Here is a 229,319-nt window from a genome sequence, read left to right as displayed (position 1 = left end):
GCCTTGCAGGCGGCTAAATATGTGATCCGCCAGCCCCGCACTGATGAAAAGGTCACTGTGCGTTTTAAGGCGCACGGTGTTATCGAAAAAGTCGGACGGGAACGGGCGCGTCAGGCCAAAAAACTTTGGTCTGAGCTGGGCGTTCCGCCGTGGCAGCGGGATCGTATTCCATTGATTTATTACAATGAACAACTGATGGCTGCACCGGGATGGTTCACCACCCGCCAGTCTCAGCCCGAAAATAATGAAGCGCAGTGGCAGATCGTCTGGTCGGCTCTGCCATAAAAGAATAGAACAGTTTATTTGGGTGAATCATATTCGCCCGGGGAGTGGTGATGCAGGTGACAGTCGTTGAAAAAACAGTGATAAGGGCAGTAATAGGGAGCGTGGCGTTAATGCTGATCTCTTTACCGGCATTGGCAGGCGGTAACATTGCTGACGGGCAGTCAAAATCCGTTAGTTGCGCGGCGTGCCATGGCGCAACGGGTAAAGCCGTTAATTCAATTTACCCTAATCTGGCGGGCCAAAATGCCGATTATCTGGCGCTTTCACTGCATGCTTATAAGAAAGGTGAGAGAAGTGGCGGGCAGGCGGGCGTGATGCAGGCTTTTAGTTCGTCATTATCCGATCAGGATATCAGTGATTTGTCGGCGTATTACGCCAGTCTGATGCCGCAGAAATAAGTCTGCCTTCAGAAATGCAAACGGGCAATCCTGAGATTGCCCGTTAGGTAAACTGACGACAGTTGAGGCTATTCAGCGCTGACCACAACGGTGCCAATTTCCGGATGGCTAAAGCTTTCAATGTGATCTAAACGAAGATCCCGTTGCTCGCCGTTCGCATCAACCACCAGATATTCCACCTTTTTACGCATTAACAAATCGTTGGCTTTTGCCTCAACAATTTCTCCGCTACGCATCTTCAGCGTCAAAACCAGGTGATGCTGGCAGGCGAGCTCGAGATTATCGTAGTCATCGCAATTGATGGGTTGGTACTCATCATTCATCGACATAATCGCTCACCAATAAGTTAGCGGCGGCATAGGCCGCCTGGTCCCTAACGGAAGACGGAAGTTCAGCATTTGCTGCCACTTCGTCCAATGCTTTCAATACACAGCCCAACGCATCGGGCACATACCCGAGATCGCCACTGGCGATTTCAGAATATTTACGGCGTACCAACTCACAGTATTGTTGCATAAGTTCTCCCTAAAAAGCGTATCCCTCTGAGGAAAGCGCAGAAAGATAAACTCTCAGTATTTAACGACTATAGCACAGGAGAGTGTGAGTTATTAGCCGGCCTGTAAAGGTAAATCGTTTGCGTAAAGCCATTATTGAGGATGACCATCGGGGGAAAACTGGTCGCCGCAGGACGCTTTCAAGTACACTGTGCGTCTATTATCAAGGGGTTTACCATGGCGTTAAAAGCAACCATTTATAAAGCAGCAGTCAATATCGCCGATATGGATCGCAATTTCTTTCATGATGCCAGCCTGACACTGGCGCAGCATCCTTCCGAAACAGAACAACGCATGATGCTGCGTTTGCTGGCATGGATTTATCATGCCGACGAAAGACTGACGTTTACCCGCGGATTAAGCGCGGAAGATGAACCGGAAATCTGGCGTAAGAATGACCACAACGGTATCGAATTGTGGGTTGAACTAGGATTGCCTGATGAGAAGCGTCTGAAAAAGGCCTGTAACCAATCGCGCGAAGTCGTACTTTACGCGTATGGTGAGCGTGCGGCGAAAGTCTGGTGGTCGCAAATCGAAGGGAAAGTCAGAGGTTTTGAGAACCTGCGAATCCGTTATATAGAAGATGAGTTACTGACTCAGCTGACCGCTTTTGGCAGCCGTACCATGAATTTACAGGCGACGTTGCAGGATGGAACTATCTGGCTTTCTGATGCTCAGAGTAATTTAGAAATTCATTTTTCTGAATGGAAAGAGTCTGTTGTAAAAGAAACCAGGTAATCAGCGTGCTAATACTTTCCGGAAAAGTGGAAATACCCGACAGCGAAGTTGAATTGACCGCGATACGCGCTCAGGGTAACGGCGGTCAGAACGTCAATAAAACATCAACGGCTATTCATTTACGCTTTGATATTAAAGCGTCGAGTTTGCCAGAATATTACAAAGAGCGGTTACTGGCGTTCAATCATCACTCTGTTACCGCCGACGGCTGGGTGATTATCAAGGCCCAGGAATACCGGAGTCAGGAGATGAACCGTGAAGCTGCTCTGGCACGGCTTGGGGCATTGATTTCACAAGCGATGGTAGTAGAGAAACCGCGCCGTGCAACAAAACCCACCCGGGGGTCTAAAATTCGTCGGGTAGAAAGTAAAGTTCGCAAGGGTGCGACGAAAGCATTGCGGGGCAAGATACGTTAGCCCTAAATTCGTGCTGCAGGACAATTTTTATCGCAGCACTGTGGAATAGCAGTAGGGGAGAAACTGTGAAAAAAATCATTATAGGAGCAGTGCTGGCGCTCGGGGCGTTATCATTGTTCGGCTGTCATACCGCCGCATTTAACCATGAGAAACCTTTGCAGGCGATGCAGCAAAGTTACAGCGGTGTGTTGCCTTGTGCCGATTGCAGTGGCCTGAAGACGTCACTTTTCCTGCAACAGGACGGAACCTATATCCTGCAGGAAATCTATCAGGGAAGTAAAGACGGCGATCAGGCGTTCGCCAGTTACGGAAGCTGGGCGCGGACGGCCGACAAACTGGTACTGACTGGAAACGATGGTGAGAAACGCTACTTCCATCCGAAAGATGAAAATCTGGAAATGCTGGATATGAGCGGCGAGCCTATCACTTCTCAGTTCAACTATACCCTGAAGCCGGTGCAGCAAAGTTTGCCTAAGACGCCGATGGCACTGAGCGGAATGATGCAATACAGCGCGGATGCTGCGTCGTTTAAAGATTGTGCGACCGGTAAAGTGTTCCCGATGTCGGCCAATAAATCACTGGAAGAAGGTTATCTTTCGACGCGCAAAACACCGAACCAGCTGGTTTTCCTTTCGATGGAGGGGCATTTCATGACCGAACCATCAATGGAAGAAGGACAGATGCAGAAAGCTGTCGTAGCGGATAAAAACGTTAAGTTTGACGCAACGAAATCCTGCCCTTAAAAAAAAGCTGCCTGCGCAGCACAAACTGAATTGCACAAAAAGAGAAATGCCCGCAAAAAGCGGGCATTTTTTACGTCAACAAATCGTTGTCCGATCTTAACGCGGGATCTGACTCAGCAGGTATTCAACGATATCGCCTTGTTTAATCATCTGTTTTTCGCCGGTACGACGGTTTTTGTATTCCAGCTCTTCAGCATCCAGATTACGATCGCCAATCACCACGTGATGTGGAACGCCGATCAGTTCCATATCTGCAAACATGACGCCCGGACGTTCTTTACGATCGTCGAGGATCACATCAATACCGTGTGAGCGCAGTTCTTTGTACAACGCTTCCGCCGCATCTTTCACGCGGAAAGATTTGTGCATGTTCATTGGCAGAATAGCGACCTGGAATGGTGCGATAGCATCCGGCCAGATAATGCCGCGATCATCGTGATTCTGTTCAATCGCTGCAGCAACCACACGGGTCACGCCGATACCGTAACAACCCATAGTCATCACCTGGTTTTTGCCATCTTCGCCCTGAACAGTTGCATTCATTGCTTCTGAGTATTTGGTACCCAGCTGGAAGATATGACCGACTTCGATACCGCGTTTGATAACCAGAGTGCCCTGACCATCCGGGCTTGGATCACCGGCAACGACGTTACGGATATCCGCCACTTCTGGCAGCGCAGCATCGCGATCCCAGTTAATACCGAAGTAGTGTTTACCGTCGATGTTGGCGCCTGCGCTGAAATCGCTCATGGCGGCAACCGTGCGGTCAGCCACAACTGGCATTGGCAGATTGACCGGACCAAGTGAACCCGGACCAGCAGCCACGATTTCACGAATCTCAGCTTCCGTTGCGAAAGTCAGTGGTGCTGCAACTTGTGGCAATTTCTCGGCTTTGATTTCATTCAGTTCGTGATCACCACGAACCAGCAGCGCAACCAGCTTATGGCCGCTTTCTGCGGTAGCGTGAACCATCAGGGTTTTAACGGTTTTCTCAACCGGAACCTGGAACTGTTCTGTCAGTTCAGCGATGGTTTTGGCATCAGGGGTTTCAACAACACGCATCTCTTCAGCAGGTGCAGCGCGTGGTGTCGTTGGTGCTAACGCTTCAGCAAACTCAATGTTAGCCGCGAAATCAGAGGAGTCAGAGAACACCACGTCATCTTCGCCGCTTTGTGCCAGAACCTGGAACTCATGCGATGCGCTGCCGCCAATAGAACCGGTATCTGCAAGAACAGCACGGAAATCCAGCCCCATGCGGTTGAAGATCTGGCTATAGGCTGCATACATTGCATCATACGTTTCCTGCAAAGATTCCTGCGTCGTGTGGAACGAGTAGGCGTCTTTCATCAGGAATTCACGGGAACGCATCACGCCAAAGCGCGGACGAACTTCGTCACGGAACTTGGTCTGGATCTGGAAGAAATTCAGCGGCAATTGTTTGTACGAGCTGACTTCATTACGGATCAAATCGGTAATGACTTCTTCGTGGGTCGGACCCAAAACGAATGGACGATCGCCACGGTCAACGAAACGCAGCAACTCGGGACCATATTGTTCCCAACGTCCGCTCTCTTGCCATAAATCAGCGGGCTGAACCACCGGCATCGACACTTCAATGGCGTTCGCGTTGTTCATTTCTTCGCGTACGATGTTTTCGACTTTCTTGAGAACACGTAAGCCGGTTGGCAGCCAGGTATACAGGCCTGAGGCCAGTTTACGGATCATCCCCGCACGCAGCATCAGCTGATGGCTGATCACTTCCGCGTCGGCTGGCGTCTCTTTTAGTGTAGAGAGCAGATATTGAGTAGTACGCATGATGTTGTTGGTTCCGTTAGCACTGCAAATTGCAATCAGGCTGCCAGTGGCAGCCAAAACGTGAAAAGTGGCTTAGTTTACCAGCGAGTTGCTGTTGTCAAAAGAGACGCAGAGGAAATTAGTTTTTGTCCAGGGACAATACCTGATTCAGGGAGCCCGTTACCCGCCAGCGGACATTAAAGTCCAGCAGACGAACAGCGTAATCCCGGTCGGTGGCTTCGCCTTTGCGGTAAGCCGGGCGGGGGTCTTGTCCCAGAACCTGCGTGATAAAACGGCGCAGATGCGGATATTGCCTCGCATGTTCAGCCAGCTGCCGTTCAGCCTGTGGTAAAAATTCGACCGGCATATCGGCATCCGGTGCGTGCTGGGCAAATCCGGCGCGCGCGTCAGGATGGCTTTCTGCAAAGGGAAGATAAGGCTTAATATCCACAACAGGCGTACCATCCACCAAATCCAGACTGCCCAGTTGCAAAATAACATTCTGCCCCTGACAGCGGATCCCTTTCAGCTCGACCAGAGACATTCCGAGCGGGTTGGGGCGGAAGGTCGAACGGGTGGCAAACAAGCCGGTGCGCGTATTCCCGCCTAAACGCGGCGGGCGAACGGTCGGACGCCAGCCACCTTCCATCGTCTGATGAAAAATAAACATCACCCATAAATGGCTGAAATCTTCCAGCCCGCGAACGGCTTCGGGCTGGTTATATGGCGAGTGCAGATGTAATTCGCCGCCACCATCCTCAATCAAACCCGGCTGGCGCGGAACAGCAAACTTCTCTTTATAGGGCGAGTGAATCGTCCCTATTTGTTCAAATGAAAATGAGGTCATTTAAACGTGACGTTCAGGGCTGAACCCTGACAAATCGCTTGCTGGAAGCAACCCGGCACACCACTGATGATCTGGCACTGGTGCAGTAATACCGCATTGGCCTTCATATAAGAGGCACGGGTTAGCATTCTTTTACGCGCAGTAGCAAGGCTCGGCGGCGCGTCATTTTGATCACCCTGGCAGGATTCACCGGAGACTTCGCCTAAATCACGGAAAGGGCTACCAACCAGGGCTTCAGCATCTTTATAGAGTTTTACCGGGGCAGGGCGGACCGGAGCCGGTTTAGGTTTGACTGGTTTTGGCTCTTCTTTTACAACGGGTGCAGGAGGGGTTGGCTGTGGATGTTGAGTCAAAGAACAACCCGCCAGCAAAAGCGCCGACAAACAGAGAGGTAAAGCACGCATGGTATATCCTCTGCTTTTTAATATGTTTACAGGAAAGAATGTGGCGTTATTGAACCAAGGTATTGAGGAAATAACAAGGCGGGCATATGCCCGCCTTGAATTTATTTATGAAAGCAATATTTACAGCGTAAGGGGCAGAGCAAAACCTGCTTCCCTGACAGCAACGGATTACCAGCCTTTAACTGCGCCGCCGTTGAAGATTTTGTTCGCTGCAGCGTTAACTTCATCAGACTGGTAAGCCTGAACGAATTTCTTCACGTTTTCAGCGTCTTTGTTATCTTCACGCGCAACGATCAGGTTAACGTACGGAGATTCTTTATCTTCTACGAAGATGCCATCTTTCTCTGGAGTCAGGTTGATCTGGCTCGCGTAAGTGGTGTTGATCACAGCCAGAGCGATTTTCGCATCATCCAGTGAACGTGGCAGTTGTGGTGCTTCCAGCTCAACCAGTTTCAGATTTTTAGGATTCTCAGTCACATCCAGAACGGTTGGCAGCAGACCAACGCCATCTTTCAGTTTAATCAGACCCACTTTTTGCAGCAGCAGCAATGAACGGCCGAGGTTAGTCGGGTCGTTTGGCAGAGCAACCTGATCGCCCTCTTTCAGTTCATCAACAGATTTGATTTTCTTAGAGTAACCTGCGATTGGGTATACGAAGGTGTTACCGACCGGAACCAGTTTGTAACCACGATCTTTAATCTGCTGATCCAGGTAAGGCTTGTGCTGGAAGGCGTTAACGTCGATATCGCCTTTGCTCAGCGCTTCGTTAGGCAATACGTAATCGTTGAACGTCACCAGCTCAACATCAAGGCCATATTTCTCTTTCGCTACTTTCTGAGCAACTTCAGCAACTTGTTGTTCTGAACCCACAATCACGCCCACTTTGATGTGGTTTGGATCTTGTTCTTTTGGTCCGCAACCGACTAATGCCAGCGATCCCAGAAGTGCGCCAACAACGGCAATGGATTTGAATTTGTTAGACATGTCCTTTCCTCAATAAACGGATATAAATCATTCACAGGGTAGCTATTACAACGGCTATTTCTTATTTATGCGTGACTGCTTTTACGATGCGGTCGCCACAAAATTGAATTAAATACACCAAAACTACTAACAGGACTAATACCGTATTCATCACAGTTGCGTCGTAACCGATATAACCGTACTGATAACCGATTTGTCCCAAACCACCAGCGCCGACCGCGCCACCCATAGCAGAATAGCCTACGAGAGTGATCAGCGTGATGGTGGCTGCATTGACCAGACCCGGCAAAGCTTCCGGTAATAAAATTTTACGGATGATTTGCATCGGTGTTGCGCCCATCGCGCGGGAGGCTTCCACCAGACCGCTTGGGATTTCCAGCAGCGCATTCTCAACCATACGGGCAATAAACGGTGCCGCACCGACGGTGAGCGGAACAATCGCGGCCTGCAAACCGATGGAAGTACCGACAATCATGCGGGTAAACGGAATCATCCACACCAGCAGGATAATAAAAGGAATAGAACGGAAAATATTCACCAGCGCTGACATCACGCGGTAGACGTTTTTATTCTCTGCAATCTGACCCGGACGCGTTACATACAACAGAACGCCAAAAGGCAAGCCAAGTACAAAACCAAAGAAGCCAGAGGTCAGTGTCATAATGACAGTTTCCCAGATACCCCGGCCCATTAACCACATCATTGCCTCAGACATAACCGAGTACCTCTACTTTCACCTGATTCTCATGCAGGAACTGAATTGCTGCCTGAGTGTTTTCTTCTGAACCGTGCATTTCTGTCAGCATAATCCCGAACTTCACGCCGCCGGCATAATCCATCTGTGCACTGATAATATTGTTATTAATGTCAAAGCGACGTACAGCTTCTGAAAGCAGCGGAGCATCCACCGACTGTCCGGTAAATTCCAGACGCAGTAAAGGCACGCGGCCTGTTTCTGGTTCCGGCACCATGCGTACGGCGTAATCTTCCGGGATATCCAGATGCAATGTGGACTGAATGAACTGCTGAGCCAGCGGCGTTTTCGGATGAGAAAACATCTCGCTCACTTTATCCTGCTCAATCAGTTTGCCGTCGCTGATGACCGCAACCTGATCGCAAATGCGTTTTACGACGTCCATCTCATGGGTGATGAGCAGGATGGTTAATCCCAGACGACGGTTGATGTCTTTCAGCAATTCCAGGATGGCGCGTGTAGTGGCCGGGTCCAGGGCGCTGGTCGCTTCATCACAAAGCAATACCTTCGGATTACTGGCCAGCGCACGAGCGATCGCCACACGTTGTTTTTGTCCGCCGGAAAGATTCGCCGGGTAAACATCATGCTTATCCTCCAGACCGACCAGACTCAGCAGTTCAGAAACGCGTTTTTTGATGTCAGCTGAAGACAGATTGTCCAGCTCCAGTGGCAACGCAACATTGCCGAATACGGTTCGCGACGAAAGCAGATTAAAGTGCTGGAAGATCATCCCAATCTGGCGACGTGCGCGGGTCAGCGCTTTTTCAGAAAAGGACATCAGATCCTGACCATCAACCAATACCTGGCCTTCGGTCGGGCGTTCCAGCAAATTGACGCAGCGTATCAGAGTACTTTTACCTGCGCCGGATGAGCCGATGACGCCGTAAATTTGTCCGGCAGGGACGTGAAGACTCACGTCAGAGAGCGCGACTATCTGGCGCGCACCCTGCTGGAAAACCTTGGTGATGTTTGAAAGTTTAATCATATTATTTTTTATTCTGTCTTTTTGCCGTGACGTGGTGAAATTAACTCTTCGGGGATCGCCCCCGTAGCATGTCGTGGATGCTAAGGCGTCTAGACGTCTAAGTCAACCAGGTTAGCATTCTCACAGGCAGTGAAAACATGCGATACTCACGCCATTAATCAGGCATCAGGAGCAAATTCGTGGCACAACCTGTTTCAGCAATCTTTCTCGACCGTGATGGTACTTTGAATGTCGATCACGGCTATGTACATGAAATCGATGAATTCCAGTTCATTGATGGCGTCATTGACGCCTGTCTTAAATTAAAGGAAATGGGCTTTCTGCTGGTGCTGGTGACCAATCAGTCCGGCATTGCCCGCGGTAAATTTACTGAAGATCAGTTTATGACGCTGACCGAATGGATGGACTGGTCACTGGCTGATCGCGGTGTCGATCTCGACGGCATCTATTTCTGTCCTCATCATCCCGAAGGCACAGTTAAAGAGTTTACCCAGGTTTGTGATTGTCGTAAGCCGCAGCCGGGTATGTTTTTAACGGCTAAAGAAGAGCTGAACATTGATATGTCTTCTTCATATATGGTGGGCGATAAACTGGAAGACATGCAGGCAGCTGCCTCTGCGGGCGTCGGGCATAAGATTTTAGTGCGGACAGGCAAGCCGGTGACAGAACAAAGTGAAAGTGCAGCTGACGCTGTGCTGGAAAGCCTTGCTGCTTTGCCTTCCTTTATAGCAAAAGCGCAAAAATAACCGTCTTTGGATAAAAAAACGGCAAACGAAATAAAACTGTATTTATTCGCTTGCCATTAAAATCGAACTCCCTATAATGCCGCTCCATCGACAGGGAACAACGTGAACAACATCACGAAGTAACCGGGTCGGAAAGATTAAAAACAGCGGCAACCGGATGAAATAAACGGTTGACACTGAATGAGGAAAGCGTAATATACGCCACCTCGAGTTAGCAAGCGAAAGCGCGTAACTCACTGCTCTTTAACAATTTATCAGACAATCTGTGTGGGCACTCACAAGACGATATCAGCCACTTCGGTGGCAAAATATTTATTGACAGCAATGTCAAGTCTTAGAGTGACCAAGCAGTAATTCATTTAGTTGAATTATTACGAAGTAATCTCTGAGCACCGCTTAACTTGTTTAAGCAAATCGAACTTTTAATTGAAGAGTTTGATCATGGCTCAGATTGAACGCTGGCGGCAGGCCTAACACATGCAAGTCGAGCGGCAGCGGGAAGTAGCTTGCTACTTTGCCGGCGAGCGGCGGACGGGTGAGTAATGTCTGGGAAACTGCCTGATGGAGGGGGATAACTACTGGAAACGGTAGCTAATACCGCATGACCTCGTAAGAGCAAAGTGGGGGACCTTCGGGCCTCACGCCATCGGATGTGCCCAGATGGGATTAGCTAGTAGGTGAGGTAATGGCTCACCTAGGCGACGATCCCTAGCTGGTCTGAGAGGATGACCAGCCACACTGGAACTGAGACACGGTCCAGACTCCTACGGGAGGCAGCAGTGGGGAATATTGCACAATGGGCGCAAGCCTGATGCAGCCATGCCGCGTGTGTGAAGAAGGCCTTAGGGTTGTAAAGCACTTTCAGCGAGGAGGAAGGGTTCAGTGTTAATAGCACTGTACATTGACGTTACTCGCAGAAGAAGCACCGGCTAACTCCGTGCCAGCAGCCGCGGTAATACGGAGGGTGCAAGCGTTAATCGGAATTACTGGGCGTAAAGCGCACGCAGGCGGTTTGTTAAGTCAGATGTGAAATCCCCGAGCTTAACTTGGGAACTGCATTTGAAACTGGCAAGCTAGAGTCTTGTAGAGGGGGGTAGAATTCCAGGTGTAGCGGTGAAATGCGTAGAGATCTGGAGGAATACCGGTGGCGAAGGCGGCCCCCTGGACAAAGACTGACGCTCAGGTGCGAAAGCGTGGGGAGCAAACAGGATTAGATACCCTGGTAGTCCACGCTGTAAACGATGTCGACTTGGAGGTTGTGCCCTTGAGGCGTGGCTTCCGGAGCTAACGCGTTAAGTCGACCGCCTGGGGAGTACGGCCGCAAGGTTAAAACTCAAATGAATTGACGGGGGCCCGCACAAGCGGTGGAGCATGTGGTTTAATTCGATGCAACGCGAAGAACCTTACCTACTCTTGACATCCAGAGAATTCGCTAGAGATAGCTTAGTGCCTTCGGGAACTCTGAGACAGGTGCTGCATGGCTGTCGTCAGCTCGTGTTGTGAAATGTTGGGTTAAGTCCCGCAACGAGCGCAACCCTTATCCTTTGTTGCCAGCACGTAATGGTGGGAACTCAAAGGAGACTGCCGGTGATAAACCGGAGGAAGGTGGGGATGACGTCAAGTCATCATGGCCCTTACGAGTAGGGCTACACACGTGCTACAATGGCATATACAAAGAGAAGCGAACTCGCGAGAGCAAGCGGACCTCATAAAGTATGTCGTAGTCCGGATTGGAGTCTGCAACTCGACTCCATGAAGTCGGAATCGCTAGTAATCGTAGATCAGAATGCTACGGTGAATACGTTCCCGGGCCTTGTACACACCGCCCGTCACACCATGGGAGTGGGTTGCAAAAGAAGTAGGTAGCTTAACCTTCGGGAGGGCGCTTACCACTTTGTGATTCATGACTGGGGTGAAGTCGTAACAAGGTAACCGTAGGGGAACCTGCGGTTGGATCACCTCCTTACCTCAAGATACGCATTGTGCAGTGTCCACACAGATTGTCTGATAGAAAGTAACGAGCAGAAATACCTTAATAGGCTTGTAGCTCAGGTGGTTAGAGCGCACCCCTGATAAGGGTGAGGTCGGTGGTTCAAGTCCACTCAGGCCTACCAATTCGTCCTCATGCTGCGTTGTCGTCACACCCGTTTGCACTTGCAAACGTCGTATGAACTCCGCCTTGCCTGAGAACAAATTGGCTAACTCATCTTGCTGGTGTGTTAGTGATTAAGGTATCTGTAAGTGACTGTATGGGGCTATAGCTCAGCTGGGAGAGCGCCTGCCTTGCACGCAGGAGGTCAGCGGTTCGATCCCGCTTAGCTCCACCATTACCGTACAGCCCCTAAATAATACTTCAGAGTGTATTGGAAACAGTATGCTGCGAAGTATTTTGCTCTTTAACAATCTGGAACAAGCTGAAAATTGAAAGTTTACAGCTGAACATCACTCTCCGTAGAAGTACTGAGTGGTGGATTAGTCTGTAACAGAGTCTCTCAAATAATCGCAGCGCGACGGTGGAAACACCTTCGGGTTGTGAGGTTAAGCGACTAAGCGTACACGGTGGATGCCTAGGCAGTCAGAGGCGATGAAGGGCGTGCTAATCTGCGAAAAGCGTCGGTAAGGTGATATGAACCGTTATACCCGACGATACCCGAATGGGGAAACCCAGTGTGTTTCGACACATTATCATTACATGAATACATAGTGTAATGAGGCGAACCGGGGGAACTGAAACATCTAAGTACCCCGAGGAAAAGAAATCAACCGAGATTCCCCCAGTAGCGGCGAGCGAACGGGGAAGAGCCCAGAACCAGAATCAGCGTATGTGTTAGTGGAAGCGTCTGGAAAGTCGCACAGTATAGGGTGATAGTCCCGTACACAAAAATGCATATGTTGTGAGTTCGATGAGTAGGGCGGGACACGTGACATCCTGTCTGAATATGGGGGGACCATCCTCCAAGGCTAAATACTCCTGACTGACCGATAGTGAACCAGTACCGTGAGGGAAAGGCGAAAAGAACCCCGGCGAGGGGAGTGAAATAGAACCTGAAACCGTGTACGTACAAGCAGTGGGAGCCTACTTTGTTGGGTGACTGCGTACCTTTTGTATAATGGGTCAGCGACTTATATTTTGTAGCAAGGTTAACCGTATAGGGGAGCCGTAGGGAAACCGAGTCTTAACTGGGCGTCAAGTTGCAAGGTATAGACCCGAAACCCGGTGATCTAGCCATGGGCAGGTTGAAGGTTGGGTAACACTAACTGGAGGACCGAACCGACTAATGTTGAAAAATTAGCGGATGACTTGTGGCTGGGGGTGAAAGGCCAATCAAACCGGGAGATAGCTGGTTCTCCCCGAAAGCTATTTAGGTAGCGCCTCGTGAACTCATCTTCGGGGGTAGAGCACTGTTTCGACTAGGGGGCCATCCCGGCTTACCAACTCGATGCAAACTACGAATACCGAAGAATGTTATCACGGGAGACACACGGCGGGTGCTAACGTCCGTCGTGAAGAGGGAAACAACCCAGACCGCCAGCTAAGGTCCCAAAGTCATGGTTAAGTGGGAAACGATGTGGGAAGGCATAGACAGCCAGGATGTTGGCTTAGAAGCAGCCATCATTTAAAGAAAGCGTAATAGCTCACTGGTCGAGTCGGCCTGCGCGGAAGATGTAACGGGGCTAAACCATGCACCGAAGCTGCGGCAGCGACGCTTATGCGTTGTTGGGTAGGGGAGCGTTCTGTAAGCCGTCGAAGGTGAACTGTGAGGTTTGCTGGAGGTATCAGAAGTGCGAATGCTGACATAAGTAACGATAATGCGGGTGAAAAACCCGCACGCCGGAAGACCAAGGGTTCCTGTCCAACGTTAATCGGGGCAGGGTGAGTCGACCCCTAAGGCGAGGCTGAAAAGCGTAGTCGATGGGAAGCTGGTTAATATTCCAGCACTTGGTGTTACTGCGAAGGGGGGACGGAGAAGGCTAGGCTAGCCGGGCGACGGTTGTCCCGGTTCAAGCGTGTAGGGGGTGTGATTTGGTAAATCCGGTCGCATATTAACCCTGAGGCGTGATAACGAGCCACTACGGTGGTGAAGTAGTTGATGCCAAGCTTCCAGGAAAAGCCTCTAAGCTCCAGGTAACACGAAATCGTACCCCAAACCGACACAGGTGGTCAGGTAGAGAATACTCAGGCGCTTGAGAGAACTCGGGTGAAGGAACTAGGCAAAATGGTGCCGTAACTTCGGGAGAAGGCACGCTGGCGCGTAGGTGAAGGGACTTGCTCCCGGAGCTGAAGCCAGTCGAAGATACCAGCTGGCTGCAACTGTTTAATAAAAACACAGCACTGTGCAAACACGAAAGTGGACGTATACGGTGTGACGCCTGCCCGGTGCCGGAAGGTTAATTGATGGGGTTATCCGCAAGGAGAAGCTCTTGATCGAAGCCCCGGTAAACGGCGGCCGTAACTATAACGGTCCTAAGGTAGCGAAATTCCTTGTCGGGTAAGTTCCGACCTGCACGAATGGCGTAATGATGGCCAGGCTGTCTCCACCCGAGACTCAGTGAAATTGAACTCGCTGTGAAGATGCAGTGTACCCGCGGCAAGACGGAAAGACCCCGTGAACCTTTACTATAGCTTGACACTGAACATTGAGCCTTGATGTGTAGGATAGGTGGGAGGCTTTGAAGCGTGGACGCCAGTCTGCGTGGAGCCAACCTTGAAATACCACCCTTTAATGTTTGATGTTCTAACTCGGCCCCGTGATCCGGGGTGAGGACAGTGTCTGGTGGGTAGTTTGACTGGGGCGGTCTCCTCCTAAAGAGTAACGGAGGAGCACGAAGGTTAGCTAATCACGGTCGGACATCGTGAGGTTAGTGCAATGGCATAAGCTAGCTTGACTGCGAGAGTGACGGCTCGAGCAGGTACGAAAGTAGGTCATAGTGATCCGGTGGTTCTGAATGGAAGGGCCATCGCTCAACGGATAAAAGGTACTCCGGGGATAACAGGCTGATACCGCCCAAGAGTTCATATCGACGGCGGTGTTTGGCACCTCGATGTCGGCTCATCACATCCTGGGGCTGAAGTAGGTCCCAAGGGTATGGCTGTTCGCCATTTAAAGTGGTACGCGAGCTGGGTTTAGAACGTCGTGAGACAGTTCGGTCCCTATCTGCCGTGGGCGTTGGAAGATTGAGAGGGGCTGCTCCTAGTACGAGAGGACCGGAGTGGACGCATCACTGGTGTTCGGGTTGTCATGCCAATGGCATTGCCCGGTAGCTAAATGCGGAAAAGATAAGCGCTGAAAGCATCTAAGCGCGAAACTTGCCTCGAGATGAGTCTTCCCTGTGGCTTTAAGCCACCTGAAGGGACGTTTAAGACTAAGACGTTGATAGGCTGGGTGTGTAAGTGCAGCGATGCATTGAGCTAACCAGTACTAATGACCCGAGAGGCTTAACCTTACAACACCAAAGGTGTTTTTAGAGACTTGAAGTAGATTTTCAGCTGATTGTTCCGAGATTGGTTCGTATGGCGGAGTGGATGAGAAATCATGGCACGACGCGGTATGAATGAAACAGAATTTGCCTGGCGGCAGTAGCGCGGTGGTCCCACCTGACCCCATGCCGAACTCAGAAGTGAAACGCCGTAGCGCCGATGGTAGTGTGGGGTCTCCCCATGCGAGAGTAGGGAACTGCCAGGCATCAAATTAGTAAAGAACGTGTTCCTTTTCCCCTGACAAGGAAAATAACAGGAACAAGCAAGTATCAGCCGATTGCTGATGCGTGTGAAAGAACCGGTGGAGCGGTAGTTCAGTTGGTTAGAATACCTGCCTGTCACGCAGGGGGTCGCGGGTTCGAGCCCCGTCCGTTCCGCCAATTATTGCATAACCCCTGAATCGAAAGATTCAGGGGTTTTTTGCATATATTTTTTAGAATTCCAGAGCTAAAACGAATTTAACCTTCGTATAATTTTCTTATTCTCAGAGAATCTCGGCCGATATTTATAAAACTGGTTATTACTTCGGTTAAATAGCCTTAATTAACCCGAAATAACTATTTTTACACAATGGCAATTGTTATCAGTTATATTATTTCCTATTCAGGAAGCTCAGGATTTTAACGTTAATCTCTTGTCTCAATAAGTAGTTCGTTTTAAGTTTGTTTATATTAGGATAAATAAGTGGAGATAAAAAATAACTTGTTGTGGAATCTTAAGTAAAATCTATAGTTCAGAGTTATATGTCCACAAATTACAGATGCAACTTTCAATAAAATATCATAAAGTTATATTTCGAATAATTCACAAAGATCACTCATCATGAAATTCACACTGGATATGCTTGACTGGCGGGCTCTTGCTCCGGGAGTTAACAGTTGCGAACACTGGATCCAGTGGGCCCACCGGCCTGATGCAGAGAGATTCTCGGGCGAAATTCCTAAAAGCACGCAAATTCCCATGATGACTGCGCGGCGTATGAGTATTGGAAGTCGTTTCGCAGTGGATACAGGTCTTTTATTGCTCGAAAATTATAAAGTCGACGCTGCCATTTTTACCAGTCGTCACGGTGAGCTCGAAAAAACAGGGCGAATTTTGCATAATTTAGCGAATGAAGAGCCTGTTTCGCCAACAGAGTTTTCGATGTCAGTACACAATACCGCGGCGGGTTGGTTAACCATTACCGGTAAAAACCCTTTGCCAGTCACTTCATTAGCAGCGGGACATGATAGTTTTCAACAGGGAATACTAGAAGCACAATCAATGTTATCCGCGGGGGCTTCCCGCGTTATGCTGGTCGATTTCGACGGACAAATTCCTGCGATATATAATGAATCGGTAAATTCTGAGTTTCTTCCTTATGCGGTAGCAATAATATTAACGGCTGGCAATACTTTGCGGTGTGAGCGTATTTCTCTGCCTGGTGAACATCAGATAGTGCCTCTTGCGCAGAGTCTTCAATTCCTGCGCGGTTATCTTTCTTCTTCCCCTTCATTTGAGGTGAGTGCGGGTAATCGTCATGGCTGGCAATGGTCGCGTGACATGCAATGAGAGAATCTGAATTGAAGCAAGGGGTGTCTTCTCTGGCGAACCGTATCTGGAGATGGTTGGCGACCGGATTCTTTTTCGCACTTTTCGGAATTGGCGGACTGTTGCTTTCGCTTATCTGGTTTAATCTGTTGCGGCTAATCATACGCCAGCCAGACAGATTGCACCGCATGACGCTGAACAGTATCCGCAGCAGTTTTCGGTTTTTCCTCGGTGGATTGCGTCTGGTGGGGGTGATGGATTACCGGTTTGCAGGTGATGAAAAGTTTCAACAGGATACTGGCTGTCTGATCGTCGCAAATCATCCCAGCTTGCTTGACTATGTCATTCTGGCCTCACAAATGCCGCGCTGTGATTGCATTGTCAAACAAGCTTTGCTGAAGAACCCGTTTCTGAGTGGCGTGATTAAAGCCGCCGGATATCTGGTTAACTCGGGATCTGATGCGCTGCTGCAGGCTTGTGAAACACGTCTGCAAGCGGGAGGAACGCTGCTGATCTTCCCCGAAGGTACACGTACCGTGTCTGGCGAGCCGTTAACTTTACAGCGTGGTGCGGCAAACATTGCGCTGAGAGCAAATTGTGATGTAAGAATTGTTCATATTACCTGTCAGCCGCCTATGCTGACTAAACGGGGAAAGTGGTATCAAATTCCCCCGGTAAAACCTCAGTTTGTTATTACTGTTGCCGATAAGGTAAAAGCTGAAGACTTTCTCTATGAAAGCGATCTTTCGCCGGCTCTGGCTGCAAGACGTCTGACACAACATTTGCGCACTGAGCTGATGCGTGGAAATACTCAAGATAATGAGAAATAAGTCATGGATTCATTAAGTAACGACATTAAAGTCCTGATCATCACGACGCTTAATCTGGAAGGTATGACACCAGATGAGATAGAAACTCAGGCGCCGCTTTTTGGTGACGGTTTGGGGCTGGACTCCATTGACGCTCTTGAACTGGGCCTGGCGTTGAAAAAACAATACGGTGTGATCCTTTCGGCTGAAAATCAGGAAATGCGCGAACATTTCTATTCCGTTGAAAGTCTGGCCAGATTTATATCAGTACAGCGTGGTTAAAGAGATTCCTATGCAGAAGCAAGAAATTTACCAGCAAATTAGCGTCCTATTAATCAAGCTATTTGAAATTGATGAAAGTGATATCAGTCCGCAAGCGAAGCTTTATGAGGATCTGGAATTAGACAGTATTGATGCGGTGGATCTGGTTGTTCATTTGCAAAAGATAACGGGCAGAAAGATTAAACCTGAAATGTTCAAGTCTGTAAGAACAGTTCAGGATGTTGTTGATGCGATTGATGAATTGCTTAACACGCCTGAGTCCTGATATTTGTGAATAAGCCGCGGCATTTATCATTCCCATTGCTGGCAAAAATTGCCCGTTGGGCCATGCCGGTGGCGGTGATTGCTTATCCGATAGCCGTCTGGTGCGGATTAAAAAATTGGGGAACCGGCATTCTGGCACCTTTGCTGATCGCCATATTTATTCTGCGGTTACTGACTTTTCGCGGAAAATTATCCCAGCTTACTTTTTTTGGAAAAGCGATTGCCATCGTGGGGATTGTGCTGGTGGCAACCAGCGTTTTGCTCCGTGAAACATCAATGTTGCTGTATTACCCGGTCGCGGTGAATGCGTTATTGCTGGGAGTATTTTTCAGCTCGCTCTATGCCCGGCAATCTCTGGTTGAGCGACTTGCCCGTTTGAGTGAACCTGAATTACCGCCACGGGGCGTGATGTATACGCGTCGGGTTACGCAAGTCTGGTGTGTTTTCTTTTTATGTAATGGATCAATGGCCTTATATACCTGCCTGAAAGGCGATACGGATTTATGGGCTCTTTATAACGGCGGGATCAGTTATCTGCAGATTGGCTTATTGATGGGTATTGAATGGATAGTCAGAAAGCGTCTGCGTCAGTGATAACCCTGCCGATGTGTAAATGGCTGAGCGCGGAAAGATCTGAGGATCATCTCGTCGCATGGAATGAAAGCCGTGAATGGCGGCAACACGAGTTTCGTCGCGATGTGCTATCTCTTCTTGCCGGGCTCCGCAGAACTTCTCATAGCCGTTGGGCGCTATGTCTGGAAGATAACTATTCTTTCGCGGTCGCGCTGCTGGCGGTGATTTACAGCGGAAAAACGCCGGTTCTGCCCGGTCATTTTCGTCCTGCGGTATTAGCTGAACAGCGATGTGAATTTGATGCGCTGATTACCGATCTCCCTTTGTCACCGGATTGTCCGGTACTGCGTTTCCCGCTTGCGCTGCAAGAGACTTTGACGGTTCTGCCACCATGGCCGCAAGATGCCTCAGTCATCCTGTTTACTTCCGGTTCGACGGGGAAACCACAAAAAATCGTCAAGCCGGTTTCCTGTCTGGAACTTGAAAGTCAGTGGCTCGGCACGCGCTGGGGAACAGAATTTGCTGGTGTGCGTTTTGCCGCCACCGTTGCCCCTCATCATATGTATGGCCTGAGTTTCGCTTTCATGTTGCCGCTGTCTCTGGGACTGCCGTTTGCGACCACCAGCATTAAATATCATGAGCAATTACACTCTCTGGCTTCCGTACATTCTCTGGTTTTCATCAGTAGCCCTGCATTTCTGGAAAGACTGGATCCGGCGCTGAATATGCCAAAACTCAGGCACGTTTTTTCAGCTGGCGGACCACTGAAACATGCGGCTGTAAGGTTAGTCGAACAGACCTGTGGCGACGTGCCGACGGAAATCTATGGCACGACAGAAACCGGTGTTATCGCTTTTCGGCAGCAGTATCAGCCAGAACAGGCCTGGACACTATTTGGCGATATCGTCTTTTCGCTCAGCCCTGATGGCAATACTTCCCTGATTTCGCCACTGGTCTCGCCTTCGGGCTGCTTCACGCTCAGCGATAATATTCGAATGTTGCCTGCCGACCCGCGTCATTTTGAGTTGCTGGGTCGCAAAGACCGGATCGTTAAAATAGCCGAGCAACGGGTGTCCCTGACTGAAATAGAACAACGTTTGTGCCAGCTGGATCTTCTTTCAGAGGCCAGCGTGCTGACTGTTGAAAAGCGCGGGCGGGTTTATGTGGCTGCCGTGCTGGTATTAAGCCGCAGCGGAGAACAGTTATTGGATGCGCAAGGTCAGGCAGCGCTGCTGAATAATCTTCGTCAGAGCCTGCGCAGCTGGGTATCCCCCGTTGCGTTGCCGCGATACTGGCGCATTGTTCCGGCGATCCCCCTTAACCAGCAAGGCAAGCGCTCGGCTGCTGAACTACAGGAAATGTTTTTATGATTATGCCTGACGTGCTGAACCAGCAACTCATCAGCGAAACCAGCATGCTTCTTACGTTCAGGTTGCCTGCACAATTACTCTGGTTCAGGGGCCATTTCCCGTCGTCGCCAATCCTTCCTGGCGTGACACAGGTGAACTGGGTCATTAACTACGCAGAAACGATTTTGGGAATGAATAAAGCGTTTGCTGGTATGGAAGTGGTGAAGTTCCATCGGCCACTTTTACCTGAAGAAACCGTAGATTTGCACATCGACTGGCTTAAAGAAAAAAACCAGCTGGTATTCCGATACAGCGTAGGTGATGCCGTCGCCAGCAGTGGAAAAATCACATTATGTCCATGATCCCGCCAGCCCCATTTTCTCCCTGCCTGATTATTCCTTGCTACAACCACGGGCCGATGATGGCCGGTGTTTTGGAAAGCCTCCGGCCGTTCGATCTGCCCTGTATCGTGGTGGACGATGGCAGCGACGCGCAAACCGCAGACGAGCTACAACGTCTGGCTTGCATCACACCATGGATGAGTCTGACGCGCTTACCGGCAAATCAGGGAAAGGGAGGTGCCGTGATGGCGGCGCTGCGGCTGGCTGCTGAAAAAGGCTTCACTCATGCACTACAGGTTGACGCCGACGGTCAGCATCAGCTTTCTGACGTCCCCGCAATGCTGGCGGAAGCCAGAAACTACCCGGATTGTCTGATCTCCGGTCAGCCGGTTTACGATGACAGCGTGCCGAAATCGCGTCTTTATGGCCGCTATATCACGCATTTCTGGGTATGGGTCGAAACCCTGTCATTCTCAGTAAAAGACAGCATGTGCGGCTTCCGCGTTTATCCTCTCAGGCCTTGCCTGCAACTGATGGAGAAAAAGACGCTGGGTTTGCGGATGGATTTCGATACAGAAATCATGGTGCGTCTTTACTGGCAGGGCACGCCCAGTCGTTTTCTGCCCACGCGGGTGACTTACCCCGAAGATGGCCTCTCGCATTTCGATGCCGTGAAGGACAACCTGCAAATTTCGTGGATGCACACCCGGCTGTTTTTTGGCATGTTGCCGCGCATTCCTTATTTGTTGAGCCAGCGTAAAGACCGGCCGGAACACTGGTCAGTGACCCAGGAACGCAAAGGATTATGGGGCATTCGCCTGATGCTGGCGGTTTACCGGACGCTGGGCTACAAAGCTTTTCGTCTGCTACTTTATCCGGTCATCACTTATTTTTGGCTCACTGGCCGCAAACAGCGCAATGCCTCTGCGGACTGGCTTGCACGTGTGCGTACCACCGCCGCACAGCGCAACATTTCCCTGCCTTATCCGCTGAGTACGTTCCGCCATTTCATGCGTTTTGGTGAATCTATGCTGAGTAAACTGGCGAGCTGGCAGGGTGATAAAACCCTGACCGACGCGGTGCTGGTCAATCCCGAAATTTGTGAATCACATATTGCCTCCGGCCGTGGCACGCTGATCCTCGCTTCACATCTGGGCGACATCGAATCCTGCCGGGCGATTGGTGCGCTCAATTACCGGATCACCGTCAATGCGCTGGTGTTTACCGAACACGCCGAGCGGTTCAATCAGGTGATGAAAGAGATCAATCCGCAGGCGGTGGTTAATCTCATTCAGGTCAGCCAGATGGGGCCGGAAACGGCTATTTTATTGCAGGAAAAACTGGATGCCGGTGAATGGGTAGCGATTGTCGGTGACCGCACGTCTGCCAGCCAGCATCAGCGCGGGGAGCATTCCCGCATCATTTACAGCGAGTTTCTGGGCCAGCCCGCGGCCTTCCCGCAAGGGCCTTTTATTCTGGCTGCGGCGCTGCGTGCGCCGGTCATGCTGATGTTTGGCATCATGCAGCAACAGCGGCTGCATATTTACTGCGAATCTTTTGCGGATCCCCTGATCCTTCCGCGCGGCAAGCGTCTGCCTGCGCTGCAGGCCGCTGTCGATCACTATGCCGCACGGCTGGAACATTACAGCCTGCTTGCGCCGCACGACTGGTTCAATTTTTACGATTTCTGGCAGCATCCCGCGGATGTCGCCCCTGACAGGAAACCTGACTGATATGACTTCCAAACTTGATCCGCGTTTTAACGATCCGCGATTTTCCACCCGTGTCGAAATCACTGTGCCTTTTCATGATGCCGATGCGATGGGCGTGGTCTGGCACGGCAACTATTTCCGTTATCTGGAAGTCGCGCGCGAGCAGTTACTCAAACAGTTTGATTACGGTTACCGTCAGATGGAGGCTTCCGGTTATGTCTGGCCGATCGTGGATACCCGCCTGAAATATATCGCACCGGTGCTCTTTGAGCAGCGTATTGCGGTTCATGCTCAGCTTGAGGAAATCGAAAATCGTCTGCGTATCGGCTATCAGATTTATGACATCGAAACCGGTAAACGCACCACGACAGGTTACACATTGCAGGTCGCGGTAGATGCCACCACGAAAGAAATGTGCTTCGTCTCGCCGCAGGTGCTTTTCGATAAAACAGGAGTCAGTCTGTGAAAGCTTTTCTGTTCCTCGTACTGACCTTCTTAAGCGTAACCGCGCACGCCGTCACGCTGGAAGAATTACAGCAACGCTTCAGTCAGGTGTCGGTATTACGTGCTGATTTTGCGCAGCAAAGAACCATCAGCGGGATGGCACAACCGCTCAATTCCAGCGGCAATCTGCTGATTGCCCAGCAGCAGGGGTTGTGGTGGCAGCAGGAAAAACCGTTTAGCCTGACGTTATTGCTGACAGAAAAACGCATGGTACAAATCATGGCGGGTCAGGAACCGCAGGTAGTGACGGCGGATAATAACCCGCAGATGTTCCAGTTCAACTCCCTGCTCAGCGCGCTGTTCCACGCAGACCGCAAGGTGCTGGAAGAAAACTTTGCTCTCGATTTTAAAGATTTGGGCAAAGGCGCCTGGAAACTCGTCCTGACGCCGAAAGTGTCACCGCTGAACCGACTGTTCCGCAGCATCACGCTTAATGGCGAAACCTTCCTGAACAATATTGATATCAATGATATGCAGGGCGATGCCACACACATTCGTTTCTTCAATCAGAAAACGACGCCTGCCACACTGACCGACGCCGAGAAACGCCATTTTGCATCCTGATCTTCACAGAAAACTGGCGCAAAGCTGGCTGCTGATTATCGCGTTGATGGTGGCGGCACTGTTCTGGTTACTGCCACGCAGTCAGATTAACAGCAGCGTGCTGGCGCTTTTGCCTCAGCAGCAGACGGCGGATGTTCCGCAGGCATTTTCTGACGGATTCACGCAGCGGCTGGACAGGCAACTGATGTGGCTGGTCAGTCCGCCGCCGGGTGCCGGAGTTCAGCCCGCCAATGACTGGCTTACGCAACTGCAAACGTTGCCGGAGCTGAATCGCATCGCAGGGCCGATGGATGCGCAGCGTCAGCAGGAGTGGGGCGCTTTCTTCTTCAAACATCGCAATGCGTTGCTTGATGACGCGACGCGCCAGCGCCTGAAATCGGGCGCTGAGGCACAAAGTCAGTGGATCCTCGGTCAGGTCTATTCGGCATTTTCAGGCGTCAGTGGCAAAGAACTGGCAAACGATCCGCTGCTGCTGGTGCGCGCTTCGCAAATGGCGCAACAGCAAAACAGCGCTGGTATGACGCTGGATCAGGGCTGGCTGATGGCCCGCGATAAACAGGGGCGCAGCTGGTATCTGCTGCACGGCGAGCTGAAAGCCTCTTCGTATGACATCACCTCGGCAAAACACACTGTGGCGGTGCTCAGTGCGGCGAAAGATGCGTTTGAAGCACGCTGGCCGGGCGCGAAAGTCCTCGGGCGCGGCACGATTTTCTACAGTAATTATGCCAGTCAGCAGGCTGAGCACGATCTCTCCACGATTGGCGCGGCATCAGTGCTGGGCGTGTTTGCGCTGATCTTACTGATTTTCCGTTCTGTCCTGCCGTTGTTGCTCAGCTTGCTATCTGTCGCTATCGGCGCGCTGTCTGGCACCGTTTTTACCTTATGGATATTTGGCGAAATTCACGTGATGACGCTGGTGCTGAGTACCAGCATTGTCGGCATTTCCGCCGACTACACGTTGTACTTCCTGACGGAACGGCGTGTACACGGTGAGATGAATTCCCCGCAGGAAAGTCTGAAAAAGCTCTTCCCCGCCTTATCTGTGGCGCTGCTGACCACTGTGGCCGCCTATCTGATGTTGCTGATTGCGCCGTTCCCCGGCCTGCAACAGCTGGCTGTTTTTGCCGCCGCCGGGCTGAGTGCCGCCTGCATCACCGTAATGTGCTGGTATCCGTATTTATCGAAGCGTTTGCCGGTCGGGCCAGCCCCGGGACTGGCGATCATCATGCGCTGGTTGCTGGCGTGGCGCAGCCGCAAAGCCGTTAGGTTCGGATTACCCTTGCTGATTTTAGTGCTGGTGGTGGCCGGAATATCGCGGCTGAAAATCAACGATGACATCGCCGATCTGCAATCTCTTCCTGCGGATTTACAGCAGCAGGAACAGCAGATCGCCGCGCTGACCGGACAGACCAACGATCAGAAATGGCTGCTGGTGTATGGCGACAGCACAGAACAGACACTGCAACGTCTGGAAGCTTTGCGGCCAAAGCTGGCGCAGGCTAAAGAGAAAGGTGTGATCGACGGATTCCGTGCGCTCAGCCTGCCTTCACAAGCACAACAGCAGCGCGATTTATCCCTGCTCCGCCAGCGCACCCCGCAAATTATTGCGCAGTTGCAGCAGGCGGGCGTGACGGTGGCGAACCCTGATCTCAGTGCGCAAACGGTTGATGTGCCGCAATGGCTTAACAGTGTGGTAAGCGAGGGCTGGCGTTTGCTGTGGCTGACGCTGCCGGACGGGCGCAGCGCCACGTTGATTCCGGTGAGCGGCGTGCATGACAGCGCAGCGATGGCGGCGCTGGCGGCTTCCACACCTGGAGCGGGCTGGATCGATCGCAAAACAGAATTCAGCAGCCTTTTCTCACAATACCGCGTTTATCTGACGTATCTGCTGGCGCTGGCTGTGGCGGTCATTGCGGCTATTTATCTCTGGCGTTTTCGTCTGCCGCACGGGCTGGTTTGCCTGGTGCCGACGCTGCTCTCGCTCGGAATGGGCGTCGCGGCGCTGGGTTTCAGCGGTCACAACCTTAATCTTTTCTCCCTGCTGGCGCTGATCCTGGTGCTGGGGATTGGCATCAATTACACCCTGTTTTTCACCAATCCGCGCGGCACGCCCACCACATCAATGTTTGCCATTTTCATGGCCGTGGTGACGACATTACTGACGTTTGGCATGCTGGTGTTCAGCTCGACACAGGCGATCAGTAGTTTCGGAATCGTACTGAGCGCCGGTATATTAACGGCTTTCCTGCTGTCGCCACTGACCTTGCCAGCAAAAAAACGAGGACGTAAAAAATGACCCGATTGATGTGGCCGGTGCTGGCGCTTCTGATCTTAATGCTGGGCGGTTGTGCGACAAATTCACCTTCCGGTACTGAGCCTCAGGCGTGGCTGAAACGCGGCGTTCAGGTGAAACTTCCCGCCCCTTTATTGGATAAGCCGGTCAGTCAGCAACAGTTGCTGACGGCTACCGTCAACGGCAAACAGCAGTCATTGCTGGTGCTGCTTAATGCGGATGGCAAATCGCTGCAACTGGCCGGATTGTCTCCGCTTGGGATCCGCCTGTTCAAAGTGGTCTACGATCAAACAGGCATCCACACCGGGCAGGCGATAAAAATTGAGGGTTTACCTCCCGCTAATCAGGTTCTGGCCGATATTATGTTGAGCTACTGGCCGGTACAGAGCTGGCAACCGTTGCTGCCAGCGGGCTGGACGTTCGATGAGCAGCCGCTGCGCCGGACATTACTGGATAACGAAGGCCATGCCGTCACCCGTATTGATTACGTAGCGCAGGGCGGCACGCGTCAGCCTGTTTCGATTACTCAGATGGCGTTTCACTACCAGATAACTATCCAGAATGTCGGTGAATAACATGATCTACTTTTCGGCCGTGGGCATGGTTAACGCGCTGGGAAATAACAATGCGCAAATCGCTGCCAGCCTGATGGCGGGCGTAGCGCCGGGTATGACCGTGCAGGAAGGCTGGCTGACGGAAGACCGGCCGGTCTGGCTGGGCAGTGTGACGGGTGACTTGCCTGCCATCCCGGCAGATCTCTCTGCGCACCGCAGCCGCAATAATCAGTTGTTACTGGCCGCGCTGGCGCAAATTGAAGCGCCGGTAAACGACGCGATCGCCCGTTATGGCAAAGATCGCGTGGCAATCGTAATGGGCACCAGTACGTCAGGTATTGCCGAAGGTGAGGATGCAGTGCGCCATCTTCAGCAGCATGGTGAATTCCCGGCGGATTATGACTATCAGCAGCAGGAGCTGGGTGATCCTTCACAGTTTATGGCGCAGCTTTTGGATCTGAGTGGTCCTGCCTATACCTTATCGACGGCCTGTTCTTCCAGTGCGAAAGCGATTATCAGCGGAAAACGCCTGATTGAATCCGGTCTGGCTGATGCCGCGCTGGTCGGCGGAGCTGACAGTTTGTGCCGGATGCCGGTAAACGGCTTTAACAGTCTGGAATCTTATTCCCTCGGTCATTGCACGCCATTTGGGCAAAACCGCGATGGGATCAATATCGGTGAGGCATCAGCCCTGATTTTGCTGACACGTGAACCGGCAGATATTGCGCTGCTTGGTGCCGGTGAATCATCAGATGCCTGGCATATGTCTGCGCCGCATCCTGAAGGGCTGGGCGCCGAACGCGCCATTATTATGGCGTTAGAACAGGCCTGTCTGCGTCCCGGGGATGTGGGATACATCAATGCACATGGCACTGCCACGCCGCTTAACGATCAGGTGGAAGCCGCGGTGATCCACCGGCTGTTTGGCAACCGGACGCCGTGCAGTTCTACCAAGCATCTTACCGGCCATACGCTGGGTGCGGCGGGCGCAACGGAAGCGGCGCTGAGCTGGCTTATCCTCACGCAAAATCTTGCGTTGCCGCGACAGGATTTCAGCATAACGCCGCGGGATATCAGCTTGCCGGATATCCGTCTGGTGGAGACGACAGAAATGGCGGAGAAACCGGTCATTTTATCCAACTCCTTTGCTTTTGGCGGCAATAACGCCAGCCTGGTGATCGGAAGACTGTCATGAATGCCTTAAACGCAGCAGATTATTTACCGCATGAATCGCCGATGGTGTTGCTGGAAAACATCATCGACGTGACAGAAGAAACGGCGTTGTGCAGCGTCGTGGTTTCAGAAAACGGCGTGCTGGCACCGTTTCTTAATGCCCGTGGTGCGTTGCCCGCGTGGTACGCCATTGAGCTCATCGCGCAAACTATTGGCGTATGGAGTGGCTGGCACGGCGCGCAGAGCGGGTTATCGCCGCAGGTGGGCATGCTGCTGGGCGGCAGGGCGATAAAATGCAGCGTGCCGGAATTTGCAGCAGGCAGTGAATTACGGATAAGCGTGGCGATGGTATTGCGCGACGAAAAACTCGCCAGCTTTGAAGGCGTTATCTGCATTAAACGAGAACAAGACAACCTTCAGGTTGCACAGGGAAGGCTGAATACGTACCAGCCAGACAAGGATGAATTGATTAAATTGACACAGGGGAAACTGGAATGACGCGTTCGGTATTAGTGACCGGTGCCAGCAAGGGGATCGGCAAAGCCGTTGCCTGCCGGCTGGCAGGCGATGGCTTTTTGATAGTCATTCACTACCACAGCGATAAAGCAGGTGCAGAAAACACCCTGCAACAGATAACTGAAAATGGCGGTAGCGGTCGCATTGTGCAGTTCGACATCAGCAACCGCCAGCAGTGCCGCGACGTGATAGAAGCGGACATAGAAGCGCATGGTGCGTATTACGGTGTAATTAATAACGCCGGCATCACCCGCGACGCGGCGTTTCCGGCGCTGACTGACGAAGACTGGGACGGCGTAGTCCACACCAATCTCGACAGCTTCTACAATGTTTTACACCCTTGCGTAATGCCGATGATCGGCCTGCGTCAGGGCGGGCGCATTATCGCACTTTCCTCGGTTTCCGGTATCACGGGCAACCGCGGTCAGGTCAATTACAGTGCCGCCAAAGCCGGGATTATCGGAGCCTGCAAAGCGCTGTCGCTGGAGCTGGCGAAACGCAAAATCACCGTCAACTGTATTGCGCCGGGGCTGATCGACACCGGTATGCTCGACATGGAACAGCCGGCGCTGGATGCTGCCATGAGCATGATCCCACTTAAACGTATGGGACGTGCCGAAGAAGTCGCCGGGCTGGCGAGCTATCTGATGTCGGATATCGCGGGCTATGTGACACGCCAGGTAATCTCCATCAACGGAGGCATGGTATGAGTCATCGTGTAGTGATCACCGGCATGAAAGGGGTTACGGCATTCGGCAACCACTGGGACGAGGTTTCTGCCCGTCTGCAGCAGGGTAAAAATGCCGTTCGTCATATGGATGAATGGTTGATCTACCAGGGGCTGAACACTCATCTGGGCGCACCGGTGGATGATTTTGTGTTGCCTGCGCATTACACCCGCAAACGTATCCGGTCGATGGGGCGCGTCTCGTTACTTTCAACGCGTGCAGTGGAACTGGCGCTGGAACAGGCCGGTTTGCTGGAGGACCCGGTTCTGACCGATGGCGAGACCGGCATTGCGTTCGGATCATCGACCGGCAGCACCGGTCCGGTGAGTGAATTCGCCACCATGCTGACGGAGAAGCACACCAACAACATCACCGGCACGACGTATGTGCAGATGATGCCGCACACCACGGCCGTGAATGCAGGGTTGTTCTTCGGGCTGAAAGGGCGCGTTATTCCGACGTCCAGCGCCTGTACCTCCGGCAGTCAGGCCATCGGTTATGCCTATGAAGCGATCAAACACGGTTACCAGACTGTGATGGTGGCGGGCGGTGCGGAAGAACTCTGTCCGTCTGAAGCGGCTGTTTTTGACACGCTGTTCGCCACCAGCCAGCAGAATGATCACCCTGAACTTTCGCCACGTCCGTTTGACACACAGCGTGACGGTCTGGTCATTGGCGAAGGCGCCGGGGCGCTTATTCTTGAGTCGCTCGAACATGCACAGGCGCGGGGCGCGAAAATTTACGCTGAAATCGTCGGATTCGCCACCAACTGCGACGCGGCGCATATTACCCAGCCGCAGCAATCCACCATGCAGATTTGTATCGAAAAAGCGCTGAAAAATGCCGGTATTCCTGCTTCTGAAATTGGCTATATCAGTGCGCATGGCACGGCAACGGATCGCGGCGATATCGCGGAAAGTCACGCAACTGCCGCCATATTTGGTGATCAGACGCCTATTTCATCGCTGAAAAGTTACTTCGGCCATACGCTCGGAGCCTGTGGTGCGCTGGAAGCGTGGATGTCGCTGGAAATGATGCGTGAAGACCGGTTTGTGCCGACCATCAACCTGACGCAGCCGGATCCGCTTTGCGGCGAACTGGACTACATCATGGGGGAATCGCGCCATATTCAGACTGAATTTATTCAGTCGAATAACTTTGCATTCGGCGGGATCAATACCTCTTTAGTTTTCCGTCGCTGGCCGTAAACAATGAACTCTGCGCGTCTCATCACCGCATCGCTGGATGACCCTTTTTCGTTGTCCCGCTTGTCCGCAGACATGATGGCCAAAAGTGCCGCAATGAACCCCGCCCGCCGCCAGCAATGGCGTGCGGGCAGGGCGCTGCTGGCCGAAGCACTGTCCGTTTTCTGCGGTGGTGAGACGTTGCCGGAACTGCAGTTTTCTGCGCAGGGAAAACCCTTTTTTGCCGATGTATCCCTGCCGCATTTTTCTCTCAGCCACAGCAAAAATCATCTGCAACTGCTGCTATGTCAGGCGGGTGAAGCCGGAGGCGATGTGGAGCAAATGCGTCCGCGGCGTCGTTATCATGACGTCGCCCGCGAAGCATTCAGTGACACTGAATTTCTGTGGCTGATGGAACAAGCGGAACCGCAAATGGCGTTCTGGCAACTGTGGTGTCTGCGTGAAGCGTGGCTGAAACAGCAGGGCGGCAGCGTGTGGCAGATGGACCGGATCCGCCTCGATCCGGCCTTCAGGTCTTTTACATCTGAACCCGCCACGGACACTCAGTTATGGTATTTAGCCGATGGTTCTGAGATGCGTGCGCTGGCGCTGCCTGCGGGTGTTTCAGAACTTGAAGAATATGCTTTTAACGCGGTTTCCGGCGATTTTATCCCACTGACCTCCCGGCCATGGTCGCAATTTTCCTCCTGCTGATTATTGCGTTCAAATCAAAAGTCTTCTGGCAAAGCGGTCGTTTTTATCCATGAACGTGCAGTTCATACTCTCTCCAAGATTTATCACCCTGAAAAATTAAAAGAGAGAACACTATGAGCATTCCTGTCTTCGGTTTGGGCACATTCCGCCTGAAAGATGACGTCGTCAAAGCGTCTGTTGCCACCGCCGTGGAACTGGGTTATCGCGCCATTGATACCGCACAGATTTATGACAACGAAGCCGCCGTCGGCGATGCGCTGGCTGAGAGCGGCGTCGCGCGCGAAGAACTCTACATCACCACCAAAATCTGGATTGAAAACCTGGCGGCTGACAAGGTCATCGACAGCCTGAAAGAGAGCCTGCGTAAACTGAAAACAGATTATGTCGATCTGACGCTGATCCACTGGCCGTCTCCGGACCAGGCCGTCAGCGTGGCAGAAACGATGCACGCACTGGTGGAAGCGAAGAAAATGGGCCTGACCCGCGAAATCGGTATTTCCAACTTTACTGTCGCGCTGATGCAGGAAGCGATCGACGCCGTGGGCGCGGATCAGATTGCGACTAACCAGATCGAACTGTCTCCGTTCCTGCAAAACCAGACCGTGGTCGATTTCGCTCGTCAGAACAGTATTGCCGTAACGTCTTATATGACGCTGGCCTACGGTGACGCGCTGAAAGACGCGACGATTATTGAGATTGCCGGCCGCCATCATGCGACGCCTGCGCAGGTCGTGCTGGCCTGGGCATTGCAGCTGGGTTACGCGGTTATTCCGTCATCGACCAAACGCGAAAACCTGCAAAGTAATCTGCTGGCGCAAAACCTGACGCTGACAGATAACGACATGCAGCAGATCGCTGCGCTGGAACGCAATGGCCGTCTGGTCAGCCCTGAAGGTCTGGCGCCAAAGTGGGATTGATCCTTACACGCTTCCCCCTGCGAAGGGGGATATTCAGCTCCCGCGTGTTCCCAGCTTTTCACTCAGAAAATCAATAAAACACCGGATCCTTGTGCTGACCGTCTGATCGCTGTAATACACCGCGTGGAAAGGCATGGCGATACGCAGGGTGTCCGGTACCAGCAGTTTTACCAGCTCTCCCCGTGCAACATCCTCATCGGTCATAAAATCCGACAGACAGGCAATGCCGTTGCCCTGTAAACACAATCTGCGCAGTGTCTCACCGCTTCCTGAGCTGATAAACGGTGTGACCGTCAGTTGCTGGCCGTCCGCGCACAGCAGTGGCCATTTGTTCAGCGCCACCACTTCGTTAAAACCCAGACATCGGTGTTTCAGCAGATCATCAGCGCTTTGCGGCGTTCCCCATTTTTTCAGGTAATCCGGCGACGCCAGCACGCTGCGATAGCTGAGCATCAGCTTGCGCGCCCGCAGGCTGGAATCTTCCAGCTCACCGACGCGGATCGCCACATCCACTTTATGGTCGATCAGATTGATATTGCTCTCGGAAGAAAAAAGCGCGAGCGACATCTTCGGGAATCGTTCGGTGAATTCTGCCACCAGCGGCGAAATGATATGCAAAATAACCGGCGTCGCTGCATCGATGCGTAAAACCCCCTGTGGATCGTCGCGGTTCTCCAGCAAATCGTCTTCGGCTGCTGCCATTTCATGCAGGATCTTCTGTACGCGGACGAAATAGCGCTCGCCTTCGTGCGTCAGGCTGATCTGACGCGTGGTGCGGTTGAGCAGGGTGATGCCCAGTTTTTGCTCCAGACGTTTCAACGTCCGGCTGACCACGGAATTATCCTGTCCCAGCTGTTCTGCCGCGCGGCTGAAACTGCCGCTTTCCACCACCGTGACAAAGGTAATCAACTCTTCAGAACTGGCTCGCATTGTTGTTACTCCAGCATAAATAAATTGATATTTTGGTTATTTCTGTCATTTAAGCACAAGCCGATAATAGCCGCCATCAAATCGATATTCATGTGGAGTAAAGGTTATGCCGCTTGCACTATTAGCACTGACCATCAGTGCGTTCGCTATAGGAACAACAGAATTTGTTATCGTCGGCCTGGTGCCGACCATCGCACAGCAACTGGGCGTTTCAGTCCCGTCCGCCGGTTTGCTGGTGTCCATTTACGCACTCGGCGTGGCGATTGGCGCACCGGTTCTGACCGCACTGACGGGCCGTGTACCGCGAAAAACGTTGCTGATTGGCCTGATGGTGCTGTTCACGCTGGGTAACCTGCTGGCGTGGCAGTCACCGAATTACAGCACGCTGGTGATGGCGCGCCTGCTGACCGGCCTGGCGCATGGTGTGTTCTTCTCTATTGGCTCGACCATTGCCACCAGTCTGGTGTCGAAAGAAAAAGCGGCTTCTGCCATCGCGCTGATGTTTGGCGGTCTGACCGTGGCGCTGGTGACGGGTGTGCCGCTCGGGACATTTATCGGTCAGCATTTCGGCTGGCGTGAAACTTTCCTCGCGGTGTCGCTGATTGGTGTCGTTGCCATTATTGCCAGCGCGATCCTGGTGCCGAATAACATCAAAAACAAACCGGCAGCGCGCATTTCTGATCAGGTCAAAGTACTGATGAACCCGCGTCTGTTACTGATTTACGCCATCACCGCACTGGGTTACGGCGGCGTATTCACCACGTTCACGTTTCTTGCGCCGATGATGCAGGAACAGGCCGGTTTCTCCGCCAGTATGGTCAGCTGGATCCTGCTGGTGTATGGCGTGTCGGTTGCCATCGGCAATATCTGGGGCGGCAAACTGGCTGACCGCCACGGAGCCGTTAAAGCGCTGACGATTATTTTTGCCGCACTTGCCGCGCTGTTGCTGATTTTCCAGTTCACTTCAGGTTTCGGTATTCCGGCGTTAATCACGCTGCTGGTGATGGGAATTTTCGCCTTCGGCAACGTACCCGGATTGCAGGTTTACGTGGTGCAGAAAGCCGAAGAGGTGACGCCGAATGCGGTCGATGTGGCGTCTGGTCTGAACATCGCAGCATTTAACGTCGGTATCGCTTTAGGTTCGGTGATTGGCGGGCAGGTGGTTTCCACAATTGGTCTGGCGCAAACGCCGTGGATTGGCGCGGTGATCGTCGCGGGCGCGCTGTTACTTATCCGTCTGAGCGGGCATCTCGACCGCAAGCCGAAAGCGGCGCTGGCCTGATTTATCCTGCATTCTGTGTCTTCACGGCTCGCTTCGGCGGGCCGTTTTCGTTTTTGTGCTAGCCTGTAGATGTGACCAGGTTGTATACCAATGTAAACAGATTTGGCCTGAGCGCCTGCGGGCGTATACTGAACTTTCGCTGTGGGAATCTCTCTCATATAGCAACGATATAACGGGTAAACAGGCGATTAGCGTGCGGAAAAAAACATATGCAATGAGGTATGTCGCAGGTCAGCCCGCTGAGCAAATCTTTCCGGGTGCCCTCGCACATTTAGGGCCGGATTTGCCGCCGGGTGCTGCGCTACCCAACTCGAATATTCTGCGCGTCATGGTGTGGAATATCTTTAAACAGCAGCGGGCTGACTGGTTGTCAGTTCTGCGCGATTACGGCAAAGATGCGCAACTGGTGTTACTTCAGGAGGCGCAGACGACGCCCGAACTGATCCGCTTTGCCACATCCAACTATCTGGCTGCCGATCAGGTGCCGGCGTTTATGCTGCCTCAGCACCCCTCTGGCGTGATGACACTCTCTGCGGCGCATCCGGTTTATTGTTGCCCGCTGCGTGAGCGTGAGCCGCTTCTGAGGCTGTCTAAATCGGCATTAGTGACTGTCTATCCGCTTCTGGATGGCCGTTTGCTGATGGTGGTGAATATTCATGCCGTCAATTTCAGCATCGGTATTGACGTCTACAGCAAACAGCTCGACCCGATTGGTGAGCAGATTGCTAACCATAAAGGGCCAGTGATTATGGCGGGGGATTTCAACGCCTGGAGCAAACAGCGTATTAACGCGCTGTATGGCTTTGCGGGGAATATCCATCTGGAGGAAGTGCGTTTTCCTTCTGACTACCGTAAGCGGGCGTTCGGCAGGCCGCTGGATTTCATCTTTTACCGTGACCTGAGCGTCACCAGTGCGTCGGTGATGGAAACGCGGGCTTCAGACCACAACCCGCTGCGGGTTGAGTTTATGGCAAGTAAACCGCTGGCGTTGTAGTGCTTTTTTTGTCGATCAAAAGAACGCGGCTCAAAAGCACACAGTCAAAAAAAGCAGACATAAAAAAAGCACCCGGAATATTCAGGGTGCTTTTTTATTGCCGGTACCGTTACGAATCAGGTATCAGGACTCATCTTGTTGCTGACGAACAACGTTAACTTGTTGCCCGGCTGCAGGTTGTCGGCATTAGTGTTCCAGCGCATCACATCTTTGATGTTGACGCCGTGACGCTTGGCAATGCTCGACAATGAATCGCCTTTACGCACCTGATAAGTGATGCTGCCGCCATTGGCACTGGTATCGCTGACGCTGTTATCCGCCACCTGCAGTGTTTGCCCAACTTTTAACGCGCCTGCTGAGCGCAAATTGTTCCAACGCTGTAAATCACGGGTCTTCACATTCAGCCGGGCTGCAATGCCAGACAAGCTGTCGCCGGAGCGAACCTTGTACTGTTTTGCACCTGACGGAGTGTTGCTGGCCAGTTTGGTTTCCTGTACTGCGGCAATATCGCCATCAGCCAGTGAATCTTTTAACTGGTCGGCATGCGCCTTCGGCAGAACGATGTAATGCGGGCCATTCGGCGCGGTTACATTTTTCTTGTAGCCAGTGTTAAACGACTTGAGCTTGGTCAGGGACATGCCCGCCATCTCCGCCGCCTGGGTCAGTTGCATCTGCTGTCCAACTTCAACACGCGCCAGGGCACGGTCTTCACTCGGTTTCGGCAGACTAATACCGTATTTTTTACTGTGCTTGAGAATGTCGCTCAGGGCTAACATCTTCGGCACATAAATCGATGTTTCACGTGGAAGCGCCAGCGCCCAGAAGTCAGTCGAACGACCCTTAGCTTTGTTCGCTTTCACCGCTTGCATTACGCGGCCTTCACCACTGTTATACGCAGCAACGGTCAGTAACCAGTCGCCACCAAACATCTTGTTCAGGCGTTGCATCATATCAAGCGCAGCAGTTGTCGAAGCCACAACATCGCGGCGACCGTCATACCACTGGTTTTGTTTCAAACCATAGTTTCGACCCGTTTGAGGCACAATCTGCCACAACCCTGCAGCGTTAGCTGATGAGGTTGCTTTAGGGTCAAAAGCGCTCTCCACTATGGGTAGCAGTACCAGTTCCATCGGCATATTACGTTTTTTAATCTGCTCGGTGATCCAGTACATGTACGGCTCTGCCCGTAATGTTACATCGTGGAGATAGCTCTTATTCTTTAAATATTTAACTCTTTGTTCGCGGATCCGGGGATTATCCGGAACCTTCATCTTCAGCTCGTCGCCTATGAAGTTCCACAAATTTTGTTGGGAGACGGTGTCGTTTCCATCCAACCATCCCCCAGAGGCCGCACGGCCATCATCTGTGTACTGTCCTGCTTCACTTTGACTTGCTGAAGACAAACTCTGTGCATGTTGTTCCGGTACCTTCACGCCCTGCCTGGACGCCTGGCAACCTGTGAGCAACATGGAGGCGATTATTAGGATCGCGTTTGCCTTCATGTGTGTGTCATAGTTGCTTAAAAGACGAGCGATAATACTTTGCTTCGAAAAAAAACACAACCTTTGGGGCTAAAAGGTGTCTTTCAGTGCCCTTAATTGTGCGAAAACCTGCCAGTCAGGCTTTAAGGAACCGTTAAGGTTTAATTTGTTTTGTAAATCAACATCATCGCAACGTAAAAAGAGGTTAATTTTACGCTCAAGACCGAGGGTAGAAGGCAGGGAAGATTGTCCCTTTTCACGCATTTGTTGCACTTTGTGCTCATGAGAATGAATATCATGATCCTGCGGTAAAATGGAGCGCGCAAACTTAAGATTTGAGAGAGTGTACTCATGTGCGGCGCAGACTAATGTTTCATCAGGCAGGGCTGCTAAGCGTTGAAACGACTGGTACATTTGCTCCGGCGTCCCTTCGAACAAACGGCCACATCCGGCGGAAAACATCGTGTCTCCGCAGAAAAGATAAGGTGCGCTATAGTATGAAATGTGACCAAGAGTGTGCCCGGGCGTAGCAAAGATCTGCCATTCCAGACCGCCAATTACCAATTTATCGCCGTTTTTAAGACTAATCTGACTAAATTTGTTCTCAGTTTCGTGAGGTCCGTACACTTTCAGACCCGGAAAATGGCTGCAAATCTCATCAACACCCCCAACATGGTCGTGATGATGATGCGTCAGGAGGATAGCCGTCGGGGTTAAATTATCCTTTTTCAGCGCGGCTAAAACCGGCGCTGCTTCACCGGGATCGACAATCAGGCAATGCCCTTGCTGGTCATCGAGCATCCAAATGTAATTGTCCTGCAAGGCAGGAATACTGATAAGATTCATGGCAACCTCTCTTTGGCAACTGCTTGAAAGAAGATAACAAACTATGCGACCAGCCCGCGCCCGTAAGAAAATAGTTGCACCGGCTTCATGGGAAGATATCCCATGCGGCGACTACTACCGTGCCGCGCTTGAGCAACAACTGCAACCCTGGTGGGGCAAACTTTACGGGTTCCACCTGCTGAAAATCGGCGCATTAAGTGCCGAAATCGATGCTCAGGCCTGTCCGATCTCGCATCAGGTGAACTTCGCACCGGAAGGCGAGGGGCTGCATGTTCAGGGCGATCCTTACTATTTACCGTTTGCGGCAAAATCGGTGGATGCCTGCCTGCTCAGCCATACGCTGGCTTACGCGGATGACCCGCACCGCATACTGCGTGAAGTGGATCGCGTGCTGATTGATGACGGCTGGATGGTGCTCAGCAGCTTTAATCCGCTCAGTCTTTTAGGTATCGGCAAACTGATGCCGGTGTTTCGTAAACGCCAGCCTTACAGCAGCCGTTTATTTACCCAGATGCGTCTGCTCGACTGGCTGTCTTTGCTCAATTATGAAGTGATGGTTCACCGGCGTTTTCACGTGCTGCCGTGGAAAAAGAATGGCGGAAAATTACTGAGTACGCATCTTCCTGCGCTGGGATGTATGACGCTGATCATTGCCCGCAAAAGGACTTTCCCGCTGACACCGACCGCGAAAAAAGTCCTCGCACAGAAACAAAAAATACCGCAGGCCGTAGGTGCGACCAAGAGTTACCGGGAAGAACATCGGGATTGAGTTGAGAAGAGAATGACCAACGCGCAGCCGTTTAATTCTCAGCCTGATAACCCACATCTTCCAGCGTCGGATTCCCCGCCGCTTCTTTCGCCAGCACGTCGCACCGCTCATTCTCAGGGTGCCCGGCGTGGCCTTTGACCCACATCCAGTTCAGCTGATGCGTCTGGATCGCGGCGTCGAGACGTTTCCATAAATCGACGTTTTTCACCGGTTTTTTGTCTGCTGTTTTCCAGCCACGTTTTTTCCAGTTGTGGATCCAGGTGGTAATGCCCTGGCGCACATACTGGCTGTCGGTGCTCAGCGTCACTTCGCAGGGCGTGCTCAATGCTTCAAGCGCCACAATCGCCGCCATCATTTCCATGCGGTTATTGGTGGTGAGACGAAAACCCGCGCTGAACTCTTTTTCGTGTTGCTTATAGCGTAAAATCGCGCCGAAACCGCCGGGGCCGGGATTACCCAGGCAGGAGCCGTCGGTGAAAATTTCTACCTGTTTGGTCATATCTGGCAGGCTCTGTCATCAAAAGTAAAAACCAAGTCTGACATAAACCGCCGTGCCGGGCACAGCAATATCTTGGGGTGTAACTGTCTGAAAGCGGGCGCTGAGGAGGCTTTGTAACAGGTTTGGCCATCAGTAATGACTCTTTTGGCTGGAGAGCGCTGTCTTTTGCAATATAATAGGAAACTGCAGAGTGCCAGTTCAAAACTCTGAGTGAGTTCCGACTTTCATGGTTTTTTCACTGCCAATTTTCCAATGCTTTAAGGATGTCTAATGAGAAATGTTACGGTTTCTGCAACACAAATGAGCTGCAGCTGGGATCTGGAAAAGAATATTGTTAACGCTGAGAAACTGGTTCGCCAGGCTCATTCTAAAGGCGCACAAGTTATTCTTATTCAGGAACTTTTTGCTGCGCCTTACTTCTGTATTGATCAGAGCCCTGAGCATTACAGCCTGGCACAGGAGCTGGACAACAGCCCGCTGATCCGCCATTTCTCTGCGCTGGCGAAAGAACTGGAAGTGGTACTGCCTCTGAGCTTCTTTGAAAAGTGCAATAACGCCTATTACAACTCGCTGGTCATGATTGATGCTGACGGCAGTGTGCTGGACGTTTACCGCAAAACTCACATTCCGAACGGCCCGGCCTATCAGGAAAAACAATTCTTCATTCCGGGCGACACTGGCTTCAAAGTGTGGAATACCCGTTATGCGAAAATCGGCGTGGGCATTTGCTGGGATCAATGGTTCCCGGAAACCGCACGTTGCCTGGCATTGCAGGGCGCAGAAATCATCTTCTATCCGACGGCGATCGGTTCAGAACCGGCGTATCCGGAAATCGACAGCCAGCCACACTGGACCCGCGTTCAGCAGGGTCACGCTGCGGCTAACCTGGTGCCGGTGATCGCCTCTAACCGTATCGGCACGGAAAAAAGCAAATTCATTCCTGATTATGAAATGACCTTCTACGGTTCTTCCTTCATTGCTGATCAAACCGGTGCGCTGGTTGAACAGGCCAACAAAACGGAAGAAGCCGTGCTGGTTCATACCTTTGATCTCGATGCTATTGCTGCACAGCGCGCATCGTGGGGGCTGTTCCGCGACCGCCGTCCTGAAATGTATGGCGCAATCGCGACATCCGACGGTTCAACAAGGAAATAACTGATGTCTTCTATTGATATCAATCCTCAGGCTGAAGGTTTTGCGATGCCCGCTGAATGGGCATCGCAGCAGGCTGTCTGGATGATCTGGCCTTACCGCACCGATAACTGGCGCTCGAACGGGCGTCCGGCACAGCTGGCTTTCGCCAATGTGGCGGCAGCGATTGCGACTAAAACGCCGGTATTTATGGCGGTTCCGGCAGCGGAAATGGCCAACGCACGCGAAGTGATGCCAGCGCAGATTACGCTGGTGGAAATGGAAAGCGACGACGCCTGGATGCGTGATACCGGCCCGACCATTGTGGTCAATCCGCAAGGCGAGCGTCTGGCTATCGACTGGACATTCAACGCCTGGGGCGGCTTCAACGGCGGTCTGTATTCGAGCTGGGAGCGTGACCAGCTGGTTGCCCGTCAGGTAGCGAACTATCAGCACATTCCTTATGTGTCGACGGATCTGGTGCTGGAAGGGGGCTCCATTCATGTGGACGGCGAAGGCACCTTGCTGACCACCGCAGAATGCCTGCTCAATCCGAACCGTAACCCTGATCTTTCCAAAGCTGACATTGAAGCGCAGTTGCAGAAATACCTCGGCGTGAAGCAATTCATCTGGCTGGAAGAGGGCGTATTTAACGACGAAACCGACGGACACATCGACAATATGTGCTGCTTCGTGCGTCCGGGTGAAGTCGCTTTGCACTGGACTGACGACGAGCAGGACCCGCAGTACGCGCGTTCTGCCGCAGCGTTAAAAGTGCTGGAAGCAACGAAAGATGCCAAAGGGCGCAGCCTGAAAATCTGGAAAATGCCTTCGCCTCCTGTGATGCACGCCACCGCAGAAGAGACGATTGGGGTATTGCCGGGTACGGCGATTGAACGTGTGGAAGGCAACCGTCTGGCAGCGTCTTACGTCAATTACCTGATCAGCAATAACCACATCATTTTCCCGCTGCTCGATGCGAGAACCGATAAGCTGGCTGAAGCAATGTTTGCGCAAATGTATCCGGATTATAAAATCACCGGTATTCCGGCCCGTGAAATTCTTCTGGGTGGTGGTAACATCCACTGCATTACGCAGCAAATCCCCGCGTAAGATAAAGTGCCCGGCCGTGTCTCTGTGCGTGCCGGGCAGACTGTTTCTGCCATTGACTGTCAGCGTTGGAAAATGACCCATGGATTTACAAAACACATCTAACAGGATCGTCGTTCTCGATACCGAAACCACCGGTATGAATAAACTCGGCGTCCATTACGAAGGGCACCGGATTATCGAAATCGGTGCTGTTGAAGTGGTTAACCGTCGTCTGACGGGGCGCAATTTCCATGTTTATCTCAAACCCGATCGTCTGGTGGATCCGGAAGCCTTCGGCGTTCACGGTATCAGTGACGAATTCCTCGCCGATAAGCCGACCTTCGCCGACGTTGCTGACGACTTTGTTGAGTACATTCGCGGCAGCGAACTAGTCATTCATAACGCAACGTTCGACATCGGCTTTATGGATTACGAGTTCGACATGCTTGGCCGTAATCTGCCGAAAACCGAGACGTTCTGTAAAATAACCGACAGCCTGGCGATGGCGCGTAAGCTGTTTCCCGGCAAGCGTAATAACCTCGATGCCCTCAGCGATCGTTACCTGATCGACAACAGCAAACGTACGCTGCACGGCGCCTTGCTTGACTCCGAAATTCTTGCCGAAGTTTATCTGATGATGACCGGCGGCCAGACCAGCATTAAATTTACCCACGAAGGCGAGCAAAATACCGGTGCAGACGGGCTCGGGATCCAGCGCGTGGCGCGTCCTGCTTCGGGGTTAAAAGTGATCGCGGCAAATGAGCAGGAACTGGCGTGGCACGAAGAAAGATTGGATCTGGTGGTGAAAAAGGGCGGCAGTTGTTTGTGGCGTTCGTAAGCCACTTTTCCTGACTTTTGGATTGAAAATATCCAGCCTGCGGAAAAACTGTGCGGTTGATTGAAAATATCAGGAAAAGCATTGACGTAAGGGCGGGCATTCCTTAATATCCGCTCCGTTCTTAACCAGAACAAAACGCGGAGCGGTAGTTCAGTTGGTTAGAATACCTGCCTGTCACGCAGGGGGTCGCGGGTTCGAGCCCCGTCCGTTCCGCCACTATTCAGAAGCCCTGAGTGAGAAATCACTCAGGGCTTCGTCGTTTCAGCCATCCTGGCTGTTTCCTTCCTTGTATCAGTCTGTTATTCCGCTTCGATTTTCATATAGCCCATTGCGCCGCTGGTCGCACGATCATGGCGGGCGATGTAACGATAGAAACCGCCTGCCAGGAATGCACCGATAAACCAGCTGAAGTTCGCCACCTGATGCAGGTCGGGCGTAAAGCTTATCACCAGACCAATCACCACTGCGGGTACCAGGGCTGCAATCGCTTTCGGGTTAAACCCGTTGCGATACCAGTAACGGCCGGAAGGCGTGGCGTTAAACAGCGCATCGACGTCCATATGACCGCGTTTGATCAGATAATAATCCGCCAGCAAAATCCCGAACAATGGCCCGATAAATGACCCCAGCACGTCCAGCGTGTAGTGGATAATTTCCGGTGACTGGAACAGGTTCCACGGCGTCAGCAGCACAGAACCGACCGCGGCGATCATCCCGCCGGTACGGAAACTGATTTTCTGCGGTGAACAGTTAGAGAAGTCGAACGCCGGTGACACGAAGTTCGCCACGATATTGATACCGATGGTGGCGATGATCATGGTCAGCAGACCAAGCGCCACGGCAACGCTGTTACCCACACGGCTGACGGTTTCGATAGGATCGGTGATCATCTGCCCGAACAACGATTGTGTCCCTGAGACGATAACTACGGTCACAATCGAGAACAGCAGGAAGTTAAACGGCAGACCCCAGCGGTTACCGCGACGGATTTCGCTCATGCTTTTACCGTAGCGGGAGAAGTCACCAAAGTTCAGCAGCGGACCGGAGAAATAAGATACCACCAGCGCCGTGGCGGTCAGCATTTCCCAGCCTTGCTGACCGACCGTCAGGGTTTTGGTGGATAACGTAAAGGAGATATTACTCAGCCCGGTTTTATACAAAATCCAGCCCGCCAGCATCAGCATAACGACATACACCGCCGGACCCGCCACATCGATAAAGCGCTTAATCGCGCTCATTCCGTGCCAGAACACCATCGCCTGCAATACCCACATAATGCCGAAACAAATCCAGCCGAGGGCAGAAAGGCCCAGCCAGTGCGGCACGGTCAGCGGCGTCAGGGAAGGGAAGAATTTTAGCAGCACCAGCATTAACGCGCTGGCCGCCAGATAGGTCTGAATGCCGTACCACGCGAAAGCGATCAGCCCGCGGATCACCGCCGGAATATTCGCCCCGAATACACCAAATGCCTGACGGCAAATCACCGCGTAGGGCACACCCGCCTGCTGGCTTGGCTTCGCCACCAGGTTGGCACAAATCTGCACGATACAAATCCCGCACAGCAAACACAGCAGCACCTGCCAGCTGGTCAGGCCGAGGGTGAAGAAACTGGCGGCGACCACATAACCGCCCATGCTGTGTACGTCGGACATCCAGAAAGAAAATATGTTGTACCAGCTCCAGTTCTGGTCACGGGTCGGTGCTAAATCATCATTGCACAGCCGCGGGCTGTAATAAGGCTTGATGATCCCGGCACCCTGTTCGGAAGACGCCGTTGCGGAGGTGATTTCCTGATTTGGCATAAATCGTGCTCCTGTCATAAACAACATGTGAAAGTCGGAAGCCGGTGACCGGCTGCCCAAAGTTAAAAAGCAGTCACGGGAACACTGCATGAATCAGGCCAAACTTCACTTCTTGTATACAAAAAATCTATTTCAGGTATACGATAAATACACAGAACGGTATACGGAGTAACAGCAATGACCAGTTGGAGCGGGCTGAATACGGCCTATTTTACCGAGGATAAGGACGACCACATTTACAACGCGCTGGTGAGGTCTATTGTTGAGCACCAGCTTTTACCCGGCAGTAAATTACCCGAAGAAGCACTGGCGGAAGTGTTCTCGGTCAGCCGCACGGGTATCCGTCGGGAGTTACAGCGCCTTGCCGCAGTGCAACTGGTGACGATATTGCCCAAACGTGGTGCGCATGTAACCGCGCCGGATGCCGCAGAAGCGCGCGATGTTTTCGCTACCCGTAAAATTCTTGAATGCGCCAACCTGCCGCAGGTGATTGCCCGTTGTCAGTCGACCCATCTGGTCGCACTGAAGAAGCTGGTGCAGGAAGAAAAGCGTGCCCATGACGAGCGCGACGGCGCGGCGGCAATCCGTCTGTCAGCCGCTTTTCACGTTCAGCTTCAGGCCATTTCCGGCAATAAAGTCCTGACCGAATCCGTCTCTCAGCTCACATTGCGATCTTCACTGGCGATCGCTGCCTGGGGCGCGCCGTGGCAGCAAGGATGCCGTTGTCATGATCATGACGATCTGCTGGAACTGCTGAAAAAACGCGACACCGTGGCGTTGTCCGGCAGCATGGCGCAGCATTTTGACAGCATCGTCGCCAGCCTGCGCTTTGAGCAAAACAAAGGGCCGACGCCTGATTTCGCGCAGATTTTTGCGGCCCGGATGCCGGTCACAGAAAAGGACTCGGACTGATGGCCAATCCACTTTGTATACAACTGATCAATCCCAATACCAGTCTGGCGATGACCGACGTGATGGCGCAAACCGCCCGCTCGGTGGCGGCGCCGGAGACACAAATTTTGGCCGTTTGCCCGGAAGAAGGCGCGCCGTCTATTGAAGGGCATTTCGATGAAGCGATTGCCACGCTCGGCGTATTGCAGCAGATAAAAGCCGGGCGGGATGCGGGTGTCGGCGGGCACATTATTGCCTGCTTCGGTGACCCCGGTTTACTGGCTGCCCGCGAACTGGCGCGTGCGCCGGTTGTCGGCATTGCCGAAGCGGCGATGCATCTGGCGACAATGGTGGCGACGCGATTCTCTGTCGTCACGACCTTGCCGCGTACGCTGACCATTGCCCGGCATTTGCTGCATCAGTACGGATTCGAACGCCATTGTGCCGCCTTACACGCCATCGATTTACCGGTGTTATCACTGGAAGACGGCAGCGGTCTGGCGCAGCAGAAGGTGCGCGAGCAATGTATCGCGGCGAAAAAATCCGACGGCAGCGGGGCGATTGTGCTCGGTTGCGGCGGAATGGCCGATCTGGCGCAGGAACTGACGCTCGAGCTGAATATACCGGTGATCGATGGCGTCAGCGCGGCGGTCAAAATGGTCGAGTCACTGGCGTCTTTACGCCTGACGACCAGTAAACACGGTGATCTGGATTATCCGCTGGAAAAACCTTTGTCTGGTCGTTTTGCCGGACTGAATATGAGAGAACACTATGTCTGATTTTGAGTACGGTTTGACTGATGCTTATCCGCGTGACCTGATCGGTTACGCCGGCCGTCCGCCACATGCTAACTGGCCGGGCAACGCCCGCATTGCGGTGCAGTTTGTTCTCAATTACGAAGAGGGCGCAGAAAATAACGTTTTACATGGCGATGCCGGTTCCGAGCAATTCCTGTCTGACATCATCGGCGCAGCCAGTTTTCCCGACCGCCATATGTCGATGGATTCGCTGTACGAATACGGATCCCGTGCGGGTTTCTGGCGCATCCACAATGAGTTTCAGAAACGTGGCTTACCGCTGACCGTTTTCGGTGTAGCGATGGCGCTGGCACGCAATCCGGAAATTGTCAGCGCGATTAAAGCGGCGGATTACGACGTTGTCAGCCACGGCTGGCGCTGGATCCACTATCAGAACATGAGCAAAGCCGAAGAGTCGGAGCACATGCAAAAAGCCATCACCGTGCTGCGCGACCTGTTCGGCAAAGCGCCGTCCGGCTGGTACACAGGCCGCGACAGCCCGAACACCCGCCAGCTGGTCGCGGAGTCTGGCGGATTCCAGTATGACAGCGATTATTACGGTGATGACCTGCCGTTCTGGACGCCGGTGAAACTGGAAAATGGCGAAACGAAACAGCATCTGGTGATCCCATACACGCTGGAAACCAACGACATGCGGTTTGCCTCCCCGCAAGGGTTCAATACCGGCGAGCAGTTTTATACCTATCTGAAAGACACGTTTGACGTGTTGTATGAAGAGGGCGAAACATCGCCGAAAATGATGTCGATCGGGATGCATTGTCGGATCCTCGGTCGCCCGGGGAGATTTCGCGCTTTACAGCGGTTTCTCGATTACGTCGAATCGCATGATCGCGTATGGGTTTGTAAGCGGCAGGATATTGCCGACCATTGGGTTAAACATTTCGGTGTTTAATCCCGAAATTCAAAACCTTGGGCTCGCCGCCCAAACTGGCCCAGAGGACGCGTAAGCGCGCGCCCTCTGGACTCCCGCGCTTTTTCACTGCGCGCTGTCGCGGGCACGACGGACATGTTCTGTTGCTTCAGTGCGTGGCGAAAATCCAGGTGCTTCGCACTACCTTCTCTCGGTCTTCAAGCCATAGGTCTTGAAGCCGCTCCGTTCAGCTGAATTTTGAGCACGCCAATCCACTTTTCTAAAAGATGAAAAACAGTCTGCCGTTAATTTTAAGATGGTGCGGGCGATTCAGAAATCTTGCTGAACGGAGCGTCCTGAAGACCTGAGGCTTCAGGACCGAGAGAGGGAACCGCGTAGCGGCAAGATTTCCAGGCTGTCACGGTGGTTGCTGAAACATAGCCAGCGAGCGATAGCATGCAGTTAAAAGACGTGGGAGATCCAAGAGGGGCCCGTCCTGGCCCCTTTTGGGCGGTTTCGGCGCAGCGCGATAAGTGATCGCTGTTATTGAGAAACCGAAATTATCACCGTTCAGATTTCCCCTCGGTGGGAACCGAAATTGTCACCGTCCATTCCTGGAAAAGAACAGTTTCCTCAGCTTTCCAAAGCTGAACCGCCCATTGGTTCGGTCAAACCATCAGACTCACATGGGCTGCCACAATCTTCCATCCACTCGCCATCTTCACCCACGTCTGCTGCTGACGCCCGATTTTGTCGGTGCCTTCACGGCGAAACTCCGTGCTGGCCACTGCCATGTCATCGCCAAATGTGGTGATGGTGGTGTTGACCAGATCCCGGTTTAAACCTTGTGAGGAACGCGCTGAGCGGAACGCGCGGATGGCTTCGATGCCGTAAAGATTTTCGCCCGCACCGTAGCGCACGGTACGCGGATCGTGCCAGAACAGTTCGTCGAGGACGGCGGTATCGTTGGTGATCAGCGCCTGTTCATAGCGATAAAACGCCGCATTCATTTCGGCAAGGATCGCCGGGCGGTCGATATGTTCAGTTTTCATGATTCGTCTCTTTACTCTTTTACTTCACCCTGGAAAACGGAGATGCAGGTTTTTACGCAGGCATCACCGGAGAACTGCTGACGTTCACTATTCCCTGTAATTCCAGCGCCCGTGCAGCGCGCAGGCACAGGTCTTCGCGCCACGGCGGCGCAATCAGTTGTAATCCAATCGGCAGACCGGTTGATGTCGTGACCGGCACCGTGACCACCGGTAAACCGAGGAACGAAATCGGCTGCGTCAGCATGCCCATATTGGCACGGGTTGGCAGATCCTGACCGTTAATTCTGATTGTGTCCTGACCAATCAGTGTTGCCGGGCATGGCGTGGCAGGGGCGATCAGAATGTCCCAGTGATCAAACAGGGGCAAGATTTGTTCCTGAAAATGCTGACGAAAACGCTGTGCCTGGACGTACCACGCCGCCGGGATCATCGCACCGGCCAGTAAACGCTCGCGGGATAATGGCTCAAACTGCTCCGGAATGCTGCGCAGTTTTGGCAAATACTGATTACCGCCTTCAGAAGCACTGATGATAAACGCAGCTGAACGCGCCATTTCGGCCTGCGGCATCACGACTTCTTCCTGCGCTTCCAGAGCCTGCGCAATCTGACGCACCGCTGCTTTGGCGTGGTCGTCGCACCAGGTAGAAAAATATCCGCCCAGCACCGCAGTGCGCAACCCCTGCTGGCCGCGTCCGAGCTGCGAAAACGTCGCGGTGACGGGCTTATCTGCCTGGAAGTGATCTTGCGGATCCGTGCCCTGAATCGCGTCATAGACCTGCGAAAGATCTTCGCTGCATCGCGCCATCGGGCCGATATGATCGAGGCTGGCGACAAACGGCTGGCTGCCGCGACGTGAAATTCGTCCGAAGGTCGGCTTCAGGCCGAGAATACCGCTCAATGAGGCGGGCACGCGGATCGAGCCGTTGGTGTCGCTGCCGAGTGTGAAATGCACCAGACCAGCAGCCACGGCGGCGGCGGAACCGCCGGAAGATCCTCCGGCGACACGCGCCAGATCCCGCGGATTACGGGTGGCGCCGTAATGGCTGTTTTCAGTGGTGAAGCCGTAAGCGTAAGCATCCATATTCAGCATGCCGGAAAGCATCGCGCCTTGTGCTGCAAGGCGTGAAACCGTCCACGCATCGTGGCGTGCGGTAGCGTTGCTGCTGTTGAGGCTTGCGCCTGCCAGCGTTACTTCACCGGCCACGTCCAGCAAGTTTTTCACCGCATAAGGGATGCCTGCCAGAGGCGCAAGTGCGGCACCGCTGGCGCGGGTTTTATCCACTTTTGCTGCTTCACTTAACATGCGTTCGCGGGTGATATGCGTATACGCGTTGATGACCGGATTAGCCTGTTCAATGGCGTCCAGCGTGGACGTCGCAATTTCTGTCGCTGAGATTTCGCCCTGCGCCATCGCCTGATGTAACTGACTGATGGTAAAGCTATCAAACGATTTCATGCGCGATACACTCTTCATGCTCTGTACACCCCGGCAATTTCCAGTCGCGAATCGAGCGGTAAATCCATCAGCGGTTGTGCCATCTGGGCGATACGGCTGAACTGCACCAGCAATTCCTGACGACGGGTGTCGTCGAGTTCCAGCGCCAGCACGCTTTCCATCTGGCGGATATAAGCGGCCCAGTCGGTCGCTGCGGGGGTATTTTTCATGCTGCTTCCTTATCAATTCTCATGAGCGAACTCTGATCAAAATCCGGCGGCGCTGCCGTTGCTGCGCGGGTCGGAGGCACCTTCAAACATGCCGTTGGTATGGCGGACAATCGCACCGGCGTGGCCGACGGCTTCGCTGAAATCCGGCAACAGTTCGACGTCGTGACCGCGCTGTCTCAGCCCGGCCTGCGTCGGATAGGCGAAACGGCCTTCCAGCTTCAGTGAATCCGAACTTTCTCCCCACGTCCGCCCCAGCAGCCAGCGCGGACCGCTGATCGCCTGCTGCAAAGACTGACCCTGCACCACATGGCGGATAAACACGGCGGCCTGGGTTTGCGGCTGACCGTCGCCGCCCATCGAACCGTAAACCATGGTGCGCCCGTCGTATAAACGTGCGGCGGCGGGGTTGAGGGTATGAAACGGTTGCTTGCCCGGTGCCAGCGCCAGTAAATGGCTGGCGTCGAGGCTGAAAGATGCGCCGCGGTTTTGCCACAACACGCCGCTGCCCGGCAGCACTACACCACTGCCGAACTCGTGATAAATACTCTGGATAAATGATACCGCCAGCCCGCTGCTGTCCATCACGCCCATCCAGACGGTATCGCCCGGACCTTTACCTTTGCCCCAGTCGGCGGCGCTGTGCGGTTTGATGCGGGTGGCGAGGGCATCGAGATATTGCGGATCCAGCAGGCTCTGCGCGTCCTGCGTCATCATGCGTGGATCAGTGATAAAGCGGTCGCGCAGGCCGAACGCCAGTTTGGTGGCTTCGACAATGCTGTGGATCGTCGCGCTTTCATCCATGGTTTCCAGCGGCAGGCGGTCAGTCAGGCCGAGGATCGCCAGCGAAACCAGCCCCTGCGTCGGTGGCGTCAGGTTGTAGATTTCGCCTTTGCTGTGTTTGAGGCGCAGCGGCACACGGCGCTGCGGCTTGTAAGCAGCAAGATCGGCGCGGGTGACCGGCATACCGAGCTTTTCCATGTCGGCGGCCATATTGTCGGCCAGCTCACCGCGATAGAAACTGTTCAGCCCGTCTTCGCACAGCATCGATAACGTCTGCGCCAGTTGCGGCTGGGTGAAACGGTTCCCGGCGCGCGGCACGTCGCCGTTAGGCAGAAAAACATCGGCGAAGGTGCGGAAATCTTTCAGTTCATGTTGCTTGGCGCGGGTGGCGGCTTCCTGCGAGGCGGTCACCGGAATGCCGTCCGCAGCGTAACGGATGGCGTCACGCAGCAGGCGCGAAAGCGGTTTTTGCTCGCCGCCGAATTCAGCCGATACATTCAGCGCTTCCTGCCAGCCGCCGACGGTGCCTGCGACCGTCAGCGCCGCTTTCGGGCCGCGGTGCGGAATGTGCGTTTCACCGGCGTAAAAATCGAGAGAGGCCAGCGAACCGGCGGCACCGCTGGCGTCGATCGCCACCGGATTGCCCTGCGGGGGCACAATCAGCCAGAAGCCGTCGCCGCCCAGTCCGTTCATGTGCGGATAGACCACGGCAATGGTGGCGGCCGCCGCCACCATTGCCTCGATGGCATTGCCGCCTTCACGCAATACCGCAAGCGCACTCTGGCTCGCCAGATGATGAGGTGTAACCGCCATGCCCAGCGGTGCGCTGTTACTGTTAATCATGCGATGTCCTTTTTGAAACGCTTTTTTTATGTTGCCCGCGCATGCAGGGATGAGGGCGTGCAGGGATTAAGTTAAGCAAGAGGTGTTCCACATCGGCAAAACCTTCAGACTTTCACTCATAATTTAGCTTGCATTGGCAAGCATAGTGCATGGTATGTTCCGCTGATTTACTGAAACATTGGTTACAAAAGGGACGGAGATGAAACAGATTGATGAACGTCTGCGTGACCATTACGCAGAACTCACGCCGCAGGAACAGCGGGTGGCCGACTTTATTTTTGCCAGCATTGATGACCTGATGAGCTACAACAGCGCAGAGCTGGCGCGGCTCAGCGGCGTGTCGAAGGCCACGGTCAGCCGCCTGTTTAAACGTCTTGGTTACCCGAGTTATCGCGATATGCGCGATGAAATGCGCACCCTGCGCCAGAGTGGCATGCCGCTGACCGACAGCCGTGACGCGGTGCAAGGTAACACCTTGTTATCACGGCACTATAAACAGGAAATGGCTAACCTGACGCAGTGGATTAATCAGATTGATGGCGCACAGTTTGGCGCGCTGATCACCGCCCTGAGTCAGGCGCGGCAGGTACGTCTGCTGGGTTTTCGTAACAGTTATCCGGTGGCGCTGCACCTGCGTCAGCAACTGATTCAGGTGCGGGCTGGCGTGATGATGATGCCGCAGCCGGGGCAGACGCTGGCGGAAGAACTGGTGGATCTCACCGCGCAGGACGTGGTGATTTTCGTTGCTTTTCGTCGCCGTCCCCGCATGGCGAAGGCGATTCTCACGCAATTACAGTCACTTGATGTGCCGGTTTTACTGATTTGCGAGCCGCAGGCGCAGACGCTGATCCCGCTCGCCACCTGGCATCTGGCCGCGCCGCTCGACAGCGTGTCGGCGTTCGACAGTTATTCATCTGCCATGAGCCTGGCGAATTTACTCAGCAATGCGTTGTTGCACGATATGCTCGCGTCAGGCCGTCAGCGCATTCATCAGATAAGCGATTTGTATAACGATCTGGATGAGCTGGAACAGCGCTGATTCCCGATTCAGGGACAAACTCAGCGCTTTTCTGGTGCTTTCGCACAATTACGGTGCATCAGAGTTTTCAACCTTTCTCGCTTTTTGCCCTGATTCAGGGCAAAAAAATCCCCTCTGCTTACTTCGCTGAGTCGCTAATTCCTTGTCATGTCGTGACTTTGCGCACATTTTTTCTGCCGGGTCATTTTTGGCACATTCGTTGCAAAGTTTTAAATATAAGAATCTATCGTTCCAAAAACTTTTCACCGGAGATAATCTATGAACATGAACAAACGGTTGTTGGCATGGGCAGGTGCGGCAATGCTGGTGCTTCAGGCATCGAATGTTATGGCCGATCAGTTGCAGGATATTCAGAAGCGTGGCGTGCTGCGCGTGGCTGTTCCGCAGGATTTCCCGCCGTTTGGTTCGGTGAGCAAGGATTTGCAGCCGGAAGGTTATGACATCGACATGGCGCATTATCTGGCCGATAAGATGAAACTTAAGTTGCAACTGGTGCCGGTCACCAGCGCCAACCGGGTGCCTTATCTGCAAACGGATAAAGTCGATCTGGTGATTTCCAGCCTCGGCAAAAACGCCGAGCGCGAAAAAGTCATCGACTTCAGCAACGCTTACGCGCCGTTCTTCCTCGGCGTGTTTGGTGCGCAGGGTGACAAACTGTCGGATCTGAAAGAACTGTCCGGTAAAACCATCGGCGTGACCCGTGGCGCGGTGGAAGATCTGGCGCTGACCGATGTGGCACCGAAAGATGCCAAAATTCAGCGTTACGAAGACAACAACACCACGCTGTCGGCCTACCTGTCCGGTCAGGTGGAATACATCGCCACCGGTAACCTGGTGGTAGCGGCGGTAGCCCGCATGAATCCGGCCAAAGCGCCGGTTTCCAAAGTGATGCTGAAAGATTCGCCGTGCTATGTCGGTCTGCGTAAAGACGAACCGGCACTGAAAGACAAAGTGAATGAACTGATCGCCGAAGGCATCAAAGACAAGACGCTGAATACGCTGTCTGAAAAATGGATGAAGGCACCGCTGCCGGCATCAATCGGCGCGTGAGCAGGGTTTTGACGGAGATTTTTCATGACCTATCAGCTTAACTTTAGCGCGCTGTGGCCTTATATGCCGGAACTGCTGGCCGGATTATGGACCACCATTGAGCTGACGGTACTGGCAACGGTTGGCGGTGTCGCGATAGGAATTTGCGGCGCGGCCATCCGCTGCGGCAACCATAAAATTCTGCGGACAGTCTGGGGCATTTATGTCGAAGCCATCCGTAATACGCCGTTTGTGGTGCAGCTGTTTTTCATTGTATTTGGCCTGCCAGCCATTGGCCTGAAAATGACCGCCGGTGAAGCGGCGCTGCTGGCGATGCTGATTAACCTCGGCGCGTACAGCACCGAGATTATCCGCGCCGGTATTCAGGTGACGCCGAAAGGCCAGTGGGAAGCCGGACGTGTGCTGGGACTAACGCGCAGTCAGACGTTCCTGCGCATTGTGCTGCCGCCGTCGCTGAAACGCATTTATCCGTCGCTGGTCAGCCAGTGCATTATCGTGATGCTCGGATCTTCCGTGGTATCGCAGGTGTCTTTTGAGGAACTGACGTTTGCTGCGAACTTAATTCAGTCACGTACCTTCCTCAGTTTCGAAGTGTATCTGGTCACCACGTTGTTCTATTTGCTGTTGTCGGTGGCGATGCGTCAGTTGCTGCTGCTGGCCGGACGCCGTGTCTTTGGGAGTGAAAACTGATGATGACCTTCACTGACTGGGACATTGTGCGCAATCTCCTGCTGGCGGCGCGCTGGACGTTGCTGTTGTCGCTGACCGCGTTTATCGGCGGCACGCTGGTGACTCTGCCGCTGTTGCTTATGCGCCTGACCAAACGTCGCTGGCCGACGCGTTTTGTGCGTCTGTATTCCGAACTGTTTCAGGGTACGCCGCTGCTGATGCAGCTGTTCCTGGCGTTCTTCGGGCTTGGCCTGTTTGGTATCAACGTCAGTCCGTGGACGGCTGCCGCGCTGGCGCTGACGCTGTATACCAGCGCGTATCTGGTAGATATCTGGAGCGGCAGTATTGCCGCTTTACCGAAAGGCCAGTGGGAAGCGTCGCGCTGCCTCGGCCTGAATTTCGGTCAGACGTTATGGCGTGTCATTACTCCGCAGGCGCTGCGGATTGCCATTGCGCCGACCGTCGGGTTTTCCGTGCAGGTGGTGAAAGGCACCGCGCTGGCGTCGATTATCGGTTTTGTCGAACTGACCAAAGCCGGAACCATGCTGAACAACGTGACGTATGAGCCGTTCAAAGTGTTTGGATTAGTGGCACTGGGCTACTTCCTGATGTGCTATCCGCTGTCCCGTTACAGTCAGCATTTAGAAAAATCATTGCGTGGAGAGAAACAGTAATGCCACTGATCACCATCAATCAGGTTCAGAAATATTACGGTCAGAACCACGTGCTGAAAGGCGTGGATCTGGATATCGACAGCGGCGAAGTGATTTCGATCATCGGCCGCAGCGGTTCAGGTAAAAGCACGCTGTTGCGCTGCATGAACGGGCTGGAAGGCTATCAGGAAGGCAGCATCAAACTGGGCGGCATGACCATCACTGACCGCGATTCTCAGGCGCGTGATATCAGCCGTTCGGTCGGTATGGTGTTTCAGAGCTTCAATCTTTTTCCGCACATGACCGCGCTGGAAAACGTCATGCTGGCGCCACGCCGCGTGCTGAAAAAGTCCGCCGCCGAATGCCGTGAACTGGCCGCGCAGATGCTGGCGAAAGTCGGGCTGGCGGATCGCATGGATTATTACCCGTCAAATCTTTCCGGCGGCCAGCAGCAACGTGTGGCGATTGCCCGTGCGCTGGCGATGAACCCGAAAGTGCTGCTGTGTGATGAAATCACCTCGGCGCTGGATCCGGAATTAGTCGGCGAAGTATTGAAAGTGCTCGAGCAACTGGCGAAAGAAGGCATGACGCTGGTGCTGGTGACGCACGAAATGAATTTTGCCCGCGAAGTGGGCGACCGCGTGGTGTTTATGCATCAGGGCACCGTGTGGGAACAGGGCGAAAGCCGGGCGCTGTTTGCCAATCCGCAAACGCCGGAGTTAAAACAGTTTATCGCATCCGTCCGCGGCCTTACTGAGGCTGCTGCAAGCTAACATTGTAAAGGATTAACTATGTCAGATTTCATCTCTCCCGGACAAATCAACCCGCCAACCCGTCTGCTGATGGGGCCGGGGCCAATCAATGCTGACCCGCGCGTGCTGCGGGCGATGGCGAGCCAGCTGGTCGGACAATATGATCCGGTGATGACCGGCTACATGAACGAAGTGATGGCGCTGTACCGTGCGCTGTATAAAACCGAAAACCCGTGGACGTTGCTGATCGACGGCACCTCGCGCGCTGGGATCGAAGCCGTGCTGCTTTCCGGTATCCGTCCGGGCGACAAAGTGCTGGTGCCGGTGTTTGGTCGTTTCGGTCATCTGCTGTGTGAAATTGCCCGTCGTTGTCGCGCTGAAGTTCACACCATCGAAGCGCCGTGGGGCGAAGTGTTTGATCCGCAGCAAATCGAAGATGCGATTAAATCCGTGAAACCGCGCTGGTTGCTGACCGTGCAGGGCGATACGTCCACCACCATGTTGCAGCCGCTGGAGCAACTGGGTGAAATCTGTCGCCGTCACGGCGTGTTGTTCTATTCCGATGCCACGGCATCCTTCGGCGGCAACCCGCTGGAAACCGACGCCTGGGGTTTAGACGCAGTGTCTGCCGGTTTGCAAAAATGCCTCGGCGGTCCTTCCGGTAGCTCGCCGGTGACCATCAGCCCGCGCTTTGAAGAACAAATCCGCCGCCGTAAATGCGTGGAAGAAGGTATCCGTACCGCCGACCACGCCGACGGTGATGAGGAGATGATCTACTCCAACTATTTCGATCTTGGCATGATCATGGATTACTGGGGGCCGGAGCGTCTGAACCACCATACTGAAGCCACCAGCATGTTATTTGCGGCACGCGAATGTGCGCGCATCATTCTGGAAGAAGGGCTCGATACCGGTATCGCCCGCCACAAACTGCACGGCGGCGCGCTGCTGGCAGGGATTCAGGGCATGGGGCTGGAAGTGTTCGGCGACCTGAACAACCGCATGAATAACGTGCTCGGCGTGGTCATTCCGCAGGGCGTTCACGGCGAACAGGTGCGCCAGATGATGCTTAACGATTTCAGCATTGAAATCGGCACATCATTTGGCCCGCTGGCCGGGAAAATCTGGCGTATCGGCACCATGGGTTACAACGCGCGTAAAGACTGCGTGTTGCAGACGCTGGTTGCGCTGGAAGCGGTGCTTAACCGTCTCGGCTATGCGTCGAAATACGGCGCAGGGGCGCAGGCCGCCTGGGATCACTACGCAGGAGGTCAGTAATGGCAGAAGCCTTTACGCTGGCTGCGGTTTCCGACAGCGCAAAACGTGCCGCTGAACGGGTGATGGCGCGCTGCGATGCACTCGCCGCCATCAGTGAAACGCCGGGTCAGCTGACCCGCGTGTATCTCTCGGCCGAACATTTGCAGGCCAATCAGGTTGTGGGCGGATGGATGGAAGCGGCCGGTATGCGCGTCTGGCAGGACAGCGTCGGCAACATCTGCGGGCGCTACGAAGGGCTGGACGCTTCGGCTCCCGCCATCCTGCTTGGCTCACATCTCGACAGCGTGCGTAATGCAGGGCGTTATGACGGCCCGCTGGGCGTGCTGACCGCGCTGGAAGTGGTGGCGCATTTGCATCACAACGGCATCCGTTTGCCGATGGCGGTGGAAATTGTCGGGTTCTGCGATGAAGAAGGGACGCGTTTTGGTATCACGCTGCTGGGCAGCCGCGGGCTGACCGGCACCTGGCCGGCGGACTGGCTGGAACGTCAGGACGCGCAGGGGATTTCGGTGGCACAGGCGATGCAGAGTGCCGGGCTGGAGCCGCTGAAAATCGGTGCGTCACAGCGCGCGGTCAGCGATTTCTGCGCGTATCTTGAATTGCATATTGAACAAGGCCCGTGCCTGCAAACGGCGGATGTGCCGCTCGGCGTGGTCACGGCGATTAACGGTGCGCGTCGCCTTAATTGCGAATTCACCGGTCACGCAGGTCATGCCGGAACCGTGCCGATGGGGCAGCGTCAGGACGCCCTGACCGCCGCCGCTGAATGGACGCTGGCGATTGAAAGCATCACTACTGCCACTGGCCGTAATCTGGTGGCGACGGTCGGCACCCTGGAATGTCTGCCGGGCGCGGTGAATGTCATTCCGGGTCAGGTGAAGCTGTCGCTGGATGTACGCGGTCCGCGTGATGATGATCTCTCTGCGCTGCTGGAAACGCTGCTGGCGAAAGGTCGGGATATCGCCGCACGGCGCGGCCTGACGTTCGCTGCCGAACAGTTTTACGGCATCAGCGCGACGGAATGTAATGCCGGTTTGCAGCATCGTCTGAGTCAGAGCGTTCTACACCTGCAGGGACAGGCGATGTCATTGCCAAGCGGGGCAGGGCATGATGCGATTGCCATGGCTGAATGCTGGCCGGTCGGCATGTTGTTTGTGCGCTGTAAAGACGGCATCAGCCATCATCCCTATGAATCTGTCACCACCGGCGACGTAGCTTACGCGGTGCAGGCGTATATCAATACGGTGCTGAGTTTTGCTGAGGGACATTTATGACTTTCGAAGGATCCGGCTCGTTATCCAGATTCAATGCGCTATCCGAATTTGAAGCCGTTGCCCTGTTGCGCCCGCTGGTGAATATCCCTTCGTGGGCGAAAACTGTCAGTGACGGACGCCCTTATGCTTCTGTGGAAGACGTATTGCGCCGCGCCGAAGCGGCCTGCGAAAACTGGCAACCGGAAGATATTACTCAGGCGCTGTCGGCACATCCGCGTATCGGCGAACGCGCCAGCGGAGCCAGTAAAGAAGCGCAGCTTTCCCGTGGCGAACAGGCGACGCTCAATATCAGCCAGCAGGCAGTGATCGATGCGCTGCATGACGGCAACCTGCGTTATGAGCAACGTTTCGGACGGGTGTTTCTGATCCGCGCGAAAGGGCGCAGTTCAGAGGAGATTCTGGATAATCTGCAACGGCGGTTACAGAATTCACCGGACGCTGAAGATCAGGAAACGGCTCAACAACTCAAAGAAATTACCCTGCTGCGTTTAAAGGAGATATTCCCGTTATGACACGCATCACCACCCATATTCTCGATACGTCTTTGGGCCAGCCCGCGGCCAATGTGCGCGTCTGGCTGGAAAGCCTTGAAGGGCGGAACATCACGCTTATCAGCGAAACCCAAACCGATGCCGATGGCCGCGCCGCAAAATTAACGCCGGAACCGGTGGCTTCCGGGCATTACCGGTTGTGTGCGGATATTGGCGCGTATTTCACGGCAACGGGGCGCGAAACGCTGTATCACTCGGCGATCATTGATGTGGTGATCGACGGTGAGCAGGATCATTACCATCTGCCGCTGCTGATCAGTCCTTATTCTTATTCAACGTATCGCGGCAGTTAGACCTTTCTGTCTTTCAGCCCATCAGCAGGTGCGGATGCTTTAACCGCACGCTTTGGGTCAGCGCCGCGTGGCTGACATCCCGGTCACGATTGCCCTGACGCACCTGTTGCAGAAACGCCATCAGCAGCGGATGCGGGCGCTCGCGACGTGACATCAGTTCCGGTTGTCCCTGAACGCCGAGAAAGAACGGATGATTGTCCAGCTCTGCCACCTGCGCCTGTTCCCCGCTTTCGTCATACCCCGTAATGCGCAATCCCGTACTTTCCAGTTCTGCCAGTAAATGCGGATTCAGATAGCGGCGCTGGTTATAGCGCAGCGTAAACGCATCGCCCATTTTATTCGCCAGCAGGCTGCCGGTGCGGGTGATGACCGTATGATTCCCCGGACGTGGCTGCGCGTGCTCGGCGAGCGGCAAACCGGTTTGCAGACTGCCCAGCGTTGACGGGCCGTGCATCACCACCCGATCCTGTCCGAGCACTTTCTGGCCCAGCGCCGTCACCATCTGATGCATTCCCTGATTGATGCCCAGCACCGGCGTGCGGTTTTCCAGTGCCCAGGCGGCAGTCGCCAGCGCGCTGGCCTGATGATCGCCCTGCGTTAACGTTGCGCCCGGTAAAATAATGCCGTCGACGTCGAAAAGCGTGCAGTCGAGCTGGCTGCCAAGTAACGCCGCTGTCACATACACCACGTCAATGTTCATTGCCAGTGCATCGGCGGCGTCTCCCAGTGCAGCCAGCATCGCCGGATAGCTGTCGCGTTGCTCGGCAAAATCGCCTACCAGCGCCACGCGCAGTGTTTTTCCTGCCCGCATTACCGGCTGCGAAACGGAGCCTAACGCCCAGCGCCCGAAGGCATCGCGCCCCCAGCCGTTACTGCGAATTTTGCCGGTCGCGCAATCTTCCAGCTGGAATTTATCCTGATTGCGCGCCACGGTCAGTGACTCAGTTTCTATGCCGTGTTCAGCGATTTGTGCCGCCAGACCCGCGGATAAAGGCTCACGCAATGGCACGACGATATCTTCTTTAAGTGCCCGATAAATCAGGGATTCAAGGCCGGTTTCTTCACCCGCACCGCGCCCGGTCAGGCGCTCAAGCCACACCAGCCCGCTGGTCAGTGCGTGTCCCTGCGCCGTGACGTGCTGACGGGCATTCGGGTAACGTTGTGCATCATGACTGACGGGAAAGTGACACAGCGGCAACGCGCGGAGTTCAGCAAGTATCGCTGCCATCGCGCCGTACAACGCAGGTTCGGGCGTGGAGTGTGCAATAAAGGTGATGGTCATCAGTGGTCCTCTGTCAGATGTTTTTGCGGGGATATTGAATGCAAGAATTGATCCACACAGGGATGTGTTTACATGCGCTGACAAAAAGAGAGAGATGTGTCGCAAACCCGCATTTCGTCACACTTCATTGCTATAAAACGTCACGCTGTTTAGAACGGAACGCGCTAATGTAGCGCCGGTTGTTCTAACAATTCATTCACTAAGGAAGCGTCATGTCAGCATCTCTTTATGGCAGTACGGCAGCACAGTTTGTTCGTGGATTAAAGAATCTTTCAGCCTTGCTGGAAAAGGGCGCTGCATGGGCAAAAGAAAACGGAAAATCAGAAGAAGAAGTCCTGAATACCCGTCTGGCCGAAGATATGTATCCGCTGGCGCGTCAGGTGCAAATCACCAGTGACATGTCGAAAGGCGCAATTGCCCGTCTGTCAGGCGTTGCTGCACCGGCGATGGAAGATAATGAAGTGATGTTTGCCCAGTTGCAGGAACGTATCGCCAAAACGCTGCGCTTTATTGAAAGCGTGGATGTCGCGAAACTGGAAGGCGATGAATCCCGTGAGATCGTGGTGAAAGGCAGAAACCATGAACTGAAATTCACCGCGCACAGCTACGTCACCGTTTTTGCCGTGCCGAACTTCTATTTCCACATCACTACCGCCTACAACATTCTGCGCCACCTGGGCGTGAACATCGGTAAAGCGGACTTCATCGGCGGGAATTAAAAGATATTATTAATCCTGCGTTGCTGCAGTCGCGAGCGCCGGAATTATGAATTTCTTAGTTCAGGGATGACAAAATGACAATACGAATTGCAGGTGTGCTGTTAGGAATGTGTTTGTTTAACATCTCTATGTCGGCCTTTGCCGATGAATTAGATGATACTCAAATTAAGCTGGAAAAAGAGCGGCCACAAGCCATGCTAATTGTTCAGCGCTGGCAGCTTGCCCATCAAAATAAAAATGCGGAAGAGTTAACGGCGTTATATGCCAATCAGGTTGATTATTATCACCAAATGATGCGACGTGAAAAAGTTATCGCGAATAAATCCCTTTTTTTTAAATCTGAGAAAAGAAAGTTCCTCTCTTAAAAAATCGTCAGTACAATTTCAATCAACAGTGATGGCAATAATACTGATGATGAAGACGGGGCCGACGACAGTTTGCGCGCAGAGTTTGTTAAGCAAGTCGTCATGAATGACCGGGCGCAGAATTATCCGGCCAGCTTGTACATTAAAGAAAATAAGTCGGGGCTGTGGCAAATTATTGCAGAAACTGACGATATTACTGATAGCAATCTGGGGACAAGTGACGACAGTCGGACTGTTATTCGTGCAAAATTTAACGGAAAACAACCGCAGTATGCTTGGGTAAACAGCCGTAATACTGAAACACAGGGTTCTTGTGATTATGCGCAGCAGTGTAGTTGTTACCTGTGGTCTTCAGATGCAACGGTTAAGCCGATAGAAATACCAAGTTGTAATAGTGCATCGCTGGATATCCTCTCCGGGCTGGATGGCAGTGGGCGAGACCGGCTTGTATTACTGGACTGGCGTGAAATGGGGGGCTGGACGGGTATTCATCTATACGATATTCAACGCGGACAATGGACTCAGGCAATGAATGTGGTGAGCACGCATATCAATCAGCTTGAGGTTCAAAAAGATCCACTGGTTGTTCCTGAGCCTGGTAAACCTGGGTATGTGAGGGTGACAGCTGTAGACTTTAATACCGAGACAGAGGAACAAGAGTCCGAATCTAAAGTATTGCCGCTGATTGTATTACCTGAATAACTATAATTTATTAGTCAGCCTGAGTTCTCAGGCTGACTGGTTAAACCCTTCAGTCATGCAACAAATAGGTATCGGCATCGCGCCAGGCGGGGAAAGTTTCGCGGTAATCCTGTAACGCTTCCAGTGATAATTCGGCCTCAATAATCATCGCCGAACCCGGTTCTGCCCGCGCCAGTTCTTCACCCTGCGGATTAATGATCAGGCTGTCGCCGCTGTAATAATGACCGTTATCGTCGTGGCCGACGCGGTTGCAACCGGCAACATACGCCTGATTTTCGATGGCACGGGCGGCGAGCAATGTCTGCCAGTGACGGCTGCGGGGGGCGGGCCAGTTGGCGACGTAAAGCGCCAGGTCGTAATCCTGACGGTTGCGTGAATACACAGGGAAACGCAGGTCGTAACAGACTTGCGGCAAAATACGCCAGCCGCGCCATTCGACGATTTCACGACGTTTTCCGGGCACATAATAATTGTGTTCACCGGCCATGCGGAACAGGTGACGTTTATCGTAAAAATGTACGTTGCCCTGCGGCTCAACCAGCAGGAAACGGTTCACCGCGCCTTCCGTGGTGCTCAGCGCCACACTGCCACCGATCATCGCACCGAGTTGTTTCGCCCATTGTTGCAGCCATTGCACCACACGCGATTCCGGCAGCGCGCTGCCCGGTGCCTGCATGGCAAAACCGGTGGTAAACATTTCAGGCAACACAATCAGGTCACGGCCGGTGAGCGCACCGAGCAGGCCGTCGAAATGCGCGAGGTTTGCCTCGCCGTCCAGCCACACCAGCGGCTGTTGCAGTACGGACAGTTTTAAAGTTGACACAGGCGCTCCGCGGCAGCGTCCAGCGTGGCTTCCTGTTTGGCGAAGCACAGCCGGATCAGTTTATGTGGGAAAGGTGCGGCGCAGAATACCGACATCGGAATGGCCGCTACGCCGACATGTTCAGTCAGCCAGTGGCAGAATGCCACGTCGTCTAAATCGGACACGTCACTGTAGTCGACCAGCAGGAAATAGGTGCCCTGACTGGGTAACACTTTCAGACGGCTGTTCGCCAGCCCCTGCGCCAGACGGTCGCGCCTGGCCTGATAAAAGGCCGGTAATTCCTGCCAGTGTTCCGGCGCTTCACGCAGCATATCCGCCAGCGCCAGCTGAACCGGCGTGGTGATGGAGAAGGTCAGATACTGATGAACCTTGCGCAGTTCGGCACTGATAATCGCCGGTGCGATGCAGTAACCTACGCGCCAGCCTGTCATGTGATAAGTCTTGCCGAACGATGACACCGCAATAGCACGCTGACGCAATTCGGGATGACGCAGCACGCTGGCGTGACCTTGCGGTGCAAAGCAAATGTGCTCGTACACTTCATCGCTCAGCACGAAAATGTGCTTATCCGCAATGGTCTGCCAGAGTTGTTCGACGTCGCTGTCGCTCCAGACCGTGGCCGACGGATTATGCGGGGTGTTGATGATCACCAGCTTCGTGCGGTCAGTGATCTGATCGGCGAATTCCGCCCAGTTCACTTTAAATTCCGGCGGCTGTAACTGAATGCGTTTCATCACGCCGCCCGCCAGTTCCACCGCCGGGGCGTAACAGTCATAGCTCGGATCAAAAGCAATCACTTCATCACCTTTCGACACCAGCGCGGTGATGGCGATATACAGTGATTCGGTCGCGCCCGCTGTGATGGTGATGTCGGTGTTGGCGTCCGGCGCATAGCCGTAAATCAGTTCGGTTTTCGCGGCAATCGCTTCACGCAGTGGCGCGGTGCCGGTCATCGGAGCGTACTGGTTCGAACCCTGACTGACGTGATACGCCAGACGATCCCTCAGATATTGCGGGCCGTCGAAATCAGGAAAACCCTGCGACAGGTTTATCGCATTGTGTTTCTGCGCCAGAGCACTCATTTGGGTGAAAATCGTGGTGCCTAAGGCAGGAAGTTTACTTTCGGGGATCAATGCTGCTGTGCTCATGGCGGGTCAATACTCCTGGACCGTTGACCTGACAGGCGTCAGGTGTGCAAATAGCGATGTTGCTGACAATATAACACGATGTTAATATTTGGCAATCGAGACGCTTAGATGGCTAAATGCCAATTCGGTCTAAGGCACTTAACTTTTTATATATCGCTGTTTCACGCCAAACTCAGTCCCTCAACGCACCGGTTTTACAGGATAAAAATGACAGAGAATTTGCAACTGGGCGCGCTGCTGGCGGCCTGTCACTGGATTGGTCAGAAGGGCTGGAGCCCGGCGACGGGCGGTAATATGTCTGTACGCGAAGGCGATGCCCATTGCCTGATCACCGAATCAGGAAAAGACAAAGGATCACTGACCGCAGAAGACTTCCTGCTGGTGGAACTGGAAAGCGGCCTTGCGCCGGGTGGTCGTCGTCCTTCGGCGGAAACCGGGCTGCACACGATGCTGTATTCCCGCTATCCTGAAACAGGTGCGGTGCTGCATACCCATTCGGTCAATTCGACCGTGTTATCGCGGGTTGAGCGCAGCGGCGCGCTGGTGCTGGAAGGCTACGAGATGCAAAAATCGCTCAGTGGCCAGACCTCGCACCTTGATCAGGTGGTGATCCCGATCTTCGACAACAGCCAGGATATTCCTGCGCTGGCGCAGAAGATTATTGCTTCGTCAGAACACGCGCCGTTGCAGTATGGTTTTCTGCTGCGCGGCCACGGGCTGACCTGCTGGGGACGGGATGTGGCCGAAGCGCGCCGCCATCTGGAAGGGCTGGAATTCCTGTTCCAGTGTGAACTGCAACGTCGCCTGCTGGAGGCTAAATGATCCGCGCCATCGTCACTGATATTGAAGGCACCACCACGGATATCCGTTTTGTGCATCAGGTGTTATTCCCTTACGCCCGCCAGCGTCTGGCGGAGTTCCTTCGTCATGAGCATGAACAGCCGGACGTCGCAGCGGCGCTGGACGCTTTACGCGCTGAAATCGACCGGCCACAGGCCAGCGTCGAAGCGCTCATCGAACAGCTTTTTACCTACATGGACAACGACGTGAAATCGACGTCGCTGAAAGTCTTGCAGGGCATCATCTGGCGCACGGGTTATGAGAATGGCGATTTCCGCGGCCATCTCTATGACGACGTCGCGCCGCAACTGGAAGCCTGGAAAGCCGAAGGCCTGAAACTTTGCGTGTATTCCTCCGGTTCGGTGGACGCGCAAAAACTGCTGTTTGGCTACAGTGATGCGGGTGATTTAACCCCGCTGTTCAGCGGATATTTCGACACCCGCGTCGGGGCAAAGCGTGAAACGGAGTCGTATCAGAACATCGCCGAGCAACTGATCCTGCCGCCGCAGGATTTACTGTTTTTATCGGACATCCGTCAGGAACTCGATGCCGCGCGCCTGGCAGGCTGGCATACCTGTCAGTTGATCCGCGATGACGCTGACGAACTCAGCGATCACCTGCAAGTTAATCGTTTTGATCAGATAGCCTTAGAAACATTCTTATAAGAGGGTTGACCATGAGTGCATTGACGATTTTTAGTGACCAGGATCCTTCCGCACCGGTGTGGGAAAGCCGCGACGGCGACGCCATTGCTGCCGAACTGAGCAAAATTGATGTGCGCTTTGAGCGCTGGCAGGCTGATCGCGATTTAGGTGAGAACCCGCAACCGCAGGACGTGATTGCCGCTTATCAGCATGAAATCGACAAACTGGTCGAAGAAAAAGGCTATCAGAGCTGGGACGTGATCAGCATGCGTCCGGACAACGAACAGCGCGACGTGTTGCGCACCAAATTCCTTTCCGAACATACGCATGGCGAAGATGAAGTACGTTTTTTCGTTGAAGGCGCGGGGCTGTTTTGCCTGCACCTGAATGGCAAGATTTTCCAGATCCTGTGCGAGAAGAACGATCTGATTTCCGTACCGGCCAACACCCGCCACTGGTTTGACATGGGCGGATCCCCGTCATTTACCGCGATCCGCGTGTTCGACAATCCGGAAGGCTGGGTGGCGCATTTCACCGGCGATAAGATTGCGGATGCGTATCCGAGGATGGGGGAGTAAGGGGGCGACGTCTCGCAGAAACAAAAAAACCACCGAAAGGTGGTTTTTTTGTGCTGGTCAGGTTAGCGGCCTTTCCAGCGGGCTTCGTTACTGATGTAACGCAAGCGCAGACTAGCGGGAGGGATAGTCTACTTTTTGAACTTATTTGTCAAGGACCCAGGCAATGCGTGTATGATGACGCCGGGCCTTTACGCCGTCTTAGCAAACGGGCACCGGTTTCAGGAAAGGATGTCCAACGACCGTCAACGCAGGCGCAGACTAGCGCTTGTTTTCACGGAGATATCACCGGTGGTGTTGACGTGAAGCGGTCTTTGCAAGGACCGCACAATGAAACGGTACATCTGTATCTTTCTCGTTGTCACCGGCGCGACGCTGACACAAGGGAAGGGGAGCTGGAGCATTTCCAACAACTCTCTTAATGTGATCATTAACGCACCGGGCAAGTAAGCCAGAAAGCCGTCCCGCAAGGGACGGCTTTCTTCAGGCCTTTAACGCATTACCTGCTTACCATAATTCGGTGAGCGTGGGCCGTACAGCAGGCCGTCGGTCTGAGATGCACTCAGCAGACGGTAGCTGGTGAGCCCGGCGATATCATGACCTTTGTCGGAAATCGTGCTGGAGATTTGCTTCACCGCAGCCTGAACCAGCATGCCGATGATCCCGCCGTTGTTGTTGTCATTTTCGCTGTCAGAGGCAGTGGCGTTACCTGTCCACAGCACTTTGCCATTGCGTAAATCCACCAGTTTGGCATTAGCGGTGACACGGGTTTCGCTGGAAACCACCATGTAGCTGCTGCCGTAGCTGGTGATATCAATGTAAAGCGCGGCATCCGCACCGAAAATTTCACGCAGTTTGGCGGCGCTGACTGAACGAATATCTTCCGCACCGGTTATGCCGTTCTGCTTGAAGGTTTCTTCAACGACAGCCACCGGGAAGACATAGAAGCCGTCTTCTGCCAGCGGTGCCGTGACAGTTGAAAGCATGCTGTGGCTGGCGTTCACGTCCGGCGAATGGTTCACCGGCGGCAGGACCAGAATCGATCTCGGTTTGCTTTCTTTAAACGCGGTGTAATCGTAAGACGCTTTTTTCGCGCAGCCTGTCAGCAACAACGTCAGCACCATACCGGTCAGCAGGAATAAACGTTTCATTTAACACTCCCTTTATTTTTCAGCAGGAAATCCATGTAGGTTGCTGACTCAGGAAATAAACTTTTCTCAGTATTGAATTCCTGAAATGCCAGATCGGTATGCCCGGTATTGGCATAAAGTAATCCCAGTTGGGCGTGCAGGCCTGGTGGAACGGCTTTACCGGTTGCACGGGATTTTTCAATCGACTCTTTTAATGACGCGATTTGTTCTTCCGGGCCGACTTTGTCACCCTGATAATACTGGTAAACGGTCTTCTGATAGTTATCCCAGTTATATAATGATGTGTCAGCCTGTTTTGCACAGCCCGCTAATAATAACGCTAGGGTAAAAAATCCACCTTTTAACACGGCGCGTTGGGTTTTACGTAATGTCATTTGATAATATCCGTATTATTAATTAGCCGGACGCCATGCGCCGCTTTCGATCCCATTCACCAGGTTATTCACCGCTTCACGGATTGCTAAATCCAGCACTTTGCCGTTTAAGGTAGAGTCATAACTGGCAGTGCCGCCGAAACCAATAATTTCACGGTTGGACAGGGAATACTCGCCTGCGCCCTGTGAGGAATACACCACTTCAGAGGTCTGAACATTGACAACATTCAGGCTGACTTTAGCGTAAGCGATCTGTTGCTTACCGCGGCCGAGGATGCCCCACAACTGGTTGTCGCCGACTTCTTTACGACCAAACTCAGTCACATCACCGGTGATGACGTAATTAGCACCTTTCAGCGTTTGTGCCTGGCCTTTAATTCCGGCTTCTTCTTTAATTTCAGCCATATTGGTGCGGTCTAAAACATTAAAGCGGCCAGTTTGTTGCAGGTCAGTCACCAGAATAGTTTTAGACTGATTGCCCAGACGATCGACGCCGTCAGAGAAAATGCCACTCATATAGCTTGAGCGGTTATCGAATTTGCCGACAGAAATCGGACTGCGGGGGCCATTATATTGCGTGTTATAAGAAGCGACTTTCTGAACTTCAACCGTGCGGGATGATTCTGTTGCACACCCTGTTAATGTGCCTGCCGCAATCATTGCCGACAAAATGAAAACTGATTTCATCATGTTACTATTCCTTGTCAATTTAATTTTTATTAACGGGCAAAGGTTGCCCGTGCCAAATTAAAATAATTTGACTTAATGTTATTCCAATAAGTAGCAGGAGATATTTCACTTAAAACGATGAATTATCTCAATAGCCATTTTTACCCTTTTCGGTCGCGGAATACCGGCGCTGAAAGAGAGTAAAATTTAAAATTGGCGAATGATAATCCTAACAGATATTGCTTTTCGATTTCCTTACATTAATGGATTTTCTTTATCATTAGCTCAAAAAAACAGCGCCTGCAGGCGCTGCATTATTTACCAGAGGGTTAACGCAAGGCTCGTCTGAAGAACCCTTCCCGAACCTGATCCGGCGTCACCACGCCCACATCCAGCACCCATCCGCTGATCAACTCTGCAGGCGTCACATCAAATGCCGGGTTATAAACCTGTGCGTCCAGCGGTGCCCATTGTACGGAACCAAAACTGCCGGAAACGCCGGTGACTTCGCTTGCGGCGCGCTGTTCGATGGGGATAGCGGCACCGTTCGGACATTGCGGATCGTGCGTGGTATGCGGTGCGGCGACGTAGAACGGAATGCCGTGATATTTCGCCAAAACCGCCAGGCTGTAAGTGCCGATTTTGTTGGCAACATCGCCATTCGCAGCAATGCGGTCAGCGCCGACCCAGATAGCATCGACGCGCTTTTGTGCCATCAGGCTGGCGGCCATCGAATCGCAAATCAGCTGATAAGTAATGCCCAGCTCACCGAGTTCCCAGGCGGTGAGACGTCCGCCCTGTAACAGCGGACGGGTTTCGTCCACCCAAACCTGTTCTACATTCCCCTGCTCATGGGCGCGGCGGATCACCCCGATTGCCGTGCCGACGCCTGCCGTTGCCAGCCCGCCGGTGTTGCAATGGGTCAGCAGGCGACTGCCGGGTGTGACCAGCTTAGCGCCATGTGTGGCAATGCTGTCGCACAATGCCCGGTCCTCATCCACCAGACGCAACGCTTCTTCTGATAACGCCTTCACGTAATCAGGTTGTTGCAGCGCGGTTTTCATCCGGTCGAGATTGTTCATCAGATTCACGGCGGTCGGGCGCGAGGCACGCAGCGTGTCCAGCGCATGATGTAATTCATCCTGCGCCATTCCCCGTTCAGCCAGCAGGGCCAGCAGCAGGCTGGCGGACAAGCCAATCAGCGGCGCACCACGCACGCGCAGGGTGCGGATGTGATCCACCAGTTCGCTGACGTCGCGACATTCGCGCCAGTCAGACCGTTGCGGCAGGGCTTGCTGGTCGAGGATCCACAGCTGGTTTTCACGAATACGTAAACTGGTGGTTGTGAGGCTTTGCATTATTGGTTAAATCCTTGTTGCCCGGTTGCATCTGGTCACTTATTCTGCCAACATGCGTAACGGATGTATAGACGTCTAAACGCTTTAAAGGCTAAAAAAGAATTCGAGAGGTCAGGATGTCGCGCTACTACACATTTACCGCCAAAGATGCCGTTGAATATGCCCGTCAGTTTGGCGGCGTGGCAGATCCGCACTCCCTGGTCACTGCCGATGAAATCGGTGACGGAAACCTGAATCTGGTGTTTAAGATCCGCGATACTGCGGGTAAAAGCCGGGTGATCGTCAAACAGGCGCTGCCGTATGTGCGTTGTGTGGGTGAATCCTGGCCGCTGACTTTAGATCGTGCGCGCATTGAAGCAGAAACCCTGATCATCCACGGTCAGTATTGCCCGCAGCATACGGTCACCGTGTTACATCACGACGCAGAACTGGCGGTGATGGTGCAGGAAGATCTGTCGGATCATCACATCTGGCGCAGCGAGCTGGTGCAGGGGAAATACTACCCGCAGGCTTCTGCCCAGCTGGGAGAATATCTGGCGCAAACGTTGTTCCATACCTCGGATTTCTTCCAGAACGCGCAGACCAAAAAAGCCGAAGTTTCCCGTTTCACTAATCCTGAATTGTGTCAGATCACCGAAGATCTGTTCTTTACCGATCCGTATGTCGATCACGAGCGCAATAATTTTGATGCCGTATTGCAGCCGGAAGTGGATGCGCTGCGTGCGGATAAACCGCTGCGACTGGCGGTGGCGGCGCTGAAACACCGTTTCCTGAGTAAAGCGGAAGCGTTGCTGCACGGCGATATTCACAGCGGGTCGATTTTTGTCGCCGAAGGTAAACTGAAAGCCATCGACGCGGAATTCGGTTATTACGGCCCGCTGGGATTTGATCCGGGTTCGGCAATGGGAAATCTGCTGCTGAACTACTGTGGCCTGCCGGGACTGGTCGGGGTGCGTGAAGCGGCAGATGGCCGTGAGCAGCGCCTGAAAGATGTGCGTGAACTGTGGCTGAGCTTCTCGGAGCGTTTCCTGCAACTGGCGCGGGATAAATCCCAGGATCCGACGCTGGCGGAGCCGGGCTATGCGGAATTTTTCCTGCAGGAAGTCTGGCACGATGCCGTCGGGTATTGCGGCGCGGAGTTGATCCGCCGCACCATCGGACTGGCGCACGTCGCCGATCTCGATACCATTAAAGATGCTGCGATGCGCGCCGATTGCCAGCGACACGCGCTGAGCCTCGGACAAAAACTCATTCTGACCGCACAACAAATCGGCGATGTGGAGTCACTTATTGCGCGGATCCGTCAGTTCAGCTAATCCTGTAAGATTCTTGTATAATGCCCGCCTTCGAGGTGCGTAGGGGTAAACCCGGTGGCATTTCCTCGGTTTACTTTTAACAGGAATACAGAATTATGATGCATAACCATGTCTTGCGCAGCGTGCGCTACATGCTGGATTTGAGCGAAGGTCAGTTGATTGAGATCCTTAAAACGACCGGTACGCCTGTCAGCCCTGAAGTGATGTCGCGCTACCTCAAAAAAGAAGATGAAGAAGGCTACATGGAAGTGCCAGACGAAGTGATGGCAAACTTCCTTAATGGCCTGATCACCTTCAAACGCGGTAAAGACGATCGCTTCCCTGCGCCGGAAGTAGAAAAGCGTCTGACCAATAACATCATGCTGAAAAAATTGCGCGTGGCGTTTGAGCTGAAAACCGAAGACATGATTTCCGTGCTGACTGCGGCAGATTTCAAAGTCTCCGAAGGCGAACTGAGTGCGTTCTTCCGCAAGGAAGGCCACAAAAACTACCGTCCTTGCGGCGATCAGGTAATGCGTTATTTCCTGAAAGGGCTGACGGCGAAAGTCCGTCCTAAAAAGGGCTGAATATAAAGTATTCATGAAATAAATATTTTCACAGAGAATACTTCATTAGTGAATAATAAGCGGGAGCCTTTAAAAAGGCTCCCGTTTTACGTTTATTGATTCTGTAATTGCGGAATTTCGTTATTTCCTTTCTCACTTCACGTTTTTTCAGTTTATTTTTGACAGAGTATTAATCCGGAAACTATCTTCATCCCTCGCCGTAATACCTCTGGGCACTATTTTAAAAAAAATAAAACACCGCTGTTAATTGACAGGCAGCGGTTAAATTTTATAGTGAAAAGGATATCTTATTATGACAAAAATTAAAGCGCTGGCCTTGTTCGTTGGATTTGCCGTTTCGGGTTCTTCGGTCGCCGCGGCGTCTCAAAGCAGTCTCGAAGCCCGCATGGCGCAGCTCGAACAGCGTCTGCAGCAGGCAGAGACGCGAGCAGAAACGGCAGAAAAGCAAATTGAGCAGCTCAAACATCAGGACATCAAACGCGAACAGGAAATTGCTATCGTCAAAGAAGCTAATCCTGTTGAAGTTAAAAAAGATGGAATATCGAAAGACAAATTATTAACACTTAATGGGTTCGATAATTTAAAACTGTATGGCGATGTGGAATTTAATGTCGACGGCGCAAGTCGTACAGGGCAATTAACCTCTGTGCGAACCAGTGATAATAAAAACTGGAAACCGGGAAATAATGAACGCTGGGATGTTAACGGACGGTTATTAATCGGTCTGGATGGTTATCGCCGTAATGATAATGGCCAGTTCTCTGGTTTCTCTGTACAGCCAACGGCCGACCTGAATGGCTCGATGAATCTTGATGATGCTGCCTTCTTCTTCGGTGAGGAAAAAGACTGGATGGCAAAAATCGGTCGTTTCGAAGCCTACGATATGTTCCCGCTTAATCAGGATACTTTCATCGAATACTCCGGGAATACCGCCAACGACCTGTACGCCGACGGTTATGGCTATGTGTACATGATGAAAGAAGGGCGCGGGCGTAGTGACAGCGGCGGCAACATCATGCTGAATAAAAATATCGGCAACTGGTATTTCGAGCTGAATACCTTGCTGGAAAACGGTTCAGCGCTGTTTGCCGAGCAAAACTATCATGGCAACGAACTTGAGAATGACAAAAACGTTGCCTATCTGCGCCCGATCATTGCCTGGAAGGGGGATGCCTTCTCGGTTGCGGCGGCAATGGAAACCAACGTGGTGAACAACGCGTATGGTTACACCAACGATAAAAATGAATTCGTCGATCAGTCCAAACGTAATGGTTACGGTATGACAATGACCTGGGACGGCCAGAAAGCTGACCCGGAAAATGGCGTGGTAGCAAACCTGAGCACGGCGTATATGGATGCGTCGGATGAGAAGGACTTCACCGTCGGTGCCAATGCGTTGTGGAAAAACTTCGAACTGGGTTACATCTACGCGCACAACAAAATTGAAGACTTTAATATCGAAGGTGTTCGCGCATCCGATTACGACGATGACTGGTTCGATGAGCCGGGCAGCTACGATATCCATACCGTTCACGCCAGCTACCTGATCCCGAACGTCATGAACATGGAAAACTTCAACGTTTATCTGGGCGCGTACATCTCCATGCTGGAAGCGGATAAAACTTACAGCAGCGATGATGACAGTGACCAGAGGTATGGGGCGCGGGTACGCTTTAAATACTACTTCTAAATTACCCATCATAATTCTGGCTGCAGATGCGTTGGCTTCGCGCACTTACCCCAGTCACATAGTTATCTATGTGACTGGGGATGCGTTTACTTGCCGCCTTCCTGCAACCTGAATCCTCTAGGGTAATACGTGTGTATCTTCATAAATAATAAAAGCCTGAGTGCGTAAACACTCAGGCTTTTTTATGATTTAACGGTTAAGTCAGGCAGCTTCGGTGTGGCGGGGTTTCGCCTCAGCCTTTTTTACGCTGTCTTTCTCCGCTTCAGGTTTTTGCGCAGCCAGGGCGTCCGGCTCAAACTCATCGACGTTAATGGAACGCAGACGGCTTTCTTCCGCACGGCTCAGGATTCGGGCGTCATCAGCGCTCAGATGACCAGCATCCAGACCTTTTTGCGCCAGAATATCCAGACGGGTAAACGGCAGCTTTTTACCCATCGCTTCGCACAGACGTTTGTGAACCGGCTCAGCGGCCAGAATATCCTGCAACGCTTCTTCCAGCAGACCGACCGGATTGTGCTCGCTTGGCGTCAGATACTGACCACGACCGATGCGGCTGCGGGTCTCAGATGGCAGCTGCAGAATGCGCGCCAGTTCGTGATCCAGACGGTCAGACGGTGCGGCATGTGAAAGCCCCAGCGGGAAAATCACCAGACGCATCACACCCGCCACGAAACGGTTCGGGAAGTTACGCAGCAAATCGTCGATAGCCACTTCAGCCTGATGCAGACAATCCTGCACGCCCCAGTGAACCAGCGGTAAATCCGCTTCGTTACAACCTTCTTCGTCATAACGTTTGAGCGTCGCCGTCGCCAGATACATCTGGCTGAGGATATCGCCAAGACGGGCGGAAATACGTTCGCGACGTTTCAGACTGCCGCCGAGCACGCCCATGGAAATATCAGACAGCAGCGCCAGGTTAGCGCTCAGACGGTTGATGTGCTGGTAGTAACGCGCCGTTTTGTCGTTAACCGGAGTGTCACTGGTGCGACCGCCGGTCAGACCGAGCCAGAAGCTGCGCATATTATTACTGCCGACATGGCCGATATGTCCGAACAGCGCACGGTCGAAATCAACCAGATCGTTTTTCTCAGCGGCCGCCATTTCACGCAGAACATAAGGATGGCAGCGGATCGCGCCCTGACCGAAGATGATCATGCTGCGGGTCAGAATGTTGGCACCTTCCACGGTAATCGCAATCGGCGCGCCCTGATAAGAACGGGCCACAAAGTTGCTGGTGCCGAGCATAATGCCTTTACCGCCGGTGATATCCATCGCATCCATCACGGCGCGCTGGCCACGGTGAGTACAGTGGTATTTCACGATGGCCGACAGCACCGCCGGTTTTTCGCCGAGCATAATGCCGTTGGTAATCAGGGTTGCAGCGGCGTCCATCACATAAGCGTTACCGGCAATGCGTGCCAGCGGTTCTTCGATGCCTTCCATTTTGCCGATAGGCAGTTTGAACTGACGGCGGATATAGGCATATGCGCCGGTCGCCAGCGCCAGAGATTTCAGGCTACCCGTGGAGTTAGACGGCAGGGTAATACCACGACCGACAGACAGACATTCCACCAGCATACGCCAGCCCTGACCGGCCATTTTCGGGCCGCCAATGATGTAGTCGATCGGCACGAAAATATCGTGGCCGCGCGTCGGACCGTTCTGGAACGGCACGTTCAGCGGGAAGTGACGATGGCCAATTTCGACACCGGCGGTGTCGGTTGGGATCAGCGCACAGGTAATGCCCAGTTCGGTTTCGCTGCCGAGCAGATGATCGGGGTCTTTCAGTTTAAACGCCAGACCCAGCACGGTGGCGATAGGCGCCAGCGTGATGTAACGCTTATTCCAGGTCAGGCGCATACCGAGGACTTCTTTCCCCTGCCACTGGCCTTTACAGACGATACCGAAATCCGGAATAGCACCGGCATCAGAACCCGCTTCCGGGCTGGTCAGGGCGAAACAAGGGATTTCCAGACCTTCGGCCAGACGCGGCAGATAGTGATCTTTCTGCTCTTCGGTGCCGTAATGTTGCAGCAATTCGCCCGGGCCGAGTGAGTTCGGCACACCGACGGTGATCGCCAGAATACCGGATACACCGGCCAGTTTTTGCAACACACGTGCCTGAGCGTAAGCGGAGAATTCCAGGCCGCCGTATTCTTTCTTAATGATCATCGCGAAGAAGCGATGTTCTTTCAGATACGCCCACAGTTCCGGCGGCAAATCTGCCAGTTCATGGGTTATCTGGAAGTCATTCGCCATGCGACAGGCTTCTTCAACCGGCCCGTCAATAAAGTGTTGCTCTTCTTCGGTCAGTTGCTGTTCAGGGTAATCCTGCAATTTTTTCCAGTCAGGCTTACCGCCAAACAGATCGCCTTCCCACCAGGTCGTTCCGGCTTCAATAGCTTCTTTTTCCGTGCGTGACATGGCAGGCATCACTTTACGGAAGGTGCGCAGGGCAGGGGCTGAGAACAATGAACGACGCAGGGCAGGGATATTGAACGGCAGCAAAATGATCGCCAGAGGCACCAGAAGCCATAACGTCCACAAATTAATGGCACCCATGGCAGCGGTAAACGCCAGTAAAATCAGGCTGCTAAGGGCAAGATTGACCTTGTGGTAGAACAACGCACCAAGGATCACGACAAATGCAACAATGCTAAGAACCATCATAGTAAAGCTCCTGAGTAGTAGGAGGTCTGACCTGTTGTAGGGATACAATGGTTTTAGTTCATACTCATTTCTTTATCAATGTGTTTACATACTAATTACAACACAGCTCACAAACCGGCCGCACGAAGCGTCAAAAATAGAAACTATCGGAATCATTACCGCTTCATTGCTTCTCGCTGTTTCGGCTTTCCGTTAAACTGCACAGCGGAACGTTTTATTGCTATCGGCCGTGCGTAAACCGGCTGCAAATGGACATAAAAGAGGCTGCTATGTACCAGGATATTATCCGTACTGAACTGAACGAAGCTGCTGATACGCTGAATAAATTCATCAGCGATCCGGCAAATATTGAGTCTATTCAACGTGCAGCAGTGCTGCTGGCAGATTCATTCAAAGCGGGTGGGAAAGTAATTTCCTGCGGTAACGGCGGTTCACATTGTGACGCCATGCATTTCGCGGAAGAGCTGACAGGCCGTTATCGTGAAAACCGTCCGGGCTATCCGGCGATTGCCATTTCTGACGTCAGCCACATCTCCTGCGTCGGCAACGATTTCGGTTACGAATACATTTTCTCCCGTTATCTGGAAGCCGTTGGCCAGAAAGGTGACGTTCTGCTGGGGATCTCAACTTCTGGCAATTCTGGTAACGTGATCAAAGCTATCGAAGCTGCCCGCGCTAAAGGCATGAAAGTCATTACCCTGACCGGTAAAGATGGCGGCAAAATGGACGGCTCAGCCGACGTGGAAATCCGCGTTCCTCACTTTGGTTTCGCTGACCGCGTGCAGGAAATCCACATTAAAGTGATACATATCCTGATCTTATTGATCGAAAAAGAGATGGCAAAATAATTCGCCGCACGTGGGTAATACGGCGTTGAAATCTGGCTCAGAATGCTCATTTACTCTGTGTAAACTCCGCTTCTTCGCCAGATTTCGCTTTGTCTTTCCTGAGTGCAGCGCATTATAAGAATAATAAAAGGAGGCAGGTGATGTGCGAATTGCTCGGGATGAGCGCTAACGTCCCTACTGATATTTGTTTCAGTTTCAGTGGATTAGTGCAGCGCGGTGGCGGGACTGGTCCGCATAAAGACGGCTGGGGCATTACCTTTTATGAAGGCAATGGCTGTCGTACTTTTAAAGATCCGACGCCAAGTTTTAATTCGCCCATTGCCCGCCTTGTTCAGGAATATCCGATCAAATCCTGCGCGGTGATTTCTCATATTCGTCAGGCAAACCGTGGCGAAGTGGCGCTGGAAAATACCCATCCGTTCACCCGCGAACTGTGGGGACGCAACTGGACTTACGCGCACAACGGCCAGCTTCGCGGTTACCGCCAGCTGGATACCGGCACGTTGCGCCCTGTCGGTCAGACAGACAGTGAATACGCTTTTTGCTGGTTGCTGCATAAACTCACCCAACGTTATCCGCGCCGCCCTGCAAGCTGGCCGCCGGTGTTTCGCTATATCGCGTCGCTGGCTGATGAGTTACGGCAGAAAGGGGTGTTTAACATGTTGCTGTCGGACGGCAATTTTGTGATGGCATACTGCTCGACGAATTTGCACTGGATCACGCGGCGGGCGCCTTTCGGAAAGGCAACGTTGTTGGATCAGGATGTGGAAATTGATTTTCAGCAGCAGACGACACCGAATGATGTCGTCACCGTGATTGCCACGCAACCGCTGACCGCAAACGAAACCTGGAACAAGATTGCCCCAGGTGAGTTCGCGTTATTTCATCGGGGCGAACGCCAGCTGTGAGGACAGCGGGGTGTTAGACAACGGTTGCAGCACTTCATATTTACCGTCAGTGACCACAACATTCGGTGGCTGATGGTGTTTCTCAAAGTACGCATATCCCGGTTGTAACTGGCTCCAGAAGCTGTAGTAGCTTGAGTTTTTGTGCGCCTTCATGTTGGCATCGGTCATTTTGAACGGATAAATGCTGATCTGCAGATTACGCTGCCCGAACTGGAATGCCGCCTGCACATAGGTAAAGATTTCGTCCATGTAGCCGTCGGTCATGGCGTAGCAACCGATAGACTTACAGTTTCCGTGGATCATCAGATACTTACCTGAATAGCCCTGCGAGATGTCGTAAGCATTGGGGAAACCGATGTTAATGGCGCGATAAAAGCGGCTGTCAGGTTTCAGGTGGTGAATATCCACGTTGTAGAAACCTTCCGGGCTTTTGAAATCACCTTCGCGACGTTTATTTCCCAAACCGCCGGAAAAATCGCAGATGCCGTAACTGCCGATCAGACGAAATTCGCCGTCGAGTTGGGCATACAATTCGAGTTTACGTTCTTGTTTGAAGATCTGGATATAAACCGGAGCGCCTAACAATTGCTTTTTAAGCGTCGCGTTGACCGGGACAGCATCGCTGGCCACGGCGTAATTTGCTGTAAATAAAGGCAAACTGAGGAGCATCGCAAGAAACAGCGCGATTCTGATCATTCTAAATCCTGCTTGGTAATAATGTCGATTATTGTGTCTACAGCGGAACTGCCTGTAAGACCGCCACTGATTTTCTTCTTATGTACTGCCTGTCTGAAACGATGCCATATTAATACTGATTAATTTTTTAGCAATCACCAAATAATGAATAATGAATTTCCCAATCGGAAATTTATTACCTTGCCATGAATGGTGATTAATTAAGCGAAATTAACCAACATTTTCTGTGTTGGAAATCTCCGCACTCAACTGTATACTTATACAGTCATTGGGGGAGGGCTATGCGTAAAATCATTCATGTGGATATGGACTGCTTTTTCGCGGCCGTCGAGATGCGCGACGATCCTTCCCTGCGCGATATTCCAATCGCTATCGGCGGCAGTCGTGACCGCCGTGGCGTCATCAGTACCGCCAATTATCCAGCCCGCAAATTTGGCGTACACAGTGCAATGCCTACCGGCATGGCCCTGAAACTTTGCCCGCATCTGAAAGTCATTCCCGGCAGAATGGACGCCTATAAAGAAGCGTCAAACCACATTCGTGAAATCTTCGCGCGTTATACGCCATTGATCGAACCGTTGTCACTCGACGAAGCTTATCTGGATGTTTCCGACGCCACCCAATGCAATGGTTCCGCCACACTTATCGCCGCTGAAATTCGCCAGGCCATTTTCGATGAAATCAATCTGACGGCTTCTGCGGGCATTGCGCCGATAAAATTTCTGGCAAAAATCGCCTCAGACCTGAACAAACCCAACGGCCAGTTTGTGATTACGCCCGATAAAGTGGACGCGTTTTTACAAGATTTGCCGCTGAGCAAAATCCCCGGCGTCGGCAAAGTCACCGCCCAGCGGTTGCAGGAACAGGGGTTGATCACCTGCGGTGATGTACAGCGTTACGATCTGGCGAAACTGCTCAAACGCTTTGGCAAGTTTGGACGCGTGTTGTGGGAACGCTGTCAGGGGATTGATGAGCGCGAGATTTCCCCCGAGCGGTTGCGTAAATCCGTCGGTGTGGAACGTACGCTGGCCGAAGATATTCACAGCTGGGAAGAGTGCGTGGCGCTGATCGAACGTTTGTACCCCGAACTGCAAACGCGCTTAAGCCGCGTCAGCCCGGATCTGCGCATTGCGAGACAGGGTGTAAAACTCAAATTTCATGATTTCCAGCAAACCACGCAGGAGCACGTGTGGCCGGTGCTGAATAAAGAAGATTTACTGAAAGTCGCGCGTGATGCCTGGGAACAGCGGCGCGGCGGAAGAGGGGTCAGGCTGGTGGGGTTGCATGTGACGTTGCAAGATCCCCAAATCGAGCGGCAGCTTCTTCTTCCCTGGGAATGATCCCCGTCATCCTTCAAACTGTCTCTGCGTTGGCTGCCTTCGCAAACCCCGGTCACATACTTGTGTATACTCCTGGGGATTTACTCAGTTGCCGCCTTAATACAGCCCGAATGATTTAGGGGATCGATCGAGTATTAACTGCGTTCAGGAATCGCTTTCAGCAGGGCCGTCAGCAGTTTCCAGTACAGCTCGACGCTGGCAATTTCCACCTGCTCATCCGGCGAGTGTGGGCCGGTGATGGTTGGCCCGATGGAAACCATGTCCATGTCCGGGTACGGCTTTTTGAACAGACCGCATTCCAGACCGGCGTGGATCACCATGATGTTCGGGGTTTTATTGAACAGCGTCTGGTAAGTTTCACGCACCAGCGTCATCACCGGTGAGCTTGGCTCAGGTTTCCAGCCAGGGTAGCTGCCTTTTGCCAGACTTTTCGCGCCAGCCAGTTCACTCAGTGAGTTGAGCATGCTGACCACATATTCTTTGCCGCTGTCGATAAGAGAACGGATCAGACTGTTGATCGCTACTTCGTCATCTTTCATGGTGACAACACCGACGTTCAGCGAGGTTTCTACCACGCCTTTCACGTCATCACTCATGCGGATCACGCCGTTTGGCGTCGCGTTCAGCAGGGCAAGGAATTTACCCTGAGTTTCCGCGGTCAGCGCTTTCGTGTTGCTTTCAGCCGCTTCTGCCACCAGAGCAATTTTCTTCTCAACCGCTGACAGTTCAAACTGAATGGTCGCCAGGAATTCCTGTGCTGCTGCTTTCAGTACGTCTGCTTTATCCGCAGCCACTGCCAGAGTTGCAATCGCTTCACGCGGGATGGCGTTACGCAGTGTGCCGCCGGTGAAATCCAGCAGACGCAGGCCCAGTGTCTCGGCGTTGTCTGCCAGGAAACGCGCCAGCAATTTGCTTGCATTACCCAGACCTAAATGGATATCAGCGCCGGAGTGGCCGCCTTTCAGTCCCTTCAGGGTCAGCTTCAGCGTGGTGAAACCAGCCGGAACCGCTTCACGGCTCAGTGGCAGTGTGGCGGTAAAATCAATGCCGCCGGCGCAACCCATGTAGATTTCGCCTTCGGTTTCAGAATCGGTGTTGATCAGGATTTCAGACTGTAACCAGTCTGGTTGCAGGCCGAATGCGCCTGCCATGCCGGTTTCTTCGGTCATGGTCAGCAGCACTTCCAGCGGACCGTGCTCTACGCTGTCATCAGCCAGAACTGCCAGCGCGGACGCCATGCCGATGCCATTGTCAGAACCCAGCGTGGTGCCGCGGGCTTTTACCCAACCGTCTTCGATGAAAGGCTGGATCGGATCTTTAGTGAAATCATGAACGGTATCGTTGTTTTTCTGCGGCACCATATCGAGGTGCGCCTGCAGGGCAACGGCTTTGCGGTTTTCCATGCCTTTCGTGGCCGGTTTACGCAGCAAAATGTTGCCGACTTCATCACGCTCAGCGTGGATACCCTTTTCCTGTGCCCATTCAACGATGTGTTTTGCCAGTTCTTCTTCATGATAAGAAGGGTGCGGAATTGAACAGATTTTGGCAAAAATATCCCACAACGGTTGTGGCGAAAGCTGAGACAGTTCAGACACTATAAGTCTCCTGTAACAGTCAGCTCATTCAGGCTCCGTTTGCGGGGGAACTGATTGAGATGCTGTAGGTTTAAGGTTAAGTAATCCCCGCCAGACTGTGTGGCGAGTGGCCTGACAGAATATCACTTAATCTTAACCTGTGCGCGGGGACGGGGAGAAATTCCGGGTTTTTTGGGGCGCTTTGACCAGATAATCGCTGGTTTTTGTGAGACGGACTCACTATAATCTCGCGCAACCTTTTTTCCCCCCATTATTTATTTAGAAGCCGTTAATTCACTGGCTGGGACACCTTTATGAGCGAAAAATACGTTGTAACCTGGGACATGCTGCAAATCCACGCCCGCACCATGGCTAAACGCCTGCTGCCGGCAGAACAATGGAAAGGCATTATTGCCGTCAGCCGTGGCGGTCTGGTCCCTGCAGCGTTGCTGGCTCGCGAGCTGTGCATCCGCCATGTCGATACCGTGTGTATCTCCAGCTATGACCATGATAATCAGCGCGAAATGCAAGTGCTGAAACGCGCAGAAGGCGACGGTGAAGGCTTCATCGTGATCGACGATCTGGTTGATACCGGCGGCACTGCGAAAGCGATCCGCGAAATGTACCCGAAAGCACATTTCATCACCATCTTCGCCAAACCTGCTGGCGCACCGCTGGTCGATGATTACGTCATCGACATTCCGCAGAACACCTGGATCGAACAGCCGTGGGATATGGGGGTCATCTTTGTGCCTCCATTAGTGGGTAAGTAATTTTCCCTTAATGTTTATAAACGCCTGGCTTATTGCCGGGCGTTTTGCTTTTGTTGACTTGAAATCCTTTCCGCTTGACCTCACCCCTCACTTGTCGCAACGTGGTCGGGTTATAATCCCGTCCAGAAATGATCGCCTGCGGGCGACCCGCTGCTTGCTAACGGAGGATCTTGCATCATGGCTCCAGCCAACCTTACGGAAAAACTGTTTAAACCTTCCTTTAAATATCCGGAAACTTCGACGCTGGTTCGTCGCGTTCATCATCATAATACGCACCCGCCGATGCACACTGCGCTGGAAGGCGACACGGTAAATTGCTGGTACAGAACCATTAACCGCCTGATGTGGATGTGGCGGGGTGTCGATCCTTTAGAAGTCGAAGAAGTGCTGTCGCGGATTGCAGTTTCCAAAGCCGAGCACAGCGATCCGCTGCTGCTGGACACCGTGATTGGCTACCGTAACGGCAACTGGGTTTACGAATGGTCAAATCAGGCGATGGCGTGGCAGCAAAAAGCCGCAGAAGAAAAAGATCCGAACCTGGCCAGCGAATACTGGCTGAAGGCGGCGAACCTTTACAGCATCGCCGGGTATCCGCATCTGAAAGGCGATACGCTGGCAGAGCAGTCAGAAGTACTGGCCAATAAAGCCTTTGAGAAATCGTCAGAACATTCGCCGTATTCTCTCAAAGAGATCGAATTCAAAATTCCGGGCGGCGCGCCGATCACCGGTTTCCTGCACCTGCCGAATGAAGGCAAAGCGCCGTTCCCGACTGTCATGGTGTGCGGCGGTCTGGATACCTTGCAAAGTGACCATCAGCGTCTGTTCCGTTCTTATCTGGCGCCGATGGGCATTGCGATGCTGACCATCGACATGCCGTCGATCGGGTTCTCGTCGAAGTGGAAACTCACCCAGGACACCAGCTTCCTGCATCAGCAGGTATTGCACCAGCTTGCCGATGTTGCGTGGGTCGATGCCAGCCGTGTCAGCCTGCTCGGTTATCGTTTTGGCGCGAACGTCGCTGTGCGTCTGGCCTATCTCGAACCGCGCCGTGTGTGTGCCGTTGCCACATTGGGCGCGCTGGTGCATTCATTGCTGAGCGATCCGAAATGTCAGGAACAGGTTCCCGACATGTATATGGATGTACTGGCGAGCCGGCTGGGGATGTCGAGCGCGTCGGATTCGGCGCTCAAGACCGAACTTAATCGATATTCTCTGAAAATGCAGGGGCTGCTGGGGCGCAGAACGCCGACGCCAATGCTGGCCGCGTACTGGGAAAACGACATCTTCAGCCCGAAGGCGGAAGCCAGATTGATTGCGGATTCTTCATCTGAAGGCAAGCTATTACCGATTCAGAACGAGCCGCTTTATGAGCATTTTGACAAGGCTTTGCATGAGATTTGTGAGTGGTTGCAAAAGCATATGCGTTAACTTAATGGTTGCTAATTCCTAACGTTTTGCTAAAAAGGATCGTCTTTCTATGGAGGTTGTACTATGACGTTACCAAGCGGTCATCCTAAAAGCAGGCTAATGAAACGTTTCGGTACACTGGGACCGTACATCAGAGAAGGAAAATGCGAGAACGACCGCTTTTTCTTTGACTGCTTAGCTGTCTGTGTGAACGTAAAGCCCGCGCCGGAAAAGCGTGAGTTCTGGGGCTGGTGGATTGAGTTGCAGGCTGAAGCCGAACGTTTTACCTATGTTTATCACTTCGGTTTGTTCGATAAAGACGGCATCTGGAAAGCGCAAAACATTAAAGATGCTGAAGTGCGTGAGAAGCTTGAGACGACATTGAAAGGGTTCCACAAGAATCTCAACAAGATGATTGAAGAGATGTCCCTCAAACTGGAACCTGCTGATGATTTCAGCGAAGAACCCGTGAAGCTCTCCGCCTGACTTTCTGTACTACCCATTCCCATACTGAATGCTGCTATTATAGCGTTATGCCGGTTGGCATAACGCTTCTCCCCTGTTAAAAAAGACACAGAAGCACTTCTTATTCACACTAATGGAACGATTATGAGTGGTAGCCAGACACTGGTTGTAAAACTGGGCACCAGCGTGCTCACTGGCGGTTCACGCCGCCTCAACCGTGCTCACATTGTTGAGCTTGTCCGCCAGTGCGCGCAGCAACATGCGGCAGGGCATCGGATTGTGATTGTGACGTCGGGCGCCATTGCTGCCGGGCGTGAACATCTTGGCTACCCCGAACTCCCCGCCACCATTGCTTCCAAACAACTGCTGGCTGCCGTCGGGCAAAGCCGTTTGATCCAGCTGTGGGAGCAATTGTTCTCTATTTATGGCATCCACATTGGTCAGATGCTGCTGACGCGTGCCGACATGGAAGATCGCGAGCGGTTCCTCAACGCCCGCGACACGATGCATGCGCTGCTTGATAACCATATCGTGCCGGTGATTAACGAAAACGATGCAGTGGCGACGGCGGAGATCAAAGTCGGCGATAACGACAATCTTTCCGCGCTGGCCGCAATTCTTGCCGGTGCCGATAAATTGCTGCTGCTGACCGATCAGCGCGGTCTGTTTACCGCCGATCCGCGCACCAATCCGCAGGCCGAGCTTATCCGCGAAGTCATGACGATTGATGACGAATTGCGCGGCGTGGCGGGTGACAGCGTTTCCGGACTGGGTACCGGTGGCATGGCGACCAAATTGCAGGCGGCGGATGTCGCGTGCCGTGCGGGCGTCGATACCATTATTGCCGCAGGCAACCTGCCGGGCGTGATTGGTGATGTGATTAACGGCGTGTCCGTCGGCACACGTTTCCACGCGATGGAAACCCCGCTGGAGAACCGTAAACGCTGGATCTTCGGCGCACCGCCAGCCGGTGAAATCACCATCGACGACGGCGCGGTTTCCGCCATGATGGAGCGCGGCAGTTCACTGCTGCCAAAAGGTATCCGCGAAGTGAAAGGCGATTTCTCGCGTGGCGAAGTGATCCGCATCCGCAATCTGAACGGGCGCGATCTTGCGCACGGTGTCAGCCGCTATAACAGCGATGCGATGCGCATGATTGCCGGTCATCACTCTCAGCAGATCAGCGAAATTCTCGGTTACGAATACGGCCCGGTTGCCGTGCATCGTGACGACATGATTGTCAGTTAAGGAGTTTTCCATGCTTAACGAGATGGGCAAGGCCGCGAAAGCCGCGTCCTGGCAGCTCTCCACCCTCAGCACCGCGCAGAAAAACCGTGCGCTGATGCTGATGGCCGACATGCTTGAGGCCAACAGCCAGAGCATTATTCTTGCCAACGAACTCGACATGTCCGCCGCCCGCGAAAGCGGCATGAGCGAAGCCTTATTAGACCGGCTGTTGCTGACGCCCGCGCGGTTATCGGCCATTGCCAGCGACGTGCGCGATGTCTGCCGCCTGAGCGATCCGGTCGGGCAGGTGATTGACGGTTCACAGCAGGACAGCGGTCTGCGTCTCGAACGCCGCCGTGTGCCGCTCGGCGTGATCGGCGTGATTTATGAAGCGCGCCCGAACGTCACCATCGATGTCGCCAGCCTGTGCCTGAAAACCGGCAACGCCGTGATCCTGCGCGGTGGCAAAGAAACGCACCACACTAATCAGGCGACGGTTAACGTCATCCAGATGGCGCTGGAAGAGTGCGGGCTGCCGAAAGCGGCGGTTCAGGCGATTGAAAGCCCCGATCGCGCACTGGTTGCAGAACTGCTGCGTCTGGATAAATACGTCGACATGCTGATCCCACGCGGTGGCGCGGCGCTGCACAAACTGTGCCGCGAACAATCCACCATTCCGGTGATCACCGGCGGTATCGGTGTGTGTCATACATTTGTGGATGAAAGTGCAGATTTCGACAAAGCGCTGACCGTGCTGGAAAGCGCCAAAGTGCAGCGTCCGAGCGCCTGTAACAGCCTGGAAACCGTGCTGGTGCATGAATCCATTGCCGCCCGATTCCTGCCGGAACTGAGCGACAAAATGCACCGCGCAGGCGTGACGTTACACGCCAGCGAATCCGCAATGCCTTATCTGCAAAACGGCCCGGCGAAAGTGCTGGCGGTAACTGAAGAAGATTATTCAGATGAATGGTTGTCACTGGATCTGAACGTGACGGTCATCGCCGATCTGGACGCCGCCGTGGCGCATATCCGCACTTACGGCACCGAACATTCCGATGCGATCCTCACGCGTTCTATCAGCAGCGCGGACAGGTTTGTACGTGAAGTGGATTCCTCGGCGGTGTACGTCAACGCCAGCACCCGTTTCACAGACGGCGGACAGTTTGGTTTAGGCGCAGAAGTGGCGGTCAGTACCCAAAAACTGCACGCCCGCGGCCCGATGGGATTAGAAGCCCTGACGACCTACAAATGGATTGGTTACGGCGACGATTTAGTCCGTCCGTAACAGTGAGCACCGGTGGATTTTTAGTCATGAAGCCGGTGCTAATCCCCTATTTTGCATAGGGTGATGAGAAAAGCAGCAAACGCACTGCAGGGGGCTTGACGGCAGCGTTATATTTCACTAATTTAGCACCCCGTAGTCCCCCGGTAACACTCCAAAATGCCGACTTAGCTCAGTAGGTAGAGCAACTGACTTGTAATCAGTAGGTCACCAGTTCGATTCCGGTAGTCGGCACCATTCCAAAGTATTTTCAAGTCAAGTCAATAAAACTCTTTACAATCAAACAAGAAAATACCTTTTCCACTCGTTTGGTGTCAACCCGTGTCTATTGAAATGAACACATGATTGGGGTCACAATGCGGGGCATCTCGAATTCGGTCTAAAAAAACTGCGCCTGTTACCGCTCCACTTTGCTTAACCCATGCTGACTGCCGTGGAACGGTGAAGCTGATTTCATAAACTGTCTGACATTTTTCAGTAGCTGCCACATTGTCCTGCAACGGCGTTTACGCGTTACCGTTTCATGCAGTGTAAGCCACAAGAGTTCCATTCTGTTAACCCATAGTGAGTAAACTGGCTGATAAATAACAATAATCTTTGGATTTTACCTTCAGCCACTCCTGTATTACGCGCAGTTAGATAGCCTGCTTATGCAACCCAGCGGTTGTTCCACGAATCTTTAAATATAATATTGCCCTCGCAACACTTCCACGTAATAGCTTCATAGCGCATTTGGATTGTTTCAAAATGCGTTCCCGTCTGACCGCCTTGGTATAGGTTCGGTGTAATTGAAGTTATTTTTACATTTTCAAGAATTATATTAAAATACTCGGATTCGATGCCTGCATCTAAGATCTGGTACATCTTAAACGTTGCGGATTTCATGGTAAGACCCTGGCTCAGTCCTTTGTATAAAAGCGGTGTAACCTTATCAAATTCCTTTTGAAATGATAAAGGTGAATGTACCCGCGTTCCCGTTAATCGTCCCGTATTCGAGTCGGTTGGGACCTGTACATTATGAGTCAACGACTTTAATTCTATGGCTCCGACTCGACCAGAAACTAAAGAACCGCCTATAACAGGTGATCCATTTTCATCAGTTAACCATAAATATGCTGGATTTGACATTTTACATCCTTATAAATTGAGTAATTTAAAATAACTACATTGGAAAAAATTTATCTAATAATTTCCCCAGAAGATATATGCAGACTGCAAGCGTAAAAATAGAAAGTAGTCTCATTGTCCAGGTTTCGAAGTGGAAAAAGAAATATATTCCCAACCAGACAGCAATCGCGCCTACCAACGCACCCAATATCCCCTTAATGATGCCCATGGTCACCACTCACTTTAGATTCTACACGTTCCAGTATGTTATCAAAGGCGGGAATTCCCTGTTGTCGTCTTACGATCAGAGCATCCACAAAGGGTTTAAGTGCCGGTTCAAACATAAAGTAGAGTAAGTCATAATCTTTTACACGCAGCACCTGATATAATTCAGGTTCGTCTACGCTGAGCTGTTCCGATGTTCTTATACAGCGCTCCTTCATTCCTCCTATAAGCAAAATGTTACCTACAGCACCCCCCCGCAGAGCTATTGTCCAGCCAGCCCGCTGAGCAATTGCCTTAGCTATCGTTGATGAAATCGCAGAATTAGTAACGGCGCGCCCTATTATTGAGAATGAGCCACGGCTCAACACCTTGTTTTGTTTGCTTACAGATACATATTGATCAAACTTTGAGAAAACAATCTCTATCGCATCTAGAATACGGTCGTAATTAAGAATTCCGTTCCTCATCGCCTGGATTATTCTGATTGTTTCAGTTTCGTGAGAGTAATGTGAATCAGTGTCGAATACACCATACGCCATATAACCCAGATCGAGAGGTACGGAAATAGCACCGTTAATAAAACCTAATACTGAGTCAGGTGATATAATGATATCGGCAATTCGTGTGGCGATTTCCTCATAATTGCTCATGCTAATTCCTTTTATTAGCCAGTTCCCAGCGTGTGAGTATACTCCCCCCTTTTGGCAGTGGATATATAAAAAGGGGCTTCCTCTGTATACATGCCAGCCCTCCCGACTCCACATCTTACGGTTTTGCCACTGCCACTGCCATGGATTAGATTAGTATTAACCATAACTAATCCTCTGTCGTTTGACGCGAAATATTAATCACATCAATGATTAAGATATATTATGTGTTCCGGTAGTTGGCACCATTTCTGCTTTAATTTTTATATCATAAAACAATTAATTCATTTAAGACCTCAGCTTTCTGTCTATTTTTTTCCTTTTTTACCCAAAAAAAATACCGACTTGGCCAGATCTCTTTTGCCTCAACCCCAATCGTCTTTGCAATGATCATTTCGCCTTTCGGCCAGGGTCTTACCAGCGCATTGGAAAGCGTGGATGAACTCAATCCTGCGTCCCTTGAAACCGCCGCCATTGTTGTCCCTTTCTTCCTGATTGCCGCGATGATGTCAGCGGTATGCCAATCTTTTGAAACTGCCATGTAAGACCTCCGGATAATAGTGGTTACTAAGTTATCCTTAGTATGCGCAGCGCTTAAAAATAACACAATAAAAAACTAAGAATAACTTAGTGAAAAGGTTGGCTCCGACATCATGTTGATCAAGAGACTCAAGGAAGCACGTCTGCGTGCCGGGCTTTCTCAATACAAGTTAGGTGTACTGGCGGGAGTTGATGAGGCCTCATCAAGTGCGCGCATGAATCAGTATGAGAAAGGCAAGCATCAGCCGGATCAGGATACTGTCAGCAGAATAGCTAAAGTGCTGGATGTGCCTGTTGCCTATTTTTATGCGGAGGAAGACGAGCTTGCTGCGCTGATTATTGAATATCATGAAAGTAAAAAACAATCGTAGTCTGTTCAATTGCAGGATACTCAAAAATGAGCCAGAAACTTTTAACCTTCGCCAGATCATTTATTAATGGCGAGATCTCAGCCGAAGATTTTGCTGACCCTTATCAGATGTTATGGAAAGCTGAGGGTGATAACGGCGATTCGCTGAAAGATAACTTTCAGGACAGTGAAAAATGCTCGACCATTTTCTGTCTCGCAGATCAATTCAATCCTGATGATGATCGTGACAAGGATGAGTTTGATGCTGATGAACTTAAAGCGCGGGTTCGGGCAGTTTTGGATGAGGAATAACCCTTGGGCGGCGGTCTGGCGTATCGGTTTGTAGAAAATGAAAACTGAAAAAATTATGCCTTACAAAAACCGCAGGCGGGTGCGGAGTAGTGCAATTTTCGTCAGTTCTAAATTTGTCTGCTCTAACTCACTCTACACCAGTAAAATATCTTGGCGCATAAAGGGTGCGTATAGCCAACTGCTAAGTATAAGGATGGCTATCTTTGTTAATAGATATTCTCAAAGTGTAAATGAGTGGTTGACTTTTTATCTGTATATGAAGAATAATTTTCATAACAAAACTAATTCTCTATTTTTTAGTGCGAGCTTAATAAAAGGAGTTGAGATGAAACTTGAAAGAATATCTTTTGGTGAGCGTGTTGCTGAGCAAGAATCAGAAAAGTTATCAAATTATTTTGTCAAAACCCAACAGTGGGAGTCCCTTTATAATGGTGATGTGGATATTGTCTTTGGTGCTAAAGGTTCTGGTAAAAGCGCTTTGTATACGTTATTACTTAAAAGAATCGATGAGTTTAAAGAGAAAAAAGTGATTCTGCTTTCTGCAGAAAAGCCAACGGGTCAAACAGTATTTTCTGATGTTAGTGATGAACCTCCAACGGCAGAAAAAGAATTTATAACCTTGTGGAAGGTTTACTTTCTTCAAATCATATGTGATTGGTTGATAACTAATGGACATAATAGTGGGCATGCTAAAACTGTAATTGATAAATTGATTGAGGCAGGATTAATTGAGCAACAAAACACTTTAAAAAGATTTGTAAACAGTGCAATGAGATTTGCAAGGCAATTAGTTAATATTGAGTCTGTTGAGGGGGGGGCTACAATTGAAGGGGGCATTACTGGGAAAATAACCTTCAAAACCCCCACAGAAGCAGAAAGGAAAGTCGGGTATATTTCAGTTGATGAGTTGTTTGATTTTTTAAATAAATATCTTGAAGGGAAAGATATTAAATTTTGGTTGCTGTGCGACCGATTAGATGTTGCTTTCGAACAAAGTCTCGATTTAGAGAAAAATGCACTTCGAGCGTTGTTTAAAGTATACCTTGATTTAGAAGAGTTTGAGTTCATATCATTAAAAATTTTTCTTAGAAACGACATCTGGAATAGAATAACCAAAGAGGGCTTCAGAGAGGCAAGTCACATTACGCGTGCGACGAACATTGAGTGGACATTAAACAACCTTCTGAACCTGATAGTTATTCGCTCATTAGAAAATTCTGAGATAATAAATGAATTGTCCATTGATGCTGAAAAAATAAAATCAGATTTTGATAAACAAAAAGAATATTACTATACGCTATTCCCTAAACAAGTTGATGTTGGAGAGAAACAGTCAGACACTTTTGACTGGATTATTAGTCGAGTGCGAGATGGATTAGGTTACGTCGCGCCTCGCGAACTAATACACTTTTATAATCAAACGGTTCTTGAGGAGCGTAGAGAGCAGGATATTAGTAGTGATAAAGCGGAGGCGCCAAATATTGTTAGTCGACAAGCCATTAAAAAGGCAACTTATGAAATATCAAAAGTTAAGCTTGAACAAACAATATTTGCTGAGTATCCAGACTTGCGAGAGCATATTATGGCGCTGGAAAATCAAAAAGCAGAGCATACTCTCGAAACTGTTGCTCAAATTTGGAAAGCCGATGTCAATATAGCTAGGGGCATTTCAGTCCAGCTTTCTGAAATAGGATTTATTGACCAGAAAATTTTCAAGAATGATGCTTTACTTAAAATACCATTTCTATACAGACCCTACCTAAATATTGTTCAGGGTAAGGCTTTTTAAAAAATATTTTTTGTTTTAGGTTTATATTGATTTTTTAAGGTGTGGCTAGTTTTAATTTGTTGTGATGAATGATTATTTAGCCACACCTTTAGTTGACTTAATTAGCAGGCGAAAATATTTAAATTTTGTTTGCATAAGTTTTTTGTTGAAAGGGCTATGACAGAACATCTCACTGATGTTTACTTAGCATGATGTTAATCAATAAACATCGCGAACTAACTTCTTGGGGAGAAATAGGGGGTATTTATGGGGGTGTTTTTAATTGTGAGTTAATTTCTTTATAAAAAAACAATTACTTACTCTGGTTATCGATTCCGGTAGTCGGCACCATTTCTATCTTGTACTTTATTAGTTTTTAATCTATTCGATATATTTCTATTTAGCATCAGCTCCTTTATTTCTTCAAAATTCACATAAGATTCCTTTTTTGCTAATTAATTTTGATCGCCTAGTAAAGGCATATCTAAAAAGGTCATAACAGCCTGCGCACAGAGCTGCGCATTAACAACGTTAAGGTCATATTTTCCTCTCGTTTTATGGACATCATAAAGTCTGCTCATCCATCCTTAGAAATAATCAGTTTAAGTTCTTCAGGCGTAAACGGCGGTATCCGTTTATGCAACATCGCATGGCAATTTGGACACACCGGGACGAGATCTTTTATCGTGTCAACTCGATAATTCTCTTTGATTGTTGAGAGGGGTATCAAATGATGGATATGAATAAATCCTTCGCCGATTTCGCCATATATCTTACAGAAATCAATATTGCATACTTGGCAATTTGTACCGTGGTGGGCTATCGCGGACTTCCTTGCATCAATATCCCTTTCATAAAGGTTAACAGTGATTTGTTTTATCGAACCTTCCCAAAACTGACCGGTGCTATGTAATTCATCAGGATGATCATTATTCGTAGAAAAGTATGCTTTTCCCTTTTTAATTCTGATTTCGAAGCCTTGATTTGTAAGTAATTTCACACATTTAGATTTTATTCCTCCTGTGAAATCCTCTGGAGTAAACTCAACGCCAGTCATTTTTGTCGCTGCAATACCCACGATGGCCTTGGGAGGGTAGCTTAGCCCATCATGCATAACGTCATAAATACGAGAAGCATCAAACTTGTGCAAGATACCGCTGTTATAAGCGTGAATAGCCTCGATGATTTGCTGGCGTGAAATAAAATCGGGTAAAAGCTTTGGCATTTCTTCTCCTTAATATTATAGGGAATCGATCATTCCCAATTTCAGCAAAGATTTTTCTATTTCGCTAATCCACTCCTCAGGGCAGGGTTTCACACGTTTTTCAGGATCTTGTCGATTATGAGCTTGTCGTGTGGTCAAGCCATGCATTGCTTTGACATGCGCAATCCAGCAAGGAGTGTGAATAGTTTTACCCGTTCTGGACTTCACATCCGCAATTATTTCTTTATAAGTAGCCATCTTTTCCTCCATAAAAACTTCATGGAACCCACCTCGCAACTTCAACGACTTACTTGGTCAGCCCTTCTGATTTCCGATATAATCTACACCGCTGCGGCACAATCCGCAGCCGAGTTTCGCAGCTCGTGTAATCTGAAGGCGGCACCTCACGTTGAGAGTGCCGTCGCTTTGACGCAACTATTGAAAATGTGGCTGTAATCCACATGCAGTATCTCAATGGTGGCTCAGGCGGGGCAGCCTTCGGGCTGGCCGGTAGCCTTCAGAACCGGTACTGCGAACCTCGTCTGGGCTACCACCAAAGGGTTTCGCAGCTCCCGTGGTAGTGATTAACTATCTGAAGGAGCAATCCATGAATACTCTCAACGACTGGCATCCCGCCGATATCATTGCGGCACTTCGCAAGAAAGGCACCACGCTGGCAGCGGTATCACGCGCTGCGGGGCTGAGTTCTTCCACGCTTTCCAATGCACTTTCCAGACCCTGGCCGAAAGGAGAGATCCTTATCTCTCAGGCAATCGGTGTGCCACCACATATCGTCTGGCCGAGCCGTTATTATGACCGGCAGGGAAATCTGGTTCAAAGAACCGCGCGGATTACTGACAAATAGTGTTTGCGACATGAATTAGACGGGCAAGACTGATAAATAGTTATTAGTGCAAAAGATGCAATAAGGGAGCCAGTAGATAGGCTCCCTTATAAAACAGTCGGTAAGATTTTTCGAGTTACTCAATCAGGCATGTTGCCCAGCCGAAAGCCGAACCCCTGCAGCACGTGTGAGTTCCGTTAGCGTACCGATAGTTGGGTTACCATTCTCTGATAACGCTCTGTAGATGTGCTGGCGCGTTATACCGGATTTTTTAGAGATTTCACCGACTCCACCGCGTGCTTCGATGACCCGACGTAATGCCGTGAGGAAGGCCGGAACGCCACCCTCTTCGTAGATTTCCTCTAATGCCGTTTGCAGATAAATTTCAGCATATTTCGGATTGGCGCGGAGCGTCTCAATCATCTCTGCATCACGGCTTACTGATGCAGGGATCGAATCACCTGCGGTGTCTTTCGCGTTCATGGTTTTTGCCTCTTCCTGAAGTCAGCCAGATATATCAATATCCCGCGTTACTGTCTCTTATAAAAGACAGTAACGCAAGCGCACGGATTTTCCCTTATCCCACTCACTCAATCTCCGGCAGCCCCTCAATCAGCTTATCCAGTGTTACCGGATAATCGCGAACCCTGATGCCTGTGGCGTTATAAATGGCATTGGCGATGGCGGCGCTGACGCCACACAGGCCCAGTTCGCCGACGCCTTTGGCTTTCATGGGGGAAGAAACCGGGTCTGTGTCGTCGAGGAAAATCACTTCCTGATCAGGGATGTCGGCGTGAACCGGCACTTCATAGGCTGCAAGATCGTGATTCACGAAGTATCCCAACTCCTTATCGATATTCAGTTCTTCCGTCAGGGCCGCGCCGACGCCCATGGTCATCGCGCCGATCACCTGGCTGCGTGCCGTTTTCGGGTTAAGTATCCGGCCTGCAGCGCAGACCGCCAGCATGCGGCGGACACGGGTTTCGCCGGTGGCGATATCCACGCCGACTTCCACGTAATGCGCTGCGAAGGTCGATTGCTGGAACGTCTTGTCCAGCCCGCCGAACTCGATGGTGTCTTCCACTGTGAGGGTTCCGCTGGCTGCGGCTTTGGCGAGCGGGGCGGTGCGCTCGCCCTGACAAATCAGTTCATCGGTAAACACGGCGTCATCCGCATTAAACCCGAGCTTTTCAGCGACAGCTTCGCGCAGTTTCACGCAGGCGGCGTACACCCCGGCGGTAGACGTATTCGCACCCCACTGGCCGCCGGAACCGGCAGACACCGGGAAGTCGGAATCACCCAAACGCACGACCACTTTTTCCAGCGGAACGCCCATCATCTCGGCGGCGGTCTGGGCGATGATGGTGTAACTGCCGGTGCCGATATCGGTCATATCGGTCTCCACCGTCACGATGCCCTGCGCGTCGAGATGCACCCGCGCACCGGATTTATCCAGCAGATTGTTACGAAAACCCGCCGCGACACCCATACCGATCAGCCAGCGTCCGTCGCGAACCTGTGCCGGTGTGGTATGACGCCGGTGCCAGCCGAATTTATCTGAGCCGGTACGCAGGCACTCGATCAACTGACGGCGTGAAAAGAAACGCTCGGTATTGAGCGGATCGACCTGCGTGTCGTTCAGAATACGAAACTCCACCGGATCAACGCCGGCTTTCTCCGCCACTTCGTCGATAGCGATTTCCAGTGCCATCAGACCAGGCGCTTCGCCGGGAGCGCGCATGGCGTTGCCTTCGGGCAGATCCAGCTGTGCCAGCCGTAACCCGGTCAGCCGGTTTTTGCCCGCATAAAGCAGTTCACTCTGCTGCACGGCTGTCTCCGGTGTACCACCGGGCAGGTTGCCCGACCAGCTTTCATGCGCGATGGCAGTGATGCGGCCTTTTTCATCCGTGCCGATGCGGATGTGCTGAATAGTGGCCGGACGGTGCGTGGTGTTATTAGGGAGCAGCGGTCGTGGCAACATCACTTTCACCGGCCTGTTCGCGGCACGCGCCGCCAGTGCTGCCAGCACAGCATCGCTGCGCAGGAACAGTTTGCCGCCGAAACCACCGCCGATGTAAGGCGAAATCACCCGCACCTTCTCTTCGGGAATATTCAGCGTTTTGGCAAGTTCACTGCGACACCAGGCGATCATCTGGTTCGAAGTACGCAGGATCAGCTTGTCGCCTTCCCAGACGGCCAGTGAGGCGTGCGGTTCCATCGCCATATGGCTCTGATCCGGCGTCGTATAAATGGCGTCATGCTGCACCGGCGAGGCGGCGAAGGCGCTGTCGAAATCACCGGCGGTTTTGTCCGGCGTATCTTCCGGCGGCGTGGTGACGGCAGGCTTTTGCTCTGCCAGGCTGTACGCACCTTGTTCACGCTGGTAATCAACGTTGATCAGTGACGCGGCGGCGCGTGCCTGCTCGAAGGTCTCTGCCACAACCACGGCAATCGCCTGATGGTAGTGCTCAATCTGCGGGCCGCCCAGCAGCGTGGCGGCATTCATGTCGCCTTTGCCGAGCTTACCGGCGTTGGCCGCCGTGACGATCGCCAGCACGCCGGGTGCGTGTTCTGCGTCATGCAGATCCATCGAGATGATACGGCCTTTGGCAATGGCGGCACCAAGGACATAACCATAGGCTGCGCCCGGCACTTCATCCTGCCATTCGTAGGCGTAGGGCGCGGTGCCGGTGGTTTTTAGCGGACCGTCGATGCGGTCATGCGCACGACCGACCACTTTCATCTGGTCGATCGGGTTGTCAGTTGCAGGCGTGTCGAATTTCATTTGTTATGCCCTCGCTTCAGTCAGCACGGAGGCGAGCGTTCGCTTCGCCAGTATCAGCTTGAACGCATTCTCAGGCGTCGGTTGCGCAGCGGCGAACAACCGCGCGTAAACCTCTCCCGCACCGTTCGCCACCTGTGCATCAGCTTCTGCCAGCCTCCAGGGTTTATGCGCCACGCCGCCGAGTGCGACACGACCGGTGCCGTCGGGCTGTACGATGGCAGCAACGGACACCAGCGCAAAAGCGTAAGAGGCGCGGTCACGGACTTTGCGGTAAACATGCGTGCCTCCCGCAGGGGGCGGCAGGATAACGGCGGTGATCAGTTCACCTGTGGCCAGCACGGTTTCCAGATGTGGCGTATCGCCCGGTGCAAGGTAAAAGTCGGCCAGCGGAATGCGGCGTACTGCGCCGTCAGGGTTGATGGTTTCGACTACGGCATCGAGCAATTGCATCGCGACAGCCATGTCGCTCGGGTGTGTGGCGATGCAGGCCGCGCTTGCGCCGACGACGGCATGCTGGCGACTGAAGCCCCTGATGGCCGCACAACCACTGCCGGGCTGGCGTTTATTGCACGGCTGGTTGGTATCGTAAAAATACGGGCAGCGGGTACGCTGGAGCAGGTTACCGGCGGTAGTCGCCTGATTGCGTAACTGGCCGGAGGCTCCCGCCAGCAGCGCCCGCGACAGCACGGCATAGTCGCGGCGGATGCGCAAATCAGCGGCCAGATCGGTATTACGTACCAGCGCGCCAATGCGCAAGCCGCCGTTGCCGTCGGGTACAATGGTATCCAGTGCCAGACCGTTGACGTCGATCAGATGGGAAGGTTGCTCGATCTCAAGTTTCATCAGATCCAGCAGGTTGGTGCCGCCCGCAATAAATTTTGCACCGGGATGCTGCAAGGCACTGCTGGCGGCGCCGGCGGGTGTCTTAACCCGTTCATAGGTAAAAGCCTTCATGGTTTTTGCCCTCCGGCGACGTCTTTAATCGCGGCAAGAATGTTGGAATACGCGCCGCAGCGGCAGATATTGCCACTCATGCGTTCGCGGATTTCTTCTGCGGTACGCGGTGGAGGGGAAACCAGATCCAGCGTGACGTGGCTGGGAATACCACTTTCGATTTCCTGCAACACGGCGACTGAGGAGCAGATCTGCCCCGGCGTGCAGTAACCGCACTGGTAGCCGTCGTGTCTGATAAATGCGGCCTGCATCGGATGCAGGTTGTCAGGCGTGCCAAGACCTTCAATAGTGGTGACGTCGGCGTCCTGATGCATCACCGCCAATGTCAGGCAGGAGTTGATACGGCGGCCATCGACGATAACGGTACAGGCACCGCACTGACCGTGATCGCACCCTTTTTTAGTGCCGGTCAGTTGCAGGTTTTCGCGCAAGGCGTCCAGCAGGGTGGTGCGTGTATCCACGACCAGCTGGCGGATCTGGCCGTTCACTTTCATTTTAAGATGGGACTGATGTGTTTCATTGTCATGGTTGCTCATGCCAGACCTCCGGTATTACAAAATTTGAATCTAAAAAGGGGGTGACTTCGCGGGTGCCTTTGCGGCATTTTTTTATCACGAAGCCTTAAGCATAGTCGGCGATGGCGTTGGGATTAATCCTGAAGTCCGGCTTCTTCAGTTTATTCCACTTTCAGTCCTGCTTTTTTCCCTTCACCGGCTTCGTCAGTTCCCGCGCATAACGGATGAAATCCGCCAGTGCTTTGTTTTTCAGATGCCGCTGCCAGCTGAGCGTCAGCGTGGTGGTCGCACCGGGATCGGTCAGGAAGCAGTAATTCACATCGGGGATCATCACTGATCGCTGGGTTTCCGGGACTAACGTCACGCCCATGCCCATCGATACCAGCCCGATAGCCACCGACACATCGCGTGTGAACTGAATTTTCTGCGGCACAAATCCGGCCTGCTGGCAGGCGTTAAGTGCTGACCAGCCGAGGCCGACACCCGGCGGATCTTTCTGGATAAGAAACGGAGAGTCCGACAGCGAAGATAGGTCGATTTTTTGTCCTGAACAGGCCGGATGGTCGCGGGGCAGTACGGCGATCAGCGGACGGGTAGCAACGTCGAGATATTCCAGCTCAGGGAACTGCGGCACAGGTGAACGCACCAGCGCGATATCCAGCTGATAATTGAGCAAAAGTGTTAGCTGCTCGTGAACGTTATGTTCTTCAATGACGATATCAATATCGGGTTTATGTTTGCGATAACCATTAATTAACAGCGCCAGTGCCGGATCCAGAATCGACGATCCGACATAACCCAGTTTGAGTTGTCCTTTATGTCCAAGCCGCAAACTGCGGGCGTTCTCAAGGAATTTCTCGTAGTGGGTGATGGCGATGCGCGCTTCTTCTACCAGTTGCTGCCCCTCGAAGGTTAGCGCTACATGGCGCTTATCACGGGTGAAAAGGGGGATCCCCAGAGACTGTTCCAGTGCCTTTATTTGCTGGCTTAATGCGGGCTGGGCGATGTTGAGTTGCAGCGCAGCTTTACCAAAATGCAGTACTTCCGCCAGCACCACAAACGAGTGTAATTGTCGGTAATCCATATGTCCTCCGGTGCATTTTCCTCATAATAATCCCTTATTAAAAAGCCGCGTATTGTTATTGGACTCTTATCACCCATTCTTTGCAAACTGGCGGGGTAGCGGCGATGAACAGCAGGCCGCTGTATCCTCAATGACATGAATTAAAGGGGCATGAGATGTCTGAAGAAAAAACAAAAGTGACTGATCTTCGTTCCGCGCTGGAGGTGTTGAGCCAGTACGACGACGAACTGATCTACACCGATGAACCTGTAGACCCGATTGCGGAGTTATCCGGTGTATACCGCTACGTTGGCGCACACGGCACCGTAAAACGTCCGACTCAGGTGGGGCCGGCGATGATCTTTAATAAGGTCAAAGGGTATAACGACATGCGGGTGCTGATTGGCCTGCTGTCTTCGCGCAAACGTGTGGCGCGTCTGTTTGGCACCACGCCGGAAAATCTGGCGTTTATGCTAAAAGATTCCGTATCGAATCCCATTCCGCCGATTGTTATTCCGCGTGAAAAAGCGGTCTGTCAGGAAGTGGTTCATCTGGCGACCGATCCGGATTTCGACATTCTGAAAATTTTGCCAGCACCGACCAATACGCCGGAAGATGCGGGTCCGTATTTCACCCTCGGCATGTGCTACGCCGCTGATCCTGAAACCGGCGAGCATGACGTCACTATTCACCGCCTGTGCGTGCAGAGCAAAGATGAAATCTCCATGTATTTTGTGCCTGGCCGCCATCTGGATGTGTTCCGTCAAAAAGCCGAAGCCGCAGGCAAAGCGCTGCCCATCACCATCAGCATCGGCGTTGATCCGGCGATTGAAATCGGTGCGTGTTTTGAGCCGCCAACTACGCCGCTGGGCTTTGACGAGCTGTCGGTCGCAGGCAGCCTGCGTAATCAGGCCGTGGAACTGGTGGATGCTCTGACCGTCAATGCGCGCGGTATTGCCAACGCCGAAGTGGTCATCGAAGGTGAACTGGTGCCGAACTACCGCGTCCGTGAAGACCAGAACACGAATACCGGCAAAGCGATGCCTGAATTCCCGGGTTATACCGGTGCGGCACAGGCCGAAGTGCCGGTGATTAAAGTGAAAGCCATTACCCACCGCCGCCATCCGATCCTGCAAACCTGTATTGGCCCGAGCGATGAACACACCAATATGGCCGGTATCCCGACCGAAGCCAGTATTTTGCAAATGGTAGAACGTGCGCTGCCGGGCTTTGTGCAGAACGTTCACTGCCCGTCACCGGGTACCGGTAAATACCTCGCGGTATTGCAGGTGAAAAAACGCTTTGCGGCGGATGAAGGTCGTCAGCGTCAGGCGGCTCTGCTGGCATTTGCTGCCTTCTCTGAGCTGAAACATGTGATGCTGGTGGATGAAGACGTTGATGTGTTCGATCTCAACGACGTGATGTGGGCGATGACCACACGCTATCAGGGCGACGTCAGCACGGTCTTTATTCCCGGTGTGCGCTGCCATCCGCTTGATCCGTCTTCCGATCCGGCCTTCAGCCCGTCGATACGTGACCACGGTATTGCCTGCAAAACCATTTTCGACTGCACAGTGCCTTACAACCTGAAAGCGAATTTCCAGCGCAGCGAGTTCCTCGACGTGGATGTGAACCGCTTTATTCCAGGCTTCACTAAAAAATAAGAAGGCAACGGCGGAACTATGAAGTTAATGACCAGGAGTAATAACTCATGATTATCGGACCTTATATCAACGGTTCCGCCGTATTGCTTGGCGGGATTGTCGGCGCGTTACTCAGTCACCGGCTGCCGGAACGTCTGCGGACGTCGATGCCGCTGATTTTCGGTGCGGCCTCGATGTGTATGGGCGTCGTGCTGGTAGTTAAAGTCATCCACATGCCGGTGATGGTGCTGTCAGTTATCCTCGGTGCACTGATGGGCGAACTCTGTTATCTGGAGAAGGGCATCGGCAAGCTGGGCAGTAAAGCGCGCAGTCTGGTGGAGGTTTTTGTGAAATCCGATCCGGGTGATCAGGCGTCTCAGGAACAGTTTTTGCAAAGCTACGTGGCGATTATCGTGCTGTTTTGCGCCAGCGGTACCGGGATTTTCGGTTCCATGCATGAGGGCATGACCGGTGATACCAGCGTGCTAATCGCCAAATCGTTCCTCGATTTGTTCACCGCCGCTATTTTTGCCACCACACTCGGTTTCGCCGTGGCGGTGGTCGCGGTGCCGCAGCTCATCATCCAGTTGCTGCTGGCGTACGGCGCAGTATTTATTCTGCCGCTGACCACGCCGGAAATGCAGGCGGACTTCTCAGCCGTCGGCGGTGTATTAATGTTCGCCACCGGTTTCCGTATTTGCGGCATCAAAATCTTCCCGGTCGCCAATATGCTGCCGGCGCTGATCCTTGCCATGCCAATATCAAGCTTATGGGTTCATTTCTTCTGATTCAGACCATTTCCGCTATCACCCGCCACTCAGCTTCTTCCGGCAGAGGCGGCGGTTGCCGCCTTCTTCGTGTTTGCGAACCGTGGCGAAAACGAGATTGTCCTGAAAGCTGAACGCCTGATAAACGAAGCCAAAACAGCACGCCTTTTAAGAATGTGGGAGTAGAAAACTGAACGCGGCGGGGAATAGAATCCTCCGTCGCTTATTCTTTTTATGAAGGCTCGTTATGAAAAAACTCTTTCTTATCATTATGGTTTCAGCACTGGCAGGTTGTGTCAGTGAGCATCCTAAACCGCAAAAACATCAGACCGGGATGGCGAATCCGGCGGCGGTCTATTGCCATGAGAGAGGCGGCAGATCGGTGAGTGTGCAAACGCCGCACGGTGTCCGTGCCGACTGTGTATTCGCGGATGGCCGGGGTATCGATGAATGGGAACTGTACCGCAGGGATCACGGATAATAATTAACGTGCCAGGCACAGGCAAACAACCCGATTTCACGTTTATCTGTTCACGACGGGATGTGATACTTTGAACCCATTAGCGTGCCGGTGAGAGCAACTCATCGCTTTGGATTCAGAACAGCACAGAGGGTTTATGGCGGTCATTTCCCAACACATTATTGAGCAGGCAAAACACTGGCGCAGGGACTTTCATATGCGCCCGGAACTGGGGCTGAATGAACATGGCACCGCAAAAATAATCAGTGAGCTGTTGCTGTCATTTGGTCTTGAAGTTCACACCGGAATTGCGGAAACCGGCGTTATCGCCACGTTGCGAAATGGCGAAGGGCCCTCCATTGGCTTGCGCGCAGATATCGATGCCTTGCCTATTCATGAACTGAATGACTTCGCTCACCAGTCGCAAAATCCGGGGCTGATGCACGCCTGCGGTCACGACGGGCATACGTCGATTTTGCTGGGTCTGGCAAAACATCTTAGTGAGAACCGCCATTTTCGCGGCACGGTGCATTTCATCTTCCAGCCAGCAGAAGAGAATTTCGGTGGCGGTGAAATGATGGTGAAAGAAGGGCTGTTTGAACGCTTCCCGATGCAGGCGGTTTACGCGCTGCATAACTGGCCGGGCTTGCCGGTCGGCGAAGTAGCGGTCAGTCAGGGGCCGATGATGGCGTCGCAGGACAATTTCTATATCACCCTCACCGGAAAGGGCTGCCACGCGGCGATGCCTGAACTTGGTGCCGATCCGGTGGTGGCTGGCGCGCAACTGATTTTATCTCTGCAAAGTCTGATTTCACGCCGTCTGTCGCCGCTGGAACAAACGGTGATCAGCCTGACCCAGCTTCAGGCCGGTGAAGCCATCAACGTGATCCCGGAAACGCTGCAAATGTCGGGAACACTGCGTTGCCTGAGCAGTAAAACCCGTGAAACCTGCTGGCAGCTGATTGAGGAATACGTCAAAGCGGTGCCGCAGCCGTTTGGTGTGAAAGGGGAAGTGCGCTGGGAATATGGCTATCCGGTGACGCAAAATCATGCGGCGCAGGCGGATATTGTGCGTGTCGCGGCAGAGAACACGCCGGGCATTCAGAAAGTGCATTTCAACAATGCGCCGTCGATGGCCGCCGAAGACTTTGCCTATTTACTCGAAGCCTGTCCGGGCGCGTACTTCTGGTTAGGTGCCGATGGCGCCACGCCGTCAGCGTCTTTGCACAGCCCGCGTTATGACTTTAATGACGATATTATTCCGCTGGGTATCGGCGTGCTGACGACGCTGGTTGAGCGTGAACTGAAAGCATAACGCTGCACAGCGCATACAAAAAGGCCGGACATTTTACAGATGTCCGGCCTTTTTTCATGACATTGACCCGTCCTGATTAGCGTTGATTACACCCGGAAATGCCCCACGGCGATGGCCAGTCCGGTTGCCTGTTCCTGCAACGCCGACGCGGCGCCGGTGGATTGCTGAACCATCGCCGCGTTCTGCTGCACCATGCCGTCGAGCTGGGTAATGGCACGGTTAATTTCGTGAATGCTCTGCATCTGTTCCTCAGACGCGTGAGTGATTTCCAGCATCGCGCTGCTGACATTCGCCACATTACTGACGATCTCACTCATGCTGTCGCTGGCCAGCCGGACCTGCGCTGAACCCGATGCCACGCTGCTGACGGTGGATTCGATCAGCACTTTGATCTCCTTCGCCGCCTGTGCGCTGCGCTGTGCCAGACTGCGCACCTCGCTGGCGACCACCGCAAAACCACGGCCTTGTTCACCTGCGCGCGCGGCTTCTACCGCGGCATTCAGCGCCAGAATATTGGTCTGGAAAGCGATGCCGTCAATAACGCCGGTAATATCGCCGATTTTCGACGACGCCGTTTCAATGCTTTCCATTGTCGTGATGACTCTGGTCACCACTTCGTCACCGCGTGTGGCGGCTTCAGAGGCCGATCGCGCAGTGCCGGACGCCTGTTTAGCGGAACTTGCCGACTGAGAAACCGTGGCAGTGATTTGCTCCAGCGACGCCGCTGTTTGTTGCAGGCTGGCCGCCGCGGACTCGGTACGACCGGACAAATCGTTATTCCCTGCGGCAATTTCATCGGCGGCAATTTTGACCGATTCGCTGGTGGTGCGGATTTCCGACATTACCTTGCTGAGCTTATCGACAAAGGTGTTGAATGCCTGCGCGATTTGCGTCACCTCGTCGTGGCCGTCCGTCGGCAGACGTTGCGTGAGGTCATCTTCGCCGGAACTTATGGCGTTGAGCGTATCCCGCACGACAGAAAGGCGACGGAAGGATTTGCTGATAATCAGCCCGATCACCGCAGCGGAGAGCAACACGATCACCATCAGTGTAATCACCGAAGACGTCAGCAGGGATCGCATACCCGCCGTGGACTCTTTCTGATCCTGCGCCACCAGCGTATACCATTGCGTGCCTGCCACCGGCATGGCGCGCACGCGTTTCACCACACCATTGAGTTCAATATCCTGCGGTGAATTCGCCGCTAACAGCGCCGGTAAATCCACGCCCTGCGCCAGTGCAGTAAAGGGTTTCAGCGCCAGACTGGCGTCAGGATGTGCAATGATAACGCCGGATTTATCCACCAGCATGCCGAAACTGCCCGGCGTCGGATGAACGGTATTGACGTTATTCACCACGCTGTCCATCGACACATCGCCCGCCACAATCGCTTTCAGCGTGCCAGATTCCATGACAGGCACGGCGAAAGTCACCACTAACTTACCGGTTCCTGCATCAATATACGGTGGCGTGGCAACCGGATGTCCGGCGTCGGCTGCCTGCGTATACCACGGGCGACCGGTCGGATCGTAATCTGCGGGCACACCGGTCGGATCGGAGAACTTCGCGGTTTTATTTGCGTATCCGACGTAGACATTAGTAAACCCACCTGCGCTGGCGATCTGTTTGAGAACCGGGATCGGATCTTCCGACAGCGCAACCTGTTGCAGTGAATCGATCATCCGTGTTTTAGAACTCACCCAGTCGCTGATCCCTTGCGTGTGGCTGGAGGTCAGCGCGTTCAGCGTACTGTCAGTCGCCTGACGGTTGTATTTGTTAGCAACGGTGTAACTGAGGAACGTATTGATAACAAGCGAGCACGCTACGATGGCGATACAGGCGGTGATAATGCGCGAGCGGATAGTCTTTAACATGGGCGTTTCCCTGGAAGGAATCTTAAGTTTTTGGTATCGGCAGGAAAGGGAAAAACTTGAAGTCGATCACAAAAAAATTCTTAGCGTTAAATTACATGCTTGTTTAAGTGATGCACGTAACATTTTGTTGTATAAGAATAAAAGTTAAATATCCATGGTATTTGTAAGGTTTATTGAGTTTAATAAGTTGAACAATGCGCTTATCTCTCATCAACCTGCACACCATGGATGAACTATGACCAAAATGGACTTTTCCCAAACCGCTGCCTTTATCTGGTCAGTGGCTGATTTGCTACGTGGTGATTTCAAACAGTCGCAGTACGGACGCATCATTCTTCCCTTTGCCTTGCTGCGCCGTCTGGAATGCGTGCTGGAAAACAGCAAAGACGCGGTCGTGATACAGGCGCAAAAAGTGCACGCCATGGCGTTGCCGGAAGAAGCGCAGGAGAAGCTGATTTTGCGCGCCACCGGCGGACTGGCGTTTTTCAACACCTCGCCGATGAACCTCAGCAAGCTTGGACAAAAAGACACCCGGGATAATCTGGAGAACTACATTCAGAGCTTCTCCACCGATGCCCGCGAGATTTTTGAACACTTCAAATTCAGCGAATTTATCAGTCAGCTCGACGAAGCCAATTTGTTGTATAAAGTGGTGCAAAAAGTCGCAGCGACCGATCTCAGCCCGGCGGCGGTATCCAACCACGATATGGGCCTGGTGTTTGAAGAACTGATCCGCCGCTTTGCCGAAGGCTCCAATGAAACGGCGGGTGAGCACTTTACGCCGCGTGACATTGTGCGACTGACCACCGCGCTGGTGTTTATGAAAGATGATGAGGCGTTGACCCGCGACGGGATCATCCGCACCATTTACGATCCGACAGCGGGGACGGGCGGCTTTTTATCCGCGGGGATGGAATACCTGCACGAGCTGAATCCGAACGCCGTGATGCGGGCATTCGGACAGGAACTGAACCCGGAATCCTACGCCATTTGCAAAGGGGACATGCTGATCAAAGGGCAGGACGTCAGCCTGATTAAACTCGGCAATACACTTTCCAACGATCAGCTTCCTGCCGATAAATTTGACTACATGCTCTCCAATCCGCCGTTCGGTGTGGACTGGAAGAAAATCGAAACCGAGATCAGCGACGAACATACCCTGAAAGGTTTTGATGGTCGTTTCGGTGCCGGATTGCCCCGTGTTTCCGACGGTTCGCTGCTGTTTTTGCTGCATCTGATCAGCAAAATGCGCGACGGCGGAAAAGATGGCGGCGGCCGCATCGGCATTATTCTTAACGGTTCGCCATTGTTTACCGGCGGGGCGGGCAGCGGTGAAAGCGAAATCCGCCGTTATATTCTGGAAGCCGACCTGCTCGAAGGCATCGTCGCGCTGCCGACCGACATGTTCTACAACACCGGCATTTCGACCTATGTGTGGATCCTGTCGAATAACAAAGACAGCGCGCGTAAGGGCAAGGTTCAGCTGATCGACGGCTCAAACCTGTGCGGTAAAATGCGCAAATCGTTAGGATCGAAGCGTAATCTGATGGGTGAAGATGACATCAGACTCATCACCCGCACCTTTGGTGATTTTGCGGTGATCAATCCGACCCCGCTGTATGAGCTGGGATTAGAGAAAGCGCCGGAACAAAAATCCAGCCGTGGCCGCCAGTCCGCCAGCAGTAAAAAAGACGCGCCGAAAACCTTCGCCAGCAAAATCTTTAACAGCACCGATTTCGGCTACCGTCGCCTGACCATTGAACGTCCGCTGCGCCTTTCTGCACAAATCAACGATCAGGCCATTGCCACTTTACGTTTCGCGCCGAAGCCGTTTAACGCGCCGATGGAGCGGTTGTATCAGGATTTCGCCGCGCCGTGGAATGCGCAGATTTATGGCGATTTTTCGCAGGTAGAAACCGAAGCCCGCGCCATCATTAAAGCCGATTTCCCCGAGCTAAAAGAGAAACAGATTAAAGACCTGCTCGATCCCAGAATGTGGCTGGCGCAACGCACGCTGATGGAGAAAGCCCGTCAGATCCAGATGGCCTTTGGTGCAACTGACGGCGGTAAACACAGCGTCAGCAACGATTTCAATCAGTTTGATCACTCACTGAAAACCGCGCTCAGTGTTGCTTGCATGAAGCTCGATACCAGAGAGAGAAAGCAGTTTATCGACGCAATCACCACCAAAAATCCGGCAGCCGAACCGGTGGTGAAGAAAGTCCTGAAAGAGAGCGAACAGCCGTTGTATGGCGCGTTCCGCTACAAAGGCAGAGTGGTCGAGTTCGAACCGGACGGTGATTTACGCGATAACGAAAACGTCCCGCTCGACCCTTCTGTCGTCACCAGCCAGCTTATCGAAAGCTATTTCGACCGTGAGGTTAAACCGCACGTCAGTGACGCCTGGATCAACGCCGACAAACGCGATACGAAGGACAACGAGATCGGCGTCGTCGGTTACGAGATCCCGTTCAACCGCCACTTCTATGTCTATCAGCCGCCACGCGATCTGAAAGAGATCGACGCCGACCTCGATGCCATCAGTGCCGAAATCATGGCGCTGTTGCAGGAGGTGCATTCATGAGCGGGCGGTATAAGGCGTATGGGGAATATAAGGATTCCGGGGTTGAGTGGCTGGGGGAAATACCAAGAGAATGGTCTGTTTTAATGGGAAAAAGAATCTTTTCCAGTATTCGTAAGACCGCTTTAAAAGATGATGTTCAATTGGCTGTAAGCCAAAAATATGGTGTCTTACCTCAATCATTAATGATGTTATTAAATGATTCAAAGGTAATGCTGGCTTTAAAAGGGACTGATTCATTTCGCCATGTTGATCAAAATGATTTTGTCATCAGTCTTCGCAGTTTTGAAGGCGGTATTGAATATAGCAAATACTCCGGATGTGTCTCTCCAGCTTATACTGTCTTGAATAATGTTAAAAAGATAAGCCATAACTATTATAAGTATCTTCTGAAATGTGCACCTTTCATATCAGCGTTACAATCGACAACAGATAGTCTCAGAGATGGGAAGTCAATTTCCTATGAACAATTCGGCGCAATTTGTTTGCCTTTAACCCGGCTATCAGAACAAAACCAAATCGCCGCCTTCCTCGATCACGAAACTGCCAAAATCGATACCCTGATCGACAAGCAGCAGCAACTGATTGAACTGTTGAAAGAAAAACGTCAGGCGGTGATCAGCCATGCTGTGACAAAAGGGCTGGATCCTGATGTGCCGATGAAAGATTCGGGAGTCGAGTGGTTGGGGGAAGTGCCTGAGCATTGGACTATTAAAAAGAGCAAATATTTTTTTGATTTTGTCACAAGCGGTTCTCGTGGCTGGGCCGATTATTATTCAGATGATGGCCCCATTTTCTTTAGAATTGCTAATTTGACAAGAGAAAGTATTGATCCAAAATTAATTTCTATTCAACGCGTAACGGTGCCGCATGGTAGTGAGGGGGTGCGTTCTAAAATACAAAAAAATGATATCCTGATATCAATTACTGCTGATTTAGGATCTGTTTGCGTTGCCGATAACTCCATTTACGATGGGTATGTGAGTCAACATATATCTTTATGTCGACCTAATGAGCTTGTAAAATCATCGCGCTGGTTAGCATATTGTATTATTTCTGATTCGACGAAAGAACAGTTGTTAGGCGTTGGGTATGGCGGAACTAAAATTCAATTGAGCCTAGAAGATATTAAAGAATTTATATTATGTTTCCCGCCATTAGATGAACAGGAATTTATTGCTAGCTATCTTGACAAGGAATTATTAAATTTTGAAAAGTTAGATGATATTGCTCAACAACAAATAGAACTCCTTAAAGAACGCCGTACCGCCCTGATTTCCGCCGCCGTAACCGGTAAAATCGACGTCCGCGACTGGCAGGTTCCTGTCACGCAAACCGAATCCGACGAGGTGATGGCATGATGTCGGATCCGACCAAAGAACGGATTTTTCAGGATGAGATAATCGCGCAGTTGTGCGCTAACGGCTGGATCACCGGTAAACCGGACGGCTACGATCGCGAGCGGGCGCTGTATCTGCAGGACGTTCTGACCTTTGTGCACACCACGCAGCCGAAAGAGTGGCAGAAGCTGGCGCGGGTGTATCCGCAGGATACCGAACGTCATTTCCTCGATGCGCTGGTAGCGCAGTTAAGCAAAGCCGACACTAACGCCACGGACAAACTTTCGCGTACTTACGGCACCCTCGGCGTATTGCGCCACGACCTGAAGATCCGCAATGCCAGTTTTACCTTGTGCCAGTTCAAACCCGAGCACGACCTGAATCCCGATACGCTGACGCGTTACCGGCAAAATATCTGCCGCGTGGTGCCGGAGCTGGTGTACAGCCCGTATGCCAGCCCGGAGCATTTTGCGGAAAGCGGGGTGAAAGCTAAAAGCTGGCGCATCGATCTGGTGTTGTTCGTCAACGGTCTGCCGGTCGCCACCCTGGAGCTGAAATCCGAGTTTAAGCAGACGGTGCAAAGCGCCATCGCTCAGTACAAAGACACCCGCCTGCCGAAAGATCCGGCGACCAAAAGCCGGAGCCGCTGCTGACATTCAAGCGCGGGGCGCTGGTGCATTTCGCCGTCAGCCAGTACGACGTATTCATGACCACCCGGCTGGCGGGCGATCAGACCTTTTTTCTGCCGTTCAACAAAGGTACGCCGGAAGGCGGAAAGGGCAATCCGATGCCCGCCGACCAGACCCGTTACGCGACGGATTATCTGTGGAATGAAGTGTTGCTGCCCGATAACCTGCTGACCATTTTGGGCAGTTACGTGCATCTGCAAATCGATGAGAAAGAAGACTGGCAGGGACTGAAATACAAAAAAGAAGCGCTGATATTCCCGCGATATCATCAGTGGGATGTGGTGAATAAACTGGTGCGTGCCGCAACGGAAGAGGGCTGCGGACATAAATACCTGATCCAGCACAGCGCGGGTTCCGGCAAATCCAATTCGATTGCCTGGACAGCGCATCAGCTTTCGACGCTGTATAACGCCGGCGGACAAAAGCAGTTTCATTCGGTGATTGTGGTCACTGACCGCACGGTGCTTGACGATCAGCTTCAGGACACTATCTATCAGTTTGAACATGCCGACGGTGTGGTCGGGCGCATCAATAACAAGACCGGCGATGGCTCAAAAGCCGAGAAGCTCGCCGCCGCGCTGGAAAACTCGCAGCCGATTATTATCGTCACCATCCAGACGTTCCCGTTTGTGCTGAAAGCGATTGAAAACAGCGTGAGCCTGAAACAGCGTCAGTACGCGATCATTGCCGACGAGGCGCATTCTTCACAAAGCGGTTCAACGGCGCGTCAGCTGAAAGAAGTGCTGATGCTGGAAAATACCGGCGACGACGTTGAGCTGTCTTCCGAAGACATCATGGACGCCACGATGGCGGCCCGGCGCGGCAGCAATAATCTCAACTATTACGCTTTTACCGCTACGCCGAAAGCCAAAACGCTGGAACTGTTTGGCCGTCTTCCCAACCCGAACGAACCGGCGTCTAAAACCAACCGGCCGCAGGCGTTTCATGTTTATTCCATGCGGCAGGCCATCGAAGAGGGCTTTATTCTCGACGTGCTGAAAAATTACGTCACCTATCATGTGGCTTATAAACTGGCGCAGAAACAGCAAGATGCCGATAAAGAAGTTGATAGCAAAAAGGCCGGCAGGCGGCTGAGTCAGTGGGTGCGGCTGCATGATCACAATATCTCGCAAAAGGTAAAAGTGATTGTCGAACACTACAAAAATCACGTCATGAACTTACTCGGCGGGCAGGCTAAAGCGATGGTTGTCACCAGCTCGCGTAAGGAAGCGGTGCGCTACAAACTGGCATTCGACAAATACATTATTGAAAATAATTACCAGAAAATCAGCGCCATGGTGGCGTTTTCCGGTGAAGTGGAGTTCACCGAAAACGACCCGAACAGTGACGGGCAACTGGGGCAGAAATTCACGGAATCCAACATGAATCCCGGCCTGAAAGGGCGTGATATGCGCAAGGCTTTTGACAGCGACGATTATCAGGTGATGCTGGTAGCAAACAAATTCCAGACGGGATTTGATCAGCCGAAACTGTGCGCCATGTATGTCGATAAACCGCTCGGCGGCGTCGAATGCGTACAGACCCTTTCACGCCTGAACCGTATTTATCCCGTCAAAGCCGAATCCGGCACTTTTATCCTCGATTTCTATAACCAGCCGGAGGAAATCCTCGCTGCCTTTCAGCCTTATTATCAGACCGCTGAGCTGATGGACGTATCCGATCCGGCGCTCGTTTTCGAGCTGTTTGAAAAACTGCGCACCAGCGGGATTTTTCAGTGGAATGAAGTCGAACAGTTTTGCACCGCCTTTTTCAGCAAAAACAAATCCAGCGCCGCGCTCAGTAATATCAGCAGACCGGCCGTGGTGCGCTGGGAGAAACGCTATGCCTCTGCGATTGAAGCCTATAAGCAGGCAAAAAAGATGTTCGAAATTACTAAAAAGACAAGTGAGCCAATATTAATCGCCAATGCGGAAAACACCTTTAAAGACTGCAAAAAGGAAAAAGACCGGCTGGAAATCTTCAAAAAAGACCTCGGCAGCTTTGTCCGTTTCTATGAGTTCATTTCGCAGATTGTCGATTACGATAATAAAGATCTGGAGAAAATAAGCCTGTTCGCACGGCATCTGCGCCCGTTACTGCGGGAACAAAACGTGCAGGAAGACGACGTGGATTTGCATAACGTGGTGATGAGCCATTACCGTTTATCGAAAATACGCGAGCAAAGTCTGCGGCTTACCGACAGCAGTCGTGACGACCGGTTGCAACCCGGCAATGACGTCGGCTCGGCGAAACCCAAAGACAAGAAAGAGGATTTTCTGTCGCATGTGCTGGAGCGTTTAAACGAACTGTTTATTACCGATAATCTGACGGAAAAAGATTTGATCAGCGGCTTACACACTGTTTGCGGCAAGATTTCTGAAAATCAGACGGTTATGACGCAACTTGCCAATAATACGTCTGAGCAGGTGATGCTGGGAGACTTTCCAAAAGCGGTTGATGAAGCCATCATGGACTGTAACGCCGCCCAGCAGGAAATCATGCTGCAATATCTCTCCAGTCCCGCCATCGCTAAAGGCTATGCAAGACTCATTTTAGATATGCTGAAAGCCGGTTAACACGTGAATGGGCTGCGGCGAAAACCGCAGCGTCAATGCAACGACTTACTCTTCAGCAATCTTCTTCTTATCCACATGCCCCAGCGATCTGTCCGGGAAACAGATATCGCGCACGCGTTGTTTGAGCGGCGCAGCATCCGGAAAACCGCCGTCGCGTTTGCGTTCCCAGATAATCTCGTCATCGACTTTGATTTCGTAAATACCACCGGTACCGGGGACCAGCGTCACGGAGGCCAGATCGGTACTGAACGAATTCAGCAGTTCCTGCGCCATCCATGCGGCGCGAAGCATCCAGTTGCACTGGGAACAATAAGTGATGGTAATGGCAGGCAGTTTTTCCATGGTGCTGACCTTTTTTGGAAGATTTTATCGACGTTTTAGAAAGCAGATATTAGTGTCCGCTACAGACCTGCGCCAGTTGTTGTCTAAGCCACTGATGCGCAGCAGAAAGATGCGAGCGTTCGTGCCACGCGGCGACTTTAGTAAAGCCGGGAATGTCCAGCGGGGGCGGCATGACTTCCAGCCCTGTGACGTCGCGCACCAGCCGTTCCGGTACCACGGCGATCAAATCCGTGGTCTGTAAGACCGGCGGCAGCACCAGAAAACTGTTTACCGACAGCACCACATTGCGCTTTTTACCCAGCGCCTGAAGCGCGGTATCCGTCACGCCGGTAAAATTCTCTCCGCTGAGCGACACCAGCGCATGATCGTACTGACAAAAGGTATCGAGTGAAATCGTCCCCTGTTCCAGCGCCGGATGGCCCTTGCGCAGCGTACAAACATAGCGCTCATCGTATAAATGGCGGATATGCAGATCGGGCGGGGTAGTCTCCGGCGTCAGCAGCGCGAGGTCAATTTCACCGCGCTCCAGCCGCCCCTGGATGGTCGAATCCTCAACCCGCTGGACTGACAGATGAATGCCGGGCGCCAGCTTCTGTAGCAGGGAAAAGAACGGCTCGATAATCACGCTTAGCGCGTAATCGGTGGCGGCGAGGGTAAACGTCATCTCGCAGTCAGCGGGCACAAAGACTTCCGGCTGCAAGAGTGCCTCGATTTCCGCCATCACCCGCTTCACCGGTTTAGCCAGCGCCAGCGCGCGTTCGGTCGGTACGATGCCGTAGCGCGCCCGCACAAATAACGGGTCGTCAAAACTTTCCCGCAGGCGCGTCAGCATGCTGCTCACGGCGGGTTGCGTCAGGGAAAGACGCTCTGCGGCGCGGGTCACGTTGCGTTCGTCGAGCAATGCATCGAAAGTCTTTAGCAGGTTGAGGTCGAGACTTTTCAGATTGCGCATGGGCAGGGCACCGATTGAGTTATAACGAAATTTGATACGCACTATAATATTTCTACACTTCTGCTTATAGCTCTTTGGCAGCACTCTGTGTGCTGAACGTGCCAATCCACCGAGGAAATATTATGTCTGCACTATTTACGCCGTTTACGCTGAAAGACGTCACCTTAAAAAACCGCATTGCGGTTCCGCCTATGTGCCAGTATTCCGCCACTGATGGCGTGCCGAATGACTGGCATCAGGTGCATTACGCCACGCTGGCACGCGGCGGCGCGAGCCTGGTGATTGTCGAAGCGACGGCGGTTTCACCGGAAGGCCGTATCACCCCGGGATGTCTGGGGATCTGGAACGATGAACAGGCCGCTGAACTGGCGAAGATCGCCAAATCCATCAAAGCTGCAGGCGCAGTACCGGGGATCCAGATCGGACACGCAGGCCGCAAAGCCAGCGCCAATCTGCCGTGGGAAGGGGACGACCATATTGCTGAAGGCGATCCGCGTGGCTGGGCGACCATCGCGCCATCCGCGGTAGCATTCGGCAAACATCTGCCAAAAGTGCCGAAAGAAATGACCAAAGCTGATATCCAGCGCGTGATGGCCGATTTTGTCGCTGCCGCAAAACGCGCACGCGATGCCGGTTTTGAATGGCTGGAACTGCATTTCGCCCACGGCTATCTGGCGCAAAGCTTCTTCTCCGTGCATTCCAACACCCGCACCGACGAATACGGCGGTGATTTCGCCGGTCGCAGCCGTTTCCTGATTGAAACTTTCGATGCCGTGAATGCCGTCTGGCCGAAAAACCTGCCGATCACCGCGCGTTTTGGCGTGATCGAATACGATGGCCGTGATGAAGAAACCCTGGCGGAATCTATCGAACTGACCCGTATTCTGCGTGAGAAAGGGCTGGATATGCTTAACGTCAGCGTCGGTTTCTCGACCTGGGAAGCACAGATCCCATGGGGGGCTGGTTTCCTGGCACCGGTGTCGCGCCGCGTACGCGCCGAAGCCGGTTTACCGGTGGCAAGTTCATGGGGTGTCGCTTCCGCTGAAATCGCCGAACGCTGCATCAGCGAACAAGATATGGATCTGGTGATGATTGGCCGCGCTATGCTCGCCAACCCGCATTATCCGTATGCACTGGCGAAAGAGCTGGGCGAAGACAACCCTTCATGGGTTCTGCCTGCGCCTTATGCACACTGGCTTGAGCGTTACAGCATCAGCTGATATTCGTTTTACATCAGCGCATTAACCCACAGGCAGAAGCTTTCTTCTGCCTGTTTTTTTATCCGGCGCTTAGATATAAAAATAATGAATATTTATCATCACGAGCAGTGATTTCCTTAATATCTCAGCGATGCGTATTCTTTGTGAACACCAGCCAGCGAGCTGTTCCACAGATAAAAAGGAAACACACATGAATGCGATTAACTGGCCACAGGGCTATATTCCCGGCGAAACCGACAACTTCGCGTCTAACGAAATGATCATCACCGGCGTGACCGTGGAAGACCTCTGGGCACAACTTGATAACACTGCCGCCTGGCCGGTTTACTACAGTAATGCATCTGATATTGACTTCCACGACGGCAGCGGACCGGGCCTGAGCGATGGCGCACGTTTTCGTTTCAGCACCTTCGGTTTTCCGGTGGAAGCGCAGGTTAATGAATATGTCCCGCCGGTCAAAGGCCAGCCAGCGCGTATGGCGTGGCACGGCTGGGCAGAAGGCGATGCCGACACCCGTCTCGACGTGCATCACGCGTGGCTTATCGAAGAACTGTCCGGCGGCCGCGTACGTATCCTGACGCAGGAAACCCAAAATGGAAAACCCGCACGCGAACTGGCAGTAACGCGACCTAATCCGATGATCAACGGTCATCAGGAATGGCTGGACGGGATGATTAAAGCGGCGCGGGGATAGCTGATCATCCGGCTGGCGACCGAAGGGTAATTAGCTGACGTATAAAGTAAGATCCCGCCAACGAGGGCGGGATTGAGCGATCAACTTAAATCTAAAGAGACGAGTTGCCCGTCATCACCAAAAATAATTGTCACCATTCCGTAAGGGCAATCAGCCGTGATAACTTTGTTTTTAAGCTCTTCATCTATGCAGTGTGAAGCCTTCTGCGTTTGATCATCAAATCGGATTTCAAGGAAATAACCTTCGCCGTTGTTCACATGAGGTAATGCATCTTTTTCACCTCGTGCCGCAAGATATTTTTGTATTTCTTCAATATGTATTTTTGCCATTCTCGTTAAACACCTCAAGGTAAAGGAACAAAAGAGCCTTTCTCGATAAGATTTTTCACTTGGTTTGGCCTTATAGGGCCGACAGATATTATCTTCATTTCATTATTTGGTACTGTAATACGCAAAAGTTTTCCATCAACACTTTGTATTACATTAATATGGCCACTCCTTGCATCATAAACACGTACAGCTGCGGGGGTTGTTAGCAAGCTTCTGCAGCTCCGCAGCGTTAAGTTTTCCAGATAAATTACCCAACCTCGGATCATTTAATTGAGTGTAAACTCGATCAGCTATATTAAAGACTCCAGTCACCTGAGCGCCTTTTGTCATTTTCCCAATTAAGGCTAGTGCTCGTTCAGCAGGTAATGAACTTAATAATGCTAACGCATAGTCTTCTGGATTTTTTGCATTCAATAATGCCATCACAGTGTCTGATCCTGGATTATTTTCCAAGATAGCCTTGATGACATCCTCAGGTAGGTCGCCTTTTATGTATTGATCACGAATTGTCTGTTTTTCTTGATCAGTCAGATTTGGATCTTGCAAAAGCTCTTTTTCTAAAGAGGCAGCACCTTCAAAATACTTACCACCCTGGCTACCAAAAACGTCACCAAGACTACTCAGCGCATTATTCTCAACCTCATTCTTCCCGCCCTTAGCCCCATCAATCCCCGAGCTTACATCTCCCCCCACAACGCCACCGGCGATCCCTGAGGCTAACGTTGCCAGCGCAACCACGCCTTGTTTCTCTTCTTCGCTCAGATTTTTGATGTCTTTGCCAGGATAGAGCGCTTCGGCGATGTACTTCGCGCCTGCGGCTGAAAGTCCGGCACCGGCCGCGCCCGCTGCGGCATTGCCGCCTTGCATTTCGGCGACGACGGCACCGGCCAGCGCGTGGCTGATGATGCGTTCAGCGCCTTCGGCGGTGTGGGTTTTGATGTATTCAGCCATGTAAGGCGCGGCTGCGCCCGCCACGGCGGAGCTCCAGTCGCCGCCCGTCAGGCCTTGTATGGCGGCGGTGATCGCCTGTACGGCTTTCTGTTTATCGCTGCCGGTGCCGTAATCGTTTAACGCCGTGTCGTAGGCGCGTCTGGCGATGTCTTCACCGGTTGGCGTTTTTCCTTCGGCTTCCAGCGCGGCTTTTGCGGCGGCGAGATTGTCGGGATTTTTCGCCGCTTCCTGTGCCGCGATTTTCCCTTCGGTGCGAACGATATCCGCGACCTGCGAGCCAATCTCCGCGATGGCGCGGTTCTCGTCGATGCGCTGCTGTTCTTTGGCAGCATCGAAGATCGGCGCCAGCGTGCTGTGGGCGTTGTCGGTGTCGCGGCTTAACTCAGCGACATCCTGCGTCTGTTTCTCTTTATCGCGGATAACGATCGTGCCGTCCGCGACAGCGGAACCGGTAGTGCTGGCGGCGCTGCCGTCGTTGTTCAGCCCGGCGAGCATGCCGTTAGCCATATTGCCCATGAACTGCGAGGCGGTGTTACCGCTTGAGCTCATGCTGGCGCTGCTGCTCTCGACGCTGTAATCGGCTTTGTTGCGGATGTCGTTCCAGCCCAGCGTGCCGGTATCGAGGCGGTTTTTGTCCGACGTCGCACCGGAGGCAATCACGCCGCCGTTAAGCTGGGTGTGGTTGCCGACGGTGATGTCAAAGCCGCCGTTGCCCGCGAATATGCCGCTCTGGTCGGTGACGCTGGCATAGTCGGCGTTCATTTTGTCCTGCGTCAGGCTGATATACCCGCTGCCGCCACCGCCGCCCCAGGTAAAGCTGCCGCCCGCTGCGGCGCTCTGCTGTTTCGAATCGTAATGTTCGGTGTCCTGCAGGCTTTCGACCGTCAGGTTGCGGTCGGTATCAGGTTGACTGCATAACTTATAGAATTAAAAATATCCGAAGAATACAGAATTTTTCAGTAACTAAGTTTATAATCATAGAACTTCTGCAATTCGTCAGGTTCTCTTTCCAGAATGCCAATATAATGCTGGTATGATCGAACTAATTGAAGATAGCTAAATATTGCAGTTATTCCAAAATCTTCATGTAAGTTAGAATATCTATCTATTTTTTCTGTGAGGACACAGCCCCAATTATTCGGTAATGCATTGTCCAATACTTCAAAAAAATTTGAAGGCACTCATAATGGATTGCTACCGTCGGGACAAAGGAGCATGTCAGTTCGGGTCGGATAAAACATAACACCATAGACCTTATACTCGACTCCTATTTTCAAAGGATTAAATTGTGTTTCATTATTTTCGCCAATAACTCTTGCGTTACCGGGGAGATCTTTTACTGATGTTGACTTACATAAAACCAACATTTATCCCGACCTATTTGAATTTAAAGTCATCTACCTGACCAGTTTTCGTATTACGAACATAATGTACTTCAACGCCATTAATATTTTGCGCCATTTTCACCCGACCATCTTCTTTCGGCCATCGCTTATCGGACATTGGTATAGGTAGTTGATGACCAGCCTCAGGGTTTAATAAGGCTTGTTCTATTGCCAATTTCTCTTGTAATAAGTTAGCTTCGGTCCTGCCTGTCGATCCAAGCGATCAGCCAGGTGCGTATCATTTTAATCGCTTTGTCGCATATATTGTACATGACTTATCTCCAAAGTAATGTTTACTACATACATATCGGTCTAATAATCTAAATTTTAATTTTTCTAGCTACTTCTCCAATGTACCAATGCTCAGAAAAATATATCTCTCCATCTTCATTTTCACTGCTTCTCAGGATTCCTAATTCCGAAAAGCCATTTGGTAAATTTAAATCCCATTCTTTTATTATGCTTCTATTTGTCAATAAGGTCTTTTTGCCTAAGTAATTACTTCCTGGTTGTGCTTGAACATTAAAGTACTCTTCAGATGTAAATAAGCATAATTCACTAGAAAACATCTCTGGCAAAATAATGCAGCATGTGACTCTTGTGTTCGTTTCATTTTTTGGTTTAGCCTGAAAAATATTATAAGCGGCATCTATCATAAATTGTGCGCAAACAGATTGAATTTCACGGTTGGTTTGTCGTCCCTGAACCAATCCTATATGTACAGGTATCTTAATATTCCAATAACCATCTGAGTAGCTATCACTAGAAATAGTGGGGTATTTAGATGTATATGACTGTGACCATTTTCGCAATGATCGTAATCTCCGGGGGATTCCCCGCAATTTTTTACTGCTGAATGCTAACCTACGTATCGACATTTATAACTTCCTTCCTTTAGCTACTTCAGTTTTAGCCTGATTTATAGTCCCATCAAGATTCAAGACTGCCTTAAAATTGCCTCTTTTGTCAAAAAGCTCAAGATGGTCTTTATGCTGGCCATCGAGATAGAACTGATCTCCTTTTTTAATATTATCCCCTATATCACCCTTTGCTTTATATATACTTTGGCCTTGATATTGCTGGCTACTTTTCTGGGTATTTACTTTAATATCACTACCAAACCCTGGTTGATTAAGGAGTTCTCCCATATTACCAACAGCACCTTTGTTGGGTTCATAACCATTAGCGAGATAAGCCAAATCATCCGGATTCTGTTCTGCAATTGGCGTGGTGGTGGTATTTCAACCCGTATACGGGGTGCCAACAGTATTACCTGCATTGCTTGATGACCCACCATTAGAGATACCAGCGGGATAAGCAACGATATGCTTCGGCTGACTGACAGACAAAAAGATCCCGACTTGGTGGCCGGGATCTGTATTTCTAACCAGAAGTTAATTGATCTATTTTCTTAATATCTAACAGTAACCGCTCATCAAAATCACTTTTATCTAATTGATTTAAAATTAAACTTATTCTTTTAAGATAATGTAATACGCTTTTTGCTTCGTTAGGGCTCAAGGATGCGATTGATGATATTAGCTGCCCATCGTAATCATCCCCAGCTAAGGGGTCACCTTGCAAAATAGCCTCTGCTCTTGGTAACACATCACCTAAAAACAGATCTTGTCTTATAGCTCGTGCAATATCTCCAACATCCAGTTTATCAAGTGGTACATCTACAATACTGCTAAACCACTCATCAAGAGATGATCTGGCGTTGGGCTCATAATTACAACCTTTCGCCATTAATCGGTCTCTAAACGTTGTCATATGCCGTATCCTTTTATAGCTGATTCTATTTTATTAATCGCTTCTGTTGCCCTTCCATATGCTGCCTGAGCTTCCGGATTATTAACATTTTTCAGGGTGTTTGCATGATTCCTTAAACCATTAAGGGTATCTTGCATCTCCTTCATATGATTCCAGTTTTGCCCTGGACTATCCGGTTTAGGGATAGGGTTACCATCCATGTCTTTAAGAGAGCCTGTAATATCATGATCTTTTAATGAATTTTTTATGAGGTTGTCGATTTTTCTAACAGAACTTTCTTGCTTCTGATTCAATTTTTCGACTTTTTTCTCTTCTGAATTTTTTGGATCATTTTCTGGCGGTGGTGGTGTTCCTGAACCTGTACCCCCTAACTCAGCCTTATCTGCATCTGTTAGATCTTTACCGATATTTGGAGTGGAATCAGCATCAGAATTGAGCATACCTGCTATCAGATGTAATGCAAAAGCAGCTTCCATAGGGCAGCTTCCGCCTGATAAACACTGTTTGACGGCGTCCTGACCAAATTCAGTGACTGCTTTGATGTTCAGGTTGTTGCCTGCGGCGGCGTTGACGTAGGCGAAGATTCTGATGCCAGGTTTTTAAAGAGCGTCTGGATTAACGGCCTAGCTTAATTACTAAGTGACTCAAACTTCACCTTTTCCGGAGGCCAGCGGGGTACGCAACGATGGGCTGCGGCTGAGTGACAGATAACTAGCTCCCGGCGACTAGGCCGGGATTAAATATATTAGCGAATATTAAATCGATGTTTTATCCATAAACCGATAGTTATTAATACACCAGTAAATAAGCCAATTTTTATACTGAGATATGACATCTGAGAAAACGAGCCATAAAATATTCCTGCTATAAAGTATAAAATCAGATACTTAAATAAAGTAATGGTAAAGGCAACTACGGTCATTGCTATGACCAAAAGCAAAGCAGCGAAAACCCAACGTGATAAGCTTATTTTCATTACTTGCCCCCTTTATTTAAATTATCAATCGCCTTGGGTACTCCTTGTCCCATGCTTTCCGTAGCAAATGAAGATGCTGCAGTACCCGCCATCCCAGGAACCGAAGATTGTGGTAAGGGTTTACTGATCCCCATCCCCATATCTACCCACTCCCAATTTTTCCAGGAAGGATTGAGTACTTTATCCAATGGGATTTGAACAACCTTACCAATACTATAACCAAAGGCTGATCCTGCAGCGCCCCAGCCAGCACCTGTGAGAGGGGCATCGCCTTTTAGGTAATTGGAGGTCGCCCCTCCGGCTGCATTCCAGCCAACGGTTCCCCACAGCCCGGTATTCGCAGTAAATGCACCGACATAAGTTGCTATCAATACGTCCATTGGATTTATTTCTCCATTTATTGTGTACTGAATACCAGCGTTCGCTGTACCACCGATGCCAGCAGTGACCTGCATTCCACCCGGTATGTAGATGAGACCTGCGGTCGCCATAGCTGTTGCATAGGCCTGATTCTCGGCGAGTCCTCGCTGACAACTTGCTGAGTTTGGAGCTGTTGCACATGAAAGTACATCTTCTCCATGCGCTTTTACTTTTTGCTCCTGACCCCATTCCGTACCACCGAACATATTATTGCTGATTTCGTTTTGACCCGATTTCGCCCCATCAATCCCCGAGCTTACATCTCCTCCGACTACGCCACCGGCGATCCCTGAGGCTAAGGTTGCCAGCGCAACTACGCCTTGTTTCTCTTCTTCGCTCAGATTTTTGATGTCTTTGCCAGGATAGAGCGCTTCGGCGATGTACTTCGCGCCTGCGGCTGAAAGTCCGGCACCGGCCGCGCCCGCTGCGGCATTGCCGCCTTGCATTTCGGCGACGACGGCACCGGCCAGCGCGTGGCTGATGATGCGTTCAGCGCCTTCGGCGGTGTGGGTTTTGATGTATTCAGCCATGTAAGGCGCGGCTGCGCCCGCCACGGCGGAGCTCCAGTCGCCTCCCGTCAGGCCTTGTATGGCGGCGGTGATGGCCTGTACGGCTTTCTGTTTATCGCTGCCAGTGCCGTAGTCGTTTAGCGCCGTGTCGTAGGCGCGTCTGGCGATGTCTTCACCGGTTGGCGTTTTGCCTTCAGCTTCCAGCGCGGCTTTCGCGGCGGCGAGATTGTCGGGATTTTTCGCCGCTTCCTGCGCCGCGATTTTCCCTTCGGTGCGAACGATGTCCGCGACCTGCGAGCCAATCTGCGCGATGGCGCGGTTCTCGTCGATGCGCTGCTGTTCTTTGGCAGCATCGAAGATCGGTGCCAGCGTGCTGTGGGCGTTGTCGGTGTCGCGGCTTAACTCAGCGATATCCTGCGTCTGTTTCTCTTTATCGCGGATAACGATCGTGCCGTCCGCGACAGCGGAACCGGTGGTGCTGGCGGCGCTGCCGTCGTTGTTCAGCCCGGCGAGCATGCCGTTGGCCATATTGCCCATGAACTGCGAGGCGGTGTTACCGCTTGAGCTCATGCTGGCGCTGCTGCTCTCGACGCTGTAATCGGCTTTGTTGCGGATGTCGTTCCAGCCCAGCGTGCCGGTATCGAGGCGGTTTTGGTCCGACGTGGCACCGGAGGCAATCACGCCGCCGTTAAGCTGGGTGTGGTTGCCGACGGTGATGTCGAAGCCGCCGTTGCCCGCGAATATGCCGCTCTGGTCGGTGACGCTGGCATAGTCGGCGTTCATTTTGTCCTGCGTCAGGCTGAGATAACTGCCACCGTACACCCAGCCTGCTCCTGAAGAGCGACTGGCTGGAAGAAGACGGATTAGGGACTGATACGCCGGTTACGATTGCTGTTGAACGAGGGCAACTGGTGATCAGGCCTGCTGAGTGACTGAAAAGAAATCCCGGCGATTTGGCCGGGATTTACTTACTTGTAGGATCTGTAATGACGATAGTAAATAAGCCAGCTACCTGAGCCACAAATAGGCCCAGCAAATAGACTAATACGGTAAGCTCTTCGAAGATCTTCAAGTGAAAAAAGAAAATCTCCACCAAAAGAGAACCATACAAATGTTCTCAGCGTTAAAAAAATAACCACAGCCATAGAAAGAACAACCAATACCCATATGATATTGAACATAAAAAAAGAAAATACTGCCTTCATATTCATTATTTTTTCTCCTGAAGACTATTTATTTGCTCGTTAATAATGGCACCAGACCCTTCTGTTGCAATAGCAGCTCCTGTATTACCTGCTATACCGGGAATAGAACTTGGTGTTAATGGTTTTGATATGCCCATTCCCATATCAACCCATTCATAGCTTTTCCAGTTCGGATTAAATATGTTGTTCAAAGATCCCTGTGCAAACTTACCGATCCCGTAACCCAATCCCGAAGCGGCACCACTTATTACACCACCTTTAAACGGGTCATCTCCGTTCAGATAGCTTGATGTCGCGCCACCTGCCGCATTCCAGCCCATAGTTCCCCATAGGCCAGTGTTAGCTGTAAATGCACCAACATAGGTCGCGATTAATACATCTGTTGGATTAACTGTTCCGTTATTCGCATATTGAATACCAGCGTTCGCTGTACCACCGATGCCAGCAGTGACCTGCATTCCACCCGGTATGTAGATGAGACCTGCGGTCGCCATAGCTGTTGCATAGGCCTGATTCTCGGCGAGTCCTCGCTGACAACTTGCTGAGTTTGGAGCTGTTGCACATGAAAGTACATCTTCTCCATGCGCTTTTACTTTTTGCTCCTGACCCCATTCTGTACCACCGAATAGATTATTGCTGATTTCGTTTTGACCCGATTTCGCCCCATCAATCCCCGAGCTTACCTCTCCTCCGACTACGCCACCGGCGATCCCCGAGGCTAACGTTGCCAGCGCAACTACGCCTTGTTTCTCTTCTTCGCTCAGATTTTTGATGTCTTTGCCGGGATAGAGCGCTTCGGCGATGTACTTCGCGCCTGCGGCTGACAGCCCGGCACCGGCCGCGCCGGCAGCGGCATTGCCGCCTTGCATTTCGGCGACGACGGCACCGGCCAGCGCGTGGCTGATGATGCGCTGGGCGCCTTCGGCGGTGTGGGTTTTGATGTATTCAGCCATGTAAGGCGCGGCTGCGCCCGCCACGGCGGAGCCCCAGTCGCCGCCGGTCAGGCCTTGTATGGCGGCGGTGATCGCCTGTACGGCTTTCTGTTTATCGCTGCCGGTGCCGTAATCGTTTAACGCCGTGTCGTAGGCGCGTCTGGCGATGTCTTCACCGGTTGGCGTTTTTCCTTCGGCTTCCAGCGCGGCTTTCGCGGCGGCGAGATTGTCGGGATTTTTAGCCGCTTCCTGTGCCGCGATTTTCCCTTCGGTGCGAACGATGTCCGCGACCTGCGAGCCAATCTGCGCGATGGCGCGGTTCTCGTCGATGCGCTGCTGTTCTTTGGCAGCATCGAAGATCGGTGCCAGCGTGCTGTGGGCGTTGTCGGTGTCGCGGCTTAACTCAGCGACATCCTGCGTCTGTTTCTCTTTATCGCGGATAACGATCGTGCCGTCCGCGACAGCGGAACCGGTAGTGCTGGCGGCGCTGCCGTCGTTGTTCAGCCCGGCGAGCATGCCGTTAGCCATATTGCCCATGAACTGCGAGGCGGTGTTACCGCTGGAGCTCATGCTGGCGCTGCTGCTCTCGACGCTGTAATCGGCTTTGTTGCGGATGTCGTTCCAGCCCAGCGTGCCGGTATCGAGGCGGTTTTTGTCCGACGTCGCACCGGAGGCAATCACGCCGCCGTTAAGCTGGGTGTGGTTGCCGACGGTGATGTCGAAGCCGCCGTTGCCCGCGAATATGCCGCTCTGGTCGGTGACGCTGGCATAGTCGGCGTTCATTTTGTCCTGCGTCAGGCTGATGTACCCGCTGCCGCCGCCACCGCCCCAGGTGAAGCTGCCGCCCGCAGCGGCGCTCTGCTGTTTCGAATCGTAATGTTCGGTGTCCTGCAGGCTTTCGACCGTCAGGTTGCGGCCAATCTCAGCGCTGATCTGCTCACCGGAAACCTGTGCGCCCCTGATGTTCAGATCGTTACCGGCATTGATGTTCAGGTTGTTGCCTGCGCCGATTTCGGAATTGGTCCAGGTGGTGCCGTCGCCGTGGTTTTTGCCTGCGGCTGCGTTGACGTCGGCGAAAATGCTTAGCCCGGCTTTTTCACCGCTGACCCCGAAACTGATGCCGATATCGCCGCCGGCGCTGCTGTTTTTGCCGGTGGTTTTTTGGGTGTTATCCGCCGCCAGCAGGTTGATGTCGTCGGCAGCGGACAAGCTCAGATCACCGTCAGCTTTGATTTTGCTGCCGATAACATTGAGGTCGCCCTCGCGTGCTTCGATCGTGGCGCTGCCGCCAGCCATCACCGACGAACCAGTGGCGGCGCGTTGATCGGTTATCTGCTCGGACCGGCTTTCCTGATGGCTGATGGAGGCCGAGATGCCGATAAAGCTATTTTCCCCGCTGTTGTTGCCGTCGAGCTGGGTACCCTGATACGCCTGATAGCCGTTCAGTCCGGCTTTGATGCCATCAAGTGCTGCCATCCGGCCGCTGCTGTCATCACTGGCACTTTGTGCGGCGGTATAGCCGCTGTTAACGGCTGCACCGGCGGTCCCCGACAGGGCGATGTTCAGGCCGGTGGTTTTTTGTTCGAAGGTCTCTTTGCGGTGCAGGGCGTCCTGACCGGGGGCAATCTGCACGCTTTTGCCGCTGATCTGCATGTCCTGAGTGGAGATCACGTCCGAGCCGCTGACGTGGACGTTGTTGCCCGCCATCAGGCTGACGTCGCCGCCGAGGCTGCCAATCGAGCTTGCGCTCTGGCTTTGTGTGGTGCCGTCTTCGTTGACGCGGTGGCGGGTTTCGGTGGTACCGAGGGTGAAGCCCAGTCCGCCGCCGCTGAACAGACCGCTTTTTTTCTTCTCATCCAGACGGTAGGCGGATTGTTCTTCGGTGGATGCCAGAACGTTAATGTCGTTGCCCGCCAGCAGGCTGACATTGCTGTCGCCGATGACGCTGGATCCATTAACGTTCAGGTCGTGACCGGCCATCATCGAAACATTGTCGCCGCCGAGCTGGGTGCCTTTGTCGTGAGTCGCGTAATCTTCGCGCACGGTATGTGTGGTGGTTTTTGAGAAAATACCGCCCGAGGTTTTCGTCTGCTCGAAGAAGGAATAATCGCTTTCCGTGACGCTGTTAAGGGTGATGTCGCGCCCGGCGTTGGAGAGGGGCGCTTGATAGTCACATTTTGAATTTGTTAAAGAACAATTACTGTTGTCTGATTCAGGTAGCCAAATGGGAAATCAATGATCACTGAAACGACCCCTTCCTCTTTCTAATCTGTTAAAAGGAGAAAAAGGAGAGCCAGGATCTACCGGAACAGATTATTGGTATAACAGAGGTAAGCCATGTCCCAGCTAGATACGTAACCGCAGGCAACCCGATCAGTATCCGCAGGTCACCCTCAAGGGCCGCTGGCTCGGGCAGCTCGGTTTTACCACCGGGCAGAAGCTGGAGGTGATCACACAACCGGGATAGCTGATCATCCGGCTGGCGACCGAAGGGTAATTAGCTGACGTATAAAAAAGTCCCGGCGACTTTGCCGGGATTTTAATGACTAATAGAAGTCTGGATCTATTCGACCTTCCGCTTTCAAGATCTCAACGAAGCGATTATAAGCGACTTCGTCTCGTTCTATTATGTCATCCAACAATGCTTCTTTTATTAAAGCCCAATGATATATTCCATTTATATGCGTAGAGAAATAATTAAATTCACCATTCAAAGTTGAATCAATAACGTGAACATTTTTTTCTTTATAAGAAATTAAACCACCATAGTTTTTAGGTAACCCTAAAAACAGAGTTTCATTTTCAAGCCAATATATGGCAAACACATCTACTATGGTTCCATCTTTCTCTTGTATTTTCATTTAATCTGCCCTTTAATATTTTCGATTACATCTGCCGGGTTAGTGTTAACTCTCTGAGGAGTATCAATTTTCATATCGTAGGCTTTACCGGTAGTAGAGTTGTACTGATAATGTATAGTGATTGATTCCCCTTTAGCATTTTTCTGGACTACCTGCATTTTTTGGAATCCTGCACTTACAGGAAAACGAGGATCATTATTCATTCCTGGCAGTATTTCACCTTTTGCAGGATTCTCCTGCACTTGGTTCCAAATAACCTGCTCATTCAAATCTCTCGGCTGTGTAAATTGTTTACCTGTCTTCGCCGTCGATATTTTCTCAGCTGCACTAATAATGACTTTATTATCAATAATCTTAGCTGCCTTACCAACCACCGCAAGCACTCTTTCTGCAGGGATTGATGACAGTAGCGCTAGTGCATAGTCTTTTGCATCTTCCGCTGATAACAATGCCATTACCGTATCCGTTCCAGGATTGTTCTCCAGGATCGCTTTAATAATGTCTGCACCTTCCGGCAAGTCACCTTTGACCATGCGCTCCATGTCAGATTTGACTTGGTCCGGCGGCAAATTATTATCCTGCGCATATTGAGCATAGGAGGCGACTGACTGACCGTAATCCATCATTCCTGATGGTAAACTCAGCGCATTATTCTCAACCTCATTCTTCCCGCCCTTAGCCCCATCTACCCCCGAGCTTACATCTCCCCCCACAACGCCACCGGCGATCCCTGAGGCTAACGTTGCCAGCGCAACCACGCCTTGTTTCTCTTCTTCGCTCAGATTTTTGATGTCTTTGCCGGGATAGAGCGCTTCGGCGATGTACTTCGCGCCTGCGGCTGAAAGCCCCGCACCGGCCGCGCCCGCAGCGGCATTGCCGCCCTGCATTTCGGCGACAACGGCACCGGCCAGCGCGTGGCTGATGATGCGCTGGGCGCCCTCGGCGGTGTGGGTTTTGATGTATTCAGCCATATAAGGCGCGGCTGCGCCCGCCACGGCGGAGCTCCAGTCGCCGCCCGTCAGGCCTTGTATGGCGGCGGTGATCGCCTGTACGGCTTTCTGTTTATCGCTGCCGGTGCCGTAATCGTTTAACGCCGTGTCGTAGGCGCGTCTGGCGATGTCTTCACCGGTTGGCGTTTTTCCTTCTGCTTCCAGCGCGGCTTTCGCGGCGGCGAGATTGTCGGGATTTTTCGCCGCTTCCTGTGCCGCGATTTTCCCTTCGGTGCGCACGATGTCCGCGACCTGCGAGCCAATCTGCGCGATGGCGCGGTTCTCGTCGATGCGCTGCTGTTCTTTGGCAGCATCGAAGATCGGCGCCAGTGTGCTGTGGGCGTTGTCGGTGGCGCGGCTTAACTCAGCGACATCCTGCGTCTGTTTCTCTTTATCGCGGATAACGATCGTGCCGTCCGCAACAGCGGAACCGGTGGTGCTGGCGGCGCTGCCGTCGTTGTTCAGCCCGGCGAGCATGCCGTTAGCCATATTGCCCATGAACTGTGAGGCGGTGTTACCGCTTGAGCTCATGCTGGCGCTGCTGCTCTCGACGCTGTAATCGGCTTTGTTGCGGATGTCGTTCCAGCCCAGCGTGCCGGTATCGAGGCGGTTTTTGTCCGACGTCGCACCGGAGGCAATCACGCCGCCGTTAAGCTGGGTGTGGTTGCCGACGGTGATGTCAAAGCCGCCGTTGCCCGCGAATATGCCGCTCTGGTCGGTGACGCTGGCATAGTCGGCGTTCATTTTGTCCTGCGTCAGGCTGATGTACCCGCTGCCGCCGCCACCGCCCCAGGTGAAGCTGCCGCCCGCAGCGGCGCTCTGCTGTTTCGAATCGTAATGTTCGGTGTCCTGCAGGCTTTCGACCGTCAGGTTGCGGCCAATCTCAGCGCTGATCTGCTCACCGGAAACCTGTGCGCCCCTGATGTTCAGATCGTTACCGGCATTGATGTTCAGGTTGTTGCCTGCGCCGATTTCGGAATTGGTCCAGGTGGTGCCGTCGCCGTGGTTTTTGCCTGCGGCGGCGTTGACGTCGGCGAAAATGCTCAGCCCGGCTTTTTCACCGCTGACCCCGAAACTGATGCCGATATCGCCGCCGGCGCTGCTGTTTTTGCCGGTGGTTTTTTGGGTGTTATCCGCCGCCAGCAGGTTGATGTCGTCGGCAGCGGACAAGCTCAGATCACCGTCAGCTTTGATTTTGCTGCCGATAACATTGAGGTCGCCCTCGCGTGCTTCGATCGTGGCGTTGCCGCCGGCCATCACCGACGAACCGGTGGCGGCGCGTTGATCGGTTATCTGCTCGGACCGGCTTTCCTGATGGCTGATGGAGGCCGAGATGCCGATAAAGCTATTTTCCCCGCTGTTGTTGCCGTCGAGCTGGGTACCCTGATACGCCTGATAGCCGTTCAGTCCGGCTTTAATGCCATCAAGTGCTGCCATCCGGCCGCTGCTGTCATCACTGGCACTTTGTGCGGCGGTATAGCCGCTGTTAGCGGCTGCACCGGCGGTACCCGACAGGGCGATGTTCAGGCCGGTGGTTTTTTGTTCGAAGGTCTCTTTGCGGTGCAGGGCGTCCTGACCGGGGTCAATCTGCACGCTTTTGCCGCTGATCAGCATGTCCTGAGTGGAGATCACGTCCGAGCCGCTGACGTGGACGTTGTTGCCCGCCATCAGGCTGACGTCGCCGCCGAGGCTGCCAATCGAGCTTGCGCTCTGGCTTTGTGTGGTGCCGTCTTCGTTGACGCGGTGGCGGGTTTCGGTGGTACCGAGGGTGAAGCCCAGTCCGCCGCCGCTGAACAGGCCGCTTTTTTTCTTCTCATCCAGACGGTAGGCGGATTGTTCTTCGGTGGATGCCAGAACGTTGATGTCGTTGCCTGCCAGCAGGCTGACATTGCTGTCGCCGATGACGCTGGATCCATTAACGTTGAGGTCGTGACCGGCCATCATCGAAACATTGTCGCCGCCGAGCTGGGTGCCTTTCTCGTGAGTCGCGTAATCTTCCCGCACTGTGTGTGTGGTGGTTTTTGAGAAAATACCGCCCGAGGTTTTCGTCTGCTCGAAGAAGGAATAATCGCTTTCCGTGACGCTGTTAAGGGTGATGTCGCGCCCGGCGGTAACAGCCAGATCGCCCGTAGCATCGACTTGTGCGCCATTGAAGGTCACATCCTGTCCGGCCTGAATGCGGGTGTCGCCACCGCTGGTCAGTCCGGTGCTTTGCTGACGGATTTGCTCATCGATCTGCTGTTTTTTCTTGCCGTGAGATTCGCTGTAGCTGCTGATGGCTTCGGCGTTCAGATTAACGTCACGTCCGGCCGCTAATGTGGCGTTGTCGCCCGCACTCATGCTGGCTGCCTGCGAATTAAGGTCACGACCGGCCACCAGCGTTAAATCCCCACCTGCGTTAAGCGTGGTGTTATCCACCAGGCTGAGGCGTTGTTCGCTGTTGCTGGTTTTGCTGCGGGCGTTCTGTTCCTGCGTTTGCAGGTTAATGTCGTTGCCGGCTTTGAGCGTGGCATCGCCTTTTGCGGCAATCTGACTGGCGCTGATGTTCAGGTCATGACCGGCCTGCATGGCGAGGCTGCCACCGGCGGAAATGCTGCTGGCCTGCGTGTCGGTACTCTCCGTCAGGGTGTTCTGGCCGCGTGAACTGCGCTGGTCAAGCTCTCGGGTCTGGTTGGCGCTGATATTGATATCGCCCAGCGCCTGCATGGCAAGATCGCTGCCAGCGCTGAGGTGTGCACCGGTGATGTCGATATTTTTACCGGCGTACATCGACAGGGCATCGCCCGCCGTGATTGAGGCCATATCGCCGGTCTGGGTGTCTGAGAGGGCGAGGGTATCGACGCCGGATTTACCCGCAGCGTTCCACTGATTGGTCAGTGTCTTGTTGATCAGGTTGCCGTCGAAGCTGACCAGCGAAACGCTCTGACCGCTGATGGTCGAGCCGATGTTACTGATGTCGCCGAGTGCGAACAGGCTGAGATCGCCACCCGCTTTCATCAGCCCGGCATCGAGGTTATCAATAGTGGTCTGGCCCGAAACGTAAAGACCGGAGCTGGCCTGCATCGTCGAACCGCTGTTGGTGACCGTGCCGCCCGCCAGCTGAATGTTGTTACCGGCGATCACGCTGCCGGTGGCCGGTGCGACGTCTTTCGGGGAAAGGTACAGTTTGGGGATCAGCACATTCTGGCCGTTCACCACGCTGTTTTCCCACCACAAAATACTTTTATCCAGTGAGGCCACTTGTGCCGCGGTCAGCGCCACGCCAAAGGATAAACCGAGTGACTGTTGCGCGAGGGCAGCGTTATCCATCAGATATTGCATCTGCGCCAGATCGGAGCCAAATCCGTTGATGTAGCGGCTGCCGGTGGTGTTAATCAGCGCGTTGCTGACGTAGCGGGTATCGAATGCCGCATCCCCGAGGAAACGGTAGTCGTAATCAGGGTGCAGATTCAGGCGGTCGAGGAAATAGGCTGAGCCGATAAACGAGGATTCTTCCGTGTACTGGCGGCCGGTTTCACGTGGCGCGACCGGCGCTTTCATTCCCTGCATCGCATAGATTTCGTTGAACAGGCTGTTATCCAGTTGTCCGAGTCCGTCCAGTTTCGGGTTGGTGATAATGAGATACGGACTTTGCGGGTCGGTGCTCACCACGAAATAGCCGCTGTTGCTGGTGGGCAGCGGGTAATCGCCGCTGTTGAGCGTCGTGCCGCCGTTCAGGGTTTGCAGGGCATCGGCAATACTGTCACGCCATTGCGGGGCGGTGATCTCTTCCTGTGAGGCGCTGGCCAGATCCTGCGACGATGCACCGGCGAATTCAGCCGGTGCGCTGAGGGAATTCAGTGCAGGGGCAGAAAGTTCATGGCTGATGCTGCCGGCATGGGCAGAGGATGAAGTGTTGCTGATATCGCTGGCAAAGGTAGCGGTCAGGTTGCCACCGGCCTGGATCACCGCGCGGTAAGCGGCGGCATCGCTGCTGGTTTCATAAACCGGTGCACCGGTCAGGTCAAAACGAACGGTAGTTGATGATGCCTTCTGAGTGGCATATTCCGTCGCGCTCACAGACTCACGGCAACCGGCGGCTTTTGCACAGTTGTAATGATAAATCTGGTAGGCCGAGACGGTGCCGGTGTCGACAGAATTGTTGTTCAGCCGGTCGCCGGACAGCGTCATGTTACCGCCCGATAGCAGGCTGCTGGCATTATTGTCCAGCGTACTGGCCTGCACGGTGAGATCACGGCCTGCTGCAATCCTGGACGCATTACCTCCCGCCGTTGCCGTCCAGGTTTCATCACTGATGAGGACTTTTTTATCCTCTAGTTGCGGGCTGATCAGTACAAAATAGCGGGTCGTACAGTGGTCGTTGACGCCGCCACCGCAAATCGTTTCTTTATCGTAGGTCAGTAAAGCGGGATCAATGTCTTTCAGTGAAACGTCAATGTAGGCCTGACCCGCCGGGACATACTGATGAGTTTCATGGGAGAAACTCAGTCCGTTGCGTTCATTGAGCAAATGGCCGGTGTAAATCGAGATATCGCCATGGGTTGTTTCGATAGTCCCGGAGCTGTTGACCGTTTCACTGCTGGCATTTCCTGCGGCATCTTTCATCATCCACAGGTTGTTTCCGGCCAGAATGTCGCCCTGAATATTACTGATGCGGTCAGCCAAAAGGGTCATGTCGAGCGCGGAATAGAGCAGCGCGCTGTTGGTCAGTGTGCCGGTGGCGCTCAGAAGCAGGTTTCCGGCAGTGCCGATAAACCCGCTGTTGGCGATATCTGCGCGGCTTTCAAGGCTGACATCACCGCCAGATTGCAGGCTGCCGCTGGCATTCTGCCGGATGTTTCCTGCACGGATGCTAAAGATGCCGTCACCGCCCGTCAGGGTTCCCTGATTGCTGAAGTTGCCCCCGCTGGTCAGTAAGAGGCTTTGCCCCTGCATCGTGCCGTTTTGGATGAAATCACCTGACGTGCCGACGTTTAATACTTTTCCCGCCGCCAGTGTGCCGTTTTGGGTTAATGCTTCCAGCAACGTCAGCGTGACATTCCCCAGCGCCACAATCTGGCCGTTTTGCGCCAGCGTGCGGCTGTTCAGCGTGATATCGCCTGCACTGAAAATTTTCGCATTGCTGGCGTTGGCGAGCGTCTGTGTCGTCAGGTTGAGCATTTGCGCGGCAAACAACGTGCCGGTGTTATTCACGCTGGCCTGATCAAGCGTCAGCGCACCTGCCTGAACCGTTCCGCTGTTTTCCAGCGCATTCCCGCCGAGCGTGGCCTGATTTTGGGCAATCAGCGTGCCGCTGTTGGTCAGCGTATTTGTGATATTCAGGTTAAGGCTGTCACTTTGCAGCCAGCCGGTGTTGAGGAAGGCCGGGGTATCAAGGCTTAACTGGCCGCCGGACAGCAAACGTCCCTGATTACTGATGCCCTGCGAGAGATCAAAGGTGGCGCGCGTCGTGCCCTGCGCGATGCCGTCGTTGTTAAACGTCGCGGCGTTAAGATTCAGTGTGCCGTCGCTGAGGATCACACCACCGGCATGGTTTTGTGCATCGCCGGTCAGGGTCAGATCCATTGATTCCCGCGCCTGCAGGGTGCCGCTGTTATCGAGACGGGCAGTATTCAGTGTCAGCGCGCGGGTTTGCAGTTGTCCTGCGTTATCAAGGTGGCTGGCGGTGATCTCTGTGCTGCCGTTACTTTGCAGTTTGCCGGAGGATTGCTGAGTCAGTGCGTTTTGCAGCGTGAGAGTCAGTCCGTCCACACCGGAGATTTCGCCTTCATTATTCAGCGTATTACCGAAAATGCTCAGGTTTTTGGCGATCCACTGCCCCTGATTGGTCAGCGCCAGTGCCTGTAGTGCCGCCGTTCCGCTGGCAGTCAGCTTGCTGTTTTTACCACTGATGAAGTTCTGCGTGAGCGTGAGTGTCAGCGCATCGGCGCTTTGAATCGTGCCGTTGTTGGTGAGCTGCTGGCCGCTGAGCAAAATATTCTGCCCCTGCCAGATACCGTCATTGACGACGGATTGCGCAGAAACCGACAGATCTCCCTGAGAGAGCAATGCGCCTTGCTGACTGTTACTGAGATCCTGCAACAACGTCATCGCCAGCGTATTAAGACCATTCAGCGCACCACGGTTATCCACCTGTGTCTGCTGGATATTGAGCTGGCTGGCCTGCACGGTGCCGCTGTTGGTCAGCCGGTTACCGTTCAGCGCGAGGCTGCCTTCACTGAGCAGGGAACCGCTGTTTTCCAGCGTTTCTGCGCTGATTTGCATCGCACCATGGCTCATCACTTTGCCGGTGTTATCAAGCTGATGGCTGACCGTGGCCTCAAGTGATTGCTGCCCCAGCACGCTGCCACTGTTGGTAAAATCTGTGGCGAAGAGACGGGCGTTTTCACCCTGGATGATGCCGGCGTTGCCCAGTTGCGTCGCGCTGAGCGTCAGATCTGCGCCGCTCAGCAGACGACCCGACGCCCCATTGCCGAGCGTGTCGGCATGGATATCCAGCAGGGAAGAGCCCTGAATTGTGCCGGTGTTATTGAGTGAATCTGAGGTCAGGGAGAAGCTGTCCGCCAGCAGCAAACCGGCATTATTCAGTTGTGGCAGAGTAAGATCGAGGGCGCCACCGGTGACAATCTGGCCGCTGCTCAGGTTATTCAGCGAGGCGACATCCAGTTGCATGGCGCTGTTGCCCTGAAGGATCCCGCTGTTGATGAGTGAATCTGTGCTCACATGCAACGTCTCAGCCGACACGTTGCCGCCGTTACTCAGGGTGTCCGCGCGCAGGCTGACATGTTGTGCCGCCGTTTGTCCCTTATGATTAAGGGTGGCGGCCTGAACCGCCAGATTACCCCCGGCGACCTGGGTTCCCTGCAAATCAGCCGATTCCTTCAGCGTTAAGGTCATGTCCTGTTGCGACTGCAACTGCGCCTGCGTGCCGGTCACCAGCCGGTCTGCGTTGAGTGTCAGCGTACCGAGTGAGGCCAGCTGGCCGTCAATTTGTGCATCGGACAGATGAAGCGACAACCCGCCGTCGCTGGTCAGTGAACTGTTCTGTGAACCGGTAAAACGATCGCCCTGAAGGGAGACCAGATTGTTTCCTTTGGCGATACCGGCCAGAGAAAACTGACTGAACGTCAGCCCCAGATCATGTCCGGCAAGCAACTGCCCGTCAGCGTTCAGGCTCAGGGACGAACCGGTAAACGTCAGATCCTTTCCTGCGCTGACCGTGCCGCCGAGGGTGGCGGTTTGTGCGTTCATCGCCAGCGACCCGCCTGACAGCAACTGTCCGGTATTATTCAGCGTACTTAAGTCCAGAGTAAAATCGCCCTGAGACTGAATTTTTCCGTTATTTTCCAGCGTGGTAGCGCGAAGGGCGGTGTTGCGGCTGGCGGTAATATTTCCCTGATTACTCAGCTTATTACCCGTGAGCCGGACATCCTGCCCGGCAGTCAGGTTACCCTGCAAGGCAAGGTCGCCGTTGCTGGTCAGCTCCACATCACGCTGTGCATCGATATGCGTACTGTTATCCGCCGTTAACCGGGCGCTTTGCATTTTCACCGTTTGACCAGAGGTTATCTGGCTGCCACTTGCCTGCAACTGACCATTGCTGGTCAGGGTGAGATTCTCGTTGCTGGTGATGGTGGCGTTTTGCAGCTGCATTTCGCCCTGGCTGGTCATCGAGACGGACTGCGCCTGATGCTTGCCGCTGAGCTGAATGTCCTGCGCACGGGCAGCGAGCGAGCCTGCCGTCGCGCTGTTGCTGAGCGTCAGTTTGCCATTTGCGTCAAGCTGCATATCGCCCTGACGCGCATTGATATTGCTGAGATTGACGCCGACGCCTTTGTCGCTGGAAACCAGTTTAATGCGGTTGGCGTACATGCCGCCCAGCGCGCCGGTGTCGATGGCGACACGCGGTGCGTCGCCTTTGCCCGCTAACGGCGTGACCTTGCCGCTGGCGTCAACGCGGTTGGCTCCTGCGATCACGGTCAGATCCTGCGCATTAAGTTGCGCATTGATTTCTGTTGCGCGGGAAATCAGAGAGAAATAGCCACTCTGGCTGGCGTCCAGCCCTTTGCCTTCAACGGTGATCGCGCCTTGCGTGACTTCCAGGGATTGCAGTTTGCCGTCAGCACCCAGTACCGGTTTACCGGTGGTCAGGGTGGCATTCGGCGTATTGATAAATCCGCAGCCGTTACAGGTGATGCCGTAAGGGTTGGCAACCATTACGCTGGCGCCTTTCCCCGCCACTTCCATATACCCGTTGAGTTGTGAACGGTTTGCCGACGTGACTTCGTTAATGATGGCTTTGGCTTCCTGCCCGGCCTTCAGATTAGGGTTGTTCTGGATCAGGCCGCCGAGCTGGCTTTGGGTCAGCCGGTCTGTGCCGTTATTGAGGATTAAGCCTTCGGTGCCGACGTTGAAATTCTGATACTGGTTATGGGATACGCCCGCCTGATTCGGTGTCGCGATGTTAACCACCGGCACGCCGTTTCCTGCCTGATCAACCTGCGTCGCGCCGTTTGCCACCTGCACACCTGCCGCCACGGCAGGCATCACCGGCTGAATGGCGAGAAAGGTCATCAGGGTGTAACTCATCAGACGACGCCAGACAGCGACCGGCGGTAACGTATTCTTTTCCATTTTCGATATCCTTATCAGAAATTACAGCACGACATTCAGGTGGTAATACACCGTGACGCGGTCAGGGGCTAAATCGCCGGGGTAACGCAGGGGCCAGCCGACGGTAAACTGGCTGGAGAAATGACTTGCGCTGCTGCTAAGCCCTACCGCACCGCCCCATAGCGTGCCTGCCGCGTTAACGTCATGATTGTCATGATGCAGATATCCGCCATCAACCGCGGCCACAGCATTGATGGCACCCAGCAAGGGCATACTGAACAGCGCCGTGTTGAGTTCATTTCGCCAGTAACCGCCGTTGTCACCGGAAAGATATTGCTCTTTGAAGCCACGCACCGAGCTTTCACCGCCAATCGTCAGGCGTTCGTTGCCGTAAAGACGGTCGCCGGTCCACTGACCGTAAACGCTGGACAGGAAGGTGACTTTCTGGCTGACCGGCTTGTAGTAACTGCCGGACAGTGACCATTTGGAGAACTCTGCTTTGGGCGCATCGTCAGGTTTGTGTTGATCGTCTTCCGCGCCTAACCAGGGCACGCCGCGGCTGAATGTCGGGTTCAGCGTGGACAATCCGCCCCACAGTTTCTGGCTATGGTTGATGCCCACGCTGACATTGCTGAGCTTGCGGCTGCTGCTGGCCAGCGGAGCATCATTAAGATAGTTACGCGCCATATTGTTGCTGATCCCGACAGATACGCCGGTTTTGATATCGCTGTTTCGAAATACGACGCGGGAAAGATTGAGACGATGAGTTTGGGAGTCGCCGGTTGACCGCCAGCCGAAGCCCTGAGAATTCACCGTGCTGAGATAATCGCTGTAGCTGTAACTGTAATTCATCAGCCAGTAGCCATAAGGCACGCTCATGCCAGCCTGCACGCTGCGGGCGTCGTGGCTGCTGGAGAAATCGCTGCTTTTCGCGCCGCTGACAAACCACTGATCTGCCAGTCCGAGCACATTACTGGCGATCAGCGAGCCATTCATCTGGCCGGTGCCGGTGCTTTTTTGCCCGCTGTTATCGAATCCCACACCCAGGCTGAGTGGAAACTCCGGCGTGGCGGTTAAATTCACAATGGAGTAACCCGGTTGTTCAGCCGGAAGGATCTCTATCTGGACCGGTGTCTGGCGCAACCGGTTGATCTGTTCCATGCCCTGTTCGATATCGCGCAGATTGAGGATTTTGCCTTTAAGGCCAGGGAAAGCCATCACCAAAATACGGTCACTGTGTTTATCTAATTGAATATCCTGAAGCTTGCCTTCCATCACGATAATATTCAGCTCTCCCCGTGAGAGATCCTGCTCGGGAAGAAAAGCACGGCTGGTGATATAACCGCGTTCGATATAGGCATCAGATATTTCCTGCACGAGCTGGGTAATTCTCTTAATGCCTAAACACTTTCCAATTAAAGGTTTCGTTAACTTGTCTTGAGTGCTGGAAGATAAATGATTGGCTTGAATAATATTTATGGTGGAAATAGTAAAGCACGGTTTTTCGTCAGCGTTAACCGGGGCGGGGGCGGGTAAAGAGAGCGTCTGGCTTCTTTCCAGCTCATCACGCTGCATTTGCTGTTGTTGCAAGCGATCTCTTTGTTGTTGCTCAATATTGTCCCTGTCTGCCGGACTGAGCAAAGCGGCATGCACCGGAAAGGTTGCCAGAACGATAGCCCAGCAGGTGGCTTTAATATTCATTGTAAATGTCCTTATTTACGAATCAATTAGTTTTAGTTATGCGTCAAAGGCCTGACGCCGTCTTTATATCAGTTTACGTTTCATTACACAAAATCTCATTTCTTAATATTTCTAAAACTCAGATTTTTATTTCAGATAAATAGAAAATCATTAGTATTCTTAGTATTTTATGAAAATTCTTAATTAAACGATTGAATAAAAAGATCTGATAACCGAAAAACAAAGTTAACTCTCCGGCGGGATGAGGATGTCTTCTGGCCCTGCCTCTTTTCTTTTCTGTCCTTTCAATCCTTTCCAAATCAACGCAAAATCTCAACCCTGACAGGCGATAACAAGGGATGCGGGCGTGAATTCAGGTTTGATGGTATTACACGGAAATCACTCAGAAGCGCTGAGGGACGTGCTGGTCTCGTGGATGGCGGCGCATCCGCTTTCACCGCTGGAAAACGAAGTGATTTTGGTGCAAAGCAACGGCATTAATCAGTGGCTGAAACTGGCGCTGGCGCGCGATGTGGCAGATGGCGGTTGCGGCATTGCGGCGGCGCTGGATATCAAACTACCGGCGCGCTTTTTCTGGCAGGTATACCGTGCGGTGCTCGGCAAAGAACAGGTGCCGGAATCGTCGCCGTTCGACCGTCCGCTGCTGACCTGGCGTCTCATCCGCCTGTTGCCAGAACTGCTTGCCGAACCGGTGTTTGCGCCGCTGGCCCGTTTCTTAAAAGATGACGGCGATATGCGCAAGCTGCATCAGCTTTCACAACGTCTGGCGGATTTATTCGACCAGTATCAGGTTTACCGCGCTGACTGGCTGGAAGACTGGGGCAACGGGCTGGACGTGCTGCGCACCAGCCGCACAGGCAGCGATCCGTTGCCGGAAAACCTGCTGTGGCAGCCGCAACTGTGGCGTGCGCTGCTGGCGGATGTGCCTGAAAACGAGCGCAACACCAGCCGTGCGGCGCTGCATCAGCGGTTCCTGCAACACGCGCAAACCCTTCCTGAAGACCAGCGTCCGGCTGGTTTACCCGCGCGGCTGGTGGTGTTTGGCATCTCCTCGTTACCGCAACAATCTCTTGAAGTGCTGGCAGTGCTGGGCCGCTGGACACACATCTTTATGTGCGTGCATAACCCGTGCGAGCACGACTGGAGCGATATCATCGCCGATAAAGATCTGCTGCGTGCGGAACGCAAACGCCAGTTGCGTAAGCCGGGCATGCCGCAGGTGATTGCCGAAGATGAACTCCATCAGCATGCCCATCCGCTGCTGGCGGCGTGGGGCAAGCAGGGGCGCGACTATATCGGTCTGCTCAATGAATATGACAACCACGAATCCTATGCCTCGCAGCTGGCGCCGGTGATCCCGCGCATCGATCTCTTTACGTCGAACGGTACCGATACCCTGTTGCATCAGCTGCAGGAAGATATTTTGCAGCTGCGCCCGCTGGCTGAAACGATCGATGAATGGCCTCCGGCAGATGTTCAGCATGACGATTCCCTGCGTTTTTATATTACGCACAGCGCCCAGCGTGAAGTGGAAGTGCTGCACGACCGTCTGCTGGCGGCGCTGGCGGCAGATCCGACGCTGAAAGCCCGCGATATCATCGTGATGGTGCCGGATATTAACGGCTATGCACCGCACATTCAGGCGGTATTCGGCCTGACGGAGCGCAGCGATCCGCGCTACATCCCGTTCACCGTTGCCGATCAGGGACCGCGCCAGAACAACTCGTTACTCGGTGCGCTGGAAAGCCTGCTGGAACTGCCGCAGTCGCGTTTTGCGGTCAGCGATTTGCTGGATTTACTCGACGTACCGTCCGTGCGTCAGCGTTTCGGCATTGAGGAAGAACAACTCCCGCTGCTGCACCGCTGGATCCGCGCCGCCAATGTGCGCTGGGGGCTGCATGCGGAACAGCGCCAGAGCCTTGAGCTGCCGTTATCGCCGGAACAAAACAGCTGGTTCTTTGGCCTGCAACGTATGCTGCTGGGTTACGCGGTAGGCAATGGCGAAGCCTGGGAAAACATCGAGCCGCTGGATGAAATCGGCGGGCTGGATGCGGCGCTGATCGGTCCGCTGTCGCATCTGCTGAACTGCCTTGATGACACCTGGCGTCAGTTGCGGGAACCTGCCGCGCCACAGGTATGGGGCGAGCGCCTGCGCACGATCCTTTCTCAATACTTTGCCGAAGATGACGGCGAAGACGGCTTTATTTTAGTGCGTCTGCACGGCGAACTGGAAACCTGGCTGGAAGCCTGCGAAAGCGTTGAACTGCAGGCTGAACTGCCGCTGTCGGTGGTGCGCGATCACTGGCTGGCGCAGTTTGACCAGTCCGGCCTGACACAACCGTTTTTCGGCGGCGCAGTGACCTTCGCCACGCTGATGCCAATGCGTGCCATTCCTTTCCGCCACGTCTATCTGCTGGGGATGAACGACGGTGATTATCCGCGTAACCGCGTGCCGATGGATTTCGATCTGATGGGGCGTGATTACCGCCCCGGTGACCGTTCACGGCGCGAAGATGACCGCTATCTGTTCCTCGAAGCGCTGCTTTCAGCGCGTGAACGCTTACACATCAGCTGGGTAGGCCGCAGCATTCATGACAACACCGAACGCCCGCCGTCCGTGCTGGTGGCGCAGTTGCGTGATCATCTGGCGGCAGGCTGGAAAGCCGAAAACGGCGAAGATTTGCTGCATGCGCTGACTGTTGAACATCGCCTGCAACCGTTCAACCGCGACTATTTTAGTCAGGAAAGTTCGTTATTCAGCTATGCCCACGAATGGCGCGCCGGACTTGAAGCGGAAGCTGCGTCCGTGGCCGCACAACCGCTGCAACCGGTAGAACAGGAAGGTGCGCTGACGCTGCGTCAGTTGTCGGATTTTCTGTCGGATCCGGTGCGCAGTTTCTTTCGTCAGCGGCTGAATATCTATTTCGAGCTGGAAGATCCCGGCAGTGAAGATCAGGAGCCGTTCGACATTAATGCGCTGGAAAACTGGCGCTTGCAGGACGAACTGATCCGCGCGCAGAAATGGGCGCTGGAAGCGGGTGTTTCGCGTCAGGACGTTTTACGTCAGCAACTCGAACGCATTGAGCGGCGCGGCGAGCTGGCACCGGGAGAATTTGCTGCGGTGCTGAGTGAAGATCTGGCCGAGCCGATGGACACCTTGTTTGCCAGTTATCAGCAGGTACTCGATAACTGGCCGCAACCGCTGGCAAATGAGGCGCTGGAAGATGACACCGGCGGCGTGATGTTCTCCGACTGGCTGAGTGAACTGCGGGCAAATGCGGCGGGAGACCGCGCGCGCGTGGTGCTGGAAAGTATCGGCATCATAAAAGATCGTGCTTACCGCTTCGACCGGCTGCTGCCTTACTGGGTCGCGCATATCGCGGGGCATCTCGACGGAAAGCCGATGCACACAGTGATTGTCAGTAAAAACGGCACGGCTGAATTGCCGCCTCTGGATATTGAACAGGCACGCAATGTGTGGGAAACGCTGATTGAAACGTGGAAAGCGGGTCAGCTGCGTCCGTTGCCGCTGGCAGTGAAAACCGGGTTTGTCTGGCTGAAAAAAGAGGGCACGGAGCACAGCGCACCAGACAGTGATGCCTGGTTTGCCGCCCGCGACAATTATGAAAATCATGACCCGGCGAACATGAAATTTGGTGAGCGTGACAGTAACGCCTATCTGGCCCGCGCGTGGCCGGATTTCGCCGCACTCTGGTCGGACGGTGAATTTGCCCGTCTCGCCGATACCCTGCTGGCACCGCTGAGAAATCATCTGGCACGCAGCAAAAAAGGAGCGAAGGAATGACGGAGCAGACGTTGCCATCCACCCTGAACGTGCTGAGTTTTCCGCTGACAGGCAGCCGCCTGATTGAAGCCAGCGCCGGTACCGGCAAAACCTTTACCATCGCCGCGCTGTATGTGCGGCTGGTGCTCGGGCACGGCGGGGATAATGCTTTCAGCCGTCCGCTGACGCCGCCGGAAATTCTGGTGGTGACCTTCACCGATGCAGCAACCAAAGAGCTGCGTGACCGTATCCGTGCGCGCTTGTCGCAAGCGGCGGGATATTTTTTAGGTAATCCTGAAGCGGAAAAAGACAGCGACGAATTTTTGCAAAATTTGCGCGAGGAATATTCACCGGAGCAATGGCCGGGTTGTGCCCGTAAGCTGCAACTGGCGGCGGAATGGATGGATGAATCCGCCGTTTCCACCATTCACGGCTGGTGTAACCGTATGCTCGGCGAGCACGCATTCGACAGCGACAGCCTGTTTACCCAGACGCTGGAAACCGATCAGACCGAACTGCTGATGAACGTGGTGCGCGATTACTGGCGCAGTTTCTATTTCCCGCTGAGTGAGCAGGAAATCCGCACGCTGCGTGGCTGGTGGCGTGCGCCGGAAGATTTACACCGCAGCGTGATGCCGTTGCTAGAATACGCTGAAGAGCTTGGCTCAGAGCAGACGCCAGCCGACGTGGTCGAAACGGTGAACAACCAGAAAGCGGCTGAACTGGCCGCGCTGAAACAAGACTGGCCGCAATGGACGCAGGAACTTCGCATCCTGCTGGAAGGCGCAGTGGCGGCGAAAGTGGTCGATGGCAAAAAAATTCAGGCGCGATTTTTCAATCCGTGGCTGGAAAAGCTGTACACCTGGGCAACCACAGATGACGTTAAACCTGATTTAGGCAAAGGCTGGGATCGTCTGACTCATGCGGGATTAAAAGATGCGTGGAAGCAGGGCGAACCGCCTGCGCATCCGGCGCTGACCGCGATGGAAACCCTGAAATCCCGCCTTGAAAGTTTGCCGGATGCGCGCAGCGGTTTGCTGCAACATGCCTGCCGCTGGATAAAAAATCGTTTTGACCTCGAGCAGCAGAAACGCGCGCAAATGGGCTTCAACGATTTACTGACCCGTCTGGATTCTGCCCTGCGCAGCGACAACGGTGCGCGGCTGGCGGAGATCATTCGCACACAATTTCCGGTGGCGATGATCGACGAATTCCAGGACACCGATCCGCTGCAATACCGCATTTTTGATACCGTCTATCGTGTGGCAGAAAACGTGCCGGAGCAGGGGCTGATCCTGATCGGCGATCCGAAACAGGCGATTTACGCCTTCCGTGGTGCGGACATTTATACCTATCTGCGCGCCCGCCGCGATACCGGCGGTCGCCACTACACGCTGGCGACCAACTTCCGTTCCACCCGCGCCATGGTAGCGGCAGTTAATGAAGTGTTCGAATTAGCCGAAAACCGCCGCGCCGGCGAGGGCGCTTTCCTTTTCCGTCAGGGTGATGAAAATCAGGTGCCGTTCCTGCCGGTAGCAGCCAAAGGACGAGCCGACACGCTGGTCATTGACGATGCCGAAGCCACTGCGCTGACATTGTGGTATCCCGAAAATCAGACGGAAACGCTGCCTAAAACGCAATACGTTCAGCTGATGGCAGAAGGCTGTGCGGCGAAAATCGTCCAGTTGCTGCGCCTTGGCCAGCAGGGTTCCGCCGGTTTCGGTCAGCCTGGTGAAATATTAAAACCGGTGATGCCGGGGGATATCGCGGTGCTGGTGAATACCGGCCGTGAAGCGGCGGCGATACGCCTCGCGCTGTCGAAAAGTGGCGTGCGCAGCGTGTATCTTTCTGATAAAGAATCGATTTTTGAAAGTGCGCAGGCAGGCGAATTACAGTACTGGCTGGCGGCCTGTGCCGCGCCGGAAAACGATCGTCTGCTGCGCGCGGCTCTCGGGACGCCTTCGCTGAACCTGAGCTGGGAAGCGCTGGACCGGCTGAATCAGGATGAAAACGAGTGGGAACGCTACGTTCAGCAGTTTCAGGCATTGCGAACCTGCTGGCGCAAACAGGGCATTCTGCCGATGCTGCGCCGTCTGATGTGGGAATTCGACGTGCCGCGCCGTCTGCTCGGGCGTGGTGACGAACGCGCGCTGACTGATTTGCTGCATCTTTCTGAACTGCTGCAACAGGCCAGCGTGCAGCTCGATGGTGAACATGCGCTGATCCGTTATCTGGCGGAGCAGTGTCAGGACGAACATCAGGGCGGCGATGCCCGCAAACTGCGTCTCGAAAGCGATGCGGATCTGGTGAAAGTGGTTACCGTGCATAAATCCAAAGGTCTGGAATATCCGCTGGTATTCCTGCCCTTTGCCTGTGCATTCCGCGCCGTGAAAAAGCAGGATTCACCGCTGAAATGGCATACGCCTGAAGGTGAGCTGGAAGTGGCACTGAGTGCATCTGATGAGCAACTGGTGCTGGCTGACCGCGAGCGTCTGGGAGAAGACCTGCGTAAGTTTTACGTGGCGCTGACCCGTTCGCGTTACGCGCTGTGGCTGGGCATGGCCCCGCTGAAAGAGTTTGAAAAGAGCGCACCCGGTTATTTATTTTTCAGTGACCTTCTTAACGGCGGCGAGGCGATGGATGCTGAGGCGCTTCCTGCCAGTTTGCAGGCACTGGAAACGGCGCATATCCGCGCGTGGCCGTTGCCGGTATCTGACGGCGCGGTATATCGCAGCGAGCAGACATTGCCGGAACTCGGGCCGCGTCCGCCGCTGCGTCTGCATAAAGGGCCGCGCTGGTGGGTGTCGAGTTTCTCCGGTCTGCAAATTGCGCCGGCAGGCACGTATATCATGCCGGAGACCCTGAACCGCGAGCCGCAGAGAGAAATCGAAAGTGCCGCGCAGGACAGTTATCTGGAAGATCAGAAAACGCAAAACAGTGCGAAGGAGCCAGTGAAGGATCCGCTGCATGAACTGTCGCAGCCTATGACCGGCGAGAATTTGTATGCCTTCCCGCGCGGCCCTGCGCCGGGTAATTTCCTGCACGGTTTGCTGGAATGGGCGGGTGACGAAGGGTTTGCGGCGCTGGCGGCAGACCCGGAAAGGATTGCCGATCAGGTTGCGCGACGTTGCAATACGCGTGGCTGGGAAAAGTGGATTGTGCCGCTGACTGGCTGGCTGACCGCGATGCTGACGCAGCCTTTACCGCTGCCGGGAGGCAATACGTTTACGCTGGCAAAACTGCCGCCGTATCAGGTTGAAATGGAGTTCTGGTTCTCGCTGACAAAGGTGCCGACACGACGTCTCGACACGCTGGTTCAGCAATATACGCTAGACGGCGCGGAGCGTGCGCCGTTACTGGCGGAAGACCTCAACGGTATGCTGAAAGGCTTTATCGATCTGGTGTTCGAACATGACGGGCGTTATTACGTGCTCGATTATAAATCCAACTGGCTCGGTGATGACGCCAGCGGCTATGACCAGGAAAATATGACGCAGTCCATGCGCGATCACCGCTATGACTTGCAGTTCTCACTGTATCTGTTTGCGCTGCATCGCCTGCTGAAATCCCGCATACCGGATTACGATTACGACCGGCATATCGGCGGCGCAGTCTATTTATTCCTGCGCGGCAGCCACGCGCCGGGTAACGGCGTCTGCGTTCAGCGACCGGATAAAGCCTTAATGGAACAACTCGACGCTCTGTTCAGCGGCACGGAGGAACACGCATGAAAATCAACAGCCGTGAAGCGCTTGCGCAACTGCTGGCGAGCTGGGTGGAATGTGGCTGGCTGCGGGAACTGGATCGTGCACTGGTGACGTTTCTGGCAAAAGAAGCACCGGACGCGCACCCGTTATTACTGCTGGCGACCGCACTGACCAGCTATCAGCTGGGGCGCGGACATGTGTGTCTGGATTTGCAGGCCACGCTCGACGACAGCGCATTTTCACTCTCGCTGCCACCGGAAGGCGATCACGCTGACGGCGCGGTGATCCGCCCTGCGGCAGTGCTGGACGACCTGAGTTTGCAGGAATGGCTGGCGGCGCTGGCGCACCCGACATTGGTCGGGCATGGCGAGGGGAATTCTCCGCTGGTGCTGAGCGGGCAGCGCCTGTATCTGCGCCGTTACTGGCAGTACGAACAGAATGTGCGCGCGGCGATAGAACAGCGTCTGACCCGCAGTGCCCTGCACACATTACCGGCGCAAACCTTACAGGCACCGCTGACGGCACTATTCCCGGCGGTGAATTCTGCCACCGTTAACTGGCAGAAACTGGCCTGTGCGCTGGCGGCGGTCAACGCGTTCAGCATCATTACCGGCGGACCGGGCACCGGGAAAACCACGACGGTGGTGCGTCTGCTGGCGCTGTTGCAAACACTGGCGCTGAAGGATTCCGGCCAGCCGCTGCGTATCCGCCTTGCCGCACCAACCGGTAAGGCGGCGGCGCGTCTGAATGAGTCGATTGCCGGTGCGGTCTCTAAGCTGGATCTCAGCGGGCTCGGTAACGGCAATGATGTGCGTGAGAGTATTAATACGGAAGTGGTCACGCTGCACCGTTTGCTGGGCAGCCGCCCCGATACCCGCCATTTCCGCCATCATCAGGGAAATCCGCTGATGCTGGATGTGCTGGTGGTAGACGAAGCATCGATGGTTGATCTGGAAATGATGGCGGCGCTGCTGGCGGCGTTGCCAGATCATGCGCGCCTGATCCTGCTCGGTGATAAAGATCAGCTGGCGTCGGTAGAAGCGGGCGCATTGCTGAGTGAATTATGCCAGCGTGCGGCGGGCGGACATTATCTGCCGCAAACCCGCGACTGGCTGCAAAGTGCGACCGGTGAGCAGATCCCGGATACGCTGGTGGATCCGCAAGGCACAGCGATGGATCAGGCGGTCGTCATGCTGCGCCACAGTTACCGTTTTGATGCACAAAGCGGCATCGGCCAGCTGGCGGAAGCGGTCAACGACGGGGACGTTAACGCGCTGAAACAGGTCTGGAAACACGGATATGCCGATCTCGCACAACTGACGTTAAGCGCTGACGATGACAGCGAACTGCGCAACTGGGTGGTGAAGGGCAGCGCAGCGCAGTTTCCTGCGGCGGCAAAACGCGAAGGCACCGAGCCTCCGGTCGGTTATCAGCATTATCTCAACGTGATGATCAGGGAGCGGCCTGCGGACGACGAACCGCCGGAAGCCTTCAACCGCTGGGCGACCAAAGTGCTGCTGGCCTACAGTCAGTTTCAGTTGCTGTGTGCCTTACGTGGCGGGCGCTGGGGCGTGGAAGGACTTAATCAGCGCATCGCTGAAATTTTGTATAAAGAAGGATTGCTGAAAGCTTCGGTCGGCTGGTATCCGGGACGTCCGGTACTGGTGACCCGTAATGATTACAGCCAGCGCCTGATGAATGGCGACATCGGCATCACCCTGGAAATTCCGCACCGGCTGGCAGACGGTTCAGTCGTGCCGGTGCTGCGGGTGGCGTTTCTGGCCGGAGACGGTACTCAGGATATCCGCTGGGTCATGCCGGGGCGTTTGCAGTCGGTGGAAACAGTGTTTGCTATGACAGTGCATAAATCGCAGGGATCGGAATTTACCCATACCGCGCTGCTGCTGCCGGAAAATCTGAGCCCGATATTAACCCGCGAGCTGATCTACACCGGTATCACACGTGCGCGTCACTGGTTCAGTCTGGGATGTGCCGGAGGCGTGAATGCGGTATTGCCGGAGGCCGTGAAGCGGCGGGTGTTACGTGCCAGCGGATTGATCGAAAGCGAGTAAGGCTTTGCAGAAGAGAAGCAATCAGTATTCGTATGCGTGAATTCTGACCGGTTTACTCAGCGTGCGGGCCTTGTTGCCCGCCACTTTGGTGGCTTTGTCCGGATCGCCTGCGACAAATTCCAGCGTCGGTGAGTAATAAAAAGGCAGCCAGCCGCCGTAGCCATTTTCCCACTCCCAGCGAACCGGGCAGGGCCACAGAATGTCTTCGTACATAATGTAATAGGTCCATCGCCCGTGGGGACGACGAGGTTTGCGGTTATTCATAAGCAGGCGGCAGGCTCTTAAAAAACACTAAGGATATTCTGGCTTGCGCAGCAGAAGGTTTCAAGCCCGCCGGCCGGGTTGTTGATTATTTAACCAGTGGTTATGGGGCAAATTTGCAAAACTTTACCCCCAGATCATCGCCGCCCAGCGCAACAGCATCAATGCGCCACAGATACACAGCAGCACTACAACCATTTTCCAGTGTTTGGTCATCATCCTTTTCGTTACCATAACTCCTCCTGCCATCAGGGCATTTTAGTGCGCCATGTGTTCATCCACATAGTGAATAACCTGCTCTTTCAGTTCAGGCACCGCCTGATCTGCCAGCCATTCGAACGCTGCCAGCAGCAGGGCTGCGGCGAGAATCACTGACAAAAGTATAACGGCTTTATTACGTGCTTCCATTGTTCTCATTGTTTCTGTTTTGCCTGTTTTTTAGTCTGCCAGAAAAAGTGGCTTCCGGCAGATATTCAGGCATCTGGTTCCGGAAAGGTTTAGGAAATTATACCTTTCCAGCCGTTTCTAAACTTTGATCCTGTTCCTGCTCACTAGGATTTTGTGCAGTTTTTGCATGACGGGCACCGGGACGGAATCCGTGCTTTTTAGCTCGCCAGGCGATAATCAGTCCTGCCGCCAGCAGAATCAGCATTGTCTGTGGAAAAGTTTTAACGCCGACGGTTTCCAGCAAAATCCCTCCGGTTAAGCCGCCGCCCGCAATCGCCAGATTCCACGCCACGACCACCATCGACTGCGCCATATCGGCGTGTTCACCGGTGGCATCTGCGATAGCCGTTTGCAGTAAGGTCGCCGCGCCGCCGAATGTCAGTCCCCACAGCGCCACGCACAAAACCACCATCACCGGAGACTGACTGAAAAACACCAGCGTCAGCGAAATCAGTGCGAACAGCAGAAGGCTGAACAGCAGAGTCTGGCGTAAGCGCCGGTCAACCAGCAGGCCGGTGATGCCAATGCCTGCCAGCGCGCCAATGCCGAAGACCAGTAATATCTGGTCAGCCCGTGCGCTAAGACCGGATAAGTGCAGGAACGGCACAATGTAGGTGTAGAGCAGATTGTGCGTCAGCATCCACAGCAGGATCACCAGTAAAATACTGCGCACGCCAGGCATCATCACCACATGAAGCAACGACTGGCGCTGACTGGCGGCCTGTCCGGGATAGTCCGGTACTTTTTTGATAACCCAGACCACCAGAAACAGCGTGAGCGCTGACATCACACCGAACGCCATCCGCCAGCCGAGTAAAGAACCCATCCAGGTGCCGAGCGGGACACCCACGGAAAGCGCCAGCGGTGTGCCGACCATCGCTACTGACAATGCCCGCCCTTGTTGCTCAACCGGCACCATCCGCCGCGCATAGCCTGCCAGCAAACCCCACGCCAGCCCTGCCGCAGCGCCGGCCATCCAGCGGGCAACAAGCGTCAGCATGTAATGCGTGGAAAAAGTGGTGAGGGTGTTGAAAACCAGAAAGCCGACGATGGCGGTCAATAATGCCGTGCGGCGGTTCCAGCCCCGGGTCAGCGCCGCAAGGGGGATCACCGCCATCAGCGAACCGGCGGCATACAGCGTAATTAACTGTCCGGCCATGGCCTGCGAAACATTCAGACCGTCGGCGATTTGCGGCAGTAATCCGGCGGGCAGGGTTTCAGTCATGATGGCGATAAAGCCAGTCAGCGCCATCGCCAGTAAAGCCGAAAGCGGCAGCGGGGATTTTTGTAGAGCAGTGTTCATGGAGTCTCTCAGTTTCTGAAAAAGTTAAATCACGATAGAGAACTCCCTGTTGCGGAAAAAGTAGGGTAGATTTCCAGAGTATGCGGACGCTGATGTCCGCAATCGGAGGTGAGGGTGGAAAGTCTTAGCAGCCTGAATACGTTTGTGCATGTGGCGGAAACCCGCAGCTTTGTCGCCGCCGGGCGTATCTTAGGGATTTCCGCGTCGGCGGTGGGTAAAAGCATTTCGCGGATGGAAACCAAACTGAATGTGCGGCTGTTTCACCGCAGTACCCGCAGCGTGACGCTGACGGCGGAAGGTTCGCTGTTTCTGGAGCGTTGCCGGCGCATTGTGGCGGAGCTCGAGGCGGCAGAAAGTGAGCTGTCGCAACTGTCGGAATGTCCGCGCGGCAGGCTGCGGCTGAGTTTGCCGCAGGTCAGCACGCTGTTGTTGCCGGTGCTGGGTGAGTTTATGCGCCGTTATCCCGACATTGAACTGGATCTGGATTTCACCGATCGCATTGTTGACGTGGTGGAAGAAGGTTTCGATGCCGTGGTGCGAACGGGTCAGATGGCTGATTCACGGTTATCGATGCGCAAGCTCGGCACTTTCCATCATCTGCTGGTCGGCGCACCGGCTTACTTTGAGCAGTATGGCAGGCCTGCGAAACCGCATGATCTGGCCGATCACCGTTGTCTGCATTTCCGCTTTCCGAATAGCGGAAAACTCGAATCCTGGCCTTTGCCGGAATATCAGGATTTAGCGCTGCCGGTTTCGATGGTTTGCAATAATATAGAAACGCGTCATTGCTTTGCCCTGCAGGGGTTGGGCATCGCCTGTCTGCCGGATTTCAGTATCCGCAAAGAACTGGCCCGCGGGCAGCTGGTGACAGTGCTGGATGAGTACGTGAAACGCAGTGCCGACTTTTTTATTTTGTGGCCGTCGGGCGGTTATATGACACCGAAACTTCGGGTATTAATCGACTTTTTCAGCGAGCGGGTATTCCCTGAAAACCCGGAGCTGGCACTGCTGTGTCCTAATTAAACTCAGGGAGTGTGCGATGAATCATTCTGTTTTAATTGAACGCTTTTCTGCCGCAGACCAGCGCGGCGTGATTGAGGTGATTTTGCCGATCCAGAATCAGGAATTTGGCATTCCGATAAGCGAACAGCAGCAGCCAGATTTGCACGATATTCCGCAGTTTTATCAGCGCGGAACCGGGGATTTCTGGATCGCCCGCTGTGACGGAAAAGTGGTGGGGACGCTGGGCCTGAAAGATATCGGCAATGCTCAGGCGGCGCTGCGCAAAATGTTTGTGAGCGCGCCTTATCGTGGCCGCGATTACGGCGTGGCGGCATTATTGCTGAAGGCGTTACTGCAACATGCACAGGCTGAAAAAGTGAAAGACGTTTTTCTGGGCACGACCGACAAATTTCTGGCGGCCCATCGTTTTTATGAAAAGAACGGATTTCAGGAGATACCGGTATCCGCGTTGCCGGAAGCTTTTCCGCTGATGGCGGTAGACAGTAAGTTTTACCGGCTAACTTTCTGATCACTAAGGCTGTCAGCGGGCTGTCGTGTCTGTGTCAGGTTGCTGTCGTGTTGATTTCTGATCCGGCGTTGCATGCTGATTAGGTGTTCAACATTCACTCTAAGGATTAATTATGAATCAGAGCAAAATCAGGCAACTTCGGATTTCCCGTGCATGGTCTCAGGAACAACTGGCAGAGCTTTCTTCGCTCAGCGTTCGCACAGTGCAGCGCATTGAGAACGGCGAACAGGCCAGCCTCGACACGCTTGGTGCTATCGCAGCAGCGTTTGACATCAAAGTTTCAGAACTGACGGAAAACGATACGCGAGATGGCAATTCGCCGGAACACGCGCTTGACGATCAGATTGAAAGAGCCAGGCAACAGGTGGCGGAGGAAAGCAGTTTTTACCGCTCTGTTCTGTTGTGGGCGGTGGTCAATGCGGGTCTGTTCGCGCTTAACCATTACACCTCGCCGGATTCCTTCTGGTTCGCATGGCCACTATGTATCTGGGGCGGTATTCTGCTGCTGCGCGGTTTACGCATTTTTGTTTTCCGGGGAACTGTAGAGCGCTGGCAGAAGGCGCGTTTACAGAAGTTAATCCGCAAACCCTGAGCAGTAAAAAGGCCAATGTGCAATTTTTAATCGCCAGTAAAACCGTCCTGACTGCGGCATATCAAAACCATGAGTAAACATACTGCTATCCTCTGTAATATTCGTGGTCATTTGCTCAACGGACAGAGAATGCGGCAGCACCGGCGGTTTGCTTTTGATCTTAAGAGATTGATATTGCTTCTGGCGCTGGTGAGTACGGTTATTACCTTGCTCACCAGTTATCTGGCAATTTTTCAGGTAGAAAAAAAACTTCTCATCGAATCGTCATTGCGGGCGAGTCAGTCGTATGCGGCCAGACTGTCGTTGACGGCCGATCTGTTTTTCAATGCGGCACAAAAACAGGTGGCCTACAGCGCGGATTTGCTGGGTGATGAATTTGATAATAGAGATGCCATCACCGAAGAAGCTGACCGTTTACAGGTACAGAGTAAGCGTTTCAGCTCGGTGCTGGTGGTGGATAAAACCGGTGTGGTGCGCGCGGCCTCCCGAAATTCGGCGGAGATGGTCGGTTTAAAACTGGTATCCGGCGCCAATACAGCAGCACTTTCAACCCAAAATCCGGTGCTCAGTTCGCCGTTTCGCACCGCGCAAGGCAATCACATCATGGTGCTTTCCTCGCCCATTCGTAATGCGCGCGGCGGTTATCTGGGGTACCTGGCGACTGAAATTGATCTCAGCAAAAGCAGTATCGTCGATACGCTGATTAATGCCCGCAATTACCGCAAAGACGCCTATATCTATGTCATCGACCGCGAGGGCGATGTGTTGTATCGCGACGCATCGGGATGGATCGAAAGCGTGCCGCAGGGCCATGTGAATAAGGCGCTGTTAGGCGATCGTGAGCAGGGTTTTCTGCTTATGGACAATCTGCAAGGTGAGGCGTCGCTGGCGGGTTTCGCCGCCATGGAAGTGGCGGGCTGGACGGTGCTGGTGCTGCATCCCGCCAGGGCCGATGTGGTGCTGCTGTATAACGTGATGATGCAGGTATTGCTCTACACGCTGCCGATTGTAATTCTTGTTTTCATCTGCATCTGGTTGCTGACGCGCTATATTTCGATGCCGCTTCGCCAGCTCGCGTCCCGTGCTGATACGATGGATTCAGAGGACGTTTCTCAGGAAATTGAGCAAATCAACGCCTGGTACTATGAATCGTCTAAGCTGAAAACCGTGATGTTGCAGGGGATACGACTGTTGCATCAGCGCATCGAAAAGCTCAGCACCGAAGCGCATACCGACCCGATGACCGGTCTGCTGAACCGGCGCGGTTTTTATGAGTTAGTGGATAAACAGCTGACAGAGGTTTCACGGATTGCGGTCATTACGCTGGATATCGATCACTTCAAAAAAATTAATGACACTTACGGCCATGACGTCGGTGACGTGGTGATTACACAGCTTGCACGCCTGATTCTGGACAGCTCAAGGGAAGGGGATTTGCTGTGCCGCATGGGCGGCGAAGAATTCCTTTTACTGCTGCCCGGCGCGTCAGTCACGCAGGCTATACAGCTGGCGGAACGGTTACGGCGTCAGGTCGAGTCTCATCATTTTGAGGGAGCGGGCAACGTTACGATTTCGCTCGGCGTTACGCATTTCTATCCCGGCAGGGATAACATCGACGGCGCACTGAAAGCGGCGGATAAAGCGTTGTATCAGGCCAAGAATGAAGGGCGTAATCGGGTAATCAATCTGTAATAGCGGATGGTTTTAATAACGGATAGCGATGAAAAGGCTCAGGCAGATTGCCCGGGCCTTTTTTGTGTTTTAGCGCGAGCCCGGTAATAAAGACTCTGTGCACTTGAAGACATCTTCGCGGAATTTACGCGAGGCTTCATCGAGATCTGCCTGATTCGCGACGTCAGCGCGGTTGGCTTCCAGCGCCTGATTCACGGCGATAGTAAACGCGTTTTCCTGGCTGGCATTGAGCACATTGCCGACGCTGCCAAACAGCAGGCGCATGGCAGAAATCTGCACCAGAAGCTCACGGTTTACGCGCTCGAGCTGATCAACGCGTTTGTTCAGGGTATCGTCATTCATAGGTGTCTCCTTATTTAATTGCCGCACACCATAACAAAAGCACCGCCATGAAAAAACCGCCTTACGGCGGTCTGTATGCTGGCTGCGGGTTTAACGCACCATTTGTTGCATCTGGCGGCTCAGCTGCATCAGCTGCGCATTCAGTGGCACCAGCTTTTGCTGGATAGCATTGTATTTATCCAGTTGCTTCTGGTTGGCAAATTGCAGACGGTTGCCGGTGATGGTGACATTCTTACCCTGACTTTTGATGAAATCGGCTTTCTCGACAATCAGGTTCAGCACCTGCGGCAGTAAGTCGAATACCTGTCCGGTGATCGCCGAAGGCTGAACGATGGTTTTATCGTAAGCCTGGTCATAGACTTTTTTCAGATCATCAGGCTGTTTCAGTGCCGCATGTTGCGTGTCGGCCTGCGTTTTCAGCAGCGTGATTTTTTCTTTCCATCTTTCGCTGCTGTCCGCCATTTTCTTTAAATCGTCGCGTTGTTCAAGCAGGTTATTGACGCTGTTGACGCCGTTCATCCCTGCAAACACCGGCACCAGTGAGGAATCCAGTTCAATATTCATCTGATGATGAAAGCCGGTGATGATGGCGTAATCTTTACTGTAATCGCCAAACTCTTTCTGCTGCGCCTCGGTCAGCTGCGGCACGGCGAGCAGGGGTTTATCCAGAATACGGGTCTGAAGAAAATCGATGAATGCTTTTCGCTGTGCTGGCTCTTTATCGCCACAGCCGCTGAGGGCAAACATCATCAGTAACAGCATAAAAGGCAGCAAAAATACGCGGTGCAGGGGTGTTGTCCGGGTCGCAGAATGCATCATTTCCTTGTTCCTTTATCTCCATCATCAGAGCTTTAACCTTAACGCATAAAGATAATTTTTTGCTAGATCAGCATGGCTATCTTCGTTAACGTCACTCTCAGAGTCATTAATTCAGGGAATGTATAACTTTGAAGCATAAGTCATTTTCGATAAAACACATTGCGCCAGTGCTGGCTATGATGATCCTTGCCGGTTGTACATCAACGAAAAAAAGTGAGGCACCGGCGCAAAATCCGCATGATGTGAAAGCGGACATTGTGCGGCTGATGCCTGCCAGCGCGCCGGACAAAAAAGGCTGGGCGACAGACATTACCGCCGCATTCACCACGCAAAACATTCCGGCGACTACCGAAAACATCTGTTCGGTGCTGGCGGTTGCGCAGCAGGAATCCAATTTCAATACCGATGCGCCTGTGCCGGGCTTAGGCAAAATTGCGTGGAAAGAAATCGACCGTCGCGCCGATGCGGTTCATGTGCCTCATTTCCTGGTGCATACCGCGCTGCTGTTAAAATCGCCGAACGGAAAATCCTACAGCGAGCGACTGGATAACGTAAAAACAGAGAAGCAACTGAGCGCGATTTTCGATGACTTCATTGATATGGTGCCGATGGGACAGACGTTGTTTGGCAACCTGAATCCGGTGCATACCGGCGGTCCGATGCAGGTCAGCATCGCGTTCGCTGAGCAGAATGCTAAGGGATATCCGTATAAAATTGACGGCTCAATTCGCCACGAAGTCTTCAGCCGTCGTGGCGGTGTGTGGTTCGGTGTGAAGCATCTGCTGGGCTATCCGGCAAACTACTCGCAATCACTTTACCGCTTTGCTGATTTCAATGCCGGCTGGTACGCCAGCCGTAACGCTGCGTTCCAGAGCGCGGTCAGTAAAGTGTCTGGCATTCCGCTGGCGCTGGACGGCGACCTGATAAACTACGGCACCGATAAACCGGGCAGCACTGAGCTGGCGGTCCGCACGCTGAGTAAACGTCTGGATATCAGCAACGGCGCAATCCGTAAAGCGCTGGAGAAGGGTGAGCAGCTGGAATTCGAAGACACGACGCTCTATAAGCAGGTTTATGCACTGGCGGATAAAACCACCGGTAAACGTCAGCCGCGTGAAATGCTGCCGGGGATTACGCTGGAAAGTCCAAAAATCACCCGCAAACTGACCACCGCCTGGTTCGCAAAACGGGTAGACGGGCGACGTGCGGACTGTGTAAAACGCGCTAACGCCAGCTAATGTAAGGTAAAGATTTTTAAAGCCTGTCAGATATTGGCAGGCTTAATATCCTCCTGATCAGGCTGCAGCCACCGTCAGCGGCGGGCTGTGCGATATTTCATACAGAAATACAAATCCCATGAATATAATTCCGATGAAATTAACGCTTGCTTAATAAATCCCACTATGTGTAAATAGCGTCAACGGTTTGTGGTTAAGACCTATTTATGTAAGACATTTTAGTAAAGCAGTTCCTGGTTCAAGTGATATAGCAAATCCTTTCTCCGACGAATTTCCTTCTCTGATGCATCCATAAGTATTTCAAATAAAAACAGACCTATATTGCCCTATGGCATCATAAAATAAAAACGAAGAAGGTATTTCCTATGTCTAATAAAATGACTGGTTTAGTAAAATGGTTTGACGCTGGTAAAGGTTTCGGTTTCATCAGCCCTGCAGATGGCAGCAAAGACGTGTTCGTTCACTTCTCTGCAATCCAGAGCAATGATTTCAAAACCCTGGACGAAGGTCAGAACGTTGAGTTCACCATCGAACAAGGTCAGAAAGGCCCATCAGCCGGTAACGTTGTCGTTCTGTAATGTCGCCAGATATTGAAGTGAATACTCTGCAATAGCGAAGATGGGTTAAACCCGGAGCAGACAGAATAAATATTTCAGTATCGACATACTCAATGACAAAAATAAGCCCTGGCCAACGCCGGGGTTTATTATCTAAAAGCTTCTGAATTTATTTCCAGGAGCCACAACAGAAAAGCCGGTTGAATTATTTATCTCCCAGTCGATTTTTCTGTTGTGAAAAGGCCGTGCTCAGGCCGTGCAATGTCGGAGTGTACGATGGACGCTTGCACCATAATATGACGGCCGGGAAAGCACCGGCACTTCTTCCCTTCATACTTCAAGCCGCAGGTGCGTTGGCCGCACTCAGTCACCCGAATCACTTACATTAGTAAGCTCATCGGGACTCTTTCTCTTGCCGCCTTCCTGCAACTCGAATTATTCGTGAATAAGAGCCAATCGCTCAACTCTCCAAATGCTTTGTAATAAGCTTTTTATCCAATTCAATCCAATCCAATCCCAATTGCTGCTTTGCCGGAAAACAGGCAAAAAAAAGCCCGCACGCGGCGGGCAAAATAACAGGGTTCTACAGGGGTATTACACAGGGACATCACACAACATTTGATGGATTTAAGATATCAAACGCTGTGTATGGTTTTGTCATCACCCGGTAAGGTTAGTCCAGCAGATGTAAGGCTTATTTGTCGGCGTAATGTGAGATAACCTGATCGATTTTGGCGTCCGCCAGCGCAATTCCTTTCTGAATCAATGATTCAGAACCTATGCTTGCCAGTACAATGACGACGGCAACAATCATTAATCCTTTGTAGGTCATGTTTCAATCCTTCCGCTTTGACTGCTCAATGACAGCATTATGCGGCGATACCGGTTGTATCGCCACGTGGCAAAACGGAAAACGGAAGAAAAAACGTTACGCGGCCAGGTGGCTGACGGTGAAATGCGTGACCAGACCGATGATGATCAGTAGCGCAATCGCAGCGGCGGTATAGAGGATAATGCGTTTAGGGCTGTAGAATTTCATTTAATATCCTTATTTTTCTGATGCATACAACGTTACAGGATTAGAGAAACTCCATCATCAAAGCCATCATGTAACCGATCCCGACAGAGCCTCCGGCCATCACTAACCAAAATGCAGTTGCCTTCATTTCACACTCCTTGTGTAGGTTTGATCATTCAGATAATCAATTCACCGCAGAAATTATATCAAACATAGAAATTATAGGGATAAATATCTGCTCTAATTTTGATCACTTAGTCTGAAAAATCTCATGAAGTGCGGTCAGGAGGACGTTTGACCGCAAAACAACCGGGCAAGCGCAAAGGATTTATTTCAGGTAATCGCTGCTGGCGGTCAGTTTGGTGTGCGCGCTGGCGTCGATGGTTGTGGAAGGGCGGGTACCGCTTTCACTGGCTTTACGGTTAATTTCGGAAGCCACTTCCTGTGCGCTGGAGGGATAAGCCTGGGCGAAACTGTTGAAAGTAGTCATTACGATTATCAGGCTAAAAAGAGCGAGGGTGGTGCGTTTCATTTTGCAGGTGTCCGGTCTGTTCACATTTTGTCATAAGGGTTGCGTGATTCAGCGGCCGATTTTAACTGCTTTATTCATAAGAAACGGGAGCAAATTGTGCTCCCGTTCATCATTTATGCTGCGCTCAACTGCTGCTTTACACGTGCTGGAGCGTATTATGACCTGCTTCTGATTTATTCGGTAAGCGAATCGTGGCAGAAAGAACCAATGATACGATCAATAATACGGTGATGATGCTGAACGTCACTGCGAAGCCCCCGAACAGGGAAGCGACCAGGGAAGCAAAGATGCTGCCGATACCGAAGCCCAGATACAGCAGACCGTAGTTTTTGGTCATGTTGTTCAGGCCAAAGAAATCGCTGACCAGCGACGGGTAAACCGTAATGGTACCGCCGAAGCTGAAGGCGACGCAGGCGACGGAGAAGAAGAACATCATCTCGTTCATCTGAGTGAACAACATCAGGCTCATCCCTGCCAGTGACACAATCTGCGCGATGGAAATAACGCGGATACGCTGCATTTTGTCGGACAACACACCCAACACCAGACGACCACTCAGGTTGGCAATTGCAATCACGGTTACGGCGTTGGCGGCGGTCATTGCATCCAGTTTTACCAGGCTCTGACCGATATCTTTCGCCACACCAATCACATATAAACCGCTCATGCAGGCAGTCAGGAACATCAGTGCCAGCATCCAGTATTGTGGCGCGCGGATGGCTTCTGCCAGGGTGAAATCGCGGGTGTCATTGGTGCTGTCATTCAGGCTGTTTTCTTCGCGGGTGACGTCTGCGGTTTCCTGTTTCGGCGCATCTTTCATCATCATTGCGCCGGCAATAACCATCACCATCGCGATGCCGCCCCAGATCATGAAGGTATTTTGCAGGCCTTCGGTCGCCAGCAGATGACCGCAAACGAATTTGAATAACAGACTGCCCAGACCGTAAGCGCCGATTGAACAGGCGGAGATCAGACCTTTGCGTTCAGGGAACCATTTTACGCAGTTGGTCAGCGTCAGCAGATAACCTGCACCGTCCGCCAGACCGACCAGCACACCAGCGCTGATGTAAAGCATCAGAACATTGTCGGAATGTGCAGTCAGTGCAAAACCGGCAGCCATCAGCAAACCTGCGGCAATGGTCACGGTGCGCACACCAAAACGTTCCTGAAGTTTACCGGCGACCGAAGAGGCCAGCGCCAGACACAGGCTCAGGATCCCAAAGGTCAGTGCCACGCGGCTCACCGGTTCACCCAGTTTTTCAGACAACTGACCGTTAAACAGACTCCATGTATAAACGGAACCCAGTGCAAGCTGAGTCAGGATAGTGCCGATTAACGTCAGTACGCGTGTGCGGTTGTAATTCTGGATGCCAGATTTGTCACTCATAGTGGGTTCTCCCGAGCGAAGTAGATTCAATTAACTGTGGCTATGATAAGTCTGGCGATGTGGGGCGGCGCATTTGCGGAGTGAGATGCACGAGTTGCGGAATGAAATGCATCCATGACGGTATGAGTCGCCATTTTGGGGCTAAAAACACCCTGAAATTGGACTTAAAACACCGCTGCAGCCCTTGCGGGGCGCGGGTTTTAGTTGATCTGGATCACTAATCCGTCATTTAGTTTTTTCAGACCCGGTTACAAATTTTGTTACAAAGGTTTCGTTGTATCATCTGGTACATAACGTTGTGCTCACCGGCATTTGGTCGTACCCTTCCGGCACTCCTCATTTTTACTTTCAGTGCTAACAAATGACTCGTTCTGCGGAACCGGCGCCTGCGTCACCGCTCCAGCGCGCCCGACTTCTGACGCCACGCCGGTGTTTTATTCTCAGCCTGCTGCTGTTGCTGGTAGGAATAATGTATTCACTGACCATTGGTAGATATCCGATTTCATTTGGCAGATTGATGAATTTCATCGGCTCTGATGTGTCAGCGCCAGATCACGCGCTGCTGCATAACATTATTATTGATTCACGTTTGCCACGGATTGTGGCAGCGGTGCTGGTTGGCGCCGGGTTGTCGGTTTCCGGTGCAGCTTATCAGGCGGTGTTTCGTAATCCGCTGGTGTCGCCGGGCTTGCTTGGCGTGCTGAGCGGCTGCGCATTCGGCGCGGCACTGAGTATTGTGGCCGGACTGAACGGTTTGTGGATCCCCGCGCTGGCCTGTGTGGCGGGTTTACTGGCGGTGGCGCTGGGTGTGGGTATCGCCAGCCTGTTTGCCTCACCGTCCATTCTGATGCTGATCCTGGGCGGCATCATCAGCAATGCCTTGTTTACCGGACTGTTGTCGATCGTGAAATACGTCGCTGATCCGCAGGATCAGTTGCCAGCGATTGTGTACTGGATGCTCGGAAGTCTGAGTGCGGTCGATAATCACGCGCTGTTGCTGACCGCGCCGGTGCTGGTTGTCGCCATTGTGCTGCTGGCCGCTATCGGGCGGGTGCTGGACGTGATGACACTCAGTGAGGATGAGGCATACAGCCTTGGCGTGCCGGTGCGTTTTTACCGCTATGGCACCATTATTCTGGCGACGCTGATCTCTGCGCTGACGGTCAGTATTGCCGGCATGGTGGGCTGGGTCGGGTTACTTATCCCGCATCTGACTCGTCTGCTGGTGGGCGCGAGTAACGTCTGGTTATTGCCGGTGGCGGTCTGTCTGGGCGGCTGTTTTCTGTTGCTGTGCGACGGTCTGGCGCGGACGCTGGCACCGGGCGAAATTCCCCTGGGCATCATCACCGAACTGCTCGGTGCGCTGGCATTTATCGCGCTGCTGAAAACTGTCCGGCGGGGCTGGGCATGACTGCTTCTGTTAAACGTCTCTCGGTTAAAAATCTCTCATATCGGCTGGGTCAGCGCACCTTGCTCGATAACATTTCTTTCGACCTGAAGGCCGGAGAATGCGTGGCGTTACTTGGCGCGAACGGGGCGGGAAAAAGCACGCTGCTGAAATTGTTGTTGCGCTTGATAGCGCCCGCCAGCGGGCACATTGAACTGGCTGGAATGCCGCTTTCCACCCTGAAACGGCGCGAAATAGCCCGTCATATTGCCTATGTCCCGCAACATCATCACCCCCATTTTCCTTTCACTGCCTGGCAGGTGGTCATGCAGGGAAGATTGCCCGTAAATGGCATGGTCAGAAGCCCGTCGCCGCAGGATATTTCGCGCGTTGAGCTGGCGTTTGAAGAAAACGGTATCGCGCATTTATCTGCACGCATTTACACCGATCTTTCCGGCGGCGAGCGCCAGCGGGTGCTGATCACACGCGCGCTGGTGCAGGACACGCCGGTCATTCTGCTCGATGAACCGGTGAATGGCCTCGATTACGGCCATCAGTTGCATCTGCTGATGCAGCTTAAAACCCTGGCTGCAAAAGGTTACACGTTGCTGATGATCACTCATCAGCCGGAACACGCACTGATGGCCGCCAGCCGGGCATTAGTGCTGCACGAAAGTCGGCTGATAGCCGATGGCGCGCCGTCAGAAGTGGTGGACAGTGCGTTGATTTCCCGCATTTATCAGACACAGGTACAACAAATCGATCTGAACAGCGGACACCGTGTTTTTATTCCTTAAGGGACTGAACACCAATGCAAAGTAAAATAAAGGCGCCGCTTCTGGCTGGCGCTTGCGGACTTCTTTTGTCTGCAGGATCTGCGCTGGCAGCCGGAACTTCCGACACCATTACGGTTAACGGCAGTGCGAAAAATGCCGACACCGCTGCCGGGGATCCTTCCGCTTCCAGTTCGCAAAGCGCCACGATGGGCGTGCTGGGCAAACGCGATGTGCTCAATACGCCTTATTCCGTACAGTCCGTGCCGGAAAGTGTCATCACCCGCCAGCAGGTCAAAAGCGTCAAAGACGTGTACAAATATCTGCCATCGGTACAGGGTGACGGCGCCCGCCCGCAGACGCGTGGGATCCAGGGCAGCGTGGTGCAGAACTCAATGATCGACGGACTGAATGTCGTATCGACCACCGATTATCCGGCGGAACAGTTCCAGCAAATTGAAGTGCTCAGCGGGCTGGCGGGTTCTCTTTACGGGCCGGCAAACCCGGCAGGGATGTTTAATTTTGTCTCCAGACGTCCGGGCTACACCACGAAAAACAGCCTGACGCTGGGTATGGGAACCGGGATTTCCGGACTGGGTGCGCTGGATTTAAGCGGTCCGCTGGACAGCGGCGAGCGCGTACGTTATCGCCTGAATCTGCTCAATGATCAGGGTGGAAGTTATACCTCCGGCAGCAGTAAAAAACGCCAGCTTGCCAGTCTGGCGCTGGATTTTCAGCTCACCGATCAGACCGTACTGGAAAGCAATTTCAGCTATTACCGCTATGTGACAAAAGGCCTGCCTGGCACCTTTGCACTGGCGAGCGGCGTGGCATTCCCGAAAGCTATGAACCCGACGCAGCGTAATCTGGGGCAAACTTATGCCGGTGATGACAATCACACCAGCACCTACAGCGCGCATCTCAAACATGATTTTGACGGTAACTGGCAGTCGGATATTGGCTTCCTGCATCAGGTTGCCGATCGCCAGTCAACGGCGGTGACCAATACACTGGTCAATAATAAAGGCGATTACAAAACCACGGTGTCGAGCGCGACGGCGACGCGTTTTGTCATCAACAGTTATATGGCGACCCTGAACGGCACGGTGAATACCGGCTGGCTGCAGCATGATGTAGCTTTGGGGATGCGCGGTTTCGTGTGGAAAAACTACAACCCGATTAATGGCGGTACAGCGACGCTGGGCAGCGGCAATATCAATGATTTGCAACATTTCGCCGAGCCGGATTACCCCGATTTCTCTAACCGTTATCATTCCGCGACCAGCACTCAGCAGGCATTCTCGGTGGGCGATACGCTGACCTTCTCGCCAAAATGGAGCCTGTTACTGGCAGGCAGCGAAAGCTTCCTGACCTCGGCGAACTATGCCAAAACCCGTCAGCGCACCAGCGACTCAAACGACAGCGGTTTCAGCGGTTCGGCCAGTCTGATGTATAAACCGGTTGATAACCTGACGCTTTACACCACCTACGCCGACAGCCTGCAACAGGGTGATACCGCGCCGGCTGGCTCGACCAACGCAGGGCAAATCACCGCACCGTACCGCAGCAAGCAGATTGAAGTCGGCAGCAAATTGCGTGTCGGTAAAGCGAATCTGTCGGCGGCGCTGTTCCAGATTGATCGTCCGTTTGCTTACACGTTGCAGGATGGCGAGTTTGTCAACGACGGCAACCAGCGTAACCGCGGACTGGAACTGATGGCGGATGGCAACGTGAGCCGCGACGTGCATATTTTTGGCGGCGTGACCTTCCTTGATTCAAAACTGCGTGATACTGCGTCGGCATCCAGCGAGAACAAACAAATCGTCGGCTTGTCCCGTGTGACGGCAAATCTGCTGACAGTCTGGAGTCTGCCACAGGTTGAAGGATTGGATCTGGACGCGAACGTGCATTATGTCGGCAAACGCCCGACGGATAACGCCAACGATAACTGGGTCGGCAGCTACGCAGTGTTTGATGCCGGAAGCAGCTACCGCACGCGTCTGTTCAATACCAACACCACGTTCCGCTTCGATCTGACTAACCTGACCAATCGCCATTACTGGACCAATATTGTACCCGGTGGCCTGAACGGTTACAGCGGTGCGGGTAATGCGTCTGCACAACTCGGTGCGCCACGCATGGCGCAGGTATCGATGCAGCTTGAGTTTTAAGTCATCTGAGGAATAGAAATGAAATTACCGACAGGTTTGATTCTGGCGCTCGGGCTGAGTCTTTTCAGTCTGGGCAGCATCAGTGCAACCCGCGAAGTGACGGATGATTCAGGAAAACAGGTTTTGCTGCCTGCCAGGGTAGAACGGATCGCTGATGCCTGGTACGCGCATCATTCCCTGCTGATGACGCTCGGCGCAGGAGGGGAAATCGTTGCTACGGTAAATCATCCCGAAAGCCAGCCGTGGATGTTTCACATTCAGCCGTCGCTGAATCAGGCGCTGTCGGTAAAAGGCACCACCTTTAATGCCGAGAGTTTGCTGGCGATGAAAGTGGATGTGGTGTTTGTCAGTGCCGGTAACCGTGATGCGGTTGCGCTGCGTCAGGCTGGTTTGCCGGTAGTTGAGATGAAATTCACCGATTTCGATTCCATGAAGCGTTCCCTGCGCACCACCGCGCAGGTGCTGGGCACGCCGCAGGCTGCAAAACGTGCAGAGGATTACATTCATTATCTGGACAATCATTTACAGACGATTGCCTCGAAAACGGAAAGCCTGGCCGTACAGCAACGTCCGCGAGTATTACATATTCAGTCCCTGAATCCGCTGAAAGTGGACGGTAGCGATACGCTGATCGATCAGTGGATCCGCGCAGCAGGGGGGCGTAATGCGGCCGACGGGCTGAAGGGCAATATGCAGTCGGTCTCCGCTGAACAACTGCTGGCGTGGCAGCCGGATGTGATCATTCTGGCGGCCAGCGCCGGAGATATTTCAACATCGGCGTATGCCAGTCAGTTTGCGCTGCTGGACGCGGTGAAACGGGGGCGCGTGTGGCGAAATCCGGCAGGCGTTTTTCCCTGGGATCGTTATGGCACGGAGACCGCGTTACAAATCCAGTGGGCGGCTCAGAAGCTGCATCCGGCGCTATTCCCGGATCTGAATATGGTGCAGGCCACCCGGGACTTTTACCGCCGTTTCTTTGATTATCCCCTGACGCCGGAAGAGGCACAAAAGATTCTGGCAGGGAAATTTTAAGCGGATTAAAAGCCGCAATATTTATTTTTCAAATTGTCATTTTTTCAAGGTTTTAGCCCCTGTTGCAAGGATACACTTCCGGCGTGCATGAGGGCGTATGCATGCTGGTGTTGACGAATGTCAACGGGTGGTTATACTACAGCAACAGGAGGCCAATGAAGGCACATCCTAATAAACATATTCACGCAGCCATTGAATATGCGATTTCTAAAGGCTGGCATTTTGTCGGTGGCGGCAGCAGCTCACACTGCTTTGGTCGGATTCGGTGTGGAATACCTGCTCATCGGGAACATATGATGAGTATCTGGTCTACTCCCCGAAATCCGGAAAATCATGCTGCTCAGATCGTCAGAAGGGTAGAACCTTGCTCTCCCGATAAGCCGTAATTTTAGGCGGGAAACCGCCTTTTTCTGCCCCCTGAATAAGGAAATTCTTTGCCACTTCATAACTTCACACTGACACTTTCAGGTGTCACCTCCGATACTACAAGGCTGGAAGATGCGCTCTTCGAGAGCGGTTGTGACGATGCCCTGATTGCCTTTTATGGCACCTCGGTTTATCTGGAATTTGACCGGGAAAGTGATTCCCTGGCAAAAGCAATCATGACAGCTATCCGTGATATTGAATCTGCAGGCCTGAATGCACGTGTTGAGTCAGTGGATACTGTTTTAGTCGGGCTGAGTGATATTGCCGGGCTGGCGGGACTGACCCGGCAGTCAGTGGCGTTATTGAAGGAAGGTGCAAGAGGTCCGCGTAATTTCCCCAATCCTGTCCAGCGGCTTAAGGGGAGTTCGCCTCTCTGGCGATGGAAAGACGTCGCGGGCTGGCTGGTCAGCGAAGGACGTATCACGGCCAGTGATGAGTTGGTTGAAAACGCCGGAATATTGGCAAACATTAATCTGGCACTGCAATTGCGTTCTGCTCCTGAGCCCAAACAAGTCAGCCAGTTTGCGTACCTGCTTGAGCATCAGGAAGATATCACTGTTTTTTCGTTATGACTTACAACGCCTGTGCATTCAGCGCGGTATTAATTGCCGCCGCCACACCCGTCGGGTTTTCCCACATCATCGAATGACCTGCCTGCGGCACGACAGCGGTCTGAATACCATGCAGCGGCAGAACGGCGACATCAGGTTCTGGCAATGAAAACTCACCAAACAATACGGTCGCGGGCATTTTCAGTTGATAAAGCTGTTCGCGCCACGACACCGTTTCGCCATTGACCAGCCCGACCGCCTGACGGTGGATCGCCAGCGGTGAGGCAATGCCCATGCATCCTGCCCAGATGTGATCATTTCCGCGAACCGCCACCTTAATCAGATGCCCGTGGCCTTCGCGCAGATAGTCTTCTTCAGAATACTGGGCAACAGCGCGGCTGAATATTCCGCCCCCTGCGTCAAGATTCGGCTCGGCGACAATCAGACGCTGGATCAGATCAGGGCGTTGCGCCGCCACCATAATGGCGATACTGCCGCCCATGCTATGACCGATTAAGTTGACCTGCGGTACGCCGAGGCTTTCAAGCCAGACAATCACGCAATCAACATGTGCCTGCAGGCTGTAGCTGAAATCATCGGGCTTATCGCTGTAGCCTGAACCTGCCAAATCGAGCAACAGTGAGCGGCGCGGACGTAATGAAGCATCAGTCGCCACGCGCGGAAAATCGCAGGAAGACGCACATCCCAGACCGTGAATAAAAACCAGCGGAACCCCCATCCCGGACAATTCATGGAAGCGTAAATGCATTTGCGTACCGGGTACTTTAAACGATTTCATCTCGATCCTTTGCTGACGGCTCACGTACTATTTTGCTTAAGCACTATCTGGCTTAAGTACAATCTGCGGATTATAGGCAGAAACTTCCTTACCGGCAGTACAAAAAATAAGTAAACAAACGGAGTAATGTTTTTTACAGCGTAGTGCCGTTTGCCCTATTGACCAGACTGATTATAAAAGTGAAATTTGAGTTTTACCGAAGCAGAAAAGGACGATGCGATGCAAGCTGAATGGTTGTCGGTGTTGAGTATTGGTGTGGCGCTGTTACTGGGAGCGATGAGTCCCGGGCAAAGCTTTGTGTTGGTCGCAAAAACGGCGGTGTCTTCTTCACGTCGTGACGGTCTGGCGACCGCGCTGGGGATGGGCGTGGGTTGTGCTATTTTCTCGGTAATTGCACTTTCTGGCCTGCATTCCATTCTGTTGAATGTGCCGTGGTTGTATAAGGTATTGAAAGTCGGTGGCGGGATTTACCTGATCTATCTGGCGGTGCAAATGTTTCGTGGTTCTCACAAAAGCTTGCATGTGGATGCGACGCAGTCTGCAGAAATCGGTTTCCGAAAAGGTTTTAGTTTTGGTTTACTGACGCAGCTTTGTAACCCCAACACGGCGATTGTTCTGGCCGGTGTTTTCGCTGCTTTGCTTTCACATCACATACCGGTTTATCTGTATATCGTACTGCCGGTTCTGGCCTTTACCATTGATACGTTATGGTATGCGTTCGTGGCGTATGTGCTGTCTTCAGCCCGGCCGAGAAATGTTTATCTGCATTACAAAAATGTGATCGATCGTGTGAGTGGCGGGGTGATGGCGCTGTTAGGGATTAAGCTCATTTTGTCTAAATAATCCGCAATCAAATTCTTTAAACAGAATAATTTGGCTTAAAATATTTAGCCTGTGAATATTTCTTTGGCAGGCTCTTTCTATCAGCCAGACAAGTGATAGCATGGAACTCTTGCTCACTTTATGGATTTATCTGATGGTCAGGTTAGGCAGTTGTGTGACGGTGATTTTGGCACTGGCGTCGTTTTCAGCATCGGCTGTCACGCAGTATCAGTGCGTGTTAACTCATCATACTCAGTCTGATGATGGCAATGATGTTTCTGAAGTCGTGAACAAAAATGCCCAGGTTTATGATGCGGGGAACACGTTCAGTTTCTCACCTGATGGCAGCAAAATGGTCACCAGTCCTGAACTGACGGATATCATCGGCAAAGATAATCAGCCTATGAAAGCGGGCGCGCAAGATAACCTGATGTATATTCACGTCAAAGACAGCTTTGTCGTGGCAACCCAGACAGAAGGGTATGTTTACGGTGATTGCAAAGTGAATACCGCGAAGTAAAAATCTTTATCCGGGCGTTTTCTGATCCCTGTGGGCGCATGAGCCATGTCTCAGCGCCCCGCAATATCGCACTGCAATAAATAGAAACACTCCTGCCAGTTCATTAGCACACTTCTTATAGTCGTCCGTGGCATGACGGGCTATCCTTTCGCACTTTTCCAGTCTCCGTTTATTCATTTCGCCCGCTTCAAGAAGCAGACAAAAAAGGTATTTGCCCGCTTATGGCCTTACTTAACGACGAAATTCGCGACCATACCGCCGAGTCCGTCCTTTTCGTTCGTCGTGCCGTGATTGCATTTTTGGTCGTGATCCTGCTGTCTTCTGCGCTGGTGTTCAATCTGTACCACCTGCAGGTGGGCATGCATGATTTTTACCAGACCCGCTCAAATCAGAATGACATCAAAATGCTGCCGATCGCCCCAAGCCGCGGGCTGATTATGGATCGCAACGGCGTGGTGCTGGCGCAAAATATTACCCTTTACCAGATTGAAGTGATCCCGGGCAAAGTGCCGGATCTTAACGCCACGCTGAACGCACTGAAACCGATTGTCGATCTCACACAAGACGATCTGGACAGTTTCCACGACGCCATGATCCACGGCCGTCGTTTTGCACAGATACCGCTGAAGCTGGCGCTGACCGATGTGGAAGTCGCGCGTTTTTCCGTGAACCAGTTTGATTTCCCCGGCGTTTCCATCAGTACCTATCAGCAGCGTCGTTATCCTTATGGCGCGGAGCTGGCGCACGTGGTCGGCTACGTGTCTAAAATTAACGATAAAGATGCCAAACGTCTTGATGCCGAAGGGATTTCGGAGAATTACGCCGCTGACCACGATATCGGCAAGCAGGGCGTTGAAAAGTATTATGAAAATATCCTGCATGGCCGTACCGGTTATCAGGAAGTGGAAGTGGATAACCACGGCCACGTGGTGCGCCTGCTCAAAGAGGTTCCGCCGCAGGCCGGACAAAATATCTATCTGACGCTGGATCTGGGGTTGCAGCAGTACATCGAGAAAGTCCTGAAAGGTCAGCGTGCGGCGGTGGTGGTGATGGATCCCCGGGACGGCGGCATTAAAGCCATGGTCTCCAGCCCGAGCTATGATCCGAATCCGTTTGTGAACGGGATTTCCACCAGGCAATACAGTGCGTTACTGAAAAACCCTGACCTGCCGTTGATCAACCGTGTTACGCAGGGGCTTTATCCGCCAGCTTCCACGGTCAAACCTTTTATGGCCACGTCGGCGTTGTTTGAAGGGGTGATCACACCGCAAACTACGTTCTTCGGTGCGCCTACCTGGACGCTGCCGGGCACCGAACGCCATTACCGCGACTGGCTGAAAACCGGCCACGGTATGCTTAACGTGACCAAAGCGATTGAGGAGTCTGCCGATACCTTCTTCTATCAGGTGGCCTATGAAATGGGCATCGATCGTATTCATACCTGGCTGAGTAAATTTGGCTACGGGCAGTCGAGCGGGATAGATCTCGACGAGCAATATAATGGCGTGCTGCCAAGCCGTGAATGGAAAATGAAAGTCCATAAAAAAGGCTGGTATCAGGGGGATACGGTTTCTGTCGGTATCGGGCAGGGCTATTGGGTCGCGACGCCAATTCAGATGGTGCGGGCGCTCAGTGCGCTGGTGAATAACGGTAAGCTGGAAACGCCCCATCTGCTTTATTCAGCAAAAAGCGGCAAAGTGATTACGCCATATAAAATGCCGCCGACGCAGCAAATAGCGGATCCGAAATCGCCAATCTGGGGGATTGTGAAAAACGGCATGTTTGGCATGGCAAATTTCCCGAATGGTACCGGCTATAAATTATTCCACACGGCGCCTTATCAGATTGCGGCGAAATCCGGTACATCGCAGGTTTTCAGCCTGCGTGAGAATCAGGTTTATAACGCTAAAATGACGCCGGTTCGCTTGCGTGACCACATCTTCTACACGGCGTTTGCGCCTTACAAACATCCGACGGTGGTGATGGCGCTGATCATGGAAAACGGCGGCGGTGACGGCGTGGTGGCCGGACCCACCGCGCGTGCCATACTCGACCATATCTTCCTGCCACCGCAGGCGACAATGTGCGATCCGGCAAAAGCGGATAATCCGGCAGACTGCGAACAACCGGTTCCGACACCTAATTCGCTGGGTTTTAGCGAGCATTGATGCCGGGCGTTGAGTCAGATCATCTCGAAGGGCACGTTGTTGAGCCGGGCAACGTGTTTTCCGATCTCTTCCGTGGTCTTCATGTGATCAAAATGGACATTACTGTAGTCAGGGAACAGAGTTTTATCGACGCCTAACACTTTGGTCACCCGGATGTTTTGAGTGGGAGGCAGCCCTGCATATAAATTCAGGCCCGGGCGTCCGATAACGAGTATTTCATTGTGGCTGTATTGTTTACGGGTCAAATTATCTTGCGTCATGAGATTTGCAGGCGTTAAAAGTTGCTGGTATCCACCGGCACATCTGAATTTCCCTTTCCCTCTGCCGCTCTTAATACAGTCCACAAGTTCGTAGGGTCTGACCACCGCTCCTGCGGGGTTGTAGTATTCCCGTCCTGCATGGTTGATAAAATTCACGTCACGCGGGAATGTGCCGAGTATATTTTGTCGGGGGACTTCAAGTACCAGCGCGACGTTGTGATACATCCCGGTGTACCTTGAGGTCTCTGCCGTGAGTTTTTTAATATCTTTTAAATCAACCAGTGATGTGCTGAAGATATCCCAGCCATTAAACAGAGAAGCGGCATCCTGGCGGCAGAACGGACTTTCGTGCAGTTGGAAAGTGTGAACTAACACATGGTTCTCAGGAAGAACAGCCCAGCTTTGCAGTGTGGCCGTTCTCTGCATCTCGAGCATTTTTTTATTTTCCTGCTCAGCTAACAGCAGTCCTTCCGGGGATAATTTTGCGGTTTTTTTTTTGAGAAATGGCATGTTATCAATCCTGAAATAGTCAATATTTTATTAAGCCTGCTTTCATCGTTATGGTGTTACATCAGGCGGGATCCTGTACTTATCGAAATTCCTTCAAACTATTTCGTATTCTAATTCGTTGATTTCCGCCACTTTAGCGGCGACTGTTTCTGGTGAGCCTGCATAATAGTCATACATGCCGTTACTCTCTGTCGGTTCGGCAACGACTATTTTGCGCACCCGGATCCTTTGTGTTGCCGGCAGGCCTGCATATAACTTAACTCCCGGGCGACCAATAATGAGTACCTCATTATGTGATTCTATAGAGCGTGTTTTTTTATCTTCTGACAGAAGCGCCTGAGGTGTCAGCAGCCGTTGATATCCACCTTCACAATGGTAATCTTCTTTGCCTTCTCCCCGGAATATCGCCCGACTCAGGGCTGAAGCATCGATAATTCTTCCCGCTGCATAGTCATTTTCACGCCCGATATGATTAGGAAACCAGACGTCAGTCGGATGCGTCCCAAGAATATTTTGCACCGGGACATCCAGAATTAAGGCTGTGGTGCAATACATCCCGGTATAGCGTTTAATTTTGTTTAAGGGGTTAATATCTTTTAAGTCAACCAACGAGGTGCTGATAATATCCCAACTGCTTAAAATAGACTCTGCGCGGTGCTGGCAAAAAGGACTTTCTTCACCCTCAAAGGCATGAACCAGCACATAATTTTCCGGCAGAGAACGCCAGCTGCTGAGTATTTTTTCCTTCCCACCGGATAACTTATTAATATCCTGTTTTTTAATAAATTCAATTCCTGATTTTTTACGGGAAAACATAATGATCTCACGAATAAATAGAGCATGGTCACTGAAATATAACATGTGATTTTCGTGTATTTTCTTAATTAGTCATTAAGAAATCCATGGTTGAAAAATGTTTATTTGAGAGATTCAGCGAACCACAATTTCTGTGTGCAGGCCTTACTGGCAGATTCTGATCAGGCGATGTACAGCCATAAGCAGCTCAGTAAAAAGGTTGTGATCAACCACTGACAGCCAGATGTCATAATATGACGACAATGGAGGTTATTGTTGTCTCTTTTTGGCGACATTTAATTTTATGATATTTAAAGGATATTTTTTTATTTCTCAATTGTGTTGTTTTTTGGCGACGCAAAGGTTGTTTATTCATCAACTTAACCGTGCTTTTGCCAGTGCCTGAAAATGATTTAACTGTAAATATCCTTTAAATACAGGTATATGATAATTTTTATTAAATATTGGCACGGAACGTGCTAGATTAGCGCAGTTGCTCATTCACCTGATTATGATTGGCTCACGCGAAAGCGTTGATATGCTCATAATGTCCGAATGACGCCAAAGAAACGGTGCCTATCGTTCACCCGACCGATAATCGTTGCGCAAGCACGTTATCAAACATCGAACGACACGTTGAGTGAGGCACCACCTCTTCCGGTTTGCTGAACATCCGTCTGGATGTTCAGCAATACCAACCCTTCATACTTCTCATACTTTTCTTAGTTCACCCATTTAACCCTTTTCGTATCTTCTCAGACACTGGCTGTTTAAACCGTTGTCCGCTAGCATGACTTTATCTGTGATAAATGAGATGAATGCGTTGAAAAGAGGACGTTTATTCCCCGGTTCGCTACGTCAGCTGGTACTGATGGCTTTTCTGCTGGTGCTGCTGCCCTTGCTGGTGCTGGCCTATCAGGCGTACGACAGCCTTGATCAACTGAGCCGTCAGGCGGCGCGAATCAACCGGACTACGCTCAGTGACGCCCGCCGCAGCGAATCGATGTCCAGTATTGCGCTGGAAATGGAGCGCAGTTATCGACAGTATTGCGTTCTCGACGATCCGACGCTTTCCCGCCTTTATCAGAATCAGCACAAACAATATTCCCAGCTGCTGGATGCGCATGCCTCAGTGCTGCCGGATTTACGTTATTATCAGACACTCCGCACCTTGCTGACGCAGCTTACACAGCCGACCTGCCAGAATAACTCCCCGGATAAAGATGCTTCTGCGCGTCTTGAGAATTTCTCGCGCACTAATGCCGAAATGGTACAGGCGACGCGGGAAGTCGTATTCTCACGCGGACAACAACTTCAGCGCGCGATTGCCGAACGCGGTCAGTTCTTTGGCTGGCAGGCGCTGGTGCTTTTCCTGCTCAGTGGCGCGCTGGTGCTGTTGTTCACCCGCATGATAATCGGGCCGGTAAAAGGCGTCGAACGGATGATTAACCGGCTGGGGGAAGGGCGTAATCTGGGCGATGTGACGCGTTTTAAAGGGCCACGCGAAATCCGTTCTCTGGTGCAGCGCATCGTCTGGCTGAGCGAGCGCCTGGCATGGCTGGAATCGCAGCGTCACGAATTCCTGCGCCATATTTCCCACGAACTTAAAACCCCGCTCGCCAGCATGCGTGAAGGGACTGAACTGCTGGCGGATGAAGTCGCCGGTCCGCTGACGTCAGATCAAAAAGAAGTGGTGGCTATCCTCAACAACAGCAGCCGCCATTTGCAGACGCTTATCGAACAACTGCTTGATTACAATCGCCAACTGGCTGATGTGCCGACGCTCAGTGTGGCCGTTGATCTGAAATCGCTGGTTGATGATGTCGTGACGGCTAACAGCCTGCCGGCACGCGCCAAGAAGATCCGCAGTGAGGTCAAGATTGATGCGCCGACCTGTCTGGCTGAGCCGACGTTATTGCGGCGCGTGGTGGATAATCTCTATTCCAATGCGGTGCACTACGGGGCTGAATCCGGTACTATTTGGGTCCGCAGCCGGGAATTACACGGACGGGTTATTATCGAGGTGGCAAACACCGGAACCCCGATCCCGCAGGCCGAGCGCGCGATGATATTTGAACCTTTTTACCAGGGTAGCCAGCAACGAAAAGGGGCTGTGAAAGGCAGCGGTCTGGGGTTGAGTATCGCCCAGGACTGTATTCGCCGCATGCATGGAGAGCTGCAACTGGTTGCCGTTGAAGATGCGGACGTTTGTTTCCGTATTGAATTACCCCTGACGGCTGAGAAGAAATAATAATGATGCTATTTGCTGACTGGTGCGTCTGATGAGCGCATTGTCTTTTATCACCCATATCACTACCCGTCTGGTGCGCACCTTACTGCGCAGCCGGGCGTTTTTACTCAGTGCGCCACTGGCGCTGGCGGGCTGTGTCCCGCATTCTGCCGACAACCGTTATTTCCAGCAGGTGTCTGATCAGGTCGTCCCTGACAGCAAAGTGATCGACTTTCGTATCGCTCCTTGTGAAACCCTCTGGACACTCGATGACAATGACGCCGTAACGAACTCACTGTACTGGTTACGGGCGATGGACTGCGCCGATCGTATGAGTGATGCGCAGGCGCGCTATCAGGCGCAGCAGATACAAGCGACGAACTGGGATCAGGTATTTAAACAAAGTATTCTGCTCTCCGGTGCGGATCCCGATCAGCAGCAGCGCCGTGCGTTACTGGCAAAAGTCAGCGCGTATCGTGGCCAGATGCCGGGACAAATTCGCCCGCTGGTACAGTTATGGCGAGAACGTCAGAATTTACAGGTCGTGCTGGGCGATGAAAAAGCCCGTAATGCCCGCCAGCTGGCAGTGAATGAAGAAAAACTTCAGGCGATGACTGAACAGCAGCAGGTTCTGGAACATAATCTCGCCGATACCCGCCGTAAGCTGGAAAACCTGACGGACATTGAGCGACAGCTCTCTTCGCGCAAACAGATCCAGGGCGATTTGCCGGATAATGAGGCGACTGCGCCTGTTAAAGCGGCTTCGGATAATCCGGTAAAACCGGCCGAGACTTACACGCCACCGGCTAAGGATTCGAACGTAAAATGACGTTACGTAAAGCAGCCAGTTTATTGCTGGTCGATGACGATCCGAGCTTACTGAAGCTTTTGGGAATGCGTCTGACCAGTGAAGGTTTTCGTGTCACCACCGCCGAAAGCGGAGCAGAAGCGCTGCGAGTGCTGCACCGTGAACGTATCGATCTGGTGCTGAGTGATTTGCGTATGGATGAAATGGATGGCATGGCGCTGTTCGCTGAAATCCAGAAATTCCAGCCCGGAATGCCGGTGATTATTCTGACTGCGCACGGTTCCATTCCTGATGCGGTGGCCGCGACTCAACAGGGTGTGTTTAGTTTTCTCACCAAGCCGGTCGATCGCGATGCGCTGTATAAGGCCATTGATGAAGCGCTGGCACAGTCCAGCCCGTCGGCCGATGAAAGCTGGCGCGAATCGATTGTTACCCGCAGCCCGATCATGCTGCGGTTGCTTGAACAGGCCAATATGGTCGCGCAGTCTGACGTCAGCGTACTGATTAACGGGCAGAGCGGCACCGGTAAAGAAGTGCTGGCGCAGGCCATTCACGGGGCGAGCCCGCGTGGCAAGAAAGCCTTTATTGCTATTAACTGCGGTGCGTTGCCGGAACAGTTACTGGAATCCGAATTATTTGGTCATGCTAAAGGCGCGTTTACCGGCGCGGTAAGCAGCCGCGAAGGGTTGTTTCAGGCTGCGACCGGCGGCACGTTGTTCCTCGATGAAATCGGCGATATGCCGTTGTCGTTGCAGGTGAAATTGCTGCGCGTGTTACAGGAGCGCAAAGTGCGTCCGCTGGGCAGCAATCAGGATGTGGATGTTGATGTGCGTATTATTTCTGCGACACACCGTGATTTGCCGAAAGCGATGGAGAAGGGCGAGTTCCGCGAAGATCTGTTCTATCGTCTTAACGTTGTCGGCCTGAAACTGCCGACCCTGAGCGAACGCTCTGAAGATATTCCGCTGCTGGCTAATCACCTGCTGCGCGTGGCGGCGCAGCGGCATAAACCGTTCGTTCGCAGCTTTTCAACCGATGCCCTTAAACGTCTGATGGCCGCCAGCTGGCCGGGCAATGTGCGCCAGTTAGTGAACGTGATCGAGCAATGCGTGGCGCTGACGTCTGCACCGGTGATCAGCGAAGCCCTGGTTCAGCAGGCGCTGGAAGGTGAAAACACCGCGCTGCCGACATTTGCCGATGCGCGTAATCAGTTCGAATTGAATTATCTGCGTAAATTGCTGCAAATTACCAAAGGCAACGTCACGCAGGCGGCACGTATCGCCGGGCGTAACCGCACTGAGTTTTACAAATTGCTGTCACGCCATGAGCTGGAAGCGACCGATTTTAAAGAGTAACGGGAATTTACTTTCAGAGGCTGGAGGTACATTCCTGCGGCTGAACTATGATACCTTTAGCGCCTTCGCATGCCTCTGGCATCCGAAACCAGATTGTGAACCATGCTGCCGCTCAGGAAGGCGGAGAGCAAACGAATGATTATAAGGGTCCGCCATGAAAAAGATTGATGCGATTATCAAGCCATTCAAACTCGACGATGTCCGTGAAGCACTGGCAGAAGTTGGGATTACCGGGATGACCGTGACCGAAGTGAAAGGCTTTGGCCGTCAGAAAGGTCACACAGAACTGTACCGTGGTGCGGAATACATGGTCGATTTCCTGCCAAAAGTAAAAATCGAAATCGTAGTGGCGGATGACATCGTGGATACCTGCGTGGAAACCATTATGACCACTGCGCAGACCGGTAAAATCGGCGACGGTAAAATCTTCGTGTTCGATGTGGCGCGCGTAGTGCGTATCCGTACCGGCGAGCAGGACGAAGAAGCGATTTAATGTTTCATCAGGGCGGGTAATGTCATGTTACCGGCCCTGAGTATTCCCTCTGTTATTCTCCCTTTCCCTCCGATCTTGTTATACCAATCATTATTTAACCCAATCACTTCTCAACTCATTGTTTATCCGGTTTTTAGCCGTTATTTCTGCTCATCAGCACCCAAAGTTCCTCTCCGCCGGTAATCACAAAAAATGCTACTTGTTAGTTTTATGTGAAGTTTGTGGGGTTTTTATTGTGACTTCATTGAAAAAGTGCGAGTAAAATCACGTTTGTTGTTATACCAGTTCGATAAACCTGTCAGATACGTTGTAATCACCGACTAAAACAATTCAGGGTGAAAAGTATCTGGCTGCCGGAACTGGTGTGGATTGATCTCCGTTGATCGTGGTTTTCACACCCATTCAAAAGGCTTTGCAATGTCACAACCAGAAAAACCCATACGCATTTCCCGTCGCGTATTTTTAGGGGGCGCACTGGCGGCGCTTTCCGTTCCGCTGATGAACAAGCTTCTGCTTAGCCCGGTTTATGCCGCGCCGGTAGCGGGCTTGTCGCAGGCAAAACAGGACTTCACCCAACTCTCGCTGTATCTGACCGGTCATGACCAGCTGGATCCGGCCCTTTCTGAACGTTATTACCAGACTATGTTGCAGCTGTACCCGGACTTCACCGCGCAGGTTCAGGCGTTGCAGGCGTTTATCACGGCCAGTCACATTGATGCCGCTGACCTGCAAAAAGCGCTGGATACACAGCAGCCCGCGCTGGCGAAATTGCCGCGCAGCATCCTTCAGGCGTGGTATCTCGGCGTGGTCGGCGATGGCAAGCAGGCGGTTTGTCTGGCGTATGAAAACGCGCTGATGAATGTCGCGGTACGCGACCACCTCAATCCACCGAGCTATGCCTACGGCGCTTACGGTACCTGGGCAAAACAGCCTGTCTGAAAATAACGTTCAAAAAGGGTTAAGCAATGAGTGAACAACTTTCCGCTGACGTCGTCGTCATCGGCTCGGGGATCTGCGGCTCGCTGGTCGCACAGCGTCTGGCAAAACAGGGTATCTCCGTCATTATTCTCGAATCCGGCCCGCGTATTGATCGCGGTACGCTGACCGAAAATTTCCGTAATTCACCGCGCAAAAAAGACTTTATGTCGCCGTATCCGTACTCGGACTGGTCGCCGCATCCGGTGTATAAACCGGAAGATAATGATTATCTGCAACAGCAGGGGCCGTATCCGTTCCCGGCGGAATATATCCGCATTATGGGCGGCACCACCTGGCACTGGGCGGCGCAGGCGTGGCGCGTATTGCCAAACGATATGAAAATCAAAACGCTGTACGGCGTCGGGCGTGACTGGCCGTTATCGTATGACGAGCTGGAACCGTTTTATTACGAAGCCGAAGTTAAAATGGGCGTGTCCGGCGCACCCAATAACGGTTCACCGCGTAACCAGCCGTTCCCGATGGAACCGGTCGCTGAATCCTGGCTGCAACAGCGTTTTCGCGAGCGTCTGGCGCCGGGCGGTTATGACGTGATCGTGAACACCACCGCACGTAACAGCCGTAACTACGACGGACGTCCGGCCTGTTGTGGCAACAACAACTGCATGCCGATCTGCCCGATTGACGCGCAATATCACGGCGGTATCGCTGCGCAGGCCGCCGAAGCGGCGGGTGCAAAATTGATCACCAGCGCGGTGGTGTATCGCCTCGAGCATGACGAAAAGGGGCGTATTGTCGCCGCACATTATTACGATCCCGATAAAGGTGAGCATAAAGTTACGGCGAAAAACTTCGTTCTGGCTGCCAACGGCATCGAAAGCCCGAAACTGCTGCTGATTTCCGCCAGCGATAAATACCCGGACGGACTGGCAAACAGTTCCGGCACTGTCGGGCGTCACCTGATGGATCACCCAAGTAACTCGCTGACGTTTGAAACTGAAGAACCTCTGTGGGCGGGGCGCGGCCCAATGAGTCCGGCGTCCATCAACAGCCTGCGCGACGGTGATTTCCGCAAAGATTACGCCTCGTTCCGTATCGATATCGCCAACTCTTCACAAGTGCAGTCAGTGACGCAGGATTTGCTGGCGGAAGGCGTTTACGGCATCAGTCTGGATAACGAAATCCGTCGCCGTGCGTCGCACCAGACCAGCCTGAAAAACGTGATGGAACAGCTGCCAAACTACGATAACCGCATCATTCTCAGCGACAAAAAAGACAAACTGGGTATCCCTAAACCGGCAGCGATTTATCACATGGACGATTACGTGCATCGCGGTATGGCGCGAGCTGTGAAGGAATATACCGAGATCGCCAGACTGATGGGCGGCACCAATTTGCGTTTCAGTAAGCCGGGCGTTTACGGCAACAACCAGCACATTACCGGCACGATGAGCATGGGGCATGACCCGAAAGACTCCGTGGTGGATGCGTTCGGACGCACCCATGATCACGAAAATCTGTTCATCACCAGTACCGGCGTGATGCCGACGTCGGCCACGGTCAACTCCACGCTGACCGCCGTTGCACTGGCGTTACGTACCGCTGATCATCTTGCCAAAACTGCGCTATAGGCTGACTGACATGACTCTGAATCGTTTATCTCAAAAACGTCTGACGGGCGCATTGCTGGCCTTTGGCCTGAGCCTGATGGCAGGCACGGCTTACGCCGCGCTATCGCCGGAACAGGATGCGCTGATAAAAAAAGGCGAATACGTCGCGATAGCCGGTGACTGCGTAGCCTGCCATTCCACCGAAGGCGGCAAACCGTTTGCCGGTGGCCTCGGGCTGGCAACGCCGCTGGGCACCATTTATTCGAGCAACATCACGCCATCTAAAAAAGACGGTATCGGCAATTACACGCTGGAGCAGTTTGAACACGCGGTGCGTGACGGTGTGCGCGGCGACGGTGCGAATCTGTATCCGGCGATGCCGTACACGTCTTATGCCAAAATCAGCGATGACGACATGAAAGCGCTGTACGCTTATTTTATACAGGGCGTGCAACCGGTGGATACCCCGTCAACGCCGACCGCACTGCCGTTCCCGTTCAACGTGCGTTTGTCGATGGCTGGCTGGAATCTGCTGTTCCTCGAGAAAGGCGCGTTTAAAGCCGATCCGTCGAAAAGCGATCAGGTTAACCGTGGCGCGTATCTTGGCGAAGCGCTGGCGCACTGCAGCACCTGCCATACGCCGCGTAATGCGCTGATGGCGGAGCAGGGCGATAAAGCGCTGGGCGGCAGCAGTCTGGGCACCTGGTTTGCTCCGAACATTACGTCGGACGCGGTCAGCGGAACAGGTAACTGGAGCACGGATGAAATCGCCGCTTACCTGAAAACCGGTCATGCGCCGGGCAAGGCGCAGGCGGCAGGGCCGATGGCAGAAGCGATCGACCACAGCCTCAGCCATCTGAGCGACAGTGATTTGCAGGCGATTGCCGTGTGGCTGAAACAAACCACGCCGGTCAGTCAGCAAGGGCAGGCGAGGGCTGCGGACCAGTTCGGCTCACCGGCGAATTATGTCGATACTTTGCGTGGCGTTCCGCGTCCTGCTGATGCTGACAAGATGACCGGCTGGCAGGTGTATGACGGCTATTGCGCCAGTTGCCATCAGCCGGACGGTCGTGGCAGCAAGGACGGCGGCTTACCGTCGCTCATCAACAACACTGCGCTGGGGCATCTGAACAGCGACAATCTGGTGATGGCGATTTTGCATGGCGTGCAGCGCGGCGCGGAAAGCAAAGATGTGGCGATGCCGGCGTTTGATCATTTGCTGTCAGATACGCAGGTGGCCACGCTGAGTAATCAGTTATTGCAGCAATTTGGTAACGATCAGGCGAGTGTGACGCCACAGCGGGTGAAAGAACTGCGCGCTGGCGGTAAACCTTCGCCGTTGCTGGAGCTGGCGCATTGGGGAATGGGCATTGCAGGACTGCTCGTTATCCTGCTGATTGCACTGCTGTTTATTCGTCGTCGCCGTCGTCATTAATCCCTGCTGACGCAGCAATAAAAAAGGCTGACATTATGTGTCAGCCTTTTTCTTTTCAGGGCAGGAATTAAATGACTTTATGCGGACCGAAGCATTCGTAGTGAATATTCGCTTCGCTGATGTTCATCGCCAGCAACTGTTTGGCCGCGAACTGCATAAAGCCGACGGGACCGCACAGGTAGAAATGCATGGCTGGATCATTCAGCTGTTCGCTGACTTTGCTCAGATCCATCAGACCCTGATACTGAAAGTCCTCTCCCGGTAAATCATTTGCCTGTGGCTGGTTATACCAGACATGGCTTTCCAGCTGCGGCAGGTTTTTCTGCGCGCTTTTCACTTCACCGGCAAACGCATGAACCGCGCCGTTTTCCGCCGCGTGCAGCCATTGTACCGGCGCATGATGTCCGCGTTCTGCCAGCGTATTGAGCATACCTAACATCGGGGTCTGACCGACACCGGCAGAAATCAGCGCGACCGGCGTGGTATCGCTGATATCCATAAAGAAATCGCCGTGCGGGGCTGCAAGATGAATGATGTCGCCCGGCTGCGCAAAGTGATGCAGGAAGTTGGATACCGCGCCCTGGCCTTCGCGTTTTACGGCAATGCGGTAGGTTTTACCGTTCGGCGCCTGGGTCAGGGAATACTGACGGATTTCCTGATTTTCCAGCGACGCATCACGGATATACACCGCCAGATATTGTCCCGGCTGGAAATCCACCACCGGCAATCCATCGACAGGTTCCAGCAGGAAAGAGGTGATCAGTTCACTTTGCGGTTGTTTTTCGGCGATGCGGAATTCACGCGTACCGCGCCAGCCACCGGTTTTTTCTGCGCTGTCCTGATAAATCTCTGCTTCACGGTTGATAAACACATTCGCCAGCACGCCGTAGGCTTTGCCCCACGCATCCAGCACTTCCTGACCCGGGCTTAACATTTCATCCAGCGTTGCCAGCAGGTGTTCACCGACAATGTTGTATTGATCCGGCTGAATGGTGAAGCTGGTGTGCTTTTGCGCAATGCGCTCCACCGCAGGTAATAATGCCGCCAGATTTTCGATATTGGCGGCGTAAGCACAGATGGCATCAAACAGCGCCTGACGCTGATCGCCGTTGCGCTGATTGCTCATATTGAAGATGTCTTTGAGCTCGGGATTGTGCTCGAACATGCGGTCGTAGAAGTGCGCGGTCAGTTTTGGACCGGTCGCTGCGAGCAAAGGAATAGTGGATTTAACGGTAGCGATAGTGGCTGAATCAAGCATAGTGAACTCCGTGTCTTTGTCGATTTCATTAAACATGTATTTTAAATGCATCTTATATAAACCCACAATTTCTGTAAACCCCCCTAAAGGGGTAAGGGCTTTTAAGGTGAAGAGTGTGATGGAGCAGTGCGATGGGGGCTGAGTCACAAAGCTGAAATTTGTACATGTTCAGATGAATATTTATCCCTTGATTACGGGCAGATGTTCGCAGATCAAAGCCTTGCTGTATCTGGAGCCAATCGTTTGCCTAAAAACCTCAAACTGACCCTATCCGAAGGGCGCTTAAACATTTACACTGTTGCGCAGAACCCGGAAGGGGCTTTTATTTTTAGTTTGTTGAGTCAGGAGATGCGGATGTTAAAGCGTGAAATGAACATTGCCGATTATGATGCTGAGCTGTGGGCAGCAATGGAAAAAGAAGTTGTTCGTCAGGAAGAACATATCGAGCTGATTGCGTCAGAAAACTATACCAGCCCGCGCGTTATGCAGGCTCAGGGTTCGCAGCTGACCAACAAATATGCCGAAGGCTACCCGGGCAAACGTTACTACGGTGGTTGTGAGTACGTCGACATCGTTGAACAACTGGCCATCGACCGTGCAAAAGAATTGTTCGGTGCAGATTTCGCTAACGTTCAGCCACACTCCGGCTCGCAGGCAAACTTCGCGGTTTACACCGCACTGCTGCAACCGGGCGACACCATTCTGGGGATGAACCTCGGCCATGGCGGTCACCTGACGCACGGTTCACCGGTTAACCTGTCCGGTAAACTGTACAACGTCGTACCTTACGGCATCGACGAAAGCGGCGACATCGATTATGACGACGTAAAACGTCAGGCCGAAGCGCACAAACCAAAAATGATCATCGGCGGCTTCTCCGCGTTCTCCGGTATCGTTGACTGGGCAAAAATGCGTGAAATCGCCGACAGCGTTGGCGCTTACTTCTTCGTCGACATGGCACACGTTGCCGGTCTGATTGCTGCGGGCGTTTATCCGAACCCGGTTCCGCACGCACACATCGTGACCACCACCACGCACAAAACGCTGGCTGGCCCACGCGGCGGTCTGATTCTGGCGAAAGGCGGTGACGAAGAGTTCTATAAAAAACTGAACTCCGCTGTCTTCCCTGGTGGCCAGGGCGGCCCGCTGATGCACGTGATTGCCGGTAAAGCGGTAGCACTGAAAGAAGCGATGGAACCTGAGTTCAAAACCTACCAGCAGCAAGTGGCTAAAAATGCTCAGGCAATGGTCGCTGTGGTTCTGGAACGTGGCTACAAAGTGGTTTCCGGCGGTACGCACAATCACCTGTTCCTGATGGATCTGGTTGATAAAAACCTGACCGGTAAAGAAGCCGATGCCGCACTGGGTCGTGCTAACATTACTGTGAACAAAAACAGCGTGCCTAACGATCCGAAAAGCCCGTTCGTGACTTCCGGCGTGCGTATCGGTACTCCGGCTATCACCCGTCGCGGCTTTAAAGAAGCTGAAGCGCGTGAACTGGCTGGCTGGATCTGCGACGTGCTGGACAACGTGAACGACGAAGGCACTATCGAACGCGTTAAACAGAAAGTTCTCGACATCTGTGCACGCTTCCCGGTTTACGCGTAATATTTGCGAAGACGTAAAGCTGCTAAAACCCGCTCCGGCGGGTTTTTTTATGGGCATGTATCAGAATTTGTGAGCTGGCAGACATTACTGGAGTATGAAAGCGTCTGCGGATTGCTAGCGATTGTGAGCTTTGTCAAAGTATTGGCCTCACACCGGAGGATTTATGGAATTGCGTTCCACGCGCTGGCTTGCACTCAGTTATTTCACCTATTTTTTCAGTTACGGTATTTTTCTTCCCTTCTGGGGCTTATGGCTTAAAGGCGAGGGTATTTCCTCCGAAAGCATTGGCCTGTTGCTCGGCGCCGGTTTAGTCGCCCGTTTTCTTGGCACGTTAATCATTTCGCCCTCCATCAAAGACCCTTCGCATCTCATCACCGGTTTGCGCATCCTCGCGTTGCTCACGCTGGCGTTTGCCGTCGGGTTCTGGTTTGGCAACGGCTGGGCGTGGCTGATGATCAACATTGCCGGTTTCAGCCTGTTCTTTGGTCCGCTGGTTCCGCTGACCGATGCGCTGGCCGGTACGCTGCAACGCCAGATCAATATGGATTACGGCAAAGTACGCGTCTGGGGGTCGATTGCCTTTGTGATTGGCTCGGCGGTCACCGGTAAACTGGTGGAGGTCTACGGACACAACGCGATCCTCTATACGCTGACCGCAGGCGTGGCAGCCATGTTGCTTGGCATGTTACTGCGCCCAAGCGTAAAACCGGTGGGAGAACCGCGAACCAGCGGTGCGCCGGCCATTTCGTGGAAAGCATTACTCGGCGAAAAACCGGTCTGGCGGTTCCTGTTATGCGTAACGTTATTACAGGGCGCACACGCCGCATACTACGGTTTCAGCGCGATTTACTGGCAGGATATCGGGTATTCTTCGACCACCATCGGCTATTTATGGTCGCTTGGCGTGGTCGCTGAAGTGCTGGTCTTCACTTTCAGTAAACAGCTGTTCAGCCGCTGGTCGGCGCGCGATATGTTGCTGCTATCCGCCGTGTGTGGCGTGGTGCGCTGGGGCATGATGGGCGCATTTACCGCATTACCGTGGCTGATCGTGATTCAGATTTTGCACTGCGGTACCTTCACGGTTTGCCATCTGGCGGGGATGCGGTTTATCGCGGCGCGTCCGCGAGATCAGGTTATCCGCCTGCAATCGGTGTATTCCGCGCTGGCAATGGGCGGCGGTGTGGCGGTGATGACCATGGTGTCCGGCTTCCTGTTCGAACATCTGCACGCGGGATTATTCTGGGTGATGGCGCTGCTGGTGGTGCCGGCGATTTTCCTGCGTCCGCAGGTCACGCCGTCAGCGCCGGAGGTGTCAGCCAGCTAGGGGGCTTCGAGCAGCGAGCGGATACGTTTTCGCTGCTCTTTGGCCAGCGGCAACTGCGTGTGGATCACCAGCGGATCGGCGTCGGTGCTGCGGGTGGCGTAAGGGGTGACAATCATCGCCACGCCGCTCGGGGCACCAAATTTATAGAAATCCGCCAGCGTCTGATATTTGATGTTCAGCGGCAGCAGCGTCGCTTCGCGGATTTGTTGTTCGACCGCTTCTTCCAGTTCAGGATTATCATGCGTCAGCAGCAGGATTTGTTTCTCCTGCAAGGCGTTACCCTGCATCAGCCACGCGCCGAAGGTGATCGCTACTAATCCGATTTCATCCTCTGAAAGCGTAATCAGATATTCGTGCTCAAACCCCGCCAACGCCTCACGGGTGGTGCGCACCAGTCGCGGATACATGCGGTTTACTTCTTCCTGCATCAGATTGTCGATGCCAATGCCGAAATGACAGCGTTCAATCGCCGGACCCAGATGGGCGAAAAGCTGGCCGACCAGCCCTTCGTAGCTGCTGAATTTCATCCCGGCGATGTCCTGAAAACGCGCCACCATATTTTCAATTTCTAACAGCAGGCGCTGATCTTCCGTCGAACCGGAACTCTGATAACTGTGGTTTTTCAGCATTCGTAACATCAGGGTGAAAAACTCACATTCGCAGTCATCGAGCAGGCCGTTACTGAGTTCCTGTAACTGGATAAACAGTTCACGGGCGGCAGTATATTCGGGCTTTTCGCGCAGCCAGCGCCGCTGTTGTTCGGTAAAGCGTAAACCGGTCTGATCATTGTTCTGCCACAGACAGTATTGAAGACAAATCAGCATCAGCTGACGGTCATGACCGCTCAGCGGTTTGGGTAATAACGTGCCGCAGTCTTCGAGCATCATGCCCAGAATATCGGTGCGCAGTGCCGCCTTCGGGCAGGTCTGGCCTTCGAAGGCGATGTGCAGCCAGGGGATAAAATGGCGGGAAACGAAGTCCGGTGAAATGCGTAATGTGCGGCGTAATCCCTGAAATAAACACAGCCGCTGGGCGAGCGTATCACCCTGAATGCGGCATTCTTTTTCGCTGTATTGCAGTACATCAAGCTGATGGATGCGCTGAATTTCGCAGGTCACTTCTGCCAGATCTTCCCAGGTCGTGGTTAATCCGACGCCGTTGATTTCACTGATGATCTCCAGCTGAACTGCCGTCAGCGGCGCGTACAGCATCAGCAACACATGGCAGCGGCGTTGCGTAGCGGAAAGCGCTGGGGAGGGCTGTTTGTCTGGATTCATATCACCTGCCGGAAAGGTATCGCCTGAAATTATTAGTCAAGCATAGCAAAGCGAAAGCCCGCATTATGGCGCGGGTATTGGGTTTTACTCCGGCTTACAACTCAGATCACAGATATTTTTGACGACCGCTTAAATGCACAGCAAAATAGTGTTACTTAGTAACAATATATGGCGCTGATATGGAAATGACGTTACCCCAGGCCCGGAACCGGCCTTTCTCCCGTTACGGCAAATGGCTGGGTGTTGCGCTGTTCTGCCTGCCCGCCACGGTCATGGCGCACCCGCACAGTTTCATTGATATGCAGACGACGCTGGTGGCGAATGACACCTCGCTGACCGGGCTGAAAATGGTATGGACTATGGACGAAATTACATCCGCAGATTTGCTGTACGACGCGCAGAACGCCAAACCCGGTTCAGATATCTGGAAAAAACTGGCGGCGGAAGTCATGGCGCGGGTGCTCAGTCAGCATTACTTCACTGACTTTTATCGCGAAGGTAAACCGGTTAAATATCTCGACTTGCCCAGCGAATATCAGCTGTCGCGTAAAGGCGATCAGGCGGTGCTGGAATTCGTGTTGCCGCTGGCGAAGCCTCAGGCACTGGCCGGTAAACCGATGGAATTCTCTACCTTCGATCCTTCATATTTCGTCGATATGACCTATAAGGATAAAACCGCGCTGCATCTGCCGCCTGAGCTGGAAAAACGTTGCACGCTGGCGCTGTTTACGCCCAAGCCTGATGCCTCGCTGCAAAACTACGCGCTGTCTCTCGATAAGGCTGATGCCCCGCCGGAAGATATGGATCTTGGTCAGCAATTTGCTCAGAAGGTCACGCTGGAATGTCATTAATCTCCACACCACCGAAAACACTGTCATGGCGCGATCTGTGGCCGCTGGCGATATTTATGTTGCTGCTGGCGGGCGGCATTTTTCTTCTCATCCACTACTGGCCGAGGATTTTGCTGAGCAGCATTATCTGGCAGCGGGAATTGCATCAGGAACTGGCCGGGCTGTTGCGGCAGGTGAAAGAAAGTCCGATGCAGTCGGGCATGACGCTGGCCGGTTTCAGCCTGATTTATGGCGTGATCCACGCCATCGGGCCGGGGCACGGTAAAATTGTCATCACCACCTATCTGGCGACCCATCCTTCGCGACTGAAAAGCAGCCTGAAACTGACGTTTGCCTCGGCGATAGTGCAGGGACTGGTGGCGATATTGCTGGTCAGCGTAGTGCTCGGCGTGCTGCAACTTTCCTCGCGTCAGCTGCATCAGAGCAGTTTCTGGATGGAGCGGGGCAGCTTCATTCTGGTGATGTTGCTCGGGTTATTGCTGTGCTGGCGAGCGCTGAAACAGGTGTGGCAGACGATAAAAAGTTTGCGTCCGGCACCGGCAATGAAAATCCACAGCCTGTCGCCGATGGGCAGTGAAACACATGTCCACGATGAACATTGCGGCTGCGGACATCAGCATGTACCGAGCGATCAGCAACTTCAGGCGGGCGGCGATTTACGCACACAGATAGCGATTGTGCTGGCGATGGGATTACGCCCGTGCTCCGGTGCGATCATGGTGTTGCTGTTTTCCAAAGTGATTGGCGTGTACAGCTGGGGCGTGATTTCAGCCATTACGATGGCCATCGGCACCTCGCTGACCGTCTCGCTGATTGGCGTACTGGTGTTTTACAGCCGTGCGCTGGCGGTGAAACTGAGCGCAACCCGTACGCCTGCGGCCTGGCAGCGGATCACCTGGTCGCTGCTGGCGCTGACCGGTGGGATGGTATTGCTGGTGGCAGGAATATTGCTCTACAGCACCGGCGGCGGAGACGTTTCGCCAATCACCGGCGGGCCTTTCCGGGGATAAGTTCCGGGGCGCAACCTTCATGGGATAAACGGCAGATATAAAAAAACGGACGCCCGAAAGGACGTCCGTTTTTCTTTGTATTTCTTTCTATCAATAACCGGCGAAATTAACGCTTCAGCGCTTCGCTCAGTTCATCACGCATGGTCATCAGAATACCTTTAACGACGCGTGGGTTGCCTGCAACGATGTTGCCAGACGAGAAGTGGTTATGGCCGCCAACGAAGTCAGTCACAACGCCGCCAGATTCACGAACCAGCAGTTCGCCACCGGCGAAATCCCAAGGTTTCAGGGCGATTTCGAAGAAACCGTCAACGCGGCCAGCTGCCACGTAAGCCAGATCCAGCGCAGCAGAACCGGTGCGACGGAAGTCTGCACATTCGGTGAACAGTTTGCCAACCACATTCATGTAGCTGGTCGCGTGTTGTTTTGCTTTGAACGGGAAGCCGGTCGCCAGAATGGTGCCGTCGAGATCTTTCGCATTGGTACCGCGCAGACGATAACCGTTCAGCTGTGCGCCCTGACCACGGGTTGCGGTGAACAGTTCGTTACGCATTGGGTCGTAAACTACCGCGACTTCAGTGCGGCCTTTGATGCGCACGGCGATAGAAACAGCGAAATGTGGGAAGCGTTTAACGAAGTTGGTGGTGCCATCCAGCGGGTCGATAATCCATTGTACGTCTTTGTCTTCGCCTTCCAGCTCGCCACACTCTTCACTGATGATGGTGTGTTTTGGATAGGATTTGCGAATAACATCGATAATCATGTGTTCTGCATCGCGGTCTACGTTGGTAACAAAATCGTTGGTACCTTTTTGTGTAGATTCTACAGAGTCTGGCGTTTCGTAATGTTTGGCAATCAGGTTACCGGCCTTGCGCGCAGCGCGCACGGCGATGGTGAGCATCGGATGCATGGATATCTTCCAACTAGGATGTTAAAGAACGGGAATACGGGAAACGGCGCGCAGTATAGCAGGGGTTCTGAAAATTAACTACCGTTGTGTTAGGCTGTTGTGATTTTCCGTCTGGCTAAGAGTTCCTATGCTGCCCAATATCCGCATTGTATTAGTAGAAACGTCTCACACTGGCAATATGGGCTCTACCGCCCGTGCCATGAAAACCATGGGTTTATCAAGTCTTTATCTGGTGAATCCGCTGGTAAAACCTGACTCTCAGGCTATCTCTTTGTCGGCCGGTGCCAGTGATGTCATCGGTAATGCGACGATTGTTGATACGCTTGATGAAGCGCTGGCCGGTTGTAGTCTGGTGATCGGCACCAGTGCGCGTTCCCGCACACTGCCGTGGCCGATGCTTGAACCGCGTGAATGCGGTGAGCACAGTGCAAAAGCGGCACAAACCGCGCCGGTTGCGCTGGTGTTTGGCCGCGAACGCGTCGGGCTGACCAATGAAGAACTGCAAAAATGTAACTACCACGTGTGTATTCCGGCGAACCCTGAATACAGCTCGCTGAATCTGGCAATGGCCGTGCAGATTATTGCCTATGAAGTGCGCGTTGCACATCTGGCGTTGCTGGAAGCGGCAAAACCGCAAATCGAATACGAAGAAACGCCGTATCCGCTGGTCGACGATCTCGAACGTTTCTATCAGCATCTGGAAAAAACCTTGCTGGAAACCGGCTTTATTCGTCAGGCACATCCGGGTCAGGTGATGAGCAAATTACGCCGTCTGTTTACCCGTGCGCGACCTGAATCTCAGGAATTAAACATCCTGCGCGGCATCCTGACGTCGATTGAAAAGACAAATAGCAACAAAGAATAAGCGGAAGGATTTGTTTATAAAAACAGTATTCAGTTTTTTAATCAAAAGGTTATGCGTTGTTCGTGAATGACAAAATTAGTGCGGAATGGCCGGGTTTGTAATACTTGAGTAAAACAGTAGGTTAAATAGTTGACTGTTTTACTCGGGAATGGCAGACTCGTTTGCATGTTCCGCACTATTGAATTTTTAAGTCATTTTAAACAGGTAACCATGCTATGAGACTGACATCCAAAGGCCGTTATGCCGTGACCGCTATGCTCGACGTTGCACTGCATTCACAGGAAGGACCAGTACCACTGGCTGACATTTCTGAGCGTCAGGGTATTTCCCTTTCTTACCTGGAGCAGCTTTTCTCGCGCTTACGCAAAAATGGTCTGGTTGCCAGTGTTCGCGGTCCCGGCGGTGGTTATCTGTTAGGTAAAGATTCCGGCGATATCGCGGTTGGCGCAGTGATTACTGCCGTTGACGAATCTGTCGATGCGACGCGTTGCCAGGGTAAAGAAGGCTGCCAGAATGGCGAACGTTGCCTGACTCACACCTTGTGGCGTGATCTCAGCGAGCGCATCAGCGGCTTCCTGAACAACATTACCCTGGCTGAGCTGGTTAACAACCAGGAAATCCTGGAAGTGGCCGACCGTCAGAACGGTGAAATCCGTCGTCAGCCAAATGGCCGCCAGATGGAAACTATCAACGTCAATCTTCGAGCCTAATCCCCGTCATCCTTCGCGCCGCCTCGGCGTTGGCTGCTGTCGCAACCCCCGGTCACATACTATTGTATGCTCCCGGGGTTTTGCTCCGTTGCCGCCTTGATGCGACACGAATGATTTTGGGGATGCATGTGAATTTTTACGTTACTAAAAGCCCGCGGAAATGCAGATTTCCGCGGGCTTTTGCTTTTCAGGCGTCAATTCTTACCGATTAGTGCCCGCAAAGTGTCATTTCCCTTTTAAGAATCTGTGAACCCGTTTTAAACTGGTTGTCGTTTTTTTAATTCTTTCGTTCGAAGCCGAACGCGCAGTCCGGAGCTTACCTGCCATGAAATTACCTATTTATCTCGATTATTCTGCCACCACGCCTGTAGATCCGCGAGTGGCGAAGATGATGATGCAGTGTTTAACACTCGACGGTACTTTCGGTAATCCGGCCTCCCGTTCTCACCGTTTTGGCTGGCAGGCCGAAGAGGCGGTGGATGTGGCGCGCAACCAGATTGCCGAGCTGATTAATGCCGACCCGCGTGAAATTGTCTTCACCTCTGGCGCGACAGAATCTGACAATCTGGCGATTAAAGGTGCCGCCCACGCGCAGCGTGAGAAAGGCAGACACATCATCACCAGCCAGACGGAGCACAAAGCGGTGCTGGATACCTGTGCCCAGCTGGAAACTGAAGGCTTCGATGTCACCTATTTGGCGCCTCAGGCTGACGGTTTTATCCCTCCTGCTATGATTGAAGCGGCGCTGCGCCCCGACACCATTTTGATATCCATCATGCAGGTAAATAATGAAATCGGCGTGGTGCAGGATATTGCGACAATCGGTGAGCTGTGCCGCAGTCATGGCATTCTTTTCCATGTAGATGCAACCCAGAGCGTGGGCAAGATTGCGATTGATGTCAGTGAGCTGAAAGTGGATCTGATGTCATTTTCCGCGCATAAAATCTACGGTCCGAAAGGGATTGGGGCGCTGTATGTCAGCCGTAAACCCAAAGTGCGGATAGACGCGCAAATCCACGGCGGCGGTCATGAGCGCGGTATGCGTTCAGGTACCTTGCCGGTGCATCAGATTGTCGGAATGGGCGAAGCGTATCGTATCGCCAAAGAAGAAATGACCGCCGAAGTGGCGCGTCTGAGCGCATTGCGCGATCGCTTGTGGAAAGGCATTCAGCAGCTTGATCAGGTGTTTCTCAACGGAACGCCGAAACATGCCGCGCCAAACATTCTTAACGTCAGTTTTGCTGATGTTGAAGGGGAATCCCTGATTATGGCGCTGAAAGATTTGGCGGTGTCGTCCGGTTCCGCTTGTACGTCTGCCAGCCTTGAACCTTCCTACGTTTTGCGAGCCATAGGATTAAGCGAAGAGCTGGCACATGGCTCAATCCGTTTTTCCCTCGGGCGCTGGACAACGGAAGAAGAAATTGATTATGCGATTGCGCTGGTGGTGAAATCAGTCCGCCGCCTGCGTGAATTGCCCCCTGTTTATACGAAATGAAGTGCCACCCGCTGAACGGGTGATTTGCCTGTCATTGATAATGAATATTCATTGAAGATAAAAACAATCAGGAGTCCTGTTATGAGTTCCGAAGTAACGACCAATGAAGCGATGTCCGTCTTCCTTTCCTCTGAGCCAGCTGATGCACGCTGGGGCGAAAAGGCAACACTGAGCACGGATTCCGCCGGTATGACCATTCACCTGAAAGACGGCGAGGCGCTGACGGCTATTTCCCGCGCTGCCCGCCGCATCGACGGTCAGGGCGTTAAAAACGTCAAACTGGCGGGTGAAGGCTGGGATCTCGAAAACAGCTGGGCATTCTGGCAGGGCTTCCGTGGTCCGAAAGGCGCACGCAATGTTGAATGGGCTGAACTGTCTGAAGATGACGCGAACACGCTGAAACAACGCCTGAAAATTATCGACTGGGTGCGTAACACCATCAATACCCCGGCAGAAGATTTGTCTCCTGAACAACTGGCGACCCGTGCCGTTGATCTAATGTGTGAATTTGGCAACGAAAAAGTCAGCTACCGCATTACCAAAGGCGACGATCTGCGTCAGCAAAGCTATATGGGGATCCACACCGTTGGCCGTGGTTCTGACCGTCCGCCGGTACTGCTGGCACTGGATTACAACCCGAGCGGCGACGCGGATGCCCCGGTTTATGCCTGTCTGGTCGGCAAAGGTATCACCTTCGATACCGGTGGTTACAGCCTGAAACCAAGCGCTTCCATGGATTCCATGAAGGCTGATATGGGCGGCGCAGCCACCCTGACTGGCGCTCTGGCGCTGGCGGCGGCTAACGGCCTGAACAAGCGCGTGAAACTGTACCTGTGCTGCGCGGATAACATGGTCAGCGGCAACGCGCTGAAACTCGGCGATATCATCCGTTACCGTAACGGTAAAACCGTAGAAGTGATGAACACTGACGCCGAAGGCCGTCTGGTGCTGGCCGATGGCCTGATCGACGCGTCTGCGCAAAATCCTGAACTGATCATTGATGCGGCAACACTGACAGGCGCGGCAAAAACGGCACTGGGCAACGATTACCACGCGCTGTTCAGCTTTGACGATGCACTGGCAGGTGAACTGCTGGAAAGCGCGAAAGCTGAACACGAACCGTTCTGGCGCCTGCCACTGGAAGAGTTCCACCGTTCACATCTGCCGTCTAACTTTGCAGAGCTGAACAACATTGCCGGTCCTGCGCACACTGCTGGCGCGAGCACGGCGGCGGCGTTCTTGTCTCATTTCGTCACTGAATATAAGAAAGGCTGGCTGCACATCGACTGTTCTGCGACGTATCGCAAAAGCGCAGCGGATCAGTGGTCTGCCGGTGCAACCGGTCTGGGTGTGCGTACCGTGGCTAACCTGTTGTTAGCTAAAGCGAAGTAAGTTTCAGAAAGCAATGCATGCATGATGCACAACGGGGCGCTTAACGGCGCCCCGTTTTATACTACTACCGGAGTCAAGAATCATGAGTGTCCCACACGATCATCTTCCTGCTGGCGCAGCGGCGACTGACGGTGAAAACGAGCTGGAGCGTCTGCTTCGCCTTTCTGTCACCGCACCGGCATGGCGTCCGGCGTTTTATCAAACTTTGCTGGAATCCACCGTTTTTGTGCTGGGTGATGCAGGGCAGGATGACGCTGAAAAGCAGGGCAGTGTGGCGATCACCGCAGGCAGTGAACTGAATATTTTGCACTGGGAAAAGCAGGATGGCAGTTCGATCATTCCTTTCTTTTCTTCGGTGGACGTCCTGGAAAAAGCCAGTGCCGGTGAAAGCCCGGATGAGCAGGCGTTTGTCGCGCTGCCTGCCCGTGTGTTGTTTGAAATGACACAAGGGGAAGAATTGTTTCTGAATCCCAAGTCAGAATACGGCAAAGAATTCACGCCAAATGAAGTCACGCTGTTGCTGAGCAATGGCGGGCTGAATGCGCCCTCGGAGCTGGTGCTGGATAAAGAAAGCCAGCTGCTGATTGGTCAGCCGGACGAATATCCTTCCGCTATGATCGACGCGCTGACCACGCTGTTCACGCAGAAAAAGCCGGTGCGCCGCGCCTTTATGGCGCTGATCCATGATAAAGCCGTGGACGATCAGCCAAACCTGTTAATTGGTGTTGAGGCTGACGGTGATGAGCAGGAAATCGATGCGCTGATCCGCGAGGCGGGGAATGTGGCGAGCGAAACCTCACCCGACGATCGTCCGGTGGATTTCTGTATCGTTTCTGAAAAGGAACGCGGTATCAGCCATTATCTGATCAGCCACACGCAGCCGTTCTACCAGCGCAAGTGGGGAAGCTGGTTGCGTAACATTATTCCGTCGTCCGGTCAGGCATAAAATCAGGGGATAAAGCAGGGCAGAACGCCGTTTTGCCCTTGTTTTGTTTAAGGGGAATAGGCGGTTTAGGTTCGATAGTGAATCAATCACACATTTTTTTAATTAAATGTTGTGATTCGGGTAGGCAATCTTAACTTCGCTCCCTATAATCACCGCCATTTTACGGCAGGTATAACATTAAATTAACCGGCCCTACCTATAAAAGTCAGACTGAGGTTTTTTCATGACTATCGAACGTACTTTCTCCATCATCAAGCCAAACTCCGTAGCTAACAACGACATCGGTGCTATCTACGCACGTTTCGAACGCGCTGGTTTCACTATCATCGCGTCAAAAATGCTGAAACTGACTAAAGAACAAGCTGAAGGCTTCTACGCAGAACACAAAGGCCGTCCTTTCTTCGACGGTCTGGTTGAGTTCATGACTTCTGGCCCGATCATGGTTCAGGTTCTGGAAGGCGAAAATGCAGTTCAGCGTAACCGTGACATCATGGGCGCAACTAACCCGGACAACGCTCTGGCAGGCACCCTGCGTGCAGACTTCGCTGACAGCTTCACGGCTAACGCGGTTCACGGTTCTGACGCTGTAGAATCTGCACAACGCGAAATCGCTTATTTCTTCACCGAAAGCGAAATCTGCCCGCGTTAAGATTTTTGGGTAAGCTCTGCTGGAAGATGTGCCGCAAATTCGCAAGAATTTTGTAACAGGTACCTACCAAACATGGCAACCGTGCCCTAAAATTTGTACAATGTTGCGCCCCGAATGAGCCAGCCTCTTCGGGGCGCAATTTATTTGCAGGCCATCTGTTTGTACTGTTTGCACTATATGTAAAAGATATATGTATAAAGATACATTCGGCTCTGCACTTCCAATACGCCATAACGTGTAACAACGAGGCCATTTTTTCATGTCAGAATTCAACACGCCCGAGCAAACCTTGTCTGAGACTACCCAAGCTTCTGCAGAAGCCGTCGCCGTTGTCGCGCCTGCTGCCGCAAAAATTAACCTTCTTGATCTTAACCGCAAACAAATGCGTGAGTTCTTCATCAACATGGGCGAAAAACCGTTCCGTGCTGATCAGGTCATGAAGTGGATGTACCATTACTGCAGCGATGATTTCGAGCAAATGACCGATATCAACAAAGTGCTGCGTGAAAAGCTGGCCCGCGTTGCCGAAATTCGTGCACCGGAAGTCGCTTCAGAACAACGTTCCACTGACGGCACCATCAAATGGGCCATTCAGGTAGGCGGACAACTGGTTGAAACCGTGTATATCCCGGACGGCGACCGTGCGACGCTTTGCGTTTCTTCTCAGGTAGGCTGTGCGCTGGAATGTACTTTTTGTTCTACGGCACAACAGGGCTTTAACCGTAACCTGCGCGTGTCCGAAATTATCGGTCAGGTGTGGCGTGCGGCAAAAATTATCGGTGCCGCGAAAGTGGCCGGTACGCGTCCTATCACCAACGTGGTGATGATGGGTATGGGCGAACCTCTGCTGAACCTGAATAACGTGGTTCCGGCGATGGAAATCATGCTCGACGATTTCGGTTTTGGTCTGTCAAAACGTCGCGTAACGCTTTCCACATCAGGCGTCGTGCCTGCGCTGGATAAACTGGGCGATATGATTGACGTCGCACTGGCGATTTCCCTGCACGCGCCGAACGACACCATTCGTGACGAAATCGTGCCGATTAACCGCAAATACAATATCGATACTTTCCTGGCAGCGGTTGAGCGCTATATTGGCAAATCTAACGCCAATCAGGGGCGTGTCACCATCGAGTACGTTATGCTGGATCACATCAATGATGGCACCGAGCATGCGCACGAACTGGCAGAACGTCTGAAAAACACGCCATGCAAGATTAACCTGATCCCATGGAACCCGTTCCCGGGCGCGCCGTATGGCCGCAGCTCGAACAGCCGTATTGATCGTTTCTCTAAAGTGCTGATGGATTATGGCTTTACAGTTATCGTGCGCAAAACACGTGGCGATGACATTGATGCCGCGTGTGGTCAGCTGGCCGGTGATGTTATCGACCGTACCAAACGTACATTGAAGAAAAAAATGGCAGGCGAGCAACAGATTTCCGTAAAAGCCGTCTGATCCCAATGGGCTTCGCCACGGTGTTCCGTCGAAGCCCGCTGTTTTATTGTCGCTGGCAGGGTAAAGGGAATTAAGCATGACAATGAAGGGCTGTGTGAAAATGTTGATAGCTGCAGGCATGTCGGTGGCTTTGCTGGCAGGCTGTTCCAGTTCACCGAAGGAGTCGCAACCGGCCAGTGGCGCAGCACAAACGCGCCTCGAGTTGGGTATGGCTTACCTGAATCAGGGGAACATGGACGCAGCAAAACAGAATTTGCAGAAAGCCGTTGACGGTGCGCCGCAGGATTATCGGACGCAGCTGGGGATGGCGCTTTACGAGCAAAAAAACGGCAATCAGAAAGCCGCAGAAAGCCGCTACCAGCAAGCGCTGAAGCTGGCGCCGCAAAATGGGACGGTGTTAAATAATTACGGTGCGTTTTTGTGTAGTTTAGGGCAGTATGTACCGGCACAACAGCAGTTTAGCGCCGCAGCTAATGCGCCTGATTACGGTCAGGTTGCTGACAGTCTGGAAAATGCAGGCTACTGTTTTCTGAAGGCCAATCAGAATGAGGAAGCGCGAGTGTTACTGAGCCGGGCATTGAAAGTTGATCCCGATAAAGGCGCACCCTTGCTGACTGAGGCAACCAAAGAATTTGGGGAAGGGAACCGCGCTCAGGCGAAACTTTTACTGGATGTATATCAACATGTTCTGCCAGCCACCGCTGAGAGTCTCATGTTGCAAATTCGATTCGCTGCGTTAGCGGGCAACCCGGATAGCGTTCAACGCTACGGTAAGCAACTTGCGCGTAGTTATCCACAATCTAAACAGTACCAGCAGTTCTTAGCCAATGAATACTGAAGCCCCTCAAGAAAATAATGCAAAACTGACAACAGGCGAACGTCTGCGTCAGGCTCGTGAACAGTTAGGTCTTAGTCATCAGGCCGTTGCAGAACGCCTGTGTCTGAAAGTCTCGACTATTCGCCAAATTGAAGAAGAAACGACGCCGGCCGATCTTGCGCCGACTTTCCTGCGTGGTTATCTCCGTTCTTATGCCAAGCTGGTTCATGTACCTGAAGAAGAATTATTAGGTCTGATCGGTAAACAAGCGCCGATCAAAGTGCCTAAAGTGGCGTCAATGCAAGGGTTCTCTCTCGGTAAGTCTCGCAAAAAACGCGATGGCTGGCTGATGGGCTTTACCTGGCTGGTGGTGTTTGTTGTGGTTGGTCTGACGGGTGCGTGGTGGTGGCAAAATCATCAGGCGCAGCAACAGGAAATCGCAACCATGGCCGATCAGTCATCGGCACAGCTGAATCAGGATAACGGCCAGGGGCAGACCATTCCTCTGGGCGATAACGCAAATTCTGCACCGACCACAGACGATACGGCTTCTGAGCCAGCGACTGCTGCAAATGCACCGCAAGCACAGAACAGCATTCCGTTGAACACAGCACCGGCGGCGACCGCCAACAGTGCGCCAGCGACGACGACTGCGCCAGCTGAACAGGCACCTGCTGCCGTTTCTACCAGCCAGCCAGCAGCCACCGCTGAAAACGGTCTGCCAACCGGTGATGCACAAACTGCTGCGGCAGCGGGTGCGGATCCACAAGCGGTCACTTTTACCTTTAAAGCTGACTGCTGGTTCCAGATTGATGACGCGTCAGGCAAAACCCTGTTCAGCGGCATGAAGAAAGGCGGTGAAACCTTCAGCGTGAAGGGCACTGCGCCGTATAAACTGAAAATCGGTGCGCCGGGTGCAGTAGATATCCAGTTCCAGGGCAAACCGGTTGATTTAAGTCGTTTTGTAAAATCAAGCCGTGTTGCGCGCCTGACCTTAGCTGCCGAGTAATCGGCAGTTTGTCAGACGATTGCAACGATGGAGAGTGAAGTAATGCATAACCAGTCACCCATTACCCGTCGCAAATCAACCCGGATTTATGTCGGCAAGGTGCCTGTAGGTGACGGAGCACCGATTGCAGTGCAATCGATGACCAACACCCGCACCACAGATGTCGCGGCGACTGTCGCACAGATCAAATCACTGGAACGCGTGGGTGTCGATATTGTTCGCGTTTCTGTGCCTACGATGGATGCAGCAGAAGCATTCAAACTTATCAAACAGCAGGTTAATGTCCCGCTGGTCGCTGATATTCATTTCGATTACCGCATCGCCCTGCAGGTTGCAGAATATGGCGTAGATTGCCTGCGTATTAACCCGGGTAACATTGGTAACGAATCCCGCATCCGCTCTGTGGTGGATTGCGCGCGCGACAAAAATATTCCTATCCGTATCGGTGTTAACGGCGGCTCTCTGGAAAAAGACATCCAGGAAAAGTACGGCGAACCCACGCCGCAGGCTTTGCTGGAATCGGCGATGCGTCATGTCGATATTCTCGACCGTCTCAACTTTGACCAGTTTAAAGTCAGCGTTAAAGCGTCTGACGTATTCCTGGCCGTTGAGTCATACCGTTTGCTGGCCAAACAGATTGTTCAGCCGTTGCATCTGGGGATTACCGAAGCGGGTGGCCTGCGTGCAGGTTCCGTTAAATCGGCGATTGGCTTAGGGCTGCTGCTGTCTGAAGGCATCGGCGACACGCTACGTATTTCATTGGCGGCTGATCCGGTTGAAGAAGTTAAGGTCGGCTTCGATATCCTCAAATCACTGCGTATACGTTCCCGTGGTATCAACTTTATTGCCTGCCCGACCTGTTCGCGTCAGGAGTTTGATGTCATCGGCACCGTGAATGCGCTGGAACAACGTCTGGAAGATATCATCACGCCAATGGACGTTTCGATTATCGGCTGTGTGGTTAACGGTCCGGGCGAAGCGCTGGTTTCCACTATGGGCGTGACCGGCGGTCATAACAAAAGCGGTTTCTACGAAGACGGTGTTCGTCAGAGAGAGCGCTTTGACAACAACGACATGATCGACCAGTTAGAAGCTAAAATTCGCGCCAAAGCAGCGCTGATGGATGAGAGTAAACGTATCGTTATCAATCATCTTGAAAAGTAACATCGGTTGCGGGTGTCAGCGTACATCTGCATTATATTGAACCCGACTGGGGTAATGGCGTCTGTGCGTTGAACCACAGCCCATAAAGCCCCTATAATCGGGTTCATTTTTTATAAAACGATAGAGAACTGACGTGGCAAAGAATATCCAGGCCATTCGCGGCATGAACGACTACCTGCCAGAAGACACTGCACTGTGGCAACGCATTGAAGGTTCGTTGAAACAGGTGCTTGGCAGCTACGGCTACAATGAAATCCGTATGCCGATTGTAGAGCAGACCCCATTGTTTAAACGCGCTATCGGCGAAGTGACCGATGTCGTGGAAAAAGAAATGTATACCTTTGAAGACCGCAACGGTGAAAGCCTGACGCTGCGTCCGGAAGGTACGGCGGGCTGCGTGCGCGCCGGTATTGAACATGGTCTGCTGTACAATCAGGAACAGCGTCTGTGGTACATCGGTCCGATGTTCCGCTACGAGCGCCCGCAAAAAGGCCGCTATCGTCAGTTTAATCAGCTGGGTGTGGAAGTTTTTGGTCTGCAAGGCCCGGACGTTGATGCAGAATTAATTCTGCTGACAGCCCGCTGGTGGCGTGCGCTGGGGATTTCTGAACATGTCGCACTGGAACTGAACTCTATCGGTTCACTGGAAGCACGCGCCAACTATCGTGACGCGCTGGTGGCTTTCCTTGAACAGCATAAAGACAAGCTGGACGAAGATTGCAAACGTCGCATGTACAGCAACCCGCTGCGCGTTCTGGACTCTAAAAATCCGGATATTCAGGCGTTATTAAACGATGCACCGGAACTCGGTGATTATCTTGATGAAGAATCAAGAGAACACTTTACAGGTCTGTGTGAACTTTTAGAGCAGTCTGGTATCCCATATACGGTTAATCAGCGACTTGTGCGCGGTCTGGATTATTACAACCGCACCGTGTTCGAATGGGTAACTCACAGCTTAGGCTCGCAAGGTACCGTTTGTGCCGGTGGTCGTTACGACGGTCTGGTCGAACAACTGGGCGGTCGTGCAACGCCTGCCGTCGGTTTTGCGATGGGACTGGAGCGTCTGGTATTACTGGTTCAGGCCGTAAACCCGGACTTCAAAGCACCGGCAACTGTTGACGCTTACGTGATTTCTTCCGGTGCCGGAACGCAAAGCGCGGCCATGCAACTGGCTGAAAAATTGCGGGATGCGCTGCCTGAGCTGAAAGTAATGACTAACTACGGTGGTGGTAACTTCAAAAAGCAATTCGCCCGTGCAGATAAATGGGGTGCGCGCGTTGCCCTGGTATTAGGCGAAGATGAAGTTGCTAATCAGCAGGTTGTAGTAAAAGACCTGCAAAGTGGAACACAAGAAACGCTGGCGCAGAGCGAAATCGCCTCGCGTCTGGCTTCGATGTTGGGTTAAGGAGAAGGACACTGTGGAAGTCTATACCACTGAGAATGAACAGGTTGATGCTGTACGTCGCTTCTTTGCCGAAAATGGTAAAGCGCTGGCCATCGGCGTTGTTCTGGGTATTGCAGCCCTGGGCGGCTGGCGTTTCTGGCAGAGTCACCAGGACTCAGCCCTGACGGAAGCTTCTGCGTCTTTCCAGAAAGCGAATCAGTCGATGACGGGTAATAATGCACAGGGCGTGGCCAGTCTCGAGAAGTTTGCTCAGAGCAATGACAATAATTACGGGGTGTTTGCTGCCCTGCAACTGGCTGATCATTTCGTTGAGACCAAAGATTTCGCGAATGCTGAAAAGCAGTTAGTCCAGGCACAAGGTCAGGCTAAAGAAGATAATTTACGTTCGCTGGTGAATTTACGTCTGGCTCGTATCCAGATGCAGCAAGGCAAATTTGATGATGCACTCAAAACGTTAGATGGCGTGAAGGGTGAAGGCTGGGCGGCTATGCAGCAAGGCATCCGTGGTGATGTTTTGCTTGCGAAAGGCGATGCAAAAGGCGCACGTGAAGCCTACAGCAAAGGACTCGATTCTAAACCCTCTCAAACGCTGCAAACTATGCTGCGTATGAAATTGAACAACTTAGCCAGCTAAGGGGAACCCCGATGCAATTGCGTAAAACACTCTTGGTAGGATGGGTTTCAGTTGCCCTGCTGAGTGGCTGTTCATTGTTTAACAGCGAAGAAGACGTGGTAAAAATGTCTCCGCTGCCAAAAGTTGAGAATCAATTTACTCCGACTAAAGTCTGGAGCAAATCCGTAGGCGACGGTGTAGGCGATTTCTACTCCAACCTGCGTCCGGCCTGGCAGGACAGCACTATTTATGCTGCTGATCGTTTTGGTGTGGTTAAAGCACTCGACGCTGACAGCGGTAAAGAAAAATGGAGCGTGAATCTGTCTCAAAAGACCGGCTTCCTCTCCCGTAATATTTCAGCACAACTTTCTGGCGGCCTGACGGTCTCCGGTAGCCATGTGTATGTCGGCAGCGAGAAAGCCGTGGTGTATGCATTGAACACCACTGACGGCACTGTGGCATGGCAGACTAAAGTCGCGGGTGAAGCGCTTTCCCGTCCTGTCGTCAGCGATGGTCTGGTGCTGGTGCATACCGGCAACGGTATGTTGCAGGGGCTGAGTGAGTCCGATGGTACTATCCAGTGGACAGCTAACCTCGATATGCCAACACTTTCCCTGCGTGGCGAATCGGCTCCGGCCGTGGCGTTTGGTGCGGCTATCGTCGGTGGTGACAACGGTCGTGTCAGCGCAGTGCTGATGAAGGAAGGTCAGCTGATCTGGCAACAACGTATCTCTCAGACTACCGGTACAACTGAAATTGACCGTCTGAGCGATGTGGATACCACACCGGTTATCGTTGATGGCACTGTGTATGCACTGGCCTATAACGGCAGCCTGGTGGCGATGGATCTTCGTTCTGGTCAGATCATGTGGAAACGTGATGTGGGTTCAGTCAACGACATCATCGTTGATGGCGGCCGTATCTATATGGTTGACCAGGATGACCGCGTGATGGCGCTTGATACCCAGGGCGGTGTCAGCGTGTGGCGTCAGAGTGAATTATTGCACCGTAACCTGACAGCCCCGGTGTTGTATAATGGTTACATTGTGGTCGGTGATTCCGAAGGTTATCTGCACTGGATTAACACCACAGACGGTCGTTTTGTGGCTCAGCAGAAAGTTGACAGTGATGGCTTCCTGAGCGGACCGATTGTGGCCAGTGACAAGCTGGTCGTGCAGGCGAAAGGTGGCGAAGTTTACTCCTTCACCCGCTAATATCGCGACCTGCGTCAGGCTCTGAGATCGGTTGATCCCGGGCTTTAAAACGGCTCCTGAATTGCTCAGGGGCCGTTTCGTATTCTGAAATCTGCGTAACGGATATAAACCGATTACGCTGTAACAATTTGAATTATAGTGGTTTGTATTGAAATTCTGCAGGCCCGCTATTTGCGTTTTGCACCATATTAAAAAAACTGAGGCTTCAAAATGATACCTGTCGTTGCGCTTGTAGGGCGCCCGAATGTGGGTAAATCCACTTTATTTAACCGCTTAACTAAAACGCGTGACGCGTTGGTTGCGGATTTCCCGGGGCTTACGCGTGACCGCAAGTATGGTCGTGCCGAAATTGAGGGTAATGAATTCATCATCGTGGATACCGGCGGTATCGACGGTACCGAAGACGGCGTTGAAACCCGCATGGCCGGGCAGTCTCTGCTCGCTATCGAAGAAGCGGATATCGTGCTGTTCATGGTCGATGCACGTGCGGGCCTGATGCCTGCCGATCAGGGCATTGCCCAGCATTTGCGCAGCCGTGAAAAAGCCACTTTCCTGGTCGCCAACAAAACTGATGGTCTGGATCCGGACAGCGCCACCGGCGATTTCTACTCGCTGGGCCTTGGCGAAGTGTATGCCATCGCCGCTTCCCACGGTCGTGGTGTTACGCAACTTATCGAACACGTTCTGATCCCGTTCGTGGGCGAAAAGCCGGAAGAAGTCGAACTCACCGAAGAAGAGGCGAATGCCGCTTACTGGGCTGAGCAGGAAGGCACCGGCGATGAAATCCCTGAAGACGTGGAAGACGATTTCGACCCGCAGTCTCTGCCAATCAAACTGGCTATCGTGGGGCGCCCGAACGTAGGTAAGTCCACACTGACTAACCGTATTCTGGGCGAAGAACGCGTCGTGGTTTACGACATGCCGGGCACGACCCGTGACAGTATTTATATCCCGATGGTGCGTGACGAGCGTGAATACGTTCTGATTGACACCGCCGGTGTGCGTAAGCGCGGCAAAGTGACTGAAACCGTTGAGAAATTCTCGGTAATTAAAACCTTGCAGGCGATTGAAGACGCCAACGTGGTGATGCTGGTCATCGATGCCCGCGAAGGTATTTCCGATCAGGATCTCTCGCTGTTAGGCTTCATCCTCAATAGCGGGCGCTCACTGGTGATTGTCGTCAACAAGTGGGACGGCATGAACGAAGAAGCGCGTGCGCAGGTGAAAGACCAGCTGGAACTGCGCCTTGGTTTCGTCGATTTCGCGCGTATCCACTTCATCTCTGCCCTGCACGGCAGCGGTGTAGGCAACCTGTTTGAATCCGTGAACGAAGCCTATACCTGTGCGACCACGCGTGTAAGCACTTCCTTACTGACCCGTATCATGCAGATGGCCGCTGACGATCACCAGCCACCGCTGGTTAACGGTCGTCGCGTTAAGCTGAAATATGCTCACGCCGGGGGTTATAACCCGCCAATCGTGGTTATCCACGGAAACCAGGTGAAAGATCTGGCTGATTCCTACAAACGCTATCTGATGAACTATTTCCGCCGTTCACTGAAAGTGATGGGTACGCCAATCCGCATTCAGTTCAAGGAAGGTGAGAACCCGTATGAAGGCAAGAAAAACTCGCTTTCTCCTCACCAGCAGCGCAAGCGCCGACGTCTGATGCAGCACCTGAAAAACAAATCCTAAACGAATGGGGTGCATGAAAATGTACCCCATTTTTTTGTCTTCATTTTCCCGCAAGGAGCTGGCTGGATGTTCTGGCAGACCTGGAGTTTTGCGTTTGGCGTTACGGTTCCCAATTTATTGATCTTGCTGCTGGGCGTGTTTTTACGCCGCACTGGCCTGATGGATGACAGTTTTAACGAGAAAGCCAGCCGTCTGGTATTTAATATCGCCTTACCTTGCCTGCTTTTTTTCAGCGTGGCACAAGGGCATGATTCCTCGGGTTCTAACTTGCCGCTCGCCATTTATGGCGGACTTGGTACCGTCGTGACTTTTTTGCTGCTGGAACTGGTGGCGATTAAGTTGGTGAAAGATCCCCGTGAGCGCGGCATTTTTGTGCAGGGCGGGTTTCGAGCGAATACCGGTATTGCCGGGCTGGCTTATGCGTCGCTGGCGTTTGGCAGCGAGGGTATTGCGCTGGGGTCGATGTATCTGGCGGTCACAGTGATCCTCTTCAACGTGCTGTCCGTGATTACGCTGACCCGCAGCCTGAAAGGCGGGCAGGGCAAACGTATCGGCCTTAAACCCATTCTGCATGGCATCGTCACTAATCCGCTTATTATTGGTCTGGTACTCGGGCTGGCGTTTCAGTACAGCCATTTACCGATGCCGGCGACGATTGCCAGCACCGGTGATTTTATTTCAGGTATGGCTTTGCCGCTGGCGATGTTGTGTGCCGGAGCAAGCCTAGACTGGAAAGCGATGTTTCGCAGCTCAAACGTGGCGGCCTGGTCTTCAGCCTCACGCGTGATATTTGTTCCCGCGCTGATGACTTTCGGTGCATGGCTGTTTGGCTTTCGCGGCGCGGCGCTCGGCGTTATATTTCTCTTTTCCTGTACACCCACTGCGGCGGGCAGCTATGTCATGACCCGTGCGATGGGCGGTAATGCTACGCTGGCGGCCAATATTATTGCCGTCACGACGCTGGGATCATTTTTCACGACGGCTCTGGGTCTGTATTTACTGCGGACGCTGGGCGTCATTTAGAGGGGAAGTACGATGGATGCGCTCTGTCCGGTTTGCGGCCAGCCGATGAGCTGGGTAAGCGGTCACTTTCATTGTGATGCTTGCCATACCGATTATCAGCAAACGGCATTATGCCCGGATTGTCAGCAACCGTTGCAGGAACTGAAAGCCTGCGGCGCGGTGGATTATTTCTGCCAAAACGGGCACGGAATGATTTCTAAAAAACGGGTAACGTTTACCTATTCACCCTGTTGACCCTATTCGCAAGAGTGATCGTCGGGCGGAGCCTGTTTCCATAAATCCACCAGTTCTTCGGGAGTCTCGGTTTCGGGAATAATCACCACCAGACTGGCGGAATGCTCTGCCGACGCGTAATAAATCTCGAGACGGAAATAACGCTGGTCACCCCGACCGGCGTTTTCTTTTTCCTGAGCATAAGGCAGAGCTTTGTTGATGAGCTGGCAAATTTCCCGCCGTTTGTCATCACTCATGCCTGAAAGCTCAACCCGTCGCGGTCCGCTGAGTTTGGGGATAAAAGCGACCCCTCCCTCACGGTAGATTTCAATTACCGTATTACTTTCCAGCGAATCTAAAGGTTTCATTTACATCACTCCAACCTGCTCCCAGGCTTCACGAACGGCTTGCGCGACAGAATCGTCAAAGCGTTTGCCTGCGTTTTTGACAGTGAGCTGAGCGAAGGCGACAAAGTCAGCATCTTTCGACAGGGATTTATCGCAGACCGTGTCATACCAGACGTAACCCGCACGTTCCCAGGCGTTACCTCCCAGTTTAGTGGCCGCCAGATAAAATGCGCGGTTAGGGATCCCCGAATTGATATGTACACCGCCGTTATCGTCGCGGGTGTTTACATAGCCTTTCATGTCGGCAGGCTGCGGATCTTTGCCGAGTAACGGATCGTCATAGGCCGTACCGGGGTGTGACATCGAGCGCAGGCCGGTTCCATGAGTGCCTTTTGCCAGCAAGCCCTCACCAATGATCCAGTCCGCTTTATCGGCGGTTTGCCTGAGATGGAACTGCTTCACCAGCGAGCCAAACACGTCTGACAGGGATTCATTGAGCGCCCCCGATTGTCCGTTATAGTTCAGACCGGCTTCAGATTCCGTCACACCGTGGGAAAGTTCGTGTCCCACTACATCAATGGCGATAGTGAAGCGGTTGAAGATTTCACCGTCGCCGTCACCAAACACCATCTGCTGACCGTTCCAGAAAGCATTCTGATAGCCTTTGTCGTAGTGAACCGTACCGAGCAACGCCAGCCCTTTGCCATCTAGCGAATTGCGTTGGTACGCCTGCCAGAAGAAATCATAGGTCACACCAAGATAGTCATAGGCTTCATCAACAGATACATCGCCATTACTGGCCTGACCTTCTTTACGAACCGATTCACCGGGCAGTTGCGTGGTGTTTTTGGCATCGTAAATATCACGCTCAACCTGACCCGCTTTGGCAGTCACAATCTTCTGCGGTTTTGCATAAGGCTGCGCCATTAACGTATTGACGTGGACCAGAGTCTGTTTCGCGCAACGGCGCTGAGGTTCTGAACCGTGCTCAATAATGCGGTTGAGCATGTATGGTGGGATAACGCTGTTGTAACGCTTCGCTGAACTGTGATTCATCGTGAATCTCCTTATCAAGAGTCACCCGAAGGTGAAGGCAAGGTGTTCTGACCGACTGATACTGAAAGACGGCTAATGATTAGTCGTCAATGGTCAGTATAGGACTGTCGGGCGATTCGTCTGTTAAAGATGAGATTTATCTGTCCGGCTGCGGGTCATACAACGTATGCGGATGACAGGTCACGGCGCGTCCGCTGGCTTTTCTGACTGACTCGCGCACCACCAGTTTTCCCTGTAAAAGCTGGGTGGTATGGGGCGCATCGGGGCGCAACATACGTCGTTGCAACAGGGAAATAGCTTCAGCGCCCAGTTCATCGCGGGGCACATGCACCGCCGTCAGCGGTACGTCATGAATTTCAGCAAGATTGAATCCGTCGGTGCTGATCACACTGATATCGTCGGGTACAGAGAAACCTCGCTTTGCCAGCGCGGCGACTACGCCGGAAGCCATAAAATCCCCCCCGGCCAGGATCGCCGTTGGCATCGGCTGGCCGGGTGGTAAACCATCGAGGTATTCCAGTAACGTCTGTTCGCTTTCCTGCGCGCCGAATCCTGAGGTATTCAGCAAATGCTGGCTGTCACTGAAAGTCAGATGATGGCGGGCGAACGCCTGTCTGATGCCGGTCAGGCGCAGTTCCATCGTATGACGACGCAGGCATTGTACGGTCACGATGTGGTTATGCCCCTGAGAAAACAGGTAGTCGCAGGCGAAATCGCCCATCGTCTGATGGTCCGGGCTGACGCTGTCATGACGCATGTGCCGGTCATGGCAATTGACCAGCACGCACGGCTTGCCCATTTCGGCCGCCAGCTGATGAATATGCGGGTCGTCTATACCGACCAGCAATATGGCTTCGGTCTGAGGATCGGTCATTTTGGCGATGAACAGCGCGGCGTCGGCGTTTTCCTCCTCCAGCGCGCAGTAGCGGACACGCACTTCATGATGGGCGGTGGCAGCCAGAATGCCCTGGATCACCTTGTAGTAAAAAATATCGCTGCGCACATCAAAAGCGCGGGCGGGGGCGAAAATCAAAATGTTGTTGAGCATCAGCCTGCCGGTGGAAAGACCATTGAGCACGCCCTGAGATTTGGCACACTCAAGCACGCTGTCGCGCGCCTTGCTGCTGGTGTTATTTTTTCCGGCTAAAACACGTGAAACGGTACTGATTGACAGCCCTGTCTGGTCGGCAATTTGCTGGATATTTAACTTTCCTTTCAAACTGTGATCTCCTTCAAAATCGTCCATGCAAAATTTTTCATATCAGAAAATGTGCTGCCTGTGAGCTTTTATCCTCCCTGACTTCTTCCTGCAGTTATAGCGTGAAAGCTTTTGCAAAAAATCACGTTTCACTCACAAATCCAGCTGCCTACTCTGCAGAAGTACCTCACATAACACATCATCTGCGGCCAGGCCGACGGGTGGGAGAGCGGACATGACAATTCAAATAAATACCGGGACGGCTGCGGTTGCACAACGCAGGAAAATAAAAGCCTTACGCTGGTGGATGCTGGCGCTGTTTCTCCTTGGCGTGACGGTGAACTATGTCACGCGAAATTCTCTGGGTCTGCTGGCGGCTGAACTGAAAACCAGCCTGAACATGACCACTGAACAATATTCTTACATCGTTGCGGCATTTCAGGCGGCATACACCATCTTCCAGCCTTTATGCGGCTGGCTGATTGACGTGATCGGCCTGAAGCTGGGCTTTCTGATTTGTGCCTCAATCTGGGCGGTAGTTTGCATGATGCACGCGGGTGCCGGCAGCTGGATCCAGCTTGCCGTTCTGCGCTTCTTTATGGGCAGCGCCGAGGCGGCGGCCACACCGGCCAACGCCAAAGCGATTTCTGACTGGTTTCCGCGTAAGGAACGTCCGGTTGCTGCAGGCTGGGCAGGCGTAGGCTTCTCGATTGGTGCCATGCTGGCACCGCCGATTATTCTGGTCGCCCATGTGTCATTTGGCTGGCGCGGAGCGTTCCTGTTCTGCGGTGTGCTGTCAATGCTGTGGGTTCTGTTGTGGTGGAAGTTCTACCATTCACCGGAAACGCATCCGAACTTAAGCAAAGATGAACTGGCGCTGATCCGTTCCGATAACGAACCGCAACAAACGCGACTGCCGTTTATCAAATCACTGAAAATCGTCTGTAAAAACAAGAAATTCTACGGTATCGCCATTCCGGCATTTCTGGCGGAACCCGCATGGGCTGTATTCAGTTTCTGGGTGCCGCTGTATCTCGCCAACGAACGCGGGATGGACTTAAAACACATCGTGATGTTTGCCTGGCTGCCGTTCCTGGCCGCCGATCTGGGCAGTATTGCCAGCGGCTATCTCACCACGCTGTACCGCAAAGTTTTTGGCTGCACACGCATCAACTCCATCGTCGCCAGTTCTGTTACCGGCGCATTCATGATGCTGTCGCTGGCGCTGGTCGCCGTCACGCAAAGCCCGTACGCCGCCATTGCCCTGATCTCCATCGGCGGATTCGGTCATCAGGTGATTTCCTGCATGTTAAGCGCGGTGGTGGTGGAGACATTCGATAAAAGTCAGGTAGCGACAGTCAACGGTATGCGCGGTTCTTCCGCATGGATCGCCAGCTTCCTGTTTTCACTGTTGATCGGCGCAGTTGCCGACAAAATGGGTTTCAATCCGCTGTTTATCGCGATGGGTTTCTTTGATTTGATCGGCGCAGTCTTCCTGATTGCCCTGATCGCTGAACGCCGCAATCCGGCAAAAAGGGAGAGTGTATGAAGACGTTAAAACACTGGGAGCTTGCCGGGCAGGATGACGCAGGCGTGGATTTGCGCATTGATGGCAAACATCTGTTTTCTCTGCGTGTGCTGGAACAAGGTTTAGTCCGCGTATTCATTCAGCGCAACGGCGAACTGGCGCTGGATCGTACCTGGAGCATCGCACCGCAAAATAGTACCGCACCCAAAAATAGTATCGCACCCAAAAATAGTACCGCGCCCCTGAACGATGTGCCCTGGGAAGGGCGTGACCGTCTGAGCAACGAAGGCTTTTCATTGCCGGGCTATCAGCTGGAACAAAGTGATGACCGCCTGACAGTGACCACTGACGCGCTACGTGTCACTGTTCATCAGCCTTTGTGGCTGGAATGGGAATACAAGAACGGGGCGGGTGTCTGGCAACCTCTGGTGAAAGATCGTAAAACCGGCGCGTATATGCTCGGCGTGAAAAACGACGCGTCGGCGCACTATCAGCTGCGTGAGGCGCAGGATGGCGTGTACGGACTGGGAGAGAAAGCCGGCGATCTCAATCGCAGCGGTCGTCGTTTCGAAATGCGTAATCTGGATGCCATGGGCTATAACGCTGCCAGCACTGATCCGCTGTACAAACATATTCCGTTTACAATGACGCGCCGCAATGAAGTAAGTTTTGGCGTGTTCTACGACAATCTCAGCAATGTCTGGCTTGATCTCGGCAATGAACTGGATAATTACCATCTTCCCTATCGTCGTTTCAGTGCTGAAGCGGGTGATCTGGATTACTACCTGTTCATCGGGCCGACGTCACTGGACGTCACCAAAAAGCTGGTCCGCCTGACCGGTAAAACCACTTTCGGGCCGAAATGGAGTCTCGGTTACAGCGGTTCGACCATGTATTACACCGATGCGCCGGACGCCCAGCAGCAACTGATGAAATTCATTACATTGTGTCAGCAACATGAAATTCCCTGCGATTCATTCCAGCTTTCATCGGGTTACACCTCGATCGGCAACAAGCGTTACGTGTTCAACTGGAACTACGACAAAGTGCCGGAACCGGAAGTGATGTCAAAGGCATTTCTTGACGCCGGTATTCGTCTCGCAGCTAACATCAAACCGTGTCTGTTGCAGGATCACCCGCAATACGGGCAGGTGGCGGAACAGGGGTTGTTTATCCGCGACAGCGAAGACAACGTGCCGGAACGTTCTGTTTTCTGGGACGACGAAGGGTCGCACCTCGATTTCACCCATCCTTCCGCTGTGCGCTGGTGGCAAAAAGGCGTGACGCAACAGTTGCTGGAAAAAGGCATCGGTTCGACGTGGAATGATAATAACGAATACGAAGTCTGGGACAGCGATGCGCGTTGCCATGGTTTCGGCAAGTCTATCGCCATCAAACATATCCGTCCGGTGATGCCGCTGCTGATGATGCGCGCGTCTTTTGAAGCGCAGCAACGTTTTGCGCCGGAAACCCGCCCGTATCTGATTTCACGTTCCGGTTGTGCCGGGATGCAGCGTTATGTGCAAACGTGGAGCGGTGATAACCGCACTAACTGGCAGACGCTGCGCTACAACACGCGCATGGGCATCGGCATGAGTTTATCCGGTTTGTATAACGTCGGGCACGATGTTGGCGGATTCTCAGGGGATAAGCCGGATGCTGAACTGTTTGTCCGTTGGGTGCAAAACGGCGTGATGCATCCGCGTTTCACCATTCATTCCTGGAATGACGATCACACCGTTAATGAGCCGTGGATGTATCCGCAGGTGACGCCGCTTATTCGCGACGCTATTCGTCTGCGATACCGTCTGCTGCCGTATTTCTACACCTTGTTATGGCAGGCGCATGCGGACGATGAGCCGATGCTGCGCCCGACATTCCTCGATCACGAGCACGACAAAAACACCTTCGCGGAAACCGACGATTTCCTGATGGGCCGTGATTTACTTGTCGCCAGCGTGGTGGATGAAGGGCTGCGTGAACGGAATGTTTACCTGCCGGATAACGGCATTGGCTGGTGCGATTTCTATACCGGCGAATGGTTTGCTGGCGGCCAGACCATCACCCTCGACGCACCGCTGGACAGGTTGCCGCTGCTGGTTCGCGCAGGCGCTGCACTGCCGCAATCATGCCGTCTCGCACATGTTGATGCCAGCAAAGATGCACTGCGTGAATTGCATGTGTATCCGGCTCCGGGTCAGGCGACCTCATCCGGCATGTTGTTTGAGGACGACGGCGAAAGCCATCGCTGGGAGCAGAATCATGCGCTGTGGCTCAATTGGGATATTTGCAGTGACGAGCAGCGAATCAATATCACGCTGACGCAGCGCGGCGATTTCAAACCTGCCTGGAAAACCCTGAATATCGTACTGCCGCAAGGCGAAGCGCGCGAAGTTTGGGTGAATGGTGAAAGGAAGGAAAGTTATAATCTGTAGGTCATTCCAGCTGCTCCCCCTGCGAAGGGGGAGCAGCTGGAGGATTTTAAACCCAGCGCTTATTTAACCGCACGTTTCCGCGCTTTCTTCTCTACAACGATCGATTTCACTTCACTTTCAATCCAGCCATCGGCCAGACGTGTTTTCAGTGTATCGCCCGGAGCGGTCTGCGTGGTTTTCTTCAGCAATGCGCCTTGTGGCGTCGTCGTCACGCTATAGCCACGGGCAAGGGTCGCCAGCGGACTGACGCCTTCCAGTTGTGTACAGGCGGTACCAAAACGCTGACGGCTTTCGGTCAGCTGCGATGACATCGCCTGTTGCAGCCGGTACTGAAGCTGCTGAACCCGTTGCTGAGCACGGTGAATGCGCGGCTGTGGCTGCTGTTGCGTCAGGCGTTGCTGCAAGCGATCGGTGCGGCGCAGCATCTGACGCAGCTGGTTTTGCATGGCTTCATCAAGACGACGCCGCAGTTTAAACAAGGCGGTTTGCTGACGCGCCAGACGTAAATGTGGATGCTGTTGTTGCAGACGGTGATTCAGACGCGTGAAGCGCTGCGTCAGTTGAGCGAGATAATAATCCATCGCCATTTCGAGGCGCTGCTGCTGTGACTGGATCTGGCGCAGCAGTTCCAGCTGATTACGGCTGATCAACTCGGCGGCAGCAGACGGCGTCGGTGCTCGTAAATCCGCGACAAAATCGGCAATCGTCACATCGGTTTCGTGACCGACGGCGCTGACAATCGGAATGCGGCTGGCAAAAATTGCCCGTGCCACACGCTCATCGTTAAAACTCCACAAATCTTCCAGCGAACCACCGCCGCGTCCGACAATCAGCACATCCACTTCTTCGCGGGCGTTAGCTAACTGAATGGCACGTACAATCTGGCCCGGCGCATCCACGCCCTGAACGGACGTCGGATAGATAATGACGGGCAACGACGGGTCACGACGCTTTAAGACATTCAGGACGTCATGCAGCGCAGCGCCGCTGGCGGAAGTAATCACACCCACGCATTTAGCGGGCGAGGGCAGCGGTTGTTTAAACTGCGCATCAAACAGACCTTCGGCGGCCAGTTGCTGTTTCAGTAAATCGAATTTCTGCTGTAACAGACCGTCGCCCGCTTCCTGCATGCTTTCTGCAATCAGCTGATAATCGCCACGTGGTTCGTACAACGTAATCGTAGCGCGAACTAAAACCTGCTGGCCGTTTTGCGGACGGAACGTCGTGCGGCGGTTGGAATTGCGGAACATCGCGCATTTGACCTGCGCACGGTCATCTTTGAGCGTGAAATACCAGTGGCCGGAGGAAGGCTGAGAGAAGTTTGAAATCTCACCGGAGAGCCAGACCTGACCCATTTCGTTTTCCAGCAACTGTCGGACCGTCTGATTGAGGCGGCTTACGGTAAAAATAGGAGGCGAAGAAGGTAGCGACATGTGATCCAGATCAAATTCAAAAACAGAGACTTAATCGAACGATACTACATGCCCGCAAAAGGTAATCAAGAAGTTTTTGAAATAGTTCTGGTCGAAATGCCTACTCACCTGTATACTCCCGCTGCAATATTTTATCTTTTCCGCATCCACCTTGGTGAGATATTGCCCATGCTACGTATCGCAAAAGAAGCACTAACGTTCGACGACGTTCTCCTTGTTCCAGCCCACTCCACAGTTCTGCCCAATACTGCCGACCTCGGTACTCAACTGACCGCTAAAATCCGTCTGAATATCCCTATGCTGTCCGCAGCCATGGATACCGTGACTGAAGCGAATCTGGCGATTGCTCTGGCGCAGGAAGGCGGCCTCGGATTCATCCACAAGAACATGTCTATTGAGCGTCAGGCGGAAGAAGTCCGTCGCGTGAAGAAGCATGAAAGCGGCGTTGTTGCTGACCCTAAAACAGTCACACCATCGACCACTTTGCGTCAGGTTAAAGAACTCACCGAAATTAACGGTTTTGCCGGTTATCCGGTCGTGACTGAAGAAAACGAACTGGTCGGTATTATTACCGGTCGTGACGTGCGCTTCGTGACCGATCTGGAACAGCCTGTGACTGCGGTCATGACGCCGAAAGAGCGTCTGGTCACCGTCAAAGAAGGCGAAGCCCGCGAAGTCGTGCTGCAAAAAATGCACGAAAAACGTGTAGAGAAAGCGCTGGTTGTTGACGCGCAATTCCATCTGCTCGGTATGATCACCGTAAAAGACTTCCAGAAAGCTGAGCGTAAACCAAATGCCTGTAAAGATGAGCAGGGCAGCCTGCGCGTCGGTGCAGCGGTTGGTGCGGGCGCGGGCAACGAAGAACGTATCGATGCGCTGGTTGCTGCGGGTGTTGACGTTCTGCTGATTGACTCCTCTCACGGCCATTCCGAAGGCGTTCTGGAACGTATCCGCGCCACCCGCGCTAAATACCCGGATCTGCAAATCATTGGCGGTAACGTTGCGACTGGCGCAGGTGCTCTGGCACTGGCGAAAGCAGGCGTGAGCGCAGTGAAAGTCGGTATCGGTCCTGGCTCCATCTGTACCACCCGTATCGTAACCGGCGTTGGTGTTCCACAAATCACCGCTGTTTCTGACGCGGTTGAAGCGCTGGAAGGCACCGGTATTCCGGTTATCGCTGACGGCGGTATCCGCTTCTCCGGTGATATCGCAAAAGCTATCGCTGCTGGCGCAAGCTGCGTGATGGTTGGTGGGATGCTGGCAGGTACAGAAGAATCTCCGGGCGAAATCGAGCTGTATCAGGGCCGTTCGTACAAATCTTACCGCGGCATGGGTTCTCTGGGCGCGATGTCCAAAGGCTCTTCTGACCGTTACTTCCAGACTGATAACGCCGCCGACAAACTGGTACCGGAAGGTATCGAAGGTCGCGTCGCGTATAAAGGCCGTCTGAAAGAAATCATCCACCAGCAAATGGGCGGTCTGCGCTCCTGTATGGGGCTGACCGGTTGTGCTACCATCGACGACCTGCGCACCAAGGCTGAGTTTGTCCGCATCAGCGGTGCAGGGATCCAGGAAAGCCACGTACATGACGTGACGATTACCAAAGAGTCACCGAACTACCGCATGGGTTCTTAATCCCATAGTCGCTGCTGCGCGTCGGCGAGCCGGCGTTGGAAGCTGGCTCAAAATGCTCATTTACGTCATGTAAACTGCGCTTTTTCGCCAGCTTCCGCTTTGCCTCACCTTAGCTCGCGAGCGCCTGGATCGAGTCACTACAAATTAATACCCAGCCCGTTATTTCCGGGCTGATTAATATTCCGTTTTAACGCTTTTATTGCTTTCTGGAAAACGCCCCCTCATGAGCGAAAATATTCACAAGCACCGTATCCTGATCCTCGATTTCGGCTCCCAGTACACCCAACTTGTTGCGCGCCGCGTGCGTGAACTGGGTGTCTATTGCGAACTCTGGGCCTGGGACGTAACCGAAGCCCAAATCCGCGAATTCAATCCGAACGGGATCATCCTGTCCGGCGGCCCGGAAAGTACCACCGAGCATGACAGCCCGCGCGCCCCTGATTACGTTTTCGAAGCCGGTGTACCGGTTCTGGGCGTCTGCTACGGCATGCAAACCATGGCGATGCAGTTAGGCGGCCATGTTGAAGGCTCAAACGAGCGCGAATTTGGTTATGCGCAGGTTGAAGTTCAGACTGAAAGCGCGCTGATCCGCGACATTCAGGACGCCCTGAGCGAGAACAACAAACCGCTGCTCGACGTCTGGATGAGCCACGGCGATAAAGTGACGGCTATCCCGTCTGATTTCGTGACCGTTGCCAGCACCGAGACCTGCCCGTTTGCCATTATGGCCAACGAAGAAAAACGCTTCTATGGGGTGCAGTTCCACCCGGAAGTGACGCACACCCGTCAGGGCCTGCGTATGCTCGAGCGTTTCGTGATGGATATCTGCGAGTGCGAAGCCCTGTGGACGCCAGCGAAAATCATCGAAGATGCCGTAGAACGTCTGCGTGTACAGATTGGCGACGACCACGTGATCCTCGGCCTGTCCGGCGGCGTTGACTCCTCCGTCACCGCGATGCTGCTGCACCGTGCAATCGGCGAGCGTCTGACCTGCGTATTCGTGGACAACGGCTTGCTGCGTCTGAATGAAGCAGATCAGGTTCTGGAAATGTTTGGCGACCGTTTCGGTCTGAATATCGTTCACGTTGCCGCCGAAGAGCGTTTCCTGTCAGCACTGGCTGGCGTTGATGAGCCAGAGGCCAAACGTAAAATCATCGGCCGCGTCTTCGTAGAAGTGTTTGACGAAGAAGCCTGCAAGCAGGATGAAGTGAAATGGCTGGCGCAGGGCACAATCTATCCTGACGTGATCGAATCTGCGGCGTCTGCCACCGGTAAAGCGCACGTGATCAAATCGCACCATAATGTGGGCGGTCTGCCGAAAGAAATGAAACTGGGTCTGGTTGAGCCGCTGAAAGAGCTGTTCAAAGACGAAGTGCGTAAAATCGGCCTGGAACTCGGTCTGCCGTACGACATGCTTTACCGTCACCCGTTCCCGGGGCCAGGTTTAGGCGTTCGCGTGCTGGGCGAAGTGAAGAAAGAGTACTGCGATCTGTTGCGTCGCGCCGATGCGATCTTCATCGAAGAACTGCATAAAGCCGATCTGTACAACAAAGTCAGCCAGGCCTTTACCGTCTTCCTGCCAGTCCGCTCCGTTGGCGTGATGGGCGATGGCCGTAAATACGACTGGGTAGTTTCCCTGCGCGCAGTAGAAACTATCGACTTCATGACCGCGCACTGGGCGCACCTGCCGTATGATTTCCTCGGCCGCTGCTCCAACCGTATCATCAACGAAGTCAACGGCATTTCCCGCGTGGTGTATGACATCTCTGGTAAACCACCGGCAACAATTGAGTGGGAATGATTCGGCAATATATCCTTAGCCGATAACTAGCTCTTAAAGCCCGCTGCTGTTGCAGGGGGCTTTTTTTTATATCTGTTTTAATTGTTGTCATAGCCAATGACTTTGTTAGCTTTTCGCTTTAGGCACTATTGCCGATAGTGAAATAAAGATCCCTGAAATTGCTGAAAAAATGAGTGGAAAAATAAATGCATCAGAATTTCTCAGAGGATTATTTATATCCAGTAAAATAACAATAAAGAAAAGACTATTGGCAAAAGTGGCTGATGAAAATATTTCCCCTACTTTATATTGGAGGTTCTCCAGTGAAAATGCCGGTGTTTTTATCGAAAATGCATCCCATGTCAGATGAACAAAAATATAACTAACGCAGAGATAACAATAGAAGTGCGCAAGCTGATCTGAATTGACGGGAAGGTACCAGTGTAATTCTCGCAACTCACTTTCTCCGTATGCTCTTTAGATACAGGAGTGGCAACAACACTGCACCGATGGCCGCCATTGAAAGCAATAGTCTGTCCGTGACGATAAGTTCCGGTAGTGCAAGAGAAATACCGCCAGTGAATGCATATCCTGCACCTGCGCCGCCGAGTATGGCTTTGAAAAATGTCGTGATGTCGAATTCCATTTTTAATCTCCCTGATAACGAAAGGCAGATTACTCAAGTTTTAAAACACCTGCAAATTAAAACGGAATTTGTGATAGTTATATTTTCATAGTTACGAGGCCTGTTCCAAAAAACATAACGCCAGAATGCTGGGGGGATACCCTTGCATTAATAAATGTTCAGGTAACATAAAACGTTATTTCAGATGCGCCGTGAACCCATTTATCCCCGGTGTAATGTCCGGCTGCAGTGTCAGTACCGGAATATCACATCACCGCCATTTTGCTGACGGCATCCAGCGCGGATTTCCATTCATCAGTGGCTGCGTGAGTTTATTGCTGATTCAGTATGAAAAAAGGCAGCCAACTGGCTGCCCTGATTGTGATGCGGTGACGAAAATTACTCGTTAAACAACTTGGTGTCGTTCGCCAGACTATCAACCACGGTTTTCAAATCGTTCGCAGTGACTTTTTGTGTATCGTTAGAAACTTGTTTTCCGAAGCCCTTACGGACGACTTTAATTACCGGTTTGCCGGTTGCTGAGTCAATAAGCTCGCCTTCGAAATACACTTCGGTATCACGTGTGCGGTGGCCGGTCGCGGTTTCAGTACCGGCAATGACCAGGGCAACCGGGATCACTTCATAGAATTGCAGACCTTCAGCCGAAGTATTCACACCGGTGATTGCACCTTTGAAGATCAAGGTACGCGGCCCCGCGTGATCTGTCAGAGGCAAACGCTCAGCGAGCGCAGGTTTCATACGGCTGTTAGCATAATCCAGAACGCCCTGCAGGGTTTCCTTGCTGATTTGCTCAGTAGGCTGAGGCTCTGGATAGAACTTAATCGGTTCGTATTTTATGTAGGAGTAGTTGGCTTTTTTGAACGAAGGGTCAATCCAGCGAAGAACCGGACTGCCACCTGCGGTTTTAACTTCCTTAAGGCCGGAATAGTCCCCCAGGAAGCCTGAGAATTTATCCGCTTGTGTGACGTGGTTGGTACAACCGGCTAAAAACAGCACGCCAGCGACTGCAGCAACCTGCATCAGTTTTATTCTTTTCATTCGTACCCTCGAAATATTTTAAGGAAGACCAAGTATGTATAGCACTGCTGCGGAATTTAACCTCTTAACTAAAAAGAAAAATTGATATCCGTCAGGATCGCGAAAAAACGGTTATGTGAGGTAATCATTTCTTCTTTAATTATTTTTTTGATGAATGAAATAGATAGTATTCGCCCTTTGGACTTTCCCCTGTAGCCATGATGTTCCAGCCTTTTGACAGGTAAAAATCGACTGATTTTTTACTCTTTACTAAACATTTCAGAGAGCCCTGACGGGTAAACGTCTCTTGCGCAGCCTCAAGCAACGCCGAACCTGCGCCGGTTCCCTGATATTTGGGATCGACAAACAGGTTATGCAGGAAATCCTCCTGAGTGAAAATCGAGGCGAAGCCCAGCAAATGTCCGTCACGTTCGGCGACCAGTATCTTTTCGCCGATAACAGCACGATCAAAATCTTCCAGCTGAAAATCATCCTCCAGCCATGTCCAGGTGTGCTTTCGTGAGGCCAGATACAACGTGCGTAAAAACGGGCGGTCTGCTTCTTCATAAGGCCGGATTTTGAGGGGTGATGGCAAAGAAAGCTCCTGAGAATTTTTTATCATCAAAGTCTGTGGTTTAGGTTTGTTTTCCGATACTGCCAGTGAAGTGCGGCGAGTTCAATTACGTTGACTTAACGATTTTATATCGCATTTCCTGATTGATATTCTGACCCTCGCCACCAATAATGCTTCCTTGACTCGGGGTGCCCGCTGTAAAGCAGGGCTGAGATTTTACCCGTATTACCTGATCTGGATTATGCCAGCGTAGGGAAGTCAGGTATCTCTCCTGATACCGCCTTCTTTAGCGCCGGTAGGGAGACTTATGAATACCCGACCTACCTTGTTGCCCGGCTCTACAGCCGCCACTTCTCTGAAACAACTCCGCCTCTCTGCGCCGCTGGTCCACTGCCTGACCAACGACGTCGTGCAATCTTTTACTGCCAATATCCTGCTGGCGCTGGGGGCGTCCCCGGCGATGGTGGTTGATCCCGCCGAAGCCGCGCAGTTCAGTGCCATTGCTGATGCTTTGCTGGTGAATGTCGGCACGCTGACCCGTCCTCACGCCGATGCGATGCTGGCAGCTGTTCACGCGGCAGATCTGGCCGGAAAGCCGTGGGTACTGGATCCGGTCGCTGTCGGTGGCCTGAGCTGGCGAACCGAATTTTGCCTTGAACTCATCACGCTTAAACCTGCTGCAATTCGTGGTAATGCGTCCGAAATTCTTGCGCTCAGCGGACTCAGCGGCTCCGGCCGCGGCGTTGACAGCGGCGACGACTCCCTGTCAGCTTTACCTGCCGCACAACAGCTGGCGCGTAACACCGGCGCGATTGTCGCTGTCACGGGTGAAACGGATTATGTCACTGACGGCGAACGTAGCCGGGCCGTAGCAGGCGGGCATCCGATGATGACACGCATTGTCGGTACCGGATGCGCACTGTCAGCTGTGGTGGCGGCCTTTGTGGCTTTACCGGGCGACCGGCTGGATAACGTTGCTGCTGCCTGCCGGGTGATGTCATGTGCCGGTGAACGTGCCTGTGCGGCCGTAAACGGACCGGGCAGTTTCACGCCTCAGTTCCTCGATAATCTTTATTTGATAGATGAGCAGTGGCTGAACGGGGAGGGGATGCAATGAAACGGATTAATGCACTGACGATTGCCGGCACAGATCCGAGCGGTGGAGCGGGGATCCAGGCAGATTTGAAAGCCTTCTCGGCGCTGGGTGCGTACGGTACCAGCGTGATCACCGCGCTGGTGGCGCAGAATACCCGCGGCGTGCAGTCAGTTTATAACATCGAGCCGAAGTTTGTTTCAGCGCAGCTGGATTCCGTACTGAGCGACGTGCGTATAGACAGTGCGAAAATCGGCATGCTGGCAAACAGTCAGATAGTGGAAGTGGTTGCGGAGCGGCTCAGACATTATCAGCCGCCCTTTGTGGTACTGGATACCGTTATGCTGGCGAAAAGTGGCGATCCGCTGCTACTGCCGGAAGCCGTGGATGCCGTGCGCCGTTTGCTGATCCCGCAGGTATCCATTATTACGCCAAATCTGCCGGAAGCCGCCGCGTTGCTGGAGTGTGCGACAGCGACTAATGAAACCGAAATGCGAGAGCAGGGAGAAGCACTACTGGCGATGGGATGTGGCGCGGTGCTGATGAAAGGCGGTCATCTGAGTGATGAGGAAAGTCCTGACTGGCTGTTTATGGCCGGTTCACGCGAGCGGTTTACCGCGCCGCGTGTGGACACCCGTCACACTCATGGCACGGGGTGTACGTTATCTGCGGCACTTGCAGCATTGCGACCGCGTCATAACAACTGGGCCGATACCGTACGCGAAGCCAAAGAATATTTGCAGCAGGCGCTGATGCAGGCCGATTCCCTGGAGGTTGGTCACGGCATCGGCCCGGTCCATCATTTCCACCGCTGGTGGTGACAGCAGATTAAGCGCGGCGCTGGGTTTCACTCAGCGCCTGTTCAGCCTGATGAAATTTAATCAGAGCCTGTTGCAGATGCACGGCGTCAAATGGGTTCAGCGGATAGAATTTCTCCTCTTTACGCGGACGCAGCATGATGCGGATTTTGTTCGCTGAAACCCTTTCAAACAGATAGCTGGCGATATCCTCGTTTTCTTCGTCCTTCCATGACAGCAGCAATGCGGCGTGCTCACCGGTGCGGCGGCCAATAAATTGTTCGTGCGACCACAAGCCTTCAAATTCGCCATCTTTTTGTAGTTTTTTACCGCTGAACCACGATGATTCTGCCAGAGTCCACAAAGCCTGTGGCGAGATTTCCTGATGTAACTGACGCCACAGCGGGCGGTTGTTGTCCATCTGCCAGCAGGCCATGCCGAGATAATCATTAAGCTCGCGCCAGTCACCTTCCAGCCTTTCCCGTAACTCAGGATCCTGCACATGGATAAATTGTTGCAGGCCGGTCGCCTGTTCGCCCAGTTTGTTATAGGCAATAACGGTCATTGTGCGCGGCTTGCGACGGAAGGTCACCCACAACAAAAATTTAGGGATGCGGAAGGTAATCGCCTGGACGGTGAGTTTGTAACGGTTGCCACGGGATAGCACCAGGCCATTCGACGTGCCGCGCTTATCCTGATAATTTCTGACGACCACAACGCTGTTCTGGCCCATCCAGCCCATCACGTAATGTTCTTTTTCACTTTCAGCCACATCCAGATCTTGCACGATTTGCGTGACTTTCTCGTTATCGAGTTGAGAGAGGGAAAGTGACTGATCGGCGCTGTAATAGCTTTTATTCAGGGAGACGGCAGCTGGCATAAGAGTATCCACGGTGTTGGTGTGGTTTACAGCTTACACTAAGTTGTCATACAGATTTTAGGGCTAACCCGCAAAATTTGCACTTCGTCGTAAACTGTCTGTGTCACAGAGGCGGTTATTAATGAGGGCAAGGACGAAATTTTACGAGGCGTCTCGACAAAAATAACATGGACTATTGTTAATTGCAGAGTGCGGATTATTATTTCGGCATTATTTTGATGCGCGGGAATAAGCAGGATATATGGCGTTACATGAAAAGGTAATTTGCGAAACATTATCGACGATGAATGCGGCTTTCGTTCAGTTAAATGTCCCGCTTATTATAAGGCGTATTCGCCGGAGTGATATTATCTGGCAGCAGCGTCGTGCGAGACGAAATTTACTGCAACCTGAGAAAAACCTGCTTAACTGGCAATGGTTATTTAAGCAGTATAGAAAAAATAAACCACGTGAATCTGGTTTAGAACAGACGGCATATGTGTTCTGTCTCAACAATTCTCAGCAGGAGCGGGCTGCGTTCTTGCTAAAGTCATGCCGGCCTGTGACCGGACCTCTGGAGTTAAACTCGCTGGAGAATTTCTATCGCAAGACAAAAGGGCATCCTCTCTTAGGAAAAATGCTACGTTACAGTTTAAGCATGATGGTTATCTATGCCGACAGTTTTAATGAAAATGAAATATTGAAAAAAGAGAGTGCTAAATTCATTATTAAGGATATTGTTAACGAAGCTGTTATGAGCTTTTATACCTATGAAGCGCCAATGACTCAGGTGGCTGGAAAGATGGAATGCGAGTCTACGTACTATTTGTTGAATGAATATGTGAAAGCTAATTTTGTCAATCGACATTGTTAGTAATTGATTTAATCATTTTTAATAATACTGGATATATAACCGATATAATTTACTTATCAGGAGTTGCACATGGAATTGGACATGGAAAAAATGCGTCATTTGACCCCACGACAGGTGAAGATGGTGGAGAAAATTGTCGGATTTCTGAGATATTGCGATGAGATACGTCCAGAGGGAGACGCAGACGATCTCGACGTCTTTGGTCCGCCGGAAGCTTACTATCATCCATCTAACAACTTCAGTAAATTACCCTGAAGTGACTTCATGTCTCCCCGCGTTGGTGTCGATTTCATAATGCGGGGATAAATCGGTTACTCGGCATCAAACCAGTCGCTGTTTTGCTCGGCAATCGGTGTGATGGTTGAAATCATTTCCTGCAGATGGATACGGATGGCTTTTTCAGCGGCATCCGGGTCACGGGCTTTGAGCCCTTCAAAGATGGCGTAGTGCTGCGCAATGAGACTTTCCGGAGGCGACACCCTACTCAGCGTTAAAAAGCGCACGCGATCCATCGTCGCTTTAATGTGTTCGACCGTTTCCCACGCCAGTTTGCAATCTATGATCTGCGCAATTGTGCGGTGGAATTCATCATCGAGAAGTAAAAATTCCTGCGTCTGCTGACTTTTTGCTGCCAGAGTTTGGCGTTCCAGATTGTGTTCGAGCAGCGCCAGATCTTTATCTGTTGCGACCATTGCCGCACGGCGCACTACGGCAGTTTCGACGGCTTCACGAATGAAACGGCCGTCCGCTACACGTTTAGATGAAATTTTCATCACATAGGTACCGCGCTGCGGCAAAACCTGAACCAGTCCGGCTTCGGCCAGTTTGATAAAGGCTTCGCGAACCGGCTGGCGGGACACATTGAAACGGGTCGATATTTCTTTTTCCGACAGAAATGCTCCCGGTGCGATGGCACAGGTGACGATGTCCTGACGCAAGGTGCGGTAAATCTGCTGATTAACCGGCACATTACTGAGAAATTCAAAGGAGTCTGTCATGGGCAAATGTTGTCTTTATAGTCGGGAAGCCATAATACTAACATGAGTTTTCTCAGGATTTTGAGATTGTTAGCGCAAGAATTACTGTGAATTGATATGTTCACGACAATACAGTTTTTTGTAGGCGGCGGGTGTGATGCCCAGCAGTTTGCGAAATACCCGGCGGAAATAGGCCACATCATTAAAGCCGGTCAGACGAGCAACGTCCGCCACATTACCGGTATTGGCCAGTAAAAGCTTTTCAGCTGCCGTCACCCGTTGCTTATGCAGCGCATCGGTCAGCGTCATCTGGAACGTCAGACGGAAAACCCGCCCGAGATAATCTGCGTTGCAGTGCAGGCGTTCAGCCAGCTCCGTCGCACCCAGCGGTAAATGAAATTGTGTTGTGATCAGCTGGCGCGCTTTATACGCCAGCGCAACGCCAGGACCATCAGGTTCGACGTTGTCCGGCCAGGCGCGGCAGACTTCCTGTAAAAGTAATAGCAAGAACAACTCAAGGGAATTTCCGCCGCGTTCCTGTTCATATAAAAATAATCTGAATAGCGTCAGAATAGTCTCCCGGTCTTTGACTTTACAGTGTTGTGGAATATCCAGCTGTATAGAGGCATTATTTTGCTGTGATTGGATAATTGCCACGTCTTTCACGAAATCAAAATGCAACCAGTAAAATTTTAGGTCAGGATCGAATGTGGTTAGCCCTTTATGTTCACGTCCGGGGAATAATAATAAACTTTCGCCTTCATGCACGTCAAAACGTGTATTTTCCTCCTGCAATGACAAGGTGCCACGGACCACATAAATTAACTCATGCGAACTGAGTCTCCGGGTCGGATGTGTGCCAATTCCTCTTGAAATGAACAGGCCGCCATTTTGAACTTTCACGGGGTAATTTACTGGAAAAGCAAGGCATTCAGTCATTTAACAGGCTTCCGGCGGGATGTTTAAGCCTGACACTAGCACAGGGATGGGCGACTGCCAGTGACGTGGCGGGAGGTTTTGATCTGCTTCACAGATTGAAACTGCAAGTCGGAATTGTCCCGTTTAACTACTTTATCCTCCTCTTGTTGACGTGATGCCTCTGTGCCAGATTGACCGCGTACCTTATTTATTCTTCGGAATGATGTGAATAATCAGCCTTATTTATCCTGTTCCTGTTGCTTATTAATAACGATATAAAAGCGAGGAAAAAACATGTCAACGGATTCCATTAATACCGGCGCATCCCCGGTAACGGGTGAGGGCGGAATAATTTCAGCCAACGCTAAGCTTTCTGTGAGTGAGAAAATAGGTTATGGGCTGGGAGATGCTGGCGGCACGATAATAACCTGTCTGATCACCAGTTTTCTGACATTTTTTTATACCGATGTTTTCGGCCTGACGCCTGCGATTGTCGGCACGCTGTTTATTTCCCTGCGTGTGATTGACGCGATTTCTGATCCACTGATGGGCATTCTGGCTGACCGCACGGAAAGCCGCTGGGGACGTTTCCGGCCGTGGCAGTTGTGGATTGCGTTGCCGATTGGCGTCGTGGGTTTTCTGACGTTTACCGTGCCCGGTCTGAGTGGCGACGCCAAAATTGCCTACGCTTTTTTCACGTATTTTCTGCTGTCCGTGTCTTACACGGCGATCAATGTGCCGTACTGTGCCCTGATTAACACCATGACCACCGATCATCGTGAGGTCATTTCCTGCCAGTCATGGCGTTTTGTGCTCTGCGGTGTGGCGGGATTCATGGTGTCTGTCGGGTTGCCTTGGCTGGTACAGGTGCTGGGCAAGGGGAATGCTGCAGCCGGATATCAGCAGGGTGTCGGTCTGTTGTGCGCCGTTGCGGTGGTGATGTTTCTGTGGTGCTTTTTCACTGTGCGTGAGCGCCTGCCGCTGGCGCTGCTCGGGCAGTTCAGCGTTAAAGAACATATCCGTGGCATGTTGAAAAACGACCAGTTGCTGCTGGTATTGCTGATGTCTTTCCTGCTAATCAACGTGTTTAACCTGCGCGGTGGCGGCTACATGTATTTCATCACTTACGTGCTGAAAGGCGGCGCGGGCTATGCCTCGATGTTCTTCGGCATGGTGACGCTGGCGTCAATTCTCGGCGCGGTGATCGTCAATCAGCTGACCAAATTTATCGACAGCGTCCGGTTGTATATGATCACCAATCTGGTGCTGGCAGTATTTTCTCTGTTGCTGTGGTTTGTGCCCGTTGGTGAGCAGTATCAGACGCTGTGGCTGGGCATCATCTTTATTCATTGCGTGATCCTCGGTTTCACGCTGCCGCTGCACTTTTCCCTGATGGCCTTCGCCGATGATTACGGACACTGGAAAAACGGTATCCGCTCTTCCGGGATGAATTTTGCGTTCAACCTTTTCTTCATCAAATTAGCCTGGGCATCAAGCGCCGGGATCATCAGCCTGGTGTTCATTTTTGTCTCTTATCAGGCAGGTGCGGAACACCAGACTGCGGCGTCGTTGAGCGGGATCACTCTGCTGGAAACCCTGTTGCCTGCGGCGATGCATCTTCTGCTGGCGATCACTCTGATGTTCTGCAAGCTCGATAACACATTGCTGACGCGGATGTCGCATGAACTGGCCGCGAAAATTTAATCGTTATTTTTCTATTCAGGAGGTTGTATGTCGTTTTCTCCGGTTGAGTCTTTAGAAGTGCCGCTCGATAAGGTCAATATTTCTGACGCGTTCTGGCTGGAATATCAGCGGCTGGTCAAAGACGTCGTCGTGCCATATCAGTGGAAGGCCCTTAATGATGAGGTCGCCGATGCAGAACCGAGTCATGCCATTGAGAACTTCCGCATCGCTGCCGGGCAAAGTGAGGGCGAGTTTTACGGGATGGTTTTCCAGGACAGCGATGTGGCGAAGTGGCTGGAAGCTGTCGGCTATTTACTGGCAAAAACGCCGGATCCTGCGCTGGAAGAAACGGCAGACCAGGTGATCGAACTGGTGGGCGCGGTGCAGCAATCGGACGGCTATCTGAATACGTATTTCACCGTGAAAGAGCCGCAACAGCGGTGGACGAATCTCGCCGAATGTCACGAGCTTTACTGTGCCGGACATCTGATCGAAGCCGGCGTGGCTTACACTCAGGCAACCGGAAAAACGCGCTTGCTGGAGATCGTCTGTAAACTTGCCGATCACATTGCGGATGTTTTCGGGCCGGGAGATAAACAGCTGCACGGCTATCCCGGTCATCCGGAAATCGAACTGGCGCTGATGCGTTTATATGGAGCTACCGGTGAAACCCGTTATCTCGAGCTGACCCGCTATTTTGTCGAGCAGCGCGGTACAGAGCCGCATTTCTACGATATTGAATATGAAAAACGCGGCAAAACATCGCACTGGAATACTTACGGTCCGGCGTGGATGGTCAAAGATAAAGCTTACAGTCAGGCCCATCAGCCGGTTGCGTTACAGAAGACGGCTATCGGACACGCAGTGCGCTTTGTGTATTTGTACGCCGGCGTCGCTCATCTGGCGCGGTTGAGTCAGGATCAGGAAAAGCGCGAGGTCTGCCAGCGGTTGTGGGAAAACATGACTCAGCGGCAAATGTATATCACCGGTTCAATTGGCTCACAAAGCAGCGGCGAAGCGTTTTCTTCAGATTACGATTTGCCGAATGACACGGCGTACACCGAAACCTGTGCGTCGATCGGGCTGATGATGTTTGCCAACCGTATGTTGCAGATGGATCCTGACAGCCGCTATGCCGATGTGATGGAGCGCGCGCTCTACAATACCGTACTGGCCGGAATGGCGCTCGACGGCAAACATTTCTTCTACGTGAATCCGCTGGAAGTGCATCCGAAAAGTATTCCGTTCAATCATATCTACGATCACGTAAAACCAGTGCGTCAGCGCTGGTTCGGTTGTGCCTGCTGCCCGCCAAACATCGCACGACTGCTGGCTTCACTCGGCCATTACATTTATACCCAGCGCCCGGACGGCGTGGACATCAACCTGTATATCGGCAGTGACGTGCAGGCGATGGTCGGCGGTAAATCGTTGCGGCTGAAGCAGTCCGGTGGTTATCCGTGGACAGAGCATGTTCAGATTGAAATAGACACAGATCAGCCGCTTGAAGCCACGCTGGCGCTGCGTTTACCCGACTGGTGCGCCAGTCCGCAGGTGACGCTTAATGGTAAACCGCTGACGCTTTCTGCGCTTACGCGCAGCGGATATTTACGTCTGACGCAGGACTGGCAGAAAGGCGATCGCATTGAAATGACATTACCGATGCCGGTAACCCGTGTGAAGGGGAATGCCCTGTTGCGGCACGTCTCAGGAAAAGTGGCGATCCAGCGCGGCCCGCTGGTGTATTGCCTTGAACAGGCCGACAACGGCAGTGAACTGCATAATTTACGCCTGCCGCAGGATGCACAATTTCGCCTGATCTCCGGCAGCGGACTGCTCGCCGGTAAAACGTTATTGCAGACGCAAGGTGAGCGCCGGTTATCAGTTCAGGCCGGTCAGCAGCCGTTATATAGCTTCAATCCTCCGGAAGAAGAAACGACGATGCAAAGCATGACATTTGTGCCTTATTTTAGCTGGGCGAACAGGGGAGAAGGGGAGATGCGTGTGTGGGTTGATGAGGCCTGATTTGAGTTGATTAGAGTTAAATTGAAGAAAACCCGGCATGATGACCGGGTTTTTTCATGATGCTCAGAACATGATGTTCAGAACATCAGTTGTGAGACAGGGTCGTGGCCGGAGTCTGTTTGGGTGGTTTTATCACGAAGAACACCAGAATTGCGCCCAGTGCGGCGACGCCCCCGGCCAGAATAAAGGCGCTGTCGAAGCGACCGGTGTTTTGTACGATGAAGCCGGTCACGACCGGACCGATGATGCCCGATACGCTGCCGACCAGATGGATAAATCCGCTGGTGCCGCCGACGCGGGATTTATGTACCACGTCCTGAATAATCGCCCAGTAAATAGCGCCGGTGGTGTACAGGAAGAAAATAGATACCGACATCAGAATAACCGCCGGAACCACGCTGGTGACTACGCCAGCCAGTGCGACACAAATCGCTGCGGCTAACAGACTGACGACTAATATAATTTTACGTGACAGTAATAAACGGCCAGTGATATTAAAAATCTTATCAGAAATATATCCGCCCAGTGCCAGACCGACGAATCCGACAATCCATGGAATAACCGTTGTCAGGCTCATTTCTTTAATGTTAAGACCATGCGCTTGTACCAGATATGCCGGGAACCAGCTGAGAAAGAAGAATAAAATATAGTTGTAGCAGAAGAAGGCAAAAGCCGTCACCAGGATAATCGGCTGGCGTAAATAATAGCCCAGACCATGCGCGGCCTGTGCCAGATCTTCTTCTTCACTGATATTTTCATTCTTCATCTGATCAACTAAACGTAATTCTTCCGGTGAAACGCGTTTGCTTTTCAGCGGATTGTCCGCAACGGTGAAGAACCAGACCGCCATCCAGACAATCCCGATGGCTGCGATCACCATAAAGGCCGGTCGCCAGCCGAAGGAAATCGCCAGATACCCGACAATAGGCCCGGCAACAGCGCCGCCGAGAGGTGAACCGGCGCTGAGCAGTCCCATCGCGGTAGCCGCCTGTTTCTTCGGGAACCATCCGTTGATCATTTTATTTGCCGAGGCACAAATCGGCCCTTCGGCCATACCGAATAATACCCGCAGAATTAACATGGAATAAAAGCCGGTCGCGATAGCGGTCATACCACAAAATACCGACCATAATCCGACGGCTAATCCCATCACCAGCGTCGGGCCGAATTTATCCACGGCCAGACCGCCGATAAAGTTAAATATCGCGTAACCGAAGAAGAAACTGCCAAATATCATGCCGAATTGTTCGGGATTAATGGTCAGCTCTTTTTCTATCATCGGGACAGTAATCGACAGCGCCACGCGGTCGAGGTAATTGATCATGTAAACCAGGAACAGCAGGAATACGATGACCCAGCGTAAATTCTTGAACATAGGTGCTCCACTTGTCGGTGTTGTTTTAATAGTGTTGCGTTTTTTTGTAGGTAGAATATGAGGTACTGCGGGCGGGAGGATATTTAAAATCCTCCCGTCATTTTTCAAAAAATGCCAAATATCAGAATGTCAGTAAAACCTTGCAGCAGGAACGCTGATCTTTCTCAAACAGCGTTAATGCAGCTTCCACTTCCCCGGCAGGCATCCAGTGCGTCACCAGCTTTTCGGGCGCGATTTTCCCTTGCTCCATCCATTCAATCACTTGCGGGAACCGGTGGCTGTTCAGGCGCGATGAAAACAGTGAAATCTCCTTGCTGGTAATACTCTGCTGTGTAACCGAACTCGGCTCGCCGGAAAAACCCATCATGCCGATACGTGCGGCGGGCGAGGCAAGCAAAATCGCTTCCTGCAAAATGGCCGGGTGGCAGGCGGCATCGACAATAAGCGTCGGGCGTACACCTTCGGCAGCCAGTTCATCTGCCACGCTGCGCTCGCTGTTGTTGATGATCCAGTCCGCGCCACTGGCCTGCGCCATCTGCAACCGCTCGTCGATACGGTCGGCGACAATCACTTTCTGCACGCCGTACACGCCTTTCAGTACCTGGATCACCGTCAGTCCCATCGGGCCAGCGCCGTAGATCAGCGCAGTGTCCTGAGGTGTCGGTTTGAGAAAGGCGGTGATATTGGCCGCGATAGTAAAGGGTTCAACCATGCTGGCGAGTTTGTCCGGGATAGCGGCCGGTACCACGTAGGCGTTTTTCGCCGGTGCGCAGGCATAATCACTAAAACCTCCATCGCGGTGGACGCCGATCACCTGCAATTGGGCGCACACATTCGGGCGGCCAATCGAGCACGGATAGCAATGTCCGCAGCTGACGACAGGATCGACCACCACGCGTTCCCCGATGCGTGAAGCCTCTACGCCTTCGCCGACGCTGTCGATGTGGCCGAAAAATTCATGACCAATCACCCGCGGGTATTTCGCGAACGGATTATGACCGTGGTAGATATGCACATCGGATCCGCAGATACCGGCGTAACTGACCCGAACTCGTACTTCACCGGCGGCAGGTACCGGCAAAGCACGTTGCTCGATGACTAATTTTCCGGGTTCTTGTATAACGACACTGTTCATTTTTGTTCCCTCACCAGTTCCACAAAGTACCGTCTTCCAGACGGGCTACCGGCAGATAGGCCGGTTCATACGGATATTTCGCGGCCAGTTTTTCGTCGAACTCAATACCCAGCCCTGGTTTTTCGCCCGGATGCATATAGCCGTTGTCGAACGTCCAGTTATGCGGGAAGACTTCCAGCATCTGCTCGGAATATCCCATGTATTCCTGCACGCCAAAGTTCGGCACCCACAGGTCGAAGTGCAAGGCAGCGGCCATGCAAATGGGTGAGAGGTCAGAAGGCCCGTGTGAGCCGGTACGTACCTGATACAGCGAGGCAAAATCAGCAATACGACGCATACCGGTAATCCCCCCCGCATGAGTAATCGTGGTGCGGATATAGTCGATAAGTTGCTCTTCAATCAGCTGTTTGCAATCCCAGATGCTGTTGAACACTTCGCCGACCGCAATTGGCGTCACCGTGTGCTGGCGGATCAAACGGAAGCTTTCCTGATTCTCAGCCGGTGTCGGATCTTCCATCCAGAACAGGCGATATTCTTCGATGCTTTTGCCAAAGCGCGCGGCTTCAATTGGCGTCAGGCGGTG

The 229,319-nt window shown here is 52.7% G+C and carries 209 protein-coding genes, 5 tRNA genes, 3 rRNA genes, 3 pseudogenes and 1 riboswitch (2 of these 221 only partly in view); of the genes and pseudogenes, 138 read left to right on the top strand and 82 right to left on the bottom strand.

Annotated elements, in window-relative coordinates; all coding sequences use genetic code 11:
• Window positions 1-285, top strand: partial view of a tRNA lysidine(34) synthetase TilS gene (tilS, locus tag CKQ54_RS20435; RefSeq protein WP_120164094.1) — the 3' end only. 1,062 nt of this gene lie to the left of the window's left edge; the window shows 285 of its 1,347 coding nt (coding positions 1,063-1,347); its start codon lies beyond the left edge, outside the window; its stop codon occupies window positions 283-285.
• A gap of 110 nt (window positions 286-395) precedes the next feature.
• Window positions 396-683 (top strand): c-type cytochrome, encoded by a 288-nt coding sequence (locus CKQ54_RS20430; RefSeq protein ID WP_120164095.1) that lies wholly within the window; start codon window positions 396-398, stop codon window positions 681-683.
• A gap of 68 nt (window positions 684-751) precedes the next feature.
• On the opposite strand, the gene rof is transcribed toward CKQ54_RS20430, so the two are convergent.
• Complete coding sequence (gene rof, locus CKQ54_RS20425) at window positions 752-1,012, bottom strand: Rho-binding antiterminator (protein WP_112288342.1); 261 nt, start codon at window positions 1,010-1,012, stop codon at window positions 752-754.
• Window positions 999-1,199 carry a YaeP family protein gene (locus CKQ54_RS20420; protein WP_015696108.1) on the bottom strand — a complete coding sequence of 67 codons (201 nt, stop codon included), beginning with the start codon at window positions 1,197-1,199 and terminating at the stop codon, window positions 999-1,001. Before CKQ54_RS20420 ends, rof begins: the two co-directional genes overlap by 14 nt.
• A gap of 215 nt (window positions 1,200-1,414) precedes the next feature.
• Here CKQ54_RS20420 and CKQ54_RS20415 point away from each other — a divergent pair, with 215 nt between their 5' ends.
• From CKQ54_RS20415 to nlpE, 3 genes are all read left to right on the top strand, one after another.
• Entirely contained in the window at window positions 1,415-1,975 is a 561-nt protein-coding gene (locus tag CKQ54_RS20415; RefSeq protein ID WP_112288343.1) for a YaeQ family protein, read from the top strand.
• Window positions 1,942-2,391: an alternative ribosome rescue aminoacyl-tRNA hydrolase ArfB gene (gene arfB / locus CKQ54_RS20410; protein ID WP_369921133.1), complete on the top strand. Its 450-nt coding sequence runs from the start codon at window positions 1,942-1,944 to the stop codon at window positions 2,389-2,391. The genes CKQ54_RS20415 and arfB overlap by 34 nt, the downstream gene beginning before the upstream one ends.
• A gap of 65 nt (window positions 2,392-2,456) precedes the next feature.
• Entirely contained in the window at window positions 2,457-3,134 is a 678-nt protein-coding gene (nlpE, locus tag CKQ54_RS20405) for an envelope stress response activation lipoprotein NlpE (RefSeq protein ID WP_120164096.1), read from the top strand.
• Between the two features lie 96 nt (window positions 3,135-3,230).
• Here the strand turns inward: nlpE and proS are convergent, their stop codons facing one another.
• From proS to metN, 6 genes are all read right to left on the bottom strand, one after another.
• On the bottom strand, window positions 3,231-4,949 hold the full coding sequence (gene proS / locus CKQ54_RS20400; RefSeq protein WP_120164097.1) for a proline--tRNA ligase: 1,719 nt from the start codon (window positions 4,947-4,949) through the stop codon (window positions 3,231-3,233).
• 118 nt (window positions 4,950-5,067) lie between these two features.
• The gene (tsaA, locus tag CKQ54_RS20390; protein WP_120164099.1) at window positions 5,068-5,775 is read right to left on the bottom strand and encodes a tRNA (N6-threonylcarbamoyladenosine(37)-N6)-methyltransferase TrmO; all 708 of its coding nucleotides are present in this window, start codon (window positions 5,773-5,775) and stop codon (window positions 5,068-5,070) included.
• On the bottom strand, window positions 5,772-6,179 hold the full coding sequence (gene rcsF / locus CKQ54_RS20385) for an Rcs stress response system protein RcsF (RefSeq protein ID WP_120164100.1): 408 nt from the start codon (window positions 6,177-6,179) through the stop codon (window positions 5,772-5,774). Before rcsF ends, tsaA begins: the two co-directional genes overlap by 4 nt.
• Before the next feature lie 168 nt (window positions 6,180-6,347).
• Window positions 6,348-7,163 (bottom strand): MetQ/NlpA family lipoprotein, encoded by an 816-nt coding sequence (locus CKQ54_RS20380; RefSeq protein ID WP_112288350.1) that lies wholly within the window; start codon window positions 7,161-7,163, stop codon window positions 6,348-6,350.
• Between the two features lie 61 nt (window positions 7,164-7,224).
• On the bottom strand, window positions 7,225-7,878 hold the full coding sequence (locus CKQ54_RS20375; RefSeq protein WP_015696115.1) for a methionine ABC transporter permease MetI: 654 nt from the start codon (window positions 7,876-7,878) through the stop codon (window positions 7,225-7,227).
• Window positions 7,871-8,902, bottom strand: coding sequence for a methionine ABC transporter ATP-binding protein MetN (metN, locus tag CKQ54_RS20370; protein ID WP_120164101.1), 1,032 nt, complete (start codon window positions 8,900-8,902; stop codon window positions 7,871-7,873). Before metN ends, CKQ54_RS20375 begins: the two co-directional genes overlap by 8 nt.
• 179 nt (window positions 8,903-9,081) lie before the next feature.
• Here metN and gmhB point away from each other — a divergent pair, with 179 nt between their 5' ends.
• From gmhB to dkgB, 25 genes are all read left to right on the top strand, one after another.
• Window positions 9,082-9,648 (top strand): D-glycero-beta-D-manno-heptose 1,7-bisphosphate 7-phosphatase, encoded by a 567-nt coding sequence (gene gmhB, locus CKQ54_RS20365; protein WP_120164102.1) that lies wholly within the window; start codon window positions 9,082-9,084, stop codon window positions 9,646-9,648.
• Window positions 9,649-10,071: 423 nt separating this feature from the next.
• Window positions 10,072-11,614, top strand: a 16S ribosomal RNA gene (locus CKQ54_RS20360).
• Window positions 11,615-11,685: 71 nt separating this feature from the next.
• Window positions 11,686-11,762: transfer RNA gene (locus CKQ54_RS20355), tRNA-Ile, on the top strand.
• Window positions 11,763-11,899: 137 nt separating this feature from the next.
• Window positions 11,900-11,975 (top strand) — tRNA-Ala (locus CKQ54_RS20350).
• A gap of 209 nt (window positions 11,976-12,184) precedes the next feature.
• Window positions 12,185-15,093: ribosomal RNA gene (locus tag CKQ54_RS20345) — 23S ribosomal RNA — on the top strand.
• 123 nt (window positions 15,094-15,216) lie between these two features.
• Window positions 15,217-15,332 (top strand): 5S ribosomal RNA (gene rrf / locus CKQ54_RS20340).
• Together the 16S, 23S and 5S rRNA genes with 3 tRNA genes alongside form the textbook arrangement of a ribosomal RNA operon.
• Before the next feature lie 98 nt (window positions 15,333-15,430).
• A tRNA-Asp gene (locus CKQ54_RS20335) sits at window positions 15,431-15,507 on the top strand.
• 442 nt (window positions 15,508-15,949) lie between these two features.
• Complete coding sequence (locus CKQ54_RS20330) at window positions 15,950-16,678, top strand: beta-ketoacyl synthase chain length factor (RefSeq protein ID WP_120163231.1); 729 nt, start codon at window positions 15,950-15,952, stop codon at window positions 16,676-16,678.
• Window positions 16,675-17,487: a lysophospholipid acyltransferase family protein gene (locus CKQ54_RS20325; RefSeq protein WP_120163230.1), complete on the top strand. Its 813-nt coding sequence runs from the start codon at window positions 16,675-16,677 to the stop codon at window positions 17,485-17,487. The genes CKQ54_RS20330 and CKQ54_RS20325 overlap by 4 nt, the downstream gene beginning before the upstream one ends.
• Window positions 17,488-17,490: 3 nt before the next feature.
• Window positions 17,491-17,748: a phosphopantetheine-binding protein gene (locus tag CKQ54_RS20320; RefSeq protein ID WP_112290822.1), complete on the top strand. Its 258-nt coding sequence runs from the start codon at window positions 17,491-17,493 to the stop codon at window positions 17,746-17,748.
• A gap of 10 nt (window positions 17,749-17,758) precedes the next feature.
• Window positions 17,759-18,013 (top strand): acyl carrier protein, encoded by a 255-nt coding sequence (locus CKQ54_RS20315; protein ID WP_112290820.1) that lies wholly within the window; start codon window positions 17,759-17,761, stop codon window positions 18,011-18,013.
• A 62-nt stretch (window positions 18,014-18,075) separates the two neighbouring features.
• On the top strand, window positions 18,076-18,606 hold the full coding sequence (locus tag CKQ54_RS20310; protein WP_425272816.1) for a COG4648 family protein: 531 nt from the start codon (window positions 18,076-18,078) through the stop codon (window positions 18,604-18,606).
• A complete protein-coding gene (locus CKQ54_RS20305) occupies window positions 18,576-19,955 on the top strand; it encodes an AMP-binding protein (RefSeq protein ID WP_244220237.1) in 1,380 nt (459 codons plus the stop codon). Before CKQ54_RS20310 ends, CKQ54_RS20305 begins: the two co-directional genes overlap by 31 nt.
• Entirely contained in the window at window positions 19,952-20,296 is a 345-nt protein-coding gene (locus CKQ54_RS20300; protein ID WP_120163228.1) for a 3-hydroxyacyl-ACP dehydratase FabZ family protein, read from the top strand. The genes CKQ54_RS20305 and CKQ54_RS20300 overlap by 4 nt, the downstream gene beginning before the upstream one ends.
• Window positions 20,293-22,008 (top strand): glycosyltransferase family 2 protein, encoded by a 1,716-nt coding sequence (locus CKQ54_RS20295; protein WP_120163237.1) that lies wholly within the window; start codon window positions 20,293-20,295, stop codon window positions 22,006-22,008. Before CKQ54_RS20300 ends, CKQ54_RS20295 begins: the two co-directional genes overlap by 4 nt.
• Window position 22,009: 1 nt before the next feature.
• A complete protein-coding gene (locus CKQ54_RS20290) occupies window positions 22,010-22,453 on the top strand; it encodes an acyl-CoA thioesterase (protein ID WP_112290815.1) in 444 nt (147 codons plus the stop codon).
• Complete coding sequence (locus CKQ54_RS20285) at window positions 22,450-23,055, top strand: LolA family protein (protein ID WP_120163227.1); 606 nt, start codon at window positions 22,450-22,452, stop codon at window positions 23,053-23,055. Before CKQ54_RS20290 ends, CKQ54_RS20285 begins: the two co-directional genes overlap by 4 nt.
• A complete protein-coding gene (locus CKQ54_RS20280; protein ID WP_120163226.1) occupies window positions 23,045-25,351 on the top strand; it encodes an MMPL family transporter in 2,307 nt (768 codons plus the stop codon). Before CKQ54_RS20285 ends, CKQ54_RS20280 begins: the two co-directional genes overlap by 11 nt.
• Window positions 25,348-25,923: a DUF3261 domain-containing protein gene (locus CKQ54_RS20275; RefSeq protein ID WP_120163225.1), complete on the top strand. Its 576-nt coding sequence runs from the start codon at window positions 25,348-25,350 to the stop codon at window positions 25,921-25,923. Before CKQ54_RS20280 ends, CKQ54_RS20275 begins: the two co-directional genes overlap by 4 nt.
• Window position 25,924: 1 nt before the next feature.
• A complete protein-coding gene (locus CKQ54_RS20270) occupies window positions 25,925-27,097 on the top strand; it encodes a beta-ketoacyl-[acyl-carrier-protein] synthase family protein (protein WP_120163236.1) in 1,173 nt (390 codons plus the stop codon).
• Window positions 27,094-27,573: a hotdog family protein gene (locus CKQ54_RS20265; RefSeq protein WP_113877938.1), complete on the top strand. Its 480-nt coding sequence runs from the start codon at window positions 27,094-27,096 to the stop codon at window positions 27,571-27,573. The genes CKQ54_RS20270 and CKQ54_RS20265 overlap by 4 nt, the downstream gene beginning before the upstream one ends.
• Window positions 27,570-28,301 (top strand): 3-ketoacyl-ACP reductase FabG2, encoded by a 732-nt coding sequence (locus CKQ54_RS20260; protein WP_113877939.1) that lies wholly within the window; start codon window positions 27,570-27,572, stop codon window positions 28,299-28,301. Before CKQ54_RS20265 ends, CKQ54_RS20260 begins: the two co-directional genes overlap by 4 nt.
• Entirely contained in the window at window positions 28,298-29,527 is a 1,230-nt protein-coding gene (locus CKQ54_RS20255; protein ID WP_112290808.1) for a beta-ketoacyl-ACP synthase, read from the top strand. The genes CKQ54_RS20260 and CKQ54_RS20255 overlap by 4 nt, the downstream gene beginning before the upstream one ends.
• Window positions 29,528-29,530: 3 nt before the next feature.
• Window positions 29,531-30,217 (top strand): 4'-phosphopantetheinyl transferase superfamily protein, encoded by a 687-nt coding sequence (locus CKQ54_RS20250; RefSeq protein WP_120163224.1) that lies wholly within the window; start codon window positions 29,531-29,533, stop codon window positions 30,215-30,217.
• 113 nt (window positions 30,218-30,330) lie between these two features.
• Window positions 30,331-31,134 carry a 2,5-didehydrogluconate reductase DkgB gene (gene dkgB, locus CKQ54_RS20245; protein WP_120163223.1) on the top strand — a complete coding sequence of 268 codons (804 nt, stop codon included), beginning with the start codon at window positions 30,331-30,333 and terminating at the stop codon, window positions 31,132-31,134.
• A 33-nt stretch (window positions 31,135-31,167) separates the two neighbouring features.
• On the opposite strand, the gene yafC is transcribed toward dkgB, so the two are convergent.
• A complete protein-coding gene (gene yafC, locus CKQ54_RS20240) occupies window positions 31,168-32,064 on the bottom strand; it encodes a DNA-binding transcriptional regulator YafC (RefSeq protein ID WP_120163222.1) in 897 nt (298 codons plus the stop codon).
• A 106-nt stretch (window positions 32,065-32,170) separates the two neighbouring features.
• Between yafC and CKQ54_RS20235 the strand changes: the two genes are divergently transcribed.
• Together CKQ54_RS20235 and CKQ54_RS20230 are read left to right on the top strand one after the other, a co-directional pair.
• The gene (locus CKQ54_RS20235) at window positions 32,171-33,346 is read left to right on the top strand and encodes an MFS transporter (RefSeq protein ID WP_120163221.1); all 1,176 of its coding nucleotides are present in this window, start codon (window positions 32,171-32,173) and stop codon (window positions 33,344-33,346) included.
• Between the two features lie 193 nt (window positions 33,347-33,539).
• The gene (locus CKQ54_RS20230; protein ID WP_112290801.1) at window positions 33,540-34,340 is read left to right on the top strand and encodes an endonuclease/exonuclease/phosphatase family protein; all 801 of its coding nucleotides are present in this window, start codon (window positions 33,540-33,542) and stop codon (window positions 34,338-34,340) included.
• A 116-nt stretch (window positions 34,341-34,456) separates the two neighbouring features.
• Here CKQ54_RS20230 and mltD read toward each other — a convergent pair whose 3' ends face one another.
• On the bottom strand, window positions 34,457-35,842 hold the full coding sequence (gene mltD, locus CKQ54_RS20225; protein ID WP_120163220.1) for a murein transglycosylase D: 1,386 nt from the start codon (window positions 35,840-35,842) through the stop codon (window positions 34,457-34,459).
• 69 nt (window positions 35,843-35,911) lie between these two features.
• Entirely contained in the window at window positions 35,912-36,667 is a 756-nt protein-coding gene (gene gloB, locus CKQ54_RS20220; protein WP_120163219.1) for a hydroxyacylglutathione hydrolase, read from the bottom strand.
• A gap of 43 nt (window positions 36,668-36,710) precedes the next feature.
• Between gloB and CKQ54_RS20215 the strand changes: the two genes are divergently transcribed.
• On the top strand, window positions 36,711-37,436 hold the full coding sequence (locus tag CKQ54_RS20215; protein ID WP_112290797.1) for a class I SAM-dependent methyltransferase: 726 nt from the start codon (window positions 36,711-36,713) through the stop codon (window positions 37,434-37,436).
• Window positions 37,437-37,467: 31 nt separating this feature from the next.
• Here CKQ54_RS20215 and rnhA read toward each other — a convergent pair whose 3' ends face one another.
• The gene (rnhA, locus tag CKQ54_RS20210) at window positions 37,468-37,935 is read right to left on the bottom strand and encodes a ribonuclease HI (RefSeq protein WP_056781594.1); all 468 of its coding nucleotides are present in this window, start codon (window positions 37,933-37,935) and stop codon (window positions 37,468-37,470) included.
• Window positions 37,936-38,205: 270 nt separating this feature from the next.
• On the opposite strand from rnhA, the gene aguB reads away from it, so the two are divergent.
• The 4 genes from aguB to CKQ54_RS20190 all read left to right on the top strand — a co-directional run bounded on the left by aguB (window position 38,206) and on the right by CKQ54_RS20190 (window position 41,212).
• Window positions 38,206-39,090: an N-carbamoylputrescine amidase gene (gene aguB / locus CKQ54_RS20205; protein ID WP_112290795.1), complete on the top strand. Its 885-nt coding sequence runs from the start codon at window positions 38,206-38,208 to the stop codon at window positions 39,088-39,090.
• A gap of 3 nt (window positions 39,091-39,093) precedes the next feature.
• The gene (gene aguA, locus CKQ54_RS20200; RefSeq protein ID WP_120163218.1) at window positions 39,094-40,179 is read left to right on the top strand and encodes an agmatine deiminase; all 1,086 of its coding nucleotides are present in this window, start codon (window positions 39,094-39,096) and stop codon (window positions 40,177-40,179) included.
• Between the two features lie 79 nt (window positions 40,180-40,258).
• A complete protein-coding gene (gene dnaQ / locus CKQ54_RS20195) occupies window positions 40,259-40,996 on the top strand; it encodes a DNA polymerase III subunit epsilon (protein ID WP_112290792.1) in 738 nt (245 codons plus the stop codon).
• Window positions 40,997-41,135: 139 nt separating this feature from the next.
• Window positions 41,136-41,212: transfer RNA gene (locus CKQ54_RS20190), tRNA-Asp, on the top strand.
• Between the two features lie 83 nt (window positions 41,213-41,295).
• On the opposite strand, the gene CKQ54_RS20185 is transcribed toward CKQ54_RS20190, so the two are convergent.
• Window positions 41,296-42,798 (bottom strand): NCS1 family nucleobase:cation symporter-1, encoded by a 1,503-nt coding sequence (locus CKQ54_RS20185; protein WP_113877946.1) that lies wholly within the window; start codon window positions 42,796-42,798, stop codon window positions 41,296-41,298.
• Between the two features lie 177 nt (window positions 42,799-42,975).
• Here CKQ54_RS20185 and CKQ54_RS20180 point away from each other — a divergent pair, with 177 nt between their 5' ends.
• From CKQ54_RS20180 to puuE, 3 genes are read left to right on the top strand one after another with little or no spacing between them, the layout of a single operon-like run.
• Complete coding sequence (locus tag CKQ54_RS20180; protein ID WP_120163217.1) at window positions 42,976-43,710, top strand: GntR family transcriptional regulator; 735 nt, start codon at window positions 42,976-42,978, stop codon at window positions 43,708-43,710.
• Window positions 43,710-44,468, top strand: a complete 759-nt coding sequence (locus CKQ54_RS20175; protein ID WP_120163216.1) for an aspartate/glutamate racemase family protein — start codon at window positions 43,710-43,712, stop codon at window positions 44,466-44,468. Before CKQ54_RS20180 ends, CKQ54_RS20175 begins: the two co-directional genes overlap by 1 nt.
• Entirely contained in the window at window positions 44,461-45,399 is a 939-nt protein-coding gene (gene puuE / locus CKQ54_RS20170) for an allantoinase PuuE (RefSeq protein ID WP_120163215.1), read from the top strand. Before CKQ54_RS20175 ends, puuE begins: the two co-directional genes overlap by 8 nt.
• A 626-nt stretch (window positions 45,400-46,025) precedes the next feature.
• Here the strand turns inward: puuE and hpxZ are convergent.
• From hpxZ to CKQ54_RS20150, 4 genes are read right to left on the bottom strand one after another with little or no spacing between them, the layout of a single operon-like run.
• Window positions 46,026-46,409, bottom strand: a complete 384-nt coding sequence (hpxZ, locus tag CKQ54_RS20165; protein WP_112290588.1) for an oxalurate catabolism protein HpxZ — start codon at window positions 46,407-46,409, stop codon at window positions 46,026-46,028.
• Between the two features lie 52 nt (window positions 46,410-46,461).
• Window positions 46,462-47,865 carry an AtzE family amidohydrolase gene (locus CKQ54_RS20160; protein ID WP_120163235.1) on the bottom strand — a complete coding sequence of 468 codons (1,404 nt, stop codon included), beginning with the start codon at window positions 47,863-47,865 and terminating at the stop codon, window positions 46,462-46,464.
• Window positions 47,866-47,879: 14 nt separating this feature from the next.
• Entirely contained in the window at window positions 47,880-48,074 is a 195-nt protein-coding gene (hpxX, locus tag CKQ54_RS20155; protein ID WP_112290587.1) for an oxalurate catabolism protein HpxX, read from the bottom strand.
• 36 nt (window positions 48,075-48,110) lie between these two features.
• The gene (locus CKQ54_RS20150) at window positions 48,111-49,697 is read right to left on the bottom strand and encodes a gamma-glutamyltransferase family protein (protein WP_113877951.1); all 1,587 of its coding nucleotides are present in this window, start codon (window positions 49,695-49,697) and stop codon (window positions 48,111-48,113) included.
• 199 nt (window positions 49,698-49,896) lie between these two features.
• Here CKQ54_RS20150 and CKQ54_RS20145 point away from each other — a divergent pair, with 199 nt between their 5' ends.
• From CKQ54_RS20145 to uraH, 9 genes are all read left to right on the top strand, one after another.
• Window positions 49,897-50,736, top strand: coding sequence for a MurR/RpiR family transcriptional regulator (locus CKQ54_RS20145; protein ID WP_112290583.1), 840 nt, complete (start codon window positions 49,897-49,899; stop codon window positions 50,734-50,736).
• Window positions 50,737-50,994: 258 nt separating this feature from the next.
• Window positions 50,995-51,786 carry a transporter substrate-binding domain-containing protein gene (locus tag CKQ54_RS20140; RefSeq protein WP_112290582.1) on the top strand — a complete coding sequence of 264 codons (792 nt, stop codon included), beginning with the start codon at window positions 50,995-50,997 and terminating at the stop codon, window positions 51,784-51,786.
• Window positions 51,787-51,810: 24 nt separating this feature from the next.
• A complete protein-coding gene (locus tag CKQ54_RS20135) occupies window positions 51,811-52,476 on the top strand; it encodes an amino acid ABC transporter permease (RefSeq protein WP_112290580.1) in 666 nt (221 codons plus the stop codon).
• Between the two features lie 2 nt (window positions 52,477-52,478).
• Window positions 52,479-53,129 carry an amino acid ABC transporter permease gene (locus tag CKQ54_RS20130; protein WP_113877997.1) on the top strand — a complete coding sequence of 217 codons (651 nt, stop codon included), beginning with the start codon at window positions 52,479-52,481 and terminating at the stop codon, window positions 53,127-53,129.
• On the top strand, window positions 53,129-53,881 hold the full coding sequence (locus CKQ54_RS20125; protein ID WP_120163214.1) for an amino acid ABC transporter ATP-binding protein: 753 nt from the start codon (window positions 53,129-53,131) through the stop codon (window positions 53,879-53,881). The genes CKQ54_RS20130 and CKQ54_RS20125 overlap by 1 nt, the downstream gene beginning before the upstream one ends.
• Before the next feature lie 18 nt (window positions 53,882-53,899).
• Window positions 53,900-55,138, top strand: a complete 1,239-nt coding sequence (locus CKQ54_RS20120) for a pyridoxal-phosphate-dependent aminotransferase family protein (RefSeq protein WP_120163213.1) — start codon at window positions 53,900-53,902, stop codon at window positions 55,136-55,138.
• A complete protein-coding gene (gene hpxK, locus CKQ54_RS20115) occupies window positions 55,138-56,412 on the top strand; it encodes an allantoate amidohydrolase (RefSeq protein ID WP_120163212.1) in 1,275 nt (424 codons plus the stop codon). Before CKQ54_RS20120 ends, hpxK begins: the two co-directional genes overlap by 1 nt.
• Window positions 56,409-56,924, top strand: coding sequence for a 2-oxo-4-hydroxy-4-carboxy-5-ureidoimidazoline decarboxylase (uraD, locus tag CKQ54_RS20110; RefSeq protein WP_120163211.1), 516 nt, complete (start codon window positions 56,409-56,411; stop codon window positions 56,922-56,924). Before hpxK ends, uraD begins: the two co-directional genes overlap by 4 nt.
• The gene (gene uraH / locus CKQ54_RS20105; protein WP_112290571.1) at window positions 56,921-57,256 is read left to right on the top strand and encodes a hydroxyisourate hydrolase; all 336 of its coding nucleotides are present in this window, start codon (window positions 56,921-56,923) and stop codon (window positions 57,254-57,256) included. The genes uraD and uraH overlap by 4 nt, the downstream gene beginning before the upstream one ends.
• A gap of 13 nt (window positions 57,257-57,269) precedes the next feature.
• Here the strand turns inward: uraH and CKQ54_RS20100 are convergent, their stop codons facing one another.
• The gene (locus tag CKQ54_RS20100) at window positions 57,270-58,538 is read right to left on the bottom strand and encodes a glutamine amidotransferase-related protein (RefSeq protein WP_120163210.1); all 1,269 of its coding nucleotides are present in this window, start codon (window positions 58,536-58,538) and stop codon (window positions 57,270-57,272) included.
• 212 nt (window positions 58,539-58,750) lie between these two features.
• Here CKQ54_RS20100 and CKQ54_RS20095 point away from each other — a divergent pair, with 212 nt between their 5' ends.
• The 3 genes from CKQ54_RS20095 to CKQ54_RS20085 all read left to right on the top strand — a co-directional run bounded on the left by CKQ54_RS20095 (window position 58,751) and on the right by CKQ54_RS20085 (window position 60,324).
• Window positions 58,751-59,257 (top strand): DUF1993 domain-containing protein, encoded by a 507-nt coding sequence (locus tag CKQ54_RS20095; RefSeq protein ID WP_120163209.1) that lies wholly within the window; start codon window positions 58,751-58,753, stop codon window positions 59,255-59,257.
• Window positions 59,258-59,331: 74 nt separating this feature from the next.
• Window positions 59,332-59,622: a hypothetical protein gene (locus CKQ54_RS20090; RefSeq protein WP_120163208.1), complete on the top strand. Its 291-nt coding sequence runs from the start codon at window positions 59,332-59,334 to the stop codon at window positions 59,620-59,622.
• Window positions 59,623-59,724: 102 nt separating this feature from the next.
• Window positions 59,725-60,324: a hypothetical protein gene (locus tag CKQ54_RS20085; RefSeq protein ID WP_120163207.1), complete on the top strand. Its 600-nt coding sequence runs from the start codon at window positions 59,725-59,727 to the stop codon at window positions 60,322-60,324.
• Window positions 60,325-60,373: 49 nt separating this feature from the next.
• Here CKQ54_RS20085 and CKQ54_RS20080 read toward each other — a convergent pair whose 3' ends face one another.
• Window positions 60,374-61,147: an amidohydrolase gene (locus CKQ54_RS20080; protein WP_113877959.1), complete on the bottom strand. Its 774-nt coding sequence runs from the start codon at window positions 61,145-61,147 to the stop codon at window positions 60,374-60,376.
• The gene (locus tag CKQ54_RS20075; protein WP_120163206.1) at window positions 61,135-62,295 is read right to left on the bottom strand and encodes a pyridoxal phosphate-dependent aminotransferase; all 1,161 of its coding nucleotides are present in this window, start codon (window positions 62,293-62,295) and stop codon (window positions 61,135-61,137) included. Before CKQ54_RS20075 ends, CKQ54_RS20080 begins: the two co-directional genes overlap by 13 nt.
• Before the next feature lie 207 nt (window positions 62,296-62,502).
• Between CKQ54_RS20075 and CKQ54_RS20070 the strand changes: the two genes are divergently transcribed.
• Genes CKQ54_RS20070 through CKQ54_RS20060 form a run of 3 tightly spaced genes read left to right on the top strand, consistent with a single transcriptional unit; the run spans window position 62,503 to window position 64,357 of the window.
• Complete coding sequence (locus tag CKQ54_RS20070; RefSeq protein ID WP_120163205.1) at window positions 62,503-63,117, top strand: methylthioribulose 1-phosphate dehydratase; 615 nt, start codon at window positions 62,503-62,505, stop codon at window positions 63,115-63,117.
• A complete protein-coding gene (mtnC, locus tag CKQ54_RS20065; protein WP_120163204.1) occupies window positions 63,114-63,800 on the top strand; it encodes an acireductone synthase in 687 nt (228 codons plus the stop codon). Before CKQ54_RS20070 ends, mtnC begins: the two co-directional genes overlap by 4 nt.
• Before the next feature lie 11 nt (window positions 63,801-63,811).
• A complete protein-coding gene (locus CKQ54_RS20060) occupies window positions 63,812-64,357 on the top strand; it encodes a 1,2-dihydroxy-3-keto-5-methylthiopentene dioxygenase (RefSeq protein ID WP_120163203.1) in 546 nt (181 codons plus the stop codon).
• 488 nt (window positions 64,358-64,845) lie between these two features.
• On the opposite strand, the gene CKQ54_RS20055 is transcribed toward CKQ54_RS20060, so the two are convergent.
• From CKQ54_RS20055 to mtnA, 4 genes are all read right to left on the bottom strand, one after another.
• Complete coding sequence (locus CKQ54_RS20055) at window positions 64,846-65,505, bottom strand: DUF799 domain-containing protein (RefSeq protein WP_120163202.1); 660 nt, start codon at window positions 65,503-65,505, stop codon at window positions 64,846-64,848.
• Window positions 65,502-65,879, bottom strand: a complete 378-nt coding sequence (locus tag CKQ54_RS20050) for a DUF4810 domain-containing protein (RefSeq protein ID WP_112290559.1) — start codon at window positions 65,877-65,879, stop codon at window positions 65,502-65,504. Before CKQ54_RS20050 ends, CKQ54_RS20055 begins: the two co-directional genes overlap by 4 nt.
• An 18-nt stretch (window positions 65,880-65,897) precedes the next feature.
• Window positions 65,898-66,566, bottom strand: coding sequence for a CsgG/HfaB family protein (locus CKQ54_RS20045; RefSeq protein ID WP_120163234.1), 669 nt, complete (start codon window positions 66,564-66,566; stop codon window positions 65,898-65,900).
• A gap of 311 nt (window positions 66,567-66,877) precedes the next feature.
• Window positions 66,878-67,906, bottom strand: a complete 1,029-nt coding sequence (gene mtnA, locus CKQ54_RS20040; RefSeq protein WP_120163201.1) for an S-methyl-5-thioribose-1-phosphate isomerase — start codon at window positions 67,904-67,906, stop codon at window positions 66,878-66,880.
• A gap of 116 nt (window positions 67,907-68,022) precedes the next feature.
• On the opposite strand from mtnA, the gene mtnK reads away from it, so the two are divergent.
• From mtnK to CKQ54_RS20025, 3 genes are all read left to right on the top strand, one after another.
• Complete coding sequence (gene mtnK, locus CKQ54_RS20035) at window positions 68,023-69,222, top strand: S-methyl-5-thioribose kinase (protein WP_120163200.1); 1,200 nt, start codon at window positions 68,023-68,025, stop codon at window positions 69,220-69,222.
• 95 nt (window positions 69,223-69,317) lie between these two features.
• Window positions 69,318-69,788, top strand: a complete 471-nt coding sequence (locus CKQ54_RS20030; protein ID WP_095923134.1) for a YehS family protein — start codon at window positions 69,318-69,320, stop codon at window positions 69,786-69,788.
• Between the two features lie 292 nt (window positions 69,789-70,080).
• On the top strand, window positions 70,081-71,478 hold the full coding sequence (locus tag CKQ54_RS20025) for a carbohydrate porin (RefSeq protein ID WP_120163199.1): 1,398 nt from the start codon (window positions 70,081-70,083) through the stop codon (window positions 71,476-71,478).
• Between the two features lie 201 nt (window positions 71,479-71,679).
• Here the strand turns inward: CKQ54_RS20025 and fadE are convergent, their stop codons facing one another.
• Window positions 71,680-74,148 carry an acyl-CoA dehydrogenase FadE gene (gene fadE, locus CKQ54_RS20020; RefSeq protein ID WP_120163198.1) on the bottom strand — a complete coding sequence of 823 codons (2,469 nt, stop codon included), beginning with the start codon at window positions 74,146-74,148 and terminating at the stop codon, window positions 71,680-71,682.
• Between the two features lie 269 nt (window positions 74,149-74,417).
• Between fadE and lpcA the strand changes: the two genes are divergently transcribed.
• Together lpcA and CKQ54_RS20010 are read left to right on the top strand one after the other, a co-directional pair.
• Window positions 74,418-74,996, top strand: a complete 579-nt coding sequence (gene lpcA, locus CKQ54_RS20015) for a D-sedoheptulose 7-phosphate isomerase (RefSeq protein ID WP_120163197.1) — start codon at window positions 74,418-74,420, stop codon at window positions 74,994-74,996.
• 140 nt (window positions 74,997-75,136) lie between these two features.
• Window positions 75,137-75,904, top strand: a complete 768-nt coding sequence (locus CKQ54_RS20010; RefSeq protein WP_112290550.1) for a class II glutamine amidotransferase — start codon at window positions 75,137-75,139, stop codon at window positions 75,902-75,904.
• Here the strand turns inward: CKQ54_RS20010 and dpaA are convergent.
• The gene (dpaA, locus tag CKQ54_RS20005; RefSeq protein ID WP_112290549.1) at window positions 75,875-76,600 is read right to left on the bottom strand and encodes a peptidoglycan meso-diaminopimelic acid protein amidase; all 726 of its coding nucleotides are present in this window, start codon (window positions 76,598-76,600) and stop codon (window positions 75,875-75,877) included. The genes CKQ54_RS20010 and dpaA overlap by 30 nt on opposite strands.
• A gap of 281 nt (window positions 76,601-76,881) precedes the next feature.
• Between dpaA and dinB the strand changes: the two genes are divergently transcribed.
• Window positions 76,882-77,940 carry a DNA polymerase IV gene (gene dinB / locus CKQ54_RS20000; protein ID WP_120163196.1) on the top strand — a complete coding sequence of 353 codons (1,059 nt, stop codon included), beginning with the start codon at window positions 76,882-76,884 and terminating at the stop codon, window positions 77,938-77,940.
• A 134-nt stretch (window positions 77,941-78,074) separates the two neighbouring features.
• On the opposite strand, the gene pepD is transcribed toward dinB, so the two are convergent.
• On the bottom strand, window positions 78,075-79,535 hold the full coding sequence (pepD, locus tag CKQ54_RS19995) for a beta-Ala-His dipeptidase (RefSeq protein ID WP_120163195.1): 1,461 nt from the start codon (window positions 79,533-79,535) through the stop codon (window positions 78,075-78,077).
• A gap of 293 nt (window positions 79,536-79,828) precedes the next feature.
• On the opposite strand from pepD, the gene gpt reads away from it, so the two are divergent.
• The 6 genes from gpt (at window position 79,829) to CKQ54_RS19965 (ending at window position 84,905) form a co-directional block, all read left to right on the top strand.
• Window positions 79,829-80,287, top strand: a complete 459-nt coding sequence (gpt, locus tag CKQ54_RS19990; RefSeq protein WP_112290918.1) for a xanthine phosphoribosyltransferase — start codon at window positions 79,829-79,831, stop codon at window positions 80,285-80,287.
• 177 nt (window positions 80,288-80,464) lie between these two features.
• On the top strand, window positions 80,465-81,715 hold the full coding sequence (frsA, locus tag CKQ54_RS19985; RefSeq protein WP_112290916.1) for an esterase FrsA: 1,251 nt from the start codon (window positions 80,465-80,467) through the stop codon (window positions 81,713-81,715).
• Between the two features lie 63 nt (window positions 81,716-81,778).
• A complete protein-coding gene (gene crl, locus CKQ54_RS19980; RefSeq protein WP_112290914.1) occupies window positions 81,779-82,180 on the top strand; it encodes a sigma factor-binding protein Crl in 402 nt (133 codons plus the stop codon).
• 123 nt (window positions 82,181-82,303) lie between these two features.
• On the top strand, window positions 82,304-83,407 hold the full coding sequence (proB, locus tag CKQ54_RS19975) for a glutamate 5-kinase (RefSeq protein ID WP_112290913.1): 1,104 nt from the start codon (window positions 82,304-82,306) through the stop codon (window positions 83,405-83,407).
• 10 nt (window positions 83,408-83,417) lie between these two features.
• The gene (gene proA / locus CKQ54_RS19970; protein WP_120163194.1) at window positions 83,418-84,671 is read left to right on the top strand and encodes a glutamate-5-semialdehyde dehydrogenase; all 1,254 of its coding nucleotides are present in this window, start codon (window positions 83,418-83,420) and stop codon (window positions 84,669-84,671) included.
• Between the two features lie 158 nt (window positions 84,672-84,829).
• Window positions 84,830-84,905: transfer RNA gene (locus CKQ54_RS19965), tRNA-Thr, on the top strand.
• A gap of 160 nt (window positions 84,906-85,065) precedes the next feature.
• On the opposite strand, the pseudogene CKQ54_RS25840 reads toward CKQ54_RS19965, so the two are convergent.
• The 4 genes and pseudogenes from CKQ54_RS25840 to CKQ54_RS19950 form a co-directional block, all read right to left on the bottom strand.
• Window positions 85,066-85,272: pseudogene (locus CKQ54_RS25840) on the bottom strand (IS630 family transposase); the annotation flags it as partial.
• Between the two features lie 44 nt (window positions 85,273-85,316).
• The gene (locus tag CKQ54_RS19960) at window positions 85,317-85,796 is read right to left on the bottom strand and encodes an Hcp family type VI secretion system effector (protein ID WP_112290909.1); all 480 of its coding nucleotides are present in this window, start codon (window positions 85,794-85,796) and stop codon (window positions 85,317-85,319) included.
• 194 nt (window positions 85,797-85,990) lie between these two features.
• Complete coding sequence (locus CKQ54_RS19955) at window positions 85,991-86,650, bottom strand: hypothetical protein (protein ID WP_120163193.1); 660 nt, start codon at window positions 86,648-86,650, stop codon at window positions 85,991-85,993.
• A 265-nt stretch (window positions 86,651-86,915) separates the two neighbouring features.
• The gene (locus tag CKQ54_RS19950) at window positions 86,916-87,188 is read right to left on the bottom strand and encodes a helix-turn-helix domain-containing protein (protein WP_244220236.1); all 273 of its coding nucleotides are present in this window, start codon (window positions 87,186-87,188) and stop codon (window positions 86,916-86,918) included.
• A 112-nt stretch (window positions 87,189-87,300) separates the two neighbouring features.
• Between CKQ54_RS19950 and CKQ54_RS19945 the strand changes: the two genes are divergently transcribed.
• From CKQ54_RS19945 to CKQ54_RS19935, 3 genes are all read left to right on the top strand, one after another.
• Entirely contained in the window at window positions 87,301-87,558 is a 258-nt protein-coding gene (locus tag CKQ54_RS19945) for a helix-turn-helix domain-containing protein (RefSeq protein ID WP_120163192.1), read from the top strand.
• 26 nt (window positions 87,559-87,584) lie between these two features.
• Window positions 87,585-87,848 carry a colicin immunity domain-containing protein gene (locus CKQ54_RS19940; RefSeq protein ID WP_120163191.1) on the top strand — a complete coding sequence of 88 codons (264 nt, stop codon included), beginning with the start codon at window positions 87,585-87,587 and terminating at the stop codon, window positions 87,846-87,848.
• A 325-nt stretch (window positions 87,849-88,173) separates the two neighbouring features.
• Entirely contained in the window at window positions 88,174-89,637 is a 1,464-nt protein-coding gene (locus CKQ54_RS19935) for a P-loop ATPase, Sll1717 family (protein WP_120163190.1), read from the top strand.
• Window positions 89,638-90,193: 556 nt separating this feature from the next.
• Here the strand turns inward: CKQ54_RS19935 and CKQ54_RS19930 are convergent.
• Window positions 90,194-90,841, bottom strand: a complete 648-nt coding sequence (locus CKQ54_RS19930) for an HNH endonuclease (RefSeq protein ID WP_120163189.1) — start codon at window positions 90,839-90,841, stop codon at window positions 90,194-90,196.
• Between the two features lie 15 nt (window positions 90,842-90,856).
• Window positions 90,857-91,078, bottom strand: coding sequence for a hypothetical protein (locus CKQ54_RS19925; protein ID WP_120163233.1), 222 nt, complete (start codon window positions 91,076-91,078; stop codon window positions 90,857-90,859).
• Between the two features lie 216 nt (window positions 91,079-91,294).
• Between CKQ54_RS19925 and CKQ54_RS19920 the strand changes: the two genes are divergently transcribed.
• Window positions 91,295-91,408: an ash family protein gene (locus CKQ54_RS19920; protein ID WP_112197217.1), complete on the top strand. Its 114-nt coding sequence runs from the start codon at window positions 91,295-91,297 to the stop codon at window positions 91,406-91,408.
• Between the two features lie 19 nt (window positions 91,409-91,427).
• Window positions 91,428-91,685: a helix-turn-helix domain-containing protein gene (locus CKQ54_RS19915; protein WP_120163188.1), complete on the top strand. Its 258-nt coding sequence runs from the start codon at window positions 91,428-91,430 to the stop codon at window positions 91,683-91,685.
• A 123-nt stretch (window positions 91,686-91,808) separates the two neighbouring features.
• Here CKQ54_RS19915 and CKQ54_RS19910 read toward each other — a convergent pair whose 3' ends face one another.
• The 5 genes from CKQ54_RS19910 to CKQ54_RS19890 form a co-directional block, all read right to left on the bottom strand.
• A complete protein-coding gene (locus CKQ54_RS19910) occupies window positions 91,809-92,147 on the bottom strand; it encodes a helix-turn-helix domain-containing transcriptional regulator (protein ID WP_120163187.1) in 339 nt (112 codons plus the stop codon).
• A gap of 103 nt (window positions 92,148-92,250) precedes the next feature.
• Window positions 92,251-94,449, bottom strand: coding sequence for an aldehyde oxidoreductase molybdenum-binding subunit PaoC (paoC, locus tag CKQ54_RS19905; RefSeq protein ID WP_120163186.1), 2,199 nt, complete (start codon window positions 94,447-94,449; stop codon window positions 92,251-92,253).
• A gap of 3 nt (window positions 94,450-94,452) precedes the next feature.
• A complete protein-coding gene (locus CKQ54_RS19900) occupies window positions 94,453-95,403 on the bottom strand; it encodes an FAD binding domain-containing protein (RefSeq protein WP_120163185.1) in 951 nt (316 codons plus the stop codon).
• Window positions 95,400-95,939, bottom strand: a complete 540-nt coding sequence (gene paoA, locus CKQ54_RS19895; protein WP_120163184.1) for an aldehyde dehydrogenase iron-sulfur subunit PaoA — start codon at window positions 95,937-95,939, stop codon at window positions 95,400-95,402. Before paoA ends, CKQ54_RS19900 begins: the two co-directional genes overlap by 4 nt.
• Before the next feature lie 151 nt (window positions 95,940-96,090).
• Window positions 96,091-97,002, bottom strand: coding sequence for a LysR substrate-binding domain-containing protein (locus CKQ54_RS19890; protein ID WP_113877982.1), 912 nt, complete (start codon window positions 97,000-97,002; stop codon window positions 96,091-96,093).
• 155 nt (window positions 97,003-97,157) lie between these two features.
• Between CKQ54_RS19890 and CKQ54_RS19885 the strand changes: the two genes are divergently transcribed.
• The 4 genes from CKQ54_RS19885 (at window position 97,158) to CKQ54_RS19870 (ending at window position 101,166) form a co-directional block, all read left to right on the top strand.
• On the top strand, window positions 97,158-98,645 hold the full coding sequence (locus CKQ54_RS19885) for a UbiD family decarboxylase (RefSeq protein ID WP_120163183.1): 1,488 nt from the start codon (window positions 97,158-97,160) through the stop codon (window positions 98,643-98,645).
• A 47-nt stretch (window positions 98,646-98,692) separates the two neighbouring features.
• Window positions 98,693-99,412 carry a DUF554 domain-containing protein gene (locus CKQ54_RS19880; protein WP_120163182.1) on the top strand — a complete coding sequence of 240 codons (720 nt, stop codon included), beginning with the start codon at window positions 98,693-98,695 and terminating at the stop codon, window positions 99,410-99,412.
• A 226-nt stretch (window positions 99,413-99,638) separates the two neighbouring features.
• The gene (locus tag CKQ54_RS19875) at window positions 99,639-99,872 is read left to right on the top strand and encodes a putative hemolysin (protein ID WP_120163181.1); all 234 of its coding nucleotides are present in this window, start codon (window positions 99,639-99,641) and stop codon (window positions 99,870-99,872) included.
• Window positions 99,873-100,008: 136 nt separating this feature from the next.
• Window positions 100,009-101,166: a M20 aminoacylase family protein gene (locus tag CKQ54_RS19870; protein WP_112290894.1), complete on the top strand. Its 1,158-nt coding sequence runs from the start codon at window positions 100,009-100,011 to the stop codon at window positions 101,164-101,166.
• A gap of 86 nt (window positions 101,167-101,252) precedes the next feature.
• Here the strand turns inward: CKQ54_RS19870 and CKQ54_RS19865 are convergent, their stop codons facing one another.
• Window positions 101,253-103,040 carry a methyl-accepting chemotaxis protein gene (locus tag CKQ54_RS19865; protein WP_120163180.1) on the bottom strand — a complete coding sequence of 596 codons (1,788 nt, stop codon included), beginning with the start codon at window positions 103,038-103,040 and terminating at the stop codon, window positions 101,253-101,255.
• 235 nt (window positions 103,041-103,275) lie between these two features.
• On the opposite strand from CKQ54_RS19865, the gene CKQ54_RS19860 reads away from it, so the two are divergent.
• The 3 genes and pseudogenes from CKQ54_RS19860 (at window position 103,276) to CKQ54_RS19850 (ending at window position 110,226) form a co-directional block, all read left to right on the top strand.
• Window positions 103,276-105,624, top strand: a complete 2,349-nt coding sequence (locus CKQ54_RS19860; protein WP_120163179.1) for a type I restriction-modification system subunit M — start codon at window positions 103,276-103,278, stop codon at window positions 105,622-105,624.
• Window positions 105,621-106,982 (top strand): restriction endonuclease subunit S, encoded by a 1,362-nt coding sequence (locus CKQ54_RS19855; protein ID WP_120163178.1) that lies wholly within the window; start codon window positions 105,621-105,623, stop codon window positions 106,980-106,982. Before CKQ54_RS19860 ends, CKQ54_RS19855 begins: the two co-directional genes overlap by 4 nt.
• A pseudogene (locus tag CKQ54_RS19850) lies at window positions 106,979-110,226 on the top strand (type I restriction endonuclease subunit R). Before CKQ54_RS19855 ends, CKQ54_RS19850 begins: the two are co-directional and overlap by 4 nt.
• A 45-nt stretch (window positions 110,227-110,271) precedes the next feature.
• Here the strand turns inward: CKQ54_RS19850 and CKQ54_RS19845 are convergent.
• Both CKQ54_RS19845 and CKQ54_RS19840 read right to left on the bottom strand, forming a co-directional pair.
• Window positions 110,272-110,568, bottom strand: a complete 297-nt coding sequence (locus tag CKQ54_RS19845; RefSeq protein ID WP_112290885.1) for an Rdx family protein — start codon at window positions 110,566-110,568, stop codon at window positions 110,272-110,274.
• Window positions 110,569-110,617: 49 nt separating this feature from the next.
• A complete protein-coding gene (locus tag CKQ54_RS19840; protein WP_208644637.1) occupies window positions 110,618-111,520 on the bottom strand; it encodes a LysR family transcriptional regulator in 903 nt (300 codons plus the stop codon).
• Between the two features lie 122 nt (window positions 111,521-111,642).
• Here CKQ54_RS19840 and CKQ54_RS19835 point away from each other — a divergent pair, with 122 nt between their 5' ends.
• Complete coding sequence (locus CKQ54_RS19835; protein ID WP_112290884.1) at window positions 111,643-112,740, top strand: NADH:flavin oxidoreductase/NADH oxidase; 1,098 nt, start codon at window positions 111,643-111,645, stop codon at window positions 112,738-112,740.
• Between the two features lie 190 nt (window positions 112,741-112,930).
• Complete coding sequence (locus tag CKQ54_RS19830; protein WP_120163177.1) at window positions 112,931-113,434, top strand: SRPBCC family protein; 504 nt, start codon at window positions 112,931-112,933, stop codon at window positions 113,432-113,434.
• A gap of 80 nt (window positions 113,435-113,514) precedes the next feature.
• Here the strand turns inward: CKQ54_RS19830 and CKQ54_RS19825 are convergent, their stop codons facing one another.
• The 9 genes and pseudogenes from CKQ54_RS19825 to CKQ54_RS19785 all read right to left on the bottom strand — a co-directional run bounded on the left by CKQ54_RS19825 (window position 113,515) and on the right by CKQ54_RS19785 (window position 120,599).
• Window positions 113,515-113,763 (bottom strand): hypothetical protein, encoded by a 249-nt coding sequence (locus tag CKQ54_RS19825; RefSeq protein ID WP_120163176.1) that lies wholly within the window; start codon window positions 113,761-113,763, stop codon window positions 113,515-113,517.
• Between the two features lie 174 nt (window positions 113,764-113,937).
• Entirely contained in the window at window positions 113,938-115,476 is a 1,539-nt protein-coding gene (locus CKQ54_RS25835) for a VENN motif pre-toxin domain-containing protein (RefSeq protein WP_244220235.1), read from the bottom strand.
• 615 nt (window positions 115,477-116,091) lie between these two features.
• Window positions 116,092-116,274, bottom strand: coding sequence for a hypothetical protein (locus CKQ54_RS25675; protein WP_244220234.1), 183 nt, complete (start codon window positions 116,272-116,274; stop codon window positions 116,092-116,094).
• A 145-nt stretch (window positions 116,275-116,419) separates the two neighbouring features.
• A complete protein-coding gene (locus CKQ54_RS19810; RefSeq protein ID WP_167459652.1) occupies window positions 116,420-116,911 on the bottom strand; it encodes a DUF3916 domain-containing protein in 492 nt (163 codons plus the stop codon).
• 66 nt (window positions 116,912-116,977) lie between these two features.
• On the bottom strand, window positions 116,978-117,298 hold the full coding sequence (locus CKQ54_RS19805) for a hypothetical protein (protein ID WP_244220233.1): 321 nt from the start codon (window positions 117,296-117,298) through the stop codon (window positions 116,978-116,980).
• A 184-nt stretch (window positions 117,299-117,482) separates the two neighbouring features.
• Entirely contained in the window at window positions 117,483-117,872 is a 390-nt protein-coding gene (locus CKQ54_RS19800) for a contact-dependent growth inhibition system immunity protein (protein WP_120349694.1), read from the bottom strand.
• Window positions 117,869-118,303: pseudogene (locus CKQ54_RS19795) on the bottom strand (VENN motif pre-toxin domain-containing protein); the annotation flags it as partial. The gene CKQ54_RS19800 and the pseudogene CKQ54_RS19795, both read right to left, overlap by 4 nt.
• Window positions 118,304-118,617: 314 nt before the next feature.
• On the bottom strand, window positions 118,618-118,848 hold the full coding sequence (locus CKQ54_RS19790) for a hypothetical protein (RefSeq protein ID WP_120349692.1): 231 nt from the start codon (window positions 118,846-118,848) through the stop codon (window positions 118,618-118,620).
• On the bottom strand, window positions 118,848-120,599 hold the full coding sequence (locus tag CKQ54_RS19785) for a VENN motif pre-toxin domain-containing protein (RefSeq protein WP_120349691.1): 1,752 nt from the start codon (window positions 120,597-120,599) through the stop codon (window positions 118,848-118,850). Before CKQ54_RS19785 ends, CKQ54_RS19790 begins: the two co-directional genes overlap by 1 nt.
• Before the next feature lie 5 nt (window positions 120,600-120,604).
• Here CKQ54_RS19785 and CKQ54_RS26050 point away from each other — a divergent pair, with 5 nt between their 5' ends.
• The gene (locus tag CKQ54_RS26050) at window positions 120,605-120,709 is read left to right on the top strand and encodes a SymE family type I addiction module toxin (protein ID WP_120349705.1); all 105 of its coding nucleotides are present in this window, start codon (window positions 120,605-120,607) and stop codon (window positions 120,707-120,709) included.
• 278 nt (window positions 120,710-120,987) lie between these two features.
• Here the strand turns inward: CKQ54_RS26050 and CKQ54_RS19770 are convergent, their stop codons facing one another.
• A complete protein-coding gene (locus CKQ54_RS19770) occupies window positions 120,988-123,957 on the bottom strand; it encodes a hemagglutinin repeat-containing protein (RefSeq protein ID WP_120349690.1) in 2,970 nt (989 codons plus the stop codon).
• 307 nt (window positions 123,958-124,264) lie between these two features.
• On the opposite strand from CKQ54_RS19770, the gene CKQ54_RS19765 reads away from it, so the two are divergent.
• The gene (locus tag CKQ54_RS19765; RefSeq protein ID WP_120349704.1) at window positions 124,265-124,381 is read left to right on the top strand and encodes a SymE family type I addiction module toxin; all 117 of its coding nucleotides are present in this window, start codon (window positions 124,265-124,267) and stop codon (window positions 124,379-124,381) included.
• 79 nt (window positions 124,382-124,460) lie between these two features.
• Here CKQ54_RS19765 and CKQ54_RS19760 read toward each other — a convergent pair whose 3' ends face one another.
• From CKQ54_RS19760 to CKQ54_RS19750, 3 genes are read right to left on the bottom strand one after another with little or no spacing between them, the layout of a single operon-like run.
• On the bottom strand, window positions 124,461-124,775 hold the full coding sequence (locus tag CKQ54_RS19760; protein WP_120349689.1) for a hypothetical protein: 315 nt from the start codon (window positions 124,773-124,775) through the stop codon (window positions 124,461-124,463).
• Window positions 124,772-134,398: a hemagglutinin repeat-containing protein gene (locus tag CKQ54_RS25670; RefSeq protein WP_120349688.1), complete on the bottom strand. Its 9,627-nt coding sequence runs from the start codon at window positions 134,396-134,398 to the stop codon at window positions 124,772-124,774. The genes CKQ54_RS19760 and CKQ54_RS25670 overlap by 4 nt, the downstream gene beginning before the upstream one ends.
• Window positions 134,399-134,419: 21 nt before the next feature.
• The gene (locus CKQ54_RS19750; protein ID WP_120161474.1) at window positions 134,420-136,078 is read right to left on the bottom strand and encodes a ShlB/FhaC/HecB family hemolysin secretion/activation protein; all 1,659 of its coding nucleotides are present in this window, start codon (window positions 136,076-136,078) and stop codon (window positions 134,420-134,422) included.
• Window positions 136,079-136,424: 346 nt separating this feature from the next.
• Here CKQ54_RS19750 and recC point away from each other — a divergent pair, with 346 nt between their 5' ends.
• From recC to recD, 3 genes are read left to right on the top strand one after another with little or no spacing between them, the layout of a single operon-like run.
• A complete protein-coding gene (gene recC / locus CKQ54_RS19745) occupies window positions 136,425-139,883 on the top strand; it encodes an exodeoxyribonuclease V subunit gamma (RefSeq protein WP_120161476.1) in 3,459 nt (1,152 codons plus the stop codon).
• Window positions 139,880-143,593, top strand: a complete 3,714-nt coding sequence (recB, locus tag CKQ54_RS19740) for an exodeoxyribonuclease V subunit beta (protein WP_120161478.1) — start codon at window positions 139,880-139,882, stop codon at window positions 143,591-143,593. The genes recC and recB overlap by 4 nt, the downstream gene beginning before the upstream one ends.
• Window positions 143,590-145,641, top strand: coding sequence for an exodeoxyribonuclease V subunit alpha (gene recD, locus CKQ54_RS19735; RefSeq protein ID WP_120161480.1), 2,052 nt, complete (start codon window positions 143,590-143,592; stop codon window positions 145,639-145,641). The genes recB and recD overlap by 4 nt, the downstream gene beginning before the upstream one ends.
• Before the next feature lie 21 nt (window positions 145,642-145,662).
• Here the strand turns inward: recD and CKQ54_RS19730 are convergent, their stop codons facing one another.
• From CKQ54_RS19730 to CKQ54_RS19720, 4 genes are all read right to left on the bottom strand, one after another.
• Complete coding sequence (locus CKQ54_RS19730; RefSeq protein WP_208644594.1) at window positions 145,663-145,905, bottom strand: hypothetical protein; 243 nt, start codon at window positions 145,903-145,905, stop codon at window positions 145,663-145,665.
• A 123-nt stretch (window positions 145,906-146,028) separates the two neighbouring features.
• Window positions 146,029-146,136 carry a small membrane protein YniD gene (gene yniD, locus CKQ54_RS19725; RefSeq protein WP_013574326.1) on the bottom strand — a complete coding sequence of 36 codons (108 nt, stop codon included), beginning with the start codon at window positions 146,134-146,136 and terminating at the stop codon, window positions 146,029-146,031.
• Between the two features lie 24 nt (window positions 146,137-146,160).
• Entirely contained in the window at window positions 146,161-146,310 is a 150-nt protein-coding gene (locus CKQ54_RS25555; protein WP_167459610.1) for a hypothetical protein, read from the bottom strand.
• A gap of 97 nt (window positions 146,311-146,407) precedes the next feature.
• The gene (locus tag CKQ54_RS19720; protein ID WP_120161484.1) at window positions 146,408-147,652 is read right to left on the bottom strand and encodes an MFS transporter; all 1,245 of its coding nucleotides are present in this window, start codon (window positions 147,650-147,652) and stop codon (window positions 146,408-146,410) included.
• A gap of 114 nt (window positions 147,653-147,766) precedes the next feature.
• On the opposite strand from CKQ54_RS19720, the gene CKQ54_RS19715 reads away from it, so the two are divergent.
• The 4 genes from CKQ54_RS19715 to CKQ54_RS19700 all read left to right on the top strand — a co-directional run bounded on the left by CKQ54_RS19715 (window position 147,767) and on the right by CKQ54_RS19700 (window position 151,467).
• The gene (locus tag CKQ54_RS19715) at window positions 147,767-148,675 is read left to right on the top strand and encodes a LysR family transcriptional regulator (protein ID WP_120161486.1); all 909 of its coding nucleotides are present in this window, start codon (window positions 147,767-147,769) and stop codon (window positions 148,673-148,675) included.
• A 16-nt stretch (window positions 148,676-148,691) separates the two neighbouring features.
• The gene (locus CKQ54_RS19710) at window positions 148,692-149,183 is read left to right on the top strand and encodes a GNAT family N-acetyltransferase (RefSeq protein WP_120161488.1); all 492 of its coding nucleotides are present in this window, start codon (window positions 148,692-148,694) and stop codon (window positions 149,181-149,183) included.
• A 112-nt stretch (window positions 149,184-149,295) separates the two neighbouring features.
• Entirely contained in the window at window positions 149,296-149,775 is a 480-nt protein-coding gene (locus tag CKQ54_RS19705) for a 2TM domain-containing protein (RefSeq protein WP_112288955.1), read from the top strand.
• Window positions 149,776-149,844: 69 nt separating this feature from the next.
• Window positions 149,845-151,467 carry a sensor domain-containing diguanylate cyclase gene (locus tag CKQ54_RS19700; RefSeq protein WP_244220232.1) on the top strand — a complete coding sequence of 541 codons (1,623 nt, stop codon included), beginning with the start codon at window positions 149,845-149,847 and terminating at the stop codon, window positions 151,465-151,467.
• 69 nt (window positions 151,468-151,536) lie between these two features.
• On the opposite strand, the gene CKQ54_RS19695 is transcribed toward CKQ54_RS19700, so the two are convergent.
• A complete protein-coding gene (locus CKQ54_RS19695; RefSeq protein ID WP_113875950.1) occupies window positions 151,537-151,809 on the bottom strand; it encodes a hypothetical protein in 273 nt (90 codons plus the stop codon).
• Window positions 151,810-151,899: 90 nt separating this feature from the next.
• On the bottom strand, window positions 151,900-152,628 hold the full coding sequence (locus CKQ54_RS19690) for a DUF3053 domain-containing protein (protein ID WP_120161491.1): 729 nt from the start codon (window positions 152,626-152,628) through the stop codon (window positions 151,900-151,902).
• A 176-nt stretch (window positions 152,629-152,804) separates the two neighbouring features.
• On the opposite strand from CKQ54_RS19690, the gene CKQ54_RS19685 reads away from it, so the two are divergent.
• Both CKQ54_RS19685 and cspE read left to right on the top strand, forming a co-directional pair.
• Window positions 152,805-153,866 (top strand): DUF1615 domain-containing protein, encoded by a 1,062-nt coding sequence (locus CKQ54_RS19685; RefSeq protein WP_167459675.1) that lies wholly within the window; start codon window positions 152,805-152,807, stop codon window positions 153,864-153,866.
• 365 nt (window positions 153,867-154,231) lie between these two features.
• Entirely contained in the window at window positions 154,232-154,444 is a 213-nt protein-coding gene (cspE, locus tag CKQ54_RS19680) for a transcription antiterminator/RNA stability regulator CspE (RefSeq protein WP_056781364.1), read from the top strand.
• A gap of 673 nt (window positions 154,445-155,117) precedes the next feature.
• Here cspE and CKQ54_RS25550 read toward each other — a convergent pair.
• The 3 genes from CKQ54_RS25550 to CKQ54_RS19670 all read right to left on the bottom strand — a co-directional run bounded on the left by CKQ54_RS25550 (window position 155,118) and on the right by CKQ54_RS19670 (window position 157,360).
• Window positions 155,118-155,255 (bottom strand): hypothetical protein, encoded by a 138-nt coding sequence (locus CKQ54_RS25550; RefSeq protein WP_162940740.1) that lies wholly within the window; start codon window positions 155,253-155,255, stop codon window positions 155,118-155,120.
• A 514-nt stretch (window positions 155,256-155,769) separates the two neighbouring features.
• Window positions 155,770-155,931, bottom strand: coding sequence for a hypothetical protein (locus tag CKQ54_RS19675; protein ID WP_244220231.1), 162 nt, complete (start codon window positions 155,929-155,931; stop codon window positions 155,770-155,772).
• Window positions 155,932-156,109: 178 nt separating this feature from the next.
• A complete protein-coding gene (locus CKQ54_RS19670; protein ID WP_120161497.1) occupies window positions 156,110-157,360 on the bottom strand; it encodes an L-lactate MFS transporter in 1,251 nt (416 codons plus the stop codon).
• A 361-nt stretch (window positions 157,361-157,721) separates the two neighbouring features.
• Between CKQ54_RS19670 and CKQ54_RS19665 the strand changes: the two genes are divergently transcribed.
• From CKQ54_RS19665 to CKQ54_RS19640, 6 genes are all read left to right on the top strand, one after another.
• Window positions 157,722-158,771: a FecCD family ABC transporter permease gene (locus CKQ54_RS19665; protein ID WP_120161499.1), complete on the top strand. Its 1,050-nt coding sequence runs from the start codon at window positions 157,722-157,724 to the stop codon at window positions 158,769-158,771.
• Window positions 158,768-159,544, top strand: a complete 777-nt coding sequence (locus tag CKQ54_RS19660) for an ABC transporter ATP-binding protein (RefSeq protein WP_120161501.1) — start codon at window positions 158,768-158,770, stop codon at window positions 159,542-159,544. Before CKQ54_RS19665 ends, CKQ54_RS19660 begins: the two co-directional genes overlap by 4 nt.
• 14 nt (window positions 159,545-159,558) lie before the next feature.
• A complete protein-coding gene (locus CKQ54_RS19655) occupies window positions 159,559-161,691 on the top strand; it encodes a TonB-dependent receptor (RefSeq protein ID WP_120161503.1) in 2,133 nt (710 codons plus the stop codon).
• Window positions 161,692-161,709: 18 nt separating this feature from the next.
• Window positions 161,710-162,723: an ABC transporter substrate-binding protein gene (locus CKQ54_RS19650; protein WP_120161504.1), complete on the top strand. Its 1,014-nt coding sequence runs from the start codon at window positions 161,710-161,712 to the stop codon at window positions 162,721-162,723.
• A gap of 155 nt (window positions 162,724-162,878) precedes the next feature.
• Window positions 162,879-163,109, top strand: a complete 231-nt coding sequence (locus CKQ54_RS25830) for a hypothetical protein (protein ID WP_120161506.1) — start codon at window positions 162,879-162,881, stop codon at window positions 163,107-163,109.
• 48 nt (window positions 163,110-163,157) lie between these two features.
• A complete protein-coding gene (locus CKQ54_RS19640; RefSeq protein WP_120161507.1) occupies window positions 163,158-163,721 on the top strand; it encodes a DNA-binding protein in 564 nt (187 codons plus the stop codon).
• 1 nt (window position 163,722) lies between these two features.
• Here CKQ54_RS19640 and CKQ54_RS19635 read toward each other — a convergent pair whose 3' ends face one another.
• Window positions 163,723-164,499: an alpha/beta fold hydrolase gene (locus tag CKQ54_RS19635; protein WP_120161509.1), complete on the bottom strand. Its 777-nt coding sequence runs from the start codon at window positions 164,497-164,499 to the stop codon at window positions 163,723-163,725.
• A 219-nt stretch (window positions 164,500-164,718) separates the two neighbouring features.
• Here CKQ54_RS19635 and CKQ54_RS19630 point away from each other — a divergent pair, with 219 nt between their 5' ends.
• The 3 genes from CKQ54_RS19630 to mrdA all read left to right on the top strand — a co-directional run bounded on the left by CKQ54_RS19630 (window position 164,719) and on the right by mrdA (window position 168,009).
• Window positions 164,719-165,342: a LysE family translocator gene (locus tag CKQ54_RS19630; protein ID WP_120161511.1), complete on the top strand. Its 624-nt coding sequence runs from the start codon at window positions 164,719-164,721 to the stop codon at window positions 165,340-165,342.
• Window positions 165,343-165,442: 100 nt separating this feature from the next.
• On the top strand, window positions 165,443-165,841 hold the full coding sequence (locus CKQ54_RS19625) for a hypothetical protein (protein ID WP_244220230.1): 399 nt from the start codon (window positions 165,443-165,445) through the stop codon (window positions 165,839-165,841).
• Window positions 165,842-166,062: 221 nt separating this feature from the next.
• Window positions 166,063-168,009: a penicillin-binding protein 2 gene (gene mrdA / locus CKQ54_RS19620; RefSeq protein ID WP_120161513.1), complete on the top strand. Its 1,947-nt coding sequence runs from the start codon at window positions 166,063-166,065 to the stop codon at window positions 168,007-168,009.
• 14 nt (window positions 168,010-168,023) lie between these two features.
• On the opposite strand, the gene CKQ54_RS19615 is transcribed toward mrdA, so the two are convergent.
• Both CKQ54_RS19615 and CKQ54_RS19610 read right to left on the bottom strand, forming a co-directional pair.
• Entirely contained in the window at window positions 168,024-168,779 is a 756-nt protein-coding gene (locus CKQ54_RS19615) for a hypothetical protein (protein ID WP_120161514.1), read from the bottom strand.
• A gap of 93 nt (window positions 168,780-168,872) precedes the next feature.
• Complete coding sequence (locus CKQ54_RS19610) at window positions 168,873-169,640, bottom strand: hypothetical protein (protein WP_244220229.1); 768 nt, start codon at window positions 169,638-169,640, stop codon at window positions 168,873-168,875.
• Window positions 169,641-170,388: 748 nt separating this feature from the next.
• Between CKQ54_RS19610 and CKQ54_RS19605 the strand changes: the two genes are divergently transcribed.
• From CKQ54_RS19605 to CKQ54_RS19575, 7 genes are all read left to right on the top strand, one after another.
• Window positions 170,389-171,825, top strand: a complete 1,437-nt coding sequence (locus CKQ54_RS19605) for a sensor histidine kinase (protein WP_120161711.1) — start codon at window positions 170,389-170,391, stop codon at window positions 171,823-171,825.
• Window positions 171,826-171,856: 31 nt separating this feature from the next.
• Window positions 171,857-172,633 (top strand): two-component system QseEF-associated lipoprotein QseG, encoded by a 777-nt coding sequence (qseG, locus tag CKQ54_RS19600; RefSeq protein ID WP_120161516.1) that lies wholly within the window; start codon window positions 171,857-171,859, stop codon window positions 172,631-172,633.
• Window positions 172,630-173,967 carry a two-component system response regulator GlrR gene (gene glrR, locus CKQ54_RS19595; protein ID WP_120161518.1) on the top strand — a complete coding sequence of 446 codons (1,338 nt, stop codon included), beginning with the start codon at window positions 172,630-172,632 and terminating at the stop codon, window positions 173,965-173,967. Before qseG ends, glrR begins: the two co-directional genes overlap by 4 nt.
• A 154-nt stretch (window positions 173,968-174,121) precedes the next feature.
• Window positions 174,122-174,460, top strand: a complete 339-nt coding sequence (glnB, locus tag CKQ54_RS19590) for a nitrogen regulatory protein P-II (protein WP_013574351.1) — start codon at window positions 174,122-174,124, stop codon at window positions 174,458-174,460.
• A gap of 417 nt (window positions 174,461-174,877) precedes the next feature.
• The gene (locus CKQ54_RS19585) at window positions 174,878-175,399 is read left to right on the top strand and encodes a sorbitol dehydrogenase family protein (RefSeq protein WP_112288942.1); all 522 of its coding nucleotides are present in this window, start codon (window positions 174,878-174,880) and stop codon (window positions 175,397-175,399) included.
• Between the two features lie 26 nt (window positions 175,400-175,425).
• Complete coding sequence (locus CKQ54_RS19580) at window positions 175,426-177,027, top strand: GMC family oxidoreductase (RefSeq protein WP_120161520.1); 1,602 nt, start codon at window positions 175,426-175,428, stop codon at window positions 177,025-177,027.
• 10 nt (window positions 177,028-177,037) lie between these two features.
• The gene (locus CKQ54_RS19575; RefSeq protein WP_120161522.1) at window positions 177,038-178,441 is read left to right on the top strand and encodes a c-type cytochrome; all 1,404 of its coding nucleotides are present in this window, start codon (window positions 177,038-177,040) and stop codon (window positions 178,439-178,441) included.
• Window positions 178,442-178,508: 67 nt separating this feature from the next.
• Here CKQ54_RS19575 and hmpA read toward each other — a convergent pair whose 3' ends face one another.
• On the bottom strand, window positions 178,509-179,750 hold the full coding sequence (hmpA, locus tag CKQ54_RS19570) for an NO-inducible flavohemoprotein (protein WP_198659709.1): 1,242 nt from the start codon (window positions 179,748-179,750) through the stop codon (window positions 178,509-178,511).
• 303 nt (window positions 179,751-180,053) lie between these two features.
• Between hmpA and glyA the strand changes: the two genes are divergently transcribed.
• Window positions 180,054-181,307 (top strand): serine hydroxymethyltransferase, encoded by a 1,254-nt coding sequence (gene glyA, locus CKQ54_RS19565; RefSeq protein ID WP_113875968.1) that lies wholly within the window; start codon window positions 180,054-180,056, stop codon window positions 181,305-181,307.
• Between the two features lie 163 nt (window positions 181,308-181,470).
• Window positions 181,471-182,631, top strand: coding sequence for a 3-phenylpropionate MFS transporter (locus CKQ54_RS19560; RefSeq protein WP_120161524.1), 1,161 nt, complete (start codon window positions 181,471-181,473; stop codon window positions 182,629-182,631).
• Here the strand turns inward: CKQ54_RS19560 and csiE are convergent.
• Window positions 182,628-183,908, bottom strand: a complete 1,281-nt coding sequence (csiE, locus tag CKQ54_RS19555) for a stationary phase inducible protein CsiE (RefSeq protein ID WP_120161526.1) — start codon at window positions 183,906-183,908, stop codon at window positions 182,628-182,630. The two genes, CKQ54_RS19560 and csiE, sit on opposite strands and share 4 nt — an antisense overlap.
• A 185-nt stretch (window positions 183,909-184,093) precedes the next feature.
• Here csiE and CKQ54_RS19550 point away from each other — a divergent pair, with 185 nt between their 5' ends.
• Both CKQ54_RS19550 and CKQ54_RS19545 read left to right on the top strand, forming a co-directional pair.
• On the top strand, window positions 184,094-184,759 hold the full coding sequence (locus tag CKQ54_RS19550) for a DUF1007 family protein (protein WP_425272795.1): 666 nt from the start codon (window positions 184,094-184,096) through the stop codon (window positions 184,757-184,759).
• Complete coding sequence (locus tag CKQ54_RS19545) at window positions 184,750-185,769, top strand: nickel/cobalt transporter (RefSeq protein ID WP_120161530.1); 1,020 nt, start codon at window positions 184,750-184,752, stop codon at window positions 185,767-185,769. Before CKQ54_RS19550 ends, CKQ54_RS19545 begins: the two co-directional genes overlap by 10 nt.
• Window positions 185,770-185,875: 106 nt before the next feature.
• Here CKQ54_RS19545 and suhB read toward each other — a convergent pair whose 3' ends face one another.
• Complete coding sequence (gene suhB, locus CKQ54_RS19540; RefSeq protein ID WP_112288934.1) at window positions 185,876-186,679, bottom strand: inositol-1-monophosphatase; 804 nt, start codon at window positions 186,677-186,679, stop codon at window positions 185,876-185,878.
• 127 nt (window positions 186,680-186,806) lie between these two features.
• Here suhB and trmJ point away from each other — a divergent pair, with 127 nt between their 5' ends.
• The 16 genes from trmJ to CKQ54_RS19455 all read left to right on the top strand — a co-directional run bounded on the left by trmJ (window position 186,807) and on the right by CKQ54_RS19455 (window position 203,372).
• Window positions 186,807-187,544 (top strand): tRNA (cytosine(32)/uridine(32)-2'-O)-methyltransferase TrmJ, encoded by a 738-nt coding sequence (trmJ, locus tag CKQ54_RS19535; protein WP_112288933.1) that lies wholly within the window; start codon window positions 186,807-186,809, stop codon window positions 187,542-187,544.
• Between the two features lie 215 nt (window positions 187,545-187,759).
• On the top strand, window positions 187,760-188,254 hold the full coding sequence (gene iscR / locus CKQ54_RS19530) for a Fe-S cluster assembly transcriptional regulator IscR (RefSeq protein WP_101076364.1): 495 nt from the start codon (window positions 187,760-187,762) through the stop codon (window positions 188,252-188,254).
• Window positions 188,255-188,579: 325 nt separating this feature from the next.
• Entirely contained in the window at window positions 188,580-189,749 is a 1,170-nt protein-coding gene (locus CKQ54_RS19520; protein WP_120161534.1) for an IscS subfamily cysteine desulfurase, read from the top strand.
• A gap of 81 nt (window positions 189,750-189,830) precedes the next feature.
• Window positions 189,831-191,141 (top strand): aminopeptidase PepB, encoded by a 1,311-nt coding sequence (gene pepB / locus CKQ54_RS19515; protein ID WP_167459651.1) that lies wholly within the window; start codon window positions 189,831-189,833, stop codon window positions 191,139-191,141.
• An 82-nt stretch (window positions 191,142-191,223) separates the two neighbouring features.
• A complete protein-coding gene (gene sseB, locus CKQ54_RS19510) occupies window positions 191,224-192,087 on the top strand; it encodes an enhanced serine sensitivity protein SseB (RefSeq protein ID WP_120161536.1) in 864 nt (287 codons plus the stop codon).
• Between the two features lie 223 nt (window positions 192,088-192,310).
• Complete coding sequence (gene ndk / locus CKQ54_RS19505) at window positions 192,311-192,736, top strand: nucleoside-diphosphate kinase (protein ID WP_013574367.1); 426 nt, start codon at window positions 192,311-192,313, stop codon at window positions 192,734-192,736.
• A 259-nt stretch (window positions 192,737-192,995) separates the two neighbouring features.
• Window positions 192,996-194,195 (top strand): dual-specificity RNA methyltransferase RlmN, encoded by a 1,200-nt coding sequence (gene rlmN / locus CKQ54_RS19500; RefSeq protein WP_255563945.1) that lies wholly within the window; start codon window positions 192,996-192,998, stop codon window positions 194,193-194,195.
• Window positions 194,196-194,295: 100 nt separating this feature from the next.
• On the top strand, window positions 194,296-195,033 hold the full coding sequence (pilW, locus tag CKQ54_RS19495; protein WP_181955543.1) for a type IV pilus biogenesis/stability protein PilW: 738 nt from the start codon (window positions 194,296-194,298) through the stop codon (window positions 195,031-195,033).
• Window positions 195,023-196,021: a cytoskeleton protein RodZ gene (gene rodZ, locus CKQ54_RS19490; protein WP_120161540.1), complete on the top strand. Its 999-nt coding sequence runs from the start codon at window positions 195,023-195,025 to the stop codon at window positions 196,019-196,021. Before pilW ends, rodZ begins: the two co-directional genes overlap by 11 nt.
• Window positions 196,022-196,063: 42 nt before the next feature.
• The gene (gene ispG / locus CKQ54_RS19485) at window positions 196,064-197,185 is read left to right on the top strand and encodes a flavodoxin-dependent (E)-4-hydroxy-3-methylbut-2-enyl-diphosphate synthase (RefSeq protein WP_120161541.1); all 1,122 of its coding nucleotides are present in this window, start codon (window positions 196,064-196,066) and stop codon (window positions 197,183-197,185) included.
• 133 nt (window positions 197,186-197,318) lie between these two features.
• Window positions 197,319-198,593: a histidine--tRNA ligase gene (gene hisS, locus CKQ54_RS19480; RefSeq protein ID WP_120161543.1), complete on the top strand. Its 1,275-nt coding sequence runs from the start codon at window positions 197,319-197,321 to the stop codon at window positions 198,591-198,593.
• A 13-nt stretch (window positions 198,594-198,606) separates the two neighbouring features.
• Window positions 198,607-199,227: a YfgM family protein gene (locus CKQ54_RS19475; RefSeq protein ID WP_120161545.1), complete on the top strand. Its 621-nt coding sequence runs from the start codon at window positions 198,607-198,609 to the stop codon at window positions 199,225-199,227.
• An 11-nt stretch (window positions 199,228-199,238) separates the two neighbouring features.
• Window positions 199,239-200,420, top strand: coding sequence for an outer membrane protein assembly factor BamB (bamB, locus tag CKQ54_RS19470; RefSeq protein WP_120161547.1), 1,182 nt, complete (start codon window positions 199,239-199,241; stop codon window positions 200,418-200,420).
• Between the two features lie 210 nt (window positions 200,421-200,630).
• On the top strand, window positions 200,631-202,115 hold the full coding sequence (der, locus tag CKQ54_RS19465) for a ribosome biogenesis GTPase Der (RefSeq protein ID WP_113875981.1): 1,485 nt from the start codon (window positions 200,631-200,633) through the stop codon (window positions 202,113-202,115).
• 66 nt (window positions 202,116-202,181) lie between these two features.
• The gene (locus CKQ54_RS19460) at window positions 202,182-203,138 is read left to right on the top strand and encodes an AEC family transporter (RefSeq protein ID WP_120161548.1); all 957 of its coding nucleotides are present in this window, start codon (window positions 202,182-202,184) and stop codon (window positions 203,136-203,138) included.
• A 12-nt stretch (window positions 203,139-203,150) separates the two neighbouring features.
• On the top strand, window positions 203,151-203,372 hold the full coding sequence (locus CKQ54_RS19455; protein ID WP_112288922.1) for a zinc ribbon domain-containing protein: 222 nt from the start codon (window positions 203,151-203,153) through the stop codon (window positions 203,370-203,372).
• A 2-nt stretch (window positions 203,373-203,374) separates the two neighbouring features.
• On the opposite strand, the gene CKQ54_RS19450 is transcribed toward CKQ54_RS19455, so the two are convergent.
• The 3 genes from CKQ54_RS19450 to CKQ54_RS19440 all read right to left on the bottom strand — a co-directional run bounded on the left by CKQ54_RS19450 (window position 203,375) and on the right by CKQ54_RS19440 (window position 205,973).
• Window positions 203,375-203,719, bottom strand: a complete 345-nt coding sequence (locus CKQ54_RS19450) for a protealysin inhibitor emfourin (protein WP_113875984.1) — start codon at window positions 203,717-203,719, stop codon at window positions 203,375-203,377.
• On the bottom strand, window positions 203,720-204,754 hold the full coding sequence (locus tag CKQ54_RS19445; protein WP_120161550.1) for a M4 family metallopeptidase: 1,035 nt from the start codon (window positions 204,752-204,754) through the stop codon (window positions 203,720-203,722).
• 136 nt (window positions 204,755-204,890) lie between these two features.
• Window positions 204,891-205,973 carry a LacI family DNA-binding transcriptional regulator gene (locus CKQ54_RS19440; protein ID WP_120161713.1) on the bottom strand — a complete coding sequence of 361 codons (1,083 nt, stop codon included), beginning with the start codon at window positions 205,971-205,973 and terminating at the stop codon, window positions 204,891-204,893.
• Window positions 205,974-206,187: 214 nt separating this feature from the next.
• Between CKQ54_RS19440 and CKQ54_RS19435 the strand changes: the two genes are divergently transcribed.
• Together CKQ54_RS19435 and CKQ54_RS19430 are read left to right on the top strand one after the other, a co-directional pair.
• Entirely contained in the window at window positions 206,188-207,501 is a 1,314-nt protein-coding gene (locus CKQ54_RS19435; RefSeq protein ID WP_120161551.1) for an MFS transporter, read from the top strand.
• Window positions 207,498-209,915 (top strand): glycoside hydrolase family 31 protein, encoded by a 2,418-nt coding sequence (locus CKQ54_RS19430; protein WP_120161553.1) that lies wholly within the window; start codon window positions 207,498-207,500, stop codon window positions 209,913-209,915. The genes CKQ54_RS19435 and CKQ54_RS19430 overlap by 4 nt, the downstream gene beginning before the upstream one ends.
• 59 nt (window positions 209,916-209,974) lie before the next feature.
• Here CKQ54_RS19430 and xseA read toward each other — a convergent pair whose 3' ends face one another.
• Window positions 209,975-211,348: an exodeoxyribonuclease VII large subunit gene (gene xseA, locus CKQ54_RS19425; protein ID WP_120161555.1), complete on the bottom strand. Its 1,374-nt coding sequence runs from the start codon at window positions 211,346-211,348 to the stop codon at window positions 209,975-209,977.
• Between the two features lie 168 nt (window positions 211,349-211,516).
• Between xseA and guaB the strand changes: the two genes are divergently transcribed.
• Together guaB and guaA are read left to right on the top strand one after the other, a co-directional pair.
• Window positions 211,517-212,983, top strand: coding sequence for an IMP dehydrogenase (guaB, locus tag CKQ54_RS19420; RefSeq protein WP_015689478.1), 1,467 nt, complete (start codon window positions 211,517-211,519; stop codon window positions 212,981-212,983).
• Window positions 212,984-213,206: 223 nt separating this feature from the next.
• Complete coding sequence (gene guaA, locus CKQ54_RS19415; RefSeq protein ID WP_120161557.1) at window positions 213,207-214,784, top strand: glutamine-hydrolyzing GMP synthase; 1,578 nt, start codon at window positions 213,207-213,209, stop codon at window positions 214,782-214,784.
• A gap of 436 nt (window positions 214,785-215,220) precedes the next feature.
• Here the strand turns inward: guaA and CKQ54_RS19405 are convergent, their stop codons facing one another.
• From CKQ54_RS19405 to CKQ54_RS19395, 3 genes are all read right to left on the bottom strand, one after another.
• Window positions 215,221-215,409 (bottom strand): hypothetical protein, encoded by a 189-nt coding sequence (locus tag CKQ54_RS19405; protein ID WP_112288915.1) that lies wholly within the window; start codon window positions 215,407-215,409, stop codon window positions 215,221-215,223.
• 378 nt (window positions 215,410-215,787) lie between these two features.
• Window positions 215,788-216,447 (bottom strand): DUF3313 domain-containing protein, encoded by a 660-nt coding sequence (locus CKQ54_RS19400; RefSeq protein ID WP_120161558.1) that lies wholly within the window; start codon window positions 216,445-216,447, stop codon window positions 215,788-215,790.
• Between the two features lie 139 nt (window positions 216,448-216,586).
• Window positions 216,587-217,048: a GNAT family N-acetyltransferase gene (locus CKQ54_RS19395; protein WP_425272794.1), complete on the bottom strand. Its 462-nt coding sequence runs from the start codon at window positions 217,046-217,048 to the stop codon at window positions 216,587-216,589.
• Window positions 217,049-217,174: 126 nt separating this feature from the next.
• Window positions 217,175-217,273, top strand: a riboswitch (TPP riboswitch).
• A 34-nt stretch (window positions 217,274-217,307) separates the two neighbouring features.
• On the opposite strand from CKQ54_RS19395, the gene thiM reads away from it, so the two are divergent.
• Both thiM and thiD read left to right on the top strand, forming a co-directional pair.
• The gene (gene thiM, locus CKQ54_RS19390) at window positions 217,308-218,117 is read left to right on the top strand and encodes a hydroxyethylthiazole kinase (RefSeq protein WP_120161562.1); all 810 of its coding nucleotides are present in this window, start codon (window positions 217,308-217,310) and stop codon (window positions 218,115-218,117) included.
• Window positions 218,114-218,914 carry a bifunctional hydroxymethylpyrimidine kinase/phosphomethylpyrimidine kinase gene (gene thiD, locus CKQ54_RS19385; protein WP_120161563.1) on the top strand — a complete coding sequence of 267 codons (801 nt, stop codon included), beginning with the start codon at window positions 218,114-218,116 and terminating at the stop codon, window positions 218,912-218,914. Before thiM ends, thiD begins: the two co-directional genes overlap by 4 nt.
• A gap of 7 nt (window positions 218,915-218,921) precedes the next feature.
• Here thiD and CKQ54_RS19380 read toward each other — a convergent pair whose 3' ends face one another.
• Entirely contained in the window at window positions 218,922-219,770 is an 849-nt protein-coding gene (locus CKQ54_RS19380; protein ID WP_120161565.1) for a hypothetical protein, read from the bottom strand.
• Between the two features lie 241 nt (window positions 219,771-220,011).
• Here CKQ54_RS19380 and CKQ54_RS19375 point away from each other — a divergent pair, with 241 nt between their 5' ends.
• Both CKQ54_RS19375 and CKQ54_RS19370 read left to right on the top strand, forming a co-directional pair.
• Window positions 220,012-220,623 carry a hypothetical protein gene (locus CKQ54_RS19375; protein ID WP_120161567.1) on the top strand — a complete coding sequence of 204 codons (612 nt, stop codon included), beginning with the start codon at window positions 220,012-220,014 and terminating at the stop codon, window positions 220,621-220,623.
• A 69-nt stretch (window positions 220,624-220,692) separates the two neighbouring features.
• The gene (locus CKQ54_RS19370; RefSeq protein WP_113875996.1) at window positions 220,693-220,878 is read left to right on the top strand and encodes a hypothetical protein; all 186 of its coding nucleotides are present in this window, start codon (window positions 220,693-220,695) and stop codon (window positions 220,876-220,878) included.
• Between the two features lie 56 nt (window positions 220,879-220,934).
• Here CKQ54_RS19370 and CKQ54_RS19365 read toward each other — a convergent pair whose 3' ends face one another.
• Complete coding sequence (locus tag CKQ54_RS19365; RefSeq protein WP_120161569.1) at window positions 220,935-221,621, bottom strand: GntR family transcriptional regulator; 687 nt, start codon at window positions 221,619-221,621, stop codon at window positions 220,935-220,937.
• A gap of 81 nt (window positions 221,622-221,702) precedes the next feature.
• The gene (locus CKQ54_RS19360; RefSeq protein WP_120161571.1) at window positions 221,703-222,539 is read right to left on the bottom strand and encodes an AraC family transcriptional regulator; all 837 of its coding nucleotides are present in this window, start codon (window positions 222,537-222,539) and stop codon (window positions 221,703-221,705) included.
• 273 nt (window positions 222,540-222,812) lie between these two features.
• Between CKQ54_RS19360 and CKQ54_RS19355 the strand changes: the two genes are divergently transcribed.
• Entirely contained in the window at window positions 222,813-224,222 is a 1,410-nt protein-coding gene (locus tag CKQ54_RS19355; protein ID WP_120161573.1) for an MFS transporter, read from the top strand.
• 27 nt (window positions 224,223-224,249) lie between these two features.
• The gene (locus tag CKQ54_RS19350) at window positions 224,250-226,226 is read left to right on the top strand and encodes a glycoside hydrolase family 127 protein (protein WP_120161575.1); all 1,977 of its coding nucleotides are present in this window, start codon (window positions 224,250-224,252) and stop codon (window positions 226,224-226,226) included.
• An 85-nt stretch (window positions 226,227-226,311) separates the two neighbouring features.
• On the opposite strand, the gene CKQ54_RS19345 is transcribed toward CKQ54_RS19350, so the two are convergent.
• The 3 genes from CKQ54_RS19345 to manD all read right to left on the bottom strand — a co-directional run.
• Entirely contained in the window at window positions 226,312-227,601 is a 1,290-nt protein-coding gene (locus tag CKQ54_RS19345; RefSeq protein ID WP_113876001.1) for an MFS transporter, read from the bottom strand.
• A 121-nt stretch (window positions 227,602-227,722) separates the two neighbouring features.
• A complete protein-coding gene (locus CKQ54_RS19340; RefSeq protein ID WP_112288902.1) occupies window positions 227,723-228,736 on the bottom strand; it encodes a Zn-dependent oxidoreductase in 1,014 nt (337 codons plus the stop codon).
• Window positions 228,737-228,746: 10 nt separating this feature from the next.
• Window positions 228,747-229,319: the 3' end of a D-mannonate dehydratase ManD gene (manD, locus tag CKQ54_RS19335; protein ID WP_112288901.1), read on the bottom strand. Its footprint extends 642 nt past the window's final position; only the last 573 of its 1,215 coding nucleotides appear in the window; its start codon lies beyond the right edge, outside the window; it ends in the stop codon at window positions 228,747-228,749.

Origin of the sequence: Rahnella variigena (assembly GCF_003610915.1) — a bacterium.
Lineage (GTDB): Bacteria > Pseudomonadota > Gammaproteobacteria > Enterobacterales > Enterobacteriaceae > Rahnella > Rahnella variigena.
Note: the sequence above shows the minus strand (reverse complement) of the source record. Positions and strands in the feature narration are given on the sequence as shown.

Excerpts from the sequence above, each read along its gene's own strand:
- CKQ54_RS19575 (WP_120161522.1), top strand. The coding sequence starts at position 177,038 with ATGACTCTGAATCGTTTATCTCAAAAACGTCTGACGGGCGCATTGCTG.
- CKQ54_RS19635 (WP_120161509.1), bottom strand. The coding sequence starts at position 164,499 with ATGAAATCGTTTAAAGTACCCGGTACGCAAATGCATTTACGCTTCCAT.
- CKQ54_RS20140 (WP_112290582.1), top strand. The coding sequence starts at position 50,995 with ATGAACATGAACAAACGGTTGTTGGCATGGGCAGGTGCGGCAATGCTG.
- CKQ54_RS20270 (WP_120163236.1), top strand. The coding sequence starts at position 25,925 with ATGATCTACTTTTCGGCCGTGGGCATGGTTAACGCGCTGGGAAATAAC.
- CKQ54_RS19455 (WP_112288922.1), top strand. The coding sequence starts at position 203,151 with ATGGATGCGCTCTGTCCGGTTTGCGGCCAGCCGATGAGCTGGGTAAGC.
- CKQ54_RS20180 (WP_120163217.1), top strand. The coding sequence starts at position 42,976 with ATGACCAGTTGGAGCGGGCTGAATACGGCCTATTTTACCGAGGATAAG.
- CKQ54_RS19685 (WP_167459675.1), top strand. The coding sequence starts at position 152,805 with ATGATGATCCTTGCCGGTTGTACATCAACGAAAAAAAGTGAGGCACCG.
- CKQ54_RS19585 (WP_112288942.1), top strand. The coding sequence starts at position 174,878 with ATGTCACAACCAGAAAAACCCATACGCATTTCCCGTCGCGTATTTTTA.
- CKQ54_RS20145 (WP_112290583.1), top strand. The coding sequence starts at position 49,897 with ATGAAACAGATTGATGAACGTCTGCGTGACCATTACGCAGAACTCACG.
- CKQ54_RS19675 (WP_244220231.1), bottom strand. The coding sequence starts at position 155,931 with ATGACTACTTTCAACAGTTTCGCCCAGGCTTATCCCTCCAGCGCACAG.
- CKQ54_RS20025 (WP_120163199.1), top strand. The coding sequence starts at position 70,081 with ATGACAAAAATTAAAGCGCTGGCCTTGTTCGTTGGATTTGCCGTTTCG.
- hpxX (WP_112290587.1), bottom strand. The coding sequence starts at position 48,074 with ATGAAAAATACCCCCGCAGCGACCGACTGGGCCGCTTATATCCGCCAG.
- CKQ54_RS19710 (WP_120161488.1), top strand. The coding sequence starts at position 148,692 with ATGAATCATTCTGTTTTAATTGAACGCTTTTCTGCCGCAGACCAGCGC.
- CKQ54_RS20095 (WP_120163209.1), top strand. The coding sequence starts at position 58,751 with ATGTCAGCATCTCTTTATGGCAGTACGGCAGCACAGTTTGTTCGTGGA.
- CKQ54_RS19365 (WP_120161569.1), bottom strand. The coding sequence starts at position 221,621 with ATGACAGACTCCTTTGAATTTCTCAGTAATGTGCCGGTTAATCAGCAG.
- CKQ54_RS20315 (WP_112290820.1), top strand. The coding sequence starts at position 17,759 with ATGCAGAAGCAAGAAATTTACCAGCAAATTAGCGTCCTATTAATCAAG.
- CKQ54_RS20100 (WP_120163210.1), bottom strand. The coding sequence starts at position 58,538 with ATGACCATCACCTTTATTGCACACTCCACGCCCGAACCTGCGTTGTAC.
- CKQ54_RS19890 (WP_113877982.1), bottom strand. The coding sequence starts at position 97,002 with ATGGATTACCGACAATTACACTCGTTTGTGGTGCTGGCGGAAGTACTG.
- CKQ54_RS19915 (WP_120163188.1), top strand. The coding sequence starts at position 91,428 with ATGAATACTCTCAACGACTGGCATCCCGCCGATATCATTGCGGCACTT.
- CKQ54_RS19445 (WP_120161550.1), bottom strand. The coding sequence starts at position 204,754 with ATGAATCACAGTTCAGCGAAGCGTTACAACAGCGTTATCCCACCATAC.
- CKQ54_RS19400 (WP_120161558.1), bottom strand. The coding sequence starts at position 216,447 with ATGAAAAGAATAAAACTGATGCAGGTTGCTGCAGTCGCTGGCGTGCTG.
- CKQ54_RS19545 (WP_120161530.1), top strand. The coding sequence starts at position 184,750 with ATGTCATTAATCTCCACACCACCGAAAACACTGTCATGGCGCGATCTG.
- CKQ54_RS20295 (WP_120163237.1), top strand. The coding sequence starts at position 20,293 with ATGATCCCGCCAGCCCCATTTTCTCCCTGCCTGATTATTCCTTGCTAC.
- CKQ54_RS19920 (WP_112197217.1), top strand. The coding sequence starts at position 91,295 with ATGGTGGCTCAGGCGGGGCAGCCTTCGGGCTGGCCGGTAGCCTTCAGA.
- CKQ54_RS20275 (WP_120163225.1), top strand. The coding sequence starts at position 25,348 with ATGACCCGATTGATGTGGCCGGTGCTGGCGCTTCTGATCTTAATGCTG.
- CKQ54_RS20090 (WP_120163208.1), top strand. The coding sequence starts at position 59,332 with ATGACAATACGAATTGCAGGTGTGCTGTTAGGAATGTGTTTGTTTAAC.
- CKQ54_RS19630 (WP_120161511.1), top strand. The coding sequence starts at position 164,719 with ATGCAAGCTGAATGGTTGTCGGTGTTGAGTATTGGTGTGGCGCTGTTA.
- CKQ54_RS20045 (WP_120163234.1), bottom strand. The coding sequence starts at position 66,566 with ATGAAATCAGTTTTCATTTTGTCGGCAATGATTGCGGCAGGCACATTA.
- lpcA (WP_120163197.1), top strand. The coding sequence starts at position 74,418 with ATGTACCAGGATATTATCCGTACTGAACTGAACGAAGCTGCTGATACG.
- CKQ54_RS20075 (WP_120163206.1), bottom strand. The coding sequence starts at position 62,295 with ATGAGCACAGCAGCATTGATCCCCGAAAGTAAACTTCCTGCCTTAGGC.
- proS (WP_120164097.1), bottom strand. The coding sequence starts at position 4,949 with ATGCGTACTACTCAATATCTGCTCTCTACACTAAAAGAGACGCCAGCC.
- CKQ54_RS19750 (WP_120161474.1), bottom strand. The coding sequence starts at position 136,078 with ATGAATATTAAAGCCACCTGCTGGGCTATCGTTCTGGCAACCTTTCCG.
- CKQ54_RS19830 (WP_120163177.1), top strand. The coding sequence starts at position 112,931 with ATGAATGCGATTAACTGGCCACAGGGCTATATTCCCGGCGAAACCGAC.
- CKQ54_RS19625 (WP_244220230.1), top strand. The coding sequence starts at position 165,443 with ATGGAACTCTTGCTCACTTTATGGATTTATCTGATGGTCAGGTTAGGC.
- csiE (WP_120161526.1), bottom strand. The coding sequence starts at position 183,908 with ATGAATCCAGACAAACAGCCCTCCCCAGCGCTTTCCGCTACGCAACGC.
- CKQ54_RS20305 (WP_244220237.1), top strand. The coding sequence starts at position 18,576 with ATGGATAGTCAGAAAGCGTCTGCGTCAGTGATAACCCTGCCGATGTGT.
- CKQ54_RS19430 (WP_120161553.1), top strand. The coding sequence starts at position 207,498 with ATGAAGACGTTAAAACACTGGGAGCTTGCCGGGCAGGATGACGCAGGC.
- mtnC (WP_120163204.1), top strand. The coding sequence starts at position 63,114 with ATGATCCGCGCCATCGTCACTGATATTGAAGGCACCACCACGGATATC.
- glnB (WP_013574351.1), top strand. The coding sequence starts at position 174,122 with ATGAAAAAGATTGATGCGATTATCAAGCCATTCAAACTCGACGATGTC.
- CKQ54_RS19880 (WP_120163182.1), top strand. The coding sequence starts at position 98,693 with ATGATTATCGGACCTTATATCAACGGTTCCGCCGTATTGCTTGGCGGG.
- CKQ54_RS20120 (WP_120163213.1), top strand. The coding sequence starts at position 53,900 with ATGTCAGATTTCATCTCTCCCGGACAAATCAACCCGCCAACCCGTCTG.
- fadE (WP_120163198.1), bottom strand. The coding sequence starts at position 74,148 with ATGATGGTTCTTAGCATTGTTGCATTTGTCGTGATCCTTGGTGCGTTG.
- CKQ54_RS19370 (WP_113875996.1), top strand. The coding sequence starts at position 220,693 with ATGGAATTGGACATGGAAAAAATGCGTCATTTGACCCCACGACAGGTG.
- CKQ54_RS20330 (WP_120163231.1), top strand. The coding sequence starts at position 15,950 with ATGAAATTCACACTGGATATGCTTGACTGGCGGGCTCTTGCTCCGGGA.
- CKQ54_RS20060 (WP_120163203.1), top strand. The coding sequence starts at position 63,812 with ATGAGTGCATTGACGATTTTTAGTGACCAGGATCCTTCCGCACCGGTG.
- metN (WP_120164101.1), bottom strand. The coding sequence starts at position 8,902 with ATGATTAAACTTTCAAACATCACCAAGGTTTTCCAGCAGGGTGCGCGC.
- paoC (WP_120163186.1), bottom strand. The coding sequence starts at position 94,449 with ATGAAATTCGACACGCCTGCAACTGACAACCCGATCGACCAGATGAAA.
- CKQ54_RS20380 (WP_112288350.1), bottom strand. The coding sequence starts at position 7,163 with ATGTCTAACAAATTCAAATCCATTGCCGTTGTTGGCGCACTTCTGGGA.
- puuE (WP_120163215.1), top strand. The coding sequence starts at position 44,461 with ATGTCTGATTTTGAGTACGGTTTGACTGATGCTTATCCGCGTGACCTG.
- CKQ54_RS20160 (WP_120163235.1), bottom strand. The coding sequence starts at position 47,865 with ATGAAATCGTTTGATAGCTTTACCATCAGTCAGTTACATCAGGCGATG.
- CKQ54_RS19615 (WP_120161514.1), bottom strand. The coding sequence starts at position 168,779 with ATGCCATTTCTCAAAAAAAAAACCGCAAAATTATCCCCGGAAGGACTG.
- pilW (WP_181955543.1), top strand. The coding sequence starts at position 194,296 with ATGTTGATAGCTGCAGGCATGTCGGTGGCTTTGCTGGCAGGCTGTTCC.
- dpaA (WP_112290549.1), bottom strand. The coding sequence starts at position 76,600 with ATGATCAGAATCGCGCTGTTTCTTGCGATGCTCCTCAGTTTGCCTTTA.
- CKQ54_RS19520 (WP_120161534.1), top strand. The coding sequence starts at position 188,580 with ATGAAATTACCTATTTATCTCGATTATTCTGCCACCACGCCTGTAGAT.
- iscR (WP_101076364.1), top strand. The coding sequence starts at position 187,760 with ATGAGACTGACATCCAAAGGCCGTTATGCCGTGACCGCTATGCTCGAC.
- CKQ54_RS20050 (WP_112290559.1), bottom strand. The coding sequence starts at position 65,879 with ATGACATTACGTAAAACCCAACGCGCCGTGTTAAAAGGTGGATTTTTT.
- CKQ54_RS19405 (WP_112288915.1), bottom strand. The coding sequence starts at position 215,409 with ATGGAATTCGACATCACGACATTTTTCAAAGCCATACTCGGCGGCGCA.
- CKQ54_RS20215 (WP_112290797.1), top strand. The coding sequence starts at position 36,711 with ATGCGACCAGCCCGCGCCCGTAAGAAAATAGTTGCACCGGCTTCATGG.
- CKQ54_RS19840 (WP_208644637.1), bottom strand. The coding sequence starts at position 111,520 with ATGCGCAATCTGAAAAGTCTCGACCTCAACCTGCTAAAGACTTTCGAT.
- CKQ54_RS20320 (WP_112290822.1), top strand. The coding sequence starts at position 17,491 with ATGGATTCATTAAGTAACGACATTAAAGTCCTGATCATCACGACGCTT.
- CKQ54_RS19605 (WP_120161711.1), top strand. The coding sequence starts at position 170,389 with ATGAATGCGTTGAAAAGAGGACGTTTATTCCCCGGTTCGCTACGTCAG.
- CKQ54_RS19435 (WP_120161551.1), top strand. The coding sequence starts at position 206,188 with ATGACAATTCAAATAAATACCGGGACGGCTGCGGTTGCACAACGCAGG.
- frsA (WP_112290916.1), top strand. The coding sequence starts at position 80,465 with ATGGCTCCAGCCAACCTTACGGAAAAACTGTTTAAACCTTCCTTTAAA.
- CKQ54_RS25550 (WP_162940740.1), bottom strand. The coding sequence starts at position 155,255 with ATGACCTACAAAGGATTAATGATTGTTGCCGTCGTCATTGTACTGGCA.
- CKQ54_RS20290 (WP_112290815.1), top strand. The coding sequence starts at position 22,010 with ATGACTTCCAAACTTGATCCGCGTTTTAACGATCCGCGATTTTCCACC.
- recB (WP_120161478.1), top strand. The coding sequence starts at position 139,880 with ATGACGGAGCAGACGTTGCCATCCACCCTGAACGTGCTGAGTTTTCCG.
- CKQ54_RS19790 (WP_120349692.1), bottom strand. The coding sequence starts at position 118,848 with ATGAAAATAAGCTTATCACGTTGGGTTTTCGCTGCTTTGCTTTTGGTC.
- uraD (WP_120163211.1), top strand. The coding sequence starts at position 56,409 with ATGACTTTCGAAGGATCCGGCTCGTTATCCAGATTCAATGCGCTATCC.
- CKQ54_RS25670 (WP_120349688.1), bottom strand. The coding sequence starts at position 134,398 with ATGGAAAAGAATACGTTACCGCCGGTCGCTGTCTGGCGTCGTCTGATG.
- xseA (WP_120161555.1), bottom strand. The coding sequence starts at position 211,348 with ATGTCGCTACCTTCTTCGCCTCCTATTTTTACCGTAAGCCGCCTCAAT.
- gpt (WP_112290918.1), top strand. The coding sequence starts at position 79,829 with ATGAGCGAAAAATACGTTGTAACCTGGGACATGCTGCAAATCCACGCC.
- ndk (WP_013574367.1), top strand. The coding sequence starts at position 192,311 with ATGACTATCGAACGTACTTTCTCCATCATCAAGCCAAACTCCGTAGCT.
- CKQ54_RS20265 (WP_113877938.1), top strand. The coding sequence starts at position 27,094 with ATGAATGCCTTAAACGCAGCAGATTATTTACCGCATGAATCGCCGATG.
- thiM (WP_120161562.1), top strand. The coding sequence starts at position 217,308 with ATGAATACCCGACCTACCTTGTTGCCCGGCTCTACAGCCGCCACTTCT.
- CKQ54_RS19835 (WP_112290884.1), top strand. The coding sequence starts at position 111,643 with ATGTCTGCACTATTTACGCCGTTTACGCTGAAAGACGTCACCTTAAAA.
- rof (WP_112288342.1), bottom strand. The coding sequence starts at position 1,012 with ATGTCGATGAATGATGAGTACCAACCCATCAATTGCGATGACTACGAT.
- CKQ54_RS20325 (WP_120163230.1), top strand. The coding sequence starts at position 16,675 with ATGAGAGAATCTGAATTGAAGCAAGGGGTGTCTTCTCTGGCGAACCGT.
- CKQ54_RS19940 (WP_120163191.1), top strand. The coding sequence starts at position 87,585 with ATGAGCCAGAAACTTTTAACCTTCGCCAGATCATTTATTAATGGCGAG.
- CKQ54_RS19655 (WP_120161503.1), top strand. The coding sequence starts at position 159,559 with ATGCAAAGTAAAATAAAGGCGCCGCTTCTGGCTGGCGCTTGCGGACTT.
- arfB (WP_369921133.1), top strand. The coding sequence starts at position 1,942 with ATGGAAAGAGTCTGTTGTAAAAGAAACCAGGTAATCAGCGTGCTAATA.
- CKQ54_RS19730 (WP_208644594.1), bottom strand. The coding sequence starts at position 145,905 with ATGAATAACCGCAAACCTCGTCGTCCCCACGGGCGATGGACCTATTAC.
- uraH (WP_112290571.1), top strand. The coding sequence starts at position 56,921 with ATGACACGCATCACCACCCATATTCTCGATACGTCTTTGGGCCAGCCC.
- CKQ54_RS19450 (WP_113875984.1), bottom strand. The coding sequence starts at position 203,719 with ATGAAACCTTTAGATTCGCTGGAAAGTAATACGGTAATTGAAATCTAC.
- CKQ54_RS20030 (WP_095923134.1), top strand. The coding sequence starts at position 69,318 with ATGATGCATAACCATGTCTTGCGCAGCGTGCGCTACATGCTGGATTTG.
- CKQ54_RS20300 (WP_120163228.1), top strand. The coding sequence starts at position 19,952 with ATGATTATGCCTGACGTGCTGAACCAGCAACTCATCAGCGAAACCAGC.
- CKQ54_RS19690 (WP_120161491.1), bottom strand. The coding sequence starts at position 152,628 with ATGATGCATTCTGCGACCCGGACAACACCCCTGCACCGCGTATTTTTG.
- pepB (WP_167459651.1), top strand. The coding sequence starts at position 189,831 with ATGAGTTCCGAAGTAACGACCAATGAAGCGATGTCCGTCTTCCTTTCC.
- mrdA (WP_120161513.1), top strand. The coding sequence starts at position 166,063 with ATGGCCTTACTTAACGACGAAATTCGCGACCATACCGCCGAGTCCGTC.
- hmpA (WP_198659709.1), bottom strand. The coding sequence starts at position 179,750 with ATGCATTTAAAATACATGTTTAATGAAATCGACAAAGACACGGAGTTC.
- CKQ54_RS20250 (WP_120163224.1), top strand. The coding sequence starts at position 29,531 with ATGAACTCTGCGCGTCTCATCACCGCATCGCTGGATGACCCTTTTTCG.
- CKQ54_RS19720 (WP_120161484.1), bottom strand. The coding sequence starts at position 147,652 with ATGAACACTGCTCTACAAAAATCCCCGCTGCCGCTTTCGGCTTTACTG.
- thiD (WP_120161563.1), top strand. The coding sequence starts at position 218,114 with ATGAAACGGATTAATGCACTGACGATTGCCGGCACAGATCCGAGCGGT.
- CKQ54_RS19865 (WP_120163180.1), bottom strand. The coding sequence starts at position 103,040 with ATGTTAAAGACTATCCGCTCGCGCATTATCACCGCCTGTATCGCCATC.
- CKQ54_RS19910 (WP_120163187.1), bottom strand. The coding sequence starts at position 92,147 with ATGAACGCGAAAGACACCGCAGGTGATTCGATCCCTGCATCAGTAAGC.
- CKQ54_RS20310 (WP_425272816.1), top strand. The coding sequence starts at position 18,076 with ATGCCGGTGGCGGTGATTGCTTATCCGATAGCCGTCTGGTGCGGATTA.
- recD (WP_120161480.1), top strand. The coding sequence starts at position 143,590 with ATGAAAATCAACAGCCGTGAAGCGCTTGCGCAACTGCTGGCGAGCTGG.
- CKQ54_RS19340 (WP_112288902.1), bottom strand. The coding sequence starts at position 228,736 with ATGAACAGTGTCGTTATACAAGAACCCGGAAAATTAGTCATCGAGCAA.
- CKQ54_RS19870 (WP_112290894.1), top strand. The coding sequence starts at position 100,009 with ATGGCGGTCATTTCCCAACACATTATTGAGCAGGCAAAACACTGGCGC.
- CKQ54_RS20255 (WP_112290808.1), top strand. The coding sequence starts at position 28,298 with ATGAGTCATCGTGTAGTGATCACCGGCATGAAAGGGGTTACGGCATTC.
- CKQ54_RS19610 (WP_244220229.1), bottom strand. The coding sequence starts at position 169,640 with ATGTTATATTTCAGTGACCATGCTCTATTTATTCGTGAGATCATTATG.
- CKQ54_RS20085 (WP_120163207.1), top strand. The coding sequence starts at position 59,725 with ATGAATGACCGGGCGCAGAATTATCCGGCCAGCTTGTACATTAAAGAA.
- gloB (WP_120163219.1), bottom strand. The coding sequence starts at position 36,667 with ATGAATCTTATCAGTATTCCTGCCTTGCAGGACAATTACATTTGGATG.
- CKQ54_RS19955 (WP_120163193.1), bottom strand. The coding sequence starts at position 86,650 with ATGAGCAATTATGAGGAAATCGCCACACGAATTGCCGATATCATTATA.
- CKQ54_RS19695 (WP_113875950.1), bottom strand. The coding sequence starts at position 151,809 with ATGAATGACGATACCCTGAACAAACGCGTTGATCAGCTCGAGCGCGTA.
- CKQ54_RS20260 (WP_113877939.1), top strand. The coding sequence starts at position 27,570 with ATGACGCGTTCGGTATTAGTGACCGGTGCCAGCAAGGGGATCGGCAAA.
- CKQ54_RS20055 (WP_120163202.1), bottom strand. The coding sequence starts at position 65,505 with ATGAAACGTTTATTCCTGCTGACCGGTATGGTGCTGACGTTGTTGCTG.
- rcsF (WP_120164100.1), bottom strand. The coding sequence starts at position 6,179 with ATGCGTGCTTTACCTCTCTGTTTGTCGGCGCTTTTGCTGGCGGGTTGT.
- rnhA (WP_056781594.1), bottom strand. The coding sequence starts at position 37,935 with ATGACCAAACAGGTAGAAATTTTCACCGACGGCTCCTGCCTGGGTAAT.
- CKQ54_RS20010 (WP_112290550.1), top strand. The coding sequence starts at position 75,137 with ATGTGCGAATTGCTCGGGATGAGCGCTAACGTCCCTACTGATATTTGT.
- proA (WP_120163194.1), top strand. The coding sequence starts at position 83,418 with ATGCTTAACGAGATGGGCAAGGCCGCGAAAGCCGCGTCCTGGCAGCTC.
- CKQ54_RS25555 (WP_167459610.1), bottom strand. The coding sequence starts at position 146,310 with ATGGAAGCACGTAATAAAGCCGTTATACTTTTGTCAGTGATTCTCGCC.
- CKQ54_RS19925 (WP_120163233.1), bottom strand. The coding sequence starts at position 91,078 with ATGGCTACTTATAAAGAAATAATTGCGGATGTGAAGTCCAGAACGGGT.
- CKQ54_RS20375 (WP_015696115.1), bottom strand. The coding sequence starts at position 7,878 with ATGTCTGAGGCAATGATGTGGTTAATGGGCCGGGGTATCTGGGAAACT.
- CKQ54_RS19395 (WP_425272794.1), bottom strand. The coding sequence starts at position 217,048 with ATGATAAAAAATTCTCAGGAGCTTTCTTTGCCATCACCCCTCAAAATC.
- CKQ54_RS20185 (WP_113877946.1), bottom strand. The coding sequence starts at position 42,798 with ATGCCAAATCAGGAAATCACCTCCGCAACGGCGTCTTCCGAACAGGGT.
- CKQ54_RS19885 (WP_120163183.1), top strand. The coding sequence starts at position 97,158 with ATGTCTGAAGAAAAAACAAAAGTGACTGATCTTCGTTCCGCGCTGGAG.
- rlmN (WP_255563945.1), top strand. The coding sequence starts at position 192,996 with ATGTCAGAATTCAACACGCCCGAGCAAACCTTGTCTGAGACTACCCAA.
- dkgB (WP_120163223.1), top strand. The coding sequence starts at position 30,331 with ATGAGCATTCCTGTCTTCGGTTTGGGCACATTCCGCCTGAAAGATGAC.
- dnaQ (WP_112290792.1), top strand. The coding sequence starts at position 40,259 with ATGGATTTACAAAACACATCTAACAGGATCGTCGTTCTCGATACCGAA.
- CKQ54_RS19930 (WP_120163189.1), bottom strand. The coding sequence starts at position 90,841 with ATGCCAAAGCTTTTACCCGATTTTATTTCACGCCAGCAAATCATCGAG.
- CKQ54_RS25835 (WP_244220235.1), bottom strand. The coding sequence starts at position 115,476 with ATGAACGCCGACTATGCCAGCGTCACCGACCAGAGCGGCATATTCGCG.
- CKQ54_RS19345 (WP_113876001.1), bottom strand. The coding sequence starts at position 227,601 with ATGTTCAAGAATTTACGCTGGGTCATCGTATTCCTGCTGTTCCTGGTT.
- CKQ54_RS19845 (WP_112290885.1), bottom strand. The coding sequence starts at position 110,568 with ATGGAAAAACTGCCTGCCATTACCATCACTTATTGTTCCCAGTGCAAC.
- CKQ54_RS19550 (WP_425272795.1), top strand. The coding sequence starts at position 184,094 with ATGACGTTACCCCAGGCCCGGAACCGGCCTTTCTCCCGTTACGGCAAA.
- CKQ54_RS20135 (WP_112290580.1), top strand. The coding sequence starts at position 51,811 with ATGACCTATCAGCTTAACTTTAGCGCGCTGTGGCCTTATATGCCGGAA.
- CKQ54_RS20420 (WP_015696108.1), bottom strand. The coding sequence starts at position 1,199 with ATGCAACAATACTGTGAGTTGGTACGCCGTAAATATTCTGAAATCGCC.
- CKQ54_RS20415 (WP_112288343.1), top strand. The coding sequence starts at position 1,415 with ATGGCGTTAAAAGCAACCATTTATAAAGCAGCAGTCAATATCGCCGAT.
- CKQ54_RS19360 (WP_120161571.1), bottom strand. The coding sequence starts at position 222,539 with ATGACTGAATGCCTTGCTTTTCCAGTAAATTACCCCGTGAAAGTTCAA.
- CKQ54_RS19705 (WP_112288955.1), top strand. The coding sequence starts at position 149,296 with ATGAATCAGAGCAAAATCAGGCAACTTCGGATTTCCCGTGCATGGTCT.
- CKQ54_RS19875 (WP_120163181.1), top strand. The coding sequence starts at position 99,639 with ATGAAAAAACTCTTTCTTATCATTATGGTTTCAGCACTGGCAGGTTGT.
- CKQ54_RS19350 (WP_120161575.1), top strand. The coding sequence starts at position 224,250 with ATGTCGTTTTCTCCGGTTGAGTCTTTAGAAGTGCCGCTCGATAAGGTC.
- CKQ54_RS19560 (WP_120161524.1), top strand. The coding sequence starts at position 181,471 with ATGGAATTGCGTTCCACGCGCTGGCTTGCACTCAGTTATTTCACCTAT.
- proB (WP_112290913.1), top strand. The coding sequence starts at position 82,304 with ATGAGTGGTAGCCAGACACTGGTTGTAAAACTGGGCACCAGCGTGCTC.
- CKQ54_RS25830 (WP_120161506.1), top strand. The coding sequence starts at position 162,879 with ATGAAGGCACATCCTAATAAACATATTCACGCAGCCATTGAATATGCG.
- CKQ54_RS19670 (WP_120161497.1), bottom strand. The coding sequence starts at position 157,360 with ATGAGTGACAAATCTGGCATCCAGAATTACAACCGCACACGCGTACTG.
- CKQ54_RS19760 (WP_120349689.1), bottom strand. The coding sequence starts at position 124,775 with ATGAAAATACAAGAGAAAGATGGAACCATAGTAGATGTGTTTGCCATA.
- CKQ54_RS19355 (WP_120161573.1), top strand. The coding sequence starts at position 222,813 with ATGTCAACGGATTCCATTAATACCGGCGCATCCCCGGTAACGGGTGAG.
- rodZ (WP_120161540.1), top strand. The coding sequence starts at position 195,023 with ATGAATACTGAAGCCCCTCAAGAAAATAATGCAAAACTGACAACAGGC.
- cspE (WP_056781364.1), top strand. The coding sequence starts at position 154,232 with ATGTCTAATAAAATGACTGGTTTAGTAAAATGGTTTGACGCTGGTAAA.
- dinB (WP_120163196.1), top strand. The coding sequence starts at position 76,882 with ATGCGTAAAATCATTCATGTGGATATGGACTGCTTTTTCGCGGCCGTC.
- aguA (WP_120163218.1), top strand. The coding sequence starts at position 39,094 with ATGTCTTCTATTGATATCAATCCTCAGGCTGAAGGTTTTGCGATGCCC.
- CKQ54_RS19650 (WP_120161504.1), top strand. The coding sequence starts at position 161,710 with ATGAAATTACCGACAGGTTTGATTCTGGCGCTCGGGCTGAGTCTTTTC.
- CKQ54_RS20175 (WP_120163216.1), top strand. The coding sequence starts at position 43,710 with ATGGCCAATCCACTTTGTATACAACTGATCAATCCCAATACCAGTCTG.
- tsaA (WP_120164099.1), bottom strand. The coding sequence starts at position 5,775 with ATGACCTCATTTTCATTTGAACAAATAGGGACGATTCACTCGCCCTAT.
- trmJ (WP_112288933.1), top strand. The coding sequence starts at position 186,807 with ATGCTGCCCAATATCCGCATTGTATTAGTAGAAACGTCTCACACTGGC.
- mtnA (WP_120163201.1), bottom strand. The coding sequence starts at position 67,906 with ATGCAAAGCCTCACAACCACCAGTTTACGTATTCGTGAAAACCAGCTG.
- qseG (WP_120161516.1), top strand. The coding sequence starts at position 171,857 with ATGAGCGCATTGTCTTTTATCACCCATATCACTACCCGTCTGGTGCGC.
- CKQ54_RS19855 (WP_120163178.1), top strand. The coding sequence starts at position 105,621 with ATGAGCGGGCGGTATAAGGCGTATGGGGAATATAAGGATTCCGGGGTT.
- CKQ54_RS20130 (WP_113877997.1), top strand. The coding sequence starts at position 52,479 with ATGACCTTCACTGACTGGGACATTGTGCGCAATCTCCTGCTGGCGGCG.
- CKQ54_RS20235 (WP_120163221.1), top strand. The coding sequence starts at position 32,171 with ATGCCGCTTGCACTATTAGCACTGACCATCAGTGCGTTCGCTATAGGA.
- CKQ54_RS20125 (WP_120163214.1), top strand. The coding sequence starts at position 53,129 with ATGCCACTGATCACCATCAATCAGGTTCAGAAATATTACGGTCAGAAC.
- CKQ54_RS19960 (WP_112290909.1), bottom strand. The coding sequence starts at position 85,796 with ATGTCAAATCCAGCATATTTATGGTTAACTGATGAAAATGGATCACCT.
- CKQ54_RS19665 (WP_120161499.1), top strand. The coding sequence starts at position 157,722 with ATGACTCGTTCTGCGGAACCGGCGCCTGCGTCACCGCTCCAGCGCGCC.
- CKQ54_RS19380 (WP_120161565.1), bottom strand. The coding sequence starts at position 219,770 with ATGCCAGCTGCCGTCTCCCTGAATAAAAGCTATTACAGCGCCGATCAG.
- suhB (WP_112288934.1), bottom strand. The coding sequence starts at position 186,679 with ATGCATCCGATGCTCACCATCGCCGTGCGCGCTGCGCGCAAGGCCGGT.
- glrR (WP_120161518.1), top strand. The coding sequence starts at position 172,630 with ATGACGTTACGTAAAGCAGCCAGTTTATTGCTGGTCGATGACGATCCG.
- CKQ54_RS20070 (WP_120163205.1), top strand. The coding sequence starts at position 62,503 with ATGACAGAGAATTTGCAACTGGGCGCGCTGCTGGCGGCCTGTCACTGG.
- mltD (WP_120163220.1), bottom strand. The coding sequence starts at position 35,842 with ATGAAGGCAAACGCGATCCTAATAATCGCCTCCATGTTGCTCACAGGT.
- CKQ54_RS19660 (WP_120161501.1), top strand. The coding sequence starts at position 158,768 with ATGACTGCTTCTGTTAAACGTCTCTCGGTTAAAAATCTCTCATATCGG.
- CKQ54_RS19945 (WP_120163192.1), top strand. The coding sequence starts at position 87,301 with ATGTTGATCAAGAGACTCAAGGAAGCACGTCTGCGTGCCGGGCTTTCT.
- mtnK (WP_120163200.1), top strand. The coding sequence starts at position 68,023 with ATGTCGCGCTACTACACATTTACCGCCAAAGATGCCGTTGAATATGCC.
- yniD (WP_013574326.1), bottom strand. The coding sequence starts at position 146,136 with ATGGTAACGAAAAGGATGATGACCAAACACTGGAAAATGGTTGTAGTG.
- CKQ54_RS19580 (WP_120161520.1), top strand. The coding sequence starts at position 175,426 with ATGAGTGAACAACTTTCCGCTGACGTCGTCGTCATCGGCTCGGGGATC.
- CKQ54_RS19800 (WP_120349694.1), bottom strand. The coding sequence starts at position 117,872 with ATGACAACGTTTAGAGACCGATTAATGGCGAAAGGTTGTAATTATGAG.
- guaA (WP_120161557.1), top strand. The coding sequence starts at position 213,207 with ATGAGCGAAAATATTCACAAGCACCGTATCCTGATCCTCGATTTCGGC.
- der (WP_113875981.1), top strand. The coding sequence starts at position 200,631 with ATGATACCTGTCGTTGCGCTTGTAGGGCGCCCGAATGTGGGTAAATCC.
- hpxK (WP_120163212.1), top strand. The coding sequence starts at position 55,138 with ATGGCAGAAGCCTTTACGCTGGCTGCGGTTTCCGACAGCGCAAAACGT.
- ispG (WP_120161541.1), top strand. The coding sequence starts at position 196,064 with ATGCATAACCAGTCACCCATTACCCGTCGCAAATCAACCCGGATTTAT.
- CKQ54_RS19460 (WP_120161548.1), top strand. The coding sequence starts at position 202,182 with ATGTTCTGGCAGACCTGGAGTTTTGCGTTTGGCGTTACGGTTCCCAAT.
- guaB (WP_015689478.1), top strand. The coding sequence starts at position 211,517 with ATGCTACGTATCGCAAAAGAAGCACTAACGTTCGACGACGTTCTCCTT.
- paoA (WP_120163184.1), bottom strand. The coding sequence starts at position 95,939 with ATGAGCAACCATGACAATGAAACACATCAGTCCCATCTTAAAATGAAA.
- sseB (WP_120161536.1), top strand. The coding sequence starts at position 191,224 with ATGAGTGTCCCACACGATCATCTTCCTGCTGGCGCAGCGGCGACTGAC.
- CKQ54_RS19825 (WP_120163176.1), bottom strand. The coding sequence starts at position 113,763 with ATGGCAAAAATACATATTGAAGAAATACAAAAATATCTTGCGGCACGA.
- glyA (WP_113875968.1), top strand. The coding sequence starts at position 180,054 with ATGTTAAAGCGTGAAATGAACATTGCCGATTATGATGCTGAGCTGTGG.
- CKQ54_RS20150 (WP_113877951.1), bottom strand. The coding sequence starts at position 49,697 with ATGATTAACAGTAACAGCGCACCGCTGGGCATGGCGGTTACACCTCAT.
- hpxZ (WP_112290588.1), bottom strand. The coding sequence starts at position 46,409 with ATGAAAACTGAACATATCGACCGCCCGGCGATCCTTGCCGAAATGAAT.
- CKQ54_RS20430 (WP_120164095.1), top strand. The coding sequence starts at position 396 with ATGCTGATCTCTTTACCGGCATTGGCAGGCGGTAACATTGCTGACGGG.
- CKQ54_RS19860 (WP_120163179.1), top strand. The coding sequence starts at position 103,276 with ATGACCAAAATGGACTTTTCCCAAACCGCTGCCTTTATCTGGTCAGTG.
- CKQ54_RS19935 (WP_120163190.1), top strand. The coding sequence starts at position 88,174 with ATGAAACTTGAAAGAATATCTTTTGGTGAGCGTGTTGCTGAGCAAGAA.
- CKQ54_RS19375 (WP_120161567.1), top strand. The coding sequence starts at position 220,012 with ATGGCGTTACATGAAAAGGTAATTTGCGAAACATTATCGACGATGAAT.
- yafC (WP_120163222.1), bottom strand. The coding sequence starts at position 32,064 with ATGCGAGCCAGTTCTGAAGAGTTGATTACCTTTGTCACGGTGGTGGAA.
- bamB (WP_120161547.1), top strand. The coding sequence starts at position 199,239 with ATGCAATTGCGTAAAACACTCTTGGTAGGATGGGTTTCAGTTGCCCTG.
- aguB (WP_112290795.1), top strand. The coding sequence starts at position 38,206 with ATGAGAAATGTTACGGTTTCTGCAACACAAATGAGCTGCAGCTGGGAT.
- CKQ54_RS19950 (WP_244220236.1), bottom strand. The coding sequence starts at position 87,188 with ATGGCAGTTTCAAAAGATTGGCATACCGCTGACATCATCGCGGCAATC.
- CKQ54_RS19900 (WP_120163185.1), bottom strand. The coding sequence starts at position 95,403 with ATGAAGGCTTTTACCTATGAACGGGTTAAGACACCCGCCGGCGCCGCC.
- crl (WP_112290914.1), top strand. The coding sequence starts at position 81,779 with ATGACGTTACCAAGCGGTCATCCTAAAAGCAGGCTAATGAAACGTTTC.
- CKQ54_RS19700 (WP_244220232.1), top strand. The coding sequence starts at position 149,845 with ATGAGTAAACATACTGCTATCCTCTGTAATATTCGTGGTCATTTGCTC.